Raw genomic sequence first — 205,043 nt, 5'->3', positions numbered from 1 at the left:
GCTGGATGGTAAACGGGAAAGGGCATATCCACGAGTCCTTAAAATGAGCAAAAACAAGTTCCCGGTTAGAGCAAAGAAAAATGCCGTTCACTCTTAAGTGAACGGCATTACACTTTAAGGTGCGTCTTTTTCATTACTTAAAAGTAGGGTTAACGAGCTTCTTCAGTATGGGAAGAGATATTGTGTTTATCTATAGGGATGGCATCCCACCCTTCTTTGATGGTTCGTAAAATATCGCACACATCATCTATTGCTTTCACATCATTATTCAAGTTAGCTTCTGAAATTTTGCGCAGCATGAAATCATAGAGCTCGCTTAAATTCTTTGCTATTTGCCCACCGGCATCCATGTTCAAACTATTACTTAAACCAGTAATAATACCGATAGCTTTATTAATATAAATACCTTTATTGGCCAAATCATTTTGCTCAATAGCGTAACGGCTTTGTGCCAAACGTTGCAGCGCTCCAGCAAACATTAACTGAATGATTCGATGCGGTGAAGCTACAGTGATCTCACTTTCTAACGAAACCTTACGATATGATTGCAGCGATCCTCTCATAAATACCTACCTGTTTGAATCTATTGTCTCGTAAACACTAATCTGGCGCTTATTCTTACTGCCCGCATGTAATAATGCTTGCCTGTCCGCCATGATGTGATTTGCCTTAATAGTGAACTCTTTAGTGAGGTCAAGCTGACACTGAAGATAATCAGCGTCCGTCATGCTAGCATCAGCCACTAATACATTGAGTAAAAGTTGACGCTCTCCAACGAGTACCTGCAAATTTGACACCAACTCGTCAGTTTGAGGATATTCTGCGGGGATGCGAGTTAACTGATTCAATGTGTCGCTGAGCGTTATATTAAGTTCATTAAGTTCATTAAGTTGTTTCACTAGACGTTTCCTTACTTACTAACTCTTTTTAACTGCTCCAGGAAGCGAGTTTAAACTAGCAAGTAAACCACTACTCTGCTGGTTAAGTTGTCCTACGACAAGATCCATTGCATTAAACTGTTTTGTTAAACGGGCAGTTAACTGGTCCATTTTAAGAGTAAAAGCTTCTCTTTGTTCTGCTAACCTACTTTGCTGATTAGTATAACTTGTCTCTCTATCTGCAATCACGCCTCGGGATTTAACATAGCTTTCAGAAACATCGTAAAACCGATTAGCTAAGCCTTTTTCTGGTGTAGCAAAGAGAGCTTCAACACTAGACATATCCTCAGAAAGCACTTTATCAAGCTTAGTATCATCAATAGATAACTTACCATATCTATCTGTTGTGATACCTATATCATACAAAGCTATAGAACCACCATCTTCGGTAGGCACTCGTTCGCTCGCAATACTACGGAGTTGTGATTCAATCGAACGGATCATCGAGTCGCCCTGCAATGCCGCTGCAGTATTTGTATCTTGATCGTAGGATGACAGCTTATCGACCGTTGTAACTAAGCTATTGTAGGCATCAACAAATGCCTTAACGTTTGTTTTAACTGCATCGTTATCTTGTTCTATTTTGAGTGAAGTGGTTTTAGTAAGATCAGCATCTGTTAACTGTAAAGTCACACCTGTAATCGCATTCTTAACTTCATTAGTTTGCGAGGTGACTTTTTGATTATCAATGTAGAGGACAGCATTTTTTGCATCTTGAAGCGTTGTGGTATTCATTGCATCAAACATATTGCTAAGGCCAGAGCCTGTGGTATCTGTAGCCGTGATGCTGATTTGGTTATCTTCGCCAGATTTATCGGAACTAAAAACTAATCGACTTCCGGCGTCACTGGTTATAACGGTGGCAGTGACACCGACATTATCGGGTGCTTCATTGACTTTTTTCGCTATCGCATCAAGAGAATCCGTTGCCGATACGTCCACGGAAAAATTATTACCATTGACCCCAAAAGCTAGACTCCCCTCACCGACACCTAATGCAGGATCAGTTACATTCGTTCCAGCAATTTTATGATTGACAGCGAGCTGTTCAACTTTAATAGCATAACTACCTGTTTGAGCTGTTTTATCAGCAGTTGCAGTTAAATATGTACTATTACTAACGGATATTTTGCGTTGATTTAAAGCCTCACCGGTTTGTAATTTTTTTACGGCATCCTGAAATGTCGTCAGTGCGCTTTTTAAGGTTCCCATAGCAGAAACCTCAGCTTTAATGCTATCTTCTTGTGCTTTAAACATTGCTTCTTTAGGAGTTTTTTCAGCATCCACTAATACTTTTACAATCTTATCAACATCTAACCCTGAACCAATACCTGTCGCTGTTAATGCCATATAAACCTCTTACCTATCAACGGATATATAAAATTGTGTGAATTTTAAGCCTCTGTTTTCATCAAAAGCCCAGTCACTTCAGACAGTTTTTCGGCTAACTTGAGCGCTTCCTCACTGGGCATCTGCCTAATCACATCACCCGTATCTCTATCCAACACAGTGACGACGGCTTGACCAGAGTTTTCATCTACTTTAAAAGCAAGTCCTTTACGCATCATTGACATCATATCAGAAAGCTCAGATGCCACTTGAGTTAACTTTCTTGGATTTTGTTCATTCTCTGCCGCACTCTGCTCTGTAGACTGTTCAACCGCAGATACGGCAGCATCGCGTTTTAATTCAACATCCGCCGTAGGTGCTTTCAGTGGTACTTGAGCCAAATCAACACGGTTTGAAGCCGCCATTGATGTGCTTGCTATATTAATATCCATAGCGATACCTCACCATCTTAAGCATTTGTCTTTAACTGCCTAACAAACACTATAACTTTAATGACCATTTATGTGGCAAAGGGAGATCCGTCGCCGAACCTCCCTTAGAGCCTTATACTTCAGTATGTTATTAAAGTAGTGATAAGGCCACTTGAGGTAATTGGTTAGCTTGTGCCAACATCGCAGAACCCGTTTGTTGTAACACTTGGTTCTTGGTCATTTGCGATGTTTCTTTCGCAAAGTCAACGTCTACAATACGGCTCTTCGCATCAGCAACGTTAGCTTGCGTATTAGCACTATTGCTGATGTTATAAGCTAAACGGTTTTGTATAGCACCTAATTTTGCCCTTTGGTTATCAATTGACTTAATTGCTGCATCAATATTTGTTAATGAAGTACTTCTCTGGGCTGCAGTAGAAACCTTAACATCCGAAGCCTGTACCTTTAGAGCACTTGCAGTCACTTTAGACACAGAAACCGCTATATCCTCTTTATTCTGGTGTCCCACTTGGAATGTCTTACCAGTAGAAAATGAACCATCCAGTAACTTAGTGTTACCAAATGCTGTTGTATTAGCAATAGCAGTAATCTCAGTTGCAAGCGCGTCCAGCTCTGATTTTATAGCATCAAGATCGGATGTAGAATTTGAACCGTTTTCAGACTGAATAGTCAGATCACGCATACGTTGCAACATATTAGTTTGTTCTTGCATCGCACCTTCAGCAATTTGGGCAATTGAGATTGCATCGTTTGCGTTACGCATGCCTACGTCCAAACCACGGACTTGGCTATTTAAACGGTTAGAAATGGCTAAACCAGCCGCATCGTCCTTTGCACCGTTAATACGCAGACCACTGGATAAACGTTCCATGGAGGTGGCCAAGCCGCTTGCTGAAGTATTTAGGTTTTTCTGTGCTTTCAAAGATGTAACGTTTGTGTTTACTGTAATGGCCATGATCGTTTCCTCTTTATACCTGGCTTTATCTAAACTTGCCTGTCTGCTTAAGCCAGGCGGGTCTTAGTGGTTACAGTATATTTAACGGCCATCTTTTTTTTATCTTTAGTATTATTTTTAAAAAATTTTTATGTTTATAAAAAATCTTTTTTTTCATAAAGATAAAGCTTTTCAATTAAAAACTTTGCCTACTTTTCTAATCGTAGCTAGAAAAAGTAGGCAAAAGTACTCTACAAAAGATACGCTAACTTAAGCTTAGCCCAACAATGACAACGCCACTTGTGGTAATTGGTTTGCTTGAGCGAGCATCGCAGACCCAGTCTGTTGCAGTACTTGGTTCTTAGTCATAACTGACGTTTCTTTCGCAAAGTCAACATCCACAATACGGCTCTTCGCATCGGCAACGTTAGCTTGAGTATTAGCACTATTACTAATGTTATAAGCTAACCTATTCTGAATCGCACCCAAGTTTGATCTTTGCTTATCAATGGCTTTAATTGCTGCATCAATATTTGTTAGTGAAGTACTTCTCTGGGCTGCAGTAGAAACCTTAACATCCGAAGCCTGCACCTTTAGAGCACTTGCAGTCACTTTAGACACAGAAACCGTAATATCCTCTTTATTCTGGTGCCCCACTTGGAATGTCTTACCAGTAGAAAATGAACCATCCAGTAATTTAGTGTTACCAAATGCTGTAGAGTTTGCAATTGCTGAGATTTCAGAGGCTAATGCATCAATTTCTGATTTAATTGCATCAATATCAGAAGTTGAGTTCGCACCATTTTCTGCTTGTACGGTCAGGTCACGCATACGCTGTAACATGTTAGTCTGTTCTTGCATCGCACCTTCAGCAATCTGGGCAATGGAGATCGCATCGTTAGCGTTACGCATACCTACTTCTAAACCACGAACTTGGCTATTTAAGCGGTTAGAAATAGCTAGACCAGCAGCGTCATCTTTCGCACTGTTAATACGCAGACCGCTCGATAGACGTTCCATAGAGGTTGCTAAACCACTACTGGAGGTATTTAAATTTTTCTGTGCCTTCATCGAAGTCACGTTGGTATTAACTGTAATAGCCATGTTGAGTTCCTCTTCCTAGTTATACTGCCAAGGCTTGGAGCTTGGCTAAATTTTTAACAATTTATCTTACAGATGGATAGGTCTTTGCTTTCTGTTAAATAAAGTCGAACAGGGAAACAGAACCCACCTTACTAAACACGCTAGAGACTGCGTTCAATGCAAGCTGCTGCTTTGCAAATTCCGTAATCGCTGACGCGTAATCAAGATCCTCAAGTAGAGAAAGAGCAGATGTATTCAACACTTGTTCCTCGATGTGAGTATCTTTGTAGCTTTCAACGGCTTTCAGATTATTCCCCGCCACACTTCTGGCAGAACTGATCTGATTGACACCACTATCGATGTCATTCAATATCTGTGCCAACTGAGATCGACCTTGAGGTGTGTTAGCTGAATTAGGATCTTCAATTAATGCGATCGCACGACTGATTGTATCGAAAATGCTGACTTCAGACTGTGGCTCCATGGTGAAACTATCGCCAGCACTGGGTTTACCAGAGACTTTAACTTCAATGCCATTGAAACTAACGGGGGTAGTAGCATCAAAATTGGTGACGTTAGCCACTGGGTTATTGGCAGAGTCAAGCACTTGTAAATTTGTGCCACCTACGCCATTATCTGTGAAGTTAAATGTATATGTATCAGCGAGATAAGTTGATGTATCAGCAATTTTTGCCGCTTTAACACTAAATTCTCCCTGCTGACTGGCCAAATAATTGACGCTATAATCGCCAAGTCCATTTGGTGCTTTCATAAAAGCAGTATCGCCAGGTACATTAGTCCCTAGGGCTACACCCGTTTGTACTAAGCTATTTCTGACGCCAGAATCACCGCTGTAAACTATTTGGGGAGGTGTTGAGTTGTCGAAAGCAAATGGCTCTTTATCCGTGCTGTAACCAGAGAACATATAGTTGCCAGATTCATCCTTACTATTGGCAATAGACAGTAACTCTTCTAAGCTTCCTTTCATTTCATCGGCAATCATTTGCCGCTCAGAATCCGCTAGTGTGCCGTTTACCGCTCGCATAACTTGTTCACGTATGGAAGATGCCAGATTTTCGGCACTCCCCAACTTACTTTCAGTTACTGCTAATCGATTAGTCGCGTAGTCAATATTCTTCATAAATTGATCGACTAAGGCATTGCGTTGATTCAGGTTATCGATACCTAGCGCCGCAACGGGATCATCACCCGCAGTATTGACTTTTTTGCCGCTACTGAGCTGTTCGAGGATCTTGCTAGTTGCCGTTTGCTTTTGCAGTACACTCGTAATGCTTTGATTAAAGATCTGCGCGGATGATAGTCGCATGATTAAATCTCCTAACGCACTGAAGTTAATAGGGTGTCAAAAATTTGTTGTGCCGTAGTCATGATACGAGCAGAGGCTTGATAAGCCTGTTGAAAACGCATTAAATTGGCGGCTTCTTCATCTAAGTTGACGCCCGATTCGCTTTCTACTCTGGCATAGGCTTGTTGGTAAATAGCCTCTGCAGACCCTACACGCACTTCGGCCGCTTTTGTCTTACTGCCTATGTCAATTTTTGTATTTTCAAATACATCCGCTAAGGTTGACTTCCCCCCATTCATCACTTTACTTTCGCTCAACTTAGCCATAGCGACAGCATTAGAGTTATCACCCTCGGCGAAGGATAAATCGAAGGTAAATTTGTCACCCGCGGCTGCGCCGCTACTCTCAACTTCAAAGGTAAAACCAAATGCACTGATGCTCGGTGGCGTATAAGGCGCAGCAGCACCGAGTGATGCGCCTGATGCATCAAAGGCTTCAAAGGTCGGCGGCACGGCAGTTGTATTTAACTGAATAGTCAGCTCCCCCCCTTTTACAGGGAAATTCGCCGCATTACGGTCAGTAATTTGCGTGAGCTTAACTTGAGTGTTACCTGAGTTCGCAGTATCTGCGGTAATTTTGGGCGCCGCGGCAGCGATACCTTTAGGATCGGTCATCACTACTTCAATGCCATTCGCGGCCCCTGCGGTTGGACGAATGGCAAATCTGTCTCCAGAGGCCATGGCGCCAGCTTTAATATCAATAGAAAATCCAGCACCGCCTTCTAACTTAGTGCCGTTTAAGGTAAGCGGCGTTATCGCGCCGGTTTGCGTATCTCTCAGTTGATAGGTCGACGGCGCCGTAAACGACAGCTCATATGAGCCACCCGTTAAGGTACTGGTATCATCAATATTGACGCCTAAGGTCGCGTTACCTGTATTACCAGAAAGACCAGCAACACGGCCTAAGGACATTAGAGGATCGTTAATATCTTTGAACATATTTGCGCCAACTTGGCCATTAAGATCAAATCCTTGCGCTTGCAGTTTATTAAAGCTGTCTGCAACCCCTAAGGCCAATTGATCAAGCTCTAAGCTCGCGGGCATTAAGGTTTGGTCACGGTATTCAAACAATGCCCCCAACTGCCCTCCTAACTTGCTAGGATCAGCTTTTACGCTCTGTGAGCCAATGGTCGATACCAATTGCAATTCGTTGGGGAAGGGATCGCCCGTCGTCGTGCTCATCGACATCGCCACTTCCCCCGAAACCAACATGATAGAACCACCTAACATGATGCTCTTTGCCCCATTATCCAAGGGGATCACATTCACCTGCGCATACTGACTTAACTCTTGCACGAGCGCGTCTTGCTTATCTAATAAAATCGGATCTTGATTAGGCGATTTCATCAACTCAAGATTGAGATTAGCAAGTTCAGTGCTGATCTCATTAATGCGCTTAGTCATCCCAGTGATTTGATCATTGGTTTGATTTAGCTGCCCGTTCAAGGTTGACTGCATTTGATTCAAGCTATTTGCCAGTTGTTTGGCATCATTTAAGGTTGAGCTACGAATACCTAAATCAGCAGGTAAGTCTGCCAAGCTATTTAAGCCTGCAAACAAATCGTTCAAGCTCTGTGGTATCACTTTACCAATTTGGGAGAAAATTTGGTCCAGCTCACTAAGCTTGCCATAGCTAGCCTCAGCCGCACTCAGGGTCGTTTGGCCAATACGCAATTCGCGCGAGGCATAGTCATTATAAATACGTTTTACATCAGACACATATGTCCCAGTACCGTAAAAACCATTTCCAAGACGTTGAGAATCTAAGGTGGTTTGGGTTGCTACTTGTCGGTGATAACCCGCGGTATTGGCGTTAGCAATGTTATTACTGGTCACCCCTAGTTGCGACTGAGAAGCGAGCACCCCTGTACGGGCAATGTTTAATAGATCGATAGCCATTAGGCGATACTCCTCAACACTAATGTCTTATGAAGAATGATCATTTGTCTTCTCCTGGCAGTATCGATTTCAGCTCTTCACTGATGGACTGCATGACTTTAATCACTTTTTCAGCATATTTTGGATCGGTAGCGTAACCCGCATCCTGCAATGCACGGATAAACTGAGTCGGTGACGCTGCCACTTTCTTGGCATCTTGATAGCGCTCACCGTCAGCAATAAAGGAAACAAAATCGTTAAAACTATGCTCAAAATCGTTGTAAACCCGGAAATCGGCTTTTTGTCTAACGGCAATACCCTGCTCAAACTCCAAGGTACTCACGTTAGCTTTATCACCCAGCCAACGACGATCCGCTTTAATATTGAATAAGTTATGGCTAGGAGCGCCGTTATTTCCGCGAACAATTTTTTGCCCCCAACCAGTCTCGAGAGCCGATTGAGCCAATAACACTTCGGGTTTAGTGCCAAGGGCTTTAGCGGCTTTTTCGGCATGGGGATATAACGTCGCTAAAAATTCTTCACGGCTACCAAACTTAAGCGTCTTTTGCGTTTCTCTAAATGCCACTGTCGGCAATATTTGGCCGCTGATAACAGGTTCTATCGGTGATAAGGGTTGCTCAGACCAGGTAGGCTTAGGTGTATCTATCGCCAACAAGCGTTCAGGTCGGTCAATGTCTAAGGAAGAAGTGACACCATCGGCCTTTTCAAATTCAACATTTGGACGCGCTATCGATGCAGGTACACCTTGTGCGGCTTGTTCTGAAGTGTTGCTATTTATAGCTTCAGCAGTCGATGGGGCTTGAACAGGAATATTAAAGGCTTTAGCGTCATGTTCTAGTTTCATGCCACCATCATTACGTAGCACCGATGCAGGTGTTAGCTGGCTTGACTCAGGAGACAACTGCTGCACCATCATGTCAGCCAGTCCCAGCACACCTTTATCCGATAAGTCGACGGACAATTGCTGATCCCGCATCTGCTCATAAAATTTGGTGTATTGACTATTGAGAGGACTGTCAGACTCGAACACCGCATTAGCATCACGCATGCTCTTCATCAGCATTTGCACAAAAACGCCTTCAAATTGCTGGGCAACTTTTTTCAAAGCGCCCTTTTCATCTTTCTGAGCCTGGGCGCGCAGGTTATCGAGCCCGCCCAGATCAAGAAAATGTGATGAACTTGAAAGCTTTTCCATGATTTTCCCGACAGAAATTAGATGATGATAAGTTCACCATGCAAAGCACCTGCCACTTTTAACGCCTCCAGAATGGCAAGGACATCTGAAGGGGCTGCACCGACCAAATTCACGGCGCGCACTAATTCATCTAAGGTCGTGCCGGGATTAAACATAAACATCCTGCGATCACTTTCAGTCGCATTTATCGTGCTATTGCTGGTCACTGTTGTTTGGCCATTGGCTAGCGCATTTGGCTGAGACACCTGAGTCGCTTCGGCGATCGTCACAGTCAAACCACCATGAGTCACAGCCGCAGGTAATAACTTGACGTTCTGCCCAACGACTATCGTGCCAGTACGCGAATTCACAATCACTTTGGCAGACTCTTCAGCAGGTTCCACCTCAATATTTTCGAGCGTAGCTAAAAAAGACACCCGTTGTGATACATCCCTTGGCGCACTGACCTGAATCGACGTTGCATCCAACGGGCGCGCCATATCAGGGCCGAGCAGATCATTAATCGCATCGGCCATACGCTGCGCGGTCGAAAAATCCGAGCGACGTAAGTTAAACGTCAAATAATCGCCAGTAGAAAACGGCGTAGCCACACTGCGTTCAACAATTGCGCCGTTAGGAATACGGCCAACCGTTGGCGTGTTTTGAATCACTTTCGAACCATCCAAACCATCGGCACTAAAACCACTTACCACTAAGCTGCCTTGGGCAATCGCATATACATTGCCATCAACCCCTTTGAGGAAGGTTTGCAGTAACGTCCCACCACGTAAGCTTTTTGCTTCACCTAGGCTTGAAACGGTCACATCCAATTCTTGGCCTGGTTTAATAAACGCTGGCATATCGGCATGCACAGCAACCACGGCCACGTTTTTGATTTTGGGTCTAAAATTTTCAGGCAAATTGATGCCGAAATTTTTAAGCATGGTGGTGAATGTTTGCTCTGTGTAATTGGTTTTCTCACCCGTACCAGGCAACCCCACTACTAAGCCATAACCAATTAACTGGTTATTTCGTACCCCTTGCACATTAGCAATATCTTTAATGCGTTCAGCCTGGCTTGGCATCGAAAACGCCAACATAACAACGGCCAAAATGAGTTTATATTTCATGATATGACTCCTTAGAAGGGCCACCAATCGCTCATAAAGAACTGGCTTAACCAGCCCACTTTTTGCGCTTCGGCGAAAGTACCAGTACCGCTATATTGAATACGCGCATTGGCCATACGGGTTGAATCAATGGTGTTATCTGGCTTGATATCCTGCGAGCGCACAATACCGGTCACGCGAATAAACTCATCACCATTGTTGATTGAAATCCACTTTTCACCGCGCACAACTAAGTTACCGTTATTGAGCACTTGCATAATATTGGCGGAGATACTGCCGTCTAAGCTATTGCTTTGATCTGCATCGGATTCACGCTTAGTATTCATGCTGTCTTTGTAGCGTAAATCGAGGGGAATACCGCCTAAAGACACATTGCTCCCGCCGGCATAAATGGGATCGAGTGTCATATCAGAACCTTTTTTGATCTGATTACCGGCACTCTTTTTCGCCTGAGTCGCTTCTTTCAACACGATAGTGATAATGTCACCGACTTTATGGGCACGAATATCCGAGTAAAGACTCGCCGCTTGGCTATCTTGGTAAATCGACCCCGTTGCAGCAATTTTAGTCGGTGGTGCTTCGGGATAAACTGGGGCATAGAAGGGATCATCCGCAATCGGCTTCTTTGGAGTTGAACTACATGCCGCCAGCAAGAGCGTACTAGCCAATAGTAGATATCTAGCCATGATCATGTGCCTCTATAGATTCTGATTCACATAAGCCAGCATCTGATCGACCGCCGAAATCACTTTGGAGTTCATCTCGTAGATCCGCTGACTTTCAATGAGGTTAACTAGCTCTTCGGTCACGTTCACGTTAGAGGTTTCTAACGCACCTTGACGAATCGCTCCCATACCATCAAGTGATGCAGTGCCTTGAATAGGCGTACCACTCGCACCAGTTTCGGTGTATAGGTTTTGTCCCATAGGATCTAAACCCGACGGGTTAATAAAGTCGGTCATACTGAGCTGCCCAACGACCTGGTTTTCCGCCGCACCTGGTGTTTTTACCGAAACTTCCCCTTCAGCAGAGACCGTAATACTGGTTGCATCCTCAGGAATAGTGATCGCAGGTTGCAACACATAACCCGAACCCGGCGTGACAATTTGCCCTGTATCATCTAAGGTAAATTGACCATTACGGGTATAAGCCGTAGTCCCATCGGGGAGCTGCACTTCGAAAAATCCAGGACCTTCAATCATCAAATCGAGCGAGTTATCCGTGGTCAGCATATTGCCTTGGGTAAACATTTTTTGGGTGGCTACCACCTTGGTACCCGCACCAATGTTCAAACCGTTTGGCAACTTAGTGTTAGAGGCGCTGATCCCACCCGCTTGGTTAACAGTTTGATAAAGTAAGTCTTCAAATACCGCGCGGCTTTTTTTATAGCCCACAGTACTGGCGTTAGCGACGTTGTTTGAAATCACCGCAATATCGGTTTGCTGTGCGTCTAAGCCAGTTTTACTAATCCATAACGCTGGATGCATAATTTATCTCCTAACTAATCCGCATTAATGAGGATGAAGCGCGGTCATTTTCTTCCGCGGTTTTCATCATCTTCACTTGCAATTCAAATTGTCGCTGTAGGTCGATTAAGGACACCATCTCATCTACGGGGTTGACGTTACTGCCCTCTACAGCACCACTTTCTACAAATACACTGGGATCGGCAGGCGCCGGATCACCGGATACCAAACGGAACAATCCATCCTCGCCGCGCATCATTTGTGCATTGCCGGGGTTTACTAACTTTAATCTTCCTACCTCTTCGACAACTTCTGTCGTCGCACCTTGAGGACGAACAGAGATAATCCCATCCTGTGAAATAGTGACCTTTTCAATTGGCAGCGGTAACACAATCGGTCCGGCATCACCCATCACGGGATTACCACGGTCGTTATGCAATAAACCTGTTGAGTCAAAACTGAGACTGCCAGAACGGGTATAAGCTTCACTACCATCCTGTGCTTGCACGGCAAACCAACCGTCACCTTTAATGGCAACGTCAAGATCGCGTCCAGTAGATTTAATCGGGCCCGAACGAAAATTGGCGGAGGGGGTTTCAACCATGGCAAAGACCCTTGTCGGCAATCCTTCACCAAAGGCTTGCATCGATCTGGCTTGCGCCATATCCGACTTAAATCCATCGGTATTTGCGTTGGCTAAGTTGTTGGCACGCAACGCCAACTCATTCATATTTTGCTTAGCGCCGCTCATGGAGATATAAAGGAATTTGTCCACAGACTGCTCCGTCAAAGTTTCAACCTGACAATAGCAAAGCAAGCATCATGCCAATAAAATAAGCAGCTAGTTAACTGATAAATTAGGAGATTTTAATAAACGAATGAATGCACAACAGAAAGAGGCTAAGTGTTGCCGCTTGCGGCAACACTTAGCAGAGGCAAGATTAACTTAACGAATTTGCAGAACAGTTTGTTGCAGAGTGTTATTCACTTCCAGCGTACGTGAGTTGGCTTGGAAGTTACGTTGTGCCGAAATCAAATCCACCAGCTCAGTCGTCAAGTCAATGTTAGATTGCTCTAACGCTGAAGAACTGAGACTACCAAACGTACCACTGTTAGGCTCACCAGCCAGCGCAGGACCTGACGATAAACTGGCTTTCCACGAGGTATTACCCACTTGTGTCAACCCTTGTTCGTTTGCAAAGCGAACTAAAGCAACGCGGGCTAATGGCACTGTTGAACCATTGGAGTAACTGGCAGTGATCAAACCATCTTCACCAATTTCGACATTGGTTAAACGCCCTACTGTGGTACCGTCCTGTGACAATTCAGTGGCGGCAAAGGGAGCTGAATATTGGGTTGGTGCATTAAATTTAATAGTCACGGCTTGAGTGCCATCAGCACCAGGGCCTAACACGCCAGCGCCGCCAACCCCTAGCGCTTCGGTGGCGACGACTGCCGGATCACTCCCAGTATACACACCGACAGAATTAAACTTCAGAACCGATCCCTTCCAGCCGCCAGCCGTTTGAGCTGTGCCAGAGGCATCGGGAGTGCCATCACCATTGGTGTCAGTCTGATATGTACCAGCAGGGCCAGAAATATCAACTTGTTTACCATCAATGGCATAGTATGCAACCCAGTTGTTCTCACCATTATATGAGCCATTATTTGGCTTGACGAAATAGGTCGTCATGATATGTGGCTCACCCAGAGAGTCATAAATCGTCATGGATGTCACACTGTTATAGGTTTTGGAGTCTAAAGGATCAAAAGCAGCAGGGTCGAGTGAACCTTCTTTTGCATTTAAATTCATCTGCAAAGTCACGTTTTCAGTTTGAACAGGGCTACCTGCAGTATCAGGAATTTGTACTGGCTTAGCTGTCGTTAAACTGACAGAGGTAGAGTTACCATCTTTGTCTACTGGAAAGGTCTGCAAAAAATTCCCAGCAGAGTCAACCATATAATTATTTTTGTCGACTTTGAAAGCACCTGCCCGAGTAAACTGATGATCCAAGGTACCTATCTCGGACGCAGTTACAAAAAAGCCACCGCCTTTAATCGCTAAATCTAACGAGTTATTCGTCAGTTGCAAACTACCTTGGTGGAATTGCTGCGCCACTTGGCTCGTAGCCACACCGCCACCCACAGCGGTTTTTGAGTTTGAGAAAATTGAATTAGCGTAAACATCCGCAAATTCAGCACGCGATTCTTTAAAGCCAATGGTGTTAGCATTCGCGATATTGTTCGCAGTAGTGTTCAAATCTTTCTGCGCAGCAGAAATGCCACTCAATGCAATGTTAAACGACATAATTCACCTCTACATTTGCTCAATTCAATGATGGACAAGTGTGATGTCCATTTACAATCTTGATTACGATTAAACTTCACTAATCGCAAGTACATCCGACAGTTTAAAGGCCATTCCACCCTTGAGATTCAAAATGGCGCCAGTCGCTGCAGTACCTAAAGAAACACTGGTCACATGCGCATAGGTCGATACAGCTAACGCTTGTGATTTATCATTCACCAAACCCGATGCTTTAATCGAGTAATTACCTGCGGCAACGGGTTCTCCTTTATCATTCAAGCCATCCCACTTGACATCAGTGTTACCACCCTTACTACCATCAACAGTAAATGTTCTAACGACTTGCCCTTTATCATCTTCGATTCGAACATTAATGACGGGAATTTTCTCTGAAGTACTGATCACACCATTTAAGCCTGGGCTTTCTGCAGAGATATAACCCGTATCTGTCGGTAACAGCACTTTTCGCCCAACTAATCCCGATGCTTGCAAAGCTTGGCTTGATGTCATCACACTGTTTAAATTAACGATTTGATCATTTAACTTAGAAATGCCATCGACTGTAGAAAAAGATGCCATTTGTGCAATCATCTGGTCGTTATCAACGGGCTTGAAGGGATCCTGCATCGATAACTGCTGACTGAGTAATGAGAAAAAATCCTCTTGAGTGAGCTGCTGACTCTTAGCCTCTGGAACAGCAGAACTATTCGGCAAACGTAATCCATCCAAAAATGGGTTACCTGTAGAGCTAGTCGACGTTTTCGTGGTATTGGTTGATACCGTATTCGATTGAGTGTTTGTTTGAGTCAGCTGCGATGAGGTTTGACTCAGTTGGTTAATGAGGCTCACAACGTACCTCCTAAATAACGCATATTATTTACCCATCCCAAGTGTTTGTTGCAGCATAGATTTTGCCGCCTCAGCCACTTGAACATTCATCTGATATGAGCGAGAAGCTGAAATCATGTCAGCCATTTCTTCCATGACATTGACATTTGGTTTGTAAATAAAGCCATCAGCATCCGCCATCGGATGATCCGGCGAATACTCTTTTAATAGGGGCTTATCACTCTCGACTATGCCTTTCACCGTGACACCTTGGGAAGCTTGTTGCTGACTTTGCGCCTTGGCCATTTCGGCTTCGAAAATAGGATGACGAGAACGGTAAGTTTTATCTACACTGCTGGAGACTGAATCTGCGTTAGCAATGTTACTCGCGGTAGTATTTAGCCGCAGAGACTGGGCTGACATGCCAGACCCCGCAACATCGAAGATATTAAATAAACTCATGATTAATCCCCTCTCAGCGCTTTTTTCATACCGCTAAATTTACTGTCTAAAAACCCCAGAGACATTTGATATTCGAGAGCATTTTGCATAAATGCTGATTGCTCTTGTTGAACGTCGACAGTATTGCCATCCCCTGTATCGGGTTGATTCGGCACTCGAAATTTAACGTACTGCCCGGTTAGCTGCGCTAGCCCAAAATGCTGCTCATCAGCGGTCATCTCTAAGCTATTACGCTGTTGTTGCTGGGTTTTAGCAACATTTAAGGCGGCAGAAAAATCGACGTCACGGGCTTTATAATGTGGCGTATCAGCATTTGCGATATTGCTTGAAATCACTTCAGCCCGCTCAGCACGGATCCCCAAGGTGAATTGGTGAACACCCAGTGCCTTATCAAAATTAATCGCCATAAAATTGCCTCCATCGTGTCACTCACGGGAACAAAGCAATTCATGTGCCAATACTTTTATGGGAGGTAATAAAGTTTGTGAGGGATATAGCAGATAAAAAAATTACCGAACTATGCCGGTAATTATCAATTAAAATCAAATCCTTAAGTTTTCTTTTGGTAATAAATGCCAGGGTTACAACGAACCATATCAAATTCATCAGTAAGGCCAGCAATGGATTCGGATGCGCCTAAAAAGAGGATACCTTTGGGATTTAACGCGGCAGCAAATTGCCGCAAAATTTTTGCTTTTGCCTCAGGGGCAAAATAGATCAACACATTTCGGCAAAAAATAATGTCAAACTTACCCAACAAAGTGTAACTCTCGAGCAAGTTATGAGCACGGAAATTGACTAGACGTTTAACGTTATCCTTTATGCGCATGTTGCCAGAAGGCAAAGCATCAAAAAACTGCCGCTTACGTTCTTCAGACAATCCACGTGCTAACGCTAAACTATCATACTCAGCATTTTTACAACGCTCCAACATAGAAGGCGAAAGATCCGTTGCCTGAATCGAGGCACCACCAGGCAGCGCCCCAGGTTTTTTTTGCTGGTACTCTAATATGGTCATCGCTAAAGAATATGGCTCTTGACCCGACGAGCAAGCTGCAGACCATATTTTTAAAGGTCTACCTAACTTACTGTATTCTGGTAATAGCACATTATTAAGCAATTCAAATGGATAACGATCACGAAACCATAAGGTTTCATTAGTGGTCATGGCATCAATAACTTCAGCTCGTAAAGCTCGTTCCGTGGGTTTCATCGAATGCTTTACCACATCGGATAACGAAGGAAGGTTATATTTGCCCATCAATGGCGCGAGACGACTACGTACGAGGTATTGTTTATTTTCACCTAGCACGATGCCGCTATGTTGTTCTAAGAACAACCTAAATTGATTATATTCTGCTTCAGCGAGTGATTTATCAGGCACATTCACGTCCTAGATCCTATAGCAAGCACCAAAATAAGTGCACAACAATCATGTAATAAGGGCTAGATTATAGCGTAAAGCTCAACTAGGCACTAACCCACACTCTCACTACAAACTTAAATGCTTGTTCACTGCCGCAGCTAATTCGTCAGGGTTAAATTTTGCGATAAAGTCATTGGCACCAACCTTTTGTACCATGGCTTGGTTAAAGACACCGCTTAATGAGGTGTGCAGTACCACCTTGATATTTTTAAGCTTAGGATCATCACGGATCTCAGCCGTTAAGGTATAACCATCCATTTCGGGCATCTCAATATCGGAGATAATGAGTGGAATTTCATCGGCAACATTATTCATTTCACTTGCAATGGCCTTGAGCTTATCAAGTGCCTCACGACCATCTTTTGCCGTGTCAATTTGTAAATTTAACGACTCTAACGACCGAATAATTTGCTTGCGTGCCACCGCAGAATCATCAATCACCATAATATGGTAATGCTGACTTCTATCGAGAGTAAGTTGCTCATTAACCTCTTCACTAATGGCCGTTTTGACAGGTGAGATTTCATCTAAAATCTTTTCAACGTCCAAGATTTCAACCAACTCACCTTCAATCTCGGTAACCGCGGTTAAATAGGAATAACGCCCAGCACCTTGCGGTGGCGGCATAATGGCTTCCCAGTTCATGTTGATAATACGTTCAACAGAACTAACCAAGAACCCCTGCACACTACGGTTATATTCCGAAATGATGATAAAGCAATTTTCAGTGCTCGCTAACGGACGCCCACCCGTTGCCGCACTCAGATCGATAACAGAAATAGTTGTGCCGCGAATATGGGCAACTCCTTTGACGTAAGGATTGAGCTTAGGCAATGTCGTTAATGGCGGGCATTGCAAAACCTCTTTCACTTTAAATACGTTTATCCCAAACCGTTGACGACCATTTAACTTAAATAGCAATAGTTCTAGCCGGTTTTGACCTACGAGTTGGGTTCGTTTGTTGACTGAATCAAGAATACTCGACATAACTCTGCCTTGTTGTTCTGTTTATGTACGGCCCTAAAACTCGTTTGAGTATAGGCATATTAATTGCTTACGTCTTGTTATCGATAAACATAGTTGAAACTAAGTCAAACTTCTGACACCAAAAATCTAAGAAAGAAGCATTGAACAGTTTCACGCTTGATAAAAGTATAGGTGTATTCTGGCGTTACAAGCTAGTCTCTTCATTATGAAAGTAAATTTAGTCTATTTTTTGAGTATTTTCGCACTTTTTCTATCCACGGCAGCTAAGGCTGAACCCGTGATACCTAGCGTATCGGCGATATCCGAATTAGCTAAAGCCCTTATTAATGAAAAGATTGCTGTACCTGCAAATGCGAAAGTCGACATTAATCCACAAACGGTCGATAACCGAATGCTGCCAGCACAGTGCACATCACCAATAAGGGTCGAATTAGCTTCTGAACGCGAAATTAGCCGTAATAACACCATAAAAGTCAGTTGTGATACCCCCGATCTCGCCTACCCTTGGCAGATTTTTATGTCTGTTAGAGTAGACATTCTTTTTCCTGTTGTGGTCGCAACCGAAACCTTAGCGCCAGGTGAATTAATCAGTCCTTCACAGGTCGAGATCCGCTATGTTGACCAAAATAGTTTGCGTGGTATGCAATTTAGCGATACTAATCAGCTTACAGGCGTGAGAGTTAAACGCCGAGTCGCGAAAAATTATCCTATTTTTGCGAACAACCTTTGCTTTGTCTGTAAAAATGACACAGTGTCGATTTATGTGCGTTCAAATAACTTCGTACTAAAAACTGTGGGAGAGGCGCTGCAAGATGGTAATATCGGCGACCAAATTCGAATCAAAAATAGCAGTTCTAACAAAGAGCTAGATGCCATAATTACGGCGATTGGCGAAGTAGAAGTTAGAATGTAAAATAAGCTAAAGCTTTTCGATAAGCTGCCGATACCCCAGTTAAGAAATCCGTATACATGACGCTGGAGCCTAAAATGGCAATTGATATTAGCAAATTTAACGCCGGAGCGGCCGCACAAGTCCGTTCAAACAGCACTAAACAAAGCAGCGAAAGCGAGAAAACCTCTCAGGTAGCGGCTAAATCAACTCAACTAAAAGGTGACTCTGTTGTCATTACGGCTCAAGCTCAACAGTTACAAGGAGCTCAAACCAAAATGGCCAGTCTACCTGAAGTCGACCAAAAGAAGGTGGCCGAAATAAAACAAGCCATTGCCGAAGGTCGTTATAAAATTGATCCCGAAAAGTTGGCTGCGAATATTGCCAGCTTCGAAGCAGAATTAAATGAGCTTAATAAAGAGTAACTATGACAGAAATAGCTAAACTGGTAGATCAACAACACGCCCATTTGGCTGTTCTTAAACAAATTATTCTTAAGGAAAAAGGCGCTTTGGTTGACCAAAACGCCGATTTGCTTTTGTCGCTTGCTGAGCAAAAATCAACATGTCTACAAGACCTTAAAGCAAATGATGACTTGCTGGCTAGTCACAGCGATAAAGCCTTACTCACAGAGCAAGTGGAGCTATCCGATAAAATGGCAGTGGTTAAAGAGGCTCTAGCAGAATGCAAAGATCTCAACGCACAAAATGCTAGTTTGATCGAGATGAATCTTGCAAGCCTAAACCGCTTTGCTCAAGCCTTGCAGGCGAGCCGAAATGCCACCACGCTGACGTATAACGATAAAGGTAAAACCTCAACAATCTCCAGCTTAGGCAATGATCTAAAAGCGTAAGGCGTTATAAGTACAAACGGATTTCTAACAAAAACCGCGCTTAGTTAGCGCGGTTTTTGTTTATCGATTATCTGTACCCAAACCATCTCATGCTTGTCTTCTGGTTGATAGGAGATGACACCTTAAAAGTAAGTGACTTCTTTAATTCTCTGTGGCCGACTCTGCTGCTGATAGATTTGCCATACCTTAGAAAAATCAAGTTCTAACTCAGTAACGTAATGCTCACCTGCGGGATAACTTTTAACTACTCTTGCGCCGCGGATCACCCCAGTGACTGAAGCTTTAACATTATCATCGGTTAGCATCCAATCACTGACACTGCTGTTAGCGGTGATCTTTTGTCCATACACTTGTTCAGCCAGTTCACGATAAGCCACGATTTTTGAGGCCTGCATCGCCATCAACATTCTTTGAGATTGCTCTTTCGCTGGTTGAGTCGCTAACGGGGCATAACCAATGGCCGTTAGCTTAGGGAAGCTAGATGGAGGAACATCTTCCCACTGCACATACTTGTCTCTAGAGGCACAACTTGTCAGTAGAAGCGCCGCAATCACCAACAGGTAGCGTTTCATTTTCCATCTCCTAATACACGCACTTCATTCATACCGGGAGCCGACTGACGATATAAAATCCCATCGTGGGAGATCACTTGCTCAGAGGGCTGCATATAATTGCTTAATTCTTTTTGTGTAACAAAGGTCTGTGAAGCTGACACCACTCGGTTGTTACTTAAGGTAACGATTCGAGTATTAATCGCTAAGCCATTAGTCGTCGGGCTCATCGTGGATACCACAATATGGTCAACAGGCAAATTAGTAGACAATTTTTGCCAGTCACGCGTCAAAATAAAATCGCCCTCACCAGTAACACGCAGTCCATCGGCGAGATTTAACTCCACCACATTAAATTGAAAACTGTGCAACGATGCCATGAGTCCCTGCTGCAATTGCAGCGCAACCGCATTCGTACTCGTCATGTCGCCCACTAATACTGGTGTAGTTACAACGATAGGTTGATCAGGACGCAAGGCATCATTCTGTTTGACTAACTCAGTGACAATTCGCTGCGCTAGATGATTAATTGTCGCCGTAGGCGGCAAACCATTGCCATCAACTAGGCTAGGTTTTGGCGGCACAACGGGTTTAGTCGCACACCCAATCAGCGCCAAAAGAGCCAGGGGAATGAACGCACGCTTTAGCATGGGAATAACCTCATTATCGATATCAATGCGCCTCAAAGCGAGCCGCAATCTTTAGTCAAAAAGATTGCAAATATTAGACCAAGTCAAAATACAATCCTTGATTAACTCACCTGATTATCGACAACAGTGCCAATAACTTTACCCTCTATACCTATTCAGCAACTTCAGATGGTTTGGGTATATTTCATAAATTAGGCACGAAACTTGCTTTTACAGCCAATAAAACCGCCATTAAACTGACTCAACTGATTGGCACAATTGACCTGAAGGGCTTATTAATGAACATACTCAGAAAGCACTTGCTCATCATTAGCAGCCTACTGCTGGCCGCACTTCAAGCTAATCAAGCGCAAGCAGAATGGGTCGAAGCCAGTGGTGAAGCAATCATCACCAATGGCAACATCGCCCAAGCGCGGGAAGAAGCCATCAATCAAGCGGTTAGCTATGCCACCCTCAGCACCGGGATCCAAATATCCAGTGAACAACAAACCACCAACGGCAATCTCACGCAAGACAGCTTCGCCATTAATCGTAACGCTCAAGCGATTAGTATTCAGTTAGTGAGTGAACGCATTCAAGGGAATAAAATTTATGTGTCGCTCAGGCTCGATCTGAATGATGACCCAACACAACAATGCCCAACGGGCCAATTAAAAGCCGCGATCCTTATTCCCCAAGCCCAAATAAAAGATCGAGCACAATTACGCTACGGCCAATTATCAGGATTTGAAGAAGTCATCTCCGAAAGACTCGGTAATAGTATTGATGGCTACTCATCAACTGGATACAGCCATATCCATGCCAAAGAAAGGCTCGATATCGCACAAGAACTGGTCGATATCCGCGGCTATAGACTTCCGAGTTGGCTGAGTGAAATTACCGATAGCCAATACATTTTACTACCGCAAATTATTGATATTTCAACCGAGCCAGTACAAGCCACCTTTATGGGATGGTGGGATGAAGCGCCACAAAGACAGTTCCAATTAAAGCTTAGCCTTTATCACGGCATTAGCGGTGAAGAAGTATGGAACAAAACCTACAGCACATCGGCTCGGTGGGAATTTGAGGAACAAGCCATTGTTGCCCCCAATAGTGATAGATTTTGGCGTTCATCCTACGGCAAAAATATCAGCCAACTGCTGCAAGAAGCGACTCGCGATATTGATAACACGCTCAACTGTAGACCACTACTTGGGCAAGTTGTCAGTCGTCAAGGAGATCGGATTATTCTCAACCTAGGCCGAAAACATGGCATTCGAGTTGGTGATAAGTTCCAAGTGGTGTTACAACGCAATTTACCGGATAGACTCAATGAAATGCGTGCCATTGCTACCAAAAGCCGAGCAACAGTGCAAATTGAACAAGTGAGTGAAGAAAGTGCAACAGCCGTACTCGTTGACCAAAATGCGGTTTACAATGTACAGATAAACGACATCGCGCTTAAGATTTAAGCAACTAAATCATAAGCCTTTTAATCAAAGATAAAACCAGTATAATCACCAGCGTCTCTTCATAGCTCAACAGGATAGAGCAGCCGCCTCCTAAGCGGCCGATCGGGGTTCGAGTCCCTGTGGAGAGACCAGATAGTGATGTCGGTAATATCAACACGAAAGCTTCCGAGGAAACGGAATGACTGAACTATTTGCCACTAATCTGAATATTATCGCTAAACGCTGGCCAATTGTGGCTGCAGCGATAAAAAGCCAATCAATTGACCATCTTGATGCGCACTTAGTTCAAGGCCAAAACCAAACTATCAGTGTTAATGGCATTCAGCTCAGCAGTCGCCATGACCGCATCGCTGAAGCACAGCTGTTTATTAGTACCCTTCCCTCAAATGTTCAGCAAGTCACAGTTTATGGCGTGGGTATGGGTGATGTGCCGAGTCTATTAACGGATAATCCGCAATATCAAAAAATCGAAGTTTGCATTTTAAACTTAGCCGTATTCGCATTACTGCTTTGTTACACCGATCAGAGGGAATGGCTCAGTCATCCGAATGTGAACTTGTATGAGCAAGCAGGAAAAACTCTAAGTTTTCCTTATATTGCAATCACACCAGAACTCAATTTAGTTAGCAATGAAAATGCTATTATTCGAGATTTAATTGTATATGAGCTAAATCGTAATTATGCTAATCAGCAACACCTTAATAACGACAAAGTTGAGTTTCGATTTAACAGTAATTCAAAAAATATTGAAAATGATCCAAGTGCAGACTTGCTTATACAGTATTATAAGAAACCTCGGTGTCATGTTATAGCCTCAGGCCCAACACTAGAAGATCACTATGATTTTTTGCTAAAACAGCGACAGTTACCAGACAACACAAGACCATTAATGATTGCTGCCGACACCTCATTAAAAGGGTTAGTAAATCATGGCATCTATCCAGATATTGTTGTTAGTATTGATATAAATATTCGTCTAGACCATATGCCTATTGAGGATACAGAAAATATTTCATTAGTGTATTTTCCAACTATATCACCTGACATTGTTAAAGAATGGAAGGGAAATAGATATTGTGCATATTCAAAACATGCAAGATACGATACTCTATCAAACTACCAACCAAAATTGCGCTTATATACTAATGGTAGTGTAATTCACCCTATTATAGATCTAGCAGCTTATTTGGGTGCTTATGAGATATCCATGTTTGGTTGTGACTTTTGTTATGCAAAGAATAAAACTCATGCATTCTGGCCTGATGGTTCTTTGGGACCAAAAATAAATAATGCCAAACATTGGGTCCTTAATGGACGTGGTGATAGAGTGGAAACTGATTTAAACTTTAGAGGATATTTGAGAAGCTTAGAACGCTATATAAAAATTAAACCTAACATAAAATTTTATCAATCCTCGCTAGATGGCGCCAGAATACTAGGAGCACAGTACAAGGACTTCACAAATGAATAAGAATGTTGAAATAACTCTGCTAATAAATGACTTACTAATCACATCAAAACATCTTAGGCTAGGGGAAGAAGCTCAAGGAGCTAAGCATCTTCGAATGTGTCTTGATAAACTAGAGACTATTATCAGTACTGACATGGAGAAAAGCAGAATCGCATCTTTATTACCTCAAATGTTGTCTGCACATGAAAGATCAGATTGGTTGTCACTGGCTGATTATCTAGAGTTTGAAATCCCCGATATGCTAACTAACATATCTTAATGGAGCATTATTTACAAATTAGAGTTGAGCGATAGGTCTATTAAAGTACAAACGGATAATTTATCTAAAGTCAATGCAACACTTCCCCAGGACCAGCCTACACCAAACCCCGAAAGAACTAGTTTATTTTTTCGGGTAAGCAACTCTTCAGAAAGAGACAAGCATAAGGCTAATGGGATCGATGCAGAACTCGTATTACCCACTTTTCGCATAGATATAATCACTTGCTCTTCGGCGAATCCGACTTTATCACCTAATCGCTTTAACATCATTTCATTTGCTTGGTGCATTATGCAGAAATCAACTTCATTCACTTGCCATTTTTTTTCAAATAAGCATGATTGAATTGATTTTGGAACTTCTCTTAGGGTAAATACAAAAACTTGCATACCATCCATAAACAGTTCGAATTTTTCATCAGGTTTTTTTGCGCCTCCGAAAGGCTGAATCAGATAAGGAGTGCCAGCACCATCAGTTCCAAGGGAAAAAACCATGTCATCACAGTCTTTGCAATTCTCAATCGCAATCGCACTAACAGCATCTCCAAACAGTGCAGAAACTGAACGATTATTTTCACTATATTGTTGACTGGTTGTATCACCGACAACAAGTAAAGCTTTGCTCCGCGGTAAAGTATTTAATAGCTGTGATATTTGCCACAGTCCATATACAAAACCGGAACATCCCAAATTAATATCAAAAGCCAAAGTGTTTTTATCTAAACCAAGTCTATGTTGGAGTTGTACAGCATTACCAGGCAAAGGATAATCCGGCGTTTGAGTGACAAAAAGAAGAATAGCGATGTCATCCTCAGCCCAATCCATACTGCTTAGAAGTAACTCACAAGCCTTAGTGGCAAGATCTAGGGCAGTTTGCCCCTGACTGACAACACGTTTCGATTCAATCCCCGTAGCAGCAACAATACGCGCCATTTCTTGCGAGTCTTGAGAAGAAACGGCGTCTCGGTTCAACTTTTCTATTTCGGGTAGCACAGATACTATTCCAGAGATAGTAACATTTTCAACTCGAGTGACTGTCATCTGTATTCCTAAAATTTGCCTTATAAGCAAGAAGTTAGAGTGTTTCCAAAACAAGTTTGGTACTTTCAAGCTATATTATTCAATGTTATAGTTAAAACCAATACCCATTCTTACTTCAACAAGGTTATTTATGGAAGCCGTGATCAAATCAGTCAAAATTGCAGGAATGCAAGCTGCCGTGCCTCCCCATAGGCATTCCTATGTTGAAACTCCAGAGATCTTTACTCAAGAAGAAGCAGATAAAATATATGCTAGCACAGGGATACATAGTCGCCGGATTTTACCTCCACATCTTTGTGCATCTGATATGTGTATTGCTGCCGCAGAGGTTTTACTTCAACGCTTGAACTGGTCACCAGAATCGGTGGATGTTCTCATTTACGTATCGCAAGATGCCGACTATGCGCTTCCCTCAACAGCCTGCTTAATTCAAAACAGATTAGGACTTCCAACTTCTTCTGCATGCCTTGATGTTAGTTTAGGTTGTTCTGGTTTTGTCTATGGAACTTGGATCGCTAGTCAGTTACTAAACAGCTCAAATGGTAAGCGTGCTTTAGTACTTTGTGGAGATACATCAAGCCGACACCTACTCCCTGAAGATCGCGGTACGCTTCCTTTGTTTGGTGATGCAGGAGTAGCTACTGCTCTTGAATATGATGAGAATTGGCCTAATTCATATGCGATTTTTGGGACAGATGGCACTGGTGGACAGCATATTGCCGTAAAAGCGGGCGGGAGGCGTAATCCTACCATACCAGAATTAACGCCAAGATCAGAAGAAGAAGAAAAACGACTCTATAATGACTCTCGTCTATATCTTAATGGAGCGGCTGTATTTTCATTCACATTGAAAGTCGTACCTCAACTCGTAAAAGATACTCTTAGATTAGCCAATCTAATAGTTGATGAGCTTGATATGGTTGTTATGCATCAAGCCAACCAGTTTATCCTCGAACACCTCAGAAAAAAATCAAAAATCCAGGGTGATAAGTATCTCATAGATATGAAAGATTTTGGCAATACTTCAAGTGCATCAGTGCCATTAGCCATATGTCATAAGCTTCAACATTTTTTTGATAATCAAACTAAAAAGGTAATGTTAGGAGGATTTGGTGTTGGTTGGTCTTGGGGAGCAATAATCACGGATATAGGCCCCATTGTGTCGCCAGAAATAATTGAAATTGAAGATGATTTCGAGCCACTTTCTTTGGTGCAACAATAAAAATGAATATGAAGAATAAGCAATACCTAGTTACAGGCGCAGCAATTGACTCTGAAATAGGCTTTGCCATCTGCCAAAAATTGGATGCTGAAGGTGCTAAACTAATTCTTGTAGGTCGTAGAGAAGAGCCCTTACAACAAACAAAAGCACAATTAGGCAACGAGCATTATGTGATTCCGTTCGATCTGAGCCAACTGGATCATATCAATTCTCTCGCGATGACAATAGTTGAAAAATATGGACCGATCGATGGGTTTATTCACAATGCTAGTTTTCAAGGATACAGTCCGCTTCGAAATATTTCCCCAAAACAGATCAGAGATTATTTCGACATTAACTTTTCCGCAGCAGTCATGCTTACAGCCGCTTTTTCTCGGCAAAAACACTTTGTGCCAGGGGCAAGCTTTGTTTATATTGGATCAGCAGCGGGTCAACGAGGGTTAAAAGCACGCACTTTATATGCAGCATCAAAAGCAGCACTTACCTCACTGACCAAATCGGCAGCATTAGAACTTGCATCAAAATCAATAAGGGTTAATTGTGTTGCTCCAGCAATTGTAAAAGGAGCAAAATCAAATAAGCAATTTTTAACAATTGGAGAACAGCAAACATCAATGCTTCTCGCTTCACATCCGCTAGGTTTAAGTGAACCGGAGGATGTTGCTAACTGCGTATATTTTTTATTAAGTGATATGAGTAACAAGATTACGGGAAGTACTCTCGCGGTAGACGGTGGCTTTCTTGCTGGCTAAACCTCTATGTGTTTTTTATGGTAATAGTAGCCATAAAATTGGTGCTGGGCATATCATGCGCTTATTTGCACTTGCTCAAGCTGCTAAAGCTTATTTCCAAATACTTTTTATCTATAAAACCTGTCCAGATGCTTTATTAGATAAACTTAAAGAAGAAGGATTCTCAACCCGAATTCTTTCCTCGCCGCTTGCTTTTAACGAGTTATCATCCTTTTCTGCGTCCGTTATCTTTATAGACGATTATGATCTAACATCAGGTGAATGGCACACATTAGAACAGCTAAAATTATTTAAAGTTAAGCTTGATGATGGACTAGACTGCTCAAAGTATTTTGTTGACCTAGTGATAAATCCTGCACCAAATGCCAATTTAGAAAGTTACGCCAAACGTTTTCCATCTTCCCAATTTTGTTTAGGTCCAAAATATACATATCTTAGAAAAGAGTTCTCAATATGTTCTTTTAAACCACTCAATGAAAGAAAAAATATACTTATTACATTAGGTGGTACTGATAGTAAATCCCTCGCGTACCCTTTATCAAAGAGTTTGCTATCCCGTCTTTCAGGGACAACAATTCAACTACTATTAGGAAAACAGCATCAAGATCAGTTAAATTTAGAACAATTACAACAACAATATAGCAATTTTAGCTTAATTTATAATCCAGCATCTGTAGCAAGTATCATGGTAGAAGCCGGATTAGCGATATCAGCTGCAGGGGGGACTCTTGGAGAGCTGGCATCGATGGGAGTTCCGACAATCGCATTGATAACTGTAGATAATCAAACACCTGCATTAGAGTCGCCGTTAAACAACACTTGGTATTTTGCTATCGATCTCAGATCTGCCTGTACGTCGGAAGTAAAATGCAAAAGAACATTTTCTTTGCTTGACAAAGTATCTGAAGAAGCCACCAATCTCTGGCATGATATATGCAAAAGAGAACGTATGAGTGAGCAAGCTCGCCAATTAATTGACTCGAAAGGCTGCCAACGTATTATCCAGAAGCTACTTATTGGCTTAAAAACTGAGCAGGAACAACAATGATTACTACGGAATCACTACATCCAGTATATTACTACGCCACGAATACATTTGAACAAGAAAAGTTCGCAGTATTCGAGAATAATTGGATTTTTGTTGGCTTTAGAGATGAACTATCAAAAAATAATGATTTCATCACGATTACAATTGGTAATACGCCGATTCTTGTTCAAAACTTCAATGGCGAACTTTCTGCACTATTGAATATATGCAGTCACAGAAAAGCTAAACTTCAGCAAGAAAAAAAAGGTAACCGCTCGCTAATATGCCCATATCATTGCTGGAGTTACAAAAGCAATGGAGCATTAGCCGGTGTTCCACAAAATAAAACAGATTTTGGGTTAAATGAGGCAACAAAAAAACATTTATCTCTAAAAAAATTCGCGCTCGAGCGTTGTGGTGAACTGCTTTTCGTTAGAGTAAGTCAAACTGGTCCCTCTTTATCAGAATTTTTAGGACCGTACTTTTCTATATTAGAAACAATATCAACAGATTTTAATGATCATATTCAAGAAGGCATTTATAGCTGGAAAACGAACTGGAAATTAGCTTGCGAGACTGTTTTAGAAGTTTATCATGTTGCAGGTACTCATCCAGAAACTTTTGCAAAATTTGCTAGAGCAGAATGTGAAATTCATTATTTCAACGGGCATACCACAGGCAATACGCCGTTACAAGAAGCGACCCATAAATGGTGGAATGGCGCGAGAAAACATTTGAAAATTAACCCACATGATAAATTTGATGAGTATAATCATTTTTTTATTTACCCGAATCTTGCCATTGGGTTAACAAATGGTTCACTCATGTCATTACAAACTTATGAACCTGTAGATTCAGTAACGACCCTTTTAAATTTCCGTTTGAGGATGATAAATCCACCAAGCGAAATTAAATCAAGTGAAGCATTAAAAGCTGCAGTTTGTATGAACTTCACAAAATTTAATCATACTATTTTAGAAGAAGACAGAATTGTAGCTGAATCTTGCCAAAGCAATATGACCTGTAATAATACTCCAGGCTTACTCGGTAAATGCGAAGATCGAATCCGTTACTTTCATAGTGCTTGGAGGGAGGATATAAATAAACCTACTGGAATTATAAAGCATGTTTAAGCCAAGTATATTCATTCAAGGCAGAGAAATCTGTTCTCTTAAACCACCTTATGTGATTGCCGAATTATCAGGTAATCATAAAGGAGATCTATCTCAAGCACTTACCATGATAGATAGGGCTGCCTCAACAGGTGTAGATGCTATCAAGATTCAAACCTATAGTGCTGAAACAATAACACTTAACCACAATGGCCCTGAATTTAGGTTAGAAGGTGGGCTTTGGGCGGGTCGTACTCTCTATGATTTATACCAAGAAGCTCACACACCATGGGAATGGCATGAAGAATTGTTTCAGCGAGCAAAAAAAAATAACATAACGTTATTTTCATCTCCATTTGATAAGACTGCCATTGACTTACTTGAATCACTTAACTGCCCTGCATATAAAGTTGCATCATTTGAAATTAATGACATTGGATTAATCACTGCTATAGCCAAAACAGGTAAACCAATAATTATGTCAACGGGGCTTGCTACACTAGAAGAGATCAATGAGGCCGTAACCGCCATTGCGAATGCTGGAGGCACTCAACTTGCTTTATTACACTGTATTAGTGGGTACCCAACTCCAATCGAAGATTGTAACTTGAGAACCATTTCCGATTTATGTCAAAGATTCGACTTCCCTATTGGTCTAAGTGATCACACGGTCGACAATACTGCCGCAATTACAGCAGTAGCTCTAGGTGCATCTATCATAGAAAAGCATTTTACACTTGATAAAACAGATGGTTCAGTTGATGCTGCTTTTTCGCTAGAACCAGATGAGTTTATTCTACTTAAGCAGGAAACCACTAAAGCCTATAGCGCTCTTGGGATGGCAGGTTATGATATAAAACCCAGTGAGCAAGGAGGACGCGAGTACAGACGTTCATTATATGTTTGCAAAAATATCAAAAAAGGCGAGATATTTACTGAACAAAATGTTCGCTCAGTACGTCCGGCAAAGGGATTACATACTCGTTATTTGCCACAGGTTTTAGGACAACAGGCCGTAATGGATATCCCTTTTGGTACAGCGCTATCGGAACAACACCTAAGCATTCCTCTTAAAAAGGCACCTTAAAATGCCAAAAGTGATATGTATAAGCCAAGCAAGAATGGGTTCTAGTCGATTACCTGGCAAAGTGTTAGCGATGATCAATGGTAAACCAATGCTCGAATATCATGTTTCACGAGTGCATGAATCTACACTCATTGATCATCATATAATTGCCACAACGGATAGTGAACGTGATCACCCTATTGTCGATTTTTGTATAGAGAATAATCATCTTTTCTTTTGTGGAAACGAAGACGATGTGCTTTCGCGATTTTATCTGGCAGCGCTTCAGTTAAATGCTCAACCTGAAGATATTATTATTAGATTAACAGCTGACTGCCCACTTGTTTCGGGACAACTAATCGACGAAACAGTGTTGATGCATATGAAAGGCGCTAGCAATCAATACACACATGTTAGCTTAGATTACTTCCCTCGTGGCTTTGACGTTGAAGTCTTCAGTATGGAGAATCTCACTAAGGCGTATAACTTTGCAACTAAACCAGCAGAGCGAGAACATGTAACGCTATACCTATACAGTCAACCCAACATGACGATAGTACCGATTGAGTCAGGTAACGTAAAATGGAGCCAATACCGTCTCTGTGTAGACGAAGCAGATGATTTAGAGCTAATAAATCAATTAATCAATAAGTTAGGCAAAGACTGGTTGCATTCGAGCTCTGAGAAGATCTGTAATTTATTAGCCTCGCACCCAGAAATAGCCTTGCTAAACTCTGGTGTAATACAAAAAACAGTCCATTAAACTCAAAAGTTTTGGTTTTAGGCCGATAGAAAAATATTCTCCTATATAAAGCAACAGAAGGTAAATACTATGAACAAGCAAGAATTTTTAAATCAACTTGAAGAAATTTTAGAACTAGACACCAATACACTTAAAGGAAATGAAGTATTACTGGATATAGAACAATGGGATTCATTAGCATTTTTAAGCATTATCGCCATGGCAGATGAACATTTTGACATTGTCATTCAGGGTGACAAATTGGAACAAATCAAGACTGTAGATGATCTTGTTGCACTAGTACAAGAGCATCTCTCTGTTTAAGGTTTATAGCCATGACGTTAAACAATCCCATGGATTTAAGTGGGAAACGTATTTTAGTCACAGGAGCATCCAAAGGAATTGGTCGTGCCTGTGCTATATTACTATCCCAACTTGGCGCTCGAGTTGTTCTCAATGGACGCCAAGTTGAGCAACTTAATCAAACCCTAGCGTTAATGTCAGGCGAAGGCCATTCAATTGCAGTGTTTGATATGGCAAAAACCGACGAGCTATATGACTGGTTTAAATCTTTAACTAAAACCGAAGGTTACTTTGATAGTTTTGTGCACTGCGCAGGAATTCAAGAAACAAAACCGATACGCCTATTCGACCAAGCATTTTTTGACCAAACTATGCACGTAAATCTTGCCAGTGCTATGGCTATTGCCAAAGGATTTCGCACGAAGCGTGATAGAAGCAAACAGGGTTCTATCGTGTTTGTATCATCTATAGCAGGCCTTATTGGCCAGACTGGTAATACAATCTACGGAGCGAGTAAAGCGGGTTTAATGTCACTTACGCGTGGATTAGCAATGGAATTACTTAGAGATAATATTAGAGTTAACTGTGTTGCTCCTGCATTAATAGCCACTGAAATGGCACAGCGAACTAAAGAGAGTATGACTGAATCTCAATTCCAACATATGTTAGACCAACATCCGATGGGTATTGGACAACCAGAAGACGTAGCGAATGCTGTCGCCTTTCTGATAAGTGATGCGGCAAAATGGATTAATGCGATAACATTGCCGGTAGAGGGTGGTTATCTTGCAAACTAAGAAGTAAAGCATGGCACTAAACTTTAAACGTATAGATGAAACAGATGCTGAATTATTATTGAAATGGCGTACAACGCCAGAGATAACAAAGCATATGTTCACAGATCTAGTCGAACCATCGATCGAGAAACAACGAACTTGGATAAGGTCTTTAAAAGATCGCAAAGACTACCGAGGTTACATGATTCAAGATGACGGTTCATCAATAGGTTTTTTATGCTTCAGTGACATTGATTATTTCCATCGACGTTGTAGTACAGGTTCGTATATCTATGAACGGCATGCGAGACTAAAATATGGTGTGACAATGCATACTTATATTTGTAATTATGTTTTTCACCAGTTAAATTTTAACAAGATTGTCAACCATGTTTTAGATGCTAATGACAAAGTGGTCAAGTTGCAAAAGTTGCATAAAACTAGACTTGTAGGCCAACTAAAGCAGCATATTTTTAAAAATGGCCAGTTTTTAGACGTTTACATTTTCGAACAACTTAGAGAAGATTGGATCAATCAAAAACAACATTTCACATTAGATAAAATATCAAAATCATTTAATGACTGGAACTCTGCATGAAAAATCTAAAGAATTTAATAATAGAAGAGACTCGTAAAATTATCACGGAAAAGGGTGTTGACTGCCCAACAATAACCCTCAATAGCGAGTTTCTAAATGACTTACCTATGGATTCATTAGATCTAGCAACTTTGATAGTTTCATTAGAAATTTCAACTGGTTTAGATCCATTTAGAGACGGTTTTAAAACCTTCCATACTGTTGATGAGCTGATTAGTCTTTACACAGAGGCGAATTCTTAATGTTTGAACAAAATGGTAAATTCAATCTAATTGAAAACAATGTTACCTATACTTTAGATAAGATTGTTGAGTTACCATATAATAAAGATTTAACCTCTATAGTAGTTAATTGCTCCTCTGATAATGAAAAACTCGTATCAAAAATGCTTCACGCCCTTTATGTTGGACAGCATCTTGATATACCTGTAATTTTTAACAGAACTAATCAACAGATTAACTTCCATAATATCCCAAAAAATTTTTCTGTCGGATTATTTACTTCAGGTACAACAGGTACACCAAAGCTAATATTCCATCTATTGAGTGATCTATTACCAAGAACTAACCAATCAAAAAATAACTCTAGGTGGCTTTTGTGCTATCACCCAATGAGCTTTGCTGGTCTACAGGTTATATTACAAGCTGTTATTTCAAATAATGTGCTTGTCGTTGATGTAGATGCAAACGTGACTAAAAAAGCTCAACTTGCATGCCAATATAATATTGATGCTATCAGCGCAACTCCATCACTAATACGAAGTTTGTTGCTGTCATGGACGAAACAACTTCCACCACTTAAAATTATCACTTTAGGTGGTGAAATTGCGACTCAAGCAATTCTAGATACCCTAAAAAATACATTCCCAGATGCTAAATTAAGGCATATCTATGCAACAACTGAAGCAGGTGTAGTTTTCACAGTCAAAGATGGAATTGCAGGATTTCCATTAGAGTGGAGAAACTCACATTTAAATGGATGGGAATTAACTTTTGATGAGTCATTAGTTTTACATAAAAAAGATATCACAATTAAAACAGGCGATACAGTAAAAATAATTGGCAATCGTGTATATTTTATTGGCAGAGAAGACAACATTGTCAATATCGGCGGTGTCAAAGTTAATCTAGAAGATATTGAACAAAAAATCCTTTCAATAGATGAAGTTATCGACGCAAGAGTCTATGCCAAGAGTAACCCTATCACAAATGCGATTGTTTGTGCCGAAATTGCCACACATGATGAATCTAAAGTGAGAGCAGCATTAGCCACTCTAAATAATAATTTAGACAATGCAGAAAAGCCTCGAATTGTAACCTTCGTAACAAATATCTCTTTGACTGAAGCAGGAAAGAAATTAAGGAAAGTATAATGAAGCATGTTATTGTGACAGGCGGAAGTAAAGGACTTGGATTAGCGATAGTTAAGTATCTTCTTTCCGAAAACTATACAGTTTCAACTTGTAGCCGACAAAAAAACTCCGCAATTGATGAATTACTTTCCCAACATTCAACTTTTCAATGGTTTCAAGTCGAAATAGGTAACGCAGAACAAACTGCTGAATTTGTTAGAGAAGCATGCGCCTGGGCTAATGAAGCCAAACTTTGGGGTGTTATTAATAATGCAGGTATAGCAAAGGAAGGAATTTTAGCGACATTTCCTAATATAGAAACTGATTCTTTATTACAAGTAAATTTACATGGCGCTATTTATTTAGCTCGCGAGGCCCTGCGTATATTTTTAAGACAAAATAGTGCTGGAAGAATTATAAACATTAGTTCAATTATAGGAAGCCGTGGTTATACTGGTCTAGCCGCATACTCTGCATCAAAAGCAGGATTAGATGGTTTAACAAGGGCACTGGCTAGAGAAAATGGACGACGAAATATAACTGTTAATTCTATTGCCCCTGGATATTTAGATACCGAAATGTCATCTACTCTAAGTGATAAAAAACGCGAGCAAATTATTCGTCGAACACCAATGCACAGGCTTGGTCATGTGGATGACATAACACCTCTAGTCGGCTTCTTACTATCCGATGGTGCATCCTTTATTACTGGCCAGACTATTACTATTGATGGCGGAATTACAAATTAGGACACCAGCATGTATAGAATAAAGTGTCAACTATGTGGAAAATCAGAATGGACTGATTTTTCAGAAATCACATTTGGTCTCTGGCATCAAGTTTTTCACACTTTAGAGCGCCAATATAACAACTATCCTCTATCAAGATGTAATGATTGTGGACATGTTCAAGTTAGTATTGAATATACTCAATCTCTGTTAGACCAACTTTATTTTCATTCCGCGCAAGAAGCAGTCATGTGGGATGAGGAACATATAATGTCGAATGTTCCCTATATGGACATGCTTAATTTTTCTTCCCCACTTATCTCACCTAATGTTATCGTAGACTTTGGCTGCGGAGACGGGAAGTTGTTAAAAATAGCAAGAGAAATATATCCCACTAGCACTTTAATTGGTATCGATTTTAATAAACGATGTGATAATAAATCGTTCGAATACATTTAATTCAATTTAAATAAATTAACTAATATTAATAATTCATATTGGGCTGAAACTATTGATTTTGCTATAGCATCACATGTTCTATAACATGTATTAGATCCTATTTCATTTCTAACAGAAATAGGAAATAGGAAATAGGAAATAGGAAATAGACTTAAAAATAAGGAACTTTTTAAGCTCCTGATTTCTCATTATAACACCCTGACCTTAAATAGAAATGAGTAACTTAGTCAATCTTCAGCATATTCATTATTTTACTATAGATTTATTAACGATACCGGCAATAACATCAGGTTAAAAATCGATTAGACAGCAACTATTCAATAATTACATAAATCCACAAGCTTCATTAATAATGAATAGCTATAAAAATACTTTTTTGAAAATAACCTAAACGCTTTTTTGTAAAAAAACACTAATATCAGTATATAATTCACTATCAAATCTTGCAGAACGTTTAAATAACTCAGACATTAATATTATGAAAATGGTTTATTCTGAATCGTGAATTAAAACCTTTATACCTTATTGAATAAAAGTCAAACTTAGAATACCATTTTCATATAAAAAGATAAGCTATTCTTAGTTATGCATTATAGACTACTGTTATTAGATTGAAAAAAAACCTTATAGACTATATAATGAATTATTACTTACACATCATTAATTAAATATGAGAGGTGTGACTAAATGTAAAATTTTTCTAAGAATTTCTTTAACAAGGAGTGATACATGGCATCATCGAGCAATTATGTTAAATGTGGCATTTGCCAAAATAGTCAATGGAATATTTTGGCAGCATTAAAATCTGGGGTTTGGAACACTGAAAGCATTGAAATTAGCCGTATTAATATTGATTTTAATATTGGAAAGTGCATCAATTGCAATCACGTTCAAATTACGAATCACTATACAAATGATATTTTCAAGATATTATACTTCTCTAATAATATTGAACCAGATATGTGGTGTGACTTCACTTTAGAATGCTCTCCTTATTTACAGATGTAAGAGTTTATTAATGAGCATCTGAGAGAGGGATTGCACATTGCTGATTTTGGCGCTGGTTCAGGAACAACACTAAAGCTGATAAATGAAAAAGTTAATAGTTCTGTTTTAACTAGCATCGACTTTCATAATCATACTCAATCAGAATCGATTACCCATATTACAGCTGACCTAAATAATCTATGTGAGATCTCATCTTTTTTTACAAGTAATCCAATCAACATTGCAATAAGTACTCATGTATTAGAACACATTGTTAATCCTATTGAATATTTAAGCAACATTGCTAATTACCTGGATGACGAAGGTTTAATTTTCATTGAGGTTCCTAATTGCAGCCCCAAAATTAATGTAAAAAATATAGCCGCTACAAATATCGTTCATGGCCAACACATTCACTACTATACATTAGCTTCTTTAGATATGATAGCACATCTTGCCGGATTAAAGATAATAAAGTCGAATCAATTAATTACTGGAAATATCCCAAGACTACAAGTACTTCTAAAAAAATGTACGAGAAAGCATTATAGCAGAAAAGTGATTACCCCTTGTTCAGATATTCTGGTCATTGATAGATTCACACAGTACACTAAACATCTAACTAATCTATATAACTTGATTATAAGTAGCTTAAAAAATAATAAAGTTGTACATCTCTGGGGAGTGGGAGGAGACTTTTACAATCTTGTATCGAGCCATAGAGATTTAAATCAATATATAGAATCTAAAAGCATATTACTTTATGATTACAATCTTGCTAATCATCAGTTCTTAGGACAAAAGATTTTATCCAGTACAGTTTTTGAAGAGAATACTTTTGAGGTGATTTTAACCCCTACCTATGACCCAACAAAGGAAAGAATGAAAAAAGTTGCTCGCGATTGGTCATCAACAATAATAGATCCTTATGAATTATAAAAAATTAGCTTTTAATTAGGTAAGATATTTTTTTAACTATATATTCTAGCTCATCCTTATTAAGTTTGGAATAAAGAGGGAGTGTTAAACATGATTTATAATATAATTCTGCATTTGGATAATCCCCTTCTTTAAAACCTTTTTGAAGGTAAAAAGGTTGTAAATGGATTGGATAATAATGAACATGTGCAGTGACTCCTGCCTGACGCATTTCATCAAAAATCATCTTACGTTTTTCACAATCGTTCAGCATTATAATAAACAGATGATAAGCGCTGTACACATCATTGGAGGGAACAACAAATTTAAGGTCTAGATTGTCTAATAAGTTCATATAGTCAGATGCAAGTTTATTTCTTGCTTGAACAAACTCATCAATACGAGACATTTGACTTAAACCCAGTGCCGCTTGCAGTTCTGTCATTCTATAATTGAACCCTAGGCTATGCTGTTCATAATACCAGTCCCCTTCATCAGGTCTTAACATTTTATCGGGGGCTTTAGTGATACCGTGGCTGCGGTAAAGGGCCATTTTCTCAGCTAATTTTGAGCTGTTTGTCATGGCCATACCGCCTTCGGCGCTGGTGATAATTTTGACGGGGTGAAAGCTAAAAACGGTAATATCAGAGTATTGGCAGCTACCCAAAGGGTATCCATGATAGCTCCCACCAATCCCATGCGAGGCATCTTCAATGATGTGAAAGTTATATTGTTCAGCAAGAGTTGCTATCGCTGCCATATCACAACTATGACCACATAAATGTACAGGGATAACAACCTTAGGGAGCTTTCCTATCCGAGCCGCTTGTTCTAATTTAATTACCAATGCATTTGGACAGAGATTACCCGTTAGAGGATCCACATCGACAAAATCAATCTCAGCGCCACAGTAAAGTGCACAGTTTGCCGAGGCGACAAAGGAAATTGGAGAAGTCCATACTAAATCATTTGACCCAACCCCAAGAGCGAGACATGCAATATGTAAGGCGGAAGTCGCACTATTTACCGCTATGCCATAGCGAGCTGAACAATAGGAAGCAACTGCAGACTCAAATGCAGGTACTTTAGGCCCTTGAGTTAAATAATCGGACAATAGAACATCAACTACTGCATCGATATCTGACTGATTAATATCTTGTTTACCGTATGGGATCATGCTTGAGAATCCAAATTCAGTATTTCACTAATACTTAAAAAGTGTGGATTATTTCCCGAATGATATTCAAAGCCCTGCTTTACAGGTTTTCCTATCTCACCTAAGAGATTTTTCGAATAGTCATTCTCACGACCAAAGAACATAATACTGGGAGTAATTACAAAATGATCATCAAATTCAATCGTATGATGGGAATCATCCCCTGGACACATAACCTCATGCATTTTTTCCCCAGGACGAATACCTACAATTTGCGGCTCCAAACTTGGCCCATAGGCTGCGGCAAGATCAGTGATGCGTATGGAAGGAATTTTGGGTACGAAAATTTCTCCGCCCTGCATACGGGAGAAGTTTTTTAAAACGAAATCAACACCATCCTGAAGAGTAATCCAAAAACGTGTCATATCGGGATGGGTAATGGGCAAGGAAGTCGCGCCATTAGCTATCAGTTGTTTAAAGAAAGGTACGACTGAGCCACGTGACCCCACAACATTACCATAACGTACTGCTGAAAAACGAGTTTGGCCGTCTCCAACAACGTTATTAGCAGCGACAAACAGCTTATCGGAGGCCAACTTAGTCGCACCATATAGGTTAATAGGACTCGCGGCTTTGTCTGTTGAGAGGGCGATGACCTTCTTAACATTATTACTGATGGCAGCCCGGATCACATTTTCGGCTCCATGGATATTGGTTTTTATGCATTCCATCGGGTTGTATTCGGCAGCGGGAACCTGTTTAAGTGCGGCGGCATGGATCACAAAATCCACATCTTTAAAGGCTTGCTTTAGGCGATCACCATCGCGCACATCACCGATAAAATAACGCATACATGGCGCGTTAAACACTTGCTGCATCTCATACTGCTTTAATTCATCTCGAGAAAAAATGATCAACCGCTTCGGTTTATACCGTTCGAGAATGGTTTTGGTGTATTTTTGCCCAAATGACCCCGTGCCACCCGTAATCAAAATTGTTTTATTATCAAACATAGAGTTCCCCACTCAAGATTGTTAGCTTCAATTAACTACTTGCGACACTTATGATTAAATACTTCAATACAGTAACTATACAAGATTCTTGCCAACTCTGTGCATGATCAAATGTTGACGTTCATGGTGCGACCTACAAACATATCTTAGGCAACTATATATAATATATGTAGTTTTTCATAGTTCTATTGGGATTAAGATAACATTTGTTCGCTTTTCATACCCTCCTCGCGTTACGTATACTGTGTCAATTAACCGTTGGTATAGGAGTTGCTTGCAAGAATCGCAATGACATAGTCTTATATAGCTATAACCACTACCTTCAATTGCTATCAGGGTAAGAATTTCATGCAATTACAATCTAACATTCTTAAAAATTTTGCTATTAGTCGCTTTAATGAGTACTACTTACCCAGTATCAATCGCAATACATTCGAGGTAATCGATTCAAAAACCTTCTATAATAGGAAATTTAAAACACTGTTCAGCCAACAAGATAAGTTGAACATAATCATTGGTATGGATTCAGGTCTGTTGGCTAACTATATACTTGAGCTAACTGAAGGTATACCTGATGGCAGTAAATTTGTAATTATTGAATTATCTACTATTTTACCTTTATTACTTATAGATATACCTAGTGAGCTACGAAGCAAACTCGTTATCATAGATGAATCTGGTTTAGATGAACTATTTAAACAAGATGATATAAAACTCTTCATAGCAAAAGGTGAATACAGGTTAATCGCTTCATCTTCTGTATCCTCTTGCCATCTTGATGATTACAACACATTACTAAATACTGTTGAATCTAGATTGCAGAATGAATATTTTGACAACAGCATTAACTTTACACAAAAAATATTTGTAAGAACTCAGCTAGAGAATATTGCCGACAATCATACCCAAGCAAAAGAGCTTAGAAATAAGTGTAAAGGAATGGTTTGTATAGTTATCGCAGGTGGTCCGTCACTTGATGACACTATACATTGGATAAAGGAAAATCAAGATAATTTATATGTAATTGCTGTATCGCGGATTGCAGGAAAGCTGGCAAAGTTTGGTATCAATATTGATATTATTGTCTGTGTAGATCCTCAAGATGTTAGCTTTGATGTGAGTAGAGGTATGTTTGAGTTAAGCGATGAAACCCTACTTGTACATTCATATCACGTCAATCCCAAAATATTATCTCAATGGCAAGGTGAATGCTTCTATATGGGGCAACGCTTTCCATGGAATATTGAGAATGACTTCGACAATATACCGACTGTGGGACCAACAGTCACCAATAGTGCTATTCGTTTAGCTATAGAGATGGGGTTCAGGCAGGTCTTGTTAAGTGGTGTGGATTTTTGTTACTCCAAGTCTGGATATAGCCACGCAAGAGGTACAGTAGAAGCAAGTTTAGGGCCGAGTTTAGGGCACGATACATTATGGGTAAATACTTACGCAGGTTATCAAGCAGAGACCTTAATTCAACTTAAACAAGCAATGGAATCACTTGAAAATGAAGCTAAAACATACCCTTATGTTGATTTAATCAATTTGTCATCACATGCTGCATGTATTGAAGGAATTACTCATCAATCTACGGAAAAAATAACACTTAATCCATTAGTAAAAAGCAAACTACTATCCGATAGTCGCCTGATCACAACAAAAGAAAATGATCTTAATGAAGTTTATTCTGAATGTAAAAATATAAAAAATGAACTTATCAAGTTGCAACACTTAATCACTGATGCAAAAAAACTCACATCGAAACTTAACTTAGACGCAAAAAAAACATCTAACACTCTTGATAAAGTAGATAAAATCGAGTTTAAAATAAACAAAAAATATAAAAAACTATCTCAATTAATCAAGTTTTATGGTTACTTTGAGTTCTCTAAATTTTTAACAACTAGAGAAGTAGAAAGCTGGACACAACCGCAAATAAACCAAATGACGGAAAGGTATTATGAGGCATTTTCATCTAGCTGTGATCAAGTTTTTAAACTAGTAGAAAGTGCTTGTAACAAACTGCAAGATAGAATAAACGAACTGGGAACTACTCCATTTAATACATTAGCAGAGCAATGGAAAAGAGATAATCAACCAGGAAGGTGCTTTATATGGAAAAAGATGCACCCTGCCTATTCATTCTCAGCAGATGAACAATTACTTTGGACGGAACTAAATAATCTATACCAGCTTAGCTTAACTCAAGTTAGGCAAGCCTATGTTGATACTCTCCATTCTGGCTCTGCTATGGAGCATGTCTACACAAAAATTTTACGGTTAAATAAATCTCAAAGTCATCAGGGCTTAGCATTACTTGCGCATAATCTTGCTCCACTAATAGAAAAGGATCCTGAAGCTAAGCGACTATATCATCTTGCATTATCCTTTCAGCTCAGCCTAGAGCAACAACATCAGCAAGCCTTAGATGCACTATTAGCATTACCCGAAGATCTCTATACAGAAATGGAGTTAAAACACATTATTCTGCTTGCGCTAAAATTGAGCAAACTTGAGCTGGCCGAGTCAACCCTTGTCAAGATTTTGACCCACAGTGATGAGTACATGCCGCAGTATGCGCATATCCTTAAACTACGCGGAAAAATCCAAGCGTCAGTCAACGTCTATCTAGACTACTTAGAAAAATATCCTTCAGATACGCAGACTTGGATAAAGCTTGGTTTATTTATGGTTGAACTCAATCAAGCTGAGGGTGCACATACTGCGTTTTCACATGCCTTAAATGCGGATCCTGACAATCAGGTAGCACAACATTATGTGGCAGAACTCACCCGAATCATGACTGAAGCACAATAACCTAGTTGCCAAGTGGTGATATCTCCACTTGGCGATTTTATTATTCATGCTTAGCATCTTATAATGAGCCTGTTTCAATCTTGCCATTTCCTAGGAGATATTGCTTGGCTCATACCTACATACCTTTAGACACCTATCGCCGTAAGTGGATTTTTAACCACAAAGACTTACCTGTGAGCGATGAGGACAAGACTGTCATTCTGCCGCTAACGGATAAAAGCGCCATGCTGGTGTGGAATCAGTGGATTAGCAATAAAAGTAGCCACGCCGAACAGTTTACTAAAGGGGATTGGGCCGCTAAAGCCAACGCATGGGTCAAAACGGATCATTGGCAGAGTGCGTGGGACAGTGAAGATAACAGTCTACCCGAGATGTTGGCCGAGTTTATTCAGTGGCCAGAGGATACTCAGGTCTATTTTTGCTACGAAAAATATCAAGTGATTGAGACTCGTTGGGATGTGTTTGTCCGCAATTGGAAGTGCTTTCTGTTTTTTGATGATGGCCCAATCCTGATCTCCCCTAAGCAAAAACAAGCGGTGATGTTTGAGCAAAATGGCCAATATAAATTAGGCGTTCGTGGCTAACCCTGTCAGCTAATAAACTAAACAGGTCGAATATTTCTTCACACATATCGCTTTTTTAATGCGCTCGACAAGGGAAAGTCGCCTTGTTTTGCCTAAGTCACCAGCGATAGCTTGCACAGATTAGGCTATCGCTCCTCTTGGGTTTCGATTAGTATCGCTTCGCAATCTACAGATAAATCACCGTTCGAGTCACTCAGATGATTGATACACTCAACGGCCATAACTAAAAAATATGAGGTGTATAATGAAGTTACTCTCAACCTTAACGCTCACTACTGCTTTGCTTTTTCCACTATTCACCCAAGCTAAAGAAGTCTCTGGTGTCCAAGTCGCCGATACCATCACGCTCGACGCTCAGGCGCTGCAATTAAATGGCGTTGGTGTTCGCAGCAAGTTCTTTATGGATTTGTATGTGGGTAGTCTATATGTGCCCACCCCGAGCAAAACCATGACTGAGGTCATCAATGCCCCGGTTGCGGCGATTCGACTCAATATTACGTCAGGAATGATTACTTCCGAGAAAATGCGTGATGCGATAACCGAAGGTTTTGAGCACGCGACCGCCGATAATACGACCGACATTCAGCCACAAATTGACGCCTTTATGGCGTTATTTAAGGATGAAATCAAAGAAGGCGACCAATTCACTTTGGTCGCCAACAAAAGCCGTGGCGTTACCGCCTATAAAAATGGCCAAGAACAAGCCACGATTGAAGGGGAAATGTTCCGCCAAGCCTTACTCAAAATTTGGCTAGGGGAAAAACCAGCACAGACAAGCCTCAAAGAAGCCATGCTGGGCCAGTAATTAAAATCGAAACTCGAGATCCAAGGCCGCTGCGCCTTGGTTATCGAGATCAAGCGCGGCCTCATTGGTCACTTCTAATTCACCGTTAAAGTAATAGCCCGCGTAGAGATTTAACGCGATTGCTGGTGTCACACGCCAACCAGCTCGCAGATAGCTCACCCATTCATTGGTTTCGACTACCGTTTCATCATCGGCAATTAAAAATCGCTCCGTGCGGCGCGAATTACCCAAGCCCACGTTCCAAGCGGGATTGAACTGATAACTAAGTTCCAATCCTGCTGGCCCACTAAAGCCCGCTTGGGAAGGATTTGCTAGACGCCAGCGATCATTAATCTGCCAGCTCACGGCAAGGTAAGGCAAAGTACGCACTTCATCTATGTCATTCAAGTAGGCCACACCAAAGCCCAGCATGTTTCCCGATTCAAAGGCATACATGGCCGAGGCAACCACACCATAACTCTGTGCATTACTGGCGGACGCGGTATCGGCATAAGCATATTGGATTTGTGGCGACAGCATAAATGACCAATGCTTATCCATCCGATAATTAACAGATAGGCTCGCACGGTAGCGATCGATATTTTCCCAGGTTTCACCCGCATCACTAAACAATGCTGCCGTATTATTGGCGCCTGTTAAACGAATATTACGCCAATCGTAGTCAAGTCTGTCGTAGCCAAGTCTCATCCCAACGGACCATTGTTGACTCAAGGGCATAGTCACGCCAGCGTTGAGTAACAGGCTATCCCGCTGCAACTCAGTTTCACCATTGGCAACGTTGGCACTCTGGGTACTAATTTGCGATACGCTGACCTTAAAAGGCTTATATTCTTGACGAGGCTCTGCTGCGAAAACGGAGTAGCTCAACAAAGGCATCAACCCTATGAACACTATGCTGGGGTTAATATTGACTGGTGAATGAAGTGGTTTAGCCACGCCTGCTCCTTGCGTTACTGGTTGAATAATGTATTGCGTATAATACGCGTTACCCAAGACAAAAGTACATTCTTAATCGAAGAATGATACAAACTGATACCTTAACTCCACTTTAATTAAACACAATAAGCTTTTAGGAACATCTCAGCACAACCCCGAATATACTGCTCACGTTCCCCCAATAAGCTCTCGGTTTCTAGCCCCAACTCTAACCTGAGCTTCAATTCACCAAACAGCATTAAACATAAACGAACCGCACAGTGATGCGGTTGTGGAAATCGATACAATCCAAGCGCCTCAACAGCCACTAAATATTTTGTCAGCATCGCAAGCATATGTTGTGGACCCGCCTCAAAAAATAAGCGTGAGACTTCAGGGTGGCTTTCCGATTGCGCCACACAGGCTTTAAAGACGGTAATAGCCTCAGGGCTGACAATCATTTCACCAAATTGCAACGCAAACTCGGTGATAGTGGCTTCGGGTTGGCTTGGATCACTCAGTAAGTCATCATGTAAATTGTGACCCACGCATTTTGACTCAATCGCAGCCACAAACAGGTCATCTTTACTGCCATAGTGAGAATAAACGGTTTGCTTAGAAACACCTGCCAATTTAGCGACTTCATCCATACTGGTATGGGGAAATCCCTGGCGGCAAAACAAGTCAATGGCCGCCACTAGCACTTGCTGTTTCTTTTGTTCACTGCGGCTCATCGGGATCTCAGTGGACTGAGTCATATCTTCACTCAAGGTAGCAACATAATTAATTCGTATTAGTTAAGCATAAAATAGACTAGACAGTCCAGTTCCGCACAACTAGACTAGCAAGTCTAGTTACATAAAATTAACCTTAAGCTTACAACGGAAGGATTCAAATGGATCAAGCGGCCCGATGTTTTTGGCGTGTATTTTGCGTTTGCGTGATTGCCGTCACCACCTTAACGGCCTGTCAAAAGGAAGTGACAGAGCATGCCAATACTGCGCAATTACAAACCGTGACGACGGCACCGCTGCGCTTGTCGACTAGCTATCAGAGTGAGCAAGTATTCACTGGCACAATCCGTGCGGGCAATACCACGGGCGTCGGATTTGAATTATCGGGTAAGCTCAGTGAGTTAACTGTCGATAGCGGCGCTAAGGTGACTCAGGGGCAAGTATTGGCCAAACTGGATACCCGCTTGCTTGAAGCCGAGCGCCAAGAAATCCAAGCAAGCTTAGCGCAAACCCAAGCCGATGTTGACCTTGCCACCAGCACTCTCAAACGGAATCTAGAACTGAAAAAGTCCGGTTATGTCTCTGAACAATTGCTCGATGAAACTCGAACTCAACTCACCAGCCTAGAGGCGGCTAAACAACGCTTGCTCGCCTCGCAACATGCCAATCAACTCAAACTCGACAAATCACACTTACTCGCCCCCTTTGATGGCATCATCAGTCAGCGCCAACATAATTTGGGGGAAGTCGTTGCCGCGGGTAACTCTGTCTTTACCTTAGTTGGTAGCATCAATACCGAGGCCTATATCGGTGTCCCGGTTGCCATTGCTAACCAATTCACTACCGGACAAGAAGTAAAGGTTAGTGTCCAGAATCAACTATTTATGGCTAAAGTCGCTGGGATCAGTGCCGAGGTCAACCCCATTAGCCGCACGGTACAACTGCGGATTAGTCTACCTGCACAGGCCAAGGTGATAAATGGAGAAATAGCCTATTTACATCAACAACAAACCGTTGAACAAGCAGGCTACTGGGTGCCAATTTCAGCACTGATTGATGGTATTAGAGGACGCTGGAATATCTATGTTACGGCGCAACAAACAGCTGATAGAGCTTCAACTCAAATAGAGCGTCGCGATGTCGATATTCTCTACACCACGCAGGATATGGCTTATATCCAAGGAGCGATTAAAGCCGACGAACAATATGTGACTCAAGGTTTGCATAAATTAGTCGTTGGCCAAGCCGTTTCCACAACAATCGCAACGACGAGGTAATCATGATTAAAGCCTTCGTCGAAAATGGTCGCTTAGCCAGCCTAGTGATCGCCCTACTACTGGTCGCGGGATTTGGCGCGATGTCCAGTTTGCCTCGCACCGAAGATCCACATATCACCAACCGCTTTGCCTCTGTCATCACTCCTTATCCCGGCGCATCCGCCGAGCGGGTCGAGGCACTTGTCACCGAAGTATTAGAAAATCAATTACGTCGCCTTGAGGAAATAAAGCTGATTCAATCCACCTCAAGGCCCGGTATCTCAGTGATCCAGTTAGAGCTCAAAGACACAGTGACAGATACTGCGCCTGTGTGGTCAAGGGCGAGAGATCTGCTGGCCGATGCCAGAAACACCCTCCCCGATGACATACAGACACCGACCTTAGACGATCAAGTCGGCTACGCCTACACCGCGATTTTAAGCCTAGTGTGGAACGATAACAGTCAACCTAGGGTGGATATGCTCAACCGCTATGCCAAGGAATTACAAAGCAGGCTCAGACTCTTATCCGGCACCGATTTCGTTAAACTCTACGGCGCACCCGAGGAAGAAATCCTAGTCCAGCTCGATGGCTATAAGATGAGCCAGTTGCAATTAACGCCGGGTACCATAGCGAAAATCTTAAGCAGCGCCGACAGTAAAATTGCCGCAGGCGAGATCAATAACAATCACTTTCGCGCCCTTGTCGAAGTCTCGGGTGAGCTCGATTCGCAGAACCGTATTCGCCAAGTACCACTTAAAGTCGATAACGATGGGCAAATCATTCGTCTAGGCGATATTGCGACTATCAGCCGCCAAGCTAAAAAACCAGCAGATAGCATCGCTCTCGTTGACGGCGAGCAAAGCGTGTTTGTCGCAGCGCGAATGTTGAATAACACCCGTGTTGATATCTGGCAAGGACAAGTCAAGCAACTGGTCGATGAGCTCAACAACGAGCTTCCCGCAAATATCAAAGTGCAATGGTTATTTGAGCAAAACAGTTACACCAGTGACCGGCTTGGCGGACTCGTTATCAACCTAATACAAGGGTTTGTGATTATTCTCACCGTCTTACTGCTGACCTTGGGCTTAAGAAACGCGATTATCGTTGCCCTGTCGCTTCCCTTAACCGCCCTGTTTACCTTAGCCTGCATGAAATATATCGGCTTACCCATTCATCAAATGTCGGTCACAGGTTTAGTCGTTGCTCTAGGGATTATGGTGGACAATGCCATTGTAATTGTTGATGCCATTTCCCAGCGCCGCCAACAGGGTATGAGTCGCTTAAACGCTGTGACTGAGACCTTACATCACCTGTGGTTGCCTTTGGCGGGCTCAACGATTACCACTATTCTAGCCTTTGCGCCGATCGTATTAATGCCAGGCGCAGCCGGAGAGTTTGTGAGTGGCATAGCTATATCGGTAATGTTTGCACTCTTTGGCTCCTATGTAATTTCCCATACTTTGATCGCCGGTCTTGCGGGACGCTTTAGCCTCGAAGGTAAACATCCTGTCTGGTATCAGCATGGTATCAATGTGCCTTTAGTAAGCGGTTACTTTCAAGCAAGCCTAAGGTTTGCGCTCAATCGCCCACTACTGAGCGCTACGCTTATCGGGATAATACCGCTGTTAGGTTTTTACGCTTCAGGCAAGATGACTGAGCAGTTTTTCCCGCCATCGGATCGGGATATGTTCCAAATTGAGCTGTATCTCGCCCCCCATGTCAGCCTCGAAAACACCTTAAACCAAGTGCAGTTGATGGATAAGCAGTTGCATCAAATCGAGGGCATCAGCCAAGTCGATTGGGTTGTGGGTGGCAATACCCCTTCGTTTTATTACAACTTAACTCAGCGCCAACAGGGAGCCACTAACTATGCTCAAGCCATGGTGAAAGCCAGCGACTTTGAGCGCGCCAACGCCCTTATCCCAGAGTTGCAGCAAAGCTTGGATAAAGACTTTCCAGAAGCGCAGGTGTTGGTGCGTAAACTGGAGCAAGGCCCGCCCTTTAATGCCCCGGTCGAGTTGATGATTTTTGGCCCTAATCTGGAAACATTACGCACCTTGGGTGATGAAATCCGTCATATTTTGGCTGCAACGCCCGATGTGATCCACACCCGCGCCACCTTAAGTGCTGGCGCACCTAAGGTATGGCTTCAGGTCAATGAAGATGCGAGTTTAATCAGCGGATTAAGCCTGACGGATATTGCTAGACAAGTCCAAATGTCTACAACTGGAGTGATTGGCGGCAGCGTGTTAGAACAAACCGAGTCACTTCCTATACGCGTGCGTCTAGGTGAGAGTAGCCGCGAGCAGGCGAGCCGTATTGCGGAAATCCAGCTCATGACCCCTTCGGGCACTGCCGTTCCGTTATCTGCACTGTCCCACAACGAGGTGCAAGTCAGTCGCGGGGCGATCCCTAGGCGTAATGGTCAACGCGTCAACACGATCGAAGCCTATATCGTCAGCGGGGTATTACCTGCCCAAGTCTTAAATGATGTAAAAGATAAAGTGGCCGCCATCAAACTACCGGCAGGTTATCGGATTGAAATTGGCGGCGAAAGCGCTAAACGCAATGAAGCGGTAGGTAATCTACTATCTAATATCATTTTAGTGGTTACCTTATTACTAGCTACAGTAGTCTTGTCCTTTAACTCCTTTAGGCTAACAGCGATTATTTTACTGAGTGCATTACAGTCGGCGGGGCTTGGGCTACTTGCGGTCTATGTGTTTGGTTATCCCTTTGGCTTCCCTGTGATCATCGCCCTACTCGGCCTAATGGGGCTTGCGATCAACGCGGCGATTGTGATTTTGGCTGAGCTGGAAGATACACCGAATGGCAGAGCGGGAGATAAAGCTGTAATTATCAATATTGTCAGCGGCTGTGGTCGGCATATCAGCTCAACCACAATCACGACGGTGGGGGGATTTATTCCGCTGATTATTGCAGGTGGCGGATTTTGGCCGCCCTTTGCCATCGCTATCGCGGGAGGCACCTTGCTAACAACCTTGCTATCACTCGTTTGGGTGCCAACCATGTATCTACTACTAATGAAAAACCGCAATAGGTTAGATACATCGCCGTTGTCGCCTCAAATAGCATCATGAACCAGATATTGATACAACTTATCTTTAAGGTGAAGCCGTTCTAATTTTAAGGCCACAAAGTGCTCATCATTGGTGGGCACTTTGGTTAACTCTAGAGCACGAATTTTATGGTCTAACTCATGGTAACGCTGCGCCATGGTCGCGAAAATTGCATTGTTTTTTTTAAGATGATGAATATGGTCAGCAAAATCTGGAAACTCATAAATTAACGCATGATTTTCACCCAACATAGTGTCACTCCTTGTCGTCTTGTATTGGTTCGATTGCGATAAGCCATGGGAAGTCATCCATTTACCCCAAAACTTATCACTCTAGACCGCATTCCCCATCGCAAAGTGCTATATTCCTATCCGCTAAAATAAAGCAAAGTTATCGTGGTAGGAATTGGCAATATGTCAGCGAACTATCTATAAATAATAGAAAATCTTAGACCCATATCAAGACCATGACGTAAAAGTTAGGTTACATTAGCGTTAACCTTTACCCTATAGGATCGCAGAATGAACTATAAAAATTGGCCTATTGCAAAACAGATCGGTGCTCTCGCGTTTGCCCTTACCCTTATTATTTTCTGTATACTCAGTACTCTTTCCTATAAATCCGCTTCAAATGTGCTCGAGGACAAAGGCATTAGTGCCATGAAAGCCGAAATGCACGCTGTATCCGATATGCTTGAGCTTCAATACGATAGCTTGTTGCAACTAGCAAGACGCAATGCCGATGTCTTTAAAGAAATGTATCCTGGTCAATTCAGCATCTTGGATAAAACGGTCAATGTACTCGGCGTAAACACGCCAGCATTGTTACATGAAAAAGAACAAATCAACTCTTCAAAGAGTAAAGTTGACCGTTTTGCTAACCTCACAGGTGGCACAGCTACGGTCTTTGCTCTCGCTGGAGATGATTTTGTCCGTATTGCAACCTCCCTTAAAAAACCCGATGGCAGCCGCGCCTTAGGTACCTTTTTAGGTAAAACCCATCCAGGTTATCCGACCTTAATCAAGGGCGAGGTTTATGAAGGTTACGCCAAACTTTTTGGTAAAGACTACATGACCGTCTATCGACCCATTAAGGATCTGCAAGGAAAAGTGATTGGTATCTTATATATCGGTTTTGAAATCACGCAATCCTTAACCCAATTACAAAAAGCGGTGAATAAAATCACTCTAGAAGAAACTGGCCATTTCCTCTTAATGCGTAAGATAGACAACGTTCTCGTCGCTCATCCCAAATTTAATACTGGCGAACCTGTGACGGAGTCTATGCTTGATGGCTTAACCCTCAGCCAAGCCACCCAAGATCAAGCTGAATGGCGTTATAGCAACAGCAAAAACCAACCGATGTTTGCTTACAGCCAAAGTGTTAGCGGTTGGAACTGGATGCTGATTGGCCAAGTTAACGCAAATGAATTAAATGAAGAAAGCCTTCTCTTATTGACGATCAATGCCATTGTGGCCGTCTCAGGCATAGTGTTAATTACCGTACTACTGTCCTTAGTGCTACTGCGCTCACTCAAGCCTTTGCACACACTCCAACACCATATGGAAATCTTAGGTTCAGGAGATTTTAGTCACCACCTCCCCGCATCAGCTTTAGATAGTCAAAACGAAGTCGATAAGATCACCACAAGTGTTTCCACTATGTCATCGGAACTGCGTCAATTAATCAGTGCCTTGCAAGCGTCGGTGCAGAGTATTGAACAGCAGGCATCAAAAGCGCAGCGTATTGCCAAACAAAATGGCGAAGAAGCTCAAGCGTTGATGCAACAAACGGATCAAATTGCTACGGCAATTGAGGAAATGTCCACTTCAATCCGCGATGTAGCAAATCACGCTCAAGAGGGTGCAACTCAAAGCCAACAGGTCGATATCGCCGCAAAAGAAGGTCAACAACAACAAGTACGCTTAGTACAAGACCTACTTAAATTAAGCCAACAGCTTAGTCAAAGTCACCAAGCCGTAGAGAAAGTTAGCCAAGAAAGTGAAGCGATCAGCAAGGTCACAGAAGTGATTAACAGTATTGCCGAGCAAACCAACCTACTTGCTCTCAACGCGGCCATTGAAGCGGCCAGAGCTGGTGAACAAGGGCGTGGTTTTGCCGTGGTCGCAGATGAAGTCCGCACTTTAGCTCAACGGACGCAATCATCGATTTTGGAAATTGGTCAAACAATCGATAAGCTTCAAAGCCAAGTTAAAACGACAACAAACCAAATGTCGCAAAGCCATCAACTGGGTATTACATCGGCAAATCAAGGGGAAGAAACAGGCAAACAACTTGAGGAAATTACCCGCAGGATTGGAGAACTCGCGATTAGCTCGCGCAATATTGCTTCTGCGACTGAGCAACAAAGCAGTGTTGCCCAAGAGATCACCCATAATCTGCATCAAATTAGTGAGCTTGCCAATGAAGGAGAGCATAGAGCGGCTGAAACAGTAAACTCGGCAAATGAGTTATCTTCCCTCGCCGTCGCGCTTAAGCAGCAAATTAGCCAATTTAAGGCTTAACCAATACTGCTAAAATTAAGCCCCAAACTCTAAATGCCGCCCAACTGGGCGGTATTTTTTATCACTTTATCAAAGCCTAGTTGATGTATTGAGGCAAGATGTTGTTCGCTCTAGCCATTTCGACCTCGTAAAACGCGCAGCAATGTGCCGTAACTCTCCTCACACAGCAAGTGACAAATAGCGAACGAGCCAGACGCCTGTTTGACTAGCGTTTCTGCGGCATTATCGTTCGTTTAGGTAACATCAAACTCCGACATTACCTAGCATCCCTCCAACCGCTGATCCCCTAACACATCAGCACGCAATAGAAACTTTGCCTCTCATGTTGTTACGATTGATTTAACCATTTTCAACGGCACAGACTTATCCCTGCTATCGATAATTTCAGTCATAATCTTCTCTCCTTAAACAGGCTTATTGTCTATGCATGCGAATAAGCAGCGTGTTTAGGATTAGCGTACTGGTATTTTTTTATTCCAATAAAAAACCCTGCAGATGCAGGGTTTTAGATGATTTACGCTGTTGGAGTTTAGCGATTACTCAGCGTCATCGCTTGAGCGGTCCATATTCTCCGTGTTTTCAAGCCACAGGGCGTTGATCACACCAAAAGAACAGGCTAACAAAACCCCTAATATCCACGTGAAATACCACATAGTAGATGCTCCTTAATTCTAATAGAGTGAGGCTTTGTTATCTTCAATATGTTTGCGGTTTAAACGACCAAACATCTTGAAGTAAGTCCATACAGTGTAACTTAACACGATTGGAACGAAGATAATCGCCGCCCAAGTCATCACAGTTAATGTCATTTCACTCGCAGTCGCATCCCACATGGTTAAGCTCACGTTAGGATCTAATGAAGATGGCATAACGAATGGGAACATTGCTGCACCACAAGTTAAGATCACCATCGCCACAGTCAGCGAGCTAAATAAGAATGCGAAACCTGAACGATTTAAGCGACTCACCACAATCACTAACAGTGGTAATGCCACACCTAATACTGGGAACAGCATAGTAATAGGATACTTATCGTAGTTAGCTAACCAAGCACCAGACTCAACGGCTACGGTTTTCAGCGTTGGGTTTGACAATGCATGGTGGTCAAGGGTTGAAGTGATAACATAACCATCAATACCATTGGCTAACCACACACCCGCAGCGGCAAATAATACTGCCACTAACAGTGCACATAGCTGAGTCGCATTCGCGGCACGTACACGCAGCTCACCGTCGGTCTTCATTTGCAGCCAAGCAGCGCCTTGCATCATAAACATGCTCACGCTCACTAAGCCCGCCAGTAAACCGAATGGGTTCAACAGGCCAAATAAACCACCGTGATAAGTCGCACGCAGGAACTCATCGAAATTGAATGGTACACCTTGGAGTAAGTTACCGAAGGCCACACCGATGATCAGCGGTGGAATAAAGCCACCACAGAACAACGCCCAGTCCCACGATTTACGCCATTTTGGATTTTCAATCTTAGAGCGATAGTCAAATCCAACTGGACGGGTATACAAGGCAAACAGCACTAACATCATGGCCACATAGAAGCCAGAGAAAGATACTGCATATACCATAGGCCATGCCGCAAATAAGGCACCACCTGCGGTGATTAACCATACTTGGTTACCATCCCAATGGGGGGCAATAGTGTTGACCATAATACGGCGCTCAGTATCGTCTTTACCGATAATCGGTAATAGTGCACCCACGCCCATGTCAAAACCGTCAGTGACCGCAAATCCGATGAACAGTACGCCGATCAGAGCCCACCAGATAACTCTCAATATTTCATAATCAAACATAATGAAATCCTCTGCTTAGGCTTCTAGTTTCTCGAAGTGATAACGACCAGTCTTTAAACTGCTAGGGCCAAGACGGGCAAACTTAAGCATCAAGAATATCTCGATCACCAGCAGCACAGTGTAGAACAGTGAAATCGAAATAATACTGAACCACAGATCCCCAGTCGTTAGACTCGAAGCAGACATAAAGGTCGGCAGAACCTCAGAGATGGTCCAAGGTTGACGGCCATATTCCGCCACAAACCAACCACACTCGATCGCAATCCAAGGTAATGGCAAGCTAAAGAGTGCCGCTTTAAGAACCCATTTCTTCTCTTCGATTTGATGACGTGTGCTTTGCCAGAAGGCCGCCGCGAACACAATCAACATCACAAAGCCTAAGCCAACCATCACACGGAAGCTCCAGAAAATCGGTGCCACGTTCGGGATAGAATCCTTCGCAGCCGCTTTGATTTGCTCTTCTGTCGCATCTACAACATTGTCGGTATAACGCTTCAGCAATAAGCCGTAACCTAAGTCAACTTTCGCCGCTTCGAACGCTTCACGTAGCTCTGGAGACTTGTCACCAGCGCGCAGTTTCACCAGCATCTCATAGGCTTTCATACCATTGCGAATACGCACTTCGTGTTCAGCCACTAAGTCACGCAGACCAGTCACTTCTTCATCTAAAGAACGTGTTGCCACGATACCCATAGCGTAAGGGATCTTCACCGCGAAATCGGTGTGCATGGTTTCTTGATTTGGGAAACCAACCGCAGTAAAGGCCGCTGGAGCAGGCTCTGTATGCCACTCAGCTTCAATTGCCGCTAACTTAACGCGCTGCGCTTCACCCACTTTATAACCTGATTCGTCACCCAAAACGATAACAGACAGGATAGATGCCATACCAAAGCTGGCGGCAATCGCAAATGAACGACGGGCAAAAGGTAAGTCACGTTTCTTCAGAATGTAGTAAGAGCTGATCGCTAATACGAACATTGCACCTGTTACATAGCCAGAAGCCACAGTGTGAACAAACTTCACCTGTGCAACAGGGTTGAAGATAACATCAGCAAAGCTGGTCATTTCCATACGCATGGTTTCGTAATTGAACACGCTACCCACAGGGTTTTGCATCCAACCGTTTGCTACCAGAATCCACAGAGCGGAGAAGTTGGAACCAAAAGCCACCAACCAAGTTGTCGCTAAATGTTGACGTTTTGAGAAACGATCCCAACCGAAGAAGAACATACCTACGAAGGTCGATTCTAAGAAGAATGCCATTAAACCTTCGATGGCCAGCGGTGCACCAAAGATGTCACCTACATAGTGTGAATAGTAAGACCAGTTAGTACCAAACTGGAATTCCATTGCTAAACCTGTTGATACACCCAAGGCAAAGTTGATACCAAACAACTTACCCCAGAACTTAGTCATATCTTTATAAATTTGTTTATCAGTCATCACATAGAGTGATTCCATGATAGCCAGCAAAAATGCCAACCCCAAGGTTAAGGGAACAAACAGGAAGTGATACATGGCTGTCAGCGCAAACTGTAGCCGCGATAGCTCAACAACCTCTTCAACAATCATCGGTGACTCCTTACGTGGTGCGTCCAATTGCTACGACAACATGAGCCATTCATAGCAAGTGCCTTTGTAGGATAGTGAGTTTTCATTTTGTGTTTATAGCTGAAGCCAGTATAAACCGTTAAATATCATCTTTTTCATTACATCGAGGCAGCAAGGCCTAAAAATCCCCTTTTTCCTTGCATACTGAGACCCTAGTCACACTATCGCTCGGCTTTGAGACTTCCACCTCACCACCCAATCCTACAAATGATCCCATCGATATAAATATCAGATAGTTAAGATATTTAATCGCTTTCATTTGTGAGTATTTTATACCACCCGCCTTTGATTCAAATCAATCAAACTCAGGGGTTTAGATGGGTTTTGCGGCAGGGCACACACTTCACTTTGACACCCTGTTGACAGGAAAGCAAATATGAAGTAGAGAACAAGATTGAAAGAATTAAAAAATAAACTTTTAAGCACTTTAAAACAAATTCATACCATAACCAGTAAAAACAACAAAAAACAAATAAAAAACAACATTAACACTAATAAAACAATAATCATAAAAAATGAAAATATGCAAAATAAACCAATATAAACAATAATTTGAAAAGATAAAAAAGCTTAACCCAAAAATAAACCAACTAACATTAATTAGTTTTTTTAATGATTAATTGTATTTTTTCTCGTTTGAGAGTGACGATGGGATTGGTTAATATATCTCCTGTGTTAAGGAGACGGTTTGGTACGACTGGTGAAGTGTCCCAGACAAGCCCAACTCCGCGCACATAGGTCTAACTTTGGTGTGGAGAAAGAGATATGACAAACTTATTCGAACGTCTGGTTAACAGCTATAAGCGTGTTTTTGTTGAACTTTATACAGCGCATGAGCTGTAATCGTTCACCGCTTACTCTGAAATAATACTGATTTGATTTGAAGTTTTGTTAGCGCAAAACGAGCCCCCTTCTCGATGAGTTGGGGGCTTTTTATTTTTATTGTCCGCAGATGGCTGGCATTAAAGCAGTTAAAAAATGGCAATAAGGTTTTGTTTCACTTGTGTGAACTACTTATTAAGAGGTATTTAGCTGATTAAGTCGGTATTTTTCAAATTGATTGTATTAGAATAAACGCATGCAAAGCTAACATATTAAAATATATTATTTTTTTAAAAGATGCGTTTTATATATAAAAAAGGAGCGAAAATTTTCGCTCCTTTTTAGTCACTTAAGTGATAGTTTTATCAATAAAAACCTTAGCCTAAGTTGACTCGCGCATTGCGGAACATCCGCATCCATGGGCTGTCTTCACCCCAGTTATCTGGGTGCCACGAGTTCGCAACCGTTCTAAATACACGCTCAGGGTGTGGCATCATCAAGGTCACACGGCCATCAGTAGTACAGATACCGGTTAACCCGTTTGGCGAGCCGTTCGGGTTTTGTGGGTATTGAGTCGCGATCTCGCCTTTACCATTTACAAAACGCAGCGCAATGGTGCCAGAGGCTTCGGCTAACGCTAAGGCTTGAGCGCTGGCAAATTCTGCATGGCCTTCACCGTGGGACACAGCGATTGGCATACGTGAACCCGCCATACCTTGGAAGAACAATGACGGACTTTGTTGCACTTCAACTAAGCTGAAACGTGCTTCAAAACGCTCTGAACGGTTACGTACAAAACGTGGCCAATGCTCGCTACCAGGAATAATTTCCTTCAGATTTGACAGCATTTGACAGCCGTTACACACGCCGAGCGCAAAGCTTGAGTCACGTTCAAAGAAACGTGAAAACTCATCGCGAGCACGCTCGTTAAACAGAATCGACTTAGCCCAACCTTCACCGGCACCTAATACGTCACCGTAGGAGAAGCCACCACAGGCCACTAGACCTTGGAACTCTTCAAGGCTAATGCGGCCTGACAGAATGTCAGACATATGCACGTCGCGGCTTTCAAACCCTGCGCGATCAAACGCAGCAGCCATTTCGACATGGGAGTTTACGCCCTGCTCACGCAGGATTGCCATTTTAGGTGCAGCACCTTTAAGGATATAAGGCGCAGCAACGTCTTCACTTGGGTCAAAGCTTAACTTAACCGTTAAACCTAAGTCAGTTTCATCCTGCTTAAGCTTAAATTCTTCTAATGCACAGGCTGGGTTATCACGCAGCGCTTGCATACGGTAAGTGGTTTCTGACCACACAGTGCGCAGTGCAACACGGGTTTCACTGAACACTTCACGCTCACCCTCTTTAATGGTGATGCGTTGATCATCGGCTAGCGTTCCGATCACATGGCAAGGTACGCCAGCGATGGCAAACTGAGCGGCGATTTTGGCAGCGTTATCGCGGCTCACTTGCAGCACAGCGCCAAGCTCTTCATTAAAGAGTATTTCTAAATCAGTGCCCTGTAGATCTTCTATATCAATGTCTAAGCCAGTGTTACCCGCAAAGGCCATTTCCACCAAGGTTGTGAATAAACCACCATCGCTACGATCGTGGTAAGCAATCACTAACTTATTAGCCACCAGCTTTTGCATGGTTTCGAAGAAACCACGTAACAGTGCAGCATCGTCTAAGTCTGGTGCGACATCGCCTAACTCACCGTAAACCTGCGCTAAACAAGAACCGCCTAAGCGGTTTTGGCCCGCGCCCAAATCAACTAGCAATAAAGAGGTTTCACCTTTATCGCTGCGCAGCTCTGGCGTCACGGTATTACGAATATCCTGCACCACACCAAAGGCCGTGATAACCAATGACATTGGTGATGTCACGGTTTTATTCACACCATCTTGCTGCCATGCGGTTTTCATCGACATGGAGTCTTTACCGACAGGAATGGTCAGGCTAAGTTCTGGACACAGCTCTTCACCGACGGCCTTAACCGCTTCATAAAGACCCGCATCTTCGCCAGGGTGACCTGCGGCCGACATCCAGTTAGCCGACAGTTTGATACGTTTGAACGAACCAATATCCGCACCCGCGATGTTCATAATCGATTCGGCCACCGCCATACGGGCAGAGGCGCCAAAATCGAGCAGTGCCAGCGGCGTACGTTCACCCAGTGACATGGCTTCACCGGCGTAGGTGTCAAAGCTTGCCGCCGTTACCGCGCAGTCAGCCACTGGCACCTGCCATGGGCCAACCATTTGGTCACGGTTCACTAGACCCGTTACCGTGCGGTCACCAATAGTGATCAGGAAGGTTTTGTCCGCCACTGTTGGCAAGCTAAGAATGCGTTTAACCGCATCTTTAATATCGATATTGCTTTGCTCAAGTGCAGGTGAAACCGCCTTTTTAGACACCACATTACGGCTCATCTTAGGTGCTTTACCTAATAACACCTCGAGTGGTAAATCGATGGGATTGTTATCGAAATGGCTGTCGGCTAGGGTTAAATGCTGCTCTTGCGTCGCCTCGCCCACTACCGCAAACGGTGCGCGCTCACGCTCACAAATTGCAGTAAATAAAGGCAAGTCTTCGGCAGCAACCGAAAGTACATAACGTTCCTGCGATTCGTTACACCAGATCTCCAGCGGGCTCATGCCCGGCTCGTCCGATGGCACATTGCGCAGATTGAAGATACCACCACGGCCGCCATCATTCACTAACTCAGGGAATGCGTTAGATAAACCACCCGCGCCCACATCGTGGATAAATTGGATTGGGTTTTTATCGCCTAACTGCCAGCAGCGGTCGATCACTTCCTGACAGCGGCGCTCCATTTCTGGGTTTTCACGCTGTACTGACGCAAAGTCTAAATCTTCGCTCGATTGACCTGACGCCATCGAAGAAGCCGCGCCGCCGCCCAGACCGATGTTCATCGCAGGGCCACCGAGTACGATCAGCTTAGCACCGACGGTGATTTCGCCTTTTTGTACATGCTCTTCGCGAATATTACCTAAACCACCCGCTAACATAATGGGCTTATGATAACCACGGACTTCTACGCCGTTGTGGCTAGAGACTTCTTGCTCATAGGTACGGAAGTAACCTAACAGGGCTGGACGACCAAACTCGTTGTTAAACGCGGCGCCGCCTAATGGGCCTTCGGTCATAATATCCAGAGCGCTAACGATGCGATCCGGCTTACCATAATTACCTTCCCAAGGTTGAACAAAACCTGGGATTTTTAAATTCGATACGCTAAAGCCAGTTAAACCCGCTTTAGGTTTAGAACCACGACCGGTTGCACCTTCATCGCGGATCTCACCACCAGAACCCGTCGCCGCACCAGGGTATGGACTGATTGCCGTAGGATGGTTGTGGGTTTCCACTTTCATCAGTACGTGCATTGGTTCAGTGTGATAGCTATAAACACCGTTTGGATCGGGGAAGAAACGTCCCGCAACCGAACCTTCCATCACAGCGGCGTTATCTTTATAGGCAGATAACACGTGGTCTGGTGTGGTTTCAAAGGTGTTTTTAATCATCTTGAACAGAGACTTAGGCTGCGCCTCGCCATCAATTGTCCAATCTGCGTTAAAAATCTTGTGACGGCAGTGCTCGGAGTTGGCCTGAGCAAACATCATCAGTTCGATATCATTTGGATTGCGGTTCAAACGGACAAAGTTTTCGACTAAATAATCGATTTCATCTTCAGCAAGCGCCAGACCCATTTCGACGTTGGCCACTTCAAGGGCTCGGCGACCTTCAGCCAACACGTTCACACTCTTGAAAGGCGCCGGTTCAGTGCGTTTAAACAGCACATCGGCCTTTGCAAAATCGTCCAGAACCACTTCAACCATACGGTCGTGCAATAACCCTTTGAGGGTTTGTTGCTGCTCGGCAGTCAAAGTGTCTGACTCCACATAATAGGCAACACCACGTTCCAAACGCTTTACCTTACCGAGACCACAATTGTGGGCGATATCAGTAGCTTTTGAAGACCATGGGGAAATTGTGCCGGGGCGGGGAGTAACAAACAGGAGTGAACCTTGGGGGGTATGGGCTTCGATAGCAGGTCCATAGGTGAGAATTTTTTCAAGTTGCTTGCGCTCATTGGTCTCAAGCAACTCGCTCAAATCCGCTAAATGAACATACTCAGCATAGATTTGGCGTACCGGAAGCGCAGCGTTTACGCAGGCCTCCATTAGCTTTTGCACTCTAAACGTCGAGAGTGCTGGGGCTCCGCGGATGATCTCCATCACGTCAATTCACCTTATATTTATAATTGCAGGGGTCAGAGATGGCGCTATTATAGGGAAATGTCTGTCACAAATCACCTGTGACCTTACGCAAAACAGTGTTTCCTATAAGATAAAAAGCAAACCTTTTTTCTTGGTTTGCACACCATTCGATACGATTTTTTTACGTAATCGGTGACAAACGGATATAATCACAGCAATGTCAGCTAGTTTATCTTAGTTACCTCACTGACCTTCTACTATTCATCTTTTTGATTTTATTTAATAAAGTGTACTTAATGGCTCGATTTCTGTTCTTGACTATCTTGGGTTTCTTACTGACTGCCTGTCAGCAAGTTACCGTGGAAGAAACAGAATACGTCCCCCATAAACTCACCGAATTAAGAGTTGGCACGCTCTATGGCCCGCAAATTTATATGACCTCGGGCCAAGGCAACAGCGGCTTCGATTACGATATGGCTGTGCTCTTTGCCGAATACCTCGATGTTCCCTTAAAAATGGTGCCCTATACCAGTCGTGTAGAGCTCTATGAAGCACTGAAAAAAAACGAGATTGATATCATCGCCGCAGGGATGACAGAAACCCCAACACGGCGCGAGCAATTCCGTTTAGGCCCGCCTCTTTATCGGGTTAATCAAGTATTGGTTTACCGTGAAGGTATGCCTACCCCCAAAGATATTACTGATTTAAAAGGTAAAATCACTGTTATTGCCGACTCAGCATTTGTCGAAACCTTGACTCAATTGCAGAAACGCCATCCGACGCTGGTATGGGATCAAGTGACAGATAAAGACAGCGAAGAACTGCTGGCAATGATCGCCAATAAAGAAATTGACTACACCATAGCCGACTCCAGTAGCGTACAAATAAACCGTCGCTACTTACCCGATCTCCGCGCTGGATTAGTACTTGAAGAGAAGCTCGACGTAGTCTGGTTATTACCCGCCAATCATAGCGATGGTTTGATGAGTCAACTGCTAGCATTTTGGCACCAAGAAAAATTAGCTGGCACACTCGATCATCTAAACGAAAAATATTTTGGCCATGTTAAACGTTTCGATTATATCGACACCCGCGCTTTCCTACGCGCTATCGAAACTGTGTTACCACGCTACCGCCAGTTATTTGAAACCCACGCCGGTGACTTAGATTGGCGAAAATTAGCAGCGACCAGTTATCAAGAGTCCCATTGGAATCCCAATGCCCGCTCACCGACTGGCGTGCGCGGTATGATGATGTTGACACAACCGACCGCCAAAGAAATTGGCATCACCAACCGACTCGATGCGGAAGAAAGTATCCGCGGCGGCGCCGCCTATTTACGGGATATGATCAACCGTTTACCCGAGTCGATTCCCGAGAGTCAACGCATGTGGTTTGCACTGGCATCTTACAATATCGGTTATGCCCATGTGGAAGACGCCCGTAAACTTGCTGAATCTATGGAGTTAAATCCCAACGCGTGGCGAGATCTTAAAAAGGTGTTACCACTGCTGCAAAAGCGCAAATACTACCAAAAGACTCGCTACGGTTACGCCCGCGGTAGTGAAGCAGTGCATTATGTGGATAGCATTCGTCGCTACTACGACACCTTAGTCTGGGTCGATAATCAGTCTCAACAGCAAAATAGTGATGACGTCGAACCCAGCGATCTCGCTTCAGAAGATACACCCGCACCAGTATCTGGCACCTTAAGCCCTGATAAGCCAAAATAGCCCAACAAATATCTGCCAAATAGTTTGAATTACGCCACAGTGTTGAAACGCCAACAGAATAAGCCTTAGCTTTTAATCTTAGATTAAGTGAATACGCGCTAAAGTGAAGCCACTTTGAGGTAAAAATGCTGCTTTATAGAGCAGATGCATCCTGGGGGGATTGCCGCATGAGATCTCTACTGATACTGTCGTAATGACAAATAAAGACAAAAATGATTGCAGCGTTAACCATTGTCTCTAACCAAAATGGTAACCCAAGCAAAGTAGCCTTAACTTAAACAATAACAAGATTGAAATGGGGTCTATATGAGAAGAAAAACCATCAATAACAATGCGTCTCGCCGTCGTACTTTACTTAAAATTCGTCATCGCCGAGTGCTGAATCGTCACAAACTGTTTTTTACCTTTCTGCAAGCGCAAAACTAAATCAAAACAATAACTCAATTTAGTCCTTAAGAAATCCTCTCCTGCTGCGCCTTTTGAGCCTGTTTTAAAGCCTTCTTTTCCTCCCGACGACGTTTAAAAAAGCGGCTCAATTGGTCGGCACAATCCTGTGCTAACACGCCAGATGTAACCTCAACTTGATGATTAAAAACGGGATGTTGCAAGAGATTAAGCACAGTTCCCGCGGCGCCCGTTTTTTCATCCCGAGCCCCAAATACCACTCTAGCAATACGGCTATGCACCATAGCGCCAGCACACATGGCACAAGGCTCGAGGGTCACATATAAGGTCGCATCAAGGAGCCGATAGTTTTCAACGGTTTGCCCAGCGGCGCGCAAACAGAGGATCTCAGCATGGGCACAGGGATCATGCTGACTGATAGACAAGTTATATCCAGCTGCAATTTGCTGGCCATCCTTTACTAACACCGCCCCCACTGGCACCTCGCCTTCAGCCTCGGCCTTCTCAGCCATGGCCATCGCGACCCGCATCCAATGCTCATCAACTTTTGATTGGTCAAAATGGGGTGAGTCCAAACTGACAGGCGCTTTTTCTACAGAGGATAACGAAACGACATCTATTTCAGCCTGTTTCGATTGCACTTGTTCAGATTCCGCTTGTTTAAATTTCACTCGTTTTTTCCCACTAAAAACATTCACTCACAACTGAATACGGCAATTATACCTATAACCAATAAAAAAGGCGCACTTGGCGCCTTTCACTGGATCAGGATTGAGCCCTCTCGATTGTTGCTTGAGTAGATAATAGGCTTTCATCTTTCTCGGAATTGGACCTGCAGAATTCGGATAGAGTAGCCTTTATTCAAACCGCTGTTCGCGTTCCTCATCATCCCGCTGTTCACGCAATTTCTCATACTCGATCCACTCAACCAGTTTTGCTGACACCGATTTAGCGGCCATCGCAATATTCGGATTCCCATGTTCAACTAACCCTCTAATAGCATCCGCTCTAGGTTGCATCGCATTTGCTCGGCTACCAGACCAAGATGAAGGAGTAACACGTTCAGCGAATACCTCCAGTATAGCGACCGGATCAGGAGCCACTTCCAACAGCCTGATGGCTGATTCCGATATTGTTATTGTCCCTTCATCCTTTGACCAAAGGCGGACACCCTTCGCGACAGCAACCCATACTCTGGTCTCGTTTCGACTACGACACCACTCAATCAAATCGTTCACATCAATTTTAGCGAGAGGAGTCCGACGCAAACCACCACGGCTAATAAAAAAGAGTCGCCAACGTTGTTGTTCTTCAGTTCCCTCAAAAATACGATCGAGGAATGCTTCTGACATCAATGCGGCGGTCGTCTCAATAGTCTTTTCAAAGTCATGAATGTAGCCATAGTTCTCATCAACAACAGAAAAAATCGTATCCAACCACTCTAGCTTTTCGGCTTCGTTACCATCGAAACGCAAAGCAGCACTGACGACCCGAGCCATATGATGATCCATAGACCCACCAGAATCGCGGTCACTGCTTGAAAACCTCTGTATAGCTGCCCTTAGGCCAACTAGTCGAAAGTCTGGACCAAGCGAGTCCACTACTTCCTTTTCGCCATATAGTCTCATGGTTAGAGCTTTTAAAACTACTTCATCACCATTTGACTTACTCAGAAGTCGCTGAGCAAGATCAAGAACACGGGCTCTAGGCAAATCAGCATAGTCGCCCCTCCATAAGATTGGCTCATACATCCAGGAGCTTGTGTCAGTATCTTCCAACAACGCTATACAGCGATCTAAATCGATTTCAGTAAACTCCCGCCGAGGGTGCAAGCCGACTAACACGCGTCGAAGTTTAGGATGTTGTGCGCACTGGTCGAGTAGCTCTTGGGTTAGAGCTGGATTGACGGAATCAGCAGCTTCAATGAAGCCGCCGAAGACTGAAAATCCTCTATTAGCTTCGGGTTGTAGTCCCAATTGATCAATGAGTTGCTGCCAGTTGACCCGCAAATCATGTGCCCCTTTCGCCAAGCCCCTCCCAAATGCGGTGCGATAGGGCATCCAATCGTTGGAGAACAGGTTACACCCCAACTCGTCAAGCTCATGCTCTGATGCGGCGAAGTCCTCACCCAATTGAAGCGCCTTGGCTTCAAGTCGCTTCTCAGCTTCGCTATGCTTGTTGGTGTCTTCATGATCAAAATCAACGTCAAGCGCCCAATAGTAGTGCTCATTACTGAGCACATATGTCATTATTTCCGAAACCAAGTCATGAGGTTCCAACTCCCTCTCCAATGCGGCAAGGTTGTCCGGCAGCGGCTCAATATTATCTTCACCATCTCGCTTGGTATGGTCGAAATAGATCGTTGAACGCACCGCTTTCCACCCCTCACCCCAAGGGTAATGCGCATGTAACTTGCGCGCGGCATCGATAAGTTTTTCCCTCATTGCAACTTGTCGCCACATGCCTCTAAAAGCTTTCGCCAGGGTCTGTCTTGCGAGATCTTCAAGAGTCGAATTACTAGAGGTTCCCAGTTTGACAGCAACGTCGATAAAGGCGCTACGCCACTGCACAAGCTGATCGTTATTGGGTTTAAATCCATAGTCTCTTGGGCGAGCACCAAACTCATGTCCCCCTGACCCACTCCACCGCGCTTCTAAGGCAGTAGAGAGCATCCTTAAACCCAGCGACCTACGTCCAGCAACACTTGATGAAAGACATTCATTCATGACCGCAACGCGCTGTTCTAAAGTAGCGTGGGTGCCAGAGAGATATGCCTGGAAGAACTTTGTTATCTGGTTTCGCACCGAGGCATTATTATTACTTTCCTCTTCTAAATCAGCCAGATGAATGAGCAATCTAATGCACCGTTCAAAGGTGCTCGGTTCATACGCCAGCAATAGCAGAAGATTGATAATTGACGTTCGCCGAGATTTATAACCCGGTTTCATGCCCTCAAAATCAGAGGAGATAAGTACCGCTTCAATCCTGTCGAGCAGAACTTCAGGCGCTACTGGTGCGATATAATCCAGCATTCGTGCCGATATATCGTTTAATTCTGTTATCCGCCCCAGCAATCCATCGGGTTGAAGCCAAGTTTCAACGATCTCTTTCGCCACAGGATGATCGTGCAACAACCCTAGCCTATGTGCGAAAGACATGAGTAAGCGTTGACGGTCAGGGGCTTCAAAGGTTTCTCTGAGTTGAGCAACTGGGATATTATTCAGTGCCGACATAGCCAACTTATTGGCAATGGCATGGGGCAAAATAGCTCTCCAATAAGCCCTCTTCTGTACTATATGGCGGTTTGATAACTTGTTGACTGACCGAGACAACTGGCTTGAGGAATACCCAAAGTTCGAACCCAATACCTCAAGTTCGTTTTGGCCTTTCCCAACAGTTGCTACCGAGAATGAATATACCAGAGACAGAATTTCAGCGTGCTCACGCAGGTTATCATCAGGGCCTTTACGCTGCTCAAACAAGCGATCAAACAACTGAATATCAGAAAGCTGAGCTAAACTCTCACCTTCCTCAACCCTCTCGGCAATAGCCAGAGATACCCTCGAATTACCATCAGCAAACGCGGCAATTCGGCGGGCGTTATTCTGGCCGATTTTAGGGAAACGGCGCAGCAGAAGCTGTTCAGCCACCTCAGGCCCTACTGCTTCTATATGGATGACCTCAGTGGTCTGAGGCTTATCGTCTCTGATGTCATATTCAACCGTGATAAGGCTGACCTTTGTACCTTTGGCAGAGACTTTACTGGCTAGTAAGGTGTGCAATTCAGAAGGGCAATTATCAAGGACCATAATAGCCCGTTCCCCCTCTGCAATCAGCCTATCTAGCATTGCTGTAGCAGAAGGCTCCGGGCTTTCACCTGTGTCGACATAGACTGCGATAGTCCGGTCAAGCGCATCTGTGCCAACTGTCTCATCGAAAAGTGCCTGTACGATTCTGGTCTTTCCAACGCCAGATAACCCAGTGATGCGAACCGCCTTTCTAGTAGAGCGAATAAGATCTCGCATCGGTGCAATGGCGTCATTAATGCTGAGCTGTTGCCCCCTGCCTGACGGCAGAGTGACGGTCACCCCTGGTGCTGAAATCAAGGTGTCCAGCGCCCCCTCTGGTGGATTACTCCATGCGCCGTATGGCTGCCAACCGGAATATCCCTGACCGAGATTTCTTTTTGTCCAGAGCATGACTGACGGATGTTGCCGTACCCATTGAGCCAGTTTAGAACGGTCGTAGAAGTCCAAGTAAAGATTGTCACTATTAGGATCATCCGCTACGGCATCTCGCATAGCTTTGAGGCGATCCCTCTTCATAAGAGGAGAGCAATCATCACCTAAGCTGACAATGATATAGCTCCCACCTTTTTTAGCATGTTCAGAGATGGTCGGAGACAGTTTCCCTGCGGTGACCATTTCCTTGGTAATTGCACCCCTCGGCATCGAATGCTTTTTTGCCTGAAGAATTGTGTTGGGCCTTTCGAGAAAACCTGTGCTCAGCTGAGCGACAGGGACTTGAACGTGAATATCAATCCCACCATCAGCAGCATTAATTGAACCTGACCAGTTTACATAGGCAGGGCTAAGCCCCTGCGCTGCTATTTCAGCCTCGGCGAGGCGAGCAATCAACTCTTCGAGCAGAGTATCAGAGAGTCGGAGTAATTCGTCTTTCTCAATATCAAAAATTGCCACGGTAATCCTCAGCTGAACATTTTGTTAACTCTATCTAGAGCAAGATAATTTTATCGGATAATCAAGAATTCGATAATAACAGCTCTTAGCCTAATGATTAAAAAGAAGTTTAAAGAGAAAAACCTTATCAAGAGATGTGTTAACTCAAATAGTGGTACACAATCCCGCATTGGAAAGAAAGTGCTGTCTTATATTATTACTCAGTTAAAGGACTGCAATTTGCGTCCGAAGCAATACTGACTGCTTCAGATTTTTGGATCACCTTGTTTTTTTAGAAAAAATATCGTCATCCCAATAAAAATGCCAGTCAATAAAATGACTGGCATTGAGATAAATCATAAATAGTATTTTATTAGCTATTTATATTTGGGCTATTCCCATTCGATGGTTGCAGGTGGCTTACCTGAAATATCGTAAACTACGCGGGAAATACCGTCGATTTCATTGATGATGCGGTTTGATACGCGGCCAAGGAAATCATATGGCAAATGTGCCCAGTGCGCGGTCATAAAATCAATGGTTTCAACGGCACGCAGTGACACCACCCAATCGTATTTACGGCCATCGCCCATTACACCGACAGAGCGAACCGGTAAGAACACGGTAAAAGCTTGGCTGACTTTGTTATAAAGATCAGCTTTGTGCAGCTCTTCGATGAAAATCGCATCGGCGCGGCGCAGCAAATCACAGTATTCTTTCTTCACTTCGCCAAGTACTCGTACACCTAAGCCTGGGCCAGGGAACGGATGGCGATAAAGCATGTTGTATGGCAGACCTAACTCGAGACCAATCTTACGCACTTCATCTTTAAAGAGTTCACGCAGTGGCTCAACTAGACCTAGCTCCATATCATCTGGCAAACCGCCAACGTTATGATGCGACTTAATTACATGGGCTTTACCTGTGGCGCTTCCAGCGGATTCTATCACGTCTGGATAGATAGTGCCTTGGGCTAACCATTTAGCGTTAACGCATTTCTTGGCTTCTTCGTCGAAAATTTCAACGAATACACGGCCGATGATTTTACGTTTCGCTTCTGGATCGGCTTCGCCTTTCAGCGCGTCAAGGAAGCGGTTTTCCGCATCCACATGGACAATATTGAGACCGAAGTGGTCGCCAAACATTTCCATCACTTGCTTGGCTTCGTTCAAACGCAGTAAGCCGTTATCGACGAATACGCAGGTCAGCTTCTTACCAATTGCGCGGTGCAGCAGCATGGCCACGACAGATGAATCCACACCACCAGACAGACCTAAAATCACTTCATCATCGCCAACTTGCTTTTTCAAGCGCTCGATGGCGTCTTCGATGATTGAAGAAGGTTTCCAGTTGGCCGCACAACCACAGATATCTAAGGCAAAGTGCGACAGCATACGCATACCTTGACGGGTATGGGTTACTTCAGGGTGGAACTGCACACCGTAGAAACGTTTTTCCTCACAAGACATGGCCGCGAATGGGCAAGTATCGGTTTTAGCTACGGCCACAAAGCCTTCAGGGATCGCCGACACTTTATCGCCATGGCTCATCCACACATCCAGCAGGGACTTACCATCGCTGCTAACGGCATCTTCAATACCTTTAAACAGGGCAGATTCGGCAAGCATTTCAATCTGGGCATAACCAAATTCGCCTTCACCCACGCCTTGGATCACTTTACCGCCAAGCTGTTCAGACATGGTTTGCATGCCATAGCAAATACCAAGAACTGGTACGCCAGCATTGAACACATATTCAGGTGCGCGGGGAGAGTTATCCGCAGTCACGCTTTCTGGGCCGCCTGCGAGGATAATGCCGTTCGGGGCAAACTCACGAATTTGGGCTTCTGTCACATCCCATGCCCATAACTCACAGTAAACACCAATTTCACGGATACGACGGGCAATCAGTTGGGTGTACTGAGATCCAAAATCGAGGATCAGTATCTTATGCTCATGAATATCGCTCATGGATAACCTTTATTTCATCTATTGTTTTAACTTAGCTCAAGACCAGAAGTGCAATCTTGAGGGCATACGGATCTTAATACTGGGGCGGCTAACTGCCGCCCCAGTATTACAAACGCTTAAGAACCTGAACGATAGTTCGGCGCTTCTTTAGTGATAGTCACATCGTGCACGTGGGACTCGCCCATGCCCGCTGAAGTAACTTTCACAAACTGGGCTTTTTCATTCAGCTCTTGGATAGTGGCACAGCCTGTTAAACCCATGCATGAACGTAAACCACCCATATGCTGATGGATGATTTCCTTCAGCTTACCTTTGTAAGGTACACGGCCTTCAATGCCTTCTGGCACAAGCTTGTCAGCAGCATTGTCAGATTGGAAATAACGATCGGAAGAACCTTGAGACATGGCGCCTAAAGAACCCATACCGCGGTATGACTTATAGGCACGGCCTTGATAAAGCTCGGTTTCGCCCGGCGCTTCATCAGTACCTGCGAACATTGAGCCCGCCATAATGCATGATGCACCCGCCGCTAACGCTTTGGCTAAGTCGCCAGAGAAACGCACACCGCCGTCGGCGATAACAGGGATACCTAATCCTTTTACGGCTTCGGCCGCATCAGAAACCGCAGTAATTTGTGGCACGCCCACACCCGTCACGATACGTGTGGTACAGATAGAACCAGGGCCAATACCGACTTTAACTGCGTTAACGCCGGCTTCAACTAAGGCCAATGCGCCTTCCGCTGTCGCCACGTTACCACCAATAATTTGTAAATCTGGGTATTTAGCGCGGGTTTCACGGATACGTTGGAGTACGCCTTCAGAGTGGCCATGGGAAGAGTCAATCAGTAGCACGTCAACGCCGGCTTTCACCAGCGCATCGACACGCTCTTCGTTACCCGCACCCGCACCCACAGCAGCGCCCACACGTAAACGACCTAACTCATCTTTACAGGCGTTAGGTTTACGCTCGGCTTTCTCGAAGTCTTTAACTGTGATTAAGCCTTTCAGCTTGAAGTTATCATCGACAACTAACACTTTTTCGATACGGTGAGAGTGCATTAATTTTTGCACTTCATCTAACTTAGTGCCTTCGGCAACCGTGACTAAACGCGCTTTAGGCGTCATCACTTCTTCTACGGTTTTGCTCCAGTCAGTCACGAAACGTACGTCACGGCCAGTGATAATACCGATCAGCTCATTGGCGTCGTTGACTACAGGATAACCCGCAAAACCATTCTTAGCGGTCAGCACTTTAAGATCGGCAAGTGTGGTTGAAGGCGTTACCGTTACAGGTTGTTGAACTACACCTGCTTCGTAAATTTTAACTTTACGAACTTCTTCGGCCTGCTTTTCTATGCTCATGTTTTTATGAATAAAACCTAAGCCACCTTCCTGTGCCATGGCGATAGCAAGACGCGCTTCGGTCACAGTGTCCATAGCGGCAGACACAAGCGGAATATTCAGTTCAATGGTATTGGTCAGGCGAGTTTTAAGAATGGCGGTATTTGGGAGTACAGTAGAATGCGCAGGAACAAGTAACACATCGTCAAAAGTTAGCGCTTCTTTAATTAAACGTAGCATAGGCAACATCTCCCCAGTTGAGTAGGATTTTAGAGGTGAAATATTGCGGCGGGATTATACCTTGCATCTAGGGAGCGGTAAATGGAAAATAGTGAAAAAATCCCATTTGCGCGAGAAAACACATGCAAGTCCCTAAAAATAATATTTATACCGTCTCACGCCTCAATGGTGAAGTCAGGCAAATTCTTGAGGGACAACTGGGTAAGATCTGGCTAAATGGGGAAATTTCCAACTTTTCAGCCCCCAGTTCAGGCCATTGGTATTTAACCCTTAAAGATCATTATTCACAAATTCGCTGCGCCATGTTTAAGGGACGCAACCAAAGCGTGAGCTTTAAACCTGTGAATGGCCAGCAGGTGATCGTAAAAGGTGCGATTAGTGTTTACGAGCCTAGGGGCGACTATCAATTATTGATTGAGTCAATGCTCCCCGCAGGAGACGGCTTACTGGCACAACAATTTGAAGCGTTGAAAATGAAGCTCGCCGCGCAGGGATTATTTGCCGCCGACACTAAACGCCAGCTTCCGAAAAATATTCAACGCATCGGGGTGATCACCTCCCCCACGGGCGCGGCGATCCGTGATGTCTTGCATGTGCTTGCCCGCCGTGACCCATCGATTGAAGTGATTATTTATCCGACACAAGTACAGGGTGAAAATGCGGATATGAATATCTGCCAAGCGATAAATATCGCCAATCAACGGCTTGAGGTGGATGTATTACTACTTACCCGCGGCGGTGGCTCGTTAGAAGATTTATGGTGTTTTAACAGCGAAGCGCTCGCCCATACCATTTATAACAGCGCACTGCCCATAGTGAGTGCCGTGGGCCATGAAGTCGATACCACAATAAGCGACTATGTCGCCGATGTGCGTGCCCCCACGCCCTCAGCAGGCGCAGAGCTGCTCTCACAGGACAGTGACAATAAAAGCCAACGTTTAGCCACAGTACTTGCCCGCCTTAAACAAAGCGCAAGCCACTATCAACTCAAGCAAGAGAGACGCTTAAGTTTGCTCGAGCACAGACTGCAACGCTTAGACCCTAAACGCACCTTACAGCAATTTGAGCAGCGTTTCGATGAGATGCAATTACGGCTCGAAGCCGCACTTTCTAACAAACTGCATGGCTTAAGTCGCCGTCAGCAGCAACTGGCAAGTCGCCTCGAGCAACAATCACCAAAACATAAACTCGCACTTGAGGCCAATCGTTTGAGCTATTTAGCAACGCGTTTGCGGGACGCAATGCAAGATACCCTCAATCAAAGCGAGCAGCGAATTAAATATGCTGCCCATCAACTGGAAACTGTCAGTCCATTAGCCACCTTAAGTCGCGGCTATAGCATCACAACTGACAAAAACGGTGAAGTTATCACATCTGCAAGTCAAATCAGTCTTGGTGATACAATTACAACTCAACTGTCCAACGAGCGTCTAATGTCTACCGTTACTCGTCTCCCATAATATTAAGCCTTTATTATTTTGCAGTTTATTGGGGAGTATGTGGCAAAAAGTGATAGGCTTTCTGCCATTTACTCTGCAAGCATTAGCTGCCACGCATGACGTGCAGTTAATAAACTAAAGATTTAGTCCTAAAGGCTAAAAATATTATCTTTATATAAACGACTAACTGTCACTTGATTCCTTTTTAAACATATTAACCAATGACCTTAAATTTTTATGTTGTGAATATTTCTTTGAATAAAGGCATATTGGCCCGAGAACATTGTTTCTAGTTGGACCATGACATACTTCTAAATTAGCATTATTACTAATCATAATGTTCGGTAGCAGTCCAATACCAACACCAGACTCAATCAAACGCTCAGCAAAATCTGGCGTATCAATAATTAACTTACGCTTAAACTCTTTGTTTCGATTTAAAGCTGATGATAAATCATGCCAATGATCCCAGACTTTTGAATGAACGAGTGTTGGACAGGGGATATCAAACTGTTCATTAACTTTTTTAGCCCAACTAAACTTTAATACATCAATAACACCCTCATTAATATATCTAGAATGACTATCAAATAACCCTTCAGTAATCACTATGTCAGCATCTTCCTTATCCAGCCAACTTTTAATTGCTGTCAACTCGCCAGTTTTAATATGAAATAAATTATTGTTTATCAACTCATCTGTCAAATAAGGTGCAACATACTTTGTGTAAAGCCTAGGTTGAGTAACAATTACTATTGGTTCTTCTTCAAAAAAATATTCTACAACACTATCAAACTCTTTATAACTATTGACTATTTTTTCTGCAACCAAATACAGCTTCTCACCTTCTTTAGACAGTGAAACGCGGCCTTGCTTTCTAATAAATAGTATTGTATCAAGATCTTTTTCTAATTTTATTATTTGTCCACTTATATTAGGCTGCGTTGTCTCCAATATCTCCGCAGCCCGTGAAAAGCTGGAATATTTTGCTGAAAAATAGAAAGCATGAACAGTGCCACTGCTAATCATAGATTAAAAACCTTGATTTAAAATAATGACAATATAGTCAAAAACCTACTTCTGCCCAACAAAAATATCACAACACGTGTCAAAAGTAACAAATATCAAAATATGGTGAACTAGATCTACCATTAAAAATAGAAGCCAAAGTTTATATTAACTCTTTTATCCCAATCATCACCTACTTCAGGTAAACCTATATGATCATTATTGGCGGTAGAGAAGGTCATATTTTTACCCATAATAAAGTCGATCATTGTGTAGGTAGGACCTGCAGAAATCGCCATACCAGTGACGTTTTGCATACTGTTATCGTAGCTATCGTCATCAACATCTGGCGTCATTAAACCAAAGTCGTTGTAGAACTTAATGCTACCCCAATCTGTGTTCACGGTTTTGGCAATGTTGATGTTATAGGCTTGGCCCTTAGAAGCAATTTCATACTGCCAGCTTACTACTGACACGCCAATTTTATTAGAGTCAATAGCATCTGCAGCATCGTATTCATATTGCATGGCTTGTATTTGTAAATTCCAGCCTTTGTAGCTGCTGTCTAAATGCAATGCTACAGCATAGCGATCGCCATTGTTGCCCGTCTCGCTGTTGTAGATTTGGCCATACTGCACAGAGCCACCAAAGGTAGTCGAGCCGCCTTCGTATTCTGTTGTATAAGTTTGTCGCACGTTTAACTGGTTAGTCTCTTCATTGTGATACTCAGTGCCATTGATGGTACCGGTATACAAATCGGTCGAATAACGCTTGTTCTCGGTCGCACCATACTCAGCACTTTTATAAAAGGCTACATCTGTATGCCAACCTTGGTTTTCATAAACCACTTTAACACCTACGTCAGAGTCATCTTCAAACCCTAAGTAATATGGCAAACCAAACCACCAACTATTTGATATTAACTCTCGATTACCAAAAGGAACCTTATTAATACCAACTTGAACTTGCAGATCATCATTTACATCATAGAAACCATAACCATGTTTAATGAAATTCGTTTTTGATGACAGTCTATAATCTGCAGATATCCCCCAGTCCCCTATTTTTCCATTTAACGTTAAAGTTGCAACATCAAAATAAAAATCCCCCCCTTTATATTTTGAAGCTTGGTCATAATCTCTATAAGCATAGTTCGCTCTAACCGAACCGCCAAATTTAATTCCTTCATCTGGCGTATCCGCATAAATACTAAACGCAGACAATCCAACAATTACAGAAATAAACTTACATAATAACTTAATGTTCATCAATTACTCCAAAGACATTAAACTGAAAGAATTATATTATTCATGGAAAAATGAAATAGTTATACTAGGTCGACTTATAGCGTGCAAAGCATATATAAAATGCCTTGCACGACAACCATCATTTAGAAAGTAACAAAAATTATCTTGTACTGTAGGTTTTTAAAAATTTAACACCGTTATTTATATCAGGAGTGTAAATTCTATCTTTAGATACAAATGGAACATATTTACGGTATTCATGAAGAAATTCACTCGTACCATTTCCCATTTTTTGGCTATATTCTTTTGTTCTGATATCCATACCTTGTGTGGTATGCAACACCTCATAAGAGTAAATTTCATAAGCAATATCTGCAATTTTATCTAAGCGATTTGCAATTAAATTGACGTTACTAAAAGTTTCCTCAATACCAACAGATGTTGGTACGCCATAAATTGCAGCACTATTGGTCAGAGACATTGCTTCAGCATAAAGACCGGACATTGACTGTGCAATATTAGCAAAACCATCACCACCGACATTTTCCTTAGAAATTAAGTATGTTGTTAATTTTGTACGGTGACCGTCATCTAATTGGGTAGTACGCCAGGCTGAAATATGAATCACTTGAGCAAGTGCACGACTCAAAGACTCCAGCTGCACTGCTAGCTGGGTATTATCAAAATTAGAACCTGAGTTTACAAAAACATTTTTTCCACCAACCCGTAAACCATTAACATAATCGCTATTGCTGTACCATAAATCATCTCTTGCATCTGTATGCACTATTGGATTATCTGTCGTATGGTTGATTGCGGTATTGAGTAACTCTTTTGCTTGGCGTAATTCTTCTTTCGCTGCTGCTAAGATTTGACCTGATGATCGAAAACTTAACGGGTCCTGTAAATTTCGCTTAGCATCAACACTCCAAAGATATGAACCTTTTAAATGAGATAAAATAGATTCTGCCGCTTCATGTCCCTGTGGCCATCCTTTTGTATCGACTGTATGCCATAGAAAAGGAGACACGTTACCATTTAACGCTTCTAAACTAGACGCAATTATCACAGATGATAGATCGAGTAGATGCTCCACTTTTTTCACTGCCGTAACCGATTGTGCTTCAGCTACATTACTATTTGAGAGAATTGAAATACCATCCATCCCAAATGGCTGATATTTTTTCAATCCTAGCTCTTTACGTACCTCAGCTGAAGAGCGCCGCTTTCCTTGGTACATGACATCCCACTCACCCATTAAGGCTAAGCCGACATGTGTCACCATACTCAAATCATTTGCACCTTCTGAACCTCGTGAAGGAATTAATGGATAAACATCATTGTTGATATATTCCATGTAGGCATTGGCAGCCTCAACACTCATCCCAGTAAATCCAGCAGCCATCTGGTTCAAACGGATAACCATCGCCATTTTAGATTCAGCTTCAGGTAAAAATGGCTCCATCCCTGCTGCTTGAATTCGCATTTGCCGCTCATTAAATTTAATCGACTCTGAACGATTCGGCTCATTTTCGACCGAAGACCCCGCGACACGCTGGTCTTTCAGCGCACCATAATTAACCGTTAATCCATAAATAGATCGCCCATCTTCAGCTGCATCAATAGGTGCTTTATAAGACGCTCGAATACGCTCCCAACCTTCTTTCGAAATGTTAACATCTTCACCGGACTTAGATATTTCCCAAAGTTTATCTACAGTCAATGAAGTACCATCAAGCGTATGAGTTGCTGCGATTGATGTCATAGGTAATATAGCGGCTATTACAAGCGGTATAGTTTTTAATTTCATGGCAACGTCCTATTATTAGTTTAATATAAAAATACCTAGTTATTTTTCGAATCAAGATTAATTAAGAATCAACAAATAGAGTCTATTAAATTGGAATTACTTTAAATTTGGGAACTTCACTATATGGCAATCACTACATATAGCATGTGATGGTTTATGCTCTGAATGACAAGCTGTACACTCCAATGTATTCCGATAGTGAGCAGAGTCATGGGGTAATTTATCGTATTTATTTTCTTTCGTTGGAATTTCGTCCATTGTACCATGGCATCTAATACAAAAACTTGAATCTGGTCTTTCATTCGGGATACCGCTACCGTGACATGTTTTACAACTGCCACCTTTTCCCATCAACTTAAAATGATGTTCTTTAATGGGGACTCCACTTAAAGTATTCTCCGTAGTGTAGGCTGATAAAGATGTCATTAATAAAGCACTAACCAAACCTAATTTATGTATATATTTCATCATTATCACCTATTACACTTTTCTAATCGCAGCTTGATTTCCTGCAATTTGTCCAAACACGAGACCATCAATAGAAGAGCAACCGCCTAATCGGTCCATTCCATGTGTACCACCAGTAACTTCACCAGCAGCAAATAAGCCTGAAATTGGTTCACAAGTGTTAGAATCAATAACTTCTGCATTAGGTGTAATAGCAACGCCCCCCATGCAATAATGTAACTTGGGTGACAATCGGATTGAATAAAATGGAGGTTTTAAAATTGTTTTCTCATCTAAAGGTTTATTAAACGGATCTTTTGCTTTACCTTGAACAATCTCATTCCATTCATTTACTGAATTTTTTAATGCATCAATATCAACATCATAACGTTTAGCTAATTCATCAAGCGTTTCTGACTTTTTAATTGCACCATCACGGTAAGCCGCTTTAAAACCTTCAGCATGATTTGCCGTTGCTTCACCACAAAATACAAATGGCATATTCGGTTTTTCTTTCGTACCTGAGGCCAATACTGCCAACTGCGCATCCGCACGAGTTCGACGGTCTGCTAATTCATTCATGAATCTCGCGCCAGTTTTAGGGTCAATTGCGATCCCTTCTGCAAAAGCATAATCCGCAAAGAAACTCGCAGGGCCTGCGCCCTTCTCATCTGGTGTAGCCCAAGGACCTAACTGGTACATGTCTAACATTACCGGCAGGGCTCGAATAGACAATAATGACTTAATCATGGTTGCTGAAGCGCCAGGCTGAGCAGTGCTTTCAAGTTCCTGATATGCAGGCATTGTTGTTTTAATAAACTGGTGATCTTGTCCCCATCCACCAGAAGCAACAATTACCCCTTTTTTAGCCTTATAAGCGAATTTACCTCTATTGGAACCACTCTTAAAATCGTATTTTTCACTGACGACAATACCTGTCACACCACTGTCGCCACGAATGACTTCTTCAACATTCGTTCTATTTTGAAATATGATCCCAGCCTTACGAAGGTAGTTATGCATAGGAACGACAATGCCACCACCGGATGCACTTTCGGGTAAATGTGCACGTGGAGCACTATGCCCACCGAGACGAATTACCTTGTCTTGAAACTTTACGCCACATTCCATCAGCATATCGTAGGCTTTGTGCGCTTCTGTAGCTAAAGTGCGACATAGTTCAGGATGATTAAAACCACGCCCAGCTTTAAGCATATCTTTGATCATTAATTCTGCGGAGTCTTTAATTCCTAATTTTTTCTGCATCGGTGTTAATGGCATACACATCAAGCCACCACATATAGCTGAGTTACCACCAAATGCCTCCATTTTTTCTAGCACTATGATATTTTTTATTCCTGCTTTATGAGCTGAATAAGCAGCCGACAGGCCAGCAAAACCACTGCCGATAATGATAATATCAAATTCTTTATCCCAAGCTCTTCCATAATTATCGTTCGATGCTTTAATTGGAAATGCCATAGCGGCGGTGACGCCTGTTGCTAACTTAAGGAAATCTCTTCTTCCGGCCATAATACCCTCACCCATTAAATATTCTATTTAACAATCAAAAAACAAATTAATAGAAATAATAAATCGCAATAAATCTAATTTTTGGAATTAATTTTACTGCTAATTAAAAAATCGATAATCTTGTAAGCAACATTTAAAACAGGCTAACAATTATCACGATGTATGAGCATATTATTTTTATTAAACATTTGTTAATGTGACTAACGACCGCCATTTATGTCCATAAGTTTTTCTTATAATCTGAGCGTGATCTAGATCTATCTATAGGAAAAGTCGTGAGATAAATATTGATGAATAACTTTTTAGCATCAGACAAAAATTTAGTGTAAACAGCAAATAACGTCTTCAGTTCAAGAGGGGTAACTTAAAGATTTCCTGAATTAGCTAATACATTATTTGATATTAATTTCCAAATAATTATTGGAAAGTGTTAAGGCTATTTATGACAGCTCAGTTAAAAAAAAAGGAACCCTAGGGTTCCTTTTCTATTGATTCACTTAAATAAATGACTCGGTTTTTCGTTTGAGTCTTATTTTGCCTTGCGGTCTTTAATATGACTCAAGGCGCGTTTACGGCGACGCTCTTGGCTCATGGTCAGCTTTTCCACTTTGTTTTCAAACGGGTTATCACCCTCTTGGAAACGCAGTTGGATTGGCGTACCGACCACTTTTAATGAACGGCGGAAGTAGTTCATCATGTAGCGCTTGTAAGAATCCGGCAGCTTGCTGACTTGGTTACCGTGAATAACCACGATTGGCGGGTTATAACCACCGGCGTGGGCGTATTTCAGTTTCACGCGGCGACCGTTCACCAATGGTGGCTGATGGTCATCCTGCGACATTTGCATAATGCGGGTCAGCATTGAGGTGCTCACGCGGCGAGTCGCACTGTCGTAAGCTTCTTCAATCGACTCAAACAGATGGCCAACACCCGTGCCATGCAGCGCCGAAATAAAGTGAATACGGGCAAAGTCGATAAAGCCTAAACGACGGTCGAGTTCACTCTTAACACGGTCTTTAATGCCTTGGTCGATGCCATCCCACTTGTTAACAGCAATCACTAACGCGCGGCCTGCGTTTAGGGCAAACCCTAATAGGCCAAGATCTTGCTCGGCAACGCCTTCACGGGCATCGATGATAAGTAACACCACGTTAGCATCTTCAACCGCTTTGAGGGTTTTAATCACCGAGAACTTTTCAATCACTTCATGGACTTTACTGCGGCGACGTACACCAGCAGTATCGATAATCACGTATTCGCGACCATCGCGTTCCATCGGAATGTAAATACTGTCACGAGTGGTGCCTGGTTCGTCATAAACCACCACACGCTCTTCACCTAAGATACGGTTAGTTAGAGTCGATTTACCCACGTTAGGTTTACCGATGATGGCAAGTTTGATCGGTAAGTCCTGCAGACGCTTTTGCTCAGCTTCGGCTTCTTCTTCAGTGTACTGACGCTCGTCGACTTCTTCCTCTTCGCCTTGGCGCTCAATGCCCATGGCTTCAGCGTAAGGAGTTAAGGCGTACTCAATCATATTGGTTACACCGCGGCCTTGGGCAGCAGCCATTTGATAGACTTCACCTAAACCCAAAGACCAAAATTCGGCGCAGGCCGAGTCGGCATCAATACCGTCAATCTTGTTAGCCACCACAAAGGTGGTTTTTTGGCGGCTACGTAAATGCTGAGCGATAGACAAATCCGCAGCGGTTAACCCAGCACGCGCGTCGGTCATAAATAAGACAACATCGGCTTCTTCGATAGCGGCAAGGGACTGCTCGGCCATCTTAGTTTCGATCCCCTCTTCAGTGCCGTCGATACCGCCGGTATCCACCACAATAAACTCATAGCCGGATAAGAATGCTCGACCATATTTACGGTCACGTGTTAGGCCAGGAAAGTCAGCAACCAGTGCATCACGCGTACGCGTAAGGCGGTTAAATAAGGTGGATTTACCGACGTTCGGCCGACCAACAAGGGCCACTACAGGGATCATGATTTCGCCTCTAAAAAACTTTTCAATAAAAAGCCCCCGGAACACACTTCCAGGGGCTCTACAAGGATAACACTTTTAACTAAGGAAGTGTTACAACAGCTAACTTTCCGCTGCGACCTTGCACGTAGATTTTATCATCCACCACTAATGGCTGGCTGAATAATCCAGAGCTGTCCACTTGGATACGACCGACAATACTGCCTGTGCTGCGGTCGATAAAGTGCAGATAACCTTCAAAATCACCCACGACCAAATAGTCTTTATATACCTCTGGTGAAGTGAGTGTGCGATTGACCAGCTCAGAGTTGCTCCACAACTCTAAACCGTTACGTCTATCCACTGAATAGATACGACTATGGTCATCAACCAAGAACAAACTTAAACCCGCCGTAGCTAACTCATTGAAGCTTGAGTACTTACGAGTCCAAATAATCCGTCCGGTGCGCAGTTCCATCGACACCAAGTTACCGTTGTAGCTCACCGCATATAAGTTATCGCCGAGGATCAACGGTGTCATATCCACATCGGCCATACGGGTAAACTCATTGCCACCTGTAGGATTATAGATGGCTTGCTCCCACGCAGCTTGACCGTTGTTTTTGACGACAACAGCCACTTTGCCATCGGCGGTACCAATAAAGAAACCACCCGCTTCATAAGCTGCTGAACCCGTTCCCCGGAGCGTCAGGTTAGGCAACTGCATGTTATAAACCCACAGTTTTGCGCCAGTATCAACGTTATAGGCTTCAAATGAACCTGAACTGGTGCTCACCACCACAACGTCGTCAGCCACGGTTGGCTTAGATAACAATTCGCCACCCGCAATCACATGCCATAATACTTGGCCGTCTTCTGCATTCAGCGCAGCCAAAAGGCCACTCTCACCGCCGATAAAGAGCTTATTGCGTGCCGCTGTTACACCAGCGGCCAAACGTGCGCCTTTGTTTTTGGCTAAGGCGTTATCACGGAACTCTTCACTAAAATCTTTTTTCCAAACCTGTTCACCCGTTGCTTCATCAAAAGCAACGACTTCACCATAACGGTCGGCCGCAAAAATTTTACCGTAACGAACTGCAGGGGTAAGGCGAGAGTAATAATCACCAACACCATCACCTACAGAGGCGCTCCAACTTACTTCAGGAAATACTGTCGCCTGAATCGCAGTTAACTCACTTACCGGTTCTTCTTCCACATCACTAGAAGAACAGGCGGATAACATGGCTAGGCTTAACCCAGCGGCTAGCAGGTTCTTGCACCAAGACTTCATCAAGGGATCCCTTATGCTTGATTTAAGTTATCAAGTTTGATTTTAAGTGCAGGGCTGGTCACAACACCGCCGTTATCCATTGCTGCCTGATAAGCAGTTTTCGCTTTATCGGCTTGGCCTTGACGAACAAAGAAGTCACCTTTCAGTTCTTCACGTTGTGCTAAAAAAGCCTTATCAGTCACTTGATCTAGCGTGGTTAACGCAGTGTCAACTTGACCTTGTTCAGCCTGAATACGCGCTAAACGCAATGTTGCAATAGTGTCTAATCCGGCACCTGGCTTTGCAGCAATCACTTTCTTCAGAGCTTCTTCGGCCTTAGGAAAATCTTTTGCTTCCACCGCTGTTTTCGCAACGATCAGGTCTAGCAGTGATTGATAGCCCTTTTGGTCGTAATTTTTCGAAAACTCAGCCACGCCAGCAATCATAGCCGCTTCATCGCTTGATTTGGTGGTTAAGGTTTGGAACGCCTGTGATGCTTCTTCGGCCTTCACGATTTTCATGTCGGAATAAGTGTTCCAACCGTACAGGCCGCCTAAACCAACGACCGCCCCGATAACAATCGAGGTTCCATAGTCTTTCCAGAACTGTTTGATAGCATCAACTTGTTGTTCTTCTGTGCTATAAATTTCCACGCGCACGTCCCCTTATTTACTAAGTTCAGCTAAAAATGCGTTTAATGCATTTCGAGCGACCCGTTGTTGTTCGTTGTCATTGCGTAAGTATTTTACGGTAACCACACCTTCGGCGAGTTCTTCTTCGCCAATCAGTAAGGCTACTTGAGCGCCGCTTTTATCGGCACGCTTCATTTGTTTCTTCAGATTGCCACCACCACAGTGACTCATGACTCGCAGAGTGGGCAATGCAGAGCGCAGTTCTTGAGCCACTTTGATAGCTTCAACTAGGCAGTTATCCCCCATAGCGGCAACATAAACATCCACTTCAGCTGGGATATCCTGTGTCAGCGCTAAGGTTTCAAGCAGTAAAACGATGCGCTCTAATCCCATCGCAAAACCCACTGCTGGCGTTTCTTTACCACCCAGCTGCGCAACTAAACCATCGTAGCGACCGCCCGCAAGTACTGTGCCTTGAGAGCCTAAGCTATTGGTAACCCATTCAAAAACCGTGCGATTGTAGTAATCCAGACCACGGACTAAGCGCGGGTTAACTCGGTATTGGATGCCAACCGCGTCGAGGAGTTCACGCAATTGTGCAAAATGTTGTGAGGATTCTTCGCCTAAGTAATCCATCAGCGCAGGCGCATCACCTAAAATGCTTTGCACTTGGGGATCTTTTGAGTCCAATACGCGCAGCGGATTGCTGTACATACGGCGCTGGCTATCTTCGTCTAGTTTGTCCTTATGTTGCTCTAAAAAGGCAATCAAGGCTTCACGGTAAGCGGCGCGCTCGGCAGGATCGCCTAAGGTGTTCAGCTCAAGCGTCACATGCTCGCTAATGCCGAGTTTTTCCCAAAGACGGGCGGATAACATCAACACTTCAGCGTCGATATCAGCGCTACCAATACCGTAGACTTCAACACCAAATTGATGGAATTGGCGGTAACGGCCTTTTTGCGGGCGCTCATGGCGGAACATGGGGCCCATGTACCACAAACGTTGTTCTTGGTTATACAACAGGCCATGCTCGTTACCCGCACGCACGGTTGAAGCAGTACCTTCGGGGCGTAACGTCAGACTATCGCCATTACGATCTTCGAAGGTGTACATTTCTTTTTCAACAATATCAGTCACTTCACCGATAGAGCGTTTAAAAAGATCGGTATTTTCCACTATTGGAGTGCGGATCTCACTGTAACCATAAGCAACAACGCTTGAACGTAATACCGCTTCCACTTTTTGCCATAGAGGACTTTGAGTTGGCAGAATGTCATTCATTCCGCGAATCGCTTGGATCTGTTTTGCCACTGTATCGACTCGTCCGATTTCGCTAAATTAATAAAAAATGTCAGGCATTATAGGCTGTTCAACACTAAACGTAAAATGACCCCGTCAGTTTCGAGGTCTAGCTCAAGCCTTGAATGTTTTTATAACGCTTAACCTATGAGGTTATTCGGCTGCGGTTGTTACTCAGTCGTGTCTTTCACTTGGATGCGGTTAGCCATTTGGCTCGCCTTAGCGCGAATTTTCGCTTCGAGGGAATCGACTAGGTTATCATTGTCGAAACGCTCTTTTTGACGCTCACCTTCATCGTAGTAACCACTCTTACGATGACCACCCGTTAAGCCAATGTGCGACACTAAAGCTTCTCCTGGGCCATTGACCACACAGCCGATGATCGACACATCCATCGCGGTCGTCACATCTTCAAGGCGGCGTTCTAACTCGTTTACGGTGCTGATCACATCGAACTCTTGACGTGAGCAAGAAGGGCACGCAATAAAGTTAATGCCACGGCTACGGATACGCAGTGACTTTAGAATATCAAAGCCGACTTTGATTTCTTCCACCGGATCGGCCGCCAAGGAAATACGCAGCGTATCACCAATGCCTTCGGCAAGCAGCATGCCTAAACCGACGGCTGATTTCACCGCACCGGCACGGGCACCACCCGCTTCGGTAATACCTAAATGCAATGGCTGGCGAATTTGCTTAGCCAATAAACGATAAGATTCCACCGCTAAGAACACATCGGAGGCTTTTACGCTGACCTTAAATTGGTCGAAGTTCAAACGGTCGAGAATGTCCACATGGCGCATGGCCGATTCGAGCAGGGCTTCTGGCGTAGGTTCTTTGTATTTGTCCATCAGATCTTTCTCTAATGAACCACCATTAACCCCGATACGAATTGGAATGTTTTTATCACGGGCGCACTCCACCACACTGCGGATACGCTCTTCGTTACCAATATTGCCTGGGTTGATACGCAAACAGTCCACCCCATATTCCGCCACTTTTAAGGCGATACGGTAATCGAAGTGGATATCGGCAACCAAGGGCACTGACACCGATTGCTTAATCACTTTAAAAGCCTCGGCCGCGTCCATGGTCGGCACAGAGACACGCACAATGTCGGCACCCACTTTTTCTAAGGCGCGAATTTGGGCAATGGTCGCCTCAACATCAGTCGTTTTAGTGTTGGTCATTGACTGCACTGCAATCGGTGCACCATCACCAATGGGTACATTGCCCACATAAATGCGGGTTGAAGGACGTCTCTTAATGGGTGTTTCGTTATACATACTCAATACGCTCTTTTCGGTACTCTGCGTTAAGCGTGAGACTTAAGCCTGTGGGATAGTCAAACGCGCAACACGACCCTTAGGAAATTCAGCAAGACTGATGGCTTTACCATCAACCGTAAAACTAGACACAACAGTCGGCGCGCCTAAGATCACTTTAAACGGAGGCACACCACTGGCTTGAATAGTTGCGCCAGCACCTCGGACCCCATCAACAATCGCTTTGCCCTTGGCATCGACGATGTTGATCCAGCAATCACCCGTGAGTTGAATATTGATATTGGATTGTCCAGCAACCACAGGCATGGTTTGCTCACTCGAAGCCGCTGGCGTGGCACTGTTCACCGGCGCGCTGGCTGTTGGTACATTTTGAGCCGCTGCGTTTGTTACAGAAGAATTTTGTGTAGAAAGCGTGTTTTGCGCAGTCACCCCTGCCGTTTGCACCGCACCTGATGCACTTTGGGGATTATTAGGCTCACTCGCATTAACTGTCGAATTGGCAGACACCTGCCCTGCTTCCATTGCTGCCATATCACTGATATTCGGGTCAATAGTGCTAGCATCAGTATCTTTTACTGGACCATCGGTCGCCATTGAACCGTTGACCGCGATCTCACTCAAACGTGCACTCGCATCCGTTTCGGTGAGTAAAACATCACCCGGCAAGGTTTGATTCGCCGCGGCTAACTCTTCAGCGGTTGGTTTTGAAATATCGACATGAGTCACTAGCGTCGTTCGTTGCATCCACCAAAGCACAAACAGACCGAGCAACACGATGACAATAAAAAAGCTCAGCCACTTTAATTTAGTGTCACGAGCTTGATAAGTGGTCTTACGGGAAAAACTTTGCATCGCAGGCTGTGTTACATAGGGCACCTGCCTTGCGAGACAGGCTTCGATGAGCGTGTTGTCGACCCCAAGCATACGCGCATAATTTTTAACGTATCCGCGTACGTAGGTTGATGAGGCAATATTTGAAAAATCATCGGCTTCGAGATTTTCAACAATACCAGGCCGCAAATGCAGCTTCACAGCTGTCTCCGCAATGCTCAAGCCCATCTGCTCACGAGCTGTTTTGAGTACGCTTCCGAGCGTTACATTAGGCGTCGACTCAGCTTCTTCTGTTGTCACTGGTTCTACTGACGCGTTCATTTCGTTATCTTTCATTGATGCAAATTAACTCTATATTGCTTGGCTTGAGGCGATGCTGGGAATTTGGCAAGCAATAAAATGCCAAATCGCTTCATGGCAGCATCATCATTCAACGCCTGCTCAATTTTTATTCCGAGCGTTAAACTCTCTGGAGTCTGGGCCGCAACTTGGTGGTAACGCGCTAACTGGTTACGCGCATCAACATAATCACCTTTATCTATCCCAAGCTCAACCAGCTCCAGTAAAGACACCGAGCGTCTCGGGTCATACTTTAACGCCATCTGAAAATACTGTCGTGCCTTTTCTGCTCGTCCCGCGTCTCTGCTGCAAAGACCTAAGTTTTCATAACTGGATGCGGTACGCGTATATTTGGGCATTTCTATTGCAGCCAAAAACATTTTTTCAGCTTTTTCGTATTGCTTTTGTTGGCACAAAAACACCCCAAAGTTATTCATGGAATCGCCAGAGGCGTCCTTAGTATTGATAGCGTCCTGATACGCCTGTTCGGTACGTACTAAATCGCCTACGGTTTGATAGTAATAAGCCATTGCCACATGCACATCTTCGAGCTCTGGCGCATATTCGATTGCTTTATCAAGATTATACTTGGCTTGTTCCGAGTTACCTCGATTAAGGTAGGTTAAACCGAGCTGCATACGCTCCCGCGCAGCGGCAACTTTATCCAGTTTTCGCTCCGACACCGGAATATCAGTCCCTGAATAGGTACGCTCAGTTACGCATCCTGTCACTAATAATGACAGGGCTATTGCTAATGAAAACCCTGACAATCCATGCTTCATGGGCAAGCCTATAAATCTGTGCAAACAAAGAGTTAATTCATTGTGACCGAAATCTGATTTTCTTGCATGCGTTTTTTTGCTAAACGCTTGGTTCGATCGCGAATATCCCCAGCCAGCTGTCCACAGGCGGCATCAATATCGTCACCACGGGTCTTACGCACAATCACGGTTAAGCCATATTCCATTAACACTTTCGAAAAACGGTCGATGCGCGAGTTTGACGAACGGCCATAGGGTGAACCTGGGTATGGGTTAAACGGAATAAGGTTTACCTTACAGGGAGTATCCTTCATTAATTGTGCTAATTCATGGGCTTGTTCGGTACTGTCGTTGATGTGATCGAGCATCACATATTCCACAGTGACACGGCCACGGTTAGCGTTAGATTTGGCGATGTAACGGCGGATCCCCGCAAGGAACTCCTGCAGTGGATACTTTTTATTCACCGGAACCAGAATATCGCGCAGCTCATCGTTTGGCGCGTGGATACTGACGGCTAATGCGACATCGAGGGCATCACCTAATTTGTCTAATGCTGGAACAACGCCTGAAGTCGATAGCGTTACGCGACGTTTTGACAGACTAAAGCCAAAATCGTCTAGCATGATGTCCATTGCAGGGATCACGTTAGCAAGGTTAAGTAGAGGCTCACCCATCCCCATCATCACCACGTTGGTAATGGGGCGCTCGCCAGTATCTTTCGCGAATCCTAAGAAATGCGAAACACGCCAAATTTGGCCAACAATTTCAGAGACAGTTAGGTTGCGGTTAAAGCCTTGCTGCGCCGTAGAGCAGAAAGTACATTCGAGGGCACAGCCCACTTGGGACGACACACACAAGGTAGCGCGGTCATCTTCAGGAATATAAACAGTTTCGACCTCTTGGCCTTCACCGACATGGATGGCGAACTTAATGGTGCCATCGGCGGATTTTTGATAGCTGGAAATCTCGGGCGCCACAATCTCACAGCGCGCCGCCAGTTTTTGGCGTAACACTTTGTTGATGTTAGTCATCTCTTCGAAGTCACTGACACCGAAATGATAGATCCACTTCATCAGCTGATCGGCACGGAAAGGCTTCTCACCCAGATCGGCAAATAATGCCCGCATCGCTTTACGATCAAGGTCTAATAAATTGATCTTTTTTTCACTCATAGGACTAACCTCAACACCAAAACCTGCAACAGGGCGGCGAATTATACAGACGCAGAAAAATTTTAGCCAGCAACTCCATTCTCCTATGCTAGAATCGCCGAGGGTCAATGTTGGCCTAAATTATGGAGTTGTAATACCACCAATATGTTAACCCTCATCATTATAGTGCTTGTCGCTGTTGCAGTTTCTTTTCTGTGCAGTGTATTCGAAGCAGTGTTGCTCTCGGTTACCCCTAGTTATATCGCTACGCTCGAACAAACTGACAGTGCTGCGGCGACAAGGTTGCGTAAACTGAAAGAGAACATCGAAGCGCCATTGGTGTCTATTTTGACCCTCAATACTGTTGCCCATACCGTAGGTGCCGCCGTTGCTGGTGCGCAAGCCGCTAAGGTCTTTGGGGATGATATGCTCGGCGTTTTCTCCGGAGTGTTAACCTTTATTATTCTGTTCTTCTCAGAGATTATTCCTAAATCTGTCGGAGCCAACCACTGGCGCCGTTTAGCCCCAAGCGTATCGATTGCCATTACGTGGATGAAGCGTGCTACCCAGCCATTAATTTGGATGTCGCAGCAAGTGACTCGCCTGCTAGGTAAAGGTGAAGAAGGCCAATATATTCGCCAAGAAATGAGCGCGATGGCAAAAATCGGTCAAGAATCCGGTGAGTTAGACGAACAAGAATCCAAGATTTTGACCCAAATGCTTAAGGTGCGTGATGTGCCCGTTACCGCGATTATGACGCCGCGCACCGTGATGTTCTCTTTGCCTATTTCACTGACGCAAAATGAGTTTGTGCAAGAATATCGTGACAAACCTTTTACGCGTATTCCGGTATACGATCAGGACCACGACGATATTATCGGCTATATCACCCGCACCGATGTGCTGCTGGCTGAGCGTTATACTCCTGACGCGCCAATTGGCGAACTCAAGCGTAGCCTGTTTGTCGTACCCGAAACGGCCAAAATCCTGCCGTTATTTGAGCGGATGATTAAGCGCAACACCCAAATTGCCATGGTGGTTGACGAATACGGCAGTAGCCAAGGTATTGTGACCCAAGAAGATATTATCGAGTCGCTACTGGGATTAGAGATTGTCGATGTGAATGACCCTGCGACCGACATGCAGCAATTGGCGCGTAAACTCTGGACCAAACGCATGAAGCAAAAAGGCATTCGCCTCTCCGATGATGGCGACTTCGAAGCCGCAGCCGACGATGATGAAGCACGCTCGGGTTAATCTTGATTTAGTCATTGTTAAAGTAAAGGGAGCTTAGCTCCCTTTCTTGTTTTTGATGAGAAGGTTATAATCTCCCGCCGTAAAAGAGGTAAGTTATGACACAGAGATACACTCTCTCACTCGCGCACATCAACGATACCCATTCGAATTTTGAGCCTAGCCGCGTACATTTTTCCCTTAATCTTGGGCTTAAGTCCTTAGATATTACTAGCCACAGTGGTGGTTACGCTCGTTTGGGATATCAAATTAGCCAGGCGCGCGATCAAGCCACCCGAAGCAATACACCGTTTTTATTTTTGCATGGGGGCGATAGTTTCCAAGGCACACTGTATTTCAGCCATTTTAAGGGTAAAGCCAACGCCCATCTGCTGAATTTACTTGCCCCAGATGCCATGGTGATTGGTAATCACGATATTGACGAAGGTAATGCGCGGCTCGCCGAATTTGCCAAGCAAGTCGATTTCCCGCTGCTAGCGGGGAATATGGACTTGAGCCAAGAGGATATCCGCAAGCCGGGTAACCTGCGTACTGTGGCGAATATTCTGGCCTATGATGAAAAAACACAGCTTTCCAGCTACCTCGAAAAGCCCTTCTATGACAAAAAGCTCGCCGTCATCGGCATTACTCTGGATCAGATGAAGGACATTGCCAGACCCGATCCCGATACCCACTTTGTGGATGCGATTGCGACCACGACGCGAACCGTCTCGCATCTGCATGCCAAAGGCATTAAGCACATTATTGTGCTGAGTCATTTAGGTTTAGATCAGGATAAACGGCTCGCAGAACAAGTCGATGGTATCAGCCTTATCGTTGGCGGCCATACCCATACTCTACAGGGCGACTTTAGCGCCTTGGGGTTAAGCAATATTCCCTATGGCGAAACCATCAATGGCACGCCAATTGTCCATGCAGGGAAATACGCCGAAACCTTAGGTTTGGCCGAAGTTGAGTTTGATGAAGCTGGCCGCGCGATAAGTTTAAGCGGTGGCAACTACTTTATGCTCGATAAGCAGTTTATGTTGAGTTCGAGTGAGCAAGTGGATGACACCGACTATCAAGCCGTGCGCCAACGCTTTGATGAACATCCCTATATATTGTGGGATGAAGCCGATGAAGATATTCATGGCGTGATCCACGATATCTATCGCCCTGCGATTGCCGAGATGGAAAACAAAGTCTTAGCTCTAGTGCCTAAGAATCTGGTACACACCAGACTACCTTCTAAGGCGCTGCCCCATGGCAGTGAAATCGCGCCTTGGGTAAGTCGCAGTATGTTCCAAGAGGCTAAACTTGAAGACCCTCGCATCCACTTTGCCCTGCATAACGCGGGTGGTGTCAGGCAATCGGTCGCCCAAGGCAGACTGACCCTCGCCGATGTGTTGGGCCAATTGCTGCCCTTCGAACTGCCATTAGTCAAATACGAAATCCAAGGCCAATTTCTATATCAGGCGCTGGAGTCGGCGATTAACGCCGCTACCAATAACAGTGTACGCGGCACAGGCGCTGGCAGCTTCCCCTATACCTATGGATTGCGTTATTACTACGATGGCAGACGCCCCTTAGGGGAACGTTTATTCAAGCTAGAAATGATGCAGCAGGATGGATTATCACTCTGGTATCCAGTGCAGCCAGATGCACTCTATGTGGGGGTATCGACCTCCTATACCGCCGCGGGGAAAGAAGGTTATCACCCACTGTTACAGGCACGCTGGCAAGAGCCGATTGAGACGCTCACCCTACCCCAGGCTTTTATTCGCTTCCTCAATCGGGCACCAAACCCCAATTTAGCGGACTTGCTCTCACCCCATGTGCATTACACCAGCCATGTAAAGCGTTCGGTGTAAGCGCCCGGTGTCAGGGATGTGTATCAGCGCGCTGCCGCAAAGCTATGTCCTCTTAATTCATCACAGTACTTAGGGCGTGTTGACGTTCCAGGGTTATTTTTGCAGCAGTTTGGCTGGCGTTTATGCAAGGTAAAGTCCGTGCAGTGTAGTTATTCTACATAAACGGACGATAACGCAGCAGAAACGCCAGCCAAATGCTGCCCGAAGGGTTCGTCTAGCAAGCTCGTTCTCTTTGTCACTCGTCATTTGAGTAGAATAACTACACATCATTCCTCGTTTCGCGAGCACGAGCTTGCCAGAACGAACAAAATTTAATCTCGAAACGTCAACACGCCCTAGCAATGGTTAAGTACTGTGATTAACTCAATCCACTAGCAGCACGTGCACTTTACATCCCACTAAAACAACCAGTCGCAATGGGGCAAACGTTCGGCAAACCACGCCTGCGCCTTGCCTTGGTTGCCCTTGCGCCACGCCAGAAACACCGGCTGCGCCGGTCTTGGGATCTCAACCTTGCATGCGACCAATGCGCCTGAAGCGAGTTCTTCGCGAATCAAATGCTTGGGAAGATAACCTACACCTAGCCCGAGTTGCTGTGCTTTAATCTTGGTCTGCATGTTCGGCACGCGGATGACTTGGCGACTATCAAATAACCCACTGGAGCGCTGCGCGAGCGCCGTTGAGCTGTCGGCCACCACCACGGAGGGAAATTGCAACAAGGCTTCGGTCGGGATTGGATGGTCAAACTGCGCTAAGGGGTGGTGAGGCGCAAGGGCAAAGATGAATTCAAGCATACCGATCTCAACTAAGTGATATTGCCCCTTAGGTAACTCCCCCGTGACCCCAATGGCAATATCGGCGCGGCCCGAATACAGGGCATCCCAACCGCCACCCAATGACTCCTCAGTGATATTAATGGTCACCTGTTTACCTAACTCGGTAAATTCAGCAATTAGTTTAAGCAGTGGTAAATCGGGCACTACAGTGTCTATGGCTAAGGTTAACGCCGACTCCCAGCCCGTTTCGAGTTGCCGAACCGCCTCTTCAAGCCTTACAGTGGCGGCTAAGATCTCCCGCCCTTGGCGTAATACCAGTTGGCCAACTAAGGTCAGCTCGGCGCGCTGCCCCTTACGTTCAAATAATTTTACCCCTAAGTCGCTCTCTAATTTCTGCACTGTATAGGTCAGCGCCGATGGCACTCGGAATAAGGATTCAGCCGCAGCCGAAAAACTGCCTTTCTTATCAATAGCATCTAGCACTATCAATCCATCGAGACTCATCACTGGCAACATAACCGCTCCACATTCAAATTTTTTGAAATATACTATGAAAATGTTCCGATTTTCTTTCTTAAAGGTCAAGTCTAGACTGCAAACCAATGGAGAGATTGACGCTAAATCTCGACCGACCACCCCATTAACGACATAGTTAAAAAATTTGAATTAAGGAACATCCCATAAAAGCACTTATCACAAAATTACTGACCTCTACCCCTAGTTTCGCCCCATTGGCCCTGCGTATTCCTATCGGGATCATCCTCATGGCCCACGGCTCACAAAAACTCTTCGGCTGGTTTGGCGGCTACGGTTTAGAAGGCACAGGACAATGGATGGCCTCCATCGGCCTAACACCAGGTTACTTAATGGCGCTGATGGCAGGTTCAAGCGAATTCTTTGGTGGCTTGCTGATCATTATCGGTTTACTGACTCGCCCAACCGCACTGGTATTGTCCTTTACTATGGTGGTCGCGATTTTCTCGGTTCACATTGGTAACGGCCTGTTCCTTAGCAATAACGGTTATGAATTTGGTTTAGCCCTGTTAGCCGCTACTGTATCTCTGTCCGTGTCAGGTGCAGGTAAACTGAGTGCCGACAACCTGTTAGCCGCACGCTTAAAATAAGGAGTTAACGATGATCCGTATACGTAAAGCGCAGGACCGAGGACAGGCAGACTTAGGCTGGTTAAAGAGTCAACATACCTTCTCGTTTGCAAGTTACTACGATCCGCGGCATATGGGTGTGTCTTCCCTACGAGTCATTAATGATGACAGAGTCGCGCCGAGTGCGGGGTTTGAAACTCATGGCCATAAAGACATGGAAATCATCAGTTATGTGATTTCAGGCACCATAGCCCATAAGGACAGCTTCGGTAATATTAAGACCTTACCAGCGGGTGAGTTTCAGTTAATGTCTGCTGGTAAAGGGATTTATCACAGCGAGTTTAATGCATCAAACACAGAGTCTCTGCACTTTTTGCAGATCTGGATCCAACCAGACACCTTAGGTATTGATGCGGGTTATCAGCAAAAGGCCTTCGAGCAAACCTCGGCGCTCACAGCCGTGGTCACGCCAACGGGTGAAAACGGCACCTTGAAAGTACAGCAGGATGCGACCTTATATCGCCTAATGCTAGCGCCGCAAGAGCAAGTGCATATGCCGCAGCTAAAGCCACAGCGTCAGCTCTATGTACAACTGGTGAAAGGTACGCTTAAGGTCAATGACCAAGTGCTCACCCCGGGAGATGGCGCGCATATCACCGTCGAAGAAGTGGTTAGATTTAGCGCCACTGACAGCCCAGTCACAGCATTGGTGTTTGACTTAGCCTGATGATGCTTACTGACCAATAAAAAACCGCCAAGGAAACGAGGCGGTTTTTTATTACTCTGTGTATGGTGTATGGCTAAAACAGAATTGTCTCTTCAAGCGCAAACCTATGATAAGGACATGATCAAACTAAAGTTCACTAACACCTGCGCCCTGTCGTTTTGTTTGTCTTCAGCGGTGAGATAGCGGCGTAGTTCATTACGGCGAATGCAATTAAAGCCCTGTTTCTCAAAGAAAGGCCGCGCCTGATAGGAGGCTTCAACTGTGAGTCTTTTAAGGTTTAGCCTTTTCGCCTCTTCGAGTAGTGCCAAGTATAAATGTGTCGCTACACCAGCACGACCATATTCAGGATGAACAAACAGACAATCAACTTCGCCGACTAAGCAATCAAGCTCTTTATCGGGGCACAACCTTAAACTGATAAAACCGACCAGCTTATCGTCTTCAAGTGCAACCCACGTGGTTGTATCTTCTAACTTGGCCAGCCAGTAGGCATCGCTGCGTGCCTCACCTTGATTTTGCGCCCACGCTAAACGTTCTGTCAGCGAGTAATATTCCTGTGCTCCCTCCATAACACTGGCGTTAAATACCGCCGCCACCTGCGCCACATCCGCAGGAGAAAATAAGCGTATCTGCATTGGAGTCCACTCCTATGGGTTAATCATGACCAATGGGCACACAGGCTGTGCATTCCCATTCAGTTACAGTTTTTTAGTCATATAAAAACTCGGCAACACTTGGCCCAGTTTTTGTTGATAGCTGCGTTGCTGTTGGACGAATCCGAGTTTAATAAACAGCCCACGGGAAAGATAAGACGCATCGGCACTTAATTGGCTGTAACCTTGCTTCCTCGCCCATTGCTCTAACTGTCTGATAGCCAGTTCACCGAGTCCACAGCGCTGCCAATTAGGATGAATATACAAACTATCGATATATCCCCTATGGCGAAAATCCGTTTCAACATTGATAAAACCTGCACAAATCTTAGTTAAGCTCAGCGCATCTGTCACCAAAATAATCCAAGCTTGGGAACGACTTAAACGTAAATGCCAATGTTTACTGGAACGGGGCGAGGGTGACCAGGCATTTAACTGCGCAGTAGTATAACGCTCATGCTGTATTTGATGAACACAGTGATGAAAAAGCTGACTGACCGCACTTGCATAGCAACGCTGATAAGCGACGACTTCAATTTTCTCGTTAGTTTGGTTAGACATTGACACGGTATGCTCAAATATCATTGCGAGTATTTGCCGTATTTTGCAGTTATTTATTGAGAAGTGATAGCGTTGACATTTATTTAAGCCGAACACCGCTGAAAACAAAACCGCCTCGAACAAGGCGAGGCGGTTTAGGAACTCATCACAACATGAATGTTGCTAAGACATCGATTATTTCTTCTCGATTTGACCAACAAACAACAGCTTGTCGAAGGTGCGGTTTAAGGTTTTGCTGGTGAACTGGTTCATCCACATTTGCTCAACCACAGCTACTTTGTCACCTTTCTTGACTTCAGCTTCTGGGCCTGCAGCCCAAAACGTGTTGTCAGCTTCTTTAATTTGAACATAGGTGTAGCCGCCACCATTCATAGTATCAACCACAGTACCTTCATGAACTACGCCCTGTGCCCAAGCACTTGACATACCTAACGCTAATGTTGCTACAGCAGCTAATTTTACCAATTTTGCCATCATGCCTTTTGTTCCTTGTGTTTTACTAATATGCAGCATTAAAACATGCCATAGGTAATAAATCGCCAATCTCTATCACGAAATACAACACTTATCGCAAAAGTAGGATTTTTATCGCTTAGTAGGGAACTCATTTCAATAGCGGTTTTAACATGCCCTCAAGGCCATTGAGTTTTACCTCATAAATCAGCGCTAACTGCTCCCCTAATTTTCCCTTTGGAAAACCTTGTTGATGAAACCACACAAGATAGGGTTCAGGCAATTCGAGTAAGCGGCGGCCAGCATATTTACCAAAGGGCATGACCTGATTTACGGCATCGATAAGCTGTTGTTGATCCATGACAGTATTAGCTTGAACTCAGACAGAAAACTAGATTGAGGATGCTACCCTAATACCCAATGAATGCCTATGGCTAATACAAGCTGAGAACGACTAAGGGGGGATAAACTCAGAGCAAACCGCAGGCTTACCCTGAGTTGATACGGCATCAAGCGTAGATTTTACGCAGATTCGGTCCAAGATTCGCACAATGTGAATACTCAAAACCGTACTCAATACAGAGTCGTTCTTCTTCTCCGTGGGCGTTAATGCTCACACAAGTTCCTTGACTCGCATGCTCATCAACAAAAGTCATGACTCGCTCTAACATTATTTTTGCCAGCCCTACATGCCGGTATTCAGGTAAAACAATAAAATCCTCAATCGCCAGATGGTTAGCCTTATCACCATATACGCAGGCTGTTGCCACTATCGCACAGGTATTTTTTGACTGATCACTCGTAAAGCGAATAGATACCCAATATAAAGGCTGTAACGGATGCCCATCAGCCATCTCAACGCCGATAGAAGGATACCCAGCCGCATCGCGTAGATTCAGCAACTCATGAAATAAAGGAGCAGATTCAACCAGCTCAAATTCAATAGGCATTGACATTTTAATATCCATTTGGGCATCCCTTCACGAATGGTAGAAAAATCAAGGTGATTAGACGGCATTAATGGGAAAGACTAACTCAACAAGGTGGCAATTTGATGACACTCAAGCTTTATGCAAGACAACTTTCGTTTGAAAAGTAGTCGTGAGAGGCCAATATTTTAATAATATTTTTGCATAAAAAATTAAAATAAACGTTCAAAGTAAACTATACCAAGCCTTAATTTCAATATCATTGCCGCAATGGAGAGCAAACATTCATAATCAATTGATGTTAAAAACTCACTAAAAACCTTAATAATCAGATAACTAAAATTCAAAATCGCCTAAGTAATCCCGCTAGCAGAAAGAGTCAAATTAACGGCATATTACATGGTAGCGTCAAATATTAATCACGCGACATTTTATAAAAAAACGTCAAAAATCAGATAATTGACCAACGTTAACACAGGGTTTACATTCGTTTATGACAACAAGGTGCGGTAAAAAAACCATAAGCAACATATTACCGCCCAAGTGATAGCCTAAGCATTGAGGAACTCGTCATGATAGTGTTAGTCGGCGGCGAAAAAGGCGGCAGCGGTAAGAGTTGCCTCGCACAAAATATCGCAGTATTTCTCACCACCGAATGTGGTGCCTCTGTCATCATGGTGGATTGCGATCCACAGCGAACCACATCGGATTGGATCCAAGCCAGAAACAATAATCCGAAACTGGCAAGCATCAACTGTGTACAACTTTATGGCAAGATCCGTAACGATCTTCTGAGTTTAGAACAACACTATGACTTTGTACTCGTTGATTGTGGTGGGCAGGATAATCTTGCATTAAGGGCAACCATGTCAGTTGCGTCGCAAATATTAATGCCGCTCAGACCCAAACGCCGAGATTTAAAAACCGTGAGTCATATGGATGATATCGTCGCGACTTGTAAGATGATTAACCCTAAATTACACGCGTCTTTCGTTATCACGCAATGCCCTAACCTTCCCAATCAAGCGAATCGTATTTTAGAGGCTAAAGAGGTCTGTAAAACCTATGATATCAATGTATTAGATGCAATTACCTATAGTCGTAATATCTATGATGACAGTGAAGAGTCTGGATTGTCGGTGATGGAGATAGAACCAAAGGGTAAAGCCGCAGCTGAAATCCGTGCTATCGCCTGTGAAATGTTTCAAGTGGACTGCGCAGCCTCGTTAACGGCCTTACTCAAACCAAGCACACCAATAGCCGCGCATCGTGCCGCTATCAATCAACCTCAGCCGAATCATCTGAGAGGACAATATGGGACTCAGCGACCTCAAGAAAAACGCTATGCCATCTAGGGGAGGCGTCCAGCCCCTCTCCCTCGATGAGTTTATTGATGCCGCAACCCTTTATGCTATGGGAGAAAGTCATATTCCAAGCACGGGCAACTCAGTGGCGGCGATGGAGCGAGTGAAAGAATCACCAGTTGAAGTCACCTTGGAAACTTCCAATGTGGTGACTTTGCATCGACCACAAACGGCATCAAGACCCCTTGATGCCACGATTGACGACGAACGGCCACATTACCGCAAAGCCACATTTTCACTGAGTGAGGCGGCAATAGCCCATTTAGCAACGCTCTCAGAGGAAAGTGATATTTCTAAATCTAAATTGATCCGTTTTTTAATTGAACAACATTATGCTTTGCCAACCGCATTGAGGCAGATGCGCGAACAGCAAATAAAACAAGCTTAATTGCGCACCATCTCCCACCCTTTACCGATGATCTGAATTAATTAGGTCATCGGACTTTTTTTGTCTAAAAAAACCGATAAAAAATTGAGTCAATTTTTTTTACAAATCTATCCTTAATGTACAGCTGAGCTGATTAATGCTATTGATTAGCATCAATAGCCCGAGTATTTAAGGAGTTATTCTTGTTAACACGTTTGTCAATCCTATTATTCGGACTGGGATTAACGCTAGCACCTCCCGCCTTAGCGGAGTTTTCTTTGGACCAAATTCCCCCCTTGCCGAATAAAACGCCAATCACTTTAGTTGCCGAAAAAGGCTTTTGGACTGACTATCTCACCCAGCAAATGCTACCCAAATTCACCGAAAAAACCGGTGTTAAAGTCAATGTGATTAGCACCGAACTTGAGAGCATGTTCGAACTTCAGACCCACGCATTATTAATGGGGGAAGGAAAATACGATCTGCTCACCATGGAGGCTGGCTGGGCAAAAGAATGGGCGGCAAACGGCTATACAGTGCCCCTGTTGGAATTAGCAAAACTCTATGATCCCGATGGTGAAAAAGCGATGGAAAGCTACCTCGAACCCTACTATCCATCACTACTGAATATTTTATCCTACCATGGAGAATTGCACGCAATTCCCTATAATAACTACGTAATGGGAAGTCATTACCGCGCCGATTTATTTGAAAATAAAACCGAACAGTCTCACTTTCAACAACGGTTTGGCTACCCACTCAAACCCGCGACCAACTTCCAAGAATTAGAAGATCAAGCCGTATTCTTTACGCGAAAAGCGGGTGAACTCCTTGCAGACAAACCATTGACCCATAACTTTTATGGCCTAGCATTGATGTCGGGTAATAAACCCCATATTAACGATGAGTTTTCCAGCATTATTTGGAGTTTAGGCGGCGTTTGGATGTGGCCTATTTATGATCAACAAAAAAAACTGACTCACTTTGAAGTTCCGAGTGTCAATCAACAGGCAATTACCGCTGGAATAATCTATCGCAAACTAATGCCCTATGCTTATCCTGCTGATGATAAGTTTGCCTTTAATGAAGCCGCGCATGCTATGGCGACGGGACAGGTAGCCATATGGCCCTTTGCCTATAACAACCTTTGGCCAGCCTCTTTTAAAGTTGAAGCCAATATACCTGGTGCTCGACTTGGAGTATCTCAAGTCCCCGGAGGAACTCCTTACAATGGTGCCTATGCCTTTGCGGTGAGCTACGACAGTAAAAATCCACAAGCCGCCTATTGGTTACTCAAATATATGGGCACTTTTGAAGCCCAATATGCCTATGCACTTGGCGGCGGAAATCCATGCCGAATGGATGTCGTTACGGCTCCCGAATTTAAACAAGCTTCAAAAAGGTCTGTTGCTGGTGCATTTGAGGCAAGCCACATTGCTAACTTGTTCTGGTCGACTAAAGTATTGGAAGTAGGACACTTTACCACTACAGCAATGGGGCAGATTTATCCAGAATTAAGCCATGCTTGTTATGCCGCAAGCCAGCATGAAGCCAATAGTACAGATATTTTTATTGAGTTAAGTACCAAAATTAAACATTTGCAGAACACCTACGGGGAAGTCCCTGCAATCGACAAGAAAAACAAATGAACTCAAAACGACTGACCAGTCTTAAACAGAAAATTACGCTAGCCTTCTATATTATTCTCGGCATGGCGTTATTCAATGGTATTATCGCTATCCTATTGTCACAACAATTGAGAACTGAAATTGAGCAACTGGTAAATAGTGATGTCGTGAAAGTCACCACTGCGCTGCAACTAGCGAAAAACAGTGAAAGGTTGCAAATTATCACCACAGAATTAAACCACTATGATACTGAGCAACAACGACTATCCCTACTTTCAGAGTTAACTAATCAATGGGAGCATTTGTTAAAAGATACAAAAGTATTACTAAGTCTTGAAACCATCCCCGAGATGTATCAAGCCCTAAACACAACGATTGATACTCAGCTTTATTATCAGCAACAACTTCCATTGCTCAATACGCTTACGGACAGTGCTTTACAGGCAAAGTTACAGGCACAAAATATTCAAACAAATTTGGCCGGTATGTCATCAGCATTTTCTGATGAAATGCAGACTCAACTGAATCAGACCCATGAACGTTTCGCTCTATTAGTTGACCATAAAGATCTCAGTGGAATTACCGACAATCAGATAGAACATCAAGCTATTTCGGAATACCTGCACCAAGGTGAGCACCTGTTTGTGTTATTAGATGAAGTAAAAAATACCCAAAATATAGCGACGTTAAATCACCTTCAACGGGAAGCGATGCGACGACTTATTCAAATGGAAAATATCGTCGCGTCTATGCATTCGAGTAATACAATTTATCTCAACTGGTTATCGCAAATAAAACAAAACATGGTTGGCAATGACAACTTATTTGAGCTATCCCGCAATGCCTTAAAAAGTACTCAGATAGCCAATGCTCATTTTGGCTATCAAGCCAGTGCAGCAAGGCAAATAGCAACCTTCACCCAAGAGTTAGTCAACCATGTTGAAGATGAAATTCAGATCGCAGGCACCGATCTCAAGAGTGATAGTACCTCGTTTGTCATCCTCATCTTTTGTGGAGGTATTCTTTATTGCTTTTTTATCTGGCTCACCAGTTGGCACTTTATTGCTAAAGGTATTATTAAACCCGTGATTGAGACTCGTGATGCAATGAATGCCATCGCCAATGAAAAACTCGATACCCAAATGCCGATTACCGATAACCTTGAACTGCAACAAATGGTGAGTTCACTTGAAACCCTAAAAACCTATGCAGCTCAAGTTAAAGCGATGGCAGAAACCGATGGACTCACTGGATGCTATAATCGCCGCTATTTAGATAGCCAAATACTAAAAGAATTAAGTTACGCCAACGATCATAATATGCCATTGAGTATTGTGATGTTCGATTTAGATCACTTTAAGGAATTTAATGATCAATATGGCCATGTTGTCGGTGATCAATGCTTAAAACAGATCGTCGAGGCCACCAAAGCAATTCTACAACGTCCCACAGATATTCTAGCTCGCTATGGTGGTGAAGAATTTATGTTACTCTTGCCCTCAAGCCATATTGAAGATGCTTACAAAATTGCCGAACATCTGCGCGAAACCATTATAGACTTGCATATTCCCCATCAAGGCTCATCAAACATGGGGATTGTCACCATTAGCTTAGGAATTGCCTGCTGGCAACCTCCGCAATTACTCGATGCAAACAAGCTGATAAGCCATGTTGATGAGGCGCTCTATCGTGCCAAACTAGCAGGGCGAAATCGCACAGAAGTCTTCATTGGCGCTCACTAACACCACTCATCCCGCATTAAGCCGCTCACTGAAAGCGTTTTATTTTTAACCAAAGGATTGAGTTCAGTACGCTCAATCCCCATTAGCTAATATAACTGACACCAATACCACACTGAGGGACTATGCTCGCCAGTTTAACGATTCTAATATTTGGCCTCAGTGCGATTGCTTGGTTGGCCTCCAGTCGTTGGCGCAAAAACCTCCGTCGTAAACAAGTGATGGCAAGCCCCTTTCCAAAGACTTGGCGAGCAATACTAAAAAGAAGACTTCCATTTTTTCATGCATTACCTGCAGATCTTCAATTGCAACTTAAACGTCATATTCAGGTATTTTTAGATGAAAAGCATTTTGTTGGCTGCGATGGTTTACTCATAACCGATGAAATTCGAGTCACTATTGCTGCCCAAGCATGCCTACTGCTACTTAATCGCAAGACCGATTTCTACCCTAAACTAAGACAAATTTTGGTCTACCCCGATGCATTTATAGTCGACAGCCAACGACAAGATCCATCAGGCTTAATCAGGGAGCAACGTAACGTACTCGCTGGAGAATCATGGGAGCAGGGACAAGTAATACTTTCATGGAAAAATACGCTTGAAGGCGCTGCCAATCCACACGATGGCAACAATGTTGTCATCCATGAGTTTGCCCATCAATTAGATCAAGAGGATGGCCACGCCAATGGCGCCCCAATTTTAGCTCGTGGCCAAGATTATCTGTCTTGGTCAAGCGTATTTAATCAAGCATTTAATGAACTAGTTGAAGATACTGCCGTCGGTAAACCAGCCCTATTTAATGGTTATGGGGCTACCAACCCAGCAGAATTTTTTGCCGTAGCGACCGAAGTTTTTTTTGAAAAACCAGCAGAACTCAACCAAGAACATCCAGCACTTTACCGAGAATTAAGTCATTTCTATCAAGTTGATCCGCTCAATTGGCACTGATGTCATTACAAAGTAATAAACACAAGGAATACCCTATGACAATAATAGCTAAATACAAACATCTTTCAGCCACTTCGCATAATGCCACTCGGCAAAATTCAAGTCGATTCTGTACCACTATGTTCATTCTTGTTGTGGTCGCGTTACTCTTCAGCTCTAACAACCATGCTAATGATAATAATGCCATCACACCAGCAACAAGCGGCATATCAGCCCCATCAGCCGATGAACAAGCCGCTGCTCAAGTACTTGATCAATTGAATCAATATTCCAGTAGTGCCGATTGGGATAAATATTTTTCACTGTATCGTCAGGATGGGATTTTTATCGGAACGGATGCGAATGAACGTTGGGGAATGGCAGAATTTGAACACTATTCCCGTCCCACAAAAGGCTGGCGCTACGATTTAACTTCGCGCCATTTAGTGCAACATGGTGATGTAATTCTGTTCGACGAACTGCTCAATAGTCCGAGTTATGGCGTGAGTCGTGGTACAGGAACATTAATCAAAACCAATGGAGAATGGAAAATAGCTCAATATCATTTAAGTTTTCCCATCCCCAATGGTATAGCGAAAAAAATCACTGCTGAAATTAAAAAAGCACAGTAAGTCGTTATTTTAAGGACACGGTAAAACACACATTTGCCAGCTGTGAGAAGTGGATGAAAGCTTGAAAATCCACTTCTGTAAAACACCTCTCAGATGGTCCTCTATCTGCATAATAAAAGCCGATCACTTTATTATCCACCAACAAGGGCGCCACTAAAAAACCCGACTCTGGCAATTGCACTTTTAACTCACGACATTGTTCTTGCCATTTTTTTGCACTCGGATTATCAACCCAAAGTGACTCCTTATGCTCCATCGCCATTGGAAATAACCCCTTTTTATCCCCAAGTTCGATAATAAATAATCGCTTCATTTCCTCTGCATCTCTGCCAAGCATAATTCTTGGCTGTAGCTGTTTACGGCTAGGAGACAACAGCAACACACCACAGCGATCAACTCCAACCCCCTCTAAAATACCCTCAAGTACGGTTTGCATGATTTGATTAAAATCGGCTTTATTGATTGCAAAAGCGGTAAGCTCACGCAGTTTAGCTAATTGGATATTTAAATTGGCGGCAAAAATCGGTAGTTCTACTTCTGGCAAACGAGACTCAAGCTTATCGAGCCTCTTGGGATCAGGTAGATAGTCAATCAACACTTTAGCGCCATAGGCTTCAGCTAATTTATGGGTCGCCTTGGTACAACGCTGCATTCTTAAGGTAAATTCACTCTCATCCAGCCCGGTAAAGTTGGCCGCTTGAGTTATAAATTTCTCAAGATCGATCTGATCTGGTATCGCCACAGAGAGCGTTTCGCAAAGTTTATCCGCTAAAAATATACAGCGTATTTCAGGACGAGAGTCATCGGGATTATTTAGCGCTTGGATCAATAACTCCCCCAATCCCCAATGGCGAGCAATACTCTGGGTTAGCTGTGAAAAAGAGGTACCTAATGATTCACGAATAAGAGTTCGCTCTTCTGCTGGAGTTTCACATTTCGTTAATTGGCTATCGAGGGTTTCGGTAAATTCTCCCCCGATACTCCAAAACGCACTCTCACCAATATGAAAAAGCAAACAGGCTATAAAGGCCTCCTCTTGAATATCATCATCATAATGACTCAGCATCATCCGAGTTAACATGGCAGCTTGAAATGCCTTAGCCATTAATTTGATTAATCTTTGATATACTGAAGGCGAGAGGTTTTTACTTTCTAACAAGCTAGATAATAATTGTGCAGTGATACAAATATTACGAACTGCATCAAAACCAAGCACAATAGCGGCTCGGCTTACAGTAGAAATTTGCGTACTGCCCTTATGGTAAATAGCGCTATTTGCGACCCGTAAAATACGTGATGTGAGGGCGTTATCATGCATCACGCTACGCCCTAATAAGGCAAGTGAAGAAACGTCATCCTTGGCAAGCTTTTCTAACGTTTGGACGGTGGAACAAAGCGCTGGCATTTCCAACTCACTTATCCGTTTTGTCCAATAATCAACCCCTTTATTAGTATTATTAGGTTTCAACCTAGCTTTCCCTTGATGGTTTAATGTTATTGTTTTTAGTATAGATAGGCTTAAAAAATTCGCCTTGCATCTGGTTCACAATTCAACGATTGATTTTTAAATCCGCAATAGGCTGAACTGAAAACAAAGAAAAGCCCAAGGTTTAACTTGGACTTTAATCAATTACGCCTGCAGATGTAATTTAAAAACCCGCAGTACTTTATCAATATCCTGGCGCGAGACATCTTTATGGGTAACAAAACGTATGGTACGCCCAGGACTAATCAAAATGCCCTCATTACGACAGCGTTGCGCTAAGGACTGTTCATCGATATGAGAAGCTAAGGTTGCAAACACCATATTGGTTTGAACGGATGGCAAGTCAATTTCAAACTCGTCTAATAGGCTTAACTGTTGGGCCAGATATGCAGCGTTTTGATGATCATCTGCCAATCTTTCAACTTGCGCAGTTAGAGCTAACTCCCCCGCAGCTGCTAGAATCCCAGCTTGACGCATACCGCCACCAAGCATTTTTCGCCAACGCGTCGCTTTTTTAATGAGGCGTTCATCGCCTAAGAGTAACGATCCGACTGGCGCGCATAATCCCTTTGATAAACAGATCGAAACGGAATCAAAGTGTACGGCGATATCAGCAATAGCGATCCCTTGTGCCACTGCGGCATTAGCCACTCTTGCACCATCTAAATGAATTTTTAAACCGCGCTGAAAAGCCAGTGCCTGCGCATTGGCAAGATAGGTTTGGGGCAACACTTTCCCCCCGATAGTATTTTCCAAACTCAGCAAGCGCGTTCGGGCAAAATGAATATCATCAGGCTTGATTGCCGCTTCAATTTCGCTAAGAGCAATAGTCCCATCTAATTGATTTGTTAGCGGTTGAGGTTGAATACTACCTAACACCGCCGCACCACCACCTTCAAATTTATAGTTATGAGCTTGCTGACCGCATAGATATTCATCCCCGCGCTCACAATGCGACATCAAAGCCAGTAGATTGGCTTGGGTGCCAGATGCCGTAAAAAGTGCTCCCTCAAAACCAAACATCTCGGCGGCCATGTCCTGTAGACGGTTAACGCTCGGATCATCACCATAAACATCATCACCCACTTCAGCCCTCGACATGGCTAAACGCATTGCCTCAGTAGGCTGGGTTACAGTATCACTGCGTAAATCTATCATTTTGTCCTCAACTTCTTCTGCCTATCCCCTATGCGCATATCAAACACGCCTAGCGACTCTAGCCTTAAAGGAAAAAATTGTATAGCTTGCTGACATAGCTGCCGATAAAACATACAACCTAATGCAAAATTTAATCTGATATAATTGATTTATATCGAATAAATGGCAAAACTTGGCGTTATAACGTTTAAAAGCTACAATAGCCAACTAGGATGCTCATGCTAAAGCAATGCCAATCTCCTAGTGATTTTGACTGCTAGATATTAAACATAAGGTGATTTGTGGTGAAGATATCCGTAATGCAATGGATTAAACTAGCCTCTTTAGCATTGAGTTTAACCCTAATGCTACCAGCTTATGCGTGGCAGGATACTGATCAAGATGGCGTGCCCGATATTAAAGATGCCTGCCCCAACACAACCGCTAACACTACGGTGATGGCAAATGGCTGTGTTTATGAAGTCGAAGCCACAGCCACTAATATTCAATGTAATCTCAATGACCCCAGCACCTATTCAGCTCCTGATTGTCATCATATTGAGACAGCCATTGTGTATTTTGAGTTTGCGATAGCAGAGGTAGATTTATCGCAGTGGAAAGCATTAGCCTTAGTCAAAGCATTTTTAGAGTCAAATACTGATGTTCATTTAATCTTGGTTGGGCACACAGATATTGTCGGCACACCTGAGTTTAATTATCAGTTATCACTTCAACGTGCGCAAAATGTGAAACAAATTTTGGTTGAAGACTATGGATTCAACCCAAATCGCTTTACCGTTGTCGGTAAAGGTATATCTGAACCAGTAGCAGATAATCGTTCCAGCGAAGGTCGCAGATTAAATCGACGAGTACAATTTTTCGTCAATAATAAGTAGTTTTGTTAGCGTATTTTTAGGGAGTAATTTAATGGAAAACCTTGAAGGCTTATTAAAGCAGGCTCCAGATCTGATCATGACCTATGGAGTGAAGATCTTATTTGCCCTTGTTATCTTTTTTGTCGGTAAATATTTTTCCGGCGTTGCGCAAAAGGTAGTGCGAAAGCTACTCAACAGCCGCAAAGTTGATCCAACGGTGGTCTCTTTTGTAGCCAACTTATCGTGGGCTGTTGTGTTTGTCTTCACCATTATCGCCACCTTAGGCCAAATTGGTGTGCAAACCGCATCTTTAGTCGCGGTTATCGGTGCCGCCGGTTTAGCGATAGGTTTAGCGCTGCAAGGATCATTATCTAACTTTGCTTCAGGCGTGTTAATGGTGTTATTCCGCCCATGTCGCGTGGGTGACTATATTGAAGCTGCTGGTATTGCTGGCACTGTTGATGAAATCACCATTTTCTCAACTAAATTACGCACGCCAGATAATAAGGTTATCGTTGCGCCCAACTCTTCAATCATGAATGGCACGATCACCAACTACTCAGCCTTAGAAAATCGTCGTATCGATTTAGTCATTGGCGTGTCTTATTCTGCGGATATTGCCCAGACTAAAAAAGTTTTAACCGAGATTTTAGATAACAACCAATATGTGCTGAAAGAACCGGGTTACACCGTGGGTCTGTCTGAACTAGCAAATTCTTCAATTAACTTTGTAGTTCGTCCTTGGGTAAAAACGGCGGATTACTGGACAGCTCGTTTCGAGATTTTAGAACAAATCAAAAATGCGCTTGATGCAGCCAATATTGAAATTCCATTTCCACAAATGGATATTCATGTAAAACAACTGCCCGAGAGCAAATAATCAGCAGTGATATTAGAAGGCCGGTGAAAACCGGCCTTTTTTATGGTGATAAGTCGGATTTTGGCGTACCTTAACCGAATATGCACACATATCTGAGTAAGAGAGAGAATATGCCAAAGTATGTTTCATTTCTGGCCGCTGGCTGTGTTTTTAGTTTAATGCTGCTCAGCCCAATGGCGATTGCCAGCAATAAAACCCAAGTAATGATGGGTGAAAAGACTGTCACCCTAGAAGGAAAATTACCTCAACTTGAGCAAATGGCCCCAAGATTTAAAGTCGTTGATGATAAATTCAATCCAATCAACTTAACCGACTTTAAGGGAAAAACCATCCTGATTAGTGCAGTGCCTAGCTTGGATACGGGTGTTTGTGCGCTACAAACTAAACGCTTTAATAGCGAGGTCAGCCACTTTTCTGATGATGTCGTCATGCTAACCATCAGCACGGATTTACCTTTCGCGCAAAAACGTTTTTGTAAAGTTGAGAATGTCGAAAATATTAAAGTGTTATCAGATTCTGTTTGGCGTGATTTTGGCGAGAAGTATGGTCTGTTAATTGAAGATTATGGCTTACTTGCACGGGCGATTTTCATCGTCGATGCCGAAGGTAAACTCAAGTACCAAGAATTAGTACCCAACATTGCCCAGCATCCAAACTATGATGCCGCGCTAGAGGCGCTAAAAACCATTCAAGCACAGTAATAAGCATAAAAATAGGGCATTTAATGCCCTATTTTTATTAGTGCGTATGTTGGTCGCCGTTGGCTTGATAGTCGAAGGTAGGCATAGACCAATGATAGCGTAATGCTAACATCCGCCAGCTAAATCCAAAACTTAAGCAAATTAATAGATTAATCCACTCAGCCAATTGATAGGCGTTTAGCGTGATATATAACCCCGCCGTAAAGAGTGAGATTACTGCATAGAGCTCTTTCTTAAAAATCAAAGGCACTTGATTACAAAGAATATCGCGAATAACACCACCAAAAACACCGGTAACCAATCCCATAACGACCGCAATAGTTGGACTAAAACCAAGCATCAGGGTCTTTTGCGCGCCAACAATTGAGAACACAGCTAAGCCTAAGGCATCGATTGCCAAAAACAGCTTAGACAAATAACGCATAACTGGCGCAATCGCGACGGTTAACAAAGATGCAAATGCAATCGCAATTAGATAGTGGACATTCTCGACCCAAATCAAAGGGTAATTTCCAAGTAACATATCTCGTAAGGTGCCGCCACCGATAGCGGTAGCACAACCGATAATGACTACGCCGAATAAATCCATCTGCTTACGGCCAGCTGCTAATGCCCCAGTCATGGCCTCAGCCAAAATCCCAATCAGCCATAATAATCCGATAAATTGCGCTTCTTGCATTTAAACTACTTATTACCCATGCATAAAAAACGGATTTTGCCTGATAATCCACGGGCTGGATAATGAGATTATTTAAATTTTGTCATTAGAATATTTAATCTATTGATACCATTTATGCATTAGTCATTTCTAACTTTCAATATCACGCTACGCCACAATCCTTAAATAACAATAAATTAACTAATAGATAGCAGTCCACCACATTCAATTAAGCTTATTTTTTGATAAGTTTTAATAAAGCATAATCAATTAAACTTTGAAATTTTGTAGAAAACTCAACATCACGTCATTCAAGCCTAAATTTTGGCCACAAAAAAGCGGCCTAATAGCCGCTTTTTTAGACTAAAAGTAAATTATTTGTTTTCAGGTTTCGGAGGATAATTCGCCATGACACTTCCAACGGCATCATTGATGAGCTGGACTCTTTCAGAAGGAGTATTTTTATCACGAATGGTGTCAGCCACCGAACCACGCCATATTAACTTAGCTGTTTTATTATCAACTAAATCAATGATCAACGTACCAACTTCGTATTCTCTCACCGTGGTTTGAGTTTGCATGTTGCCACCCCATCCCCAACCAGGACCATAGTAAGGGTTATAGCCAAAGTTGGTATTGAAAGTATCTACATTAATCTTTTTGTCGATTTTAGTCAGATAGTTAACTAGGACATCAGCGTCTTTTGCATCGACTAACGTCATGCCCTTAGCAGAAAGCTGTGCATTAACTGCATCACGCACTCGCTGATCCATCAGACCATCGAGATGATAACCTGAAGCATCGGTCTTTTGTGCTACCCAAGCATAGGTTTTGTATTGAGAGAAATTGGCACTGGGATCGTAGTCCCAACCAGACTTAAGAGAACTACAAGCACTCAAGGCCAGCACTGCTAACCCTACGATAAAATTTTTCATGGTGATTTCCTTGGATTTCGTAAAGAACACAAATGAGCCGATAAATAAATTTAGCTTACAGAGCAATGGCCGATTCTACAACTCAATATAATGAAAAGCAGAGCGTTATTCAGCTTGACTTCAGCAATCGCTTTAAATGATAATGATTATCACTTAAAGCGATTAAGGGATAAATAACATGTACTGGTTCATTAGCGCATTGATTGTTGCATCAGCAATTTTCTGGCTAGCGCCACAAAAAGCCTCAATCGACACCAATAACAATAAACTCACGCCTCATCTCCCGATGATGTTATTGTTTTTACCTTTGATTGTAATGAGTTGGCTGATATTCGAAGCTGTATCAAATGGTGCAGACTACACCACTATTGCCGCATTTGGTTTTGTTGCCACAGCCTGTTTAATTGCACTTCCCAAATTACATCGTTTTATTATGCCCTGCGCCCTACTCACCGCATTGGCATTAATCGCTATGGTTTTGCAGCATCTATAAATTCCGTTTGAAAACATGCTACTTCCCTGCAAAGAGCTAGCATTTACCTTCGGCCACTTTCAGTCTCTGTCTGTGGCCTTTTTTTACCTCTACTTTTTACCTCCACGAAGCATTATGAATTTGATAGACTTAAGCCGTTTACATTCAGATAAAAGATGACTTATGAGAGTAGATCCCAACGTTTCCTTAGTATACAGCACTGATAAAGGTCGCATTACTGCCGAACCAGAAGCAAAAGCACTCCCCGCATCCGATGGCATTGTGCGTATCCACAGAGACAGCAAAGGCCGTAAAGGTAAAGGTGTCTCGGTCATTTCAGGCCTAGGGCTTGACGATACTGGCCTAAAAGCACTAGCACAAACACTTAAAAAACAATGTGGTTGTGGTGGGACGGTTAAAGATTTCACGATCGAAGTGCAAACCGATAACCGTGAACTACTCAAACAGTTGCTTGAAAAACAAAACTATAAAGTCAAATTAGCCGGCGGTTGATACGCCACGATCCTAAGTAGCTGGATTTTATCTATCGATCAATGCATATGGGCTGAACGGAGCATTTAATGGAGAGTTTGCAGAACCATTTTTTAATCGCCATGCCATCACTCGATGACACTTTTTTTGAGCGCACCGTCATCTATTTATGTGAGCACGATGAAAAAGGCGCCATGGGACTAGTGATAAATAAACCGCTGGGCATTGAAGTTAACTCCTTGCTCGAGCAGATGGATCTCCCAACAGAGCAAGTGTCTGCCGATTTTGCGATGGGATCGCAAGTCTTAATGGGCGGGCCAGTTTCCCAAGATAGAGGTTTTGTACTGCATACTTCCCAACCCTATTGGGCCAATAGTACGGAATTAGGCTCGGGACTGATGCTTACCACATCTCGAGACGTATTAACCGCTATAGGCAGTAAGCGCTCGCCAGATAAATTTCTCGTGGCATTAGGTTATGCTGGCTGGAGTAAAAATCAGTTAGAGCAAGAACTTGCCGATAACTCTTGGCTTACGATCCCCGCTGATCACACCTTACTCTTTGAAGTAAACCACGAAGATAGATGGCAACAAGCTAGCCGTTCACTGGGATTTGAGGCTTGGCAACTTTCAACACAGGCAGGCCACGCCTAATCTCACTTTATTTAACGAGTTAATATCAGATGAATACTAAAACCGTGTTAGGTTTTGATTTTGGTACAAAAAGCATCGGCGTTGCCGTAGGGCAACAAATTACCTCCAGCGCAACACCACTTTTATCTCTTAAGGCCGTTGATGGCATTCCAAATTGGGATGAAATAGCCAAACTCATCCAAGAGTGGCAACCCGATTTAGTCGTCGTGGGTTTACCGCTCAACATGGATGGTACAGAACAAGAAATGACCCACAGAGCAAGAAAATTTGCCAATCGACTAAACGCTAAGTTTGGGGTCAAAATTGTCACTCAGGATGAAAGACTCACCACCACAGATGCAAAAGCTAGGCTATTTGAACTCGGCGGCTTCAAAGCCCTCACCAAAGGTCAAGTTGATGCTGTGTCAGCCGTATTGATTGTCGAAAGCTATTTTGAAAATCATTTCGGCGACTAATGAGCGATATCAAAACAAAAGGATAGCCTGAGCTATCCTTTTTTATTTCTACGATATTAGTGTCTACAGATAGGGTTTAACCAAGCTCGCCATCATGCTGATATGGTCATCATTATCATTGAGCGCTGGAATATAACGGAACTTCTCCCCCCCAGCATGAGTAAAGATATGGCCATTTTCGCCCACGATCTCTTCTAACGTCTCTAAACAATCGGCACTAAATGCTGGACACACAATCGCAACATCACGCACACCTTGACTCGGCAGAGCCGCCATCGTCGCATCCGTATAAGGCTGTAACCACTTAGCTTTACCAAAACGTGACTGGAATGTAATCGCAAATTCATCTTCGGCCAAACCCAATTGCTCAGCCACAAGACGAGTGGTCTTCATGCAAAAACAATAATAGGGGTCACCCAGATGAAGATTACGCTCAGGCATACCATGGTAAGACAGCACTAACTTTTGTGGCTTGCCATGTTTGTCAAAATCGGCACGAATCGAATTGACTAATGCAGCGATAAACTCAGGGTTATCGTGATAAGTATTAATAAAATGCAGCGAGGGCAAATAGCGCCATTGACAAAGTTCCTTGGCAATAGCGTCAAAAGCGGAACCCGTTGTCGGCGCAGCATATTGGGGATATAAGGGTAAAACAACTATCTTATCAATCCCTTGCTTATGCATATCCTGTAACGTGTTTGCCACTGAAGGGTTTCCATAGCGCATAGCTAAGTGAACCGACACAGGATAACCATCGGCGGTTAATTTATCAGACAATTTAGCCGTTTGCCGCAAACTGATATCCATCAGTGGCGACCCAGCTTCTGTCCACACCTTTTGATAAAGTGCCGCGGACTTTGCTGGGCGAACGCGCAGCACTATGCCATGTAAAATCAGCATCCAGAGGAGTTTTGGAATTTCTACCACCCGAGGGTCGGATAAAAACTCTGCAAGGTAACGCCTTACGGCCGATGCCGTTGGCGCATCTGGCGTGCCAAGGTTAAGTAACAACACACCCACTTTGCCACGCGTTGCGTGGCCCATCTCTTTTGATAATCCTGAAAACCTAGCCAAAGTAGCCTCTTAAAATTTGTAAATGAATAAATTGGGCATTAAAGCACGGATTCTATTGCCTGCTTAAGCTCGGCACTATCGGGTTTAACCTTAGAATTAAATTGCTGCACAGTATTGCCATCGCCACTCACTACATATTTGTAGAAATTCCACTTGGGTGAGCCAGCTTTATCGCCTAAGTATTTGAATACACTGTTAGCATCACTACCTCGGACGGGAGACGTCGCGAGCATGGTGAAGGTGACACCATAGTTGATGTAGCACACCTTAGCCGTGTCTTTTTCATCATTCTCCTCTTGGAAAAAATCATCCGAAGGGAAACCAATTACCACTAACCCTTTATCTTTATATTGTTGATAGAGTGCTTCTAAGGCTTTAAATTGCGGCGTATAACCACAATTACTGGCGGTATTGACCAGCAGCACAGGCTTACCCTGAGTGAGCTCACATAAGTTAACGCTCTGTTCTGAGTGCAATTTACGCACTTCAACATCAAGGTAGCTTGGGCATGTTGCCGCCAAAGCGCTGGTGCTCATCAAGCTAGTCAAGATAAATAGCGGGAGTTTCATCATAATGTCCTTCTTATTCAATGATCCAAGATAGGCGAACTTATTCTTATTACGTCACTTGCTACGGTAAAGATCATATTGAATAAAAAAATAAAAGCTACAAGGAGTTATCGATTGCTTTAGCTGATAAAAAAGCAGCTCAATCGAGCTGCTTTAACACACGACAAAATAGGATTAATCCATATCCAAGGTCACGCCTTCCATAAAGCTCGAACTGGCGGGTTCTTTATTTTGCAATTTAATCATTAACCGCAAGTCGTTGGGTGAGTCAGCATGGTGAAGCGCGTCGGCATAACTGATCTCCCCATCGACATAGAGCTTTAACAGAGCTTGGTCAAAGGTCTGCATGCCTTGCTCATTCGATTTGGCCATGGTTTCTTTGAGTAGATGCAGTTCATTTTTAGCAATCAAACTCGCGACACGTGGCGTATTGATCAAGACTTCAATCGCCGCCCGGCGACCTGTTCCATCAACTTTAGCCACCAGCTGCTGCGCCACAATGCCACGCAGGTTGAGTGACAAATCGAATAATAGCTGTTGATGTTTACTTTCAGGCACTAAGTGCATAATCCGGTCTAATGCTTGGTTAGCATTGTTAGCATGCAGTGTCGCCATACACAGATGGCCCGTTTCAGCAAAGGAGAGCGCAAATTCCATGGTTTCTTGGGTTCGAATTTCACCGATAAGGATCACATCAGGCGCCTGACGCAACGAGCTTTTCAGCGCCGCATCAAAGGACTCTGTATCTATGCCCACTTCACGTTGGGTAATGATACTTTTGCGATGATCGTGAACAAATTCCACAGGGTCTTCAATCGTCAAGATATGCCCGCGGGCATGGGCATTGCGATAACCGACTAATGCTGCTAAGGAAGTCGATTTACCGGTCCCTGTCCCCCCCACCATGATGATAAGTCCACGCTTACTCATCACCAGATCTTTTAAAATCGGTGGCAGTTTTAAATCATCCACTTCAGGGATTTTGGTCTCAATCCGGCGCATAACACAACCCGGAGACTCACGCTGCCAGAATGCGCTGACGCGAAAACGCCCCAACTCCTTAACCGCAAAAGCAAAGTTACACTCGCGAGTCGTGTGAAACTCCTTCTTTTGCGCCTCCGTCATCACGGACTCGACAAAATCCAAAGACTGCGCGGGCGTGAAGGCACTCTCGGCTAACGGGCGTAACTCACCATCAATTTTGGCGCTCGGCGGAAAACCTGCGGTAATAAACAGGTCCGAGGCTTTACGCTCCACCATGACTTTTAAAAACGGACGGACATCCATCATAAATCCTTAAAACGTCGCTTGTTTGTTTGAGCTCTTCGCCATGGCATCCTCACGGGTGATGAGGCCACGGTTAACTAAGTTTTGCAGACACTGCTCAAGAGTTTGCATGCCATGGGCCATCCCCGTTTGAATGGCAGAGTACATCTGCGCCACTTTATCTTCACGGATAAGATTTCGGATAGCGGGCGTACCCATCATAATTTCGTGGGCTGCCACACGGCCGCCACCGATTTTCTTAATCAGGGTTTGCGAAATAACCGCCTGTAATGATTCAGATAACATGGTACGCACCATGTCCTTTTCACCGGCAGGGAAAACGTCAACCACACGGTCGATGGTCTTAGCCGCCGAGGTGGTGTGCAAGGTACCAAAGACTAAGTGACCCGTTTCGGCCGCCGTCATCGCCAGACGAATGGTTTCAAGGTCGCGCATCTCACCCACGAGGATAACGTCAGGGTCTTCACGCAGTGCGCTACGCAGCGCCGCGTTAAAGCTGTGGGTATGACGATGCACTTCCCGTTGGTTAATCAAACATTGCTTGTTGGGATGAACAAATTCGATTGGGTCTTCAATGGTTAAGATATGATCATGGCGGTTTTCATTGATGTAATCGACCATGGCCGCAAGTGTGGTACTCTTACCGGAACCTGTAGGCCCAGTGACTAACACTAACCCACGGGGAAAACTGGCAATTTTTTTAAAAATTTCAGGCGCACCTAACTGCTCAAGTGACAAGATATCACTGGGAATGGTACGAAATACCGCCGCAGCGCCGCGAGATTGGTTAAAGGCGTTCACACGGAAACGCGCTAAATTAGGGACTTCGAACGAAAAGTCGATTTCTAAATGTTCTTCAAAGTCCTTGCGTTGTTTATCATTCATAATGTCATAAACAAGGCTGTGTACACCCTGATGATCGAGCGCGGGCAGATTGATTTTTCTCACTTCACCGTCGACACGGATCATGGGAGATATCCCTGCAGAGAGGTGTAGATCCGAGGCTTTGTGTTTTACACTAAAAGCTAATAACTCAGTGATTTCCATAGTTTGGGATATCCTTGCAACTAGATAATTACATCATGACAACAATAGCAGACAGACTCGCCCACGCCCAGAGCAGGATCGCGCAAGCGGCGCAAAAATGCGCACGCTTACCTCACACTATTCGCTTACTTGCCGTCAGTAAAACTAAACCTATAGCAGATATTATAGCCGCCTATAATGCAGGCCAGCGTTGCTTTGGTGAGAACTATGTTCAAGAAGGTGCGACAAAAATTGAAGCGCTAAAAGATACTCATCCCGATATTGAATGGCATTTTATTGGGCCTCTACAATCCAATAAGACCACATTAGTTGCCCAGCACTTCGATTGGATGCACACCCTTAGCCGAGAAAAAATTGCCCAGCGGCTCAATGAACAGCGCCCCACTCACCTTGCGCCACTTAATGTGTGCATTCAAATCAACATCAGTGATGAAGACACAAAATCTGGTATCGATGCCGAGCAAATGCTACCGCTAGCCAATATCATCAGCCAACTGCCGCAGTTAAGGCTCAGAGGCTTAATGGCTATTCCCACTGCAACCGATAACATTACCCAGCAAACCCGGGAACTTACCGAGCTCAAGCAGTTATTCGAGACACTGAAACAGCATTATCACGATGTCGATACACTATCAATGGGCATGAGTAATGATTTGGACATCGCTATCGAGTGCGGCTCAACCATGGTGCGCATTGGCAGCGCCATCTTTGGAGAGCGGGATTATTCCTCAAAAGAAACGATCAATTGAGTCGATAAGTATCAAACCTATTGCCATTAAAGAGGTCATTGCCAACTGTCGCTATCACAGATTGAAAACTAAGGTATAGCGACTGACTCGGTATTTGGTCTTGTTTTTACAAGCTAAAGCCCAAATACTGTAAAGAGACATTAAATAGAAATTTTTATCCGGTCTAATTTTGTCATCGCTGAACCATAGGATTCAGCCCTAGGCCAGACATTATGGGGTACACATGAGTCAACAAAAAATCTGCTTTATCGGCGCGGGCAATATGACCCGTAGTATTATCAGCGGCTTAATTCGTAGCGGTTATCCAGCATCACAGGTTCAGGCGACCAACCCAAGCCAAGGTAAACTCGACGCTCTCGCTCACGACTTTGGTGTGCGTGTATCCCAAGATAATGTCAGCGCCGCCCAAGATGCCGATGTCATCGTATTATCCGTTAAGCCGCAGTTAATGGAACCAGTCTGCCAAGCACTGCAAGACATTGATATGTCTAACAAGCTGATCATTACTATTGCCGCAGGGATTAAAGCTGAACGCTACAGCCAGTATTTAGCACAACCCATCACGCTGGTTCGCACTATGCCAAACACCCCAATGCAAATCGGCGTCGGCATGGCGGGACTCTACGCACCGCACCCCCTATCGGATGCACAAAAAGCCATTACTGAACGATTGATGTCCAGCGGCGGTGAAATAGTGTGGGTAAATGAAGAATCTGAAATTAATCAAGTCATTGCCCTTGCTGGTAGCTCACCAGCATATTTCTTCCTGCTGATGGAATCGATGATTGATGCGGGTAAACAAATGGGCATGGACGAAGCCAAAGCCAGAAGCTTAGTGCAGCAAGCCGCCCTTGGTGCTGCTATGATGGCTAAACAAAATCCTGAGCTCACGCTGGGTAATTTACGGGAAAATGTCACCTCTAAAGGTGGGACAACGGCGCAAGCCATCGCCACATTCGAAGCGGCAGATCTCCGTGGCGTCGTAAAAAAAGCCATGGAAAACTGCATTAATCGCGCAGAAGAAATGGCAAAGACATTTTAATTAAACCACTTTCCCGACGGCTCAAACACAGATAACGGGCGTTTTTAATTGGACTCATATAGGCAGAAATCTCGATGAATGCATTAACCTTCTTGATCAGCACACTCTTCGATTTGTATTTGATGGTAGTGATTTTGCGGCTCTGGCTCCCCTTGGCACGGGCCGATTTTTATAACCCTTTTAGTCAATTTATCGTGAAAGCAACTCACCCACTCATCGCCCCAATGCGCCGAGTGATCCCATCAATAGGAAGATTTGATACAGCCTCGTTTGTGTTGGCATTATTGGTCGTCATCGTAAAAGTCTTGCTATTGAGCCTTATCGCCGGTGGCGCTATTGATATTGTGCTGTTCTTTGTATTTGCGCTTGTCACTGTCATCAAACAGACAGGCATTTTGCTGTTTTGGATGTTGATCATCCGCGCGATTTTGAGCTGGTTCAATCAAGGCTATAATCCGATCGTGATGATTATGGGGCAATTAACCGAGCCCATTTTGGCCCCAGTGCGCCGCATCATTCCGCCCATTGGTGGTTTAGATTTGTCAGTGATGTTGGTGATTATCGGCATGAACTTTATCAACATGCTGTTGGCGCAATACGTACCTTTTTGGGCCGTGATTTAATGAGCGCAGTCATTATGCAGCAAGGCGACTTGCTGCTTAATTTGTATATTCAACCTAAAGCGAGTCGCGATCAGATAGTTGGGCTTCATGGTGATGAGTTAAAAGTCGCCATTACCGCCCCGCCTATTGATGGCAAGGCCAATGCCCATTTAAGCAAGTATTTAGCCAAGGCCTTTAAAGTCCCTAAAAGCGATGTTCACATCCTTAAGGGCGAATTGGGGCGCCATAAACAGGTACGGATTAGCGCTCCTAAAAACGTCCCGACAGAAATCGCGACACTGCTCGAATAAACACAGCGTTGGAAGTCTAGGTTCCGATACATATAATCAAGCAATCTCTCATATTAAGTTAAGGTACAACATTATGTTACGTAACCTCCTAATCATGCTCGTATTAACAGCTAGCCTTTGTGGTGTCGCTGATGCCGAGCAAAAAGAAACCGTCGGTAATTTTGATATTCATTATATCGCGTTAGGAAGTACCTTTCTGACCCCCAGTATTGCTAAAACCTATGGCATTGAGCGTAGTAGCTACAAAGGTATTATCAACATCGCGGTATTAGATACGAGCGAAACAGGCTCCCCCGCAGTTCCCGTAGAAATCACCGGTGTTGCCAATAACTTACTCGATGCGCGTATCGATTTAAAATTTAGAGAAATCCGTGAAGGTAAGGCCATTTACTATATTGCTGAAGTCCCATACCGCGACGATCAAGAGATTAATTTCAACATCGCCATCAAGTATCGGAACCAGCTGAATACTAACCTACAGTTTAAACAAAAGTTCTACGTCGAATAATTTCAGCCTCACAGGCATGACGATACCAATTATCGTCCTGCCTTTTTCTGTCCTTTACCGCCAAGCTTGGGTATCATTGCCGCCGTAAACATCGCTCAATGAAATAGGTACCCCATGCAACAAATCGTCCTCGCCAGTGGCAATAAAGGTAAACTTGCCGAATTCGATCAAATGCTCGCCGCCTACGGCGTAAAAGTGCTGCCACAAAGCCAATTTAACGTTAGCGAAGTGGCCGAAACGGGCACCACCTTTGTCGAAAACGCCATTATCAAAGCCAGACATGCGGCACAAATTACTGGACTTGCCGCCATTGCCGATGACTCGGGATTAGAAGTCGATTTACTCCAAGGTGCACCGGGCATCTACTCTGCGCGCTATGCGGGGGAGAATGCCAAGGATCAAGACAATGTGTTAAAACTCTTAGACACATTAAAGGATAATCCTGCGCCGCGTACGGCCAGATTCCAATGCGTTTTAGTCTATATGCGCCATGCGAAAGACCCAACGCCAATCATTTGCCAAGCCGCGTGGGAAGGCCAAATCGATTTCGTACAACGGGGTGACAACGGCCATGGTTACGATCCGATTTTTATTCCAGAACACCATGATTGCAGCGCCGCCCAAATGAGCAGTGACGAGAAAAATGCCTTGAGTCACCGTGGTAAAGCGTTAGTGCAACTGATTGCTGCCATGCAGGCAAAAGGCGTATTTACCGACGGGAACGCCCAATAATGTCAGTAACCGTGTCACCAGAGTTAACCCTACCGCCATTGAGCTTGTACATTCATATCCCTTGGTGTGTACAAAAATGCCCTTACTGTGACTTTAACTCCCATGGGCAAAATGGTGAATTACCCCAGCAGGCCTATGTGGATGCGCTGCTAGCGGACTTACACCAAGACTTGCACTTAGTACAGGGCCGTAAGCTGCACACCATTTTTATTGGTGGTGGAACACCGTCTCTATTTGATGCCAATCAAATCAAAAGGATATTGGATGGTGCCAACGCGCTAATTCCCTTTAGTGACGATATTGAAATCACCATGGAGGCCAACCCTGGTACCCTAGAGCACGATGACTTTAGTGCCTACCGCGCCGCCGGGGTCACTCGGTTATCGATTGGGGTACAAAGCTTTTCTAAGGATAAGCTTAATCTGCTGGGGCGAATTCACGATCAAAACGAAGCCCAAACCGCCGCCCAAAAAGCCAGCCAAGCGGGTTATTTAAGTTTTAATTTGGATTTGATGCATGGACTTCCGAATCAAAGTTTCACCGAAGCCATGGCAGATATCGATACCGCAGCCGCACTCAATCCACCGCATTTGTCTTGGTATCAACTAACGATTGAACCCAATACCCTGTTCCACTCCAAGCCACCGCAACTGCCCGACGATGAAGATCTCTGGCAGATCTACGAACAAGGGCAACAAAAGTTAGCGGCACTCGGTTATGAGCAGTATGAAATCTCGGCCTATGCCAAACCTGGCTATCAGTGCCGGCATAACCTTAACTATTGGCAGTTCGGCGATTATTTAGGTATAGGCTGCGGTGCCCATGGCAAAGTGACCTTACCTGAAGAAAATCGCATCATTCGCACGGTTAAAATCAAGCATCCGAAGGGCTATTTAACTGCCGATAATTACACATTCGAACAAACCGAAGTCGCGCAAGAAGATCGCGCACTTGAATACTTAATGAATCGTCTGCGCCTAATGACGCCAATCCCTAAACAAGAGTTTGAAGACAGAACCGGTTTACACCGAGACACCTTAAAGGATGGGATGGAAAAGGCCAAACAACGGGGTTTACTCATCGAATCGGCTGAACATTGGCAATTAACCAGTAAAGGTCACATGTTTGTGAACGATTTACTAACGCAATTTTGTTAATTCACTGATTAAATTCCCCATATAAATAATGTGTTAGCCTAGTTTCTTCGATGAAGCATCTTTTATGGCTAACACATTTTCTAACATTTATATTCATACATTTTTCCCCTGCTTCTTTAGAATTGCCTGAACATTGTTAAGGAAGCCTGATCATGCCAATAAAAACGAACATCAGCTTAGTCGCATTTACCCTCTCCGCCCTGCTTGCACTGCCTTCCTATGCAGTGCCCAGCTTAAATGACTCACATAATATAACCAGTACAAGTATTGCCGCCCAAAGCGAGTCAGAAAAAGCCAACGCCTTGTTTGAAACCATCTTCATGGAAAACATTATGGCAAGCCCAATTGCGCAAACCTATATGGGCATTAAGCAGGACTATGATAAGTGGGATGACATTGGCGACGAGGCGGATGCCCGTGAGTTGGCGCGCACTAAGAAACAACTGGCCGAAGTGAATCAACTAGATGCGAGTAAGCTTGACCCCCAAACTCGCCTAAGCCTGACGTTACTCACCCAAAACCTGAATAACGATATCAAAGACTATCAGTGGCGTTACCATAACTACCCAGTAAATCAGATGCATGGCGGCCACTCGATGATCGCCTCCTTCCTGATTAATCAACACCAGATCACCGATGTCAGCGATGCTCAGGCCTATATCAGCCGCTTAAATGGCGTGCCCAAACGCCTAAGCCAACTGCAACAGGCGCTAGAAGTGCGCGCTAATAAAGGCATTATTGCGCCTAAATTTGTGTTCGGTTACGTGATATCTGACAGCCAAAACATCATTAAAGGCGCCCCCTTCGATAAAGGCGAAGACAGTGCACTGTTGGCGGATTTTCGCAAAAAAGTGAATGCACTCAGCATCTCCGAGGCAGAAAAAGCCCAACTGATTGCCGATGTAGAAAAAGCACTAGTCTCGCAAGTTGAGCCTGCATACAAGACGCTTATCGCCTATATCAAAACCTTAGAAGCCAAGGCCGATACCCGCGATGGGGTTTGGAAACTCCCCGACGGCGAGGCGTTTTATAACAATGCCCTTGCACGCACGACGACTACCCACATGACGGCGGATGAAATCCATCAACTTGGTCTTGCCGAAGTGGAACGCATCCATAATGAAATGCGCGCCATTATGAAAAAGGTGAATTTTAACGGCACCTTGCAAGAATTCTTCACCTTTATGCGCGATGATCCACAGTTCTATTATCCAAATACCGCCGAAGGCAAGGCGGCATATTTAGCCGATGCTACCAAGCTTATCGATAATATGCGCTCACGCTTGGATGAAGTCTTTAAGGTCAAGCCAAAGGCTGCCATGATAGTCAAACAGGTTGAAGCCTTTAGGGAGAAATCTGCGGGTAAAGCCTTTTATGAACAACCGGCGCCCGATGGCTCTCGTCCTGGCAGCTACTACGCTAATCTCTACGATATGAAGGCCATGCCCAAATACCAAATGGAAGCACTGGCTTACCACGAAGGGATCCCTGGCCACCATATGCAAATCGCCATTTCGCAGGAGCTGAAGGATATTCCTAAGTTCCGTAAGTTCGGTGGCTATACCGCCTATATCGAAGGTTGGGGGCTCTACAGTGAGTCTTTCCCGAAAGAAATGGGCTTATATGCCGATCCATACTCCGATTTTGGTCGACTGGCGATGGAGTTATGGCGAGCTTGCCGTTTAGTCGTCGATACCGGGATCCACGCCAAGCAATGGACCCGCGAACAAGGGATTGCTTATTACGTCGATAATACCCCTAACGCAAAATCCGATGCGAAGAAAATGGTGGAGCGTCATATCGTTATGCCATCGCAAGCCACAGCCTATAAAGTTGGGATGATTAAGTTACTCGAACTGAGACACAAGGCGGAAAAACAGCTGGGTGATAAGTTTGATATCCGGGATTTCCATACTTTAGTCTTGGCAAATGGCGCGCTGCCTTTGGATGTGCTGGAAGAGCAAGTCGATCAATGGATTGCCAGTGTTAACAAAACCTAAGCTTCAAACCTTGGGAGGCTCACGCTAGTCTCCCTTGAACACCGTTGCGAATGAAGTGATTAAATCGCAGCCAATAAAAAAGCCACTATCAAGTGGCTTTTTTATTGGATTTATCACCAGCTTGGTCATAAAACCCTATCTCACTGTGGATCACTATATTTGATGAATTAAGCTCAATACTTAACACTCGGTGTGACTTTAGGGTACAGAGAGACAAAACTCATTTCCCACGATTAAACCATCAGAAAAAAATTACCTCAGCCTAATAAGCTGAGGTAAACCAAAAACTAGGATGATGGTTTAAAAGCCAACATTGTTTTAGTTCGCAAACTTCTGCTGGCGGTGATTCGAAACCGCAACATTGCAGACCTGTACACTCATATCGAAAGGGGTCATTTCCAATAAAAGCATAGGACTCAGGTCATTCCGAATCATCTGGCAATCATTGTATTCATTTAAGAACAGACTTCAATACAAGCTTCAAAAACTTGTTTTAGACAATGCTAAAAAACCAAACTAAAATGCAAGACAAAAAACATGCAAGCAATTGATTTTATTTAACTTAAAATATCGACAAATGCTTCCAAAACGTATTGAACGCATTTTAAGAACAATGTTTCCAAAATTACTGACGCTCACTGAAAAGTTCAGCATAAGGGATATCCCAATAAGGCGGATTGCCAATATGGTCTTTAATAAACTCAACGAAAGCACTCACCTTAGGCGCTAAATGCTTACGACGTGGATACACTGCCTGTAGCGGTAAATGATGAGTCAATTGCCAATCTCTCAATAGTGGCACCAAGGTACCTTTAGCGATCTCATCTTCCATCAAGTAACTAGCAAGATATACAACCCCTAAGCCACTGATCGCAGCTGATTTTAAAGCAGGAGCGTTATCCACCCTAAAGTTACCTGAGACACCTATCTCACAGTAATCATCGCCCTTTTTAAACTGCCACATGCTGTGCTCATGCCACTCACCTTGATACACCAAGCAGTTATGGTCGACTAATTGCTCTGGACGCGAAGGTTCGCCATGTTTAGCAATATAATCGGGTGAGGCAACGAGTAGGAACTGACACTTCATCAAAGGTCGCGCCACCATACCAAGAGGAAGCTGCTCAGACATAGTTAACAGTAAGTCTAAACCTTCACTGACCACATCCACCTTATGATCAAGCAAACTGACTTGCAGTTCGAGCTCAGGGTGTTTTGCCATAAAGGATGGCAGTGCGGGAATGATATGCATAGCGCCAAAGGACTGAGAAATACCCACCTTTAACACGCCGCGGGTCGCATCGTTTAAATTATGCACGCTAGCAATCGCCTGCTCAGCATCGCGGAGTAACTCTTCACCTTGCAGATATAACAAATGCCCAGCTTCAGTCAAACTTAAGCTGCGAGTAGTACGCTGGATCAGTTGAACACCGAGTCTATGCTCGAGATCGGCTACCTGCGTACTAACCTTAGATTTAGAGATCCCAAGCCTTCTTGCGGCCGCACTGAAACTTCCGGCTCTGGCCACATGAGTAAAAATCGCAATAGGTTCTAACAGTTCTAACATGGAAAGTCGCCTTAAGCAGTTTCGACAGTGATTTAAACTTTCGGAATAACGCAGGAATGCAGCATTCCATAACGCCTTAATATCTCACAGCAAATGGGTTCGTTGTAGAGATTTAAACCGAAAAAGTCAGCTAAAGTAGAGTGTTTTATCTGACTGAGTTGCCAGCTTTTCATTATATTTTAAGAGTATACCAAACATTAGTCTGAAGAATGTAACATTCCACACTAAATAGCCGCAAGCATTGGGATTAATATCAAGGTGCTTGGTAACAATTCCCCAATAAAAAGCCCCAAACACAAAGGTGCTGAGGCATTGATCATTTAAACTGCTTTATTCATTTTGCCAGCTAGGCAAACGTTCTAGCGTAAAAACCAGTTTACTCCCTTAGATATCTTCTGCGATATCTACTCACGCAATTCGTGGTGAGTGTTTTGCGTCAACACATAAGGTGCTAACTCAGGCACTTCTTTACGCAGTTGATTTTCAAGCACTAGCAGGTTTTCAAAACGGTCACATAAACGGTCGGCTTTCGCTTCAATCCCCTTGGATTGGGATTCAATTTGCTGCTCAATATCATCGCCTAATTTATCCATTTTTTGTGAAAATGCCTCCATCTTAGCATCGAAGGACTCACCATCGCCGGCAAGAATTTGGCCACCGATATTCATCATCAGGGTACCAATGGAGTTTTGCACGATTTGCTCCATTTCCTGTTCAAACTCATCGTTAAAAGTGTTTTGCATCGACTCTTCGGTCGCACCAAGGTAAAAACTATCGCCCTGCTTGTAGGCTACGGCATCGACACGCTTCTGCACGCCCGCCATCATCTCATCAAACTTAGCGCCTGCGGCATCGCCCATCAGTGGCGTTAACGCCATACTCACGGCTTGAGAGGCTAGTGCAACCGCTTCATTGACTAATTCAATGACTTCAGGTACCTGAGTAGACACCTCATCGGCGTATTGGCTAACTAGCTTCTTCTGCTTATCAGTTAAAGTTACCTGCTTGCCTTCAACGTATAACTTGTCAACCTCGATACGATACTTCTCGGCGCCCTTCTCACTCATCACTAATTTTTTAGGTTCGACTCTCACATCATAATTAAGGGAAACCTCACAGCGCTCATCAATTTGCGGCTCGGTTTTCGCTTGTGCTGATTGCAAGCCAGAAGCACCTAAAATAACACCCGATAATGCCACTCCAGTTAATAGCGTATTTATTTTCATTGTGGTTCATCCTTTAATCTGAGTAATTCGACTAAGCTAACATGCTAAAAGACAATTAGCAGAAGATGTGCCAACTTTGTAATAATATGATTAGTATGGAGTTATAAAAATTAGCACCGATAGCAGATTAGTGAATTTCACTAATATTTAGCCTAGCAGTGCTAATCAAAGAGTTAAATCAGAAGATTGAACGTCCGAGACGCTGGCTGAGATGCTCAAGCATCGCCGTCCCCGCGAGGGAGTTACCTTGGTTATCTAATTCGGGTGACCAAACGCAGACCGAGAGCTCCCTAGGGATCACCGCAATAATGCCGCCACCGACACCACTTTTGCCAGGCATACCGACACGATAGGCAAACTCACCAGCGCCATCGTACAAGCCCGAGGTTGCTAACAGGGCATTTAACTGCCGAGTCTGCACTTGCGAAATAAGCTTAGTGCCATCTATGGTTTTACCGCGATTAGCTAAATACAGCATCGCCCGCGATAGATCGGCGCAGTTCATTTTTAAGGCGCAGTAATGAAAATAAGTGCGCAGCACTGTATCGACATCACCTTGAAAATTGCCGAAGGATTTCATCAGATAGGCGATGGCCGCATTACGAGCACTGTGCTGATATTCAGAATCAGCCACTTGCTTATCGAAACAAACTTTATCGTTTTGACTCAGCGCCCTGACCAATTCCAACATCCGATGCTTAGGTGCCCCTAAACGGCTCTGTAATAAGTCAGCGATGACTAATGCGCCAGCATTAATAAAGGGATTGCGAGGTTTACCCCGCTCGAGTTCGACTTGGACTAATGAATTGAAGGAGTGTCCCGAGGGTTCTTTGCCGACGCGGCTCCAAATTTCGGTTTCTTCATATAAAGTTAGCGCTAAGGTTAAGCTGAAAACTTTAGAAATACTTTGAATTGAAAATGGCTCAAGGTAATCGCCTGCGCCTATGGTTTCACCGTCAATAGTGGTCACGGCTATGCCCAATTTGCCAGCATCAACATTGGCTAGCGCAGGAATATAATTAGCAACCTTTCCTTGGCCGAGCAAGGGTCGAACTTTGTCGACCACTTCCTCTAATAACGCCTGTTCTGGCATTAACTCCACCAGATATCGTACAGTTCGCTAACTTCGAGTTGAGTCACTTTTTGACCCGCCCAGAATGCCTTAACAGCAGCGATATCTTCCTCGGTGCACTTCCCGATAGTTTGGGTCGCAATAATACCTTCCCATTCGATATGACCACCGCCATGGAAGCCTAGCTTACGGGCTTCAATCACCTCATCAATAAACTTATCGACAGTTGCATCAATTTCAGCTTCAGAGACAGATGCATCGAACGTCCAAGTGATGTCAAAACCTAACTCTTGGAATTCATCGACGCGCATTTTCTTACGTAAACGACGGCTACGATTCGTTGCCATAGTGATTTTCCCCGTTGTGTTAAAAAACCAATAAAAAGATAACGATATTAAGCGATACGCTCGAACATCAGATCCCATACGCCATGGCCAAGGCGATGACCGCGGGCTTCAAATTTCGTGAGTGGACGATGATCCGGACGCGGTACAACAGTACCATCGGCAGATTGATTCTTGTAACCGCTCGCCACATTCATCACTTCCAGCATATGTTCGCTGTAGTTTTCCCAGTCGGTTGCCATATGGAATACGCCGCCAATCTTCAGTTTACGGCGGATCAATTCGGCAAATTCAGCTTGTACGATACGGCGTTTGTGGTGGCGCTTTTTATGCCAAGGATCGGGGAAGAACAACTGCACACGCGTCAGGCTGCCATCGGCAATCGCATGTTCTAATACTTCCATCGCATCATGGTGATACACACGAAGATTGGTCACGCCCGCGGCAGCGGCATCACTTAAGCATGAGCCAACACCAGGCTTATGGACTTCAATACCGATAAAGTTCAGCTCTGGTGCTTCTTGCGCCATTTGCACCAAAGAAGCGCCCATACCGAAACCAATCTCCAGTACAGTGTCAGCTTCGCGCCCAAAAACTTCGGCTAAATCCAATGGTGTTGGGCTGTAATCTAAGCCCATTGTTGGCCACTGAGTCTCAATGGCTTGCGCTTGACCTTTAGTCAAACGCCCTTCTCTTAGGACAAAGCTTCTGATCTTACGCAGATACTTGCCTTCTTCATTAAATTCAGCGGTAGTGACTTCGCTCATTTTTGCCTCGTCTCGTGGACAACACCCTCTAAAAAGAAGGGCATTATCCAAAGTTCAACTTACAGTGCAAGCACTAATGGAGGCGAAGTATAACAAGATTCTTCGCCGGAGCGAATCTAGCACTGTTTTTCCTGTGAGAGTGACTTGTTTGCCGCCCTATCTCCCGCTACACTGCGCCGATGAAATCTACAGCCTCCTTTGCAACACGTATCGTTAATTGGTACGACACCCACGGTCGTAAAACCCTCCCTTGGCAGCAAGATAAAACCCCATATAGTGTATGGGTTTCAGAGATTATGCTGCAACAAACTCAGGTGGCGACTGTTATTCCCTATTACCAGCGTTTTATGACGCGTTTCCCCGATGTATTAGCCCTCGCTAACGCCCCGGATGATGAAGTATTGCACCATTGGACAGGCCTTGGTTATTACGCTAGGGCTCGCAATCTGCATAAAGCCGCTAAGATGATCCGCGATGAATATCAAGGACAATTCCCGACGAATTTTGAGAAAGTGCTAGCACTGCCAGGCATTGGCCGCTCGACAGCGGGTGCAGTGCTATCCCTATCACTTGGGCAGCAGCATCCGATCCTCGATGGCAATGTTAAGCGCGTCCTAGCAAGACATGGCGCGATTGCGGGCTGGCCTGGACAAAAACCAGTGGAGGAGCAACTCTGGCAACTCACTGAACAGTTAACGCCAGAGCAGGATATTCAAAAATATAACCAAGCCATGATGGATATTGGTGCCAGTATTTGTACTCGCAGCAAACCAAATTGCGCCGCTTGCCCTGTGGCTATCGATTGCAAGGCCCAACTTATGGGTAGGCAAACCGATTTCCCGGGTAAAAAACCGAAGAAAACTATCCCAGAGAAATCTGCTTGGATGTTGGTTTTGCTCAAAGATAATCAAGTCTTCTTGGCTAAGCGCCCTCCTGCTGGCATTTGGGGCGGACTCTGGTGCTTTCCCGAGTTTAATACTCAAGCCGCACTCAATGCAGAGCTTGAAGCCCAAGGTTATAAAGCCGCTCAACTCGAACCATTAATTGGTTTTAGACATACCTTTAGCCATTTTCATTTAGATATTCAGCCCATGCTGCTGAATTTAGATAGCCACGCGAATGGCTACAACAAGCAAACCTCGGGTAAACAGATCGTGGGCGCAGTCATGGAACAAAATCAGTCTCTCTGGTATAACATAAATCAACCTTCCAAAGTGGGGCTCGCCGCCGCAACCGAGCGTGTGCTAGCCAATTTGGAGTCACTCATAACCGCTACAGTCAGTAAGCAGTAAGGAATAATCATGGCGCGTACAGTCAATTGCGTATATTTAAATAAAGAAGCCGACGGCCTAGACTTTCAACTGTATCCAGGTGATTTAGGTAAACGCATTTTTGATAACATCAGTAAAGAAGCTTGGGGCCTATGGCAGAAAAAACAGACCATGCTGATTAACGAAAAGAAACTCAACATGATGAATGTTGATGATCGTAAGTTTTTAGAAGAGCAAATGACATCCTTCCTGTTCGAAGGTAAAGACGTTGAAATTGAAGGCTTTGTGCCTGAAAAAGATCAAGAATAAGCCTAAGCGCCTATCCATAAATAGCAAAAAAGCGCCTAAGGGCGCTTTTTTGTTACAGGAGAAATGGCGTGCTTACTTACGCACACCTTCTACCACTAAATCTAATTCAACATTGGCAGATGCCGGACCTAAGTCCATCTTGATGCCATAATCTTTCATCGCAAACGTGGTAGTACCGGTAAAGCCGGCACGATATCCGCCCCAAGGATCTTGACCTTCACCCACAGCATGCGCTTGAATCGCAAGTGGTTTAGTCACACCGTTTAGCGTGAAGTTACCCTTGATAACCATATCGCCATTACCTTTATCTTCAACCGAAGTCGAAACGAAAGTCGCTTCGGCAAATTTAGCGGCATTTAAAAAGTCAGCGCTACGGATGTGTTTATCACGCTCAGCATGGTTTGAGTCCACACTTAAGGTGTTCACTTTTACATTCACTTTGGCTGCCGCTGGATTTTTAGCATCGTAGCTGAAATCACCGCTGAAATCATTAAAACGGCCAACGACATAGCTATAACCTAAGTGACTCACTTTAAAGGTAATAGAGGCATGGGCACCTTCACGATCAATCACATAATCGGCGGCAGATGCAGCAATCGGAGCCAGTAAAGACCCGCCAATCAAGGCCGCTAATAGTTGTTTTTTCATTATATTATCCTCGGTTAAATTTAATCATCTTGAGTAATGTTGAATCTTTATCGATAAAATGGTGCTTTAGAGCACCTAAGGCATGCAGTACAACCAAAGCAATCAAGCTATAGGCGGCATATTGATGAATATCCCCCGCTATATCAGCCTGATTTTCAATCAGCGGCGTCAGACCAGGTAACTCAAACCAGTCAAACACCATAATTCCTCGCCCCTCTGCCGTTGAAATCAAAATGCCTGCGGCCATAATCAGCAGTAATAAGAGGTAAATCGCGCCATGGGCAATCTGGGCAGTAACCTTTTCCCATGGCTGATGATTTTGCTCTGGTGCAGGCTTTGGATTAATCAAACGCCAAACTAAACGAAATAACGTTACCGCCAGCAGCAAAATCCCGACGCTTTTATGCCAATGTGGCGCCGTTTTGTACCATGGGCTGTAGTAGGTCAACTCAACCATCCAAACCCCCATGGCAAATAATCCAATCACGGCTACAGCGCTCAACCAATGGCTTGCAATAGCAATAAGTCCATAACTTAACTTAGTATTTCTAAACATACTGCCACTCCGAACCTTTATACTTCTGCCACATAATTAAATAATAGTCATTATCATAGAACGAAAATTAAAAACTAAAATCAGTAAAAATAGCTCATATCTTTCTAAAATTTAGAATGTTTGCCATTTTAACGTTTTGAAGCTGATAGCAAGGTTAGTAAAGGCAATATATTCGAGTGGAAATACAACTTAGTGATATTAAACTGAACCGATTTTGATAGGTTTATAGATAAAAAACAGCCAAAGTGCACATTAAACAGTCGAACACATCATTTATCAGGAAAAAGCACTTGCAGCGGCTAAATACCCTCGCTAATATAGCCGCACTTCGAATGAGACAGCATTGAGTTGTCAGTTTTTAAGTAGTCAACTAACGCTTAGTTTAGTTGCCCGAATAGCTCAGTCGGTAGAGCAGAGGATTGAAAATCCTCGTGTCCCTGGTTCGATTCCGGGTTCGGGCACCATTATTCAGCAGTATAAGCCGGCATAGCTCAGTTGGTAGAGCAACTGACTTGTAATCAGTAGGTCCCGAGTTCGACTCTTGGTGCCGGCACCATAAAAAACAAAAAAGCCACTCATTGAGTGGCTTTTTTGTATCTGGGATTTCAATCAAATCATATAACTCCACTCTAAGTCACAGCCAACCTACTCTCGATAATTGCAGCGGTTTCCAAGCTCGACTTTTGCTCCTGATGCTCCTGAAACCTTCAAACAAATATTGATTTACGGCTTTACACTTAACTTTGCCAATTTTCAAAGTTCGGAGGCAGAGACTAAGGTGTTATTCGCGCCTCCCACTATTTAATTGTATTAAGCCATTGATAGTTAGGCTAAGTAAGCTTTGCACATTCAAGTAAAGCAATAAATATTGCGCATTTTGTTTAATACTTGGCCAGTCGAATTAAAAGGGCTTGCACACTGAAAGCGTGCACTATATGATACGCGCACTTCGAACGAATGGGGTGTTAAACTCACGATTTGAAGTAGACAACTAACACTTAGTTTAGTTGCCCGAATAGCTCAGTCGGTAGAGCAGAGGATTGAAAATCCTCGTGTCCCTGGTTCGATTCCGGGTTCGGGCACCATTATTCAGCAGTAAAAGTTTAGCCGGCATAGCTCAGTTGGTAGAGCAACTGACTTGTAATCAGTAGGTCCCGAGTTCGACTCTTGGTGCCGGCACCATAAAAAACAAAAAAGCCACTCTTTGAGTGGCTTTTTTGTATCTGTGATTTTAGCAATTTACTTTATCAGCTCATGCACTATCGGCCTATCTCCCGTTTGGACTTGATGCTGCAAGTGTCGCCAACCATGAGTTAACTCGCTTAGCGGCTCTTTTCGCTCAGGAAAGTGCGAAGATAATTTGTCGATCACTTCAATTTGCATTTTACACAATAACGACCAACGGTCTGCATTTGATAGGTACATAGCGTTTTCCTTAACGAAGGGGATGATATTTCCTTAATTGATTAACACTAGGTCATAAACCTAACGTTGCCAAATTAAAATTGCGTGTTAGCGCACTGTTAAACATTGCTACTCCAGAGTATCTTTATTCTATAAACATAAGATAGGAGACATCATGACAGCTACGATTTTTAAACTTATTTTTATCGCAATTGGTTTGTTTCTGGTTTATAAGCTGATATTTGGTGGTAAGAAGGGATCGACTATTTTCGAAATGCACTTTAAAGACGGCCGTATGACTCACCACAAAGGCAAAATCCCCGAGCGTTTCGAGAAGGAATGTCGACATCTTGCTAAAGCAGATAAACTCACTTGTACTATCAGAGCCGAGAAAGATACCGACGTCCGACTACATATATCTGCCAATGTAAATGACAATCTACAACAAAGGATCCGTAATCAATTTCCCTTTGAGTATTACGATAAGAAGACAGTGGATAATAGTCGTCAAGCGGGTTAATTTTCAGAATCATCAGCCCTTATGTCAAAGTAAGGGCTGCACAATCCACTCAAACTTTATTGAGATTGATCAATCTTAGAATTTAATCGGATCCTTTGGCTCTAGCTTTCCATCTTCGCGCGCATCACGAACACGGCGCTCATTATCTTGCACCATAGGATCGCCACTCGATTGATGAGGATCTGCTTGTTTTTCTGAAGTGTCGTCGAAACGAAAATCAATGTTAGAACAAGCTGTTAATAAAATACTTGCTAACACAGCCAGTAACATCCAATACTTTTTCATTATATGATTCACGATAGATTGCTTTGAGCCAGTCTAGAGCAGTCAGAGAGCGATTATTAGCCAAGCCATACCGTTAACCATGGCAGCAAGCCGCTTAATCTAGCTTTTGGATCACTAAAGTCACCTTAGCAACGGTAACCCCCCACTTAATAATGTCGCTTTTATTGATGATGGTATTGTCATTAACTAAAAACATCCAATCATCAAAATGCACTTGGTATTCATCACCATCAACAGGCAATAACATATCATAGCGCCAGCGCAGCGCACTTCCCCTCGCCTCACCTACTGCAGTACCAATAATATCGCCTGCCGTGCCGGTATACTGTCCATCACCTAGGGAGGTTATACGCCATATACGGGTTTGGGTTTCACCGTCATCATAGACAAACCATTCATCGATAACACCTTCGTTCCCTTGCCAACTCGCCTCCATAGTGACATTGAATTTACGGATCACTTTGCCACTAAAATCCTCAACGATGCCCGATGCCTTAAGCGGGCCATTAAAGAATTTTTCCAATACTAATGGTGGATTTGTACCTTGATAATCAGCTACTTCAACCGAGGAACAACTAGATAACAGGCTGAGCATCAATAAACTTAAGATGACATTTTTAGTCCAATTTAGCGTTAACAATCGCATGATTTTTCTCCTAGTAATTGCGCTCGTAAACTTGGACGACTGGTTTTAGTCGATAACCAAATCGCTAAAAAAGCCTGTGCAAATTGTGGTTCTTGGATAAGCCCGAGGGGTTGTTGATTAAAATAAAATTGACTCTGGTTTGCATCGATAATCTTAAAACTTAAATGATCACCTGGCGTGACATCAGGCCAAATACCTTTTAGTAAATTAAGCCAGCGACCAATATCACTATCGGCATAACCTAAATGTCGCCATTGTTCGGCGGTTGCTTCCAGTAAATCTGCAGCATCAATATCACGATAATATTCAATATCTAACAATTGCGGATACTCCCCCTGCTGATACTGACCGGTTGGCGTCATCAGACGAGCTTTATATAAGTTGAACCACAGCCAATCCATTTCGCCGCGCCCAACCTCAACAAGATCCTGGCTCATCGAGTTATCGACCGTAGCGGTTGAATTTGCATATCCAGCAAAAGGGAGTAACAACCCAAAGATGACGCTAAGATAGGTTTTAGTCGATAGCATAGACATCCGATTCCTCCACTTGAAAATTAACGATCGCACAAGCGACGATGTTCTAGCCCATAACGCCTAACCGGCCTATAACTACGGGATATTTTGATAAACAGCGGCAATAAGATAGCCCAAACAACAGCAAGGATAATCATGGAAATACTTTCGCCAAAAGGAAGCGTCACCGCATTAAATTGCGCGCCCGCAATGTAGCTAAGACTGCCAAATACACCACCCAATATAACCTGCAAAATAATAGGTAAAGCACGCATAAAAATGAGGCTATGGTGCAGGCTCAAGGCAAAATGCAGCCATAGACAAGCGAGCCACCAAGGTAAAACGGTAAACTCAAATACCCCGAACAAAGTGAGCAAGGTATCAATCGCAATACCCAGCAATCCCACCTTAATCATGGTACTGAAGTCCCGAAGCACTGCTTGTCGGTTTTCAACCAAAGTCAACAGTAAAAAATGAATCAATAACAATGAGATATTGAGTAACAACACTCGATTGCCCCATAAGATGCTACTCCACCAAACACACTGAAAGCTCAAGGCGTTGTAGATAATAACTCCTTGAAGCTTAGACATATTTTGAATGTATCTGACCATAGGGAGCATCTCTGCGCGACGTTAACAACGGTTAATCGTATTAGGTAAACGATACCCGGGGCGTACGGCCACTAAATGCACAGTGCTTGTGGTGCGCTCTAAAAATCCGCCTTCGCAGTAACTGAGGTAAAACTTCCACATGCGAATAAAATCTTCTCCATAACCAAGGGCTTGGATTTGGGCAACGGAACGATCAAAGTTATCGTGCCAATCCTTTAAGGTTTTGGCGTAATCTAAGCCCATGTCATCGATCGACCAGACCTGCATATCGGTGCGCTTTGCCAAATGGCCAACCATTTGGTGAACCGAAGGCAAACAGCCACCAGGGAAAATATATCGCTGAATAAAATCAACGCTTTTACGATAACTATCGTAACGCTGATCTGAAATAGTGATTGCCTGTAATAACATCCGCCCTTCGGGTTTGAGCAATGTTTCCAGCTTTTTAAAGAATCCAGGCAAATATTCATGACCTACGGCTTCAATCATCTCGATAGACACCAATCTATCGTATTGACCGCTAAGATTTCGATAATCCTCGGTCAGCAAAGTCACACTATCGCTTAGCCCTTCACGTTCGACCCGCGCTTTAGCATAGGCATATTGGGCATCGGAGATGGTAGTGGTCGTAACGTGCACGCCATAATGTTTAGCTGCGTAAATCGCCAAAGCGCCCCAACCAGTACCGATTTCTAATAGGGTTTGCCCCGGCTTTAAATCGAGCCGTTCGCAAATGGTTTTGAGCTTGTGTAGCTGCGCATCAGCAAGGCTTGCCTCGCTATGGGGATACAAGGCACTGGAGTACAGCATTTCACGGTCTAAAAACTGCTCATATAACGCATTGCCCAAGTCGTAATGGGCAAGAATATTACGCTTAGAGCCCTGTTGAGAATTACGGTTAAGCAAGTGCTTAAAGCGATTAATCGAGCCAGTAAGCCAACTAAATTTAGCTTCAATCTGGTCAAGTAACGGCAGATTTCGAGCAAAAAGTTGCACGACTTTGGTTAAGTCAGGGCTGGTCCAATGGCCTTGAATATAGCCCTCACCTGCACCGATGGAGCCTGAAAACATCACTTGACGATAAAAGCTCGGATGCTTCACGACTAGCGTTGCATGTAGCTCACTGTGGTGCTCACCAAAACGATAGCTTTTATCCCCCTCGACTAAGGTTAAACATCCGTTAGGGAGATTTTCTAAGGCCTTGAGCAGTAGCTTACGGGCAAGACTGTCAGGCAATTTTGCCGTAACAACTGAAGATTGCGATGCAGTGTTTTCCATATTATTTCTCCATTTGAGCAGGATGTGGCACAAAAGGCACTCGTTTGTAGAACAGCTTTAACGCCTGCCAGTAAATCCCACCGAAAATTTTCAACGTCATAAAAGGGAAGCGAAACAACAGCGTCCTAAGTGATGTGGCATTAATGTCTTGGCGAGTCATCGAAAGCGTTGCATTAAATAAACGCTTGCCTGAATGATTCGGCAGATTTTCTATACCAATATTTAAGCGTTCAGTGGGGGGGGCAACATGCCACTGGTAGCGCATATCAAGATTCATAAAAGGTGAAACATGGAACACTTTCTCCGTTGTTTCAGGAGCCGATAAATCCACTAAATAGCAGTGGCGCTGATCCCACGGGGTGTTACTCACTTCGGCAAGCATGTATAAAGGCTGTTGATTTTGATAACAAAAATAGAAATTTACCGGGCTAAAATACACGCCAAAATGCCGAATTTGCCCAACAAATAGCACTCGATTACATCGCTCTTCACCGCCCAATTCTGTAACTTGCTGAAGCACTCGGCTCTTGAGGGCTGAAGCACTCGGCTCCTCTATATCGAGTTTGCGGTTAAGATTGTCCTTTGAGGTAAACGTAGTGAGATAGTCCGCAGGATTAAATCTCAGCAAGGCGCGGCGCTGACTAGCAAATATCCGCCCCATACGACTGATAGAATCAACTTCATCCAAATCAATCGCCAGCAACGCCATTTTGTAGCTAAAGTGATGTTTTATTGGGGTAAAGCGACTATGCGTCACAGTGCCGTAGTAAATACCACTATTGAGCTCACTCATAGGCTGATCCCAAAATGGTCGCAAACATCTAACGCACTCCGTACACCATCTTCATGGAAACCATTGTGCCAATAGGCCCCTGCAAAATGAGTGCGGTTTTTACCAGAAATCTCCTCCCGCCTTGCCTGTGCCTGTAAACTACGTTCGTTAAAGACTGGATGAGCATAGTTGAAACGACGCAGAATTTTCGACTCATCAATGAGCTCACTCTGATTAAGCGTTACGCAAAAGGTTGGCGCGTCGCTAGGTAGGCGCTGCAGAATATTCATATTGTAAGTCACAGAGGCGGGGCGTTTTTTATCGCCATCTAAGCGATAATTCCAACTTGCCCAAGCCGCTTTACGCTTAGGTAAAATACGGGTATCCGTGTGCAGCACCACTTCATTATTTTGATACTGTAAGTCGCCCAAAATGGCTTTTTCAGCGGAGGTAGCATCGCTTAGCATCCCAAGCGCTTGATCGCTATGGCAAGCTAGAATCACTTCATCGAACACATGCCACTCGCCATTAACCTGAAGCTTGACGCAATCATCATGGCGTTCGATGGCACTAACTGGGCTGTTTAAATGGAGATTATCTTTAAATGGTGCAATTAATTCAGGAATATAACTGCGTGAACCGCCCTTAAGCACATACCATTGTGGTCTGTCCGTCACATTTAACAGTCCATGATGCTCGAAGAAACGGATAAAAAAGCGCAGCGAAAAAGCCCGCATATCTTCAATGCTCGATGACCAAATCGCCGCGCCCATTGGCAAAATATAATGCTCAGCAAAAAAAGCTGAAAAGCGCTCTCTGTCGAGGAAATCCCCTAAATTAGCATCAGGGTATTGGTCCAGCTGATAAATGGCTTTACAGCTTTTATTAAATCGAACAATTTCATTTAAAAAGGCCCAAAAGCGCGGATTCAGGAGGTTACGCTTTTGGGCAAACAAACTCGCAAAATGATGGCCATTGTATTCAAGCCCAGTGAGCGCATTGTGCACGCTAAAACTCATCTCTGTCGGCAAAATACTGACATTAAGGCGGGCTAATAACCGCTCAAAACGGGGATAAGTTCTATCGTTAAATACGATAAACCCAGTATCTATCGCATAGGTTTTACCTTGATAATCCACATCCACAGTGGCAGTGTGACCACCGATATAATCATTAGCCTCAAATACAGTCACTTTGTGTGACTGGCTCAATAGATGAGCGCAGGTCAGCCCTGAAATCCCAGTACCTACAATGGCAATATTTTTCATCTTCCGGTGTCCTTTAGCGCTTTTGCTTGGCTATCTCTTTGGATCATTTTTTGCCATACAAATGCTGGTAAAAATGACATCAATTTCAACAAATAAGTAAATCGTTTTGGAAAATGGATCTCTGCGTCGCCGCGTTCGATACCAACACGAATCGCCAACGAAGCTTCATGCACATCAATTTGCATTGGCATGGCAAAGTCATTTTTGGCGGTTAAGGGGGTTGCCACAAATCCAGGGCAAATCACGCTGACACTAATATCATCTTGCGCAACATCGAGTGACAGACTCGCAGCCAAGTACTTAACGCCCGCTTTAGATGCGCCGTAAGCCTCGGCACGGGGAAAGGGTAAATAAATCGCGCTGGAACTCATCAAGGCTAATTTCGATCCTTTTGGCATTAGAGGCAAAAATGCCCCTAAACAGTAGCCCATCGCAATCAAGTTAGTGTGTATGACTCGCTCAAAGAGCTGATCATCAAAATGTTTTGCATCGTCGATATACTCACAACTACCGGCGTTGAGGATCACGATATCCAATAGACATTCACTGCTCGAGAGCATATCGCCTAGCTCAGTAGCAGCCTGCTGGACTTGAACACGATCGCTAATATCAAAACTCAAGCAAGTGGCGCCTATCAATTCCTTCTGCGCCAACAAATCAAGTTTTGAGGCGTCACGGCCACAGGCAATCACATGCCAACCCAAGGCCAGATAATCCTTTGCTAACTGCAAACCGATACCTGAACTTGCCCCAGTTATCAGCACTGTATTGATTTTTTTGGTGAGCAATGAGGTCATTACTTAGCCGCCCTATCTTTAAGCAAGCGAATAAGTCCGCCCATACAAGGCAAATGTTCATACAGCATTTGCCCTAGGTCGAAATAGTCCCGATGAAAATAAATGCGCTGATGGAACTTAAGCTGGCTCATCCCATCAACCCGAACTATCTCTCCTTTATTGAGCTTAGGATGACGATATTGCATTTGCCAAAACAGCGATGCTTGAGTGTCATCCTGTAATACTTCTTTGATTTCAAAATGAATATAGCCAATATTTTGATAAAGCTTAGCAAAATACTGTGTCAACGCGTTTAAGCCATTCACTTGATGCATCGGATCGATAAAACAAATATTGTCATCATAGACCTCTGCAAGTAGATGCAGATTATCCTTATTTAACGCTTGATAGAGGCTGATAAAATCATCTACTAATCCGCTATGCTCAATCTTCGCTTGGTTTATCATCCAGACACTCCCTAAAGGATAAGTATTAAGGTTGAACTTGTGGTCTAAGCCTTTTTCAGCACACCCAGTACCGTCAGCGCTCTTGCTCTTGCCGCATTGTGCTCAACAATCGCATAGGGATAATCCGCTTGCGATGCAAATAACGGTGCTTCAAACAACGAAGGCGTTTTTTGCTGATTCGGTTGATGCAATCGCTTAACGCCCCAAGATGCGAGTTCTGGTAAGTACTTACGAATAAAGCGGCCATCTGGATCAAACTTTTCGCTCTGGCTCATAGGATTAAAAATCCGAAAATACGGCTGCGCATCACAACCGCATCCTGCCGACCACTGCCAACCGCCATTGTTAGCCGCCAGATCGCCGTCGATAAGATGCTGGCGGAAATACCGCTCACCCCAACGCCAATCAATAAGCAAGTGTTTGGTTAAAAAGCTCGCCACCACCATACGCAGGCGATTGTGCATCCAGCCGGTTTGATTAAGTTGCCGCATAGCCGCATCCACTATCGGATAGCCGGTTTTGCCCTCGCACCAAGCTAAAAACTCATCGTGATTGTTGCGCCATGGCACATGATCGGCTTGGCGATTAAAATTGTGTCCCTTGGATAAATCAGGAAAAGCCACCAGCAAATGACGGTAGAACTCCCGCCAAATGAGCTCATTTAGCCATGTACGCCCGGGACTAGTGTCATCAACCATTACCTCAGGGAAACGTTGTAAAAGCGCCGCGACACATTGCCTTGGACTGAGTACACCAATCGCCAGATAAGGGGAGATAACACTGGTGCCATCAATGGCGGGGAAATCTCTATCTTGCTTATAGTCTTGCACTTTTTGCTGAATAAATTGATTAAGCAGCCGCTTGGCTTGCCCCTCACCTGCCGCCCACTGTTCACTCGAGATAAGCGGGGTTGATATGGTTTGATTTAAACCTGTTTCTGATGGCGTAGTGCCCTTGTTAGTCGGAGAATCAGCAAAGCCGATATTTTTAAAAAATAATGGCTTAGGCTCCGATAAGATAGGACCAAGCGGTGCTGGCACACCCAGCGGCACAATAGGCTGCTTTGCGGCAACCTCTCGCCACTTGCGGCTAAAAGGAGTAAACACCCGATACATGTCACCGCTTAAATTAAGCACAGTTCCAGGTGGTAATAAGCAATGTTCATCACTAAGCACCAAAGGAATCCCCGCTTCAATACAAGCTTGATCGCGCTTTTGCTCATTGATCTCAGGTTCTCGTCCTGCAAATACCCGTCCAATACTATGCTCTTCACAATAACCCGTTAAAAATGCGGGAATATCTTTAAAGCTATCAAGTTGAATGAGTTCAAATTCAACTCCTAAACTCGCCAGTCCTTGGGCCAGTAGATTCACATGCCGCTGAATAAAGTCGAGTTGAATTGGCGCGATATCATGGCGACGCCATTGACTTGGGGTGGCAATGTAAATCGCTTTAAGCTTGGCGGCATGATGTTGCCTTACCCAATCACAGGCGGCCGTAAACGCCTGATTATCGGTAAGGCGCAGATCTTGGCGAAACCACATTAACGCCTGTTTCTCCAAACCGCATTGATTAATGCTCATCGGCGCTCTCTCCTTCAATCAGTGCAGCATTAGCCTGGTTTTTCTGTCTACGATACTGTTTTTTATGTTGCTGCTTTGCGGCCGTTATTTGCTGAATGATCTCGGTAACACTAGGGGCGATATAGTCCGATAAAGTGGTTAGTGTCGGCGCGAAAGGGCCAACGAGATAGCAAGCGAGTGACTTAGTCTCCAGCAACATTTGCAGCTCTGTCTGCTTTGATAGTGAGTGATTCGCCTCTGGCAATAACACTAAAGCATCAACCTTAAGCCTGTTATTGATTAGCCCAAGACTGCTGACATGTTGCACGCCTAAGTTGACCACTGAGACTCTTAAATCGGCAAGTTCCAGTAATAGTGCAAGGCAATACAAACGGTTAGTAAGGCTTGAACTGGGCGCAAGCGTAGGCTCTGTATTTTTTTGCGATGTAACATAAGGCAAACGCACTAACGCAATCTGGGGCGAGCTTGCTAGCCCCGCTACGCTTAAACGCCCACCGATACGGCTAGCTAACTCACTGTCTAACCAAGCAAGCAGCAGCTCCACATCTAAACGCGGCTCCAATAAAGGCATTAATTGTGCAAACCAAGCTTGTAGCAGTTTTTGTTTAACCAATTGAAATGGATATAAGCCCAAGGCTTCATCTAAGATTTGGTGAAACTTGAGCTGATCTAACTCAAAAAATGCAGTGTTTAACGCCAATATCTGCTCATGCCAAAAATCAGACGATTGAGATTGCACACTCGCGACATCTATCGCTTTAGCCGAACTCATCAATAATGGCTTTACCTTACTGATGGCAACGCCTTTTGCTAACCATGCATTAATCTCATGGATTTGTTGAATATTTTCGGCAGAATACAGCCTGTGCCCCTTGGGAGTACGCTCAGGGATAACAAGCCCAAAACGCCGCTGCCATGCCCTTAATGTCACCGCATTAACGCCAGTAAGCCGCGACACCTCACCGATCGGCAGTAATTCGCTACTGCTGGGATTATCAGCTACAAGCTCTAAATTATGATCTTCCATTTTTGTCTCTTAACTCATGAATCAGATTGGTTGGCCTAAGCATGTTGTGCTAAACCATTTCGCCAATCGTGGTTTGTATCTGCTAAGCCATTTTTATCAAACGCACATATCAGCAAAAACCTAGTAGGCATAACGCAGTTTTAACTCCTCCGGATGGGGATTTAAGTACACTTGATCTTCAATATATGGCGTTGGGAATTGTCTTAAGTAATGGTTAATCAAGGTGATAGGCACTAACAGAGGCAAGAGTCCTTGACGATATTTCATAATCATTTCAGATAGTTCTTGTTTTTGCTCCTTAGTTAAGTGCTTTTTAAAATAGCCCTGAATATGCTGCAAGGTGCTGGTATGATTTCTACGGGTCGCATTGATTTTTAAGGCGGTCATAAAGCCTGTAAAATAGCGGTCAGCGGTCGCTTCAATATCCTCAATATTGGCCACAATCGGTCCAAGCTCGCGATACCATTTAGGACTGTGGGCCATTAATAAGTACTTATAACGGGAGTGAAACTTCACTAACTTATGCTTAGTCAGCCCCTCGTGATGCATTGTATGCCAATCGTGATAGGCGTAGACCCGAGTAAAAAAGTTTTCCCGCAGCACCATATCGTGCAAACGCCCTTCTTCTTCAACCGGTAAATGGGGATAACGCTCCATTAATTTGCGGGCAAATACGCCAATACCGGATTTAGAGCCGTTATTGGTGCCAATCTTGTACTCTGTTACACGTTCCATACCGCAGGTTGGGGATTTAGCACAGAGTAGATAACCGCCTAAAAAATCTAACTCTTCTACTTTGCGCTCACTGAAATCATTGAGTTTTTCGGTGACATCTAAACTTCCATCCGCGCTCTGTACTCGTATTTGTTCACCATCGCGTACTAAACGAATACTTTTACGAGGTGCGCCTAGGCCAATCGCCATTTCTGGGCAGATAGGAACATAATCAAAAAATGGGGCAATTTCTTGATTACAATAGGAGGAATTTTTATGACCACCGTCAAAACGTACCTTCTCCCCTAACAGGCACGCACTGATCCCTATTTGAATACGTTGCGGATTAAACTTGTACATAATGAGATTCCTTGTATCAATTTAGATACTATTACGGACCACTCTTGTACAAGGATCAAGTTTTTGTACAATTTTTTATAAAAATATTTTTCTACTAAAAATCCAACGAAAGTCGCCAGAGTTTGGCCTTGATATTGCTTAATTTATTTGCCCTATTGGCGCGGCATCTGAAAGTGAAAATCGACGAGGTAAAATAAGGAAATGACTGTCATCAATCCCAATAGCTATGCGGCCATCGCGTTGAACCAACTAAAATCGTTGCAAACTCAGCAAACGAAAGGTGTATCAAGCCCTGCGGAAAATCCGAGAGCTCAAATGACAGCCCCGCAAGATACAGTCACCCTATCTGGCGGCGTGACTCGAGATGCTGAAACCAGTGATACCTATAGTCAGCTTGCGCCTAATGCCAAACAACATTACACCGCTAATGTGCAACATATTGCCGGTACGGCAGAGACTGAAAAGCCGCATAATAGATTAGAAGACGCAATGCAGGCGATTCTCGATAAACGCACAGGCATTGATAGGGATAAGCTTAAACAGCTAGATGCAGAGATAGCAAAAATAGCAGGTGATGACAGCTTATCCGAAGAGGAAAAAGCAAAAAAAATTGAATTACTCCAAGCTCAAAAAGTGGAGCTAATTAAAGAAGCTACTGAGAAAAATGAAGAGCGACAACGCAATAACCAGGCTGAAGTGTATTTTAGTTAACCTGAACTCGGGGTGACGAGTGTCGGAAAAATCTAAATTTAACAATCAAAATCAATGCCATAAATGATTTTTTTGAAAAGAAGAACCTTTTTCCTGACTGAATGCGCAGATTTTTGCGCATATCAAGGCGCTCTGTCGTATGCCATAGCGAGCTATGGTTAGACAGAGCAACGCAGAGAGGCCCGAAAAGATGCCTATTCAGCGGCTCTACTTATCCCGAGCTCAGGTTAGTTAATAACGCGAGCGGTATGGCGAGCACAACAAGCCCAACTTAATCATCATGCAAAGCCATTGGTGAAATGATTATCCGCCCTATCAAAGGGCGGCTCGCTATCAGAATAAAAGCTTAAACAACCTTGTCGCCTTAATTAGCGCTTTTTACCACCTAACGCGCGTTTTTTAGCCCGTTGTTTTTGAGCAGCTTTGCTATTGCGTCTTGGCTCGGAGACCATTTTGTTAAAATCGGGTTCAAAGCCAGGATACCATTGTTGTGGCAAACGCTTATCGAGCAAGGCTTCGACTTCTTCTAGCAGTAGCGCATCCTCTTGGCTAAAAAGCGTAATGGCCATCCCGGCACTGCCAGCCCGACCTGTACGACCGATACGGTGAATATAATCTTCAGCAATAAACGGCAATTCGAAATTAATCACATACTGTAGCTCAGCAATATCAAGTCCTCTTGCAGCCACATCGGTGGCGACTAAGACTTGCACTTGTCCTTGTTTAAACTCCTGCAATACCTTTTCCCGCGCACCTTGGGACAAGTCGCCATGGAAAGCTTGCGTTGCCACCCCGAGTTGATTGAGCTGAGTGGTCAGCTTATCGACACCCTGTTTAGTGCGACTAAATATCAACACTTGCTGCCAATTTTTGCTACGGACTACATGGCTGACAAACTCAGTTTTACGATCGCTATCAATGGCATAGACTCGCTGCTCTATCTGGGCCGCGGTCGTATTACGTTTAGCCACTTCAATCAGCTTGGGATTAAGCAGAAGGTTTTTGCTGAAACTAAAAATCGAATCATCCAAAGTGGCGGAAAATAGCAGGGTTTGTCTGTGAGCGGGCACTTGCTTAAGCACGGCTTTGATTTCATCCATAAATCCCATATCAAGCATCCGGTCGGCTTCATCAAATACCAGTGTGTTCAATTGCTTAAGATTGAGTGCACCCTGACGCAAATGATCAAGCAAACGGCCTGGGGTGGCGATCAACACATCGATCCCGGCGTTAAACACCGCTTGCTGCGCCTCGATACTCACTCCGCCGTAGGCGATCCCTACACGAATATCTGTGCCTTTCGCATATTTTACAAAGCTTTGCTGAACTTGTAGCGCCAACTCCCTCGTCGGCACTAAAACTAAGGCGCGGATTGCTTTTGGCGCCTTAAGGTTTTCGTTATCAGCGATTAAGTGTTGCAGAATGGGTAATGCAAAGGCTGCGGTTTTCCCCGTCCCCGTTTGAGCCCCCGCCATCACATCCTGTTTTGCTAAAATGGCGGGAATGGCTTCAACTTGAATAGGCGTGGGTTGTTGATAACCAAGTTCAGCTAAGGTGTTAACTAATTGGGTATTTAAGGAAAGCGCGCTAAAAGACATGAAACATCACCAAAAACAATCATGCCGCAATGTTAGCAGACCGGACGGACTGCGACCAGTTTACGCTCGCGCCTTTAATATCATGCTTATCGGTCACAGCCACACTACTACTTAGGTTTGGTAAACAATTACGCTTCAGTAAAAAAGGCCTCAACATCCGCTGGTAATTGTGGGCGGCTAAAGAGATATCCCTGTGCTTGGTCGCAAAAATTTTGAGTTAAAAACTCGGCTTGCTCGGTGGTTTCTACCCCTTCCGCAACAATATCTAATTTTAAGGCATGGCCAAGGGCAATCACAGCTTTAGCTATCGCGGTATTGTTGGTATCGAAGGGAATGTCTCGTACGAAAGACTGGTCGATTTTAAGCTTATGAATTGGAAGTTTTTTCAAATAATTCAGTGATGAATAACCCGTACCAAAATCATCGACCGAGAGCTCAATGCCCAAATCACCTAACAATTTTAAATCACGAATCGCGACATCCGGATTATTCATCATCACACTTTCTGTCACTTCAAGCTCAAGGCAAGTTGCAGGTAAGCCTGTTTGCGTTAGGATACGTTTCACGTCCTCCACAAAGGAGCCACGTTGCAACTGCTGTCCTGCGACGTTAACCGCAATGCGGCCAAACTGTTTACCGTCAGCCAACCAACGCACACCTTGCTGGCAAGCCGTTTCAAGCACCCACAAACCAATATCGTAAATTAAGCCTATTTTTTCGGCGACGGGAATAAACATCCCAGGGGAAATTTGTCCTAAAATCGGATCGTTCCAACGCAATAGCGCCTCAACTCCAACGGTTTTACGGGTCACCAAATTTAATTTGGGTTGATACATCAAATACAGAGAATTTTGCTCAAGTGCACCATAAAGCGCACTCTGCAACTTTAAATGCTCGATCGATTCTTTAGTCAATGATTCAGTGTAAAAGGCATAATTATTTCGCCCCTCACTCTTAGCGCGATACATGGCGGCATCGGCATTGCGTAGCAGCGTATCAGCATTACTACCATCACTTGGGTAAAGGGAAATCCCCATACTGGCGGTAAGGCGTAAATGATCCCCGGTGCTTACCACAAAAGGTAGATCAAATACTTGGCGCAATTGGTTAATTGCCGCTGTAGCATCCTCATGGCCTTGAATGCCGGAAATCAGCGCCACAAACTCATCGCCACCAATACGTGACAACACATATTGCTCCTGTAATTGGCTGCGAAGACGTTTAGCCAGTTCCACCAGTATTTCATCGCCAATACTATGACCAAAACTGTCATTAATGTGTTTAAACAAATCCACATCAATAAAGACTGTCGCTAATTGGGCATTGAGTCGTTTCGCATGTCTGAGTTCTTGCTTAAGCTGCATCATCAGCTTCATGCGATTCGGCAAATGAGTCAGTGGGTCAAAATAAGCTAAATGAGCAAGTTGCGCTTCACTCTGCTTTTGAGCGGAGATATCGGCAAAGACTGCGACAAAATAGCGGATCTCCCCAACCTCATCGTAGATGGCGCTAATAGTGATATTTTGCGGAAAAATAGTGCCATCTTTACGTCGATTCCAAATTTCACCATTCCACTTACCAGCATCGAGTAAATGATTCCACATGGTTTCAAAAAAAGCTTTATCGTGACGGCCGGAATTAAATAAGCGTGGATTTTGCCCAAGTAACTCTTCTCGCGAGTAACCTGTAATCTCGTAAAAGGCACCATTAACATCGGTAATATTACCGTGCCTATCAGTCACGACTACACCTTCAAGGGAGTGTTTAAAGACATTGGTAGCGAGGGTAAGTTGTTCTTCCACTTCTTTATGTTTAGAGATATTACGGGTCATGCCTATCACGCCCGCCAGTTCCCCCTCGGGCGTTAAGGCAGGGATTTTAAGAGTCTCTAGCCATAAGTGTTTATTTTGATTCTCACCATCTAAACATTCGGCAACAATAATTGGCGCCCCAGTATCAATAGCAAGTTTGTCACCATTAAGAAAAATATCCGCAATCGCTTTGCCAAATAACTCTTCGTCCGTCTTGCCAATAATGTCACTGCGGGGTAGCTCCCACGCATTTTCAACACTTTGGTTGCAAATGGTGTAAACACCGTCGGTATTTTTGACCCAAATATGCTCTTCAAAACTATCGATAAAGGTCTGCAAGTCAATAACATCCATCGACTTCGCATCACCGCGCAAGGCGGCCATTTGCAGTCGTTGGGCCCTGTGCAACTCACTCAAATTAAGCTGTAGGCTATTAACCGTTAGGGAAGCGAGTTGCAGTGCCTTATCATCTAACTGTAAAGGAGTATGATGATATAAACAAAATACCCCGAAATGCGCTCCAGAATTCCAGATGATAGGCAAATAAATTAAGCTTCCAAGTCCGGTATCACGCCATTTTGGCGTTGATTTTACATCAGGGATCAAGGCTTGCTTGAATGCAGCAGCATGACGTACATCTAACGGAATATTAACCTGATGATGACTAAAGGTACTTGATTCGTTGAAGGGATAATGGGAAGCGGAGCGAGTGGATGGGGTATTAACTTTAGGTGTCGCATGTTGATAGAGGTTTAAATGAGCTTTATGATTAAAATGCCGAACCAGAGCTTCTATATCAACAAGTTGGCACCGTTCAGACTGAATTAACTGACGATATTCACCCGCTGCATTCGCAGTTAAGATCACCGCATGCGACTGAGTGATATTGGCGACTAACTGTAAGTCATTTGCCCAATCTGTTAACTGCTTTTGTGAAATTGCAAAATCAATCATAAGCTTGCTAACTATAGCCTCTACAATTCCATGTTAAATAAGGACAACAAGCGCCCCCCTAAAAAACACTACACCGACAACAATACCCAACCACTGTCTTAATAAAATCTGAGCCTAGGCTGAAGTACAAAACCAGTACAATCCCACCCTCAATTGACAGATATTACCGCAGACACTCAATCATCGTCATTCACTAATACATAATTATTTGAGTTATTAGCAGATTAGTTTGTTTCAGATAACGAAATTTAAACACCATTATCGCCAACAGACTCACTGTCGATAAAGGTTAGGCTCAAAGCTACTCAAAAATGAGTTCGTCAATAAAAGCTTATCAATAAAACATTTGAATAAAAATCAAACATCTTCATCTTCGTTTCGCAAGCAAAAAATTCACGCCAACAAACAGGGCCGAATCCCAAGGTATAGCCCCCTCGCATAAGGATTGTTTAAGTAGAAATTACCGTCTTTTCATTGACAATAACATTATCCTATTGTCTACAATGGAAATAATCAGAAAGAAAAACAAGGATTTTTATGCCTACCGTGCCTACAGCCACACCCGCCATCCCGTTAACGAGCCAGCAACTTTACCGAAAGTCAGAACTTAAACAGCTTAATACTGAGTGCCAATCTACAGCCCAGCTCACGCCACTCGATGATATTGTTGGCCAAGAACGTGCCCAACAGGCGGTAGAATTTGCCATGGGGATAAAAGAAAAGGGCTATAACATCTATGCGATCGGCCAAAATGGTCTCGGTAAACGAACCATGATGCTGCGCTATCTCAATCGCCACGATCCCATAAAACCTGCGTTATTTGACTGGTGCTATGTGGTCAACTTTGACGATACCCGCAGCCCTAAAGTGCTAAAACTCACCGCTGGCACGGGGCAAGAGTTTAAGAAATCCATCGAGAAACTCATGCTCAAACTGGTAAGAGCATTACCCTTAGCCTTTGATAATGAAATGTACTATGCCAGAGCTGAAAAACTTAAAAGCCAACTGATACAAAAGCAAGAAGCCGCACTCACAGAGCTCAGCGAAGAGGCCAAACAAAAAAATATTAGTCTGAGCTTAACCATGCAGGGGGATTATCAAATGATCGCCCTCAACGGTGATGAGCCCCATGATGAAGCCACTTTCAGCGCCCTCACTGAAGCCGAGCGTAGTCAATTTGAAAGTAATATCAATGGGCTAGAAGTAAAACTAAGGAGCATTATTCGCCAAAACACTGAATGGGAAGAAGAATTTAGTGATACTCAGCAGGAACATGATGAACAAGTTGCCAAGGATGTGTTGATCCACTTTTTTAAACCCTTGAAGGATAAATATAAACATCAACCAGATGTCAGAGCATTTTTAACCGGGATGCAGGCAGATATCCTAAGTAATTTAGATATTTTCCTTGAAGAAAGCGAAGAACAACTCGCCCTTGCCTACGCTTCACTTGAAAAGAAAATGCCCCGCCGCTATCAGGTCAATGTACTTGTATGCCAAGGCGAACAGAAATTCCCCATCGTGGTCGAAGAAAGTCCAAGCTACCACAGCCTGTTTGGTTATGTTGAAAACGCCACCTTCAGAGGCACAGTGTTTACCGACTTTTCATTGATCCGCCCAGGAAGTTTACATAAGGCAAACGGTGGCGTGCTGTTAATGGATGCCATCAAAGTGCTTGAACGCCCCTATGTTTGGGATGGGTTAAAGCGAGCATTGCGTTCACGCAAGTTGGATCTGAGTTCATTAGAGCGGGAAGTCTCATTGTCAGGCACCATTTCATTAGCACCGGAACCGATTCCGTTAGATGTTAAAATTATCCTGTTCGGTGACCATGAAACCTACCAACTATTACAGCATTATGATCCTGATTTCAGTGAGTTATTTAGGGTAACTGCCGACTTTGAAGATGTCATGGATAGAACCGACGACTCCGAAGCCCATTATGCCCGATTTATTTCCAGTATTGTCCACGATAACAACATGCTGCACTGCGACCGTAGCGCCATCGCACGCATCATTGAATACAGCTCACGTGAGGCACAGGATCAACAAAAGCTCTCACTGCACTCTGCCAATATTGCCAACCTATTACGGGAATCCAACTTTTGCGCAAAAGCCGCAGCAAGTGAACAAATAGAAAAGCAACATGTTGAACAGGCACTTAAAAATCAAGAGAAACGCGTCTCCCGCCTGCATGACAACATCATGGAAAGCTTCGTTAATGGCACCACACTAATTAATACTCACGATAAAGTCGTTGGTCAAATCAATGCATTATCTGTTGTTTCTACTTCAGATCATCAATTTGGTCTGCCTAATCGCATCACCGCCACGACCGCGTATGGTAAAGGAGAAGTGCTGGACATCGAACATAGGGTCAAACTCGGTGGGCGAATACATTCTAAGGGGGTTTTAATCCTCACCGCCTATTTAGCCTCAGTGTTAGGTAAAACCGCGCAAATTCCTCTCACCACTTACCTCACCTTCGAGCAATCCTACAGCGGTGTCGATGGTGATAGTGCGTCAATGGCCGAATGCTGCGCTATTATCTCCGCCATCAGTGAGTTACCCTTAAGACAAGATATTGCCATTACTGGCTCAATGAATCAGTTTGGCGAAGCCCAACCTATCGGCGGGGTTAATGAGAAAATTGAAGGCTTTTTCGATGTGTGTCAAATCAAGGGTAGAACCTCGAGTCAAGGAGTGATTATTCCCGAGTCGAATATTGCAAACTTAATGCTACGCCAAGATATTGTGGAAGCGGTTGAGCGTGGTGAATTCCATATTTGGGCGATTAACCATGTTACTCAAGCGATGACTTTGCTATTAGGTAAAGCCGCTGCGATAGTGCAAACCGATGAGAGTAAACACACAGAGCACTATGCATCGGATTGCGTGTTCGGCATTGCCCAACACAAACTTAATGCTTTGAGAGCACTCAGCAAAACGAATTCATAGTCTCGATTGAACAACAGATACAAAAAGCAAAAAGGGTTAGCTTAGCTAACCCTTTTTTACCAGCGTAGCAATCTAAACCTTAAATCAAGGTTGCTAACATCTCGTCACTATAAGCCACCAGCTCCTCGCCTTTACGCACTTTAGCAACATAATCGGGGTTAGCGATAAAGGGGCGACCAATTGCAATTAAGTCAAATTTATCCTCAGCAATGGCCTTGCTCGCCGTCTGTGCACTATAGCTGCCCACACCCACTAGCGTTTTGCCATAGTGTGCACGAACATAACTTGATGCAGAGCCGCCTAAGTAATCAAACTCCATACTGTCATCGAAAATACCGATATGCACAAAGGCCAGATCGCGTTTTTCTAACTCAGGAAGTAAATAATCAAAAACCGCACGGTCACGGCTATCGCTTGCCATATTGAAATAGGCGCCAGGGGAAATACGTAAACCCGTTCTGTCTTTACCAATACGTGCGGCAATTGCATCGACCACTTCTAAGGCAAACCGTGACATATTGGCTGGTGTGCCACCATATTCATCGGTACGACGATTACTATCATGGTGTAAGAATTCATCAATCAAGTAACCATTAGCACCGTGGATCTCAACGCCATCAAAGCCGGCTTCAATCGCATTCTCAGCCGCTTTTGCATAATCACGCACCAGCCCCTGAATATCTTCAACCGTTGCAGCTTTTGGCGTTACATAGGTCAATTCACGCATTCTTGGCACACTGCCTTCAATTTTCTGGGCAGAAGGAGCCAGCACATCACCACCACCGAAGAAATGTGGATGAGCAACACGGCCTGTATGCCATAATTGCACAAAAATCTTACCGCCATTGGCATGCACAGCATCAGTCACTTTGCGCCAGCCTGCAATTTGCCCTTGGGTAAAAATACCGGGAGTGTTTGGGTAGCCTTGGGCATCAGGGCGAATAATCGTGGCCTCAGAGATAATCAATCCGGCTTCAGCACGGCGTGCATAGTAAGCCACCATATCATCGGTAGGAACCAAGTCGGCATCAGCCATACAGCGCGTTAATGGCGCCATCAAAATACGGTTTTTTAAGGTTATAGCGTCATTAAGCTTATAGGTGTCGAATAGATTACCTACAGAGTTCACTGCATTTTCAATCGTCATTGGTTAAACCCCATTCTTGAATGTACGTTCAAGATATTACTATTTGAATGATCATTCAAGAACATTTTTGAATGTTTGTTCAAAATTAGTTAGAATCTCCGGCAAGTATCGGTAAGAGGTAAGAATGTAATGCGAAACGCAGAGTTTGATAGGGCGCAAGTACTCAGGGGAGCAATGGCGGCCTTTATGCGTAAGGGATATACCAAGACCAGCATGCAAGATCTCACCCAAGCCACCGGATTACACCCTGGGTCCATTTACTGTGCTTTTAGTAATAAACGTGGATTACTCATTGCCGCTATCGAGCAATATCAACAGGATAGAAACGAGCAATTCAAGCTTATCTTCTCCAACAACCAGCCAGTGCTTAAAAATTTAAAAACTTACTTAGATAATGTCGTCGTCGAATGTATCAGCTGCGATAGCCAGCAAGCCTGTTTACTGACCAAAGCGTTAAATGAAATCGCCGAGCAAGACGATGAGATTCAACATATTATCAGTCAGAATCTCCACCTATGGCAAAACGCACTCACCGCACAATTTGAACTTGCAGCTTCTCAAGGAATGTTACAAGGGCAGCTCAATAGCGAGCAGAGAGCACAATATTTAATGATGGGAATCTATGGCTTACGAACCTTCGCCCACACCCATCCGCAGGCGGAGATATTGCAGCAATTAGCCAATAAACTGTTTGATGATGTTTGCAGATAACAGCCGAACCTGACGCTTATTTAACCGAACGCATAAAGCAAAAGGACGATAAATCAACTTATCGTCCTTTCAATATGATGTTTTGCCAGTATATTTTTTCTTAACCTATATTTGCCTGTGCAAAAACACGCTCACCGAGTGAGTTCAAAATCTTACACTCACCTTCTAATACGGCAATAATGGATTTTCCTTTGCGAAAACTTGCAGGAATCATCACACGACCTGACTCGCTAACAGGTAAACCTTGTAACACCGAATTGTGCATAATTAACCCAACGGGCGCATCATAATACAAAACTGTAACAGTCGCTTGTGTTGCTTGCATAACTTTTAACTCACATTAAGCAGAATCTACTGCTATCGATCAAAGTGGCAAGAGTCTCCGTTCATCTCTTATGAAAACAAAACTCAAAACTTGTTTTACCATTTAAAATCAACAAATTAAAAACTCAAAGCGATATAACTTTGTACAAAAGATAAAGACATCATCGCGCCATGAATATCACATCATTTAAGCACTTCGGCAAATAGATGCCAATCTATTTCTATTTTGTTAATCAAATCCGCGCAATCGATCACACTTAAGCAACAAGGACAGATGAATATTTATCTACAAAATAAAAGCGTTAATTCTATATTAAACTACAGTTACTTCGCTTTAAACCCCACTCGAAAACCGCCCCAGTGTTTACCATTAACATAAATGGGTACTGACAAGTCATGCATAATCTCCCCGGTATCTCGCTTATAGGTTTGCAGTAAAACAGGATCCGTATGTGTCCCACAACGGCTGCCCGTTGGGTCATTAAATAAGCGTTTAGTGCGATTGTGCACCATATCAACCTCAACTTTGCCCGTTAATGCTTGGCTAAAGCGTTTATTATGGGTTGGGAAATAACCTTTTTTATCAACGGCTCCAGCATAAATGATCTCACTATGCTTAGCTAAAATCGGTTCTTGAATCGCGGGAAAATGTTGATCGGTGAAACGGTCAAATGCTGTGGTATATTTCTGCGGCTGAGTATTGGCAATTGGCTGATATTTGGGACTAAACAACTCTGCTTCCGTAAAACTACCATTAGCTAATCCTTGCGCAAGTTTCTCTCCGCAAGCTTTTGCCGCTTCATTAGCGACTAATAGCACTTGTTGATCAAAGGTTTGAGTATCCCAATGAGACAGTGCTTTAAATATACCCTCTGTCGTTAATGACAGGGTAAACGCCTGCTCAGAAACCGTCATGCTTTGTCTTCCTGTTGCAGTCAGCGAGTCACGGATCTGCGCTACCGAGTTGCTAATCTCATTGGTGGTATGATTGTATTGCTTAAGGGATTCTTCCATATCTCCAAGGGCATGCGCAGAACGAGTTACAGAGGTTGAGATATCAGTAAAGTGACCATCCAACTCCCCCATCGCACCGACAACATCAGCAGTTTGCAAAACCACTCGTTCCATTAACGCTGAACTTTTGTCTGTTTCAGCACGAATTTCGAGCAGCATCTTACCGATATCTTGGGTCGCTCCAGCCGTTTTTCCGGCAAGGCTTCGAACCTCATCAGCTACCACAGCAAAGCCTCGCCCTTGCTCTCCAGCTCTTGCCGCTTCAATAGCAGCATTTAATGCCAGTAAGTTTGTTTGTTCCGCAACCGAATTAATGACCTCGGTGATTTTTTGAATTTGTTCAGCTTTTGACTTTAAGGCCTGCACTTGCTGAGCGGCAGTGTTGATATCAGCATTTAATGATTCGATAGCAGATACGCCCTTTTGTGCTTGAGTTCTGCCTTGCACACTCAAGCGCTCAGCCTCTTGGGTTTGGACTAAAATGCTGCTGGCATTATCCCCAAGCAAAGCAGTTGTATTACTCAATTGCGCCGCAGCCACCGCGATAGCACTCGCATGTTCACCATTGGACTCAATCGATTTATTCAATAAATCAATAAAATGTGATACCTCAGCTGCACCAATTGCAATCTTACTGGTTTGGACACTGATATCATGTTCAGGAGAGCTTAACCGATTGAGCCTAAGAGCATTTTCATCAGGATTTGGCGCCTTGATACTCAAAAAACGCTTAACAATCCATAATACCCACACACAAACTATCCCGCCTAAAACCAAGGCATGTGTCAAACCGGATAAGGAGATGGCATTAAGTAAAAGGCTGCCAAACACAACTAAGACTAAACTCAGTGCAATGACGATTTTATGTTGTAATTCCATATTTGTATCTCACCAAGAAAACGCACATGCAAAGTGAGAGAAGTGAGTATTCACTTGCTATCCATTGCTATTTGATTCGCCGCAGTAAGTAGAATAGACAAATTCAAGCACTGCGTAGTGAGTCTATCCTTCTGACTAAATTGAACTATTCATCCTAAAACCTATAGCCTATCTTCAGCGCTCTAACGCGCTTATGGCATTAGACATTAGTATAGATTTCGCCGAATTACCCAATAAATCCTTCCTAAAATCCTCTGGCCATTTTTAGCTGACAAAATGTGGTGCTAATCGCTTTATTGACAAGAATTCCAACTCGAGTGACTGCACATACGGCAAGAAAACTGCTACTATCGGCGCAATTTTTTTGAGCTAACGAGATCAAGATGGGCAGAGCATATCAAAACCGTAAAGAATCCATGGCGAAAACAGCTGGCCAGAAAACCCGCCTTTACTCACGCTACGGTAAAGAAATTTACGTAGTCGCCAAACAAGGTGGTGTCGAGCCGGACGGCAACTTATCACTCCGTCGTTTAATCGAACGCGCGAAGAAAGATCAAGTACCAGCACACGTTATTGAACGTGCTATTGATAAAGCCAAAGGTGGTGGCGGTGAAGATTATGATACTGCCCGTTATGAAGGTTTCGGCCCAGGTAACTGTATGGTCATCGTCGACTGCTTAACCGATAACGTAAAACGTACTTTTACGGAAGTACGTCAAGCCTTCGTAAAAAACGATGCCAAACTTGGTACACCCGGTACAGTAGGCCATATGTTTGACCAGTCTGCCGTATTCGTTTTTCCTGGTGAAGATGAAGATGCCATTCTTGAAATTCTGATGATGGCTGATGTCGATGTGAATGACGTTGAAGTGGAAGATGGCATGATCAGTGTTATCGCACCACACACCGAGTTTTTCAAAGTTAAAACGGCACTGACAGATGCAATGCCTAACATCAACTTTGAAGTCGAGAACATCACTTTTGTGCCTCAAACCATGACCCCAGTGTCCGGTGAAGATGTGGCAGTATTCGATAAATTTATCGCCGCTTTAGAAGATTGTGACGACGTGCAAAACGTTTATCACAATGCAGAAATTCAAGATTAATTAAAATCTTACTTAACAAAAACGCAGCCAATGAGCTGCGTTTTTATTTGCGATCATGCATGAAATTCAATCGCAGCACACTTGGCCAAACGCGCGAGATCTCGTAGCGCGCTTCATGGAGGGACTCATCATCGCGATGGGCCATAATCATTATGGAAAATAGTTGCCACTGCCGAAAGCGGCGCCATATCCATACAATACCCACCGACCACTAACACCTGCGAGTAACAAAGCGTTACCGCATCCGGCAATTGGTATCGCAATGCCAAGGTTGCATTCCTACTATCACTAACTCATTACCTCATAGGTTAACGACACCGCAACTCCCGCTTAATAAAAACAACGTAGCTTGGTTTTATCAAAAACGCTGCTCACATTGAGATAGGACTCTAATATATTGATTTGAAATAAATATGCAGCATCTCCATATAGCTGGCGCTATTAGGCGTGGTTAATAAACCACATATCAGATAAAACTTCACAAACTGAATTAAATAAATAATTCGAATAACTTAGCGGATTAAGACTTTGCCTGCGTGATAGACATAGTCTCTTATGGAATACTTGCCTTAGAATGGATGATAAATTGTGATTGAAGGAAGCAAATAGGTGCAAGGAAATCGATTAACCAAAGCAGAAACGATGCTAATTGGTGCGGGTAGCCTCACTTGGGCACTTGTCGCTTGGCTGGGATTTAATCAAGATATTCAAGCCAAGCTACCCACGCTCAACAAAAGTTGCCATATAGCACTTTATGCATTGTTTATATTATTGTTTTTATTGCTGACAATCTTCGAACATTCTCGTAAAAGTCTCAAGATAAATAGGTTTTTAACCATAGTACTTGTTTGCTGTACCCTCGGCTTAATGCTGTTAAGTGAACATTCCTTGTTACCCATCTTGCTCGTACTGTGGGCGTCACTGTTACCCGAGTTCTTTAGCCGCAATGCTGCGATAGGACAAATCCTGTTAGCCAATCTTAGCTATTACTTCATTCTGCACTCACACACCTCAAACAGTATTATTTTTAATGTTCTTATTTATATGGGATTCCAGCTATTTGCTTACAGCAGTAGTCAAGCGAGATTGTCCGAGCGCGAGTCTCGCCGGATACAGGAACATCTTAATCAACAACTTATCGCTACGAGAGCCTTGCTGAGTCAAACCAGCGAGCAGCAAGAAAGGTTGAGGATCTCACGGGATTTGCACGATATTCTCGGCCACCAACTCACTGCGTTATCATTGCAACTTGAGCTCTTAAGTCATCAAGCACCTACGGAGCTCAAATCCACAGTCAATCAGAGTAAATCACTTGCCAAGGAATTATTAGAGAGTATCCGCGCCGTGGTTCGTGCGCAGCGGGTTAATATTGGCCTCGACTTAAAGCCTCCGCTTGATGCAATAGCAAGCCGTTTACCTAATGTTAGCTTGCGGTATGAATCATTAGTGCCGCTACAGTCGACTGAACTGGCTCAAGCCTTATTACTGGTATTGCAGGAAGGGATCAGTAATGGGGTGCGCCATGGCAAGGCCAATCAGTTCACGCTGTCGATGCAACAGCAACAAACCGAACTTATCATTCAACTTAACGATAATGGTCAAGGTATCAACCAAACAGCTTCAACAGGTATCGGGCTCAATAGCATGCAGGAAAGGTTATCAGCCTTTAATGGTAAGGTGTGTTTGCAGCCCAATGAAAATGCTAAAGGTTGTAGCCTTATTATCCGGCTGCCACAAAATACAACAATGTAAAAGACATCCCAACAAAACGGGTTACAAGGAATAAGTCGCTACTTATGGAAAAATTTCAATCGGCAATCACAACTGATAACCCATCCGCACCTCACACTATCAGGGTAGGATTAGTGGAAGACCAACAGTTAGTTCGTCAGGGGATCGCGAGCCTGATTGCCATTTCTCAGCATATCAAGGTGACTTGGCAGGCCGAGAATGGTCAAGAAGCACTTAGGCTGCTGGAAACTGAAGCCGTAGATTTACTATTAAGCGATATTCGCATGCCAGTGCTCGATGGTATTAGTTTGCTAAAACAGCTTCGCGCCGCACAAAATCCCTTACCAGTAATAATGTTAACCACCTTTGATGACAGCGAATTGTTTTTAAATAGCTTACATGCCGGCGCAAATGGCTTCTTATTAAAGGATGTGTCTCTGGATAAGTTACTGCATGCCATTGAAACGGTTGCCAAAGGTGAGTATCTAATAGAACCTTCAGTACTTGAACAGATGCAGCACCTATCTCCTGCATCTCCATCTCCTGCGCCTCTCAACATTGCAACTCAAGCGTTGTTATCGGCTCGCGAGCAAGAGATTTTACGCTATATGGCGGGAGGGTTTTCCAATAAAGAAATCGCCGATGCAGTATTTTTGGCCGAAGGAACCGTGAAAAACCACGTTTCAACCATTTTGGCTAAGCTCAATTGCCGAGACCGTACTCAAGCAGTACTAAGAGGCTTACAAATCGGCTTAATTTAGGACGGGCCCACCAACGAAAAAGGGCCTTAAAGGCCCTTTTCAATGTAATTACTGCCGCAAAAAACTAGCGTAAATCCATCTCTTGGATAATTTCATGGGCAATAGGTGGCGTTGTGCAGGTCGGCTTTTCATGTAAATCGGCCTTTAACTGACCTTTACGGTGTTTTAGTGCAGCATCCAATTTTTTAGCTGCTGCAGCAATCGCGGGGTACATGATTTCATCCGTACCTGAGGCGGAGATGCGACTGCCTTCGTAATTTGTTCGAATTTCAACCTGAAACTCGCCATGCTCCTTAGCAATAATGATATCAAGCCCAATGAGAGTGGGGAAATGAGTGGCGATTTTTGAAAACTTTTCGTTAACGTGTTCTTTGACAGAATCAGTAACATCGACATGGTGACCAGAAAGATTAATTTTCATAGGTTGTCCCTTTTAGTGTCTTTACTTTTTTTTCGCTTCACATTAGAGCTTGGGGCATGGCAAATAAAACACAAGCCCCCTAGACAAATATTTCGAATGAAACAGGTATTAGCAGCAGCTAAATGTGAGGCTCATCAAAGAAATAGCACAATACGGGAACGTTAAAATAAATTAACTGGTTGATTTATAACCGACAAAAAAATAAATCAACCAGTTGAATGCCAAGTGCTAATACTTACGCTGCACGCTTTGTTGCCAGAATTGCTGCGATAGGTGATGAGTTTTTGTCGATAAGCGCGAAACCTGCTCGCCCCTTGCCGCCGCATCTTGAGTCTGCTCTAAACTCTGCTGTGCCAAATCGCTGATCACATGGATAGCACGACTAATTTCCGCCGCTACAGATGTCTGTTGAGTCATTGCTGCGGCATTGTCATCACTTAAAGAGTTGATCCGAGCGATAGAGGATAACAACTCACCAAAAGCCACACTGGCATCCTGTGCTAAAGAGACTGAGCGCTTAACCTGCTCCTGTCCGGCCGTCATCGTCGATGTCGCTTTTTGCGTGCTATCTTTAAATCGACTGACAATTTGCTCAATTTGTGAAGTTGACTGACTGGTTCGGCTAGACAATTGCCGCACCTCATCGGCAACGACAGCAAATCCCCGGCCAGTCTCCCCAGCCCGTGCCGCTTCAATTGCCGCATTAAGCGCCAGTAGATTAGTTTGGTCGGCGATAGAGCGAATAACTTCTAACACTTGATAAATCGCTTGGCTATCCTGCTCTATGGTTTGGACCACATCGGAAAAATGGCTCACCTGCACACTCAGTTGATGGATAGCTTCGATAACAGTTTCAAGCCGTGAATGGCCGCGCTGTGCAGCCTCATGGCTGGAGACCATTTCAGATGCAGTGCGATGGATATTATCTGTTACCTCAGCAAAACTGGCACTCATTTGTTCCATTGCAGTTGCCGCCTGGGTGGTTTGCACACTCTGACTATCGGCATGCTCCCAGGTATTAGTGATGGTTTGTTTGAGATTGACGCTCTGCTCTTGTATTTCACTTGCAGAATCCGCCATCCGGCCAACAACCCCACCGATTTCAGTAATTAAAAACCGCAGAGCCAGATCAATTTTCCCGATTTCATCCTGTCTACCGGTATAAATCCCCATCGCGACGGGATCATCAATAATATGAGTAGCAACGCTAACTAATGCTTGTAATGGTTGCATAAGCTTGTACCACAATACCCAAGCAACTAAAGCCCCCACAAGTGCGGCTAATAAAGGGGAGTAACATGCCAAAAACGCCGTCGCCGCAATAGCTAAAAACATGGAGGAGAGAATTTTCCCCCGAAATCCTAATCTATCTTTTTTTAATGCTTTAGGTTGTTTACCTTGATTAATGCCTTGATAAACATCTTCAGCTGCTCTGATTTGCTCAGGTGTCGCCTGGCGACGTACTGATTGATATTCATGAATTTTGCCATCTTCATATACAGGTGCAACATAGGCATTGACCCAATAGTAACCGCCAGTTTTGGTCTTGTTTTTGACTATGCCCATCCAAGGTTTGCCGCTTTTAATTCTATCCCAAAGCATTTTAAACGCAGCAGCAGGCATATCCTCGTGACGAACGATATTGTGAGGACTCCCTTGCAACTCAGTAACGCTATATTCACTTATCTGCGAAAAGGTTTGATTAACGTACTTAATGTTTCCTTTCAAATCGGTCGTAGAGAGTAGGATTGCGTTTTCAGATAGGTGTTTTTCACCTTTTTTTGAATGTGTTTGCATAGGGATATCAAAATGACTCCAAGTGAAAGTTGCAGGGGATTTTGCCAAAATGACAGAACACCTACTTTGATTAAGTTCACACTGAAAGCAGAAAATTTAACCAAATGCTAAACAAGTAAGATCAATCTCATCAATAAAACCAAACATTTGTGACATATTGCACAGGGTTACGCATAACGCGAGCTAGCACTCAAAATGCGTTAAGGATATTTTGTGCACCGCCTCAATAAATGCAAATGATATTGTTTATCATTTGAATCAACTGCGTTATAATCATCAAAACAATAGCCTGATAGCTCATTAGAATGCCCGCTGTATTCAGCTATGGCTGAATTGGCATTTGGATTAACCGTTTAATATTGACTGAAATAAGTAGCACTTATGTCACATATCCCAACATCAAATTCCCCCCTCTCAGCGATAGCTGTACGTCCTGTATCGGGTTATTTTCAAGCCGCCATTCGGTGGCTAAAACAAGAGCAAACTCAATTTGGTTTGCAGGTATTTGTTCGCGCGAGTGCTGCGTTATTGGCTGGCTATATTGCAGCGGCAACGCTGGCCTGTTTACTGACTCAAATACTGCCAATGTCTCGATTTGAGAGCACATTAACGGCCAATATGCTGGCATTCTTGTTTTATGCCATCGCCATTATTTATGCCTTTTGCGTTCGTAAAACCTGGCATGCGTGGCGGGATCTGATGTTATTTAGCCTCCTGTGTTTTACTCTGCTTAAGGTGTGTGGACAGTAAGATGAAAGAAACCTTTTTTAGAACCTTATCTTGGCTACACACTTGGGCGGGTTTACTCGTTTGCTGGGTATTATTGCTGATCTTTTTTGCAGGCAGCCTGAGTTATTTTCGCCATGAAATCAGCCTATGGGCTGAGCCAGAACTTCACCGCGGTACATTTCAAGACTATCAAGCAAATCAATTAATAAGCCAGCTTGATAAGGGCCAATACTATATCGAGAGTCATTCGCCAGCGGAAACACAACGCTGGTTAATAAATTTTCCGACCCAGCGTAGCCCTATGCTTAGCTTTGCTTGGCAACTGCCGCCTGAAAAAGGGCAACGTCGTGGCAAAATCGAGCAACATACGGTACTTGCTGATGGGAGTGGCGTCATCACTGACGTCCGCGATAGTCGTGGGGGTGACTTCTTCTATCGTTTACATTTCGACCTACACTATATGCCCGCCATTACAGCGCGCTACATTGTGGGCATCTGCACCATGTTTATGCTGATTGCCCTTATCAGCGGTATCGTTATCCATAAGCGTATCTTTAAGGATTTATTTAGTTTTCGTCAAAACAAGGGCGCACGCTCTTGGCTCGATGCCCATAATGTCAGTTCTGTTATTGCGCTGCCTTATCATCTGATGATCACCTATACCGGCCTTATTACCTTGATGCTGATCTATATCCCATGGACGGTAAGCACAGCTTATCCTGAGGATAATCAAGCCTTTTTAAAAGAACTCAATCCGGCAAGACAAACGGAGAAGGCCTCAGGCATTTATGCCGAGCAAGTACGTTTAAGCCAACTGTTACCCCAAGTTCAGGCTGAATGGGGCAATGCGCCAATCAAGCAGGTAATTGTTTCCTATCCTCAAGATAAAAATAGCCAAGTGACCTTCTATCAAAATACTGGCAAAGAGGTCACCGATGAATCAACACTCCTCGTGTTTAACGGCGTGACAGGTGAACTCAAATACGCCAGTCCACACGAAGTGTCAGGAACGGTGGCAACCTACGACACTATGATGTCACTGCACACCGCGCGTTTTGCTGCGCCGTTGCTGCGTATTTTGTTCTTCTTCTGCGGCTTACTCGGCTGCGCCATGGTAGCGACTGGCACCTTAATGTGGGCAATTCGTTTGCGCCAGAAACAGCAAAAGGCAATCGATAAAGGCGAGAAACCGAGCAGTGGCCTGCGCTTAGTTGAGGGATTAAACTTCATGTTTATCTTAGGCTTGCCCTTGGGTGCGGCTGCATTTTTCTATGCCAATCGCATATTACCCGCCGATTTTGCAACGCGTTCTGCTTGGGAAGTACATAGCTTCTTTATTGCTTTAGGTGCTATGGGCGTGTGGGCATTTTTCGGGCGCAGCAAACGCGATTGGCAAATAGCTCTGGTGCTGATTGGCACACTCTATTGTGCGCTACCCATACTCAATGCACTCACATCGCCAAGCCACTTTATTGATAATATCCAGTCTCAACAGTGGGCTTTGGTTGGTTTTGATGTGTTAGCGGTTTTAATCGGTGTAGTAATGCTATTTGCCAGCACCAAACTCTCAGTGGTGGCAAAAACACTGCAAAAACCGAATCGAAAAAATACTATTTCAGATAAAAAACCTATGCGAAAACCCGTTGAGACCACTTACGCAACCGAACTTACCTCATCGCCCTTGGAGGAAGCAAAGTCATGATGCCAGAATTTATCCCTATGCTCGGCATTCTCGGGCTTAGTTATCTCTCCCTTGCGCTGTTTGCGTTAGCTAAGTTTGGCCACTTTAAAGATGTGTTTAAACGCCCACCGTCACAATGGCAGAGCCGCCTGTTAACCCTGTTTGCTTGGCTGTTATTAATCATTAGCTTAAGCACCTGCGCCCACGGGCAAGGCTGGGCCTATGGCAGTATTCTGTTTATGGGGATCATCTCACTAGCCGCCATGTTAGTGATTTTGACCCTAAGCTACAGCCCACGCCACCTTCCCATAGGGATAGTTACTGGCAGTGTATTGACTGGCAGCTTACTGTTAAGTGGTGGGATCTAAACCGTTTCACAGATGGCGCACTAAACTGTGCGCCCCATGCTGGAGAAGTATTTTTAGCTAAGCTATAGTGCCCTGATGTCCTGCAATAAGGAGAAAAACATGGGCTTTAACTTAACAGTGAATTGGCAAACCTCGCCAGCAGAAGAAGGCGAATTTTGCCGTGATCACAGTATTACCTTTGGCAGCGGTCAAACGATTCAGGCATCCTCAGCCCCTGAGTACAAGGGCAATGCACATTTTGTCAATCCAGAGGAAAGCCTACTCGCGGCGCTGTCTTCCTGCCATATGCTGACCTTCCTCGCTATTGCGCATCTCAAACGCCTCCCCGTCGTGTCCTATGTCGATGAAGCATCTGCGGAACTAGGAAAAAATGAAGCTGGTAAACTTGCCGTCACTAAAATGATCTTAAATCCTAAGGTCGTTTTTGCTGAAGGTGTGGAAGTCACTCAGGAAACACTTGAGAAAATTCACGAAAAAGCCCATGCAAACTGCTTTATCGCTAATAGCTTAGCAACGGATATTCAAATAAAGTTTTGATGGTTATAGGCAAGCTCATGCAGATAGACTTGCCATAGACCAATTACCTTGCCGCAAAAATAACGATGAACCGTTAACCAGCACCAAATCTATAGGCAAAAAAATGGGCGTGGTCTTGGGAACTACAAGACCACGCCCTAACATTGAACAGACTCAGCTTAGCTGAATTAGCTTAAATTTCGGTTAAAAATTTACGTTAAGCCAACTACTTAGCCTTTATATCTTCCGCCATACCTTTCGCTGGCATAGGTTGCGCCTTCAATGCTGGAATAGGCTGCTTAATCAATTCATCCTTAAGATAGCTAATGGCGGTTTCGAGCTGTGCATCGTGGCCGTTAAAGGTCGCAAAGGGTAAGTTATCCACCTCGATATCCGGTGTTACACCATGACCTTCGAGTACCCAGCGACCATCCATCGCATACTGCGGATATTCGGCGACGCGAGCCATCCCTTTATCTGTGAGTGAGTTACGACCCGATAACCACACACCAGCGCCTGCGGTTTGTTTACCTATCAGCGGAGCAATCCCCAGCGCCTTGATCCCCGCCGAGAAGGTTTCACCATCTGAGTAAGTCAGCTCGTCGGTTAACACCACTAAATGCCCACGGAAAGTTTGCTGCATATTGGTATTAGGCGTGCCATGGGTTGGCTGCCAAAATGCCCAAGCGCGGCGTAACAGTTTTTCGATAATCCAACTATCAATATTGCCACCACGGTTACGGCGAACGTCGATAATCAGACCGTCTTTATCATAATTGGTGTAAAACTCACGGGCGAAGCTCTCAATATCGCCGCCGCCCATGGCATATAAGTGCAGATAACCCATCTTGCCCTGGCTCGCCTTGGTCACGACCTCCGCATTATGGTTGACCCAATCTAAATAACGTAATTGGCCATCGACCAGAGTGCTCACAGGCATCACTACGGTTTTATGGCTTTGGCTACCACGTTTAAGCTCCAGTAACACTTGCTTATCCTGTTGATTACGCAATAAGCGGGTCACATCAGCCACATTCCCCACCGGCGTGCCATTGATGGCGAGTAGCACATCGCCCTCTTTGGCATCGACTTCAATACGGCTCAAAGGTGATGCTTGGCTCGGCAGTTCAGGATCATTTCGATAAATGTGGGCAATTTTCACCCCGTCGCTAGTTTGCTGTAATCGAGCGCCTAAACTCGCGCCCTTCGCCGCGTCAGGGTCCTTCGGCAAATCACCACCACGCACCTGCGAGTGCAACGAATCTAACTCGCCCATCATCTGCATAAAGATATCGTTTAGCTCATTACGATCCGTTAAACGTGCGAGTAATGGTTGGTACTTAGCCTTGGTTGCCTGCCAATCGAGACCGCGCATTTTTTTATCGAAGAAGGAATCTCTATGCATTAACCACGCATCTTCAAACATTTGTTGCCATTCTAAGCTTGGCGAAATCGCTAATTGCCATTGGTCAGTCTGTACCTTGGCATTGTCGGTATCGCCGAGTTTATCGCCCACATCAACAATCATCAGCGACTTTTCATCACTTTGTTTACGCAGCAACAACTTTTGACCATCAGCAGAGACACTGTAGTTAGCCACATCTTCAGCAAACACTTCGACTTTAGGGCGCTGCTCAGTGAACTTAACTGTCATGAGGTTAGGTTGGCTTTCGTCACCAATCGCTTGGTCGAGTACATACAAACGACCATCAATGGCGGATAGCTGGCTGTAATTACCCGAATCAACAGGTACTTGCCACAAACGCTCGCTAATTCCCGCCCAATCAATTTTTACAGGCGTTGGTTTATCTTTTGAGTCAGCGTTTTCTGCCGCCTTTGCCACTAATTCCGTTGGTTTACTGAAGGGGAACTTGGCATTCTTCACTAAGGCGATCGCAAAAATCTGGCTGCGTTTATCAAACACTGGCCCCATATTGCGGTCACCCCAAGGTGAACTTGGCGTTGCGGTAAACTGGCGATTGGAGAGGAAATATAACCACTGGCCATCACTACTAAAAGTCGGTGAATAGGATTCATACTTGTCACTGGTGAGTGCTTGGGCCTTATTCTCATCCACCGAATAGAGTACGATTTGTGGTCTTTGCTTGCCGATTTCAGCTTTGGTTAGCGCAATAAAACGACTATCACTAGACCAGCGAATATCAGCGTAGGGACCAAGTCCCTCGCCGTTGCTGATGATTTTTTGGTTTGTATTTTTCTTTAAATCCAATAGCCACACATTACCGTCGTTATCGTCATGGGCAAGATAACGACCATCGCTTGACTGACTCAGCGACATTCTAAAAGTATGACCATCTTTGGTAAGCTGTTTAGCACCACTGCTACCATCGGCAGGAAATTGCCAAATTTCCTGTTGGCCGCTCATATCGCTGATGGCGTAAACCGATTTACCGTCCTGACTCATAATGGCATTGCGTACCCGATAAGTGCCAGGAAGCGCGACTTGCACTAACCGCGAGCCATCAGTCCCAGCAATCGCCACATGACTGCGGGCGGTAATCACCACTTTATCGCCAGCAAGGGCAAGATTAGCGGAGGTCGCATAATCCATCGGATCTTTTACCCAATGTTCGCGACGTTGGGCAAAATCGGAGGTTAATTCAATATCTAATAATGAGTCTTTAGCGGAGGCGATATCAAAAACATGAATATCTGCGCCCTGCTGGAACACCACTTTACCTTGATCCATGCGGGCAGCGCGCATTTGCCAATCTTTATACTGAGTCAACTGTTTAGCATCACTGCCATCAAGCGCCATTGACCAGAGATTGTCGTTACCATCGCTATCGCTAATAAAATAGAGTCTGTCTTGCCATAGCATAGGTTGGCGGACCGAGCCTTGGTGCTGCTTGCTAAGTAATTGTGCCTCGTCTTTACCACCCAGTTTAAAGCGCCATAATTCGCCCTTAGCGCCGCCGCGATATACCTTTGCATTATCGCCCGTCACCTGCAGGCCGAAACGGGTAAAATAGACATACTGATTATTGGCATCGATCACCCCTTCCACCGCATCGGCTAAGGGCAGATCGGTTGTGGTTAAGCTCTCGGGATTGACAAGACGCAGCATCCAATTATTCGCGGGGCCAAAGCCAGTGTCGGTGGAATAAAGCACCTCTCCTTTACTGGTCCACCCTTGCACGCGCACTCGGCTGTTTTCGAAACTCACGCGTTTGGCCACACCACCAGCCACTGGTATCACATAAACCTCACTCGCGCCCTCATAATTGGCCACATAAGCCACCCATTTACCATCGGCAGACATTGCCGCGCCGAGCTCTTCAGCTGGCAAGGTAGTTAAGCGCGTCGCCGCCTTTTGGCCTAGGGTTTGCGTCCACAGGTCCCCTTCAGCGGTAAACACTAAGGTCTGGTCATGCAACGCTGGCGCGCGGTAATAACCTTGATTGCTAGTCGATTGTGCTGCAAATACCTGCGCTGCAGACAAAGTGCCAAGGGCGAGCATGCAGCAGGCAACGGAGTGACGAAGTTTCATGTGTAATCCCTATCCTATTGTTATTGTTAGCAATGGACTTTCAAGTGGGCAAAATTCACCAATAATGACCCAAAGTCTAACCCAACAAGCTAGCAGAAATTGATAGAGAGAGCAGTAACTTAAAATAAGAGATGTTTTAGCAAATGTGTCATAGACTTACCATTTTGCATACTCATTAGAATAGCGCTTATCTTGCTATATCAAACGTTAATAACCCAGCATACAAGCGATAAAATGGGCCATATTGATTGCTGATTTTCGATTGCTGTGCCAGCGAAATTTGCTGCCATTTATAGACAATTCGCGCAATTTCACCATTGATTGTTAACGCCTTAATTGCACGATTAAATTGCGCTAACAGTAGGGGAGACATACTCTGCTTACTTAGCATTAAGTGTATTGGATTATGGTCCAATATCGGTTTAAGTGCTGATAACCTGATCCCTTGGTGTTGACTTGCAATATAGGGCATCGCTATAGCATCCCCAATCATCAGATCCGCTCTGTCATAAGTGAGCATTTGCACTGATTTGTCGACATCAGGACTCAGTATCAATAAGTTTTCCAGTGCTAAACGTTCTCGAGTGTTCTCATAATCCGCACCATACCAACCACTGATTGGCACTAAGAGCCGCAACTTTTGAGTAAAAATATCCTGCCATCGTTCTAACTTAACATTGTCTTTGTTTTCATCTAATACGAATAAGCGCACTTTTTCATCACGGTAGGGATCTGAAAAAAATGAATATTCTTCACGCTCGACGGTTTTTGTAGCCCCCATCATTATATCTAGTGAGCCACTTTTCAGCATTTGATGTGAACGCTTCGCAGGGACATTGATAAAGTTAATCTCACATCCCAAAAACTCAGCAAACGCACGCAGTAATTCAACATCCAGTCCTTGAGCCTCCCCCTGCATATCTTGCCAGGCATAGGGAGGCCAATCGTTATAACCGACTTTAATGGGATTCGAACAAGCGGAAACATTCGCTTCGGATGGAACACTCCAAGCGGGGAAAATAAAAATATATAACAGCAAGATATGGCTAAACTGAAAAATGCACTTTGGCATTATCGTTGCCCCGTCGCGAGTTATTCTTCTATGATTTTACGGCTTAATACTCAGTTTTTACGGCTTAATGCTCTGTAAGTTACTACGGCTTATTTATGACTCGATCTAAGCTTAGTCCGCATCCCAACTTGATGCCATCAAGTTGCTCTGTACAGTCCATTGGTCGAACTAGCGTGAACAATAATAAAAACATCTATACAAAAGGAGTCAAACGACTCCCTTTGTATTTCATCTAGTTAGTATTTATCGTCGTTTACAAGATTAGGGCGTGTTGACGTTTTAGGGTTATTTTTGCAGCAATTTGGCTGATGTTTATGCAAGGCAAAGTCCGTGCTGTGTAGCATTCTACATAAACGGACGATAACGCTGCAGAAACGTCAGCCAAGTGCTGCCCGAAGGGTTCGTCTGGCAAGCACTTGCGCTTTGTCACTCGTCATTTGAGTAGAATAACTACACTTCATTCCTCGCTTCGTGAGCATGAGCTTGCCAGAACGAACAAAATTTAATCTCGAAACGTCAACACGCCCTAGTTTAATACCGCAAATAAATGGTTTTTTAGCTGGGCAAAATCAGCTGCTAATTCAGCCGATAATATTGTTTTGTGCTCTACCGCTTTTAATTCAGGCGGAAGGGGTAAGTTAAGGGCAAGCTCCCTGTCGACCACATCCTTAAACTTAGCGGGATGAGCCGTACCTAAAAATATCCCCACTTCACCAGGCACTAAGTTAAGGGTTAACGCTTTAGCCGCAATCGCTGCATGGGGCTCAGATACATAACCTTTAGCATAAAGATCTGCCAACGCCTCCGAGGTTTGCACCTCTGACAGGCGAATCCCCACTAAGTCTGCCAATGGCCAACCGAGTTTCTCGCAAATAGCTTCAACGCGCGGCCAGTTACTTGGCTCGCTCACATCCATCGCATTGGACATAGTGGCTTGAGTGGGATTAGGCTGCCAATCGCCACTCTCTAAATAGCGTGGCACAGTGTCATTCGCATTAGTAGCAGCAATAAAACGTTTAACGGGTAACCCCATGGCTTTAGCAAACAAACCCGCGGTGAGATTACCAAAATTACCACTGGGCACGGCAATAACAGGATCGGCCTCATGGCGCTGTTTCGATTGGGCGACCGCTTCGAAGTAATAACAAATCTGTGCCAGTAAGCGACTGATGTTGATAGAGTTAGCTGAGTTTAAATGCAAACCATCACGCACATCGCTATCTTCAAATGCCTGTTTGACTAAGTGCTGGCAGGCATCGAAATCTGACTCAACCGCGACTGTGTGGATGTTCTTGCCTAAAGTAGTGAACATTTTTTCCTGTAGCTCACTGATTTTGCCCTTAGGATAAAGCACCACAACATTGACTTTATCTAGACCATAAAAGGCATCGGCCACTGCCGCACCTGTATCCCCTGATGTCGCCGTTAAAATGGTTAAGCGCGAGTCTTGAGCAAAAACATTGATGCATTGCGCCATAAAGCGCGCGCCAAAATCCTTAAATGCTAAGGTCGGCCCATGGAAAAGCTCGAGGCACGAGCGCTGCTCATCGACCGCGACCAAGGGCAAATCGAAATTAAAGGCACGCTCGACCAGTTTATCTACCGCATCTTGCCCAAGCTCTGAGGCAAGCCAAGCACCAAGCACTTTTTTACTACGCTCGACAAAAGGCATCGCCAGCAGCGCCTCAATATCGTGCAACACAGGGATTTGAGTAGGAAAAAACAGCCCTCTGTCGTTACCAAGTCCTAATTGCACCGCTTCCTTAAAGCTTACTTTCTGCGAAGGGTGTTTTAAATTATATAGTTCCATGCTCATCGACCTTATCAGTGCCAAGCCTTTAGGCTTGGGCTTAATGCTTTTAAAAGTAAGAAAAATTAATCGACTCGGCGCGTACCTTGCTCATCGAGGCGGCACACATGGGCAAAGCCCCCCACTTCAGTCAGATAATGAGTCTCTAACCACGCCTTGGCCGCATTAGCAGTGGCGAGATCGTCGGTCACTGAAAACAGGGTTGGCCCACTGCCAGAAATACCTGTAGTTAACATGCCTAATTCGGCGAGCGCCGCTCTGGCATTGTCATAACCCGGTATCGCCGCCGCGCGGTAAGGCTCAGCCAATACATCCTTTAATACTTGAATCGCAAGCTTGGCGTTTTGCTGATAAGAGGCGTGTACAAAGGCACTCAAATAACGCCCAAAATCGATGGCCACAGACTTATCGTATTGTTCTGGCATGAGTTTACGCATCATGGCCGTAGAGAGTGAAATCCCAGGATACGCCACCACCCAATACCATTGTTTAAAACTGGGGATCGGCTCGCAGATAGCGCCGGGCACATTGAGCATCAGCTGCATGCCGCCCAGATAACAGGGCGCGACATTGTCGTAATGCACGCTACCGCTGATCTTGCCCTCAAATTCGCCCATGAGTTCGAGTAGTGCTTGCTTATCGTATGGACGCTCAAAATGCTCGTTAAGCGCGTAAAGCGCTGCAACCACTGAACTGGCGCTCGAGCCTAAGCCACTGCCGACGGGCAAGTTTTTTTCTAGGGTTAATGCCACGCCTTGGTTTTCTTTCCCAAGGGCTTTTAAGAAAAATACCGCGCATTGATGGACGATATTCTCCTCGGGATTGCTGGGTAACTTATGCGCCCAAGCTCCCACTTGAGTGAGGCTCACCCCCGCATCCGCCGCCGCAATCGTGACTCTATCGCCCAATAAACTGCCATCGATGGGCGCAAGTGCTGCGCCCAATAAATCAAAGCCCACACCCACATTACCCATAGAGGCGGGAGCGTAAACGGTCAAACTCATACACTCACCTCACGAGTCCAATTTAAGGTTCTTAATACATCGGCAAAGGCGCCGGCTGCTGTCACTTCTGTACCCGCACCGTATCCACGTAATACGAAAGGAATCGGCTGATAATAACGACTGTAGAATGCCAGGGCATTTTCACCGCCTTTTACGCTATAAAGTGGATCAGTGGCATCGACTTCGGTGATACGCACATAACACGCACCTTCTTCAATCTGGCCGACATAACGCAGCACTTTACCCTGCGCTTTCGCCTCCGCCACTCGCGCCACAATCGCCGCATCAGCCTCGGGTAAACGTGCCATAAAACTTTCCACATCGCCTGAATCCTCAAAACCTGCGGGTAAGACTGAGTCGACAACAATATCATTTAGTTCAAGTTTTAAACCCACTTCACGGGCCAAAATCAGTACCTTACGCGCCACATCCATGCCACTTAAATCATCGCGAGGATCAGGTTCAGTAAAGCATTTTTCCCGCGCCAGTTTAGTCGCCTCAGAAAGTGACATCCCCTCATCAAGTTTACCGAAGATAAAGGATAAGGAGCCTGACAAAATGCCATTAAACTTGTGCAATTTATCACCGGCGAATAACAGTTTTTTCAAGTTATCGATAACGGGTAATCCTGCGCCCACGTTGGTTTCGTAAAGGAACTGCCGACGTTGCTTTAATGCTGTTTGACGCAAAGCTTGGTAATAGGCGTAATCGCGAGTGTTAGCCTTTTTATTCGGCGTCACCACGTGCATGCCCGCGTTCATCACCTCTAAATACTGGTTCGATACTTGATCGCTTGAAGTACAATCCACCAGCACAGGGTTTAATAACTGTTGCTCTTTCACCCACGCCAATAGCGCAGGTATATCGCTTGGCTGCTGGCTATCGGCAAGCAGGTTTTGCCAATTGTTTAAATCGATACCTGCACTATCGAGTAACATCTTGCTTGAATTCACGATACCGCAGACACGGATGCTAATGTGCTGCTCTTTTAGCACACTCGCCTGTTGTTTGATCTGCTCCAGTAAGCCTGCGCCAACGTTACCGCACCCCACTAAAAACACATCTAGATACTGCTGCACATCGAAAAAGCCCTGATGACAGGCGGCAACCGCATGCTTGGTCTTTCGCTGTTCGATCACTGTTGAAATAGAACGTTCAGAAGAGCCTTGGGCAATCGCGATAATATTCACACTTGCCTGCGCTAATGCTTGGAAGAAGCGCGCCGCCACACCTTTATGGGTACGCATGCCATCACCGATCAAGGAAACGATTGCCAAGTCATGGCGCATTTCGATTGGCTCTAGTAAGTCACTTTTGATTTCTAACTCAAATTCCTGCTCTAGCGCCGATTTCACCTTGGCGGACTCACTGGTCGCCACACAAAAACTGATGCTGTATTCGCAAGAACTCTGGGTGATGAGTGACACAGAAACGCCACTACGGGAAATTGCAGCCAGTGTGCGGCTCGCCATGCCGACCATGCCTTTCATGCCAGGGCCTGATACATCAAACATGGTTTGATTATCGAGGTTTGAAATGGCTTTAACCTGCAAACCGCTCTGATCGGCCTGATTCGATACCAGAGTGCCGGGCGCATCGGGATTAAAGCTGTTTTTGATATAACAGGGGATGTGGAACTGGGCGATAGGCGCAATAGTTTTAGGATGCAGCACCTTAGCCCCAAAGTAAGACAGCTCCATCGCCTCCTGATAACTTAACTGCGATAGCAACTTAGCATCGGTAACAACCCGAGGATCGGTATTGTATACGCCGTCAACGTCGGTCCAAATCTCGCAGCTTGAAGCATCTAAACAAGCGGCCAGCACGGCAGCAGAGTAATCAGAACCGTTACGGCCTAAGGTCACAACCTTGCCGTCTTCATCGGCGGCGGTAAAGCCGGGCATCACCCAAACCCGCTTCTCATCGAGGGCAAGATTTTTGAATCGCGGTTTGCTGACGGCAATATCGACCACGGATTCTAGCGGACGACCACGGCCTAAAAATAATTCACGTGGGTCTAGCTGCGCCGAAGTAATGCCTTTTGCCAGCATGACTTGCTCCATCAACGCAGCAGACAAACGCTCACCCGCAACCACGATCTCGGCGCGCACCCCGTCAGGGCACTCCTGCAACAGCGTAATACCGCGTAATCTGTCCTGCCAACGTGCAAGCTGCGCGCTTAGTCCGGCGAACAGCACTTCGCTCTGGCTACGAGAGAGTCCAGAACTAACCGCATCCTGATAGAGCGAGGTAAACACCCGCTCAACGTGTTGAATGACTGGTGAATAATCTTCCCCTTTCACCGCCACATCGACCATTTCTAGCAGAGCGTTTGTAACTGTTGCAGGCGCAGAGAGCACTGTCGCCACCGGCTCAGCTTTCGCTGCCTTGGCAACAATATCCGCCGCCATTGAAAATCGCTGCCAATTTGCAAGCGAGGTACCACCAAATTTCATCACTTTCATCTTGATCTCCTGTACCGCGCCCGACTAAGAAACATAAGCTAAAAACAAAAAAGCCCGCTTCTTTGTGGGAAGCGGGCTCGTCGTTAAAATTCTTTAGGGTGTATCAGCCCGCCCCCACTCTGGTTGTAGTGGTGGTTGTAATAATGGTAATTACTACGAAACCAAGGCTATGCATACGTTTAGACTTATCTATGTCAATGTGATGTTAAACAGAATTGCCTTTTTCACCTAACCTTGTCAACCCCCAAACTGGATTATTTATGCACAAATCTTTCACTTGAGTAAATTAGTGATTCAAGATTAATAAATATCAAGTTTTCATAGGCTAAAAATACGTTTTCATCAATACAAAACTGTTTACGTAAACGTAATGCTAGACAATTACAATCAACTTAACCTATTAAAAAATAAATAATTTATAATGAAAATTTTCCATCTTTCGAAAATTAAAGCATTTCAGTCTGTTTCCGCACATAACAAAGGGCAACTCATAAAAAACCACAATTCATCTTTTGTATCGTCCTTAATCTCAGTAAATCGAACTCACAAAAAGCTGTGCGATATCTAACATAAGCAACTTCAAATTATCGCCAGCACCCTAAAAGCGCGTTATTATGCGCGCACATTCCGAACCGGAGGCGATATGAAGATCACCCAACACAGCGCGGTAACCATTCATTACCGTTTATCAGATCAAGAAGGCAGACTTTTAGAAGACTCTTTTGATGCCGAACCAATGTTGTATCTGCATGGTACAGAAAACCTAATCCCAGGATTAGAAGCCGCATTAGAAGGTAAAATTAAGGGCGAAAAACTGGACGTGACGATCAGTGCCGAAGAGGCCTATGGTCCGTACCATGATGGCCTTCGCCAGGCAGTACCATTAGAAGCATTCGGTGATATCGAAGACATCGTGCCAGGTATGCGCTTTATTGCAGAAACCGAAATGGGCCAGCGTCCAGTTCAAGTCATCGAAGTTAAAGATGATGTTGTGATTGTTGATGGCAACCATCCATTAGCAGGCCAAGCACTCAGCTTTAACATTGAAGTCATCGATGTACGTGAAGCGACAGCTGAAGAAATTGCCCATGGACATATTCATGCACACGGCGGATGTGGCAGTCATGGACACAGCCATGAACATGACCATGGCGGCGGATGCTGTGGTGGCTCAGGTCATGATGTTGGTGGCTGCTGCGGGGGTTCTGATGACCATGGGCATCACCACCATGACCATGATCACGAAGCTTGTGACACACCTAAAGCGGGATGTGATGGCAACGGTGGCTGCGGCTGCCGCGGCTAATGTAGGTTCACAAGCCTAATAGCCCTCCCAGAGGAGCTGATAAAAAAGCACTTCCTTAAATAAGGAGGTGCTTTTTTTATCGCCAAATGATTATAATCAGCAGATAAATAGGGAAGTTTAAAATCAAACAGCATTTTCAGCTAAAAAAACAATATTTTCAAATCGATATAAACATCACGCAACGGAGTGCATATGTTAGCAAAACCAGTATATGAAGTTTTACCCTTTGGCTATATGGTACTAGGCTGTTTAAGCTTTATGCTGTTAGAACCTGATTATGCGCTGATTGCTGCTCTTGTTGTGTTTGTTTTGGGCGCCAGAATTTACAATTTACGTTCTCAAAATCGCCGAACCGATCCTGTAAAACGCCGAAAATCTGGATATCTACCTAAGACAATTTACGATTTATTGCCTTTTATTTATCTCTTTTCTGCCTTAGCTATTTTTAAATTTTTCCCTAAAAATCTTTATCCTTTGTTGGCCATTATGTTACTCAGTTATAGTTTTTATATTCTCGTTAGACGCTCCATCCACCGCCGACATAAAATACCGACAACTCCCCAGTTTTAATCAAATATCTAGTCCAATGGAGACCCAATAATTAACTGATAAGCTGTTGGATTTTATCCCTATGGCTGGGTGCCATATTCTTTAAATAGTTAGAACAACGGGTAATAGTCGCAATACTCACCTGATACTCGGCAGCAATTTGTCTCTGGCTCATTTCTCCATTTAGCAATAGCTGGAAGACTTTTAGCCGACCGGCAATAGCGCTGCGCTCTTCCTCGGTCAGCAATAAATGAAACAATACCGACAGCTCTTCATAGTTCCCATGGCTCAAAATTTTTTCTAATACTAAGTCCCAATTGGCTCGCATAATCGCCCCATAAGTATTGTTTAAGCATTACAACGGCAGTTTAGCAGATTTACTCTACCGGCAAATAACTTGTTACGTTTATCCCTCTTATCTAGACAAAAACTGACAAATTTGCTTCTAGTACATTGAGTTAATTTGTGTACAATAGCAGAGCAATGTCACACTTCGACGCTAATTTGTGAGAATACGATGAAAAAATTACTCCTAACTCTCGTTGCCGGTACCTTATTGGCTTCAACTGCTCAAGCACACAATTTTGAAGATGTAAAAGATGCGATTCAATATCGCCAATCTGGATTCAGCTTAATTGCTTATAACTTTGGTGATATGGGCGCCATGATGAAAGGTAAAAAGCCTTTCGATGCTGAAACCTTTGCGATGCGCGCAAAAAATGTCGCTGCGCTTTCACACATCCCTTTCGAAGGCTTTATTGAAGGTTCAGATAAAGGCGATACCGAAGCCCTAGCCAAAGTATGGCAAGACAAGGCTGACTTTGACGCTAAGATGAAAACCTTCCAAGAAAATGCTGCAATTTTAGCGACTGTTGCTCAAAAAGGTGACCAAGCTGAAATCAAGCAAGCCTTTATGGATACAGGCAAGAGCTGTAAAGGCTGCCATGACGTTTACAAAAAAGATTAATGTTCTCGTAATCTCTTGTAAAAAGCCTGCAATATGCAGGCTTTTTACTCCTGAGCATTCGCTAAAGCACTTGCACTACAGGCCACATCAAATAAGTAAATACAACCCCTGCGATGATTAACAGCAGGATTAATGCCAGCCACAGTGATTTAAAAACCAACTGAGACTCTAACTTTGCGTACTCAAGCTTAGATACACGCTTGTAACCGCTAACCATCGCACCTACTAACTTGTCACCTTTAAGCGCGTGCACAATAACCGCCAACACATGCACGGCAGTTAAGGCTAAGATCAGGTTAAAATTCATCTTATGTAACCAAGTGAGAAACGAACCTGTATCAGCACTCACATAGCTGTATAGCGGACCTTCGGTAAACACATCATCGGTAGCAAACAGTCCAGTGATTAGCTGTAAGCTAATAATGGCAATCAACACAATTACCATATAACCGCCCATCGGATTATGTCCTAATACCACAGACACGCCCTTTGATCGAACTTCGTTTAAATACTCAAACACAACCCTAGGGCGGTGCACGAAGTGACTAAATCTGGCTGTATCACTGCCAATTAAGCCCCACAAAAGACGAAAGCCAATCAAGATCAACAGACTATAAGCAAAGATCTGATGCCATTGCATTTCGCCGACTTCGGCGCTCCACCACAATAAGGCCATTAGGGCCACCATGCCCCAGTGAAAAAAGCGTATGGGTAAATCCCAGACCTTAACTTTGATATGTTCGGTTTCCATAATACCTGCCACTCGACGAAACAATGAAATAAGTGAAGGTATTTTATCGGGATCTAATGAAAAACTTAAAGTAAAGATAGGTAAATGATAGGAAAGACTGCGGAGTTATCCCATCAAATATGGCCTGTTCTGATAGCCAATACAAGCCTTTTCGGCTAAGAATCACCGAGATTTGTCTAAGCGATCAAATATCCAACGAACAGTATCTAACTGGACAAAAAATGTGATTTAGATCTCGTTTTTAAAGGTGTAGATTGGTAATCTGAAACTGAAGAAAATAAATAGAAGGTTCGACATATGCTAAAGATTACGAGCAAGCAATTAGAAGTAACTGCCCCAATCCGTGAACGCATTGAAAGCCGTTTGGAGAAACTTTCTAGACATGATGTGCAGTTGATTAATCCCCATGTCATTATTACCGAGGAGAAACCTGGTTTCAAAATTGAAGCGTCGGTTGGCATCCCAAATGGAGAACTTTTTGCTCAAGCTAAACACGATAATCTTTATGCAGCTATCACTGCTATGGGTCAAAAATTAGAGAAGCAACTTAATCGTTTAACCCACAAACCTGAAGCACAACGTTTTACATCCATTGCTCATCCCGAAGAGGCTATTAATGTCGAGGATGATTACGAGGAGGAAGATGCAGCTTAAGTTACTCGATGTTAGTGCGAGACCACATCACTTCGAGAGCATAAAAGTAGATAAGGTTTAATAGGTCACATTTTTTAGCAAAAGTTTGATAGGCTATCCTAATGGCCAGTAAAAAGAGTGTGAAGCTTTAAATAACTACTACACTTTACTAAGTGACAGCAGAATCGAAGTGATGTGAATTTCAGCTTAATAGCATTTAATACCACCACAAGAAGGAGTACGCCGCCATACAAAACTCACACTCAAAAACAGTGACACAGGTAGTCACATAAAGCATTAAAGCAGCCACATAAATTCGGTAACGCCAAGCTGTAATGTTTATGCGTTTCCCATCTGATTATCAAATGAGATGCGAGGTTACTAAAAGTACAAACCGATGACCAAAAACTAACGACAAATGCACCAAGGGGTGTTAACTCACGAGTCGATCATTAAGGAGTAACCTACTACATCATATTGCCAGTTTAAGTCTTACACACTCTTCAAGCACAAATGTAACAACCAAGAGGAGGACGTTAGCAATAGAGCCACATAGGTACCATGAAAGGCCACTTTAGGTGAATTAGCTTCTTAACAGTCAAACAATATGAGGAGGTTAATAGCGTTATCGGTAATATGAGCAAGTGGGCATATTACAAATAGTGAGTAAAAAGAATTTAGATAACACGGAACAAGGCGAGCTGCTTAACAGCAAAATACCCAGTACCTTTTTAAGTACTAATATCGGCCAGATTTCTTTATCTATGTTCTAAAGTGTAATCGTAAGTGAAAATGTAAGCTAAAGTTGTAAGTTGAAAAGTGAGTTAACATGCTGAATAAACAAATCTAATGCAATATCTGTTTGTTTATTCACAAAGCGTCAATGAATCCTTTAATAACAATGCTCAATAACCTAGGAGGAATAGTTTGTTTGACCAGTCTTTCAACCAGCGCACCTTCGGGTGCGCTTTGCTTTTATACTCCATAGTCGTTCAACCATTTACTTAAGCACTTAGTATCAAGCTTGTTCTTAAGCTAATGCACATTTCGCACAGTAACTGTTTAAGTGAAACACCAGTCCCCCGTAGCTTAATCTACCGCTAAAAACCCCAGAGCTAAGCGTTAACCCAGCTCGAGTTTTAGTGTAGACTTACCCGTTCGTCCATAACTCAAAGCAAGGCATTGAAATCATGACTCAAGCGCTGTTTTATCTACTGCCGCCGATGGGCGTGAACACGGCCTTTAGTGACATGTATCAATTGGCTTGCCGCTTGGCCCAACAGGGATTTATAAACCAGCAGCAGGTCTATATTCACTGTCAGGACAAGAACATCGCCTTCGAAATCGACGAGTTACTATGGCAGTTTGAACCCAGTGCATTTGTCCCCCATAACCTCAAAGGTGAAGGCCCAACCACGGGTTCCCCCGTTGAAATCGGTTTTGATCGACTTGGACCTAACAAAAGTCGTCAACTTCTGATTAATCTTGCAGACCAAGTACCGCCATTTGCGGTAAACTTTGGTCAAATCTTCGATTTTGTAGCTAATGACGACCAACATAAGGCGATAGCACGTGAACGCTACCGCCAATATCGTGGCTTAGGGATTGAATTAACAACCCAAAATTTAGCAACACATCCACTTAATTTAGCTTGAGACAGATACGTTCCCATGGAAAAAACATACGATCCTCAGTCCATTGAGCAGACTCTTTACCAAAACTGGGAAGAGCAAGGTTACTTTAAGCCCCACGGCGATGCCTCACAGGGCAACTATTGCATCATGATCCCACCGCCCAATGTGACGGGCAGTCTGCACATGGGTCACGCTTTCCAAGATACCATCATGGATACCCTGATCCGCTACCAACGTATGAAGGGTAAAAACACCCTGTGGCAAGTCGGTACTGACCATGCGGGTATTGCGACTCAAATGCTGGTTGAGCGTAAGCTTGAAGCCGAAGAAGGCAAGAGCCGCCATGATCTTGGCCGCGATGCTTTTATGGAAAAAGTCTGGGAATGGAAAGCGCAATCGGGCGGCACCATCACTAAGCAGCTACGTCGTATGGGCGCATCAGTTGATTGGGATCGCGAACGTTTTACCATGGACGAAGGCTTGTCTAAAGCCGTTCAAGAAGTGTTTGTCCGTCTCTATGAAGATGATTTGATTTACCGTGGTAAACGCTTAGTAAACTGGGATCCCAAGCTGCATACCGCGATTTCTGATCTCGAAGTGGAAAACAAAGAAAAGCAAGGCCACATGTGGCATCTGCGTTATCCATTAGCCGATGGCGAACTGACTGCTGACGGTAAAGATTACCTCGAAGTCGCCACCACGCGTCCAGAAACTATGTTAGGCGATAGCGCGGTTGCAGTTCATCCAGACGATGAGCGTTATCAAGCACTGATCGGCAAATTTATTCTGCTGCCTATCGTTAATCGTCGCATCCCAATCGTTGCCGATGACTATGTGGACATGGCTTTTGGTACAGGTTGCGTGAAAATCACCCCTGCCCACGACTTTAATGACTATGAAGTTGGTAAGCGCCATAAGCTGCCCATGTTCAACGTGTTGACCTTAGATGCGGCTATTCGCGCATCAGCCGAAGTCGTCAATACCGATGGCACCATCAACACCACCTTAGATGGCAGCCTACCTGAGCGTTTCGCAGGTTTAGATCGTTTCAAAGCCCGTGATGCTATCGTGGCAGAGTTTGAAACCTTAGGCCTGCTCGAAAAAATCGCGCCACACGGCCTAAAAGTGCCCTACGGTGACCGCTCTGGCGTGGTAATCGAACCAATGCTGACCGACCAATGGTACGTCGCCGTTGCGCCTATGGCGAAAACCGCTATCGAAGCCGTTGAAAATGGCGACATTAAGTTTGTGCCACAGCAATACGAAAACATGTACTTCTCTTGGATGCGCGACATTCAAGATTGGTGTATCTCTCGCCAATTATGGTGGGGTCACCGCATCCCCGCTTGGTACGATACGAACGGTAAAGTTTATGTTGGCCGCACCGAAGCTGAAGTACGTACTAAACACAATATCGATGATGCTATCGCCCTGCGCCAAGATGAAGACGTACTGGATACCTGGTTCAGCTCTGCCCTGTGGACATTCTCGACCTTAGGCTGGCCTGACAATATTGAAGATTTAAAAACCTTCCACCCGACCGATGTGCTGGTCACGGGTTTTGACATCATCTTCTTCTGGGTTGCCCGTATGATCATGATGACCATGCACTTCATCAAAGATGAAGACGGTAAGCCACAGGTACCATTTAAAACCGTTTATGTGACTGGTCTTATCCGCGATGAAGCGGGTAACAAGATGTCAAAATCTAAGGGCAACGTACTTGACCCATTGGATATGATTGACGGTATCGATCTAGAAGCCCTAGTTGAAAAACGCACCGGCAACATGATGCAACCTCAACTAGCCGCCAAGATCGAAAAGAGCACCCGCAAAGAATTCGAAAATGGTATTGAAGCCCACGGTACCGATGCCCTGCGCTTTACCCTAGCGGCAATGGCCTCAACTGGCCGTGATATCAACTGGGACATGAAGCGTTTAGACGGTTACCGCAGCTTCTGTAACAAGCTTTGGAACGCATCACGTTACGTATTGATGAATACCGAAGGCCAAGATTGCGGCCCGAACTCTCCTGACTACCAAGGTGGTGAGATGGAATTGTCGCTGGCGGATCGCTGGATCATCGGTTTATTCAACCAAACCGTAAAAACCTATGACGACCACATGGCAAACTATCGCTTCGACCTCGCTGCTAACACACTGTACGAGTTCACTTGGAACCAGTTCTGCGATTGGTACTTAGAGTTAACTAAGCCAGTGCTGCAAAACGGCAATGAAGCGCAAATGCGTGGCACCCGCCATACACTGGTCAATGTGTTAGAAGCGATGCAACGTCTGATGCACCCAATGATGCCATACATCACTGAAACCATCTGGCAACGCGTTAAACCACTGACAGGCGCCCAAGGCGACACCATCATGCTGGCACCATTCCCAAGCTATGATGCTGCCAAAGTAGATGCGACCGCGATGGCCGATCTCGAATGGGTTAAGCAAGTCATTGTTGCGGTTCGTAATATCCGTGCAGAGCTCAATATAGCGCCTTCTAAGCCATTAAATGCCCTACTGCGTGGCGTGAGTGCCCAAGACAAAGCCCGTGTTGAAGCTAACCAAGCCTTCTTCACAACGCTTGCGCGCTTAGAAAGTATGACGATTCTTGGCGAAGGTGAAACGGCGCCTATGTCGACCACAGGTCTGATTGGCGAAATGGAATTATTAATTCCGATGGCAGGCCTGGTGGATGTGGCGGCCGAAATGGCTCGTATCGACAAGCAGCTTGAAAAGCTGACTCAAGAGATTGCCCGTATCGAAGGCAAATTATCCAATGAAGGCTTCGTGGCAAAAGCACCGCCAGCCGTAATTGATAAAGAGCGCGCTAAGATGGCCGATCTCAGCCGTGATATGGACAAACTAAAAGAGCAAAAAGCCGAGTTTGCTAAGCTAGAAGCCTAATCACGACATCTACGCTAAAAAGGGCTGTATTTTGCAGCCCTTTTTATTTCCCCTGTTCCATCCTAAATCGCGTTAACACTCTTCAAACCTCTCTCAGAACTCGCCCCTAAGACCCAAAGAAGCTCATCGATCCCTTGTTCCATGCTTATCTCCCCTTCTCTCTTTTACGGCAGATCTTGCTAGCCCAGATAGCACTTATTGCTATCTCTTTATCGCGCGTAAAATAGCAAGCCAGAGCGATAAACATCATCGCTTAAGGCGTTGGCATTTCAACAAGCATAACGTGGCGTAAAAGACGGGTTATCAAGGCGTAAAGCTCGAGAAGAGATAAGGATTGAAGCAATATAATCCAGAAAAATCCCATTAAAAAAGCCCTGCAATTACTTGCAGGGCTCATCTAATCTAACTAAGTAAATGGTGCGCGTGGAAGGATTCGAACCTCCGACCGCCTGGTTCGTAGCCAGGTACTCTATCCAGCTGAGCTACACGCGCTTAAATACTGGGTAAGTTGCTACCTTACCGACAGACTTTAGTCTAGAAGAAGCACTTAAGTCTCGCAAATTAAATCTATTCACTAGGAATAGAATGGCGGAGAAGGAGGGATTCGAACCCTCGATGGGAGATAAAGCCCATACTCCCTTAGCAGGGGAGCGCCTTCGGCCACTCGGCCACCTCTCCGCAAAATCTGCATTTGTAAGCTATTGCTTACTAAAATGGTGCGCGTGGAAGGATTCGAACCTCCGACCGCCTGGTTCGTAGCCAGGTACTCTATCCAGCTGAGCTACACGCGCATTTTTGCGTTTTGCTAACAAAGCAATTGCTCTGTCAGCTAATTGGTGCGCATGGAAGGAGTCGAACCTCCGACCGCCTGGTTCGTAGCCAGGTACTCTATCCAGCTGAGCTACATGCGCAGTTTTAACAGTTATCTCAACACATTCGCATTAAGATTGAATATGGTGCGCGTGGAAGGATTCGAACCTCCGACCGCCTGGTTCGTAGCCAGGTACTCTATCCAGCTGAGCTACACGCGCTTAAAACACTTACTTGAAGCACTAATTACAAAATTTCTTCTGAAATTCAAACCTGATGAGTTAAACATAACTGATGCAGAAATGGTGCGCATGGAAGGAGTCGAACCTCCGACCGCCTGGTTCGTAGCCAGGTACTCTATCCAGCTGAGCTACATGCGCGACTTGTATCTATCTTGCTTCAATAAAAAATGGTGCGCGTGGAAGGATTCGAACCTCCGACCGCCTGGTTCGTAGCCAGGTACTCTATCCAGCTGAGCTACACGCGCAGTTTTTTATTTGTAAGAAATGGCGGAGAAGGAGGGATTCGAACCCTCGATGGGAGATAAAGCCCATACTCCCTTAGCAGGGGAGCGCCTTCGGCCACTCGGCCACCTCTCCGTTTTCTTGGCGCACATATTACTGTTTGACGAAAATAAGTCAAACCCTTTTTCTGAAACCGATTCCATTTGAACTGTTTTTAATCACATTGCGGTTATATCAAGCCAATGTGTTGATTTACGCCAATCTTTCGGTTTCAAAAATAAAAAAGTCAGTTTAAAAACTGACTTTTTTATCTGACTAATACTCGCATAAGCTTCGTATTAAAAGTTACCGCCTTCTGAAGGCGTACCTGATTTTTCAGATTGAATGCGTTGATAGATTTCTTCACGGTGAACAGAAACCTCTTTCGGTGCATTCACACCGATACGCACTTGATTGCCTTTTACCCCTAGCACTGTAACTGTGACTTCATCACCAATCATCAGTGTTTCGCCAACACGACGAGTCAAAATCAGCATTCGATAGCTCCTTTATGTCTTAATTCAGCTTACACACGGCACTCATCCGGTAGATGGGCTTATTATAGGGTCAGCTGAGTACAAATTAATAGTATTCAATACTCAAACAGTTATTTAATTACACCTTATTTAGCTCGAATGCGTGATGCAACGCTCGAACTGCCTTGTGTAAGTCCCTTTCATCGATCACAGTTGACAATTTACTCTCCGATGTCGAAAGTAACTTAGCATGGATTGTTTCGTTACCCAATACATCTAACATCTTAGTCAATAATCCAACTTTTGCCTGTAAACCTTTGCCAACTAAGGACACTTTTGCACGTTGACGCTCAACATTCAATTGGCCTAGATCAAGACTTTCACTTAAAACTTCAAGCTCATGCAATAAAACATCCACTTTCGTCTCGGCCAACATAAAGCTGACAGACTCCGCTGGTGACATTTCATTCAATTTCAAAGGAGTAATAAACTCAACGTCTATCTCAAGTCGAGCCAAACAAGCTAATAAGGCTTGATAACGCTCACTGCTGGTAAATAACCCTTCAATGGTCAAGGTTGCTAAGGCCTTATTGATCGCAATTCCTTGTACGGATGCGGGCATCGCAAGCTCAGACTCATCACCAAATTGAATTAATGTGCCCTGACCAGCTTCAAAACTCGACAACACCCGCAGCGGTACTTTAAACCGTTGTGCATATTCGACCGAGTCAGGATGAAGCACCTTAGCACCGAGCTTAGCCATTTCGAGCATGACATCAAAACCAATCACATCGAGACGTCTAGCACTGCTGTCGATATTAGGGTCTGTCGTAAAAACGCCTGGTACATCGGTAAATATTTGACACTCATCGGCTCTTAGCGCCGCCGCTAGCGCCACAGCCGTCGTATCCGAGCCACCACGACCTAAAGTGGTGACATCGCCATTAGGATCGATCCCTTGAAATCCAGCCACAATAGGCACGATGCCTTGTTCCAGCAAGGAGGTTAAGTACTCCGTATCAACACTTTCAATACTCGCCCGACCAAATTGGCTATTTGTATGGATTTGCACTTGATCGCCAGTCAGGGATCTTGCCTTGATACCGCGTCGTTGCAACGCCATCGCCATTAACGCAATACTGATTTGCTCACCCGTAGAGACAAGCATATCGAGTTCCCGCGCACTTGCGCGGGGATCGATTTGCGCCGCAAGCGCAAATAGCCTATTTGTCTCACCTGCCATAGCAGAAAGAACCAATACTTGCAGCTCACCACTGTGAGCGGACTTTGCAATCTGCTCAGCAACCACTTCGATGCGTTCAATCGAACCCACCGAAGTGCCGCCAAACTTCTTCACAAAAAGCTTGCTACCACTAAGCTTTCGTTTTTCGAGCACAGCAACCTCTTAAGCTAAACGCTCAGTAATCCAAGGTAATACTTGAGATAGCGCCGCATCCAGATTTTCTGGTTGGCTACCACCCGCTTGAGCCATATCTGGGCGACCACCACCTTTACCGCCCACTTGTGCAGCAACCATAGCAACCAGCTCACCAGCTTTGACTTTACTAACTAAGTCATTGCTCACACCCGCGATAAGGTTTACTTTGCCTTCCTGAGCAACACCGAGCAGGATAACGGCAGATTTCAGCTTTTGCTTTAACTCATCTTGCAGGCCGCGCAGTGCCCCCGCCTCAACGCCTTCCAGCTTCTTAATCAGCACGTTAACGCCATTAACCACAACCGCATCACCCGCTAAATCCGCACTCGCTGCCGCAGCTAACTTATCTTTCAGTTGCTGCATATCTTTTTCAAGCTGCTTCATTTTATCCAGCTGGGCTTTAAGCTTGGTCACAACGGATTGAGTATCGCCTTTAAGTAGTGCTGCCGCTTCTTCAAGTTGTGCCTGTTGCTGTGCCACATAGGCCATCGCTGCCGCGCCGGTTACCGCTTCGATACGGCGAACGCCCGCAGCAATACCCCCTTCAGAGGTAATTTTGAACAGACCAATGTCACCGGTACGGCCAACGTGAGTACCACCACACAATTCGATAGAGAAATCGCCCATGGTGACAACACGCACCTGAGCATCGTACTTCTCACCAAAGAGTGCCATAGCACCTTTTTCTTTGGCTTCATCAATCGCCATTTCAGCGACTTTCAGCTCATGGTTGCGACGAATTTGGGTGTTAACTAACTCTTCAACCTGTTTCAGCTCAGCAGGTTTGACTGCTTCGAAATGAGAGAAGTCGAAACGTAAACGCTCAGGGTCAACTAACGAACCTTTTTGAGTAACGTGAGTACCCAACACTTGACGCAGCGCAGCATGTAATAAGTGAGTCACAGAGTGGTTTAACTGAGTGCGGTGACGTAGCTTTTTATCCACTTTAGCTTCAAGCACTTGGCCAACGCTTAAGCTACCAACCATTAAGGTCCCTTTGTGGCCTGAAGCTTGGCCAAACTTTTGCGTATCGCTAACTGCAAACTCAATACCTTGAGCCACTAATACGCCCTTGTCACCGACTTGGCCGCCCGATTCAGCATAAAAAGGCGTTACATCGAGCACCACTACGGCATCATCACCCGCATTGATCGCTGAAACAGACTCGCCGTTCAGGTAAAGCGCGGTGACTTTAGCATTGCCAGTAAGTTCTGAGTAACCACAGAATGCGGTTTCAGCATCGATCTTAAGTGCTGCGTTGTAATCGGCGCCGAAGTTACCCGCGGCTTGAGCGCGGCTACGTTGTTCAGCCATCGCCGCTTCGAAGCCCGCTTCGTCGACAATAATATTGCGCTCACGGCATACGTCAGCGGTTAAATCTACAGGGAAGCCGTAGGTATCATAAAGTTTGAAGACAGTTTCACCGTCTAAGGTGTCACCTTGTAACTCGTTTAACGCGCTATCCAAGATGCCTAAACCACGCTCAAGCGTACGGGCAAACTGTTCTTCTTCAGCTTTAAGGGCTTTTTCAACAATCACTTGAGTATCGGCTAGACCTTTAGCGGCATCGCTCATCACTTCGATTAGCGTCGGAACTAACTTGTAGAAGAAGGCTTCAGTTGCCCCTAACTTGTTACCATGACGCACGGCACGGCGAATAATACGGCGCAGTACATAACCACGACCTTCGTTCGATGGCATCACACCATCTGCAACTAAGAAGGCGCATGAACGAATATGGTCGGCAATCACGCGCAGTGACTTGTTAGATAAGTCTGTCACGCCGATGATTTCGGCTGCTTTGGCGATCAAGGCGCGGAAAATATCGATTTCGTAGTTTGAATGAACCCCCTGCATAATCGCAGCGATACGCTCAATACCCATACCAGTATCGACTGAAGGTTTTGGCAGCGGCAACATTTCACCAGTGGCTTGGCGATTGTATTGCATGAATACGATGTTCCAAATTTCGATGAAACGATCGCCATCTTCCTCTGGGCTACCAGGACGTCCACCCCAAATGTGGTCGCCGTGATCATAGAAAATTTCGGTACAAGGGCCACAAGGACCAGTATCGCCCATTTGCCAGAAGTTATCTGAAGCGTATGGCGCGCCCTTGTTATCGCCGATGCGAATGATGTTTTCAGCAGCAACACCAATCTTTTTATTCCAAATTTCAAAGGCTTCATCATCTGTTTGATAAACAGTTACACACAGACGCTCCTTTGGTAGCTTCAATACTTCAGTCAGGAAGGTCCAACCAAAACGAATCGCATCTTCTTTGAAGTAATCACCAAAGCTGAAATTACCCAGCATTTCGAAGAAAGTATGGTGACGCGCGGTGTAACCAACGTTATCTAAATCGTTGTGTTTACCACCCGCACGGACGCAGCGTTGGGCTGTGGTCGCACGTGTATAGCTACGTTTGTCCATGCCAAGAAACACGTCCTTGAACTGGTTCATACCGGCATTGGTGAATAAAAGCGTGGGATCATTGCCTGGTACAAGAGAACTACTGTCCACAACTTGGTGACCATTGCTGCGGAAAAATTCGAGGAAAGCACTTCTAAGCGCTGCTGTGGTTTGATACATGAAATCGTCCTGAATTGGGTAAGCATGACCAGCTACACCATAAGGTAGCCGTATTTCTATTTGCCCAGCATTATAAGCAGACTGAAGAAAGACGACCAGCCTTGAATAGCGATATCACGCTTCGGAGTCTAATATTTTCGATGAGTTTTCATCTAATACAGGGCTTATCACAACAACCCAAGGTGAAAGTGGTGAAAAAGGACTAATTCTGCGAGGGAGATGAACTGAGTTAAGAATGACAAGCACAAACTTACCAGGGCAAGTTTATATGATTACATTAGGGCGTGTTGACGTTTCATGGTTATTTTTGCAGCAATGTGGCTGGCTTTTATGCAAGGCAAAGTCCGTGCTGTGTAGTTATTCTACATAAACGGACGATAACGCGGCAGAAAAGCCAACCAAATGCTGCCCGAAGGGTTCGTCTGGCAAGCCCTTGCTCTTACTTTCTGTCATAAGAGCCGCTCGTCATTTGAGTAAACTACACATCATTCCTCGTTTCGCGAGCACGAACTTGCCAGAACGAATAAAATTTAATCTCGAAACGTCTACACGCCCTAGTCATCATTATCTTCCAAAGGATCATAATCTAAGGCATAGGTGACTTGTTCGTAATTAAAGCCTTGGCTCAGTAAAAACCGTACTCGTTTGGCTTTTTCTTTTGCAATTTGCTCGCGGGATAGTGAGCCTTTTACTTCAAACACTTTAGGGACCGTATACTTTTTGATGGCTTTCGCTTTTGCCAACTCAAACCAATCATGCTCATTTGCAGATAAGGCAGCTTCGATACAATCTTTAGTCAGCCCCTTTTGAGCAATAGCTTGACGAATGCGTATTGGTCCATGACCACGGGCAATGTGGCTTCGAACGAGAAGCTCGGCATAGCGCTTATCATTGATAAATCCTGACGCTTCACAATCATCAAGCACAGGATCGATATCAGCGACCTCAAAGCCTTTTTCGAGCAGTTTTGTGCGGATTTCTTGGCGGGAATAATCGCGGCGCGCTAACAGCGCGACCGCAATTTGACGGGCAGACTGGCTCAGAATACTTCGCCTGTTTCTAAATCAATATTCCCCTCGATATTATCATCATCGGATGCTGATGATGCCAGTGCACTTGGGTTACTCAATAATAACTCACGCAATGTCTTATCGATTTCAGCGGCAATGGCTGGGTTTTCAGTCAAATATTTACCCGCATTGGCACGGCCTTGACCAATTTTATCGCCCTTGTAGCTATACCAAGCACCAGCTTTCTCAATCAGTTTATGGGCTACCCCTAAATCGACTAACTCGCCAGTACGGTTGATACCTTGACCGTAAAGGATTTGAAACTCAGCCTGCTTAAATGGTGCAGCCACTTTGTTTTTAACCACTTTGACACGAGTCTCGTTACCAACCACTTCATCGCCTTCTTTGATAGCACCAGTACGGCGAATATCTAAACGAACAGAAGCATAGAATTTCAGAGCATTACCACCCGTTGTGGTTTCTGGGTTACCAAACATCACACCAATCTTCATACGAATTTGGTTGATGAAGATTAACAGTGTATTCGATTGCTTGAGGTTACCCGCTAACTTACGCATCGCTTGGCTCATCATACGCGCCGCTAAGCCCATGTGTGAGTCACCGATTTCGCCCTCAATCTCTGCCTTGGGGGTTAATGCCGCGACCGAGTCAACGATGATCACATCTACCGCGCCAGAACGGGTTAACGCATCACAGATCTCAAGGGCTTGTTCACCGGTATCGGGTTGTGAACACAATAAGTTATCAATATCTACACCTAACTTTTTCGCGTAGATAGGATCGAGAGCGTGCTCCGCATCGATAAAGGCACAGGTTTTACCTTCGCGCTGAGCAGCTGCAATCACTTCTAATGTCAGAGTTGTTTTACCTGATGATTCAGGGCCATAAATCTCAACAATACGGCCCATTGGTAGGCCGCCCGCACCGAGGGCAACGTCAAGGGAAAGAGAACCAGTAGAAATGGTCTCAACATCCATAGAGCGGTCTTCGCCCAGCTTCATGATGGAGCCTTTACCAAATTGCTTCTCAATTTGGCTCAATACCGCAGCAAGTGCTTTCTCTTTGTTTGGATCGACCTTCATTCCTGTTCCCTCATCTAGACAGCATCAGTACTGTCAAAAGTGATATTCAATTTAATAAAGCGGGTGATCAAAAAGCGAGGCTCTTTGTCGTAATCTGCTGACTAGTATACTGTACAATCATACAGTATCAATACCTGTGAATGAATTATTTTTATACCTGAAAATTTTCCCGTTTAGACAAGCTTTTACCCACCCATCCTGCAGATTTATCAAGATATCAGTGAATATCCACGCTTTGAGGATCAATTTTCTGTAAATTGTTGCTAAGATTGGCGCCAATTGATTTTAGACAGTAATAGTGCAAATCAACTGATTTTATCTCCCATTACTGTATGACTTTATTCCCTATTTCAGGGCCGGCATAGCGGACGATAACGATTTAATGAATCCTATAGATACCGATGATTTAGAAAAACATACCCCGATGATGCGTCAATATTTGACCATGAAAGCAGAGCATCACGACATGCTGCTGTTTTATCGTATGGGTGACTTCTATGAACTCTTCTATGATGACGCCAAACGAGCCTCTGAATTATTGGGCATTTCCCTTACGGCACGAGGCAAAAGTGGTGGCGACCCGATCCCGATGGCGGGTATCCCTTACCATGCAGTTGAAGGCTATCTCGCAAAATTGGTTCAAATTGGCCAATCGGTTGCGATTTGCGAACAGATTGGCGATCCTGCCACCTCAAAAGGTCCGGTTGAGCGCAAAGTCGTACGCATTGTCACCCCAGGAACCTTAACCGATGAAGCGCTATTGCAGGAGCGGCAAGACAATCTGTTGGCCGCGGTTTATCAAGGCAAAGTGGGCTTTGGCTATGCGACTCTAGATGTGTCTTCTGGCCGTTTCGTGATTGCCGAATTAGAGACGAAGGAGTCCCTCGAAGCCGAGTTGCAACGTACGAATCCGGTCGAAATTCTTTATAGCGAAGATTTTGGTGCACTGGAGTTATTGCATCATTTTAAAGGCAAACGTCGCCGCCCTGAGTGGGAATTTGATTACGATACCAGTATCAAACTGCTGTTGGCCCAGTTTGGCACTAAGGATTTACACGGTTTCGGCATAACCGATGCTCGCCTATCGCTGCAAGCGGCAGGCTGCTTGATGCAGTACGTAAAAGACACCCAGCGCACCGCCCTGCCCCATATCAATGCTATTACCCGTTTTAATCAAACCGATACGATTGTCTTGGATGCGGCAACGCGCCGCAACCTCGAGCTGACACAAAATTTGAGTGGTGGTCGGGATAACACCCTAGCAGCCGTGCTCGACAATACTGCCACAGCCATGGGCAGCCGTATGTTACAACGCTGGATCCATCAGCCGTTGAGGGACCATGCACAGATTTTTGCTCGCCAAACGGCGGTCAATGAGTTGCTCGCGACCGCGGCCCATGAGTCATTGCATGAGCAGCTTAAAGCCCTAGGTGATATCGAACGTATCATGGCAAGACTGGCGCTTCGTACCGCTCGTCCACGGGATTTTGCCCGCCTACGCCAAGCATTAAACCTATTGCCTCAATTACAGCAATCATTAGCACAGTTAAGTGCTCCCCATACGGTGAAACTAGGTCAACTCTTAGGCGAGTTTCCCGAAGAGCAACAACTGCTTGAGCGCGCTATTGTCGATAACCCGCCCATGCTTATCCGTGATGGCGGCGTAATCCGTGAAGGCTACAATGCCGAATTAGACGAATGGCGTGGCTTAAGTGAAGGTGCCAGCGATTATCTAGTACAACTCGAAGCGCGGGAAAAAGAACGCACTGGCATTGCTACGCTGAAGGTAGGCTACAACCGAGTCCATGGTTACTACATTGAAGTCAGCCGTCTGCAATCACAGCAAGTGCCATTAAATTACCAACGCCGTCAAACCCTTAAGAATATGGAGCGTTATATCACGCCCGAGCTTAAGGAATATGAAGAAAAAGTGCTGTCGAGCCAAGGTAAGGCGCTCGCTCTTGAAAAACAACTGTGGGACGAATTGTTTGATTTAATCCTCCCCAAATTGCATGAGCTACAAGCCTTTGCCAGAGCAGCCGCCGAACTCGATGTGCTCAGTAACTTTGCCGAACGTGCCGAAACCTTAGGCTATACCTGCCCAGAACTGAGCAGCGAAATCGGGGTAAAAATTGAAGCGGGTCGTCACCCTGTGGTTGAGCGTGTGAGTCAAACGCCTTTTATCGCCAACCCTGTCACTCTGCACAATCAACGCCGGATGTTGATTGTTACAGGTCCAAACATGGGCGGTAAATCGACCTACATGCGTCAAGTTGCACTGATCACCCTAATGGCACACATTGGCAGCTTTGTACCCGCAGATCGCGCCATTATTGGTCCTATCGATCGAATTTTTACCCGTATTGGTGCCTCAGACGATCTCGCCTCAGGCCGTTCAACCTTTATGGTGGAAATGACTGAAACGGCCAATATTCTCCATAATGCCACTGCGCAGAGTTTAGTCTTGATGGATGAAATTGGTCGCGGCACATCAACCTACGATGGCCTGTCATTAGCCTGGTCTGCGGCTGAGTATTTAGCACAGCAAGTCGGCGCGATGACGCTGTTTGCGACCCATTATTTCGAGTTAACACAGTTACCGGAACTCATGGCTGGGGTCTATAACGTGCACCTCGATGCGATTGAGCACGAAGACACCATCGCCTTTATGCACGCGGTGCAAGAAGGTGCGGCCAGTAAGAGTTACGGTTTACAAGTTGCGGCCCTTGCTGGTGTACCAGCTCGGGTGATTAAGGCGGCAAAACATAAACTACATCAGCTTGAGAGTCGCGACCATCAAGTAGAGGGCACAAAGGCACCGATTCAAACCTTGTTAGCCCTGCCGGAGCCAGTGGAGAATCCGGCCATAAGCAAGTTAAAAGCCATCAATCCAGATAACCTGACCCCAAAACAGGCACTGGATTTACTCTATGAGCTTAAACGCTTGAGTTAAATAGCTTTGTTCATCGTAACTTAATAATAAAAACGCCCACAAAGTGGGCGTTTTTTTATGGGTTGATTAAACAACCTTAAGCATTAGTTTCTAAATAAAGCCTCTACAGATAGCCCTTGCGCCCCCAGCAAATCGCGCATGCGTTTTAAGGCTTCCACTTGGATTTGGCGCACACGTTCACGAGTGAGACCAATTTCAGCGCCAACATCTTCAAGAGTTGATGGCTCGTAACCCAATAACCCAAAGCGTCGCGCTAACACTTCTCTTTGCTTGGTATTAAGTTCATTTAACCACTTCACTACTGAGTTAGAGATGTCTTCGTCTTGTACTTTAAAGTCTGGACCTACGTTATCGTCATCAGCAAGCACATCGAGTAACGCTTTGTCGTTATCGCCACCTAAGGGAATATCGACAGAAGTGATCTTCTCGTTGAGCTTCAGCATACGGCTGACGTCAACACTGGATACTTGCAATTTTTCGGCAATTTCCTCTGCCGTAGGTTCATGGTCAAGTTTTTGCGCTAATTCCCGAGCCGTACGTAAATATACGTTAAGCTCTTTTACTACATGGATAGGCAAGCGAATTGTGCGAGTTTGGTTCATGATTGCACGTTCGATGGTTTGTCTGATCCACCAAGTCGCATAGGTTGAGAAACGGAAACCTCTTTCTGGGTCGAATTTCTCGACAGCACGTATCAAACCAAGATTACCCTCTTCGATTAAATCCAGCAGCGCAAGACCACGATTATTGTAACGACGGGCAATTTTAACCACGAGTCGCAGGTTGCTTTCGATCATGCGGTTACGGGATTTTTCGCAGCCTTTTAAGGCTTTACGGGAAAAGTAAACTTCTTCTTCTGCACTAAGCAGTGGGGAAAACCCTATTTCACCTAAATAGAGTTGTGTGGCATCAAGATTTTTTTGCAGGTCATCTTGAACCTGTTGTTCGAGTCCTAATTCTTGAACTAAATCAGCGGCGATATCCTCTTTATCGAGATCAAACTCTGCGGCATCAACGGAAAAATCTACTAGTTCTTCTACGGCAGTGCTATTTATGCGGCTCATGATCGAATCTCCCAAACCTAATTTAACTGCTTGTATTACTGCAATTTATTATCCTCCATGCCAAAACAAGGCCCTAAACAATCATTGCTTAGGTAAGTAGTTGAGTGGGTTAACAGACTGACCATGGTAACGAATTTCAAAACGTAACATTACTTGATTAGTACCTGTACTACCCATTTTAGCAATCGTCTGTCCAGCGAGGACATGTTGCTTTTCATCGACTAAGATCTGATCCGCATGAGCATAAGCACTAAGGTAATCGTCACTATGTTTGATAATAACTAAATTACCATAACCCCTAAGCGCACTACCTGCGTATACCACCCGCCCATCTGCTGCAGCTTTGATGATATCTCCACGTTTTCCTGCGATCTTAATACCTTTATTTCCCTGCTCATTGGCAGAGTATGTTCCTATCAATTTACCTCTTACAGGCCATTGCCACTGGCTTACACTATCGGGTAGTGTCGATGTCGGAGCAATTATTGAAGGGTTAATATTTTGTTGGGAACTTGTTGCAGAATACGCAGGCTTTGCTTTCTGATCAAGTGTTTTTTTCTGTGTTTCACTAGATACAGAATTCTGAGAAAAATCATCATTAACTGATTGTTTTTTATTTTTATTATGCTGATAACCACCTTTACTTACCGAATTAATTCCACCTAAAGTCGTAGAAGGTTTACTATTTTGATTATGGTCATATGTTAAATACAAAACCTGACCAGGATAGATGGTATACGATTTATCTAATTGATTAATTTTAGCAATTTCAGCGTAATCTTTGCCTGCTGCCCAAGAAATAGAGTAAAGAGTGTCGCCTTTCTTAACTTTATATGAATTAGATTTAATATTGCCTTTGTTGTGCTTTGAATAATTGTGGGAAAGACTTTCGACAGGTGCGGGGCGACTCGCCTGAAAGCTACAGCCCGCAAGCAACAACAGTAAACTGAGGTTTAAAAGTAAACCCGCATTCAACAATAAAAACTCCTTTTTGGGGCTATCTTACTGTTTTAGTAATTTATAAATCGATAAACGCGCTATGCAAGCTCACCATTTACTAAAGGAACAAATTTGACTGTCTCTATCACTTCAGAACTAAAACTATCCAAGTGACGCGTAATCCGCATCAATTGCTGCGTTTCTTCACCCACAGGGATAATTAATACACCGCCTTCGGCTAACTGGGATAATAACGCTTCAGGAACCTTTGCGGCAGCTGCGGTGACCATAATGCCATTATAGGGACTACGATTCTGCCAGCCCTGCCAGCCATCGCCATACTTAAAGGAAACATTATGCAGATCGAGCCGCTTTAATCTTTGCCTTGCTTGGATCTGTAACGTCTTTATACGTTCCACAGTGCAAAGCTCTGGTACTAATTGGGCGAGAATCGCCGCTTGATAACCTGAGCCCGTTCCAACTTCAAGCACCTTATGTGGCTGATGCTGCAGCAGTAACTCAGTCATTCGCGCGACGATATAAGGCTGAGAAATGGTTTGCCCTTGACCAATAGGTAAGGCTGTATTCTCATAGGCTTTATGGGCTAACGCATTATCAAGAAACAATTCGCGTGGTGTATAGGATATTGCCTTAAGCACGGCTGGATTGCGGATCCCCGCATCCTGAAGCTTTTTCGCTAAATTCACCGCCGATGTTAAGGCAACTCGAGTCATATTTTATCTACCCAATTTTGCAATATCGATAATTGTTTATACGCGGTCAAGTCTACGGTTAACGGAGTGATCGACACATAACCATGAGCAATGGCATGGAAATCGGTACCTTCACTCGCATCTTGTTCAACACCCGGTGGGCCGAGCCAAAAAATTTCTCGTCCTGCGGGATCTTGCGTACGCACAATGCCTTCAGCTTTATGCCGCGCTCCAAGGCGCGTCACTCTTATGCCTTTAATCTCATCCAACGGTAAATCCGGCACATTGATATTGAGGATCTGATCACTGGCAATCGGGTGCGCTAATAGCCCCTGCACGATTCGCCGCGCGTAAACGGCGGCAGTGTGATAATGCTTAAAGGCTTTACCATTAAGCGAAATCGCTACTGCGGGGAAGCCTAAAAAACGCCCTTCCATTGCCGCCGCGACCGTGCCCGAATATAAAGTATCATCCCCCATATTCGCGCCAGCATTGATGCCCGATACCACCATATCAGGCTCACCATCACAGAGCTCCCGTATGGCTAAGTGGACGCAATCTGTTGGTGTACCGTACACCGAAATATAACCATTATCTAACCTATTAATTCTTAATGGATTAGTCAAGGTTAAAGAGTTACTTGCACCGGAACAATTACGATCAGGTGCGACCGTCATCACAGTGGCGATTTCGGCAAGCGCCTCCGTTAAGGCTTTTATTCCCGGCGCATTCACCCCATCATCATTGCTGACAAGGATGCGGATCATAAAGTGGACTCGCCATTGTCGATTAGATTGACCTCTGCAACATCGCTTTCAGTTGCAGTATTTGCCTCAGGAGCATTCGCATCCGGCGTAACTGTTGCTTGCCATTGCAGCTCTTTGACATCTTGATAATCAACCAGCTCTCTTAACAGCGATGTCGCAAAGCTACCCGCAGGTAAAATAAACTCGAGTACCAATCCATCCGCGGTTTGCTCGTATTTAAGTCCTTGAGGTTCCAGTAGCAATGGGCGGCGCTCCTGCTCAAGACCTGCGTGCTCAAGGCCGTAGCAATCGTCGCCCAGCTCAGCCATGGCTTGGGTTTCAACCTCAGCGGCTTCGCCCTGCGGCAGCATTTTTCCGCGGCCCCAGAGTGGCGCAGAAAGTTGAATATCTTTCTCAATCAAACGTTTTAATACCACTAAATCCCATTCAGGCGTAACGAAAAAGCTTTTACTGCCCGCTAGCATCACACAATCCCCCGCTAAGGGTTTAGTGCCATAATTCGCTAAACGATAGGAGACAACGGTATTGAATAGATTGGAGCGCACCGCAGACAGATACATGCTGCGCTTATTACGGTCTTTCACCTTTTTGCCCGCTAGCATTTGCCGTCCCATCACCAGGTTTTTACCATCGTGACCGAAACGCTGCTCACCAAAATAATTGGGCACACCGATTTGGCTGACTTTCTCGATGCGGCTGATAATGTCTTCCACGTTTGTGATATTGCGCAGGGTAAGGATAAAACGGTTGCCCAAGAGCGCGCCAATACGTAATTTTTTGCTGTGGCGACTACTGGATAATATGGTTAAACGTTCGCTGTTTAGCTCGCTCCACGCAGGGGTTTCTTTACCTGGGATACGAATGCCAAACCACTGTTCTGTGATGGCATTTTTATCTTTTTGTCCTGCATAGGTCACTTCTTTGGGATGAACCTTAGCGAACTTCGCCAGCATTTCAGCCACTTGTACCGTGTTCAATCCATCCTTACGAATGTGGACTAAATGATGCTCGCCCTCGCCCGACGGGCTAAAAGGCAAAATCTCTTTGACGATAAAGTCACTGTTAACGGTTCTTAAATCTGCGGTGCCCGTCGGTTTGCCGTACAGGTAATGTAGTTCGCTCATGGGTCTTTCTTATCTCTTAAAGTTGCAGGCTATTGGCGGCTGAGTAATACGACGGCTTCGACCGCGATGCCTTCTTTACGGCCAGTAAATCCGAGTTTTTCTGTGGTAGTAGCCTTGACGTTGATATCTGCAATATCAGCATTAAGATCGGCTGCCAGCACGTGGCGCATATCCTCGATATGCGGCGCCATCTTAGGCGCCTGGGCAATAATAGTGACATCCAGATTACCCAGCTCAAATCCCTTCGCCCGCGCTAAGGCATAACAATGGCGCAGCAAAACGCGACTATCGGCGCCCTTATAGGCGGCATCGGTATCAGGGAAATGTTTACCTATATCCCCAAGGGCCATCGCCCCTAAAATGGCATCAGAGATGGCATGCAGCACCACATCACCATCGGAATGAGCTACCAGCCCCGTTTCGTAGGGTACTTCGACCCCGCATAAAATTAACGGGCGCGGTTCACCAAATTTATGAACATCAAAACCATGGCCGATACGGATTTTCATGACTTATTTCCTAACGTATTTAATAAATTGCGCAATTCACTCAGCTTGCCTTCAAGCCTTAGCACGCAGTAAAAAAAGTTCTGCTAACTCCAAATCATAGGGATGGGTCACTTTAATGTTATCCGCCCGCCCAGCGACTAATCCAGGGGAAATCCCCGCCCACTCCATCGCTGAGGCCTCATCGGTCACAACGGCCCCTGCGGCAAGCGCGGCTTTTAAATGTAATCGCAACAAGGAGGTTGGAAATAACTGCGGCGTCAAGGCATGCCAGAGATTATCGCGGCAAACGGTCGAGCTGATTTCACCTAAGCTATTGGCGCGCTTCATGGTATCGCGGACTGGCATCGCCAAAATGGCACCTTGGGGAAAGTGCACCCGCGAAGCCAGCAATTTATCTATGTCTCCCGCCGTTAAGCAGGGTCTAGCCGCATCGTGTACTAAAGCCCAACCATTGTCGGGCGCCTTATCGAGTGCCGCCAGCACTGAGTCGGCGCGCTCAGAGCCGCCAATAACAGTCACCAGCTTGGGATGCTTGGCCTGGGGCAACGCGGCAAACTCGGTATCCTCAGGATGCAGCGCGACAATCACTTGGTTAATTTGCGGATGGGACAATAACTTGTCTAAGGTATGAGCCAGAATGCTTTGCCCCAACAAAGTTAAATATTGCTTGGGTTTGCCCGCACCCATACGACTGCCAATCCCCGCGGCTGGCACAATTGCAACCACATTAGGTGAAAAAGGATCCAGCTGAATAGCGACTTCTGTTTCAGTCTGTGGCACGGCTTCTAAGACGATATCCATTTGTGCTCCGTTACTGCGAGGGACTCGATACTGCACGGTCACCGCCCACCACGCGATAGAAGGTTTCGCCCTCTTTCACCATGCCAAGCTCGTTACGCGCCCGCTCTTCAATCGCTTCGGTACCACTCTTAAGATCGATAATTTCTTCTTTAAGCACTTGGTTACGCTCATTGAGTTTTGCATTACCATCTTGCTGAGCCGCAATCTGTTTTTGCAGAACAAAGTATTCGGGCAGACTGTTATCGCCCGACCACAGCCGATATTGCAGTAAACCGAGTAGCACTATGAGTGCAATGACAAAAAATTTCATGGAGGAATTAGCGTCAATGTCTTGGATTAAAAAAAGATACTGCAGATAGTACAACAAAAAAGGCCACCAAGTGGTGGCCTTTTTACATCGGTCGGCTAAATTACGCCTGACCTTTGATTTCCTTCAAACCGCGATAAGGTGCTTTTTCACCTAATTGCTCTTCGATACGTAGCAATTGGTTGTATTTAGCCACACGGTCAGAACGGCACAGTGAACCAGTCTTGATTTGGCCAGCCGCAGTACCTACCGCTAAATCAGCGATAGTAGCGTCTTCAGTTTCACCGCTACGGTGTGAAATAACCGCAGTGTAACCCGCCGCTTTTGCCATACGGATAGCCGCTAAGGTTTCAGTTAATGAACCGATTTGGTTGAACTTGATCAGGATTGAGTTAGCAATGCCATTCTCGATACCACGGGTTAAAATCTTAGTGTTGGTTACGAATAAATCGTCGCCCACTAATTGGATCTTGTCGCCCATGATCTTAGTTTGGTATGCCCAACCATCCCAATCTGACTCGTCCAGACCGTCTTCGATAGAGACAATTGGATATTGTTCAGTCAGTGATTTCAGGAAGTCAGAGAAACCGTTTGAATCGAATACTTTGCCTTCGCCTGACAGGTCATATTTACCGTCTTTGTAGAACTCAGAAGCCGCGCAGTCTAATGCCAGAGTCACGTCAGTACCCAGCTTGTAACCCGCTAACTCAACGGCTTCTTTGATTACCGCTAATGCATCGGCGTTAGAAGACAGGTTAGGTGCGAAACCACCTTCGTCACCTACAGAAGTGCTCAGGCCTTTACCGTGCAGTACTTTTTTCAGAGTGTGGAAAATCTCAGCGCCCATACGTAAAGCTTCGCGGAAGTTTTTCGCGCCAACAGGTTGCACCATGAACTCTTGGATATCAACGTTGTTATCAGCGTGCTCGCCACCGTTGAGGATGTTCATCATCGGTACTGGCATAGCGTATTGGCCAGGTGTGCCGTTTAATTCCGCAATGTGGGCGTATAAAGGCATGCCTTTAAATGCCGCAGCCGCTTTAGCCGCCGCTAAAGACACAGCGAGAATCGCGTTAGCGCCTAACTTGTCTTTGTTTTCAGTACCGTCTAAGTCGATCATGATTTGATCAAGTTCGGCTTGGGCAGTCGCATCTTTACCGATTAACGCAGCACGGATAGGACCGTTTACGTTAGCCACAGCAGTTAATACACCTTTACCTAAATAACGGCTCTTGTCGCCATCACGCAGTTCCAGCGCTTCGCGGCTACCGGTAGAAGCACCAGATGGCGCAGCCGCCATACCGATAAAACCACCTTCTAAATGCACTTCGGCTTCAACTGTTGGGTTACCACGAGAATCCATAATCTCGCGACCAATCACGTTAATAATCTTAGCCATATTACCCTCGATTTAAGTTTAAAAGAGAAAAGAAAAAACCAATACCAATGGGAATTAACAGATGTAGAGTACGACCAAAATCTTTAAATTCCGTTTACTATTTCCGTCTATACGCATGTCGTTTATACACATGGGTATGAGTTTTGACTCATGTTTACGCGGCCTGAGTGTAACAAAAGGCCGGGCCCACTGTCGCGGGTCCGGCCTTAAAATTTATTTCTTCAGATCACGTTTTTGATGTGCACTCGCGGCAGCAACGAAACCTTCGAACAATGGATGACCATCGCGTGGGGTCGAAGTAAATTCTGGGTGGAATTGACCCGCTACAAACCAAGGATGATCTTTGAGCTCAATCATCTCAACCAGTTTACGGTCAGAAGATAAACCACTAAATACCAGACCCGCTTGTTCTAAACGTTCTCTGTACTTGTTGTTCACTTCGTAACGATGACGGTGACGCTCAACACAAGTGTTACCTTTGTACGCTTGCGCCGCTTTTGAGCCTTCCAGCAGATGACATAACTGCGCACCTAAACGCATAGTGCCACCTAAGTCAGAGGCTTCATGGCGCTGTTCAACATTACCTTCTTCGTCAACCCATTCAGTGATTAAGCCAACCACTGGGAATGGCGTTGCTTTATTGAATTCGGTTGAGTGAGCATCGGCCATGCCTGCAACGTTACGGGCAAATTCAATCAGTGCCACTTGCATACCTAAACAGATACCGAAGTATGGCAGGTTGTTTTCACGGGCAAATTTAGCCGCCAGAATCTTACCTTCCACACCGCGCTCACCGAAGCCCCCTGGGACTAAGATACCGTCTAAACCTTGTAAGACTTCATCGCCTTTGGCTTCAACGGTTTGTGAGTCGATATACTTGATAGTCACAGATACGCGGTTTTTCAGGCCTGCGTGTTTTAACGCTTCGTTGACTGATTTATAGGCGTCTGGCAGTTCGATGTATTTACCCACCATACCAATCACGACTTCGCCGTTTGGATTGGCTTCTTGGTAAATGACGTTTTCCCACTCAGACAAGTCAGCTTCGCGGCATTCTAAGCCAAAACGCTTAACCACTAAGTCATCTAAACCCTGTGAGCGCAGCAGCGCTGGGATCTTGTAGATGCTGTCGACGTCTTTTAATGAAATAACCGCACGTTCTTCAACGTTACAGAATAATGAAATCTTCGCACGCTCGTTAGCAGGAATCGCACGGTCGCCACGGCAGATCAATACGTCTGGTGCAATACCGATAGAACGCAACTCTTTTACAGAGTGTTGAGTCGGTTTCGTTTTCACTTCGCCCGCAGCGCCTAAGAATGGCACTAAGGTTAAATGCATAAACAGGGTACGATCGCGGCCCAGTTCAACGCCTAATTGGCGAATAGACTCAAGGAATGGCAGTGATTCGATATCACCCACAGTACCGCCGATTTCAACGATAGCTACATCGTGACCTTCGCCACCAGCTAATACTTTTTCTTTGATCGCGTTAGTGATGTGCGGGATCACCTGAATTGTCGCGCCTAAATAGTCACCGCGACGTTCTTTACGTAATACTTCTTCGTAAATACGGCCTGTAGTGAAGTTGTTGCGACGATTCATCTTAGTGCGGATGAAACGCTCATAGTGGCCTAGGTCGAGGTCTGTTTCTGCGCCGTCCTCAGTCACAAACACTTCACCATGTTGCGTTGGGCTCATGGTACCTGGATCAACGTTAATGTATGGGTCCAGTTTCATGATGGTTACATTGAGACCACGGGCCTCTAAAATTGCGGCTAATGAAGCGGCTGCAATGCCTTTACCTAGTGATGAAACCACACCACCAGTAACGAAGATATACCTTGTAGTCATGCTGAACCTGAGAAAATGAGTTTGAAAATACGTGCTTGTAAGAAAGCACTAGGACGGGGCAGTAGTATACCAAAGGTGTTGCCATTCGACAAACACCAATCCGGATAATTTGCCCTTTATCTTGGCTCACCCTGTTTAACCTTATCCCAGTAGGCATCTAACTCTTCTAAGCTATGTTCTTCTAATGCTTTATTATTTTGTCTTGCAAATGCCTCTACACCTTTAAAACGGCGTTCAAATTTAACATTGGCTTGGCGCAGCGCTTGTTCTGGGTCCACCTTTAAATGGCGCGCCAAATTCACCACCGCAAAAAATAAGTCACCCATTTCGGCCTGCACTTTGGCTTGGTCGAGCGTTGGCTGGTTCACCTCCGCCAGCACTTCATCAATTTCCTCATGGATTTTTGCCACAACTGGCTCAAGCTCAGGCCAATCGAACCCAACGCGCGCGACCCGCTGTTGAATTTTGATAGAACGGGATAACGCTGGCTGTGCGCGCGGAATATCATCAAGCACAGAAACCTCGCTTCGAGAAGTCACCCCAGCCGCCAATGCCTTTTGTTCACGCTCGCTGGCTTTGATTGCTTCCCAATTGGCCTTCATCTGCTGACTACTGGCATCGGCCTCAAACGCGGCTTCACCAAATACATGGGGATGACGGCGGGTCAGCTTATCAGTGATTTTATTGACGACTGTGCTGAAATCAAACCTGCCCAGCTCTTTGCCAAGCTGGCAATAAAACACCACTTGGAATAATAAATCCCCCAGCTCATCGGGCAATTCGTCTAAGGCTAAACGTTCAATCGTATCGGCCACCTCATAGGCCTCTTCGAGGGTAAAAGGCACTATGGTTTGAAATGTCTGCGCCTTATCCCAAGGACAACCCGTTTGTGGATCGCGCAGCTTCTCCATAATCTTCAGTAGCGGCGCAACATCGGTTGCTGAAACTGCTGCTGCGGGAAGCTTGTTTGGTGATGGCACTTTTGAAGAGGGTTCTTTGGTTGATAGCTCTGCTGCTGAAAGCTCTGTAGTAGAAGGCGTGGTATGGGAAGTCATGCAGATATCCTTTCAAGAAAGAGAGTCGACACAGGTGCAGGATGCGTAAACAGGAATACACTCAAGCTGAGTCGCAACTAAGGCCGTAATAAGGGCAATAAAGCGCTAATGATAAAGTAGCCAAGCTAAAAGTGCTATTTTGAGTCTGATATTAGGCTTTAACGAAGAGGATATGCCCCATTCCTTGTTTCGGCTCGTTAGATCAACCGAAAGTTCCTACACCTGTAGCCATACAAACTCTCATCTAGTTACCTATGTTTTGCCCTACCATAAATCGACTAACAATGTATGAGTATACAGTCGTATTTAAATTTAGGTGTTTTGGTATGATTTTTAGACAAAATCAGTGCGCACTAATTCCATCCGCAATAAATAAAACTCTATAAAATCAGGTGAATATAGTAACTGAATTTTAGTTAATAGGTTTGGAAAACGCGCATGCGCGTTTTTCCAGATAGTATATTAGGCAAAAAGCTGATAAGTTCTTTGTATACAGATAGTTAACTGTGCGCGTTTTCACTGGTCTAACATGATAAACGCGCATGCGCACGAATAAAATGTTAAAAAGAAATGGAGTCACCACATGAAGTGGGCTTTTATAGATTACGAGAACGTGAGTAATCTGGACAAAATAGATTTGGCCGCATATGAAAAAATCATCATATTTCTCGGCGCAAAGCAACCAAAGTTAGACTTTGGTGAAAAGAAATACGACAAGCTACTGAATTTGGTCATCATTCAAATGAAGGCTGTGCAGGCAAATAACCTTGACTTCCATTTGTCCTATTACTTGGGCAAGTATGACTCTATTGCGGAAAAGCAAATTGCCTTTGAAGTTATAAGCAATGACAATGGTTATTCACCTTTAATATCCCACGTAAAAGCAAATGGGCGAGCATGCAAACAAATTAAAGTTGAATCGCCGTCTCAGTCTGGAAATAAGCTGGTTTCAAGCCTAACTTCAAAGCCGAAAGAAAAAAGGCCCCAGAAAGTTGTTAGCCTGAAAAATCATATTGCTTCCCATCTTGGTTTAAAAGGCAATGAAATTGCCATTCAAAATCAGGTGAATTATTTAGTAAATTCTAAGGTAATTTCTGTAAGTAACGGCACGAGCGTAGAGTATCTCGTGTAAAACATTTTTTAATCGGGTAGCCGGAGGTATTTAGCCTCCAGCCCCCACACCACCCTGCATGCGGCTCCGCACAGGGCGGTTCATTTAGAACGCCTAACCTGTTTTCTGGTTCGGATAGTG

The 205,043-nt window shown here is 44.3% G+C and carries 187 protein-coding genes and 13 tRNA genes; 80 read left to right on the top strand and 120 right to left on the bottom strand.

What is annotated here, in order from left to right; all coding sequences use genetic code 11:
- Positions 1-149 precede the first annotated feature (149 nt).
- From fliS to M0413_RS05875, 19 genes are all read right to left on the bottom strand, one after another.
- Complete coding sequence (gene fliS, locus M0413_RS05965) at positions 150-563, bottom strand: flagellar export chaperone FliS (protein ID WP_126512816.1); 414 nt, start codon at positions 561-563, stop codon at positions 150-152.
- Between the two features lie 6 nt (positions 564-569).
- A complete protein-coding gene (locus M0413_RS05960) occupies positions 570-899 on the bottom strand; it encodes a hypothetical protein (RefSeq protein WP_011716410.1) in 330 nt (109 codons plus the stop codon).
- Positions 900-917: 18 nt separating this feature from the next.
- Complete coding sequence (gene fliD / locus M0413_RS05955) at positions 918-2,288, bottom strand: flagellar filament capping protein FliD (RefSeq protein ID WP_249553459.1); 1,371 nt, start codon at positions 2,286-2,288, stop codon at positions 918-920.
- 44 nt (positions 2,289-2,332) lie between these two features.
- Positions 2,333-2,719 (bottom strand): flagellar protein FlaG, encoded by a 387-nt coding sequence (locus tag M0413_RS05950; RefSeq protein WP_011716408.1) that lies wholly within the window; start codon positions 2,717-2,719, stop codon positions 2,333-2,335.
- Between the two features lie 130 nt (positions 2,720-2,849).
- Positions 2,850-3,674, bottom strand: a complete 825-nt coding sequence (locus M0413_RS05945) for a flagellin N-terminal helical domain-containing protein (RefSeq protein WP_218737125.1) — start codon at positions 3,672-3,674, stop codon at positions 2,850-2,852.
- A gap of 255 nt (positions 3,675-3,929) precedes the next feature.
- Positions 3,930-4,757, bottom strand: a complete 828-nt coding sequence (locus M0413_RS05940) for a flagellin N-terminal helical domain-containing protein (protein WP_086903734.1) — start codon at positions 4,755-4,757, stop codon at positions 3,930-3,932.
- A 94-nt stretch (positions 4,758-4,851) separates the two neighbouring features.
- Positions 4,852-6,063 (bottom strand): flagellar hook-associated protein FlgL, encoded by a 1,212-nt coding sequence (flgL, locus tag M0413_RS05935; protein WP_249553457.1) that lies wholly within the window; start codon positions 6,061-6,063, stop codon positions 4,852-4,854.
- An 11-nt stretch (positions 6,064-6,074) separates the two neighbouring features.
- Positions 6,075-8,000 (bottom strand): flagellar hook-associated protein FlgK, encoded by a 1,926-nt coding sequence (flgK, locus tag M0413_RS05930; protein WP_249553454.1) that lies wholly within the window; start codon positions 7,998-8,000, stop codon positions 6,075-6,077.
- Positions 8,001-8,040: 40 nt separating this feature from the next.
- Complete coding sequence (gene flgJ / locus M0413_RS05925) at positions 8,041-9,195, bottom strand: flagellar assembly peptidoglycan hydrolase FlgJ (RefSeq protein WP_249553452.1); 1,155 nt, start codon at positions 9,193-9,195, stop codon at positions 8,041-8,043.
- Between the two features lie 17 nt (positions 9,196-9,212).
- Entirely contained in the window at positions 9,213-10,304 is a 1,092-nt protein-coding gene (locus M0413_RS05920) for a flagellar basal body P-ring protein FlgI (protein WP_037420597.1), read from the bottom strand.
- Positions 10,305-10,315: 11 nt separating this feature from the next.
- Positions 10,316-10,990, bottom strand: a complete 675-nt coding sequence (flgH, locus tag M0413_RS05915; protein WP_011716401.1) for a flagellar basal body L-ring protein FlgH — start codon at positions 10,988-10,990, stop codon at positions 10,316-10,318.
- Between the two features lie 12 nt (positions 10,991-11,002).
- Positions 11,003-11,791: a flagellar basal-body rod protein FlgG gene (flgG, locus tag M0413_RS05910; RefSeq protein ID WP_011716400.1), complete on the bottom strand. Its 789-nt coding sequence runs from the start codon at positions 11,789-11,791 to the stop codon at positions 11,003-11,005.
- A gap of 10 nt (positions 11,792-11,801) precedes the next feature.
- On the bottom strand, positions 11,802-12,545 hold the full coding sequence (gene flgF, locus M0413_RS05905; RefSeq protein ID WP_011716399.1) for a flagellar basal-body rod protein FlgF: 744 nt from the start codon (positions 12,543-12,545) through the stop codon (positions 11,802-11,804).
- Between the two features lie 171 nt (positions 12,546-12,716).
- Positions 12,717-14,078: a flagellar hook protein FlgE gene (gene flgE, locus M0413_RS05900; RefSeq protein WP_047539503.1), complete on the bottom strand. Its 1,362-nt coding sequence runs from the start codon at positions 14,076-14,078 to the stop codon at positions 12,717-12,719.
- Positions 14,079-14,147: 69 nt separating this feature from the next.
- Positions 14,148-14,927: a flagellar hook assembly protein FlgD gene (gene flgD, locus M0413_RS05895; protein WP_037420602.1), complete on the bottom strand. Its 780-nt coding sequence runs from the start codon at positions 14,925-14,927 to the stop codon at positions 14,148-14,150.
- A gap of 24 nt (positions 14,928-14,951) precedes the next feature.
- A complete protein-coding gene (flgC, locus tag M0413_RS05890; RefSeq protein ID WP_011716396.1) occupies positions 14,952-15,368 on the bottom strand; it encodes a flagellar basal body rod protein FlgC in 417 nt (138 codons plus the stop codon).
- 2 nt (positions 15,369-15,370) lie between these two features.
- The gene (gene flgB / locus M0413_RS05885; protein ID WP_037424822.1) at positions 15,371-15,775 is read right to left on the bottom strand and encodes a flagellar basal body rod protein FlgB; all 405 of its coding nucleotides are present in this window, start codon (positions 15,773-15,775) and stop codon (positions 15,371-15,373) included.
- 143 nt (positions 15,776-15,918) lie between these two features.
- Positions 15,919-16,758 carry a CheR family methyltransferase gene (locus M0413_RS05880; RefSeq protein ID WP_037420607.1) on the bottom strand — a complete coding sequence of 280 codons (840 nt, stop codon included), beginning with the start codon at positions 16,756-16,758 and terminating at the stop codon, positions 15,919-15,921.
- A 102-nt stretch (positions 16,759-16,860) separates the two neighbouring features.
- Entirely contained in the window at positions 16,861-17,781 is a 921-nt protein-coding gene (locus tag M0413_RS05875) for a chemotaxis protein CheV (RefSeq protein WP_037420608.1), read from the bottom strand.
- Between the two features lie 205 nt (positions 17,782-17,986).
- On the opposite strand from M0413_RS05875, the gene flgA reads away from it, so the two are divergent.
- From flgA to M0413_RS05860, 3 genes are all read left to right on the top strand, one after another.
- On the top strand, positions 17,987-18,694 hold the full coding sequence (flgA, locus tag M0413_RS05870) for a flagellar basal body P-ring formation chaperone FlgA (protein ID WP_037420610.1): 708 nt from the start codon (positions 17,987-17,989) through the stop codon (positions 18,692-18,694).
- 74 nt (positions 18,695-18,768) lie between these two features.
- Positions 18,769-19,095, top strand: coding sequence for a flagellar biosynthesis anti-sigma factor FlgM (gene flgM, locus M0413_RS05865; protein WP_037420613.1), 327 nt, complete (start codon positions 18,769-18,771; stop codon positions 19,093-19,095).
- 2 nt (positions 19,096-19,097) lie between these two features.
- Positions 19,098-19,523, top strand: coding sequence for a flagella synthesis protein FlgN (locus M0413_RS05860; RefSeq protein ID WP_037424828.1), 426 nt, complete (start codon positions 19,098-19,100; stop codon positions 19,521-19,523).
- Positions 19,524-19,645: 122 nt separating this feature from the next.
- Here the strand turns inward: M0413_RS05860 and M0413_RS05855 are convergent, their stop codons facing one another.
- Positions 19,646-20,095: an LPP20 family lipoprotein gene (locus M0413_RS05855; RefSeq protein WP_037420620.1), complete on the bottom strand. Its 450-nt coding sequence runs from the start codon at positions 20,093-20,095 to the stop codon at positions 19,646-19,648.
- Entirely contained in the window at positions 20,092-20,724 is a 633-nt protein-coding gene (locus tag M0413_RS05850) for a FlgO family outer membrane protein (protein WP_249553450.1), read from the bottom strand. Before M0413_RS05850 ends, M0413_RS05855 begins: the two co-directional genes overlap by 4 nt.
- Positions 20,725-21,002: 278 nt before the next feature.
- Here M0413_RS05850 and M0413_RS05845 point away from each other — a divergent pair, with 278 nt between their 5' ends.
- The 4 genes from M0413_RS05845 (at position 21,003) to M0413_RS05830 (ending at position 23,908) form a co-directional block, all read left to right on the top strand.
- Complete coding sequence (locus tag M0413_RS05845; protein ID WP_037420626.1) at positions 21,003-22,178, top strand: flagellar assembly protein FlgT; 1,176 nt, start codon at positions 21,003-21,005, stop codon at positions 22,176-22,178.
- Between the two features lie 55 nt (positions 22,179-22,233).
- Positions 22,234-22,309, top strand: a tRNA-Arg gene (locus M0413_RS05840).
- 47 nt (positions 22,310-22,356) lie between these two features.
- Entirely contained in the window at positions 22,357-23,649 is a 1,293-nt protein-coding gene (locus tag M0413_RS05835; protein WP_249553448.1) for a motility associated factor glycosyltransferase family protein, read from the top strand.
- A complete protein-coding gene (locus M0413_RS05830) occupies positions 23,642-23,908 on the top strand; it encodes a hypothetical protein (protein WP_080612471.1) in 267 nt (88 codons plus the stop codon). Before M0413_RS05835 ends, M0413_RS05830 begins: the two co-directional genes overlap by 8 nt.
- Positions 23,909-23,919: 11 nt before the next feature.
- Here the strand turns inward: M0413_RS05830 and M0413_RS05825 are convergent, their stop codons facing one another.
- Complete coding sequence (locus M0413_RS05825; RefSeq protein ID WP_249553446.1) at positions 23,920-24,948, bottom strand: ketoacyl-ACP synthase III; 1,029 nt, start codon at positions 24,946-24,948, stop codon at positions 23,920-23,922.
- Positions 24,949-25,078: 130 nt separating this feature from the next.
- Between M0413_RS05825 and M0413_RS05820 the strand changes: the two genes are divergently transcribed.
- The 15 genes from M0413_RS05820 (at position 25,079) to M0413_RS05750 (ending at position 37,010) form a co-directional block, all read left to right on the top strand.
- The gene (locus M0413_RS05820; protein ID WP_069453243.1) at positions 25,079-26,170 is read left to right on the top strand and encodes a 3-oxoacyl-ACP synthase III family protein; all 1,092 of its coding nucleotides are present in this window, start codon (positions 25,079-25,081) and stop codon (positions 26,168-26,170) included.
- A gap of 8 nt (positions 26,171-26,178) precedes the next feature.
- On the top strand, positions 26,179-26,922 hold the full coding sequence (locus M0413_RS05815; RefSeq protein ID WP_249553444.1) for an SDR family NAD(P)-dependent oxidoreductase: 744 nt from the start codon (positions 26,179-26,181) through the stop codon (positions 26,920-26,922).
- Positions 26,912-27,970: a PseG/SpsG family protein gene (locus M0413_RS05810; RefSeq protein WP_069453245.1), complete on the top strand. Its 1,059-nt coding sequence runs from the start codon at positions 26,912-26,914 to the stop codon at positions 27,968-27,970. The genes M0413_RS05815 and M0413_RS05810 overlap by 11 nt, the downstream gene beginning before the upstream one ends.
- The gene (locus M0413_RS05805; protein ID WP_069453246.1) at positions 27,967-29,082 is read left to right on the top strand and encodes an aromatic ring-hydroxylating oxygenase subunit alpha; all 1,116 of its coding nucleotides are present in this window, start codon (positions 27,967-27,969) and stop codon (positions 29,080-29,082) included. Before M0413_RS05810 ends, M0413_RS05805 begins: the two co-directional genes overlap by 4 nt.
- A complete protein-coding gene (gene pseI, locus M0413_RS05800) occupies positions 29,075-30,148 on the top strand; it encodes a pseudaminic acid synthase (protein WP_069453247.1) in 1,074 nt (357 codons plus the stop codon). Before M0413_RS05805 ends, pseI begins: the two co-directional genes overlap by 8 nt.
- A gap of 1 nt (position 30,149) precedes the next feature.
- Positions 30,150-30,890, top strand: a complete 741-nt coding sequence (locus tag M0413_RS05795; RefSeq protein WP_069453248.1) for a cytidylyltransferase domain-containing protein — start codon at positions 30,150-30,152, stop codon at positions 30,888-30,890.
- 69 nt (positions 30,891-30,959) lie between these two features.
- Complete coding sequence (locus M0413_RS05790; protein WP_023267093.1) at positions 30,960-31,193, top strand: acyl carrier protein; 234 nt, start codon at positions 30,960-30,962, stop codon at positions 31,191-31,193.
- An 11-nt stretch (positions 31,194-31,204) separates the two neighbouring features.
- Positions 31,205-31,969 carry an SDR family NAD(P)-dependent oxidoreductase gene (locus M0413_RS05785; RefSeq protein ID WP_069453249.1) on the top strand — a complete coding sequence of 255 codons (765 nt, stop codon included), beginning with the start codon at positions 31,205-31,207 and terminating at the stop codon, positions 31,967-31,969.
- A 10-nt stretch (positions 31,970-31,979) separates the two neighbouring features.
- Positions 31,980-32,546, top strand: coding sequence for a UDP-4-amino-4,6-dideoxy-N-acetyl-beta-L-altrosamine N-acetyltransferase (gene pseH, locus M0413_RS05780; protein ID WP_023267091.1), 567 nt, complete (start codon positions 31,980-31,982; stop codon positions 32,544-32,546).
- Entirely contained in the window at positions 32,543-32,788 is a 246-nt protein-coding gene (locus M0413_RS05775) for an acyl carrier protein (RefSeq protein WP_069453250.1), read from the top strand. The genes pseH and M0413_RS05775 overlap by 4 nt, the downstream gene beginning before the upstream one ends.
- On the top strand, positions 32,788-33,918 hold the full coding sequence (locus M0413_RS05770; protein ID WP_069453251.1) for an AMP-binding protein: 1,131 nt from the start codon (positions 32,788-32,790) through the stop codon (positions 33,916-33,918). Before M0413_RS05775 ends, M0413_RS05770 begins: the two co-directional genes overlap by 1 nt.
- On the top strand, positions 33,918-34,646 hold the full coding sequence (locus M0413_RS05765) for an SDR family NAD(P)-dependent oxidoreductase (RefSeq protein WP_069453252.1): 729 nt from the start codon (positions 33,918-33,920) through the stop codon (positions 34,644-34,646). Before M0413_RS05770 ends, M0413_RS05765 begins: the two co-directional genes overlap by 1 nt.
- Before the next feature lie 9 nt (positions 34,647-34,655).
- Positions 34,656-35,084 carry a class I SAM-dependent methyltransferase gene (locus M0413_RS05760; protein WP_069453253.1) on the top strand — a complete coding sequence of 143 codons (429 nt, stop codon included), beginning with the start codon at positions 34,656-34,658 and terminating at the stop codon, positions 35,082-35,084.
- 729 nt (positions 35,085-35,813) lie between these two features.
- Positions 35,814-36,092: a hypothetical protein gene (locus M0413_RS05755; RefSeq protein ID WP_249553442.1), complete on the top strand. Its 279-nt coding sequence runs from the start codon at positions 35,814-35,816 to the stop codon at positions 36,090-36,092.
- Between the two features lie 30 nt (positions 36,093-36,122).
- Entirely contained in the window at positions 36,123-37,010 is an 888-nt protein-coding gene (locus M0413_RS05750; protein WP_249553440.1) for a class I SAM-dependent methyltransferase, read from the top strand.
- A 4-nt stretch (positions 37,011-37,014) separates the two neighbouring features.
- Here M0413_RS05750 and pseC read toward each other — a convergent pair whose 3' ends face one another.
- Both pseC and pseB read right to left on the bottom strand, forming a co-directional pair.
- Entirely contained in the window at positions 37,015-38,166 is a 1,152-nt protein-coding gene (gene pseC, locus M0413_RS05745) for a UDP-4-amino-4,6-dideoxy-N-acetyl-beta-L-altrosamine transaminase (protein WP_069453256.1), read from the bottom strand.
- On the bottom strand, positions 38,163-39,158 hold the full coding sequence (gene pseB / locus M0413_RS05740) for a UDP-N-acetylglucosamine 4,6-dehydratase (inverting) (RefSeq protein ID WP_069453257.1): 996 nt from the start codon (positions 39,156-39,158) through the stop codon (positions 38,163-38,165). The genes pseC and pseB overlap by 4 nt, the downstream gene beginning before the upstream one ends.
- Positions 39,159-39,506: 348 nt before the next feature.
- Between pseB and M0413_RS05735 the strand changes: the two genes are divergently transcribed.
- The 3 genes from M0413_RS05735 to M0413_RS05725 all read left to right on the top strand — a co-directional run bounded on the left by M0413_RS05735 (position 39,507) and on the right by M0413_RS05725 (position 43,367).
- On the top strand, positions 39,507-41,978 hold the full coding sequence (locus tag M0413_RS05735; RefSeq protein ID WP_069453258.1) for a 6-hydroxymethylpterin diphosphokinase MptE-like protein: 2,472 nt from the start codon (positions 39,507-39,509) through the stop codon (positions 41,976-41,978).
- Between the two features lie 104 nt (positions 41,979-42,082).
- A complete protein-coding gene (locus M0413_RS05730; protein ID WP_249553438.1) occupies positions 42,083-42,562 on the top strand; it encodes a DUF2947 domain-containing protein in 480 nt (159 codons plus the stop codon).
- Between the two features lie 244 nt (positions 42,563-42,806).
- Positions 42,807-43,367 carry a chalcone isomerase family protein gene (locus M0413_RS05725; RefSeq protein ID WP_249553436.1) on the top strand — a complete coding sequence of 187 codons (561 nt, stop codon included), beginning with the start codon at positions 42,807-42,809 and terminating at the stop codon, positions 43,365-43,367.
- Here the strand turns inward: M0413_RS05725 and M0413_RS05720 are convergent, their stop codons facing one another.
- Together M0413_RS05720 and M0413_RS05715 are read right to left on the bottom strand one after the other, a co-directional pair.
- On the bottom strand, positions 43,368-44,243 hold the full coding sequence (locus M0413_RS05720) for a DUF6268 family outer membrane beta-barrel protein (protein ID WP_249553461.1): 876 nt from the start codon (positions 44,241-44,243) through the stop codon (positions 43,368-43,370). It abuts the gene before it with no gap.
- 176 nt (positions 44,244-44,419) lie between these two features.
- Positions 44,420-45,040, bottom strand: coding sequence for a TetR/AcrR family transcriptional regulator (locus M0413_RS05715; protein WP_037424895.1), 621 nt, complete (start codon positions 45,038-45,040; stop codon positions 44,420-44,422).
- Positions 45,041-45,177: 137 nt separating this feature from the next.
- Between M0413_RS05715 and M0413_RS05710 the strand changes: the two genes are divergently transcribed.
- Positions 45,178-46,293: an efflux RND transporter periplasmic adaptor subunit gene (locus tag M0413_RS05710; RefSeq protein WP_249553434.1), complete on the top strand. Its 1,116-nt coding sequence runs from the start codon at positions 45,178-45,180 to the stop codon at positions 46,291-46,293.
- 2 nt (positions 46,294-46,295) lie between these two features.
- Positions 46,296-49,376: an efflux RND transporter permease subunit gene (locus tag M0413_RS05705; RefSeq protein WP_069453263.1), complete on the top strand. Its 3,081-nt coding sequence runs from the start codon at positions 46,296-46,298 to the stop codon at positions 49,374-49,376.
- Here the strand turns inward: M0413_RS05705 and M0413_RS05700 are convergent.
- Positions 49,361-49,606 carry an HP1242/YdcH family protein gene (locus M0413_RS05700; protein WP_047534029.1) on the bottom strand — a complete coding sequence of 82 codons (246 nt, stop codon included), beginning with the start codon at positions 49,604-49,606 and terminating at the stop codon, positions 49,361-49,363. The two genes, M0413_RS05705 and M0413_RS05700, sit on opposite strands and share 16 nt — an antisense overlap.
- 270 nt (positions 49,607-49,876) lie before the next feature.
- On the opposite strand from M0413_RS05700, the gene M0413_RS05695 reads away from it, so the two are divergent.
- Positions 49,877-51,880 carry a methyl-accepting chemotaxis protein gene (locus tag M0413_RS05695; protein ID WP_249553432.1) on the top strand — a complete coding sequence of 668 codons (2,004 nt, stop codon included), beginning with the start codon at positions 49,877-49,879 and terminating at the stop codon, positions 51,878-51,880.
- A gap of 536 nt (positions 51,881-52,416) precedes the next feature.
- Here the strand turns inward: M0413_RS05695 and cydX are convergent.
- From cydX to purL, 4 genes are all read right to left on the bottom strand, one after another.
- Positions 52,417-52,533, bottom strand: coding sequence for a cytochrome bd-I oxidase subunit CydX (gene cydX, locus M0413_RS05690; protein WP_011622029.1), 117 nt, complete (start codon positions 52,531-52,533; stop codon positions 52,417-52,419).
- A gap of 18 nt (positions 52,534-52,551) precedes the next feature.
- Positions 52,552-53,691, bottom strand: coding sequence for a cytochrome d ubiquinol oxidase subunit II (gene cydB / locus M0413_RS05685; protein ID WP_037420654.1), 1,140 nt, complete (start codon positions 53,689-53,691; stop codon positions 52,552-52,554).
- Between the two features lie 15 nt (positions 53,692-53,706).
- Positions 53,707-55,263: a cytochrome ubiquinol oxidase subunit I gene (locus M0413_RS05680; RefSeq protein ID WP_037420657.1), complete on the bottom strand. Its 1,557-nt coding sequence runs from the start codon at positions 55,261-55,263 to the stop codon at positions 53,707-53,709.
- Between the two features lie 1,238 nt (positions 55,264-56,501).
- Positions 56,502-60,383: a phosphoribosylformylglycinamidine synthase gene (gene purL / locus M0413_RS05675; RefSeq protein WP_037420660.1), complete on the bottom strand. Its 3,882-nt coding sequence runs from the start codon at positions 60,381-60,383 to the stop codon at positions 56,502-56,504.
- 278 nt (positions 60,384-60,661) lie between these two features.
- Between purL and mltF the strand changes: the two genes are divergently transcribed.
- On the top strand, positions 60,662-62,098 hold the full coding sequence (gene mltF, locus M0413_RS05670; protein WP_037420663.1) for a membrane-bound lytic murein transglycosylase MltF: 1,437 nt from the start codon (positions 60,662-60,664) through the stop codon (positions 62,096-62,098).
- Between the two features lie 452 nt (positions 62,099-62,550).
- On the opposite strand, the gene tadA is transcribed toward mltF, so the two are convergent.
- The 4 genes from tadA to guaB all read right to left on the bottom strand — a co-directional run bounded on the left by tadA (position 62,551) and on the right by guaB (position 70,735).
- A complete protein-coding gene (gene tadA, locus M0413_RS05665) occupies positions 62,551-63,078 on the bottom strand; it encodes a tRNA adenosine(34) deaminase TadA (RefSeq protein ID WP_283771914.1) in 528 nt (175 codons plus the stop codon).
- A 282-nt stretch (positions 63,079-63,360) separates the two neighbouring features.
- On the bottom strand, positions 63,361-67,203 hold the full coding sequence (locus tag M0413_RS05660; RefSeq protein ID WP_249553430.1) for a hypothetical protein: 3,843 nt from the start codon (positions 67,201-67,203) through the stop codon (positions 63,361-63,363).
- Positions 67,204-67,574: 371 nt separating this feature from the next.
- Complete coding sequence (guaA, locus tag M0413_RS05655) at positions 67,575-69,152, bottom strand: glutamine-hydrolyzing GMP synthase (protein ID WP_037420668.1); 1,578 nt, start codon at positions 69,150-69,152, stop codon at positions 67,575-67,577.
- A 116-nt stretch (positions 69,153-69,268) separates the two neighbouring features.
- Entirely contained in the window at positions 69,269-70,735 is a 1,467-nt protein-coding gene (guaB, locus tag M0413_RS05650; RefSeq protein WP_140907529.1) for an IMP dehydrogenase, read from the bottom strand.
- A gap of 122 nt (positions 70,736-70,857) precedes the next feature.
- On the opposite strand from guaB, the gene xseA reads away from it, so the two are divergent.
- A complete protein-coding gene (gene xseA / locus M0413_RS05645) occupies positions 70,858-72,195 on the top strand; it encodes an exodeoxyribonuclease VII large subunit (RefSeq protein ID WP_047534042.1) in 1,338 nt (445 codons plus the stop codon).
- 162 nt (positions 72,196-72,357) lie between these two features.
- Here xseA and M0413_RS05640 read toward each other — a convergent pair whose 3' ends face one another.
- The 13 genes from M0413_RS05640 to rlmN form a co-directional block, all read right to left on the bottom strand.
- Positions 72,358-73,203: a LysR family transcriptional regulator gene (locus M0413_RS05640; RefSeq protein ID WP_047534045.1), complete on the bottom strand. Its 846-nt coding sequence runs from the start codon at positions 73,201-73,203 to the stop codon at positions 72,358-72,360.
- Between the two features lie 122 nt (positions 73,204-73,325).
- Positions 73,326-74,450, bottom strand: a complete 1,125-nt coding sequence (locus tag M0413_RS05635; RefSeq protein ID WP_249553427.1) for a putative porin — start codon at positions 74,448-74,450, stop codon at positions 73,326-73,328.
- A gap of 139 nt (positions 74,451-74,589) precedes the next feature.
- Positions 74,590-76,239, bottom strand: coding sequence for an HAL/PAL/TAL family ammonia-lyase (locus tag M0413_RS05630; protein ID WP_047534051.1), 1,650 nt, complete (start codon positions 76,237-76,239; stop codon positions 74,590-74,592).
- A gap of 96 nt (positions 76,240-76,335) precedes the next feature.
- Positions 76,336-76,707: a cytochrome c3 family protein gene (locus M0413_RS05625; RefSeq protein WP_249553425.1), complete on the bottom strand. Its 372-nt coding sequence runs from the start codon at positions 76,705-76,707 to the stop codon at positions 76,336-76,338.
- Between the two features lie 12 nt (positions 76,708-76,719).
- On the bottom strand, positions 76,720-78,234 hold the full coding sequence (locus M0413_RS05620; RefSeq protein ID WP_249553423.1) for a flavocytochrome c: 1,515 nt from the start codon (positions 78,232-78,234) through the stop codon (positions 76,720-76,722).
- 514 nt (positions 78,235-78,748) lie between these two features.
- Entirely contained in the window at positions 78,749-80,215 is a 1,467-nt protein-coding gene (gene der, locus M0413_RS05615; RefSeq protein ID WP_037420678.1) for a ribosome biogenesis GTPase Der, read from the bottom strand.
- 79 nt (positions 80,216-80,294) lie between these two features.
- Complete coding sequence (gene bamB, locus M0413_RS05610) at positions 80,295-81,482, bottom strand: outer membrane protein assembly factor BamB (protein WP_037424915.1); 1,188 nt, start codon at positions 81,480-81,482, stop codon at positions 80,295-80,297.
- Positions 81,483-81,493: 11 nt separating this feature from the next.
- Positions 81,494-82,114 carry a tetratricopeptide repeat protein gene (locus M0413_RS05605; protein ID WP_069453266.1) on the bottom strand — a complete coding sequence of 207 codons (621 nt, stop codon included), beginning with the start codon at positions 82,112-82,114 and terminating at the stop codon, positions 81,494-81,496.
- A 12-nt stretch (positions 82,115-82,126) separates the two neighbouring features.
- Entirely contained in the window at positions 82,127-83,404 is a 1,278-nt protein-coding gene (gene hisS, locus M0413_RS05600; RefSeq protein WP_249553421.1) for a histidine--tRNA ligase, read from the bottom strand.
- A gap of 158 nt (positions 83,405-83,562) precedes the next feature.
- Positions 83,563-84,678 (bottom strand): flavodoxin-dependent (E)-4-hydroxy-3-methylbut-2-enyl-diphosphate synthase, encoded by a 1,116-nt coding sequence (gene ispG / locus M0413_RS05595; RefSeq protein WP_037420691.1) that lies wholly within the window; start codon positions 84,676-84,678, stop codon positions 83,563-83,565.
- A gap of 42 nt (positions 84,679-84,720) precedes the next feature.
- Complete coding sequence (locus tag M0413_RS05590; RefSeq protein WP_249553419.1) at positions 84,721-85,845, bottom strand: RodZ domain-containing protein; 1,125 nt, start codon at positions 85,843-85,845, stop codon at positions 84,721-84,723.
- The gene (gene pilW, locus M0413_RS05585; RefSeq protein ID WP_037420698.1) at positions 85,842-86,630 is read right to left on the bottom strand and encodes a type IV pilus biogenesis/stability protein PilW; all 789 of its coding nucleotides are present in this window, start codon (positions 86,628-86,630) and stop codon (positions 85,842-85,844) included. Before pilW ends, M0413_RS05590 begins: the two co-directional genes overlap by 4 nt.
- Before the next feature lie 32 nt (positions 86,631-86,662).
- On the bottom strand, positions 86,663-87,784 hold the full coding sequence (gene rlmN, locus M0413_RS05580; protein ID WP_011622013.1) for a dual-specificity RNA methyltransferase RlmN: 1,122 nt from the start codon (positions 87,782-87,784) through the stop codon (positions 86,663-86,665).
- 144 nt (positions 87,785-87,928) lie between these two features.
- Between rlmN and M0413_RS05575 the strand changes: the two genes are divergently transcribed.
- Positions 87,929-89,020, top strand: coding sequence for a CNNM domain-containing protein (locus M0413_RS05575; RefSeq protein WP_037424927.1), 1,092 nt, complete (start codon positions 87,929-87,931; stop codon positions 89,018-89,020).
- 95 nt (positions 89,021-89,115) lie between these two features.
- Entirely contained in the window at positions 89,116-90,867 is a 1,752-nt protein-coding gene (locus M0413_RS05570; RefSeq protein ID WP_188870143.1) for a bifunctional metallophosphatase/5'-nucleotidase, read from the top strand.
- A 398-nt stretch (positions 90,868-91,265) separates the two neighbouring features.
- Here M0413_RS05570 and M0413_RS05565 read toward each other — a convergent pair whose 3' ends face one another.
- Complete coding sequence (locus M0413_RS05565; protein ID WP_047533697.1) at positions 91,266-92,159, bottom strand: LysR family transcriptional regulator; 894 nt, start codon at positions 92,157-92,159, stop codon at positions 91,266-91,268.
- Positions 92,160-92,323: 164 nt separating this feature from the next.
- Here M0413_RS05565 and M0413_RS05560 point away from each other — a divergent pair, with 164 nt between their 5' ends.
- Positions 92,324-92,767, top strand: coding sequence for a DoxX family protein (locus M0413_RS05560; RefSeq protein ID WP_037420710.1), 444 nt, complete (start codon positions 92,324-92,326; stop codon positions 92,765-92,767).
- Between the two features lie 10 nt (positions 92,768-92,777).
- The gene (locus M0413_RS05555; RefSeq protein ID WP_037420713.1) at positions 92,778-93,473 is read left to right on the top strand and encodes a pirin family protein; all 696 of its coding nucleotides are present in this window, start codon (positions 92,778-92,780) and stop codon (positions 93,471-93,473) included.
- Between the two features lie 104 nt (positions 93,474-93,577).
- On the opposite strand, the gene M0413_RS05550 is transcribed toward M0413_RS05555, so the two are convergent.
- The 5 genes from M0413_RS05550 to M0413_RS05530 form a co-directional block, all read right to left on the bottom strand.
- Positions 93,578-94,108, bottom strand: coding sequence for a GNAT family N-acetyltransferase (locus tag M0413_RS05550; RefSeq protein ID WP_037429406.1), 531 nt, complete (start codon positions 94,106-94,108; stop codon positions 93,578-93,580).
- 63 nt (positions 94,109-94,171) lie between these two features.
- Entirely contained in the window at positions 94,172-94,687 is a 516-nt protein-coding gene (locus M0413_RS05545) for a GNAT family N-acetyltransferase (protein ID WP_224021810.1), read from the bottom strand.
- A gap of 174 nt (positions 94,688-94,861) precedes the next feature.
- Positions 94,862-95,164 carry a hypothetical protein gene (locus M0413_RS05540; protein WP_011622005.1) on the bottom strand — a complete coding sequence of 101 codons (303 nt, stop codon included), beginning with the start codon at positions 95,162-95,164 and terminating at the stop codon, positions 94,862-94,864.
- A 127-nt stretch (positions 95,165-95,291) separates the two neighbouring features.
- Positions 95,292-95,501 carry a DUF3820 family protein gene (locus M0413_RS05535; RefSeq protein WP_011622004.1) on the bottom strand — a complete coding sequence of 70 codons (210 nt, stop codon included), beginning with the start codon at positions 95,499-95,501 and terminating at the stop codon, positions 95,292-95,294.
- A gap of 148 nt (positions 95,502-95,649) precedes the next feature.
- Entirely contained in the window at positions 95,650-96,108 is a 459-nt protein-coding gene (locus M0413_RS05530) for a GNAT family N-acetyltransferase (RefSeq protein ID WP_249553417.1), read from the bottom strand.
- Between the two features lie 533 nt (positions 96,109-96,641).
- Between M0413_RS05530 and M0413_RS05525 the strand changes: the two genes are divergently transcribed.
- The 6 genes from M0413_RS05525 (at position 96,642) to M0413_RS05500 (ending at position 102,728) form a co-directional block, all read left to right on the top strand.
- Positions 96,642-97,424 carry an AAA family ATPase gene (locus M0413_RS05525; RefSeq protein WP_249553415.1) on the top strand — a complete coding sequence of 261 codons (783 nt, stop codon included), beginning with the start codon at positions 96,642-96,644 and terminating at the stop codon, positions 97,422-97,424.
- Positions 97,384-97,821, top strand: a complete 438-nt coding sequence (locus M0413_RS05520; RefSeq protein WP_088586911.1) for a CopG family transcriptional regulator — start codon at positions 97,384-97,386, stop codon at positions 97,819-97,821. Before M0413_RS05525 ends, M0413_RS05520 begins: the two co-directional genes overlap by 41 nt.
- A 182-nt stretch (positions 97,822-98,003) precedes the next feature.
- Positions 98,004-99,449 carry an ABC transporter substrate-binding protein gene (locus M0413_RS05515; protein WP_099456801.1) on the top strand — a complete coding sequence of 482 codons (1,446 nt, stop codon included), beginning with the start codon at positions 98,004-98,006 and terminating at the stop codon, positions 99,447-99,449.
- Entirely contained in the window at positions 99,446-101,170 is a 1,725-nt protein-coding gene (locus M0413_RS05510; protein ID WP_249553413.1) for a GGDEF domain-containing protein, read from the top strand. The genes M0413_RS05515 and M0413_RS05510 overlap by 4 nt, the downstream gene beginning before the upstream one ends.
- Positions 101,171-101,292: 122 nt before the next feature.
- Entirely contained in the window at positions 101,293-102,117 is an 825-nt protein-coding gene (locus M0413_RS05505; protein ID WP_037429412.1) for a M90 family metallopeptidase, read from the top strand.
- A 119-nt stretch (positions 102,118-102,236) separates the two neighbouring features.
- A complete protein-coding gene (locus M0413_RS05500; protein ID WP_370687113.1) occupies positions 102,237-102,728 on the top strand; it encodes a nuclear transport factor 2 family protein in 492 nt (163 codons plus the stop codon).
- 4 nt (positions 102,729-102,732) lie between these two features.
- Here the strand turns inward: M0413_RS05500 and M0413_RS05495 are convergent, their stop codons facing one another.
- Positions 102,733-104,196, bottom strand: a complete 1,464-nt coding sequence (locus M0413_RS05495; protein WP_144375251.1) for an HDOD domain-containing protein — start codon at positions 104,194-104,196, stop codon at positions 102,733-102,735.
- Between the two features lie 162 nt (positions 104,197-104,358).
- On the bottom strand, positions 104,359-105,372 hold the full coding sequence (ltaE, locus tag M0413_RS05490) for a low-specificity L-threonine aldolase (protein ID WP_144375253.1): 1,014 nt from the start codon (positions 105,370-105,372) through the stop codon (positions 104,359-104,361).
- Positions 105,373-105,671: 299 nt separating this feature from the next.
- Here ltaE and M0413_RS05485 point away from each other — a divergent pair, with 299 nt between their 5' ends.
- The 3 genes from M0413_RS05485 to tpx all read left to right on the top strand — a co-directional run bounded on the left by M0413_RS05485 (position 105,672) and on the right by tpx (position 107,807).
- Positions 105,672-106,247 (top strand): OmpA family protein, encoded by a 576-nt coding sequence (locus M0413_RS05485; RefSeq protein ID WP_069453278.1) that lies wholly within the window; start codon positions 105,672-105,674, stop codon positions 106,245-106,247.
- A 31-nt stretch (positions 106,248-106,278) separates the two neighbouring features.
- On the top strand, positions 106,279-107,106 hold the full coding sequence (locus tag M0413_RS05480) for a mechanosensitive ion channel family protein (protein ID WP_037420742.1): 828 nt from the start codon (positions 106,279-106,281) through the stop codon (positions 107,104-107,106).
- A 110-nt stretch (positions 107,107-107,216) separates the two neighbouring features.
- Positions 107,217-107,807: a thiol peroxidase gene (gene tpx, locus M0413_RS05475; protein ID WP_037429419.1), complete on the top strand. Its 591-nt coding sequence runs from the start codon at positions 107,217-107,219 to the stop codon at positions 107,805-107,807.
- A gap of 37 nt (positions 107,808-107,844) precedes the next feature.
- Here tpx and M0413_RS05470 read toward each other — a convergent pair whose 3' ends face one another.
- Positions 107,845-108,486 (bottom strand): trimeric intracellular cation channel family protein, encoded by a 642-nt coding sequence (locus M0413_RS05470; protein ID WP_037420748.1) that lies wholly within the window; start codon positions 108,484-108,486, stop codon positions 107,845-107,847.
- 353 nt (positions 108,487-108,839) lie between these two features.
- Positions 108,840-109,400 (bottom strand): DUF4136 domain-containing protein, encoded by a 561-nt coding sequence (locus M0413_RS05465; protein ID WP_037420751.1) that lies wholly within the window; start codon positions 109,398-109,400, stop codon positions 108,840-108,842.
- Between the two features lie 178 nt (positions 109,401-109,578).
- Between M0413_RS05465 and M0413_RS05460 the strand changes: the two genes are divergently transcribed.
- The 4 genes from M0413_RS05460 (at position 109,579) to ruvX (ending at position 111,472) form a co-directional block, all read left to right on the top strand.
- Positions 109,579-109,893: a hypothetical protein gene (locus M0413_RS05460; protein WP_037420754.1), complete on the top strand. Its 315-nt coding sequence runs from the start codon at positions 109,579-109,581 to the stop codon at positions 109,891-109,893.
- A gap of 162 nt (positions 109,894-110,055) precedes the next feature.
- Positions 110,056-110,385: a stress response translation initiation inhibitor YciH gene (gene yciH / locus M0413_RS05455; protein ID WP_037420757.1), complete on the top strand. Its 330-nt coding sequence runs from the start codon at positions 110,056-110,058 to the stop codon at positions 110,383-110,385.
- A 68-nt stretch (positions 110,386-110,453) separates the two neighbouring features.
- Entirely contained in the window at positions 110,454-111,017 is a 564-nt protein-coding gene (locus tag M0413_RS05450; RefSeq protein WP_069453279.1) for a YqgE/AlgH family protein, read from the top strand.
- 29 nt (positions 111,018-111,046) lie between these two features.
- On the top strand, positions 111,047-111,472 hold the full coding sequence (gene ruvX / locus M0413_RS05445; RefSeq protein WP_037420762.1) for a Holliday junction resolvase RuvX: 426 nt from the start codon (positions 111,047-111,049) through the stop codon (positions 111,470-111,472).
- A 63-nt stretch (positions 111,473-111,535) separates the two neighbouring features.
- On the opposite strand, the gene hemH is transcribed toward ruvX, so the two are convergent.
- The 4 genes from hemH to M0413_RS05425 all read right to left on the bottom strand — a co-directional run bounded on the left by hemH (position 111,536) and on the right by M0413_RS05425 (position 115,452).
- Positions 111,536-112,519 carry a ferrochelatase gene (gene hemH / locus M0413_RS05440; protein ID WP_240293187.1) on the bottom strand — a complete coding sequence of 328 codons (984 nt, stop codon included), beginning with the start codon at positions 112,517-112,519 and terminating at the stop codon, positions 111,536-111,538.
- Between the two features lie 68 nt (positions 112,520-112,587).
- Entirely contained in the window at positions 112,588-113,121 is a 534-nt protein-coding gene (locus M0413_RS05435) for a glutathione peroxidase (RefSeq protein ID WP_249553409.1), read from the bottom strand.
- 171 nt (positions 113,122-113,292) lie between these two features.
- Positions 113,293-114,405: a PilT/PilU family type 4a pilus ATPase gene (locus M0413_RS05430; RefSeq protein WP_037420771.1), complete on the bottom strand. Its 1,113-nt coding sequence runs from the start codon at positions 114,403-114,405 to the stop codon at positions 113,293-113,295.
- Positions 114,406-114,414: 9 nt separating this feature from the next.
- Positions 114,415-115,452, bottom strand: a complete 1,038-nt coding sequence (locus M0413_RS05425; RefSeq protein WP_037420775.1) for a type IV pilus twitching motility protein PilT — start codon at positions 115,450-115,452, stop codon at positions 114,415-114,417.
- A 35-nt stretch (positions 115,453-115,487) separates the two neighbouring features.
- Here M0413_RS05425 and M0413_RS05420 point away from each other — a divergent pair, with 35 nt between their 5' ends.
- From M0413_RS05420 to M0413_RS05385, 8 genes are all read left to right on the top strand, one after another.
- Positions 115,488-116,201, top strand: a complete 714-nt coding sequence (locus M0413_RS05420; RefSeq protein WP_144375261.1) for a YggS family pyridoxal phosphate-dependent enzyme — start codon at positions 115,488-115,490, stop codon at positions 116,199-116,201.
- A 223-nt stretch (positions 116,202-116,424) separates the two neighbouring features.
- A complete protein-coding gene (gene proC, locus M0413_RS05415) occupies positions 116,425-117,243 on the top strand; it encodes a pyrroline-5-carboxylate reductase (RefSeq protein ID WP_144375262.1) in 819 nt (272 codons plus the stop codon).
- Between the two features lie 74 nt (positions 117,244-117,317).
- Positions 117,318-117,866 (top strand): YggT family protein, encoded by a 549-nt coding sequence (locus M0413_RS05410; RefSeq protein WP_037420784.1) that lies wholly within the window; start codon positions 117,318-117,320, stop codon positions 117,864-117,866.
- Entirely contained in the window at positions 117,866-118,156 is a 291-nt protein-coding gene (gene yggU / locus M0413_RS05405; protein WP_037420787.1) for a DUF167 family protein YggU, read from the top strand. The genes M0413_RS05410 and yggU overlap by 1 nt, the downstream gene beginning before the upstream one ends.
- A gap of 73 nt (positions 118,157-118,229) precedes the next feature.
- Positions 118,230-118,664: a DUF4426 domain-containing protein gene (locus M0413_RS05400; protein WP_249553407.1), complete on the top strand. Its 435-nt coding sequence runs from the start codon at positions 118,230-118,232 to the stop codon at positions 118,662-118,664.
- A 114-nt stretch (positions 118,665-118,778) separates the two neighbouring features.
- The gene (gene rdgB / locus M0413_RS05395; RefSeq protein WP_144375268.1) at positions 118,779-119,396 is read left to right on the top strand and encodes an RdgB/HAM1 family non-canonical purine NTP pyrophosphatase; all 618 of its coding nucleotides are present in this window, start codon (positions 118,779-118,781) and stop codon (positions 119,394-119,396) included.
- Positions 119,396-120,553 (top strand): radical SAM family heme chaperone HemW, encoded by a 1,158-nt coding sequence (gene hemW / locus M0413_RS05390; RefSeq protein WP_249553405.1) that lies wholly within the window; start codon positions 119,396-119,398, stop codon positions 120,551-120,553. The genes rdgB and hemW overlap by 1 nt, the downstream gene beginning before the upstream one ends.
- A gap of 152 nt (positions 120,554-120,705) precedes the next feature.
- Complete coding sequence (locus M0413_RS05385; RefSeq protein ID WP_249553403.1) at positions 120,706-122,553, top strand: DUF885 domain-containing protein; 1,848 nt, start codon at positions 120,706-120,708, stop codon at positions 122,551-122,553.
- 625 nt (positions 122,554-123,178) lie between these two features.
- Here the strand turns inward: M0413_RS05385 and M0413_RS05380 are convergent.
- The 5 genes from M0413_RS05380 to trmB form a co-directional block, all read right to left on the bottom strand.
- Positions 123,179-124,120: a LysR family transcriptional regulator gene (locus M0413_RS05380; protein ID WP_249553401.1), complete on the bottom strand. Its 942-nt coding sequence runs from the start codon at positions 124,118-124,120 to the stop codon at positions 123,179-123,181.
- 404 nt (positions 124,121-124,524) lie between these two features.
- Positions 124,525-125,346 carry a YggN family protein gene (locus M0413_RS05375; RefSeq protein ID WP_144375274.1) on the bottom strand — a complete coding sequence of 274 codons (822 nt, stop codon included), beginning with the start codon at positions 125,344-125,346 and terminating at the stop codon, positions 124,525-124,527.
- Positions 125,347-125,524: 178 nt separating this feature from the next.
- Positions 125,525-126,439 carry a glutaminase B gene (glsB, locus tag M0413_RS05370; RefSeq protein ID WP_241406678.1) on the bottom strand — a complete coding sequence of 305 codons (915 nt, stop codon included), beginning with the start codon at positions 126,437-126,439 and terminating at the stop codon, positions 125,525-125,527.
- Positions 126,439-126,765: a YggL family protein gene (locus M0413_RS05365; RefSeq protein ID WP_037420808.1), complete on the bottom strand. Its 327-nt coding sequence runs from the start codon at positions 126,763-126,765 to the stop codon at positions 126,439-126,441. Before M0413_RS05365 ends, glsB begins: the two co-directional genes overlap by 1 nt.
- A 47-nt stretch (positions 126,766-126,812) precedes the next feature.
- On the bottom strand, positions 126,813-127,529 hold the full coding sequence (gene trmB / locus M0413_RS05360; protein ID WP_037420811.1) for a tRNA (guanosine(46)-N7)-methyltransferase TrmB: 717 nt from the start codon (positions 127,527-127,529) through the stop codon (positions 126,813-126,815).
- A gap of 179 nt (positions 127,530-127,708) precedes the next feature.
- Here trmB and mutY point away from each other — a divergent pair, with 179 nt between their 5' ends.
- Together mutY and M0413_RS05350 are read left to right on the top strand one after the other, a co-directional pair.
- Positions 127,709-128,821, top strand: coding sequence for an A/G-specific adenine glycosylase (gene mutY, locus M0413_RS05355; protein ID WP_249553399.1), 1,113 nt, complete (start codon positions 127,709-127,711; stop codon positions 128,819-128,821).
- A 9-nt stretch (positions 128,822-128,830) separates the two neighbouring features.
- Positions 128,831-129,109: an oxidative damage protection protein gene (locus M0413_RS05350; RefSeq protein ID WP_037420816.1), complete on the top strand. Its 279-nt coding sequence runs from the start codon at positions 128,831-128,833 to the stop codon at positions 129,107-129,109.
- Between the two features lie 72 nt (positions 129,110-129,181).
- Here the strand turns inward: M0413_RS05350 and M0413_RS05345 are convergent, their stop codons facing one another.
- Entirely contained in the window at positions 129,182-129,757 is a 576-nt protein-coding gene (locus M0413_RS05345) for a YceI family protein (protein ID WP_037420837.1), read from the bottom strand.
- 4 nt (positions 129,758-129,761) lie between these two features.
- Positions 129,762-130,313, bottom strand: a complete 552-nt coding sequence (locus M0413_RS05340; protein WP_047533772.1) for a cytochrome b — start codon at positions 130,311-130,313, stop codon at positions 129,762-129,764.
- 388 nt (positions 130,314-130,701) lie between these two features.
- Between M0413_RS05340 and M0413_RS05335 the strand changes: the two genes are divergently transcribed.
- The 4 genes from M0413_RS05335 to M0413_RS05320 all read left to right on the top strand — a co-directional run bounded on the left by M0413_RS05335 (position 130,702) and on the right by M0413_RS05320 (position 131,495).
- A tRNA-Phe gene (locus M0413_RS05335) sits at positions 130,702-130,777 on the top strand.
- Positions 130,778-130,793: 16 nt separating this feature from the next.
- Positions 130,794-130,869, top strand: a tRNA-Thr gene (locus tag M0413_RS05330).
- 453 nt (positions 130,870-131,322) lie between these two features.
- Positions 131,323-131,398, top strand: a tRNA-Phe gene (locus tag M0413_RS05325).
- Positions 131,399-131,419: 21 nt separating this feature from the next.
- Positions 131,420-131,495 (top strand) — tRNA-Thr (locus tag M0413_RS05320).
- Positions 131,496-131,552: 57 nt separating this feature from the next.
- Here M0413_RS05320 and M0413_RS05315 read toward each other — a convergent pair.
- Positions 131,553-131,738 carry a hypothetical protein gene (locus tag M0413_RS05315; RefSeq protein ID WP_037420841.1) on the bottom strand — a complete coding sequence of 62 codons (186 nt, stop codon included), beginning with the start codon at positions 131,736-131,738 and terminating at the stop codon, positions 131,553-131,555.
- Positions 131,739-131,892: 154 nt separating this feature from the next.
- On the opposite strand from M0413_RS05315, the gene M0413_RS05310 reads away from it, so the two are divergent.
- Positions 131,893-132,237 carry a DUF3634 family protein gene (locus tag M0413_RS05310; protein ID WP_240293142.1) on the top strand — a complete coding sequence of 115 codons (345 nt, stop codon included), beginning with the start codon at positions 131,893-131,895 and terminating at the stop codon, positions 132,235-132,237.
- A gap of 75 nt (positions 132,238-132,312) precedes the next feature.
- On the opposite strand, the gene M0413_RS05305 is transcribed toward M0413_RS05310, so the two are convergent.
- From M0413_RS05305 to M0413_RS05250, 12 genes are all read right to left on the bottom strand, one after another.
- Positions 132,313-132,522, bottom strand: coding sequence for a hypothetical protein (locus M0413_RS05305; RefSeq protein WP_249553397.1), 210 nt, complete (start codon positions 132,520-132,522; stop codon positions 132,313-132,315).
- A 94-nt stretch (positions 132,523-132,616) separates the two neighbouring features.
- Positions 132,617-133,168, bottom strand: a complete 552-nt coding sequence (locus M0413_RS05300; RefSeq protein WP_144375284.1) for a DUF3833 domain-containing protein — start codon at positions 133,166-133,168, stop codon at positions 132,617-132,619.
- A complete protein-coding gene (locus M0413_RS05295; protein WP_249553395.1) occupies positions 133,156-133,704 on the bottom strand; it encodes a chalcone isomerase family protein in 549 nt (182 codons plus the stop codon). Before M0413_RS05295 ends, M0413_RS05300 begins: the two co-directional genes overlap by 13 nt.
- 20 nt (positions 133,705-133,724) lie before the next feature.
- Positions 133,725-134,276 carry a DUF2878 domain-containing protein gene (locus tag M0413_RS05290; protein WP_249553393.1) on the bottom strand — a complete coding sequence of 184 codons (552 nt, stop codon included), beginning with the start codon at positions 134,274-134,276 and terminating at the stop codon, positions 133,725-133,727.
- 42 nt (positions 134,277-134,318) lie between these two features.
- Complete coding sequence (locus M0413_RS05285; protein ID WP_249553391.1) at positions 134,319-135,575, bottom strand: SAM-dependent methyltransferase; 1,257 nt, start codon at positions 135,573-135,575, stop codon at positions 134,319-134,321.
- Position 135,576: 1 nt separating this feature from the next.
- On the bottom strand, positions 135,577-136,368 hold the full coding sequence (locus M0413_RS05280; RefSeq protein ID WP_249553389.1) for a DUF1365 domain-containing protein: 792 nt from the start codon (positions 136,366-136,368) through the stop codon (positions 135,577-135,579).
- Positions 136,365-137,615 carry an NAD(P)/FAD-dependent oxidoreductase gene (locus tag M0413_RS05275; RefSeq protein WP_140907703.1) on the bottom strand — a complete coding sequence of 417 codons (1,251 nt, stop codon included), beginning with the start codon at positions 137,613-137,615 and terminating at the stop codon, positions 136,365-136,367. The genes M0413_RS05280 and M0413_RS05275 overlap by 4 nt, the downstream gene beginning before the upstream one ends.
- Entirely contained in the window at positions 137,612-138,412 is an 801-nt protein-coding gene (locus M0413_RS05270; protein WP_069453298.1) for an SDR family NAD(P)-dependent oxidoreductase, read from the bottom strand. The genes M0413_RS05275 and M0413_RS05270 overlap by 4 nt, the downstream gene beginning before the upstream one ends.
- On the bottom strand, positions 138,412-138,858 hold the full coding sequence (locus M0413_RS05265) for a nuclear transport factor 2 family protein (RefSeq protein WP_037428819.1): 447 nt from the start codon (positions 138,856-138,858) through the stop codon (positions 138,412-138,414). The genes M0413_RS05270 and M0413_RS05265 overlap by 1 nt, the downstream gene beginning before the upstream one ends.
- A 44-nt stretch (positions 138,859-138,902) precedes the next feature.
- Positions 138,903-140,441 (bottom strand): deoxyribodipyrimidine photo-lyase, encoded by a 1,539-nt coding sequence (phrB, locus tag M0413_RS05260; RefSeq protein WP_249553387.1) that lies wholly within the window; start codon positions 140,439-140,441, stop codon positions 138,903-138,905.
- Positions 140,431-141,468 carry a MerR family transcriptional regulator gene (locus M0413_RS05255; protein WP_249553386.1) on the bottom strand — a complete coding sequence of 346 codons (1,038 nt, stop codon included), beginning with the start codon at positions 141,466-141,468 and terminating at the stop codon, positions 140,431-140,433. Before M0413_RS05255 ends, phrB begins: the two co-directional genes overlap by 11 nt.
- Before the next feature lie 120 nt (positions 141,469-141,588).
- Positions 141,589-142,542, bottom strand: a complete 954-nt coding sequence (locus tag M0413_RS05250) for a YbgA family protein (protein WP_249553385.1) — start codon at positions 142,540-142,542, stop codon at positions 141,589-141,591.
- A gap of 201 nt (positions 142,543-142,743) precedes the next feature.
- On the opposite strand from M0413_RS05250, the gene M0413_RS05245 reads away from it, so the two are divergent.
- Entirely contained in the window at positions 142,744-143,253 is a 510-nt protein-coding gene (locus tag M0413_RS05245; protein ID WP_249553384.1) for a hypothetical protein, read from the top strand.
- Positions 143,254-143,621: 368 nt separating this feature from the next.
- Here the strand turns inward: M0413_RS05245 and M0413_RS05240 are convergent, their stop codons facing one another.
- Together M0413_RS05240 and M0413_RS05235 are read right to left on the bottom strand one after the other, a co-directional pair.
- Positions 143,622-144,851 (bottom strand): DEAD/DEAH box helicase, encoded by a 1,230-nt coding sequence (locus tag M0413_RS05240; protein WP_249553383.1) that lies wholly within the window; start codon positions 144,849-144,851, stop codon positions 143,622-143,624.
- Positions 144,852-144,979: 128 nt separating this feature from the next.
- Complete coding sequence (locus M0413_RS05235; RefSeq protein WP_249553382.1) at positions 144,980-147,616, bottom strand: bifunctional diguanylate cyclase/phosphodiesterase; 2,637 nt, start codon at positions 147,614-147,616, stop codon at positions 144,980-144,982.
- Positions 147,617-148,153: 537 nt separating this feature from the next.
- On the opposite strand from M0413_RS05235, the gene M0413_RS05230 reads away from it, so the two are divergent.
- The gene (locus M0413_RS05230; RefSeq protein ID WP_249553381.1) at positions 148,154-150,574 is read left to right on the top strand and encodes a Lon protease family protein; all 2,421 of its coding nucleotides are present in this window, start codon (positions 148,154-148,156) and stop codon (positions 150,572-150,574) included.
- Positions 150,575-150,653: 79 nt separating this feature from the next.
- On the opposite strand, the gene M0413_RS05225 is transcribed toward M0413_RS05230, so the two are convergent.
- On the bottom strand, positions 150,654-151,721 hold the full coding sequence (locus M0413_RS05225; RefSeq protein ID WP_249553380.1) for an alkene reductase: 1,068 nt from the start codon (positions 151,719-151,721) through the stop codon (positions 150,654-150,656).
- Between the two features lie 129 nt (positions 151,722-151,850).
- Between M0413_RS05225 and M0413_RS05220 the strand changes: the two genes are divergently transcribed.
- Complete coding sequence (locus tag M0413_RS05220; RefSeq protein WP_055647802.1) at positions 151,851-152,432, top strand: TetR/AcrR family transcriptional regulator; 582 nt, start codon at positions 151,851-151,853, stop codon at positions 152,430-152,432.
- 100 nt (positions 152,433-152,532) lie between these two features.
- Here M0413_RS05220 and M0413_RS05215 read toward each other — a convergent pair whose 3' ends face one another.
- Together M0413_RS05215 and M0413_RS05210 are read right to left on the bottom strand one after the other, a co-directional pair.
- A complete protein-coding gene (locus M0413_RS05215) occupies positions 152,533-152,757 on the bottom strand; it encodes a TIGR02922 family protein (RefSeq protein WP_037420886.1) in 225 nt (74 codons plus the stop codon).
- Positions 152,758-153,080: 323 nt separating this feature from the next.
- Complete coding sequence (locus M0413_RS05210) at positions 153,081-154,649, bottom strand: methyl-accepting chemotaxis protein (RefSeq protein ID WP_203433130.1); 1,569 nt, start codon at positions 154,647-154,649, stop codon at positions 153,081-153,083.
- Between the two features lie 383 nt (positions 154,650-155,032).
- Here M0413_RS05210 and M0413_RS05205 point away from each other — a divergent pair, with 383 nt between their 5' ends.
- From M0413_RS05205 to M0413_RS05195, 3 genes are all read left to right on the top strand, one after another.
- Entirely contained in the window at positions 155,033-155,755 is a 723-nt protein-coding gene (locus M0413_RS05205; protein ID WP_037420892.1) for a YebC/PmpR family DNA-binding transcriptional regulator, read from the top strand.
- Between the two features lie 609 nt (positions 155,756-156,364).
- A complete protein-coding gene (locus M0413_RS05200) occupies positions 156,365-157,507 on the top strand; it encodes a sensor histidine kinase (RefSeq protein WP_249553379.1) in 1,143 nt (380 codons plus the stop codon).
- A 44-nt stretch (positions 157,508-157,551) separates the two neighbouring features.
- Positions 157,552-158,247, top strand: coding sequence for a response regulator transcription factor (locus M0413_RS05195; protein ID WP_249553378.1), 696 nt, complete (start codon positions 157,552-157,554; stop codon positions 158,245-158,247).
- Positions 158,248-158,311: 64 nt separating this feature from the next.
- On the opposite strand, the gene hpf (M0413_RS05190) is transcribed toward M0413_RS05195, so the two are convergent.
- A complete protein-coding gene (hpf, locus tag M0413_RS05190; protein ID WP_023266557.1) occupies positions 158,312-158,668 on the bottom strand; it encodes a ribosome hibernation-promoting factor, HPF/YfiA family in 357 nt (118 codons plus the stop codon).
- Between the two features lie 228 nt (positions 158,669-158,896).
- Positions 158,897-160,465 carry a methyl-accepting chemotaxis protein gene (locus M0413_RS05185; protein WP_037420899.1) on the bottom strand — a complete coding sequence of 523 codons (1,569 nt, stop codon included), beginning with the start codon at positions 160,463-160,465 and terminating at the stop codon, positions 158,897-158,899.
- A gap of 381 nt (positions 160,466-160,846) precedes the next feature.
- Between M0413_RS05185 and M0413_RS05180 the strand changes: the two genes are divergently transcribed.
- From M0413_RS05180 to M0413_RS05165, 4 genes are all read left to right on the top strand, one after another.
- Positions 160,847-161,215 carry a DUF3649 domain-containing protein gene (locus tag M0413_RS05180; protein WP_037420902.1) on the top strand — a complete coding sequence of 123 codons (369 nt, stop codon included), beginning with the start codon at positions 160,847-160,849 and terminating at the stop codon, positions 161,213-161,215.
- 1 nt (position 161,216) lies between these two features.
- The gene (locus tag M0413_RS05175) at positions 161,217-162,896 is read left to right on the top strand and encodes a PepSY-associated TM helix domain-containing protein (RefSeq protein ID WP_249553376.1); all 1,680 of its coding nucleotides are present in this window, start codon (positions 161,217-161,219) and stop codon (positions 162,894-162,896) included.
- Positions 162,893-163,243, top strand: a complete 351-nt coding sequence (locus M0413_RS05170) for a DUF3325 domain-containing protein (RefSeq protein WP_023266561.1) — start codon at positions 162,893-162,895, stop codon at positions 163,241-163,243. Before M0413_RS05175 ends, M0413_RS05170 begins: the two co-directional genes overlap by 4 nt.
- Positions 163,244-163,342: 99 nt before the next feature.
- Positions 163,343-163,780 carry an OsmC family protein gene (locus M0413_RS05165; protein ID WP_055647797.1) on the top strand — a complete coding sequence of 146 codons (438 nt, stop codon included), beginning with the start codon at positions 163,343-163,345 and terminating at the stop codon, positions 163,778-163,780.
- Between the two features lie 205 nt (positions 163,781-163,985).
- Here the strand turns inward: M0413_RS05165 and M0413_RS05160 are convergent, their stop codons facing one another.
- The 5 genes from M0413_RS05160 to thrA all read right to left on the bottom strand — a co-directional run bounded on the left by M0413_RS05160 (position 163,986) and on the right by thrA (position 173,621).
- Entirely contained in the window at positions 163,986-167,270 is a 3,285-nt protein-coding gene (locus M0413_RS05160) for a S41 family peptidase (protein WP_249553374.1), read from the bottom strand.
- 187 nt (positions 167,271-167,457) lie between these two features.
- A complete protein-coding gene (locus tag M0413_RS05155; RefSeq protein WP_249553373.1) occupies positions 167,458-168,342 on the bottom strand; it encodes a substrate-binding periplasmic protein in 885 nt (294 codons plus the stop codon).
- A 526-nt stretch (positions 168,343-168,868) separates the two neighbouring features.
- The gene (thrC, locus tag M0413_RS05150; RefSeq protein WP_249553372.1) at positions 168,869-170,152 is read right to left on the bottom strand and encodes a threonine synthase; all 1,284 of its coding nucleotides are present in this window, start codon (positions 170,150-170,152) and stop codon (positions 168,869-168,871) included.
- 65 nt (positions 170,153-170,217) lie between these two features.
- Positions 170,218-171,156 (bottom strand): homoserine kinase, encoded by a 939-nt coding sequence (gene thrB, locus M0413_RS05145; protein ID WP_249553371.1) that lies wholly within the window; start codon positions 171,154-171,156, stop codon positions 170,218-170,220.
- Positions 171,153-173,621 (bottom strand): bifunctional aspartate kinase/homoserine dehydrogenase I, encoded by a 2,469-nt coding sequence (gene thrA, locus M0413_RS05140; RefSeq protein ID WP_249553370.1) that lies wholly within the window; start codon positions 173,619-173,621, stop codon positions 171,153-171,155. The genes thrB and thrA overlap by 4 nt, the downstream gene beginning before the upstream one ends.
- 643 nt (positions 173,622-174,264) lie before the next feature.
- Between thrA and slyD the strand changes: the two genes are divergently transcribed.
- Both slyD and M0413_RS05130 read left to right on the top strand, forming a co-directional pair.
- Entirely contained in the window at positions 174,265-174,927 is a 663-nt protein-coding gene (slyD, locus tag M0413_RS05135) for a peptidylprolyl isomerase (protein ID WP_047534808.1), read from the top strand.
- Between the two features lie 192 nt (positions 174,928-175,119).
- Complete coding sequence (locus M0413_RS05130; RefSeq protein WP_037420926.1) at positions 175,120-175,497, top strand: hypothetical protein; 378 nt, start codon at positions 175,120-175,122, stop codon at positions 175,495-175,497.
- Positions 175,498-175,528: 31 nt separating this feature from the next.
- Here M0413_RS05130 and trpR read toward each other — a convergent pair whose 3' ends face one another.
- On the bottom strand, positions 175,529-175,804 hold the full coding sequence (gene trpR / locus M0413_RS05125; RefSeq protein ID WP_011073277.1) for a trp operon repressor: 276 nt from the start codon (positions 175,802-175,804) through the stop codon (positions 175,529-175,531).
- 189 nt (positions 175,805-175,993) lie between these two features.
- Here trpR and M0413_RS05120 point away from each other — a divergent pair, with 189 nt between their 5' ends.
- Complete coding sequence (locus M0413_RS05120) at positions 175,994-176,443, top strand: c-type cytochrome (protein WP_249553369.1); 450 nt, start codon at positions 175,994-175,996, stop codon at positions 176,441-176,443.
- Between the two features lie 61 nt (positions 176,444-176,504).
- Here M0413_RS05120 and M0413_RS05115 read toward each other — a convergent pair whose 3' ends face one another.
- Positions 176,505-177,194, bottom strand: a complete 690-nt coding sequence (locus M0413_RS05115; RefSeq protein WP_249553367.1) for a cytochrome b/b6 domain-containing protein — start codon at positions 177,192-177,194, stop codon at positions 176,505-176,507.
- Positions 177,195-177,491: 297 nt separating this feature from the next.
- Between M0413_RS05115 and hpf (M0413_RS05110) the strand changes: the two genes are divergently transcribed.
- The 3 genes from hpf (M0413_RS05110) to M0413_RS05100 all read left to right on the top strand — a co-directional run bounded on the left by hpf (M0413_RS05110) (position 177,492) and on the right by M0413_RS05100 (position 182,374).
- On the top strand, positions 177,492-177,848 hold the full coding sequence (gene hpf / locus M0413_RS05110) for a ribosome hibernation-promoting factor, HPF/YfiA family (protein ID WP_037420938.1): 357 nt from the start codon (positions 177,492-177,494) through the stop codon (positions 177,846-177,848).
- Between the two features lie 1,169 nt (positions 177,849-179,017).
- Positions 179,018-179,482, top strand: coding sequence for a DNA polymerase III subunit chi (locus M0413_RS05105; protein WP_037420941.1), 465 nt, complete (start codon positions 179,018-179,020; stop codon positions 179,480-179,482).
- Between the two features lie 15 nt (positions 179,483-179,497).
- On the top strand, positions 179,498-182,374 hold the full coding sequence (locus M0413_RS05100; RefSeq protein ID WP_249553365.1) for a valine--tRNA ligase: 2,877 nt from the start codon (positions 179,498-179,500) through the stop codon (positions 182,372-182,374).
- Between the two features lie 415 nt (positions 182,375-182,789).
- On the opposite strand, the gene M0413_RS05095 is transcribed toward M0413_RS05100, so the two are convergent.
- From M0413_RS05095 to recA, 13 genes are all read right to left on the bottom strand, one after another.
- Positions 182,790-182,866: transfer RNA gene (locus M0413_RS05095), tRNA-Arg, on the bottom strand.
- 94 nt (positions 182,867-182,960) lie between these two features.
- Positions 182,961-183,052: transfer RNA gene (locus M0413_RS05090), tRNA-Ser, on the bottom strand.
- Positions 183,053-183,088: 36 nt separating this feature from the next.
- Positions 183,089-183,165 (bottom strand) — tRNA-Arg (locus M0413_RS05085).
- 43 nt (positions 183,166-183,208) lie between these two features.
- A tRNA-Arg gene (locus M0413_RS05080) sits at positions 183,209-183,285 on the bottom strand.
- A gap of 43 nt (positions 183,286-183,328) precedes the next feature.
- Positions 183,329-183,405: transfer RNA gene (locus M0413_RS05075), tRNA-Arg, on the bottom strand.
- Between the two features lie 82 nt (positions 183,406-183,487).
- Positions 183,488-183,564: transfer RNA gene (locus M0413_RS05070), tRNA-Arg, on the bottom strand.
- 30 nt (positions 183,565-183,594) lie between these two features.
- Positions 183,595-183,671: transfer RNA gene (locus tag M0413_RS05065), tRNA-Arg, on the bottom strand.
- A gap of 20 nt (positions 183,672-183,691) precedes the next feature.
- A tRNA-Ser gene (locus M0413_RS05060) sits at positions 183,692-183,783 on the bottom strand.
- A 203-nt stretch (positions 183,784-183,986) separates the two neighbouring features.
- Positions 183,987-184,184 (bottom strand): carbon storage regulator CsrA, encoded by a 198-nt coding sequence (gene csrA, locus M0413_RS05055; protein WP_006082602.1) that lies wholly within the window; start codon positions 184,182-184,184, stop codon positions 183,987-183,989.
- 118 nt (positions 184,185-184,302) lie between these two features.
- Positions 184,303-185,559, bottom strand: a complete 1,257-nt coding sequence (locus tag M0413_RS05050; RefSeq protein WP_144376150.1) for an aspartate kinase — start codon at positions 185,557-185,559, stop codon at positions 184,303-184,305.
- A 9-nt stretch (positions 185,560-185,568) separates the two neighbouring features.
- Entirely contained in the window at positions 185,569-188,193 is a 2,625-nt protein-coding gene (gene alaS / locus M0413_RS05045) for an alanine--tRNA ligase (RefSeq protein WP_249553363.1), read from the bottom strand.
- Between the two features lie 554 nt (positions 188,194-188,747).
- Complete coding sequence (locus tag M0413_RS05040; RefSeq protein ID WP_374915250.1) at positions 188,748-189,215, bottom strand: regulatory protein RecX; 468 nt, start codon at positions 189,213-189,215, stop codon at positions 188,748-188,750.
- A gap of 17 nt (positions 189,216-189,232) precedes the next feature.
- On the bottom strand, positions 189,233-190,306 hold the full coding sequence (recA, locus tag M0413_RS05035; RefSeq protein ID WP_037420979.1) for a recombinase RecA: 1,074 nt from the start codon (positions 190,304-190,306) through the stop codon (positions 189,233-189,235).
- A gap of 382 nt (positions 190,307-190,688) precedes the next feature.
- Between recA and mutS the strand changes: the two genes are divergently transcribed.
- Positions 190,689-193,259 (top strand): DNA mismatch repair protein MutS, encoded by a 2,571-nt coding sequence (mutS, locus tag M0413_RS05030; protein WP_037426206.1) that lies wholly within the window; start codon positions 190,689-190,691, stop codon positions 193,257-193,259.
- Positions 193,260-193,342: 83 nt separating this feature from the next.
- On the opposite strand, the gene rpoS is transcribed toward mutS, so the two are convergent.
- The 11 genes from rpoS to mazG all read right to left on the bottom strand — a co-directional run bounded on the left by rpoS (position 193,343) and on the right by mazG (position 203,791).
- Complete coding sequence (gene rpoS, locus M0413_RS05025) at positions 193,343-194,323, bottom strand: RNA polymerase sigma factor RpoS (RefSeq protein ID WP_037421178.1); 981 nt, start codon at positions 194,321-194,323, stop codon at positions 193,343-193,345.
- Between the two features lie 81 nt (positions 194,324-194,404).
- The gene (locus M0413_RS05020) at positions 194,405-195,301 is read right to left on the bottom strand and encodes a peptidoglycan DD-metalloendopeptidase family protein (protein WP_249553361.1); all 897 of its coding nucleotides are present in this window, start codon (positions 195,299-195,301) and stop codon (positions 194,405-194,407) included.
- Positions 195,302-195,360: 59 nt separating this feature from the next.
- Entirely contained in the window at positions 195,361-195,996 is a 636-nt protein-coding gene (locus M0413_RS05015) for a protein-L-isoaspartate(D-aspartate) O-methyltransferase (protein ID WP_037421172.1), read from the bottom strand.
- The gene (gene surE / locus M0413_RS05010; protein WP_037426213.1) at positions 195,993-196,742 is read right to left on the bottom strand and encodes a 5'/3'-nucleotidase SurE; all 750 of its coding nucleotides are present in this window, start codon (positions 196,740-196,742) and stop codon (positions 195,993-195,995) included. The genes M0413_RS05015 and surE overlap by 4 nt, the downstream gene beginning before the upstream one ends.
- Entirely contained in the window at positions 196,739-197,866 is a 1,128-nt protein-coding gene (truD, locus tag M0413_RS05005) for a tRNA pseudouridine(13) synthase TruD (protein WP_249553359.1), read from the bottom strand. Before truD ends, surE begins: the two co-directional genes overlap by 4 nt.
- A gap of 29 nt (positions 197,867-197,895) precedes the next feature.
- Positions 197,896-198,375: a 2-C-methyl-D-erythritol 2,4-cyclodiphosphate synthase gene (gene ispF / locus M0413_RS05000; protein WP_037421163.1), complete on the bottom strand. Its 480-nt coding sequence runs from the start codon at positions 198,373-198,375 to the stop codon at positions 197,896-197,898.
- A gap of 51 nt (positions 198,376-198,426) precedes the next feature.
- Positions 198,427-199,176 (bottom strand): 2-C-methyl-D-erythritol 4-phosphate cytidylyltransferase, encoded by a 750-nt coding sequence (gene ispD / locus M0413_RS04995; RefSeq protein ID WP_069453322.1) that lies wholly within the window; start codon positions 199,174-199,176, stop codon positions 198,427-198,429.
- 10 nt (positions 199,177-199,186) lie between these two features.
- Complete coding sequence (gene ftsB, locus M0413_RS04990) at positions 199,187-199,486, bottom strand: cell division protein FtsB (RefSeq protein WP_086023979.1); 300 nt, start codon at positions 199,484-199,486, stop codon at positions 199,187-199,189.
- A gap of 100 nt (positions 199,487-199,586) precedes the next feature.
- Positions 199,587-200,882: a phosphopyruvate hydratase gene (gene eno / locus M0413_RS04985; protein ID WP_011621904.1), complete on the bottom strand. Its 1,296-nt coding sequence runs from the start codon at positions 200,880-200,882 to the stop codon at positions 199,587-199,589.
- A gap of 213 nt (positions 200,883-201,095) precedes the next feature.
- Entirely contained in the window at positions 201,096-202,736 is a 1,641-nt protein-coding gene (gene pyrG / locus M0413_RS04980; protein ID WP_055648578.1) for a CTP synthase, read from the bottom strand.
- 116 nt (positions 202,737-202,852) lie between these two features.
- On the bottom strand, positions 202,853-203,791 hold the full coding sequence (mazG, locus tag M0413_RS04975; protein WP_249553357.1) for a nucleoside triphosphate pyrophosphohydrolase: 939 nt from the start codon (positions 203,789-203,791) through the stop codon (positions 202,853-202,855).
- A 583-nt stretch (positions 203,792-204,374) separates the two neighbouring features.
- Here mazG and M0413_RS04970 point away from each other — a divergent pair.
- A complete protein-coding gene (locus M0413_RS04970) occupies positions 204,375-204,923 on the top strand; it encodes a PIN domain-containing protein (RefSeq protein ID WP_249553354.1) in 549 nt (182 codons plus the stop codon).
- The last annotated feature ends 120 nt before the right edge of the window (positions 204,924-205,043 follow it).

It is taken from the genome of Shewanella sp. 8A (assembly GCF_023475945.1).
Classification (GTDB): Bacteria; Pseudomonadota; Gammaproteobacteria; order Enterobacterales; family Shewanellaceae; genus Shewanella; species Shewanella xiamenensis.
This window is presented reverse-complemented; position numbering and strand designations above follow the sequence as displayed.

Coding starts and splice junctions, on each gene's coding strand:
- surE (WP_037426213.1), bottom strand. CDS start 196,742: ATGATCCGCATCCTTGTCAGCAATGATGATGGGGTGAATGCGCCGGGA.
- hpf (WP_037420938.1), top strand. CDS start 177,492: ATGCTAAAGATTACGAGCAAGCAATTAGAAGTAACTGCCCCAATCCGT.
- M0413_RS05860 (WP_037424828.1), top strand. CDS start 19,098: ATGACAGAAATAGCTAAACTGGTAGATCAACAACACGCCCATTTGGCT.
- M0413_RS05845 (WP_037420626.1), top strand. CDS start 21,003: ATGAACATACTCAGAAAGCACTTGCTCATCATTAGCAGCCTACTGCTG.
- M0413_RS05630 (WP_047534051.1), bottom strand. CDS start 76,239: ATGAAATTAAAAACTATACCGCTTGTAATAGCCGCTATATTACCTATG.
- guaB (WP_140907529.1), bottom strand. CDS start 70,735: ATGCTACGTTTAATTAAAGAAGCGCTAACTTTTGACGATGTGTTACTT.
- M0413_RS05245 (WP_249553384.1), top strand. CDS start 142,744: ATGACTGTCATCAATCCCAATAGCTATGCGGCCATCGCGTTGAACCAA.
- M0413_RS05130 (WP_037420926.1), top strand. CDS start 175,120: ATGTTAGCAAAACCAGTATATGAAGTTTTACCCTTTGGCTATATGGTA.
- M0413_RS05265 (WP_037428819.1), bottom strand. CDS start 138,858: ATGATAAACCAAGCGAAGATTGAGCATAGCGGATTAGTAGATGATTTT.
- M0413_RS05510 (WP_249553413.1), top strand. CDS start 99,446: ATGAACTCAAAACGACTGACCAGTCTTAAACAGAAAATTACGCTAGCC.
- phrB (WP_249553387.1), bottom strand. CDS start 140,441: ATGAGCATTAATCAATGCGGTTTGGAGAAACAGGCGTTAATGTGGTTT.
- M0413_RS05175 (WP_249553376.1), top strand. CDS start 161,217: ATGAAAGAAACCTTTTTTAGAACCTTATCTTGGCTACACACTTGGGCG.
- M0413_RS05015 (WP_037421172.1), bottom strand. CDS start 195,996: ATGACTCGAGTTGCCTTAACATCGGCGGTGAATTTAGCGAAAAAGCTT.
- M0413_RS05105 (WP_037420941.1), top strand. CDS start 179,018: ATGACTCAAGCGCTGTTTTATCTACTGCCGCCGATGGGCGTGAACACG.
- mazG (WP_249553357.1), bottom strand. CDS start 203,791: ATGACTTCCCATACCACGCCTTCTACTACAGAGCTTTCAGCAGCAGAG.
- M0413_RS05345 (WP_037420837.1), bottom strand. CDS start 129,757: ATGAAAAAACAACTATTAGCGGCCTTGATTGGCGGGTCTTTACTGGCT.
- M0413_RS05700 (WP_047534029.1), bottom strand. CDS start 49,606: ATGTTGGGTGAAAATCATGCGTTAATTTATGAGTTTCCAGATTTTGCT.
- cydB (WP_037420654.1), bottom strand. CDS start 53,691: ATGTTTGATTATGAAATATTGAGAGTTATCTGGTGGGCTCTGATCGGC.
- M0413_RS05420 (WP_144375261.1), top strand. CDS start 115,488: ATGACAACAATAGCAGACAGACTCGCCCACGCCCAGAGCAGGATCGCG.
- M0413_RS05940 (WP_086903734.1), bottom strand. CDS start 4,757: ATGGCTATTACAGTTAATACCAACGTGACTTCGATGAAGGCACAGAAA.
- M0413_RS05310 (WP_240293142.1), top strand. CDS start 131,893: ATGACAGCTACGATTTTTAAACTTATTTTTATCGCAATTGGTTTGTTT.
- M0413_RS05785 (WP_069453249.1), top strand. CDS start 31,205: ATGACGTTAAACAATCCCATGGATTTAAGTGGGAAACGTATTTTAGTC.
- M0413_RS05340 (WP_047533772.1), bottom strand. CDS start 130,313: ATGTTTAGAAATACTAAGTTAAGTTATGGACTTATTGCTATTGCAAGC.
- flgJ (WP_249553452.1), bottom strand. CDS start 9,195: ATGGAAAAGCTTTCAAGTTCATCACATTTTCTTGATCTGGGCGGGCTC.
- M0413_RS05195 (WP_249553378.1), top strand. CDS start 157,552: ATGGAAAAATTTCAATCGGCAATCACAACTGATAACCCATCCGCACCT.
- M0413_RS05875 (WP_037420608.1), bottom strand. CDS start 17,781: ATGTCGAGTATTCTTGATTCAGTCAACAAACGAACCCAACTCGTAGGT.
- M0413_RS05185 (WP_037420899.1), bottom strand. CDS start 160,465: ATGCAAACACATTCAAAAAAAGGTGAAAAACACCTATCTGAAAACGCA.
- M0413_RS05410 (WP_037420784.1), top strand. CDS start 117,318: ATGAATGCATTAACCTTCTTGATCAGCACACTCTTCGATTTGTATTTG.
- M0413_RS05555 (WP_037420713.1), top strand. CDS start 92,778: ATGATCCGTATACGTAAAGCGCAGGACCGAGGACAGGCAGACTTAGGC.
- rpoS (WP_037421178.1), bottom strand. CDS start 194,323: ATGAGCCGCATAAATAGCACTGCCGTAGAAGAACTAGTAGATTTTTCC.
- M0413_RS05520 (WP_088586911.1), top strand. CDS start 97,384: ATGGGACTCAGCGACCTCAAGAAAAACGCTATGCCATCTAGGGGAGGC.
- M0413_RS05400 (WP_249553407.1), top strand. CDS start 118,230: ATGTTACGTAACCTCCTAATCATGCTCGTATTAACAGCTAGCCTTTGT.
- M0413_RS05385 (WP_249553403.1), top strand. CDS start 120,706: ATGCCAATAAAAACGAACATCAGCTTAGTCGCATTTACCCTCTCCGCC.
- M0413_RS05225 (WP_249553380.1), bottom strand. CDS start 151,721: ATGACGATTGAAAATGCAGTGAACTCTGTAGGTAATCTATTCGACACC.
- M0413_RS05115 (WP_249553367.1), bottom strand. CDS start 177,194: ATGGAAACCGAACATATCAAAGTTAAGGTCTGGGATTTACCCATACGC.
- M0413_RS05250 (WP_249553385.1), bottom strand. CDS start 142,542: ATGTACAAGTTTAATCCGCAACGTATTCAAATAGGGATCAGTGCGTGC.
- M0413_RS05235 (WP_249553382.1), bottom strand. CDS start 147,616: ATGATTGATTTTGCAATTTCACAAAAGCAGTTAACAGATTGGGCAAAT.
- hemW (WP_249553405.1), top strand. CDS start 119,396: ATGTCAGTAACCGTGTCACCAGAGTTAACCCTACCGCCATTGAGCTTG.
- M0413_RS05350 (WP_037420816.1), top strand. CDS start 128,831: ATGGCGCGTACAGTCAATTGCGTATATTTAAATAAAGAAGCCGACGGC.
- proC (WP_144375262.1), top strand. CDS start 116,425: ATGAGTCAACAAAAAATCTGCTTTATCGGCGCGGGCAATATGACCCGT.
- M0413_RS05380 (WP_249553401.1), bottom strand. CDS start 124,120: ATGTTAGAACTGTTAGAACCTATTGCGATTTTTACTCATGTGGCCAGA.
- M0413_RS05680 (WP_037420657.1), bottom strand. CDS start 55,263: ATGATTGTTGAAGAGGTTGTTGAGCTATCGCGGCTACAGTTTGCGCTG.
- M0413_RS05640 (WP_047534045.1), bottom strand. CDS start 73,203: ATGATTAGCAGTGGCACTGTTCATGCTTTCTATTTTTCAGCAAAATAT.
- M0413_RS05240 (WP_249553383.1), bottom strand. CDS start 144,851: ATGTCTTTTAGCGCGCTTTCCTTAAATACCCAATTAGTTAACACCTTA.
- M0413_RS05210 (WP_203433130.1), bottom strand. CDS start 154,649: ATGGAATTACAACATAAAATCGTCATTGCACTGAGTTTAGTCTTAGTT.
- trpR (WP_011073277.1), bottom strand. CDS start 175,804: ATGCGAGCCAATTGGGACTTAGTATTAGAAAAAATTTTGAGCCATGGG.
- M0413_RS05720 (WP_249553461.1), bottom strand. CDS start 44,243: ATGCCTTTGTTGAGCTACTCCGTTTTCGCAGCAGAGCCTCGTCAAGAA.
- cydX (WP_011622029.1), bottom strand. CDS start 52,533: ATGTGGTATTTCACGTGGATATTAGGGGTTTTGTTAGCCTGTTCTTTT.
- M0413_RS05760 (WP_069453253.1), top strand. CDS start 34,656: ATGTATAGAATAAAGTGTCAACTATGTGGAAAATCAGAATGGACTGAT.
- M0413_RS05270 (WP_069453298.1), bottom strand. CDS start 138,412: ATGACCTCATTGCTCACCAAAAAAATCAATACAGTGCTGATAACTGGG.
- M0413_RS05305 (WP_249553397.1), bottom strand. CDS start 132,522: ATGAAAAAGTATTGGATGTTACTGGCTGTGTTAGCAAGTATTTTATTA.
- M0413_RS05755 (WP_249553442.1), top strand. CDS start 35,814: ATGGCATCATCGAGCAATTATGTTAAATGTGGCATTTGCCAAAATAGT.
- M0413_RS05255 (WP_249553386.1), bottom strand. CDS start 141,468: ATGGAAGATCATAATTTAGAGCTTGTAGCTGATAATCCCAGCAGTAGC.
- M0413_RS05375 (WP_144375274.1), bottom strand. CDS start 125,346: ATGAAAATAAATACGCTATTAACTGGAGTGGCATTATCGGGTGTTATT.
- M0413_RS05300 (WP_144375284.1), bottom strand. CDS start 133,168: ATGCGATTGTTAACGCTAAATTGGACTAAAAATGTCATCTTAAGTTTA.
- rdgB (WP_144375268.1), top strand. CDS start 118,779: ATGCAACAAATCGTCCTCGCCAGTGGCAATAAAGGTAAACTTGCCGAA.
- M0413_RS05485 (WP_069453278.1), top strand. CDS start 105,672: ATGCAATGGATTAAACTAGCCTCTTTAGCATTGAGTTTAACCCTAATG.
- M0413_RS05770 (WP_069453251.1), top strand. CDS start 32,788: ATGTTTGAACAAAATGGTAAATTCAATCTAATTGAAAACAATGTTACC.
- pilW (WP_037420698.1), bottom strand. CDS start 86,630: ATGAAGCATGGATTGTCAGGGTTTTCATTAGCAATAGCCCTGTCATTA.
- tpx (WP_037429419.1), top strand. CDS start 107,217: ATGCCAAAGTATGTTTCATTTCTGGCCGCTGGCTGTGTTTTTAGTTTA.
- M0413_RS05480 (WP_037420742.1), top strand. CDS start 106,279: ATGGAAAACCTTGAAGGCTTATTAAAGCAGGCTCCAGATCTGATCATG.
- flgM (WP_037420613.1), top strand. CDS start 18,769: ATGGCAATTGATATTAGCAAATTTAACGCCGGAGCGGCCGCACAAGTC.
- M0413_RS05850 (WP_249553450.1), bottom strand. CDS start 20,724: ATGCTAAAGCGTGCGTTCATTCCCCTGGCTCTTTTGGCGCTGATTGGG.
- M0413_RS05710 (WP_249553434.1), top strand. CDS start 45,178: ATGGATCAAGCGGCCCGATGTTTTTGGCGTGTATTTTGCGTTTGCGTG.
- M0413_RS05565 (WP_047533697.1), bottom strand. CDS start 92,159: ATGTTGCCAGTGATGAGTCTCGATGGATTGATAGTGCTAGATGCTATT.
- rlmN (WP_011622013.1), bottom strand. CDS start 87,784: ATGAGTGAAAAAAAGATCAATTTATTAGACCTTGATCGTAAAGCGATG.
- M0413_RS05795 (WP_069453248.1), top strand. CDS start 30,150: ATGCCAAAAGTGATATGTATAAGCCAAGCAAGAATGGGTTCTAGTCGA.
- bamB (WP_037424915.1), bottom strand. CDS start 81,482: ATGAAGTCTTGGTGCAAGAACCTGCTAGCCGCTGGGTTAAGCCTAGCC.
- trmB (WP_037420811.1), bottom strand. CDS start 127,529: ATGAGCGAAGTCACTACCGCTGAATTTAATGAAGAAGGCAAGTATCTG.
- ruvX (WP_037420762.1), top strand. CDS start 111,047: ATGAATACTAAAACCGTGTTAGGTTTTGATTTTGGTACAAAAAGCATC.
- M0413_RS05725 (WP_249553436.1), top strand. CDS start 42,807: ATGAAGTTACTCTCAACCTTAACGCTCACTACTGCTTTGCTTTTTCCA.
- M0413_RS05535 (WP_011622004.1), bottom strand. CDS start 95,501: ATGGATCAACAACAGCTTATCGATGCCGTAAATCAGGTCATGCCCTTT.
- truD (WP_249553359.1), bottom strand. CDS start 197,866: ATGAGCGAACTACATTACCTGTACGGCAAACCGACGGGCACCGCAGAT.
- ispG (WP_037420691.1), bottom strand. CDS start 84,678: ATGTATAACGAAACACCCATTAAGAGACGTCCTTCAACCCGCATTTAT.
- M0413_RS05220 (WP_055647802.1), top strand. CDS start 151,851: ATGCGAAACGCAGAGTTTGATAGGGCGCAAGTACTCAGGGGAGCAATG.
- M0413_RS05280 (WP_249553389.1), bottom strand. CDS start 136,368: ATGAGTGAGCTCAATAGTGGTATTTACTACGGCACTGTGACGCATAGT.
- flgL (WP_249553457.1), bottom strand. CDS start 6,063: ATGCGACTATCATCCGCGCAGATCTTTAATCAAAGCATTACGAGTGTA.
- flgH (WP_011716401.1), bottom strand. CDS start 10,990: ATGGCTAGATATCTACTATTGGCTAGTACGCTCTTGCTGGCGGCATGT.
- yciH (WP_037420757.1), top strand. CDS start 110,056: ATGAGAGTAGATCCCAACGTTTCCTTAGTATACAGCACTGATAAAGGT.
- ispD (WP_069453322.1), bottom strand. CDS start 199,176: ATGGATATCGTCTTAGAAGCCGTGCCACAGACTGAAACAGAAGTCGCT.
- M0413_RS05365 (WP_037420808.1), bottom strand. CDS start 126,765: ATGGCAACGAATCGTAGCCGTCGTTTACGTAAGAAAATGCGCGTCGAT.
- M0413_RS05695 (WP_249553432.1), top strand. CDS start 49,877: ATGAACTATAAAAATTGGCCTATTGCAAAACAGATCGGTGCTCTCGCG.
- M0413_RS05775 (WP_069453250.1), top strand. CDS start 32,543: ATGAAAAATCTAAAGAATTTAATAATAGAAGAGACTCGTAAAATTATC.
- M0413_RS05295 (WP_249553395.1), bottom strand. CDS start 133,704: ATGTCTATGCTATCGACTAAAACCTATCTTAGCGTCATCTTTGGGTTG.
- fliS (WP_126512816.1), bottom strand. CDS start 563: ATGAGAGGATCGCTGCAATCATATCGTAAGGTTTCGTTAGAAAGTGAG.
- M0413_RS05805 (WP_069453246.1), top strand. CDS start 27,967: ATGATTACTACGGAATCACTACATCCAGTATATTACTACGCCACGAAT.
- M0413_RS05820 (WP_069453243.1), top strand. CDS start 25,079: ATGGAAGCCGTGATCAAATCAGTCAAAATTGCAGGAATGCAAGCTGCC.
- M0413_RS05275 (WP_140907703.1), bottom strand. CDS start 137,615: ATGAAAAATATTGCCATTGTAGGTACTGGGATTTCAGGGCTGACCTGC.
- M0413_RS05100 (WP_249553365.1), top strand. CDS start 179,498: ATGGAAAAAACATACGATCCTCAGTCCATTGAGCAGACTCTTTACCAA.
- M0413_RS05180 (WP_037420902.1), top strand. CDS start 160,847: ATGTCACATATCCCAACATCAAATTCCCCCCTCTCAGCGATAGCTGTA.
- eno (WP_011621904.1), bottom strand. CDS start 200,882: ATGGCTAAGATTATTAACGTGATTGGTCGCGAGATTATGGATTCTCGT.
- recA (WP_037420979.1), bottom strand. CDS start 190,306: ATGAAGGTCGATCCAAACAAAGAGAAAGCACTTGCTGCGGTATTGAGC.
- M0413_RS05170 (WP_023266561.1), top strand. CDS start 162,893: ATGATGCCAGAATTTATCCCTATGCTCGGCATTCTCGGGCTTAGTTAT.
- pseB (WP_069453257.1), bottom strand. CDS start 39,158: ATGTTTGATAATAAAACAATTTTGATTACGGGTGGCACGGGGTCATTT.
- flgK (WP_249553454.1), bottom strand. CDS start 8,000: ATGGCTATCGATCTATTAAACATTGCCCGTACAGGGGTGCTCGCTTCT.
- mltF (WP_037420663.1), top strand. CDS start 60,662: ATGGCTCGATTTCTGTTCTTGACTATCTTGGGTTTCTTACTGACTGCC.
- M0413_RS05450 (WP_069453279.1), top strand. CDS start 110,454: ATGGAGAGTTTGCAGAACCATTTTTTAATCGCCATGCCATCACTCGAT.
- M0413_RS05825 (WP_249553446.1), bottom strand. CDS start 24,948: ATGACAGTCACTCGAGTTGAAAATGTTACTATCTCTGGAATAGTATCT.
- M0413_RS05715 (WP_037424895.1), bottom strand. CDS start 45,040: ATGACTCAGTCCACTGAGATCCCGATGAGCCGCAGTGAACAAAAGAAA.
- M0413_RS05835 (WP_249553448.1), top strand. CDS start 22,357: ATGACTGAACTATTTGCCACTAATCTGAATATTATCGCTAAACGCTGG.
- pseH (WP_023267091.1), top strand. CDS start 31,980: ATGGCACTAAACTTTAAACGTATAGATGAAACAGATGCTGAATTATTA.
- pseI (WP_069453247.1), top strand. CDS start 29,075: ATGTTTAAGCCAAGTATATTCATTCAAGGCAGAGAAATCTGTTCTCTT.
- M0413_RS05815 (WP_249553444.1), top strand. CDS start 26,179: ATGAAGAATAAGCAATACCTAGTTACAGGCGCAGCAATTGACTCTGAA.
- flgB (WP_037424822.1), bottom strand. CDS start 15,775: ATGGCGATTAATTTTGATAAGGCACTGGGTGTTCACCAATTCACCTTG.
- M0413_RS05460 (WP_037420754.1), top strand. CDS start 109,579: ATGTACTGGTTCATTAGCGCATTGATTGTTGCATCAGCAATTTTCTGG.
- M0413_RS05430 (WP_037420771.1), bottom strand. CDS start 114,405: ATGGATGTCCGTCCGTTTTTAAAAGTCATGGTGGAGCGTAAAGCCTCG.
- mutY (WP_249553399.1), top strand. CDS start 127,709: ATGAAATCTACAGCCTCCTTTGCAACACGTATCGTTAATTGGTACGAC.
- flgC (WP_011716396.1), bottom strand. CDS start 15,368: ATGAGTTTATTTAATATCTTCGATGTTGCGGGGTCTGGCATGTCAGCC.
- M0413_RS05590 (WP_249553419.1), bottom strand. CDS start 85,845: ATGAAAGATAACGAAATGAACGCGTCAGTAGAACCAGTGACAACAGAA.
- thrA (WP_249553370.1), bottom strand. CDS start 173,621: ATGAAAGTGATGAAATTTGGTGGTACCTCGCTTGCAAATTGGCAGCGA.
- M0413_RS05230 (WP_249553381.1), top strand. CDS start 148,154: ATGCCTACCGTGCCTACAGCCACACCCGCCATCCCGTTAACGAGCCAG.
- M0413_RS05625 (WP_249553425.1), bottom strand. CDS start 76,707: ATGAAATATATACATAAATTAGGTTTGGTTAGTGCTTTATTAATGACA.
- fliD (WP_249553459.1), bottom strand. CDS start 2,288: ATGGCATTAACAGCGACAGGTATTGGTTCAGGGTTAGATGTTGATAAG.
- M0413_RS05290 (WP_249553393.1), bottom strand. CDS start 134,276: ATGTCTAAGCTTCAAGGAGTTATTATCTACAACGCCTTGAGCTTTCAG.
- M0413_RS05465 (WP_037420751.1), bottom strand. CDS start 109,400: ATGAAAAATTTTATCGTAGGGTTAGCAGTGCTGGCCTTGAGTGCTTGT.
- alaS (WP_249553363.1), bottom strand. CDS start 188,193: ATGTATCAAACCACAGCAGCGCTTAGAAGTGCTTTCCTCGAATTTTTC.
- M0413_RS05500 (WP_370687113.1), top strand. CDS start 102,237: ATGTTCATTCTTGTTGTGGTCGCGTTACTCTTCAGCTCTAACAACCAT.
- M0413_RS05120 (WP_249553369.1), top strand. CDS start 175,994: ATGAAAAAATTACTCCTAACTCTCGTTGCCGGTACCTTATTGGCTTCA.
- M0413_RS05205 (WP_037420892.1), top strand. CDS start 155,033: ATGGGCAGAGCATATCAAAACCGTAAAGAATCCATGGCGAAAACAGCT.
- xseA (WP_047534042.1), top strand. CDS start 70,858: ATGCAAGTCCCTAAAAATAATATTTATACCGTCTCACGCCTCAATGGT.
- M0413_RS05435 (WP_249553409.1), bottom strand. CDS start 113,121: ATGATGAAACTCCCGCTATTTATCTTGACTAGCTTGATGAGCACCAGC.
- M0413_RS05920 (WP_037420597.1), bottom strand. CDS start 10,304: ATGAAATATAAACTCATTTTGGCCGTTGTTATGTTGGCGTTTTCGATG.
- guaA (WP_037420668.1), bottom strand. CDS start 69,152: ATGAGCGATATTCATGAGCATAAGATACTGATCCTCGATTTTGGATCT.
- M0413_RS05315 (WP_037420841.1), bottom strand. CDS start 131,738: ATGTACCTATCAAATGCAGACCGTTGGTCGTTATTGTGTAAAATGCAA.
- M0413_RS05855 (WP_037420620.1), bottom strand. CDS start 20,095: ATGAAACGCTACCTGTTGGTGATTGCGGCGCTTCTACTGACAAGTTGT.
- M0413_RS05545 (WP_224021810.1), bottom strand. CDS start 94,687: ATGTCTAACCAAACTAACGAGAAAATTGAAGTCGTCGCTTATCAGCGT.
- M0413_RS05950 (WP_011716408.1), bottom strand. CDS start 2,719: ATGGATATTAATATAGCAAGCACATCAATGGCGGCTTCAAACCGTGTT.
- M0413_RS05550 (WP_037429406.1), bottom strand. CDS start 94,108: ATGCAGATACGCTTATTTTCTCCTGCGGATGTGGCGCAGGTGGCGGCG.
- glsB (WP_241406678.1), bottom strand. CDS start 126,439: ATGCCAGAACAGGCGTTATTAGAGGAAGTGGTCGACAAAGTTCGACCC.
- purL (WP_037420660.1), bottom strand. CDS start 60,383: ATGGAGATCATCCGCGGAGCCCCAGCACTCTCGACGTTTAGAGTGCAA.
- M0413_RS05830 (WP_080612471.1), top strand. CDS start 23,642: ATGAATAAGAATGTTGAAATAACTCTGCTAATAAATGACTTACTAATC.
- M0413_RS05160 (WP_249553374.1), bottom strand. CDS start 167,270: ATGAAACTTCGTCACTCCGTTGCCTGCTGCATGCTCGCCCTTGGCACT.
- flgG (WP_011716400.1), bottom strand. CDS start 11,791: ATGCATCCAGCGTTATGGATTAGTAAAACTGGCTTAGACGCACAGCAA.
- M0413_RS05530 (WP_249553417.1), bottom strand. CDS start 96,108: ATGGATATTAAAATGTCAATGCCTATTGAATTTGAGCTGGTTGAATCT.
- flgE (WP_047539503.1), bottom strand. CDS start 14,078: ATGTCGTTTAACATTGCATTGAGTGGCATTTCTGCTGCGCAGAAAGAT.
- M0413_RS05470 (WP_037420748.1), bottom strand. CDS start 108,486: ATGCAAGAAGCGCAATTTATCGGATTATTATGGCTGATTGGGATTTTG.
- M0413_RS04970 (WP_249553354.1), top strand. CDS start 204,375: ATGAAGTGGGCTTTTATAGATTACGAGAACGTGAGTAATCTGGACAAA.
- M0413_RS05540 (WP_011622005.1), bottom strand. CDS start 95,164: ATGATGGCAAAATTGGTAAAATTAGCTGCTGTAGCAACATTAGCGTTA.
- csrA (WP_006082602.1), bottom strand. CDS start 184,184: ATGCTGATTTTGACTCGTCGTGTTGGCGAAACACTGATGATTGGTGAT.
- M0413_RS05635 (WP_249553427.1), bottom strand. CDS start 74,450: ATGAACATTAAGTTATTATGTAAGTTTATTTCTGTAATTGTTGGATTG.
- M0413_RS05425 (WP_037420775.1), bottom strand. CDS start 115,452: ATGGAAATCACTGAGTTATTAGCTTTTAGTGTAAAACACAAAGCCTCG.
- ispF (WP_037421163.1), bottom strand. CDS start 198,375: ATGAAAATCCGTATCGGCCATGGTTTTGATGTTCATAAATTTGGTGAA.
- thrB (WP_249553371.1), bottom strand. CDS start 171,156: ATGAGTTTGACCGTTTACGCTCCCGCCTCTATGGGTAATGTGGGTGTG.
- thrC (WP_249553372.1), bottom strand. CDS start 170,152: ATGGAACTATATAATTTAAAACACCCTTCGCAGAAAGTAAGCTTTAAG.
- M0413_RS05505 (WP_037429412.1), top strand. CDS start 101,293: ATGCTCGCCAGTTTAACGATTCTAATATTTGGCCTCAGTGCGATTGCT.
- M0413_RS05705 (WP_069453263.1), top strand. CDS start 46,296: ATGATTAAAGCCTTCGTCGAAAATGGTCGCTTAGCCAGCCTAGTGATC.
- M0413_RS05790 (WP_023267093.1), top strand. CDS start 30,960: ATGAACAAGCAAGAATTTTTAAATCAACTTGAAGAAATTTTAGAACTA.
- flgA (WP_037420610.1), top strand. CDS start 17,987: ATGAAAGTAAATTTAGTCTATTTTTTGAGTATTTTCGCACTTTTTCTA.
- M0413_RS05165 (WP_055647797.1), top strand. CDS start 163,343: ATGGGCTTTAACTTAACAGTGAATTGGCAAACCTCGCCAGCAGAAGAA.
- pseC (WP_069453256.1), bottom strand. CDS start 38,166: ATGATCCCATACGGTAAACAAGATATTAATCAGTCAGATATCGATGCA.
- M0413_RS05575 (WP_037424927.1), top strand. CDS start 87,929: ATGTTAACCCTCATCATTATAGTGCTTGTCGCTGTTGCAGTTTCTTTT.
- hemH (WP_240293187.1), bottom strand. CDS start 112,519: ATGGGCCACGCAACGCGTGGCAAAGTGGGTGTGTTGTTACTTAACCTT.
- hpf (WP_023266557.1), bottom strand. CDS start 158,668: ATGAAAATTAATCTTTCTGGTCACCATGTCGATGTTACTGATTCTGTC.
- M0413_RS05215 (WP_037420886.1), bottom strand. CDS start 152,757: ATGCAAGCAACACAAGCGACTGTTACAGTTTTGTATTATGATGCGCCC.
- M0413_RS05945 (WP_218737125.1), bottom strand. CDS start 3,674: ATGGCCATTACAGTAAACACAAACGTTACATCTTTGAAAGCACAGAAA.
- M0413_RS05570 (WP_188870143.1), top strand. CDS start 89,116: ATGACACAGAGATACACTCTCTCACTCGCGCACATCAACGATACCCAT.
- yggU (WP_037420787.1), top strand. CDS start 117,866: ATGAGCGCAGTCATTATGCAGCAAGGCGACTTGCTGCTTAATTTGTAT.
- pyrG (WP_055648578.1), bottom strand. CDS start 202,736: ATGACTACAAGGTATATCTTCGTTACTGGTGGTGTGGTTTCATCACTA.
- M0413_RS05765 (WP_069453252.1), top strand. CDS start 33,918: ATGAAGCATGTTATTGTGACAGGCGGAAGTAAAGGACTTGGATTAGCG.
- slyD (WP_047534808.1), top strand. CDS start 174,265: ATGAAGATCACCCAACACAGCGCGGTAACCATTCATTACCGTTTATCA.
- M0413_RS05735 (WP_069453258.1), top strand. CDS start 39,507: ATGCAATTACAATCTAACATTCTTAAAAATTTTGCTATTAGTCGCTTT.
- M0413_RS05525 (WP_249553415.1), top strand. CDS start 96,642: ATGATAGTGTTAGTCGGCGGCGAAAAAGGCGGCAGCGGTAAGAGTTGC.
- M0413_RS05155 (WP_249553373.1), bottom strand. CDS start 168,342: ATGCCAAAGTGCATTTTTCAGTTTAGCCATATCTTGCTGTTATATATT.
- M0413_RS05285 (WP_249553391.1), bottom strand. CDS start 135,575: ATGGAAAACACTGCATCGCAATCTTCAGTTGTTACGGCAAAATTGCCT.
- ftsB (WP_086023979.1), bottom strand. CDS start 199,486: ATGAAATTTTTTGTCATTGCACTCATAGTGCTACTCGGTTTACTGCAA.
- M0413_RS05620 (WP_249553423.1), bottom strand. CDS start 78,234: ATGGGTGAGGGTATTATGGCCGGAAGAAGAGATTTCCTTAAGTTAGCA.
- ltaE (WP_144375253.1), bottom strand. CDS start 105,372: ATGATAGATTTACGCAGTGATACTGTAACCCAGCCTACTGAGGCAATG.
- mutS (WP_037426206.1), top strand. CDS start 190,689: ATGAATCCTATAGATACCGATGATTTAGAAAAACATACCCCGATGATG.
- der (WP_037420678.1), bottom strand. CDS start 80,215: ATGATCCCTGTAGTGGCCCTTGTTGGTCGGCCGAACGTCGGTAAATCC.